This is a genomic window from Bifidobacterium goeldii (assembly GCF_003951095.1).
Lineage (GTDB): Bacteria > Actinomycetota > Actinomycetes > Actinomycetales > Bifidobacteriaceae > Bifidobacterium > Bifidobacterium goeldii.
In genome coordinates, this window is record NZ_QXGL01000003.1 from 1 (window position 1) to 230,686 (window position 230,686).

The following is a 230,686-nucleotide window of genomic DNA, read 5'->3' on the forward strand; positions in this document are numbered from 1 at the left end:
CCGGACGTGGAAGCCCTGTAAGGGGTGGAGCTGACCGGTACTAATAGTCAAACAGCAATCATATAAACCCTCATTAGAGGGTTCACTCAAGCATGACTACTCTTCTGCTGACAAGAATGAACACTACAGATTCACATGACGATCTCGCGTCCCCTATCCGGTTCCCAAACCACTACAAGCCAGCAACCATAATGGTTGACTGATAAGTTAAGATTTGCGGCGGTCATGGCCCAGGTGAAACGCCCGGTCCCATTCCGAACCCGGAAGCTAAGGCCTGGCACGGCGATGGTACTGCACCCGATAGAGTGTGGGAGAGTAGCACACCGCCGCATTTACTCGCAAGAACCCCGGTAGAGCACACGCTCCCGGGGTTCAACTATTTACCCACCAAAACACACACGCTCTTAGTCACGCTCCACATCACAAGAGTGTGCATAAACGGATTATGTAAAACCCTAAGGGGGTATACGAATGAGCCGGAAATGCACACTAGTAAATAAATAGACCCGATAGGTACACGAATAAACACGTTAACACGCTCACACACGTGTACTCGTGACCGGGAGCGTGACCCGGAGCGCACCACCCAGCAAAAACACCAACAGGATTACTTCGTAACGCATGCAACCGGGAAGTCGCAGGCAAACCCCAGTATTTTTCATGTACGCATACAAATAACCCCGCCGAACAAAATCGACGGGGTTATTTGTATGCGTGCTTCAGTGTTTGTACCGGAATATTGCGATTACTGCACTACTGTGCTTGCCACGGAGCGGGGCCGTTGCCGTTGGTTTGGGTTGTAGGCGTGGTCGGAGCCGTAGGAGCAGTTGGAGTATTCGGCGTATACGGAGCAGCCGGAGTATACGGATTTGCCGGCGTTACCGGTGCATTTGGCGCGCTCGGCGTGGTAGGCGGGTTAGGGGTGCCACCGTATGGATTGCCGTTGAACGGGTTGCCGTTCGCGAACGGGTTAGTTGGGTTGCTGCCAGCAGGCGCATCATACTGAGCGCCGGCCGGGTTGCTGCCCTTCACCATGAACACGATGTAGAGAATCGCATCCACCAGAATTACCAAGAATCCAAGAATGATGCCGATCACACCGCCGGCTGCCATACCGTAGTCGCCGGTCGACAGGCTGTTAATACCACCGAACACAGCGGCGCCACCGCCAGCGGCTATCAAAATAAAGCCGAGCACAGCACCGCCGTAGAATACCGCGACCCACCACGTGGGCTTGTTAATGTCATGCAGACGACGCACAGTCAACGCAATGTTCGGAATGAGCGTAGCCAGTCCCCAGAGCGTAGACAAGAAAGACAGATGGTCGTCAGAGGCCGAGTTAAGAATGCCAAGCACAAAGCTGATGCCCCAAGCTGCCAGCATCCACCACCAAAACTCGCTGCGGGAAGCGCGGCCGGAGAATACGATGTACTTCTTCCAGTAGCGGATGAATGCTTCCTGGAATGAGCAACCATAGTATGGCTTATCCAGCGGCACTGGACCTGCCGGATTCTGATTGAACGTTGGCGGAACCTGCCCATACGGAGACTGTCCATTTGCGTTCGGAGCGCCTTGGCCATACGGCTGGCCATAGGGCTGACCGTATTGTGGCTGAGATGGCTGAGTGTATGGCGACTGTGGCTGCTGGCCATATGCTGGCTGCCCATAGGAAGGCTGACCATATGCAGGCTGCTGGCCATAAGGATTGTTGTTCTGCTGTCCGTTGGGCTGGCCGTACGGAGGCGTATTGGGATCTGTCATTGATTCCCCTTTCTCTAAGACGATTGCCGTCGCCTTTCATTCTTCCAGTTTTCGCTCAAAAACCCAACATTTGCAGTGAATAATGTCCAAACTCTGTGAAGACGGCGTTCCGTTATGTGAAGATATGGGCGAAAAAGGGGCATCAATGCTGGGATGATGCCGCGCTGCCAATCTGCGGCTTCCAGTTCGGATTAACGGTTTGCATAGCGACACCGTCAGCCATGATCTTGAATCCAAACCGCTGATAAAAGGCGGCATTCTTGCTTTCTTCCGGCATTACTTCGACGTACAGGAAATCGCGGTATTTTTCTTGGATCATCGTAACCATGTGTCCGGCGATCCCATGCCCCTGATATTCCGGATCGACCAGCACATAATGCATGTAGGCGAGCATTGCGCCGTCATCCAAGGCGCGCACAAGCCCCACCAGACGCTCGCCATCCCACGCGGAAAACACAGTCGACGACCCCATAAGCGCTTGATACAGCTTATCGGGGTATTCACCAGACACCCAACCGACCGAGCGGAACAGGCGCTGGACTTGGTCTTTGGTGAAATTACGTTCCTCGGTATATGTGATGGTCATGGAAGCTCCTTGCTTATGAATGGGCGCACGGTGCTGTTCGGCGTCAATGTGCGCCCATCCTAAAGCGAAGGGAGTGGAAGTGGTCAGATATCGTCCGGAATACGGCGATCCTTCCAGTAGTATTCGCGGTCGTGATCGTTGATCTCGCGCACTACGCGGCACGGCGTGCCGAAGGCGACTGTATTCGCTGGAATATCGTGCGTCACCAAGCTGCACGCGCCGATTACCGCATTGTTGCCGATCGTAACCCCCGGCAGTACGGTCACGTTTGCGCCGATCCACACGTTGTGGCCGATATGGATCGGTTCGGAGAACTGGGCGATGCGCTCGCGAAGATCCGGGCGTACCGGGTGCCCAGTGGTCACCAGCGTCACATTCGGGCCGATCATCGTATGGTCGCCGATGAAGATCTCGCCGTCGTCCACCAGCGTGAGATTGAAATTCGCGTAGGCGTGCGCGCCCCAGTGCGTGCTGCAACCCCAATTCGCGCGTACCGGCAGCTCGACGTACGCGCCTTCGCCAAACTCGGCGAAGAACTCGTGCAACAGCTCGTTGCAGCGCGGATCGCCGGGCGTGGTGGCGTTGAGCTCGTGGAGCATTTTCATCTGTGCGAGTTGCGCCTCGTCCATTTCCGGGTCTCCGCAGAAATACAGCCCGGGAGTGTGCATGATGTCGAGTACGCGCTGGGGAACGGTCATAGTCACCTCGTTGTTTGTGGCCGTGTAAGTTACTTACAGCATAGGCCGAACGGTTGATGACGAGAGGGCCTCTCTAGAGATCCTGTACGTTCATGCGCGCAAGTTCCTCGCGGCGCTTGATCTTGTCACGTTCGTGTAGGTAGATGCCGGCCAGCACGAGCGTTGGAATGTTGTACACGAGGAATGCGATGAAGGCGTTCAGCGCGATCGGCCAATAGCCGTTGGAATCGGGGATGGCGAACGTCAGCACGCCGATGGCGGCAATCAGCGAAAGCAGCAGTGTGATTGCGGGCAGAATCAGCCCAAGCCAGCGGCTTGAGGATCGCGACAGGCGGAATTCCAGCCAGATGAGTCCTGCGCACACTGCGATGAGCACAATAAAAATGATGATGGAGATCGGGGCGAAGATGCTCATGATGATGCTCCTTGGCTAAGCTGTTTACGGTATTCGGTGATGAGTATTTTTGCGGTGTCGAAGTCGAGTTTGTCGTCGACGGCAAAGCGTTTGATCAGGGCGATGTACGGCTCTTGTTCGATCTGCTCGCCAAGCTGGATCTTTTGGATAAGCCGGTCGAGCCTAAGGCGCACGGTGGGGTAGGAGACGCCGTATTGTGCGGCGACCTCCTTCATGGACCCGGAGGCGAGTAGGAATCGTTTAATGAAGGCCATATCCTCAGCATCGAGGTCGGCCATCCAAGGTGGCATGGTATCCATAGTGTGGCCTCCTTACGAGGTTGGTCAATGCATGATGATTGCAAGAAAATTATCAAAACAGTCTAAATATTTTTAATATATTTAAACTAACTTTTAATTATATTAAAAGTTGAATTTTAGGTCAACTCGGTCGTGCCCTATGGTGCTCATTCCTATGATGGAATTCGAGGATAGGGGTGCTATGAATGATGAAGGCGCATCGGTAAGGGGATCGGCATACGTATTGACTCCGCCGGCTGTAATACATGGCACGCATGAGGAGGCGGCGCGATCGTTACGCGCAGATCGTATTTCGACGTTCTTCGGCGCGATATTTGGTGTTGTCGGCGTGCTTGTCGTCCTGTGTATAGGCATTACCGCAATCAGCGGCATTGATTACGCCATAGGGCATATGTGGGTTTCTGAACACGGTGATGCTGCTTACTTCTCGCCATCGTGGGCGACAATATTCGGCCTAGTGTTCTCAGTGTTGATCGCGCTGGCATGCGTATGGGCAGTGTTCTCTATCTGCGCCGCCGCGTTCAAAAATCGCGCAAGATCACGCCGTATCTCCCAATTTCGTCGCAATCCAAATGTGCTTGCCGTGCGTGGTGACCAACTCTTGCCTAATGTGCAGCCAGTCTTTGTGCCGGACCGGGAGGATGTGGATGATGATATCGACAGTCATCCGATTAAACGCATACTGTTCCGCGACGATGGAACTCTGCGGCAGCGGCGCATACCGGCGTATGTGCCGCAATCACTGTGGGAGCAGGCTGTGGGATGGGCTACGCACGAGAATGCGCGCTATCTTATGGCATGGCTCGATGTGACCATCAATGGCGATACGCTCAGTGTAACGGCGGTCAAACCGATAGACCCCGTAACCGTTGAGCGCGCGTTCAAACGCCATGCTGGGCAGTCGACTGAACTTGATGCGCAATTAGATGATGATGACGTACGTGACAGTGAGGAATGGCTTGTTGGCGCGCTCGCCGGAATGTAAGACCGGTAAAAAGCCTCTGGTGTAGCTGATGCCAATCAGGAGAACAGTTAAGCGCACATTCTGGGTACTGCGAAACGCTAGTTGCGGCGTACATTCCTCAATACGCGACACGCCGGCGCTGACGGGGGTGGTATGGTATGAACCATGACTTATCTCACGTGTTGCTGTTGTCGCTAACCGACGCCGCCCAATGAACGGGCACTTGGCGAGCGGTTGACAACGCATAACTTGAGATAGGATTTTTTCCCTTTTGCACCATGACATCGATCATCGATGTGTATCTGATAGTGTGCAAATAGTGAATCAAACGGCGTACAGCGTGTAGGCAAGCGCCACGATCACAGGGCAATCCCGTTTCAAACTGCAATCAACCGATGAGCCATCACTCCAGCAAAAACTCATCACCACAAGCCACATCAGTCGGCAAAGCAGAGAAACGAGAACAACATGACCATCGCTAACAACCTGTCCGAACTCATCGGCAACACCCCGCTTGTCAAACTCAACCACGTTACCGAAGGCATCAAGGCCACCATCGCCGTCAAAGTCGAATACTTCAACCCGGGCGGATCCTCCAAGGATCGCATCGCTGAGCGCATTATCGATGCGGCCGAGCGCTCCGGTGAATTACAGCCCGGCGGTGTAATCGTCGAACCCACGTCCGGCAACACTGGCGTTGGACTCGCACTCGTGGCACAGCAGCGCGGCTACCGCACGATTTTCACCCTGCCTGACAAGGTCAGCGAATCCAAGCGCGCCGTGCTGCGCGCATACGGCGCCGAAATCGTTGTCACGCCTACTGACGCCGGCCCAGACGATCCGCGCTCCTACTATCAGGTTGCCGAACGCCTCGCCAAGACCATTCCCGGCGGCTTCCGCCCCAACCAGTACGACAACCCGAACGGCCCCGCCAGCCACTACGCCACCACCGGCCCCGAAATCTGGAAGGCCACCGACGGCAAGGTCACGCACTTCGTGGCCGGTATCGGTACTGGTGGCACGATCTCTGGCACCGGACGCTATCTGAAGGAAGTCTCCGACGGCAAAGTCAAGGTTATCGGCTCCGACCCGGAAGGCTCCATCTACTCCGCGCCCAGCATGGCTGACGTGCACCAGTACGACATCGAAGGCGTTGGCGAAGATTTCTACCCGAAGGCCTTCGACCGGACCATCACCGACGATATCGTCAAAGTCAACGACCACGACGCATTCCTGATGACCCGCCGACTTGCCAGCGAAGAGGGTCTGCTGGTCGGCGGCTCCTCTGGCATGGCAGTGGCCAGCGCGATCGAATACGCGCGCCGCAACAACCTCGACGAAAACCAGCTGGTCGTCGTACTGCTGCCTGATTCTGGCCGCAGCTACCTCGAAAAGATTTTTAACGACGACTGGATGCGCGCACACGGCTACGGCGACATCGTCGAAGCGACGACGCGCCCGTCGCTCGTCGCACAATACCTGTAACCCACCGATCGCACGGCTAAGCCCCGCATAAAACCCGTCCCATCGGCAACATCAATCCCTGAACCGTAATCCCCGCAAACCCGAACCCCGAAAATCCCCGCAATCAGTATTTCGCCCCCGAAAGGAATCCCCATTATGACTATCTCCACCAACGCCGCCGCACTGAACGCCGCTGCACTCTCCACGCGCGCTATCCACGCAGGCCAGGAACCCGATCCGACCACCGGTGCCGTCGTCACACCGATCTACATGACCTCCACGTTTAAGCAGGATGGTGTTGGCGGCCTGCGCCACGGCTACGATTACAGCCGTTCCGTCAACCCGACGCGCAACAGCTTCGATGCGCAGCTCGCCTCCGTCGAAGGCGCAAAGTATGCGCTCTCCTTCGCCTCCGGCCTTGCTGCTATTGACGTGCTCCTGCGTTCCACTCTCAAGCCTGGTGACAACATTCTTCTCGGCAACGATGTATATGGCGGCACGTACCGCCTGCTCGCCAAAGTATTCGTACCGTGGGGCGTTGGTCTTGACGTAGTGGACATCACCGACACTGCCGCTGTTTCCGCAGCGCTCGCCGCTAAGCCGTACAAGTACATTTGGGTAGAAACCCCGTCGAACCCGCTGCTCAATATCACCGACATTGCAGCCACCGCGGCCGTCGCCCACGCGCATGGCACCAAGGTCGTTGTTGATAACACGTTCGCCTCGCCAGTATTGCAGCACCCGTTGGAAGACGGTGCCGACGTAGTCGTCTACTCGACCACCAAGTACATTGGCGGTCACTCCGACGTGGTTGGCGGTGCGATTGTGCTCAACGATGAAGAGACGAAAGATGCTGTCGCGTTCCTGCAGAACGCGGCCGGCGCAGTGCCTTCGCCGTTCGACTCTTGGCTGGATATCCGTGGTCTCAAAACGCTTGAACTGCGCGTCAAGCAGCACAGTCGCAATGCCATGAAAGTCGCCCAGTGGCTTGAATCGCAGCCGGCCGATCTGGTGGAACGCGTCTGGTACCCGGGCCTCGAATCCCACCCAGGTCATGAGATCGCCGCACGCCAGATGCACGGCGGATTCGGCGGCATGATCTCCGTGCAGATCGCAGCAGGATTTGAAGCAGCCAAGCGTTTCGCTGGAGCAACGCAAATCTTCACGCTCGCTGAATCGCTCGGCGGCGTGGAAAGCCTGATCGAACACCCGGGCGCAATGACTCACGCTTCTGTGGCCGGCACTACGCTTGAAGTGCCCGCGAATCTAATCCGCCTGTCGGTTGGTATCGAAGATGCTGACGATCTGATCGCTGACCTTGAGCAGGCGTTCAAGGCAATCTGATTCGCTGTATGTTGCGTTCAGCAGTTATGGGGAAACTGTTGCAACACTCAAGATTTGGGGGAAGGCGCGTCCGGCTGCAATGCATGCGGCCGGACGCATGAGACTATACCGCGTACGCGCCACGTATGATAGGGAACCATGACAGATCATGCGGAGGCGCTGGGGGCGCTGAAACGATACTTTGGCTACGATGCATTTCGTTCCGGTCAAGAAGGATTAGTCAACGCTATTCTTGATGGTCGCGATGTGCTTGGCGTTATGCCCACCGGTGCCGGTAAATCCGTGTGCTATCAGATTCCTGCAACACTGTTATCCGGCGTGACTATTGTTATTTCACCGCTTATTTCGCTGATGCGCGACCAAGTAGATGCGCTGAATGATTCCGGTATTCCTGCCGCCTACATCAACACTACACAAGACAGTGATGAGCAATCCATGGTGCTCGCTCAAGCAGCTCGCGGGGATATTAAGCTGCTGTATGTAGCCCCTGAACGGTTGGAAACTGAACGATTCCGCAATTTTGCGACGCGCGTGCCTATTTCACTCATCGCTGTTGATGAAGCACACTGCGTGTCGCAGTGGGGGCAGGATTTTCGTTCCTCATATCTTGGCATTGGTGAATTTATTGCGGCGCTGCCTACTCGCCCTATTGTTGCCGCCTTTACTGCTACTGCTACCGAACGCGTTCGCTACGATATCGTAACGCTGCTGGGTTTACGATCGCCGCAAGTTACCGTCACTGGATTCGATCGTGACAATCTGTATTTCGATGTCATCAAAATCGAAACCAAACGCAAAGCCGCATGGGTCGCACAATATATTGCGCAGCATGCGGACGAGTCCGGCATTGTGTACTGCGCCACGCGCAAAGAAACCGAAGCGCTAGCAGCTTCACTGAATCACACGGTACCAATACTGCGCGCTGCGAGCAGCAGTGCAAGCTCAATGGCTAACGGGCCGATCGCGGTCGCCTACCATGGCGGCATGCCAGCAGAAGTGCGCGACAAAGCACAACGCGATTTCGTAACCGACCGGGTTCCTGTAGTAGTAGCTACCAATGCGTTCGGCATGGGCATCGACAAGTCCAATGTGCGCTATGTTATCCACCACAATATGCCCGAATCGATCGAAGCATATTATCAGGAAGCAGGGCGCGCGGGGCGTGATGGTGAAGCGAGCCGATGCACACTACTGTGGAACGAATCTGACATTGTGACCCGCCGGCGTTTGCTTGATACCGACTATGAAAACGATCGCCTGACTCCAGAGGAACAGGAGATCGTGCGCGCTTCCAAACGGCGTTTGTTGGAAGGCATGGTCGGATACTGCCGCACTACTGACTGCTTACACACGTATGTGACCCGCTATTTTGGTGAGACGGTGACTGCTGGTGCGACTGCACGATGCAAAGGCGGCTGCACCAATTGCGACCACACGTTCGAAACCATTGACGTTACTGATATCGCGCGCAATATTAGCCGTTGTGTGCACGATGTCATGTACGACTATGGTGACGATGGCAAACCGACGCGCACTCCCGTACGCCAAGGCCTCGGCTCAGGCAAAATCACTGCTATTCTGCGCGGATCAAAAGCACAGGATCTTCTCTCACGTCGTCTTGATCGCTGCCCAAGCTACGGCAAACTCGACGGTGTGAACGAAGCGCGCATACGTGACGTGCTCAGTCAAATGACTACCGACCGATTCTTGTTTGTTACCGAAGGACGATTGCCGCTCGTCTGTTTTGGTGAGCGCGCTGCAGAAACGGTTGCCCCCGATTTTCATTATGAAATCAAACGCATAGAGCGCAAACCTGCGCGCACGCGTACCGCTTCACAGCGTGCAGCAGCTGGCAGTGATGTGCAAACAGCGGATACACCTGGTACGGCACTCGGATCGTTCACGCCAACTGATGACGATGAAGCATTATTCCAGCAGCTACGAGAACTGCGGTTAACCATTGCACGCGAACATAGCCTGCCACCATACATGGTGTTTAACGACCGTACGCTGCGCGACATGGCACAGTTACGACCCATCACTACTGCACAGTTTTTGGCAGTTAACGGCGTGGGGGAGAGCAAGCTCGCAAAATATGGCAAACGGTTTATGGAAGTAATCGCTGCAGCTTGTGCCTCACAGTAAAACACTAGTATCAGTGGCACAATGAACAACAGTGGCCGGCATACAGGCACAGGCGGCCAATATCATGAAAGGAGCACACGATGGCAGACAAACCCGTCGTTGAAAGTTTCCAACTCGATCACACCAAGGTCAAAGCACCATACGTGCGGTATATTGACACGCAAACTGGTCCAAATGGTGACGTGATCTCCAACTATGATCTGCGTCTCGTGCAGCCGAACGAGAACGCTATTCCTACCGCTGGCCTGCACACTATCGAACACACCATCGCTGTGCTGTTGCGTGAACGCATTCCTGGTTATATTGACTGCTCGCCGTTCGGATGCCGCACCGGCTTCCACCTGCTAACCTGGGGCACGCATTCGACCGAAGACGTGGCAAAAGCCCTTAAGGAATCGCTCGAATTCATTGCGTATAAGGCCACTTGGGATGATGTGCCGGCCACCACGATCGAAAGCTGCGGCAACTACCGTGACCACAGCCTGTTCACTGCAAAAGAATGGTGCAAGGACATTCTCGCCAAAGGCATTAGCTCCGATCCGTTCGAACGCAAGGTCGTCTGAGCGCTGAGCACAGCCACGCACAAACGAGCTGGTAAACGATATCTGCGCGCTCTTGGACGAGTGCGCGTGATAGCCTTACCGCCAGTTGACAACACGCGAACAACGCGAACATGAGGTGACCGGTGACAGACAGTGCATCCACACGGCGATTCCGCCACGCGACCATGCGCGACTACCCGCAAATGGAAAAAAACTATGCGCGCGCACGTGAGCTCATGGCTCGCAACGGCAATCCGACCCAATGGGGCAACACATTCCCGCGCCCCGAAGTCGTGCGCGACGACATTATTCACCGTCGCGCAATGCTGCTTGTTGACACTAGTGACGGCCGCGAACGCATCCTCGCCCAATTCGCACTCTGCCCCGGCGAAGACCCCACCTACAAGCACATCGACGGCGCTTGGCTGGACAATGACTCCTACGTCACCATCCACCGCATCGCATCCTCCGGTCTCGTCAAACACGCTGCGCGAGACTGCATTGCTTGGGCTCTCAAACACTACGGCAACGTTCGCGCTGACACCCACCCCAACAATAAAGCCATGCAGCACGTCCTCGAAACCAGCGGTTTCGCACGCTGCGGACTGATTCAACTGATTGACCGGCCGACCGATACAACGCGTATCGCTTACCAACGCCACGAGTGGTAAATAAAAATGGCTTTCCATAACTCATGGAAAGCCATTTTTTATTAGCAAATGCTTACCGCGCGATCAGGCGGTTTCGACCTTGTTTAACTTGGAACGCTTACGGCTGTACGCGAAGTAGACGATCAGGCCAAGGCCGAACCAGACGGCGAACCGCAGCCACGTCTCCCAGTTCAGGCCAGCGATCAGAATCAGGCAGAACACGATCGCGCAAATCGGCGTGAATGGCACCAGCGGCGCACGGAAGCCACGGTGCGCGTCCGGCTGCGTCTTGCGCATCCACAGGATGCCGGCCGAGACGATAATGAACGCAGACAGCGTACCGATGTTCACCAGCTCAAACAGCACGTTGATATTGATGAAACCACCGGCGATCGCCGTCAGGATGCCGAAGAACCACGTGCCCTTGAACGGCGTGCGATACTTCTCATGCACATGGCCGAAGAACTCCGGGAACAGGCCGTCACGGCTCATCGCATAGCAAATACGGCTCTGACCGTACAACTGCACGAGCATCACGGTGGTCATGCCGATGAGTGCACCGAGGTTCACGATAAACGCGAGCCAGTTCATGCCGGTCTCAAGAATCACACCGGCCACCGGGGCATCAATGAAGTTGGCGAACTCCTTGTACGGCACGATACCGGTCATAATCAGCGTCATGATGATGTACAGCACGGTCGACACGGCCAGCGACAGCAGAATGCCCTTCGGCAGCGTCTTGTTCGGCTCGACCGTCTCCTCAGCGGAGGAAGACACCGCATCGAAGCCGATGAAGCTGAAGAACACGATCGACGCGGCCGGCACAATACCGTACGGCTGAGTCGAACCTGGTTGGAACGAGTAGATGCCATACGGGGAGAAATCCTGCCAGTTTTCCGGCCTCACATACCAGACGGTGCACACGATGAACAGCACGATGATCGCCAGCTTGATCATCACCATGATGTCGTTGGTCTTCTTCGTCTGGTTGATGCCGATCGACAGCACCCACGTGATCAGCAGCACGATCACAAAACCGGGCAGGTTGAAATACGTCGTCACACCTGGCGTGGTGCCGTACGCGGCGGTCAGCTCGACCGGCAGGCTCAGGCCGAAGCCCTCAAGGAACTTGTTGAAATACCCCGACCAGCCGGCGGACACGGTGGCCGCCTGCAGCGCGTATTCAAGAATCAAATCCCAACCGATCACAAACGCGATCAGCTCGCCAAAAGCCAGATAGGAGTAAGAGTAAGCGGAACCGGAAACCGGGGCCATCGACGCGAATTCCGCGTAGCACAGGCCAGCAAAACCACAACAAATAGCGGCCAACAAGAAGGAAACAGAAAGGGCCGGGCCAGCGGTGAGCGCGCCCTTGCCAGTCAGCACAAAGATGCCGGTACCGATGATCGCGCCGATGCCAAGCATCGTCAGATCAAACGTGTGCATCGTACGCTTTAACGGAGTGGATTCAGCGACCAGCTGATCCACCGATTTTTTGCGAAAAAGATCCATGAGTCTTCTCTCAATACGGATTGGATATGGGCTGGACCGGACGGTTTTCCGGGACCCCGGCACGCCTCAACGCCGGGAATCAGAACATCTGCGTGGCCGCATGCATGAAAGTTACGGCAAAGCAAATATGTGCCGACAAGTGTATGGCTCGGCTATGGACAAGAAGTGGAGTTACGAGCATTTTCGTCTCAAGGGGTGGGATATTAGGGTTGTATGGCTGATATATCAATGTCGTTGCCGATTCGTCATCATGCCGAGACACAATAAGGGGCATGACTTTGAATGCAGCTGAAGAATTGCAGTTTTCATCCCCGGCTGGCGAGGCCAATTACGTTGCCGCGCGCCGCAAGTACCCCGCACAGGCGATTGTTGATCTGGCTGTGCTGCGCGACAACATGCGTCACCTGGTGGATGTTGTTGGGGGAGCGCATTCCGGCACCGCAGTAATGGGCGTAGTCAAAGCAGACGCTTACGGTCACGGTCTACTTCCTGCCGCACTCGCAGCGCTTGCGGGCGGTGCCACGTGGCTGGGAACTGCGCAATCGCATGAAGCGCTGCTGCTACGCAAGCTCGGTATTGGCGCTGACCGTTGCCATATTCTCACGTGGGTATACAACGGCATGGATGCGCCGTTCGATGAGCTCATCGCCAATGATATTGACATTTCGCTTGGCTCCCTGCCGGGCATCGACGCAGTGGCAGCTGCCGCGCGCCGTCTCGGCAAGCCCGCTCGCGTGCATATCAAAGTCGACTCCGGCTTTGGCCGCAACGGCTTTACTCCCGCAGGATTTGACGCGGCGCTCGCCAAACTAGTGCCGCTCGCCAAAGAAGGTGTGCTGCACATTGTCGGCCAGTGGAGCCATCTTGCTGTCGCTGACAGCCCGGACGTACCCGAATTCGTAGCGTCCACTGACCGTCAGGTCGAAACGTTCAAAGAATTCACTGCGCGTATGGAAGCTGCTGGCATTCCGCCAGAAATTCGCCACTTGGCCAACACGGCAGCCACGCTCAACCGCCCGGAAATCCACTTCGAACTCACGCGCCCAGGCATTGGCCTGTATGGTTACGAGCCCGACCCGGCAATGGGCACCCCGCGCGACTGGCATTTGAAGCCCGCAATGACCCTCCAAGCGCAGCTCGGCACGGTTAAAGACGTGGAAGCTGGCCACGGTATCTCCTACGGTCGCACGTATTTGACCCCTGATAACACGAGCACAGCGATTGTGCCGCTCGGCTATGCGGATGGTATTCATCGCTCCGCTTCCGGATTCGATATGCAGGGCGCTAAGCACGTGGAGAAGGAAGGCGGCCCGGTGCGCATCATGACCACCAAGGGCCCGCGTCTGCTGCGCGTCTCCGGGCGCGTGTGCATGGACCAGTTCATCGTCGACCTGCACGGCTCAGCCGCTGAACTCGGCGTACACGAAGGCGACACGGTTGAACTGTTCGGGCCGGGCCGCGGCGAAGAATTCGCGGAGCCAACCGCCGACGATTGGGCACGCGCAGCCGGCACGATCAGCTATGAGATCTTCACCTGCCTGCGCAACCGCATCCCGCGCCTGTACGAGCACGCGGCCGACGTACTCGCTCCTGATGATCTTGCCAAGCTTGATCCAGCATCATTGCTGTAAGTTGTTGTACGTTACTGCACGTGTGCTGGTGCTGTACACGTCTGCTGCATAACCATCAGCAGACAATACAGTGACACGCGAGGGGCGGCATACAGGGGGAGGGGCAATGCGCGAAACAATACCGAACGGTGAAGCATACACCGCATTCGATGAGGAGCGCTGGGCCCCCGAGCCGCCAAAATCTAAGTCGCGCACCGCGTTTGAACGCGATCGTGCGCGACTTATTCACTCCTCGGCACTGCGACGACTCGGTGCGAAAAGTCAAGTATTAGTCGCTGGAACCGATGATTTTGCGCGCACGCGACTCACGCATACGCTCGAAGTCGCACAAATCGGCCGGCAAATCGGCGCGCTCCTCGGATGCGATCCAGACATTGTTGATTGCGCCTGCCTCGCCCACGATTTAGGGCACCCACCATTCGGTCACAATGGAGAAAAAGCACTTGCTGACATCGCCTCGAATATCGGCGGGTTTGAAGGCAATGCGCAAACGGTACGTTTGCTCACGCGTCTCGAGCCGAAAATCTTCCATCCAGACGGCCGCCCCGCCGGCGTGAACCTCACTCGCGCCTCGCTCGACGCGGCTGTGAAATACCCCTGGACCCTAGCCGAAGCTGCCCATTGGGCAAAAACCACTGGTGCCAAACCCACCAAATTCTGCATCTACCCAGATGATGAACCAGTATTCCGTTGGCTGAAAACCAATGCGCCACAAGGCGTCAAACCAATGGAATGCCAAGTCATGGACTTGGCTGATGACATCGCCTACTGTGTGCACGATGTAGAAGATGCTATCGCCACAGGCGCATGTAATCCGCTCGCGTTCGCTGATACGCGCGTTATTGATCGAATCGTCGAATCAACACGCGCTTGGTACGGCGGCCGTTGGAATGCCGATGGTCTTATTGCAGCATTTGCAAGACTGCGCAAACATCACGTATTCCCCTCACATTTTGACGGTTCACGGCAAGCATTAGCCCAATTGAAAAACATTACCAGTGACCTCATTGGCCGATTCGCCTGGTCGGTAGAACATGCCACGCGCGATATGTACGGGGCAGGGCCATTAACCCGATACTCAGCGCATGTGGTTATTCCCGATGAAACCGCGTATGAAATCATGGCGTTAAAAGGTATTGCGGTGCATTTCGTGATGGCCCCGCGTGAACACGAGCCGTTCCACCAGCAGGAACGCCGGATTATCAACGATCTCATCGACGTACTCATGGCTGACTCCCCGCGACCATCGGATGCGCTGGAAAGCGTGTTCTTGCAGGATTGGGAGGAAGCGTCGAACGATGGCGAACGGTTGCGCGTAGCCATTGACCAAGTTGCCTCGCTTACCGATGGCTCGGCGCTCGCGTTGCATTCCATCCTGTGCTGAATGAGCGGTATTGCGTAAGATTGCGCTGTGCGCGTGGCGGTATGGAGCGATTGAGCAATACTGGCGCTCGCGTGCGGTAGGCTGAACCATATGGCTGGAATGATACTGAAGGAAGACGTGGAGAAGGTGCGCGCTGCCGCGGACCTGTATGACATCGTATCTGCTTCTGTTACGTTAAAGCCTTCAGGCACTGGCACTTTCGTGGGATTATGCCCGTTCCATGATGAAAAAACACCGAGTTTCTCGGTACGCCCCACGCTTGGCGTATGGCACTGTTTCGGCTGCGGTCTTGGTGGCGACGTATTCGGTTACGTTGAACATCAAGAGAATATTGATTTTCGTGAAGCCGTAGAGCTGCTCGCGGATAAGTACCATATCGAACTGCATTATGACAAGGATGTAAAACGCCCCGAGCATGCTGGCTCTAAGCGCGCGCGACTGCTCGAAGCGAATGAGGAAGCGCAGCGGTTCTTCATGTCGCAAATCATGACCAAAGAAGCGCTTGCTGCGCGCAAACTGTTGGGCGGGCGCAATTTCAGCAAAGCGGACTGTGAACGGTTCGGATGCGGGTACGCTCCGCAAGGCTGGGATAACCTTGTGCGCTACTTGGCTGGTAAAGGATTTACCCAGCAAGAGATGCTTGACGCTGGTCTTGCACGCCAAGGGCAGCGTGGTATTTATGACTATTTTCGTGGGCGTGTGACGTGGCCGATTCGCGATTCGACTGGGCGAACGCTCGGATTTGGTGCGCGCAAACTGTACGACGATGATACGATTCAGGCGAAGTACATTAATACGCCAGATACGCAGCTTTATCGCAAAACGCAAGTGTTGTATGGCATTGATTTGGCAAAGTCAGCCATTGTCAAGAAACGCCAAGCGGTTATTGTCGAAGGCTATACCGATGTGATGGCTATGCATTTGGCGGGTGTTGATACTGCAATTGCTACGTGTGGTACCGCGTTTGGTGCTGAGCATGCCAAGATTGTGCGTCGTCTTATTGCGGACGATTCACTGGGTGCGGTGCAGCTGGTCGGCCCGCTCAAAGTCGACGGTCAAGCATTGAGTTCGCGTATTGTGTTCACGTTCGACGGGGATGCGGCAGGACAGAAAGCCGCATTGCATGCGTTTGGCTTAGATTCAGCGTTTTTGACGCAAACATTTGTTGCGGTGGCTGATGACAATCTTGACCCATGCGACTTGCGCATTAATCGTGGTGATCAGGCGGTGCGTGCGCTGATTGAGGGAGCGCGGCCGCTCTACGATTTTGTGATCGATACTGCAATTAACCGATTTGATACAGCGTTTACAACTGGTCAAATGGGCGCAGTGAAAGCGGTAGCGCCGCTTATTGCGCAGATTCGTGACCGTTCGCTGCTGGATTTGTATACGCGCAAAGCAACGCGGCGTATTGGCGTGGATCTTGATATTATGCGGCGCGAAGTGACTGCGGCTCGTCGCCGGTTGAATGTGCGTGACGATGACGCGTACGCTGGCAAGCGTCGTTTTAACGCGGGGGGCGCGGATGGTGCTGGCGTTCCTATGGTGGCCGGTGGTATTGCGTCCATGAACACTGTCGGCGTTGATGCAGCTAATCCGTATGCGAATCCGGCTGTGCGGCGCGCGTTGGAGCGTCGAGAAGCTGGGGAGCAATCGTATTTTCGTATTGATGACGCGGTGTTTATTTGCGAGCAGCAGTTTATGGCTACGTTGGTGCAGATTCCGCGGGCTGTTGATCCAGCAATGTTTGCGAAGCTGGATGCGAACTCCTTTGTTGCGCCGGTATTCCGTGCGCTGTTTGAAGCAGTAGAAGCGGCTGGCGGATTGCCAACGGCTGATACTCCGCAGGGATTGTGGCTGCATAATCTCAATAAGGCAGGCGGATTGACGTTGCAGACAGTAATTAACGAGTTGGCTGTGCTGCAATTACCGTTGCCGCCTTCAGATCAAGACCGTGCGGTAGCTGGCGGGCGTCAAGATACGCGGAACGCGGCTGCTGTACAGTTGCGTTCCGCGAGTCCGGCTGAGCGTCAATATGCTGCTGAATTGCTGGCTCGATTGCTGGATATGGGGTATATGCGGCGGATTGCTGCAGCGAAACGACGTATGGCGCGTATGGACGATGGGGCTGACAAGCTCAGTTTGCTTGGCGAGATCACGAAGTTGGAAACGGCTCGTAAGGATCTGCAAGCGCAGGTGTATGGCAATACTGTTGGCTAAAACACGCGTAGCTGTTATCGTTTTCGTTTATAGTTTTATCGACAAACGATAAACTGCGGTATAATGATGGTACATATTCACCCCGGCTTGTGATCGACGATCCGGTGACGGCAAGGAGGCCATCATGGGTGCAAGCAATGGCAACGCTAGTAACAGTACGAGCATGCGAGGTCGCGCAGAGCATATCGGCGTGGGTGCAGCATTGCTGATCGCGCGTATTGGCGTCGTAATCCTATGGCTAGCAGCCGCAGTATCGGTCGTGACATTGATGGCATACATCATCATGCCCGGCTCATTTCATGCCAATTACGGTGTAGTCGAGCTCAACGTTGGTGACGCATTCGCTTTATCCGTCCGCGGAAGCATTCTCGACGTCGCCGTGTATCTGCAGGAACACTACACGGCAGGAGCGCCGCTAGTACAGGCGGTTATTGCATCCTGCGTAACCAATGCGATCGTGTACGCGCTGTTGGCGATCGCTTTCGGTGAGATTGCTGCATTGTGCGCACGCCTGCGCGACTGGAAGGATGGAACAAGCGGACTGACACCATTTCGAACTACTGTATCTGAACGCATGAGTCGCGCCGGCTGGTGCTTGATCGCCGCGCCTGCCGCTGCACTCTTGGATTGGCTGTTTTGCACGATTTTTGCCAAAGGTGGCAGCTGGAACCTGTGGATGAGCGGGCTACTCGTCATGACCGGTATTATTCTGCTGATGATCGCGCGCATCTTCGAATACGGCATGACGCTCGAACAAGAAGTTGATGGGCTGCTATGAGTGGGCGGATCATACTCAGACTTGACAGAATGATGGTCGAACGCGGTCGATCATTAGGCTGGTTGGCTGACCAAGTCGGCATCACCAACGTCAACCTGTCAAAAATCAAAAACAATCGCGTCTCCGCCATACGTTTTTCGACGCTGGCGGCGATTTGTGACGCATTAGAGTGCAGCCCCGGTGACATCCTTGAATATGAGAAGGATGACGCCGGGGCTGACCAGTGAAATCAAAAAACTACTGCTCAAACGCCTGATACACAGCAGCAGACAATGAGGAGATACGCGTAACCGCTGATCCGTCAACGTTATTGGCCATCACTGCTAACACGTACGGGTGCGTGCCATACACAATCGCCACATCATTTTGCACGGCCGCAAGCTCACCGGTTTTATTCGCAACTTGTATGCCGGCTGGCACACCTGCTGGGATCTTCGAACGACGAGTTTGCCCAAGCAACAGATCAGTCATACGCTTGCTCGCATTCTGTGACACCAACTCGCCGTTATACGCTTTCATCAGAAAACGACCACAATCCAACGACGACGTCCAGTTTTCAACCGTATTGCCAGAAGCCATACCAGTTAGTGCGCGCAGTTCCTGAGTGCCGGTAAATCCGTAACGTTGCGCGGTATCGGTCACCGTCGCAATCGCTTGCGCGGTACCTTGAGTGCCGCCAATAACTGCTAGCAAACGGTTAGCAGCATCATTGGAACTCACCGTAATCATTTGCGTCAAATCCGCGTCTATTGTCGCAGTATCCGTAATGGTGCCCTGTTCAATGCCATCAAACACGGCGAGCATAATGTACAACTTGATCAGCGAAGCGGCGACCAGTGGCTGACTATCCCCGATCGTTGCTTCCTTGCCGCTTTCGAGATCGGCAATATACACAGACCACGTGCCCGGGTAGCTTGCAATCGTTGATTCAACAGTTTGACGAACCGCGTCCACTCGCTGCTGACCAAGATCTACAGGCGCAGTAGTCTCGGCATCCTGAGATGACGCGTCCGTTGTATCAGTATTGGCTTGCTGTTTCGTCTTCTGCTTGTGCTGCGTAGCAGATTTACTCGCTGAAGTTGTAGACGATGCTGAATTATTCGCCTGCTTGCCAGTGCTGCCAGTGATCAGCGGGCGAACAAAGACGCCGACCAACACCAGTGCGGCAATGAGCACAATGATGATTGCCGCACTGATGATTCGTGTGCGCTTCGAACGCTGCGCTTGTTGACGTGCCGCGCTCGGGGCGGCATGACGACCGCTACTCACTCGTTAGCCTTTGCTAGCTGCGAGTCAATATCGGCAAGCACATCGCTCATGATTTGCGCGGCGGTTTCCTTACCCTGATTTTGAGTAGCGAGCGCCACCGCTGCCTTGCCATGAGACGTGGAAACGATCGCAAAGTAATTCCACGTGTCTTTAATACCCTGACCGCGGTGTGCGTGAACAGTCATGCCAGCTGGAATAGTCACTCCTTCAGCGGCGATATCAACATTCATCAGGTTAGCGGCGCCGGCAGCATCCACTGCTGCGAGCATGCGCACAGCGTCGAATGTAGAACTGTAGTTCTCATAGCCGGCATTGCTGGCCTGCACGTCACCGAAATTGCGGCCCAGCGTGGTATCAGCATAGCTGTGAGCGGCTAGCCACTGGTTGATTGCATCGAATCCACCGCAATCGGCGATTGCCTGGTTGGCAGAATCGTTGCTCATCGTAGACATCATGTCTTGTGCGGAAGCGAGCGCGCTACCACCATTAGCTTGTGCGACAAGGTACACCGGCAGGTACAGTCCGGCAGAGACGAACTGTGTGCGAGAAGCTGACGTGTTCGCAATATCAGCAGAAGAGGTGTTGCTGGAAGCTGCACTCGAACCATCGCCGAGGTACATTGCAGAAACAGAAACATCAGTCGACGAGTAACGGTCAGTAATCAATGACAGTGATTTCGCTGTTAAACGGTTTTTCTGTGCTTTTTGCGCTTCAGTAGCGGCATCACTGTTCTTTTTCGCTTCTGTTTTCTTCTTGGTTTGTGTTTTAGCTTTGCTTGAGGTGTCGTCTGTACTTGACGATGAGGTTGCTGATTGCGTTGCTGACTGTTGCTTGTCACCCAAGAACGGAACAGAGATCACGCCTTGCCATACCAAGACGATGACAATAACCAAGATCGCTGCGATAGCGCCGGCTACAATGCCGATAATTTTGCCTTTTGATTGCGTTTTGGCAGGAGCATACGGTGATGGTGCGCCGTTTGGAGATGCCGGTGTAGTTGGTTGCAAAAAATTTGGCATTGGTGGCACAGCGTTTGGTGCTTGCGGTGCTACCGGATTGACTGACGTAGTCGGAGTAGCTGGCGCAGCAGCCCAAGGCGGCGTAGTTGATGATGCAGTCGGTACAACTGGAGTCGTTGGAGCGGTTGGCGTGCTCGGAGTAGTGGGCACAGTAGATGCGGATACTGCACCCGGCATGGTTGGTGCCGTCGAGGTTTGAGGAGTACTCGTATCAACGGACGCGCCGCAGTGCGTGCAGAATTTCGATCCCGGCTCAAGCGGCTGGCCGCAATGTATACAGAATCGCATGTGATGCCCTCTCCTTCTTCCCATATGAGTAGGCTGTACTCTTTCTCATAGTACTCGAGCTTGAGGTTACAAGGGCGTTCGATGACACACAACACAGTGATAAAAAGAAGAAACAAGCCCTTTGGAATCTTGTATTTCCAAAGGGCTTACGCGTGACCCCGGCCGGGTTCGAACCGGCGACCTACAGATTAGAAGTCAGTTGCTCTATCCAACTGAGCTACGGGGCCGAACCCGACATATTGTAATGGTGGGGGTGGAGCTGATGACATGCCGGCGTGAGTGAACCCCGAGATACCCTGAACGCTTCCCTTACATACAGTGCCGGCAAATCATCCCCGGGGTGGATTGCTGTCATGATTGCCATGACACAGACTGCTATGAGAAGATGAGAGACCATACGTTTGAGTCAGTACGATCAAGAAGGGAAGGCCAATGGCGACCGGGAAACACCCACACCTAACAGCGACATCGGCCAAGCGGCCAATCATTGAAGTGCGGCATTTGCGCAAAGAATACCCAGTAGCTGACGATAGCGTGGTGGCGCTCGCCGATATCAATCTCACCATCGCACAAGGGCAGATCTGCTGTATTTATGGCGAATCCGGTTCGGGAAAATCCACGTTGTTGAATCAACTTGCGGGCATGGAAAAACCTACGCATGGCGGAGTGCGCATTAGGGGAGTAGTCATCTCGCGTCTTGACGAGCATGAACTCGCAGCGTTTAGGCAGCGGCATCTAGGCTTTGTATTTCAGTCATACAATTTGCTCCCAAACCTGACCGCAGTAGAAAACGTGGCCATGCCGCTCATGTTTCGTGGCGTTCCTAAAGAACGACGTGAGGCTATTGCTCGCAGCATTCTTAAACGTGTTGGTCTTGGCAATCGTTTGGAACACTATCCAACGCAAATGTCTGGCGGGCAGCAGCAACGCGTCGGCATTGCCCGCGCATTCGTGGCTAAACCAGAAGTAGTGTTCGCTGATGAGCCAACCGGCAATCTTGATTCAAAAACCAAAGTTGACGTCATGGAAATGATCGTCTCGTTCGCGCGTGATCTCAATCAAACCATCGTGCTCGTGACTCACGACGACAACATGGCACAATACGCGGACCGTATCGTCACACTGCTTGACGGCCGCATTATCAACGATCGCATGATCCGCTAACACAACACTCGTCGCCGAATTACCGTTACAGCACGTCGGTGCAGCGAAGAAGTCGACACAGAGAAGAAAGGGAACATCATGACCAACCGAGGAACCAAAACGCGCGCACAACTCACGCGTGTTGCGGCAGCACTGCTCGCCACAACAGCCATGATGGTAGCGCCAGGAATAACAGCTTCGATACTGCCGCAGCACGCAACCATTCCACAGGTTGCAGCTATTGCATACGCTGATGATACGACTGCCGATACTGGCACATCGAACGGCACAACATCCGCGGGCGGCTCCAGTGAAACAACAACCCCAATCGCCGGCCCCGTACCCAATGTCATCATCACTAACTTCACGTATGGTGATGGCTCGGTGAGCGCTGGCAGTGATTTCACGCTCGCGTTCACCTTCCAAAACAAAGGCAAAGTAGCGATTAGCAACATGGTTGTCACCGTGGATGGTGGCGAAAACTTTGCTATCGCCGGCGGCACCAACACGTTCTACTTCGACTCGCTCGCAGCTGGCGGCTCAAATACGCAAAGTGTGCCGATGCAAGCGCTCGCCGGCGCGAAATCTGGAGCGCAGGGTGTAACCGTCTCATTCCGCTACGAATACGTGGATTCAGGGGCGCGTAACTCAAATTCCAGTGACATCAAGATTTCCGTACCGGTTTCGCAACCTGACCGCTTCCAGCTGAATGACCCAGTACCGCCGGAAGGCGTGACTGTCGGTACAGAATCCACGATCACGATGGAGTATGTGAACAAAGGCAAGGGTGATATTGCCAATGTAGAAGCGTCAATCGAAGGCGATGACATCGAAACCGTAGCTAAAACACAGTACATTGGCAACGTAGCTTCGGGCACAAGCGGATCGATCGGATTCGCGTTCACTCCGACTACTGCTGGCGAATTGAACCTCAAGCTGAGCGTCACGTATGAGGATTCTGATGGCAAAAGCCAGACAAAAGAGTTCCCACTTACGGTGACTGCGAGCGACGCGGCTCCCACGGATGATAGCGGCATGGTGATGCCTGACGAAACCGTGAACCAAGGTGCTGCCTGGTGGGTGTGGGTGCTTGCCGCATTGGGGGCTATTGCGGTCGTTGTCATCAGCATTGTGCTGGTACGCCGTCATCGCAAGAAGAAGGCGAAGGCAGCACAAATCGACGAAGAATGGGACGAGTGGAAGGGCGAGTCGGCATCTTCTACTGACGCTAGTTCTGCAGCAGCGTCGCCGTCTGGCGAGTCTTCTGCTGCGAACGTCGAAGCACCTACGCAGGTGATTGACAGGAACTGAGCATGAGATTCTCTGATATTCTTCGACTCTGCCGGCAGAACTTGTTTCGGCGAAAGTCGCGCACAATCCTGACCGTGCTCGGCGTGATCGTCGGCTGCTGTTCAATTGTGCTAATGATCTCTCTCGCACAAGGCATTAATGAGCAGAACGAGAAAATGCTCAAATCAATGGGTGACTTGTCGATCGTCACGGTGTACACGTCTGGTAGCGGCATGGTCAATACTAGTTCAGGTACTGAGCAGGTCAAACTTGACGATAAGGCTGTGGAATCATTCCGTTCGATGAACGATGTTATTGGCGTGACCCCCGTAATGAATTTCCCATATACTGCCACGCTCAAAGCAGGCGCTGGCGGGCGATATATCGCTGACTACGTGCAGATTATGGGCATTGACATGACGCAGTTCGACCAAATGGGTTACAAAATCGCCGATGGTGATAAACCCTTTAAGGACGGGCAAGTCATGGCTGGTGAATGGCTTGCATACGATTTTATGGACACGTTGCGCGGCGGCGAAATGCGCTATGCCAATCGTGGCGATGGCTCATACAGTTGCACGTACAACGAAGCGACTGGCCAGTGCGAAGCGTCAGAAGATCAGGATCCGTATTTCGATATTCGCAATACCCGGCTAACGCTCGTCACGGGCGCAAACTATCAGGGTGACTCGTACACGAACGGCAGTATGGGCAGCGGGGCCGCTGGACAGTCAGACACTATGAGCGAAACGCTCACCATTTCAGGTTTGACCAAATCAGATCAAAACAAGGGATACGCTACATCCAGCGGTTTGGTCATGGATCTGAAAACAATGAAGGAACTTATTGCCAAAGTCGATCCTTCTGCTGTGAAGAAAGCCAATACGTATGATCAGGTGTACGTGAAGGCTGCTGATCTCTCCGCAGTGCCAGACGTTGAATCGCAGCTCAAATCAATGGGTTACGAGACCTCCTCATATGAGGATATGCGTCAAACAATGGAAGAACAGACGAGCTCGATTCGCCTTATTCTGGGAGGCATCGGCGCGGTATCGCTACTGGTAGCCGCAATCGGTATTGCCAATACGATGGTGATGTCGGTCAGCGAGCGCACGCGTGAGATTGGCATTATGAAAGCGCTCGGCTGCTATGTGCGCGATATTCGCGTGATGTTTCTCGCGGAAGCTGGCGCGATTGGCTTCTTGGGTGGTGTGATTGGTTGCCTATTGAGCGCGTTACTATCGTTGGGTATCAATCTGATCGGCATGACATATTTCGCGTCAATGTATGGATACGTTTCAAACGATGCTGAATCATTATCATTTTGGCAGCGACTGTGGCAAGCGATTGCCGGCGGAGACAATGTAACTCGCTATTCGGTAATCCCATGGTGGCTGTACGTGTTTGCGATCGTGTTCGCGACGCTGATCGGTTTGCTTTTTGGGTTTGGGCCTGCCAATAAAGCGGTGAAGATTCCAGCGTTGGATGCGATTAAAAACGATCAGTAACGCATTGAGGGGGATTTGCTCATTGGATTTGAGCAAATCCCCCTCAATGTTTGGGCGGTTTTGTGCCGCGTGATTATCGTTTGATCACCATGGGTATTGCGCCATTCCACGCTTCACGAATGCGCGCGAGGACGCCATCGACCGTTAGATCGTAACGGTGGTTAAGCTCGTCAAGCGGTACGCGATCAGTGAACTCTTTGACAGCTCCAATATTGATCACCTGAGGATTGCGGGTGGCCTCTAGCTCACGATGATTTGCGTAATATGCGGTGATTTTCTCGCCCCAGCCGCCCTCAAGCTGGCCATCTTCAAGAGTGACTACCAGCTGATGGGTATCGCGCAATGATTCCAACGTGTCCGTGTCCAACGTAGAGCATTGATGCGGGTCGATAACCGTAGCGGTCATGCGGTTGTCAGCATAGAGTTGCTCCGCAACGCGCTCTGCCAGTGGATACGTGTTACCAAGGCTTAGGATTGCGATCTGTGCGCCGCGCTGATGCACGCGATAGGAGAGCATGCGGCTTGCACCGCAGGTTGGTGAAGGAGCTGACACAGCGATCTTGCCAGCATCTGCCGTAGTTTGATGATCGTGTTCAAGAATCGCACTACCGGGTACGCGAATAACCACCGGACCGTCAGGAGCTCCACTGGCATTCGCAGGCATCGTTGACCATGCAAGATCAGCAAGAAAATCAGCGCCAGACGTTGGTGTCAACATGGTCACTCCAGGAATGTTGGCAAACATCATGACGTCATATGCGCCAGAATGCGTATTATCCGAGCCGGATAATCCACCCAGGAAATCCAGTACTGTCACGCGGGAACGATTGAGGCTCATCTCTTGGAAGAACTGATCATAGGCGCGCTGGAAAAATGACGCCGTGGTCGCCACAACCGGCGTGCCACCAGCGCGCGCAATACCCGCAGCAAAAGTCACCGCGTGAGCTTCAGTAATGCCACAGTCAACATAATGCGCGCCTGCATGCTCGCGAAACTCATGCGTAATGCCATTCGATCCAGGAGTAGCTGGCGAAATAACCACCAGACCAGGTTCGCTAGCAAATCGCGGTTCCAAAGCGGCCATCGCCATCTTGCCATAATATTTGCGCGGATCATCCGGGCGGCCTAACGCACGGTCGGGCGTCTGCCAGTGCGATGCTTCACATTGCCCGGCATGCGGTGCCGCATCAGACAGATCACAATGATCAGAATGCCACGGTTCATCATGCGAAACATTGCCAGTACTGCCAACACTGCCAGTATTACTGGTGTGCTGCGTGGCAAAACCAGCACCTTTCAGCGTGTGAATATGCACCACAACCGGATGATCAATATCGCGCACCTCTTCAAATGCGGCAACAAGCGCATCCACATCATTACCATCGCCAACATAGCGATAATCCAAGCCAAACGCTTCAAACAAATTCGGCTGCGCAGTACCGTTGGACGCGCGCAACTGTGCTAGCGGACCATACATGCCACCAAAATCGCCAGCAATCGACATCTCATTATCATTCAGCACAATAATGAGATTGCCACCCTGCGCTGCAGCATTATTCAATCCTTCGAAAGCAATCCCAGAGCTCAGCGAACCGTCACCGATCACCGCAATCACATTGCCAATCGAAGAGTGCCCCGTAGCCGCACGCTCCATGTCACGCGTTTTTGCCAAACCACACGCCAATGACACCGACGTGCCCGTATGCCCCAAAACAAACTGGTCGTGGACGCTTTCCTGCGGATTCGTAAAACCGGTCACCTCATCAAAATGCGCCGGATCAAGATACGCTTCAGCGCGGCCCGTCAGCATTTTATGCACGTAGCTTTGATGCGACACATCAAACACAATCCGATCATGCGGCGACTCAAATACGCGATGCAAGGCGACCGTCGCCTCTACCATGCCCAAGTTTGAGCCAATATGACCACCATGCGCATGCCCATACGCTAGTAACGTTGCTCGAATCTCATCGCACAATGCGTGCAAGTCAGGCGTAGAAAGAGCCTTGACGTCAGCGGGATCGTGAATCGTATGCAAAATACCGCCCGTCATGCTGTAAGGTCCTTTCTCATTGCTCCGAATCCGACATCCTAGCCCACATGGGGGCCTACGGTCGGTAGCACGCGCGAATGTTTCCCACTTCTGTGCATTTGCGTATGCATTTGCGGGGTGTCGAGACACTGCGCATACGCTCACGTGGTTGAATGGTCGCAACGGCACGATACGTGCCTCGCAGACCATCCAGTGAAGGAGCGCCAATGAAGGCTGTTTATGCAAGCACTATTAACCCCGCCGATCCATTGAGCGCGCTCGCAGTTGGTGACCTGCCTGAGCCACAACCCAAACCATGCTGGTCTACTCTTCGCGTGAAAGCCGCCACAGTGAACCATCATGACGTGTGGAGTCTCAAAGGCGTAGGCTTGTCTGCTGACCGTACGCCAATGATTCTCGGCACTGACGCCGCTGGCATACTCGAAGACGATATTCCCGGACGCGGCGGGCTCAAAGCTGGCAGCGAAGTCGTGCCATACACGTTTATTGGCACAGATGGGGCTGGAGTTGCGCCAGGGGAGCGGCGCACCATTCTGTCTGAGCAATATCCCGGCACGATGGCCGAATACACGCAGGTGCCATCCGCTAACGTGTTCGCTAAGCCCGCCAATTTGAGCTTTGTAGAAGCGGCAGCACTAGGTACCAGCTGGCTCACCGCATACTCGCTCATCTTCACCTCAGCTGGTGTCAAACCTGGCGATACACTCCTTATTCAAGGTGCAGGCGGTGGCGTATCCACAGCCGCAATTCAACTGGCGCACGCGGCTGGACTTGAAGTATTGGTGACATCGCGATCTGAATCCAAGCGTGTTCGCGCTCGCGAACTTGGCGCCGATCTCGTGGTGGAAACGGGCGCTCGACTGCCGCGCAAAGTTGACGCGGTGATTGAATCGGTGGGAGCAGCCACGTGGAGCCACTCGGTGAAATCAGTACGCCCCGGCGGCGTCATCGCGATTTGTGGAGCTACCACAGGCGACCAGCCGGGAGCAGAACTCACGCGCATCTTCTTCCAAGACATTCGCGTGCAAGGTAACACCATGGGCTCACGCGACGATTTTGCGCGTCTACTGCGCTTTGTAGAACATGCTGACCTGCATCCGGTGATTGACTCAACCTTCAACGGTTTGGATGCCGCACCCGCCGCGTTTGCCAGAATCATTTCCGGTGACGCGTTCGGCAAAATCGCGCTCAGTGTGTGAGCAGTCACTGATTCGATGCTGACTTGTAGCCCGCGTAACCGCGTAGCCATTGATTCAGCCTGCCGACTGTGTACGATCTGCATCGGCAGGCTTGTAGAGAGCAGCTCTGTATCCATTGGAGCGGTTCTGTATCCCTCTGTGCGTACAGTTGGAACGGTATCCCTGTTCCTTCTTCGGAGGTTCTTATGACTGACAGCAAGCCGCAAGTGGCGGTGATCATGGGCTCGGCGAGCGATTGGGAAACCATGAAGCACGCCTGCGACATTCTCGATCAATTCGGTGTGGCATATCACAAGCAGGTGATCTCCGCACACCGTACTCCGGAACTCATGGCCGACTTTGCGCACGGTGCTCGCGCAAACGGTTTCAAAGTCATTATTGCTGGCGCTGGCGGAGCTGCACACCTGCCCGGCATGGTTGCCGCGCAGACTACACTGCCGGTAATCGGCGTGCCAGTGCGCTCGCATGCACTCTCTGGTTGGGATTCTTTGCTGTCTATTGTGCAGATGCCTGGCGGTATTCCAGTGGCGACTACCGCTGTTGGTAACTCTGGTGCGACGAACGCTGGTCTGCTCGCGGTGCAGATGCTCTCCGCGTTTGATGCTGATTTGGCCAGCAAGCTTGAGGATTATCGTAACGAACTGAAGGAAAAGGTGGCACAGTCTAATGCCCAGCTTGTCTGAGGAAACGCACGGCGCTGTCTCCATGCTGCAGCCGGGTGCCACAATCGGCATCATCGGCGGCGGTCAGCTCGGCCGCATGATGGCTTTGAGCGCTAAATACATGGGCTTCCGCATCGGCGTGCTCGACCCGACTCCTGACTGCCCGACCGCGCAGGTTGCAGACTTCCAGATTGTTGGTGAATACGACGACAAGACCGCTATTCATGATTTGGCGGAAAAGTCCGATGTACTCACCTACGAGTTCGAGAACGTTGACGCTGAAGCTATTGACGAGGTTCGCCACTTGGTTGCCGCGCCGCAGGGCACTGATCTGCTGCGCGTTACGCAGGATCGCGTCAACGAGAAGACGTTCATCAACGAGCATGGTACAGAAACTGCGCCATGGCGTGCGGTCAATAATTTTGAGGAATTGGATGCGGCGATTGATGAGCTGCATTATCCGTGCGTGTTGAAGACTCGTTCCGGTGGCTACGATGGTCACGGTCAGCATGTGTTGAAAAGTGACGCTGATCTTGAGAAGATTCGTGCGCGCGGCGATCGAGGCGGTGGATTCCCGCCGAGCATTCTCGAAGGCTTTGTTGACTTTGCGTTCGAAGCGTCGATTTTGGTGTCTGGTAACGGCAAGGACTATGTGACGTTCCCAATCGTGCGCAATGATCACCGCAACAACATTCTGCATATGACCATCGCGCCCGCTGAAGTCAGCCCTGAGATCGCGCAAGCGGCTCACGAGTTGGCATTGCGTTTGGCTCGCGGCTTTGAGCTGGCTGGAACGCTTGCGATCGAGCTGTTTGTTACGAAGGACAATCGAGTGATTGTCAACGAGCTTGCACCGCGCCCGCACAACTCCGGTCATTACACGATCGAAGCGTGCTCGATTGACCAGTTCGACGCACATATTCGTGGTATCGCTGGCTGGCCGCTGCCGGCTCCGAAGCTGCTGAGCTCCGCTGTTATGGTCAATGTGCTTGGCCAGCATGTGCTGCCCACGCGTGCGCTAATCGCCACGCATCCGGAGTGGAACGTGCACGATTACGGCAAGGCGCAGTTGCGTCACAACCGTAAGATGGGCCACATTACGGTGCTCACTGACGACACTGCGCGCACCGTCGAGGAACTTGAGGCCACTGGCTGCTGGGACGATCTCAAGTAGTCGTTACATTATGTAATGTCACGATGCACTGTCACGTTTGCGCCCGACTCTGTTTGTATACACGGAGCCGGGCGCAAACTGTTTTCCGGCATGTCCCGGTGTAACGGCGTTATCATTAGCTGACTGTAATTGATAATGACGATCGACGGTAACCCAAGGGAAGTGCGATATGACCGGACCGGTGCGGCACACGAGGCAGAAGGATGCAGTACTCGCGCAGTTGCGAGACTGCGATGATTTCGTATCTGCGCAGGAGTTGCATCGTAAGCTCGAAGATGAAGGGCTGAAAATCGGACTTGCTACCGTGTACCGTCAACTCAATGCGCTTGCTGACTCTGGTGCAGCCGATACGATTCGGCTTGACGGTCAGCAATTATTCCGTTTGTGTGGTGATGATGCACATCATCACCATTTGGTGTGCCGTAGCTGCGGCAAGACTGTAGAAATTGACCCGCCGAGTGAGGCATGGCTACGCAAGGTAGCAACTACTCACGGATTTACTGTTGAATCCCATACGCTGGAAGTGTTCGGTCTGTGCCCTGATTGCCGCGCTGCTTCCTCCGGGTGCGTCGAACCAACTGAAATTTCGCATAGTGAGACGCATATCTGAGATATTTGCTGTGTGATAATGGCAGCGGCTTCTCACTACGATTCGGGGTTATGACTCGGGTTGCATCGTTCTGCCATCTGCTATTGTGCAAGTCGAAAGTAACGCATTCCGGGGCGTAACTATGCCTGAAAAGGCTTGGGATTATAGCGTTTTTTGCCAATTGCACAAGTCTTGTATTTACGTAATGCGCCACATATGGTGTGGCGTGGCTCGTGAAGACACGCGGCTTATACAAGGCAAAGAGGAAGGCGCGCCCCATGACGTCGGAAGCGATAGCCGGCAACGAGGCACAGCATAGTTCGCGGCAACCGGCAGATAATCAGCCGGTGCGCAGCAAATCGTCAATCGGCCAGCTGCTCGATTACGCAGGCAGCTACCGGTGGCTGATGGTATTTGGTTGTGCGATGTCAGCAGTGCATGCGGTATTGGAAATGCTGGTGCTGATATCCATGTGGTTTGTCGTGCGCGATCTGCTTGCTGTAGCGCCCAACTGGAGTAAGGCTGCGAACGCTGGACAATACGCATGGTGGGCGATGGGTTTTGCTGCAGCTGCGCTCGTCGTATATTTTGTTGCGCTTATGTGCACGCACATTGCCGCATTCCGCACCACGGCAAATATTCGCAAAGCTTGCATGCGGCACGTAACCACCCTGCCACTTGGCTGGTTTGATGCGCATCCCAGTGGAGAAACACGTCGTATTATCGACGGTTCTGTTGAAGAAACCCATGCGGTAATGGCACACAGACTGCCCGATCTTACGGCCGCAGCCACCACGCCGATCGCCTTCATCATTGTCGCGTTCATCTTCGACTGGCGCATGGGAATCGCCTGCATCATTCCCATCATCCTATCCGCCACGCTCATGGGCATCATGATGGGTACCGGTGCTGGTCGCAACTTCATGACCCGCTACCAGAGCGCGCTCGACACCATGAACAAAGCCGCTGTTGAATATGTGCGTGGTATTCCCGTTGTAAAAACGTTCCAACAAACTGTCTACTCATTCCGTGCGTTTAACGCCACCATCCGCGATTATCGCGAAATGGCATACCGGTATTCCATGTTCTGCCAGCCAGCACAAGTCGCACAACTGGTCGCTGTTAACGGCACCTTCGCGCTGCTGGTGCCAGCTTCTATCCTGATCGCCACGAACACCAGCAACTTCAGCGTCTTCCTCGCTGACTTTCTCTTCTACTGCCTGTTCAGCAGCATTACCGTGCCGATGATGACCAAAGTCATGTATGCGTCACAATCATTCATGCAAGCCGACGATGCGATGCGACGCCTCTCTGGTATTCTGAGCGCCAAGCCGCTACCGCAGCCGGATGCGGCACACGCGCGCACGCCAAACGATAACACCGTGGAATTGTGCAACGTAACATTCTCCTACGATGGTGCTGCGCAACCCGCACTTGACAATGTCAGTTTGCGCGTGCCTGAAGGAGCAACAGTAGCACTCGTCGGCCCCTCTGGATCAGGTAAAACCACTGCTGCACGACTGGTGCCACGATTTTCAGACGTGCAATCTGGATGCGTGCGCATCGGCGGAGTTGACGTGCGTGATATTCCCGAAGTTGAACTCATGGCGCGCATCGCATTCGTATTCCAAAACGATCATCTGTTCGCTGAATCACTACTCGACAATATTCGCCACGCTCGGCCACAAGCCAGCCGTGAAGAAGCGCTCGCTGCCGCTCACGCCGCACAATGTGATGATATTATCGCCAAATTCCCTGACGGCATCGACACCATGATCGGCACAGACGGCGTCTACCTATCCGGCGGAGAAGCGCAGCGCATCGCCCTAGCGCGCGCAATATGCAAAAACGCGCCAATCATCGTGCTTGATGAAGCCACCGCATTCGCTGATCCAGACAATGAAGCACGCATTCAAACCGCACTCGCACACCTTGCACAAGGACGTACCGTGCTGATGATCGCACACCGGCTCACCACTGTTCGTGACGCTGACAACATTATCGTGCTCGATCAAGGACGCGTTGTGCAGCAAGGCACGCATGATGCACTCGTTGCAACTGACGGACTCTACGCGCGCATGTGGCGTGACTATGAGACCTCTGTCTCGTGGACGATGACCGGATCTGTGGCCGGGTCTATAGCCGGATCGCAGCCAGTAAATGAGAACGATCAGGAGGTGCGATAGTGAACGCAACCACAGCTCGCAGCCGACAGGCAAGCGCCATTGATCGCACAATCGACGCAGCCATTGCTGCCGCCGGCGCCAACGACTGCGCCACCGTTGACTACCAGCAGCTCATCGGCAAGCCCGCCAAGCCAGGCAGCTTCCGCGATCGATTCGCGCTGACTGAAACCGGTGCTCACGCACTCGTCTACGGCTCTCTCGCCTGTGCTATTGGCAATTTCAGCCTCATGCTACCGATGGCAGTCATCTGGTTTGCTATAGCCCGATACGTACAGCACGTAAGCAACCCTGCAATAGCACTGCCAGCATTCTGGCCGATTGTAGGCGTGAGCATACTCATTCTCGCCGTAATGTTTGCCGCACAATGGTGGCAGTACAGCGCCACATACAACCAGATTTACGGCGAATCTGCGCGCACGCGACTCGCGCTCGCCGAAAAACTGCGCACGCTGCCCATGTCATTCTTCTCACGCCGCAGCACCGCCGACTTGACCTGCGCAGTACTTACCGATTGCGCAAATCTTGAACAATTGTTCTCGCACGTTATGCCTGAACTATTCGGCACAACAATCTCTACCTGCGTGGTATTAATTGCGCTGTTTGTATACGATTGGCGGCTTGCGCTCGCTGTTGCTTGGGTGCTGCCCATTGCCATTGTGCTGCTGCTGATTAGCCGCAACGTGCAGCAAACATCAGCGCGCGAGTTCAACGAACGGCGTCTTGCCGTGGCTGCTGGTATTCAGGAAAGTCTTGAATGCGCGGCACAGCTGCGTGCCAGCGGCCAAACCGAACGGTATTTAGCGGGTCTTGACGCGAAAATCGATGCGGCTGAGCGCACGCAAGTGCACAGTGAGCTAGTTCCAGGCGTTATCGTCTCAGGCGCGCAAATTCTCCTCACCGTAGGCAAAGCGAGTGTCATTCTTGTTGGCGCCCAACTCGTAGCTCGCGGGCAGGTTGATTTTACGACGTACATGGTGTTTTTACTGTGCGCGGCTATGATCTACGCGCCCATTGCCGTGTTGTTCGAGTCGATTGCGGAACTGATGAATATCGACACGCATACCGCTAGGCTGCGTGAAATTCACGCTGAGCGCGCGCAAACAGGCGCAGAGGTTTGCACGCCGGCTGGCTATGACATCACGTTTGATCACGTTACTTTCTCATACCGCGACGATGCAGCGGGCAATGATACAGCTGACAATAACCATGCATCGCGTGATGCGCAGCGCGTACTTGACGATGTGTCCTTTACTGCACGTCAAGGTGAGATCACTGCGCTCGTCGGCCCGTCAGGTGGCGGCAAATCTACGGTTTCGAAACTCGCTGCCCGTTTCTGGGATGCTGATCATGGCGTGGTGCGCGTTGGTGGCGTAGACGTTTCCTCTGTCGCGCCGGAAGTACTGCTGCGCGACTATGCAATCGTATTCCAAGATGTCGTGTTGTTTAATGACACCATCACTGAGAACATTCGACTCGGTCGGCGTGATGCGAGCGACGAAGAAGTGCTTGCTGCTGCGCGTGCAGCAAACTGCGATGACTTCGTGACACATATGGCTCACGGGTACGACACCATCATCGGTGAAAACGGTGCCACACTGTCCGGTGGCGAACGCCAGCGTATTTCCATCGCTCGCGCGCTGCTCAAGGACGCGCCGATCGTACTGCTTGACGAGGCAACCGCGTCACTCGATGTCGAAAACGAGACCCGCGTGCAATCCGCACTATCCCGTCTGCTGCGCGGCAAAACCGTGCTCGTTATCGCGCATCGTATGCGCACGGTGATGAACGCGAACAAGATCGTCGTGCTTGATCACGGTCGCGTTGTCGAACAAGGCACGCCGAGCGCGCTGCTTGCCAGCAACGGCTTATTTGCACACATGGCCCAGCTGCAAACCGATGCCCAATCGTGGACATTACGCACAGCGCACAAGATTTCCGACGGTGTTTCCACCGACAACAACAAATAAGAGAGGTAATGATGACCACTTCAGCTACACCCACAACCACGAACGCGAGTGCAACCACGCCCGCAAAGAAAACCGGACTCAAGCCAAAGGACTGGATTTCCGTTGGCGTGTACTTTGTCATTTATGTAGTGCTCAGCTACGCCGTTGCCATGCTCGGCTATATTCCAGTGCTCATGCCACTATCCGGCGTGTTTATCGGCGTGATTTGCCAGACGCCGGTCATGCTGATGGCGTTGAAAGTCCGCCATCTCGGCGTGTTTACCATCTTTGGTATTCTGACCGGTCTGCTGATGGGCCCCGGCCAGATTCCGACCATGATTTGCGCAGTAATCTGCGGTATTCTCGCGGACCTGATCGCTGCTGCCGGCAAGTTCACGAATCGCGCATTGCTGATTACCGCCGTCGCTGTGTTCAACGTGTGGAGCTACGGCAAGTACATTCCGTTCTTCTTCATGCGTGACGCTTACCTTGCGCAAATCGCCGAAGGCTACGGCCAGAGCTATGTTGACCAAGTGTCCGGCTTGTTCCCGATGTGGCTCGCCGTGGGAATGCCAATTATGCTGTTCGTTTCCGGTGCGCTTGGTGCATGGATTGCAACCAAGCTGCTCGCCAAGCATTTTGAGAAGGCCGGACTGATCTGATGACGATATCGTCTGCTGCGAGCGAAGTAGCCGGTATGCAGCGTATAGGCGGCGCTGGTACAGATCGTACTGAGCGAGCAGAGCGGCACAGTGGCAAGGCAATTGGCGGGGCAACGGTTGCTGCCGCTGGCTCTGCCTGTGCTGCTAGCGGCATGCCGTCATACCGTGGCTTGCTGTGGTGTGACCCGCGTACGAAAATCGTAGTCGTGTTCACCCTTGGCTGTTTTTGCCTCACGTTGGCCGGTGGGGACGCGCAGTCAATGATTATTGTGCGCAGGCTTCTCGCCTTTGCCCCGGCGCTCCTGTTGCTGTTTACACGCCGCCGTGGCGCGGGTATTGGCTACGCGCTGTGCTTGGTGGGATTTTGGCTGGTGGCCACGTTTGTATTGCCACATGTTGGCGGTCCAATCGGCTGGCTGATTTATGCGAGCGTTGGCATGATGACGCAAATGCTGCCTGCTGCAATGGGTGCATATTGGATGCTGGTTACCACTACAGCCAGCGAGTTAATTGGCGCATTACAGCGCATGCATGTGCCGCTGCCGATTACCGTGCCGATTGCGGTAATGTTTCGCTTCCTGCCGGTCGCTCTGGCTGAACAGCGGGCGATTAACGATGCCATGCGTATGCGTGGCGTGCGATTCGGCGGTGGCAAAGTAGGGCAAATGCTTGAATATCGCGTAGTGCCACTGATGACCAATAGTGTGCGCATTGCCGATGAACTTACCCAGTCCGCGCTTACTCGCGGTTTAGGGTACGACAAGCATCGCACCAGCATTGCGCGCATTGGCTTCCATACAATTGATATGCTCATGCTGCTCTTGTGCGCCGCCTGCTACATCGCGTGGGGTTTGACAGCCATGGGGATACTGCAATGAGCGATACAGGAATAATTCGTTGTGATAATGTGTCGTTCACATACGCCAACGTTGAAACGCCAAGTATCACTGGATTCGACTGCGAAATTCACGCTGGGCAGGTTGTACTGCTGTGTGGCGATTCCGGATGCGGTAAAACAACCGTGACACGACTCGTGAACGGGCTTGTCCCGCACTATTTTGAAGGAACACTTACTGGTCGAGTGAGTGTTGATGGGCTTGATGTGGCGTCCAGCGAGCTAGCTGAACTCGGCAAACATGTTGGCACAGTATTTCAAAACCCGAAAAGCCAGTTTTTCACGCTTGACGTTACTGGAGAAATGGCGTTTGGGTGTGAGAATTTCACCATGCCACCGGATGATATTCGCGCTTCCATTGCGCGTGAAGCCCAGCGATTCGACATTGAACACCTGTTGGGCAGGCCAATCGATGCACTGTCCGGCGGTCAGAAGCAAAAAGTTGCTTGCGCGTCCGTTTGTGTGCCTGACCCGCCGATCCTCGTATTCGACGAGCCATCCAGCAATCTTGACGCGACGGCTATCGGCGAGCTTGCACGCGCCATCAGCCTGCTGAAAAAGCATGGGAAAACGATTCTAATCGCCGAACACCGCTTGTATTGGCTCGCGAACCTTGTTGACCAAGTCATGTATATGCGCGATGGGCAGATTGTTCGAACGCTGAGCGCTGATGAATTCCGTTCACTGCCTGACCATGAACGGCAGGCTATGGGATTGCGACCGGTACATGTGGAAGATATTGAAGATTTCGCCAGCGTACGCGGGGGTGATAGTGCAAACGGTGAAATCGCAGACGGTGATACTGGTGATGCTACTGATGCGGTACACAGCAATACTGACACCGCTGAGGCATACCAGGTTGAGCATTTTGCATACCGGTATCAACACAGTCGCAATGTTGTATTAGATATTGCGCATGCGGCGATTGCTGCGGGGCGTGCTACTGCGATTACTGGGCTTAACGGGGCTGGAAAATCCACGTTTGCGCGATGCTTGCAAGGTCTCGATCGGCGGTGCCGTGGCACGTTGATTGAGCCGCAGACCGGTCGATCATTGCGCCGTAAACAGCGGCTCAGTTCATGCTTCACGGTGATGCAAGACGTGAATTGTGAACTGTTCTGCGAATCGGTGCTCGATGAAATTGTGCTTGCTCAACCGCAGGAAAACAAGAGTGTAGCACTTGACGTGTTGCGCCGTCTTGATTTGGAAGCGTTTGCTGATCGGCACCCGTTGTCGCTATCTGGCGGTCAAAAACAGCGTGTTGCTATTGCTGCAGCACTCGCTTCCGAACGGCCGATCATTATTCTTGATGAGCCGACAAGCGGTCTTGATCTTCGCCATATGCGGCAGGTTGCTAGCATGGTGCGCTCGTTGACCCATATGGGGCGCACGATTGTTGTTGTCACGCATGATCCTGAATTTGCTATCGCGGCGTGTGATGCAAACATCACCCTTGAACAAGGGCGATTAGCGGAAGCCTACCCGTTGGATGCGGCGGGTGATCAGCGGCTAGCGGCTCGGCTAACCGCACCAGTTGCTGCATAACCGATTCGTGATATTGCCCTTGTTTCGCCGGTGAGTTGTGAGGCTCACCGGCGTTGTTGTATCTGTGCTGATTGCGTTTTGCTGATTGTAGAATCGTCCTACACGACACACCGATAATGATAACGATTCTCATTATGGTGTATGGTTGGTGATGCAATCGAAGAGCGATATTCGCATTCGCAAGAACAGGGGAGAAACCACATGTCATTGACTACTCATATGTCCATCATTCGCCGGGCAGCCGCCGGATTTGCAGCCGCGGGCATGCTGATCGCACTGAGCGCCTGTGGTTCGAGCTCACCGGCTGAAGCAGCTGACAGTGCAGGCCAAGCAAACAATCCACTCGAAGTTGTCGCCTCGATCAACCAGTGGGGTTCTATCGCGACTGATCTCGGTGGTGATCATGTCAATGTCACCAACATTATGACCAAAACCAACGTTGAAGCGCACGACTACGAGCCGACAGCCAAAGACATCGCTCAGATTGGAGCCGCCGACGTTGCGATCGTCAACGGTGCGGACTACGACTCTTGGGCATCCAAGGCCGCGCAATCCACCAAGGCTGAGCTCGTCGACGCCGCTTCAACAGCTGGCATCGAAGATGGTGATAATCCGCACGTCTGGTTCTCCGCCGCCGTGCGCAAAGCGACCGCTGACGCCATCACCAAGGCGTACCAGAAAGCCGATCCGGCAAACTCGGACGCTTACGACAAGCTCAATCAGGCGTGGCACAAACGAGAGTCGGCGCTCGAAACCAACATTAAGACCGCATCCTCTACGCTCAAGAACCTGCCGTACGCGGCCACCGAATCAGTCGCATGGTATCTCGCCGACGATCTGGGCATGAGCGACGCCACGCCAACTGGCTACGCGCAAGCTGCCGCTAACGAAAGCGAGCCAACCCCATCCGATATCAAGGATTTCAAGAGCGCGTTGGAAAACGGCTCGATCAAGATGCTCGTCTTCAACGCGCAGGAAGCTAACTCCACGACCGACCAGATCACCGGCGCCGCGAAGACGGCCGGCGTGCCGATCGTGGAGCTCACCGAGCAGATGCCCGCGCAGTACGACGATCTGCTCGATTGGATGGGCGCGCTCGTCAATCAGTTCGATCAGGCGGCATAAGGCGCGCATTACCGCAGTTGCAGGAGAGGAACAGGATGTTCGGCGCGCGTCATGCGGCGAAATTGCACAAAACGCATAATGCCGTCGAATAGTGCGGAGAGTGGTGACTCACGAAGATCCATGAATCATAAAGCAATCGTGAAAAAGTGCCATACCTTATAGCTTTTGTCATGAACGACGACGACAATAGACGGGATATGCCTAGTGAAGTAAGCGATTCAATTGATTCGACCGATCATGAAGTGCAGGTTATGACCAACGAGAATACGCAACAAACAACACAGCACGATGAGCTGAGTAGCACCTCCCCGGTGAACGGCGGCAGTAGCGATATTGAAGAACTCACCATCGCGCGCAAAGATGATGAAACTGACGCAGAACGCGACGAGCGACGCTGGTTTAAATTCCGCAGCATCGCATTCCCCGGATGGTTGTACGCGATCTTCTTCATTATTTTTGATCTCGCTGCCGTCGCGGCACTGGAATGGGGTGTGTCGCTCAAAAGCACGCGTGTGAAACTCTCCAGTCCAACCGTCGGCTGGGGATTCGTCACCAAAATGTGGGAAGACCACAACTTTGTGCTGGTACTCAACCTCATTCTGTGGGGAATTATTTATCTCATCCTGTTGATGCTCATCAACTGGTTCTGGATTGCCACGCCGGTGTTTCTCGGTGTGGCAATCATCTGCGCGGTGATTGAACACTTCAAAGTGCAGATTCGTTACGAAGCAGTACTTCCTTCAGATTTGGGCTTTCTTGGCTCCAATAAAGGCAATCTGCTGAGTTTCATGCCGCCGGGAGCACACTGGACCATTATTGGCGCAGTAGCAATCTTCATCGGTGTGATCATCGTATGTTTCTTCCTGTATCGCATCGACGGTCGCTCCGGACGCATGATTCGCTTCGATCATCGCGGGCTCGCTGTCGTTGTGCGTCTGCTGCTGATCCTGCTGCCCGGCATGTTCTTCACCCTGTACACGATGCAGGTAAGCACTGTCGGCTCATGGGCGAAAGCGTTCGCGACTGTGATGGGCGACAAGCCATCCATGTGGGATTCCGTCTACGATGCGCAGCGCAACGGCCCGCTCGTCTCCTTCACGCGCCAGCTCAATCCGCGCGTGATGGAAAAGCCTGCTGATTACAGCGAGGAAACGATGCAAGCACTGGCGAAGAAGTACGCCGGCGAAGCGAAGACGATCAACAAGACGCGTTCGGCAAACATGACTGATTCGACGGTAATCTACGTGCTGTCTGAATCGTTCTCTGACCCGTCGCGCGTGCCAGGATTGAAGATTAACAAGGATTCCATCCCGAATATTCGCGCGATTAAGTCAGGTACAACCTCTGGCCTGATGCTCTCCTCCGGTTACGGCGGCGGTACTGCGAACCTTGAATACATGGGACTGACCGGCATGAGCATGGCGAACTTCGATTCGTCACTTACCAGCCCATACCAGCAGCTGGTGCCGAACGCGCATTGGACGCCGACGATTAACCAGATGTGGGGCGCGGCGAAGTTCTCCGAGGCATTCCACCCGTATGAGGCGTCGATGTATTCGCGTGGTACCAACTACGTGAAGTTTGGCTTCTCGCACTTCTATACGCTCACTGGTGATGGCAAGGGTAATGACATCATCAAATATCAGGACAAGATTGACGATTCGCCATATGTTTCTGATGAGGCGACGTATCGCAGTGCGTTGGAGTCGATTAGCGCGTCGAAGTCGAATCAGTTTATTCAAATCATTACGATGCAGAACCATATGCCGTATAACGACTGGTATCACAATAATGATTTCACTGCTGAATCAGCTGATCCGTCCACGCCGCTTGAAAACGATGAGAAGCGTTCGATTCAGACCTATCAGAAGGGCGCGAGCTTAACTGATGAGGCTACGGCGAAGTTCCTTGAAGATCTCGATAAGCTGGATAAGCCGATCACTGTTGTGTTCTATGGCGATCACTTACCTGGCATTTATGAGACGGCTAGTGCGGATACGAATAATTCGCTGGCACTCCATTTGACCGACTATTTCATTTGGTCGAATAAGGCGAGCTCGTCGGCAGGGGAGAAGATCGACAATAGTGCATACTCGTCGCCGAACTTCTTTGTTGCGCAGGCAGCTGAGCATATGGATGCGAAGGTATCGCCGTATTTGGCATTCCTCACCGAGATGCATGCGAAGGTTTCCGCGATGGAACCGCCGGTGGTCAATTCGATTCAAGGTTGGGATCGAATTCCTGAAGGTCAGAATATCTATTTAGAGGCTTCTGGCAATCCGATGGCTGAGAGTGATTTCGACGAGGAGACTCAGCAACTGCTCGCCGACTACAAGCTCATCCAGTACGACATCACCGCCGGCAAGAACTACCTGAAAGACACCGGCTTCATGGATTTGCCGTAAACCGGTTTTTGGTATTCGCCGCACGATATGAGAAGGGCGAGACTCCTTACGGGGTCTCGCCCTTCTGAGTATATTAGCGCCCTAATTGTGGCTGGGCGTGGGATGATGCGTGCGTCAGCAAGGCATACCGAGGGAAGACGTGCGCAGCACGTCGACCGAGGAACAACGCAGCTGACGCTCCATCATCACGCGCTCAGAGCCTTGGCACCGATGTCGTGGCGGTAAAACATGCCCGTGGTGTCCAGGTTGTCGATGATCGCGTACACCTTGTCCTGTGCGGCCTTGATGGATTCAGCGGTGGTTTCGACGAGGAGAACACGACCGGAGGAGGCAACGAGATCGCCGTTGTCGTCACGCTTGACGCCGGCGTAGTAGACATGGGAGTCCTCGTCAACAGGAATGGCGGGGATTGCGGCGCCCTTGATCACGTTGACGGGGTAACCGTTGGAAGCGAGAACAACGCCGAGCGTAGCGTCGCCTTCCTTCCACGTGAAGGTTGGCGTACCGTCGTTGAGAATATCGTTGATGCCAGCGCCAAGATCGGAGGTGAGGCGGGGCAGAACGACTTCGGTTTCGGGGTCGCCGAAACGGGCGTTGAATTCGATGACCTTAGGGCCATCAGCGGTGGCAATAAGACCGGCGTAGAGGATGCCGGTGAATGGCGTGCCTTCGGCTGCCATCGCTTCAACAGTTGGGCGCACGATGGTTTCAATGGCAGTATCGACAACGTCCTGGCCAATCTGGGGAACAGGGCTGTAAGCGCCCATGCCACCGGTGTTAGGGCCTTCATCGTTGTCGTAGGCACGCTTGTGATCCTGGGAGATTGGCATCGGCCAGAATTCGGTACCGCGCACAAAGCTCATGAGGGAGAATTCTTGGCCTTCGAGGAAGTCTTCGATAACAACTTTGGCACCGGCCTTGCCAAAGCGGTGATCGACGAAGATGTCGTCAAGAGCAGCAATGGCGGTCTCTTCATCCATGGCGACGGTTACGCCCTTGCCAGCAGCAAGACCGTCAGCCTTAATAACGATCGGGGCACCGTGTTCACGCACATAGGCGGTGGAATCTTCGAGGTTGTCGAAAGTGCGGTATTTCGCGGTTGGAATGTCATGGCGTTCCATGAGCTGCTTGGCGAAGTCCTTGGAGCCTTCGATCTGCGCGGCGGCCTTGGACGGGCCAAATGCCTTGATACCAGCTGCGGCGAAATCGTCGACAAGGCCTTCAATAAGCGGCACTTCGGGGCCAACGAATGCCCAATCGTACTGGTTGTCTTGCATGAACGCGATGAGCGCGGCATGGTTGGATTCGTCGATCTGCGTGGTGCGGATGCCATCGAGCTCCATACCGGGGTTGCCGGGTGCGACGGTCACTTCGCTGACGCTGTCGCCTCGTAGCAGGGCGTGGGCGATGGCGTGTTCACGTGCGCCCGAACCGATGACCAGAACCTTCTGTCCCATGTGGGGTCCTTTCAAATCAACAGGCTCCCCGATATGGTGGGGAGCCTGATCGCGAATGTCTTACTTAAGAGTGATCTGCGTGCCTTCGGTGTCCTTAGTGATGCGGCCGATGCGATAGCCAGCTTCACCATTGGCCTTGAGCAGGTCGAGCGTCTCATCAGCACGCTCAGCGTCCACGGCCAGAACCATACCGATACCCATGTTGAAGATGTTGTACATCTCCTTGTGATCAATATCGCCAGCTTTTTCGAGCACATCGAAAATCGGCAGAACAGGCCAAGTGCCCAGTTCGATCTCGGCAGCGAGACCATCGGGGATCATACGCGGAATGTTCTCAATGAAGCCGCCACCGGTAATGTGTGCGACGCCCTTGACGACACCGGCCTTGAACAGAGGCTTCAGCGTCTTCACGTAGATCTTCGTCGGGGTAAGCAGCACGTCGCCGAGCTTTTCGCCGCCGAGCTCGTCCAGCTCGGTATCAACGGTGTAGCCAGCCTGTTCGAACAGTGCTTTGCGTACCAGAGAGAAGCCGTTAGAGTGCACGCCGGTGGAGGGCAGGCCAATGAGCACATCGCCTTCAGTAATACCGGAGCCGTCAACAATGGCAGACTTTTCAGCCACGCCAACAGCAAAGCCGGCCAGATCATACTCATCTTCGTCGTACATGCCAGGCATTTCAGCGGTTTCGCCGCCGATAAGTCCAGATTCAGCTTGTACGCAGCCGTCGGCTACGCCTGCAACAACCTGCTCAAGTAGTGCAGGATCATTCTTACCGCAGGCAATGTAGTCGAGGAAGAACAACGGTTCAGCGCCTTGAGCGGCAATATCGTTGACGCACATGGCGACGCAGTCAACACCAATCGTGTTGTGCTTGCCAGCAAGCTTGGCAACGACAAGCTTGGTACCCACACCATCAGTGCCAGAGATCAGCACTGGCTCCTTGTAGCCGAGCGAAGCAAGATCAAACAGGCCGCCGAATCCGCCGATGCCGCCCATAACGCCGGGGCGATTGGTGCGTGCCACATGGGACTTAATGCGCTTAACGACTTCGTACCCAGCTTCAACGCTGACTCCTGCGTTCTCATAGGCTTTGGGCATGACGGTCCTTTCTTGAGTGTTGGTCGCATATCCTGTGCGGCCGGTGTGTTTTCTTGTCGGTGACGTTGAACGTATTGTTGAGGCCTGCGCTGTACTACGTATTGACCGTAGTACAGCGCAGGAATGAGGCTATTTCGTTGGCTGTACGGTGTACTCGTTGCCGATGTACTTACTCTTGTACAACGCAAATTCAGGCAGACGTACACGATCCTCAGGAGTGAGTGACTTGAGGAAGTCTTCCTCATAATCATCGAGTGCAGTCGGGTAGTCGCCGTTGAAGTATGCCACGCACAGACCACCGTATGGAGCATCGGCATTCAGGCCAATAGACTCTACCAAGCCGTCGAGCGATAGGAAGGCAAGTGAATCAGCGCCAATGTATTCGCGAATCTCCTCGACTGACTTATGGCCAGCGATAAGCTCGCGCGTAGTGGAAATGTCGATGCCATAGAAGCACGGATATTTGAGCGGCGGCGAGCTGATACGCATGTGCACTTCAGCTGCGCCTGCTTCTTTCAGCAGCTGCACAATGCGCTTGGATGTGGTGCCGCGCACGATTGAATCATCGATGACAACAACACGCTTGCCTTTGACAACACTGCGTACGGCGGACAGCTTCATGCGCACGCCCTGTTCGCGGAGCTCTTGTGTTGGCTGAATAAACGTTCGAGCGACGTACTGGTTCTTGATCAGGCCCATTTCATTAGGCAAGCCAGCCGCTTCAGCGTAGCCGGAGGCTGCCGAGAGTGAAGAGTTGGGCACGCCGATAACCATATCAGCATCGACGCCAGCTTCGGCGGCAAGCCGTGCACCCATGCGCTTGCGGGCAGAATGCACGTTAACGCCGTAAATGTCAGAATCAGGGCGTGCGAAGTAGATGAATTCCATCGAACAGATTGCCAGCTGCGTATTGTTCGTGTATTGCACGATTTTGTAGCCGTGCTCGTTGACGACAACAATTTCACCCGGGCGAATATTGCGGACAAGTTCAGCGCCAACAACATCGAGTGCGCACGTTTCGGAGGCCAGCACGTAAGCGCCGTTCTTCATCTTGCCGAGAGACAGTGGGCGGAAGCCGTTCGGATCAAGGGCGCCGATCATTGCGTCCTCGGTCATGAGCAGGTATGCAAAGCCGCCGTGCACTGTGTTGAGCGCTTCCTTGAGCTTGTCCATAAAGGTGCGCTGCATGGAGCGGCGGATCAGGTGCATAAGCACTTCGGTATCCGAATTGGAGTGGAAGATTGCGCCTTCATCTTCGAGCTTGCGACGCAATGATGGGCAATTCGTGAGATTGCCGTTGTGGCACAGTGCTACATCGCCATCATGGAAGCGGAAAATGAATGGCTGAATGTTGTCAGTAGTGCCAGAACCGGCCGTTGCATAACGGACGTGACCGATTGCGCGATCGCCTTTAAGACGCTGGATTTCGCGTTCATCGCTGAAGACCTGGGTGAGTAGACCGAGACCTCGGTGACCGATAAGCCGTCCATTGTCGTTCGAGACGATGCCGGCGCCTTCCTGGCCGCGGTGCTGCAGGGCGTGCAGACCGAAATAGGTGAGGCGTGCGGCGTCGGGATGCCCCCAGACGCCGAAGATGCCGCATTCTTCATGAATGTCTTCGAGTTCAGCTGACAAGCCAAAGCTCCCTTCCAAAACCGTGGAGACTGGGGATTCGCTACCCATCCACATTACCAATTGGCGGCTACATCGCCGCAGTCAACACGTCGAACATGTGTTCGATGATGTATGCTATGATATTAGAACAAATGATCGACTGCATTGTTGGGGTGCGTGTCGTTACGTAAGGGGGTGAGTGAAATGACTGCTTTGGGAGATATGGCGCGAGCTAAATCTTATTTGGCTATTGACCTTAAATCATTTTATGCCTCGGCGGAATGCGTATCACGGGGGCTTGATCCGCTGTCTACTCATCTTGTGGTAGCTGATGAGGAGCGAACGGATAAAACCATTTGCTTGGCGGTTTCACCGTCGCTCAAAAAATATGGCATACCAGGACGCCCGCGCTTGTTTGAAGCAAAACAGCGATTGGCTGATGTGAATGCTCAGCGTGCAGCGCGAGTGGGCGGCGTGTTGACGGGTGAATCATGCGATGCGCATGATCTGGAATGTACGCCACGGCTGAAAGCAACAATGATTATTGCGCGGCCTCGTATGGCACACTACCTTGAAATCAGTGGGCAGATATATGGCATTTATTTGAAATATGCGGCACCTGAACACATTCATGTGTATTCGATTGATGAAGTGTTTATTGATGCCACGCCCTATTTAAAGGCGCTAGGCATGTCACCACACCAGATGGCGCGAGCAATCGTACGGGATATTCTGCATGAAACAGGTATTACTGCAACGGCTGGTATAGGTACCAATTTGTATCTTGCCAAAATCGCTATGGATATTGTGGCGAAGCATATGCCTGCGGATGCGGATGGAGTGCGTGTGGCGGAGCTTGATGAACGATCCTACCGCCGCTTGCTGTGGGATCATCGTCCATTAACGGACTTTTGGCGTGTGGGGCGCGGATATGCACGTCGTCTTGAACGAGTCGGATTGTTAACAATGGGAGATATTGCCCGTTGTTCAATGGGAAAAGCATCAGATTATTACAACGAGGAATTGTTGTATCGCATGTTCGGCGTTAACGCTGAACTCCTTATCGATCATGCATGGGGGTGGGAACCATGCGAAATTGCGGACATTAAATCGTATGAGCCAGATGCGCATAGTACAAGCATTGGTCAAGTGCTCACAGGTCCTGCTGACTGGCATACCGCTAGGCTCATTGTGAAGGAGATGGCTGATGCGCTTGCCCTAGATCTGGTGAGTAAACGCGTCCGAACTGATCGTCTCACACTCGCAGTGGGGTATGACGTCGGCAGTCTTGACGTGCAGAGATTAGATTCGGGCGTGAGCTCACAACTACGGGCATTAGCCGTGCGTGCAGCTTCGCAATACTGTGGACCAGTAGCACGAGACCATTACGGCAGGCAAGTGCCTAAGCCGGCTGTTGGGTCAATTGGGTTAGGCACTTTTACTGGATCAAGCGATCAGATTCGTATTGCCATGACCATACTGTTTGAGCGCATTGCAGACCCATTACTGCTCGTTCGTCGCTTGACTGTCATCGCGGACGACATAGTGACTGCTGATGAACTATCAGCTGGAAAACGCTATGAGCAGATGTCGTTATTCGAACATGGCGAGCACGATTGTATGCACAACGTTGCACGTACGAGTAGCACCGTCGAACGTGATGCCAATAGCGGGGAAGAGGTTATTGAACGGGCGATGCTTGATATTAAACAACGATTCGGTCGCAATGCTGTGGTGAAAGCAATGGATATGGAAGAGGGGGCTACCGGTATTGAACGGAACAATCAGATTGGAGGGCATCGAAGATAAAACAGCAAGTATCAACGCACAACGATAGAAAGGAGTATGAGCTGAGTGTGAAAGGAATCATGATCAATGGGACTTCATGAAACCCATAGATACGATGACATCATTGATGCACCGCATCATACGTCAGTAAGGCATCCGCGGATGTCAAAGCGACAGAGGGCTGCACAGTTCATGCCTTTTGCAGCATTGTCTGGTTATGATCAAGTCATTGCGAAAACCGCTCACAATGCTGAAATTGCTATCGCTGAAGCAGATCGAGCTGGTGATACCGATTTCGGAGCATAGCTATTCCGTCAAGCTTATTCCGTCAAGTTTGCATGACGAAAAGCTGCACGATACACCGCAATGAGGTCATTGAGCCGCATTGCAGCATTCGCTGGACTTGTGGAAGGTAACTGAATCATCGGTATATCAATACCATGTTGCACGAGTATCGGTTCAATAAGTTGGCGGTACAATTGCGCTGATTTTGAGCCGGTAGTAACAATCTGGCAGATTGGTGCGCCGCATACTATTGGCGCTGGATCATTCGGCACCGCATTGCGGATACTCGCGTCACTTGCTCCCACAATATCGCAGGAGGCGATGACGTCCCACAGCGCGAGGTGATGTCGCAGAGCGAACGCGCGTCGAGAATCCGCTGTATTGCCTACCGTGTCGGAAGGATCACGCTGATCGGCAAACAGCGCCTCCATCACCGGCCAGAACCGGTTGCGCGGATGCATGTAATAGAATCCAAACTCCCGCGATTTCGGGCTCGGCATCGACCCTAGGATCAACACGCGCGAGGTTGCATCCCATACCGGCCCAAACCCATGCTCCACATGTGTCATCATGATCATCAATCTACTCTGATTGGTTATTCTGAATGCGATGTTTGCATGATGTGAGCTGTGATATTCGCATTATGGTCTGCTGCTATTGCAACGTATGCGTGCCATATTGAGGTGTACACGGCACTGATGCGTTGATTCCGTTACGCTAGCTGGATACAGAATGATGCAGAAGGGGATGATCTGCAGAGGGGAACATTGAGGAGGGGGAATCGTGCTGGAAGCGACAGTGGGAGTACTGTTTTGCGCCGCGTTGTTTATCAGCGTCGGATTTGGCTGGTCGATTGTGCCAGCGCTGCTGTTCGGCCTGATCGTATTCCTTGGCTATGGGCTGATGCGCGCTGTGTCACTGCCGATAATGCTGCGTCGCGCTGTACAGAGCGTGGCTGCTGCTGGAACAATCCTGATGACGTTTGTTCTTATTGGTGTGCTCACGTCACTATGGCGCGCAAGTGGCACGATCGCATTCATTGTTGCGCACAGCGCCACGGCCGTTCATTCAGCCACCGTGCTGCCGCTCACATTCGTATTGTGCGCCGGCATGTCTATATTGACCGGATCATCGTTCGCCAGCATGGCAACGATGGGCACGATCTGCATGTCCCTAGGGCTTGCGATGGGTACCGGGCCGATGTGGCTCGGCGGCGCAATTCTTGCCGGTATCTACGTAGGTGACCGCTGTTCACCAGTATCGACTAGTGCGCTGCTCGTTGCACAACTTACCCATACGAACCTGTTTGACAATATCTCACACATGCTGCGCACGGGCGCGATCCCGTTCATACTCAGCTGCTTGATATACGCGATCGCATCGGTTAGCGGGGTGGCGGTTACCGCAGGAGCCTCGCATTCGGGTACAGCGAGCACGGCAAACGACGTCATTGCTTTGTTTGCATCGTCGTTCCAACTGCATTGGACGACCCTGATTCCGGCGTTGTTGGTGATTCTGCTTGCGCTATTACGCATTGATGTTCGTTTGACCATGCTCGCCAGTATTGCTGCCTCAATAGTCGTATGTGTTGGGGTGCAACACATGGGATGGCGTGACCTGCTCATGCTTATTGTCTCCGGCTATCATGCAACCAATCCACGTGTTGGCGCGTTGCTTGACGGCGGGGGAGTGCTATCCATGGTCAATGTTGCGGCTATCGTATGCATTTCTGCAGCCTATGCTGGAGTATTCGCCGAAACGCACATGCTGGCTCGCTTGCAGCATGCTATCGGTGCGTTTGCTCGGCGCGCGGGAGCTACCACTGCGACAGTGGTGACTGCCGCATGCATGGCAGCACTTGCCTGTAACCAGACCCTGACTATTATGCTCACGCATCAGCTGTGCGCAGGGCTTCATGATAATGATGCGCGGCATGCTATTGATCTCGAAGATTCCGCAGTAGTTATTTCGCCGATGATTCCATGGTCAATTGCTGGTGCTGTACCGCTTGCTACCGTTGGCGCGCCGACATCAAGCATTCTTGTTGCTGTGTTTCTCTACGTGCTTCCCCTCACGCGTGTGATTGCTGATTTGTGGAACACCATGGTGAGAAAAAGTCGATAATACCGATATCGCATACGAAAAGAATTGACAGCAAATATGGAAAAAGGGAGACGCGGAGTCTCCCTTTTCCTATGTGATTGTCAGGTAATCAACCTTCTACAGTGTTGCGTCAGGCGGCGAAGTACTCGACACCGGCCTCGAACAACGGCTGGTACTTGTTACCGGGCACGTTCACGTACAGGCCGTTGCCGGAACGCTCCGAGTGGCCCATCTTGCCGAGCACGCGGCCGTCCGGGCTGGTGATGCCCTCGATCGCGAGCAGCGAACCGTTCGGGTTCACGTCCAGGTCCATGCCGGGCACGCCGGACTCGTCCACGTACTGCGTGGCGATCTGACCGTTGGTCTTGAGCAGGTCGAGCACCGGCTCGGAGGCGACGAAACGGCCCTCGCCGTGGGAGATCGCGACCGTGTGAATGTCGCCGACGGAGGTCTTTGCCAGCCACGGGGACAGGTTCGACGCGACGCGCGTGCGCACGAGACGGCTCTGGTGGCGACCGATCGTATTAAACGTCAAGGTCGGGCATTCCTCGGTCATCGGCACGATGTCGCCGTACGGCACCAGACCCAGCTTGATGAGCGCCTGGAAGCCGTTGCAAATGCCGAGCATCAGGCCGTCGCGATTCTTCAGCAGGTCGCGCACGGCCTCGGTGACGGCCGGGGCGCGGAAGAACGCGGTGATGAACTTCGCGGAACCGTCCGGCTCGTCGCCGCCCGAGAAACCGCCCGGAATCATCACGATCTGGCTCTTGTTGATCTCCTCGACCAGCGCCTGCGTCGACTCGGCGACGGCGGCCGGCGTGAGGTTGTTCACGATCAGCGTGGAAACCTCGGCACCTGCACGCTCGAACGCGGCGGCCGAATCGTACTCGCAGTTGTTGCCCGGGAACACCGGAATCACAACGTGCGGCTTGGCAACCGGAGCGCCCACGTACACGGTCTTCTTCGGAGTCTCGAACGTGACCGTCTCGGTGGTCTTGCCAGCCTCGTCTCCCTTGGAACGGTACGGGAACACGGATTCGATGCCGGACTCCCACGTCTCCTGGATCGCGTCAAGGTCCAGCGTCTCGCCCGCAGCACGGAACTCGTACGCAGCGGTGGTCGTGCCGATCTCGCCGATTTCGACGAGGTTGGAAGCGGCCGGCAGCTTCGCGTCGTCCGCCAACTCGACGATGAATGAGCCGTACGCCGGCGTGAACAGGTCGTCTGCTGCGATTGAATCGTTGAGCGCGACACCAATGCGGTTGCCGAGCGTCATCTTGAACAGCGCCTCGGCGGTCGCGCCGTAACCCGGCGTAGACACGGCCAGAGCGTCATGGAAGTCGGTCAGGTTCTCGACGATCGAGAACGCCTCAAGCAGCGCATCCTTGTCCGGCGTCAAGCCATCGGCCAGATAACGCGGTGCGATGCGCACGACGCGGTGGTCGGCGCCCTTGAACTCCGGCGACGTGGCGCGCTTCATGTTGCCCACGGCCACGGCGAAGGAGATCAGGGTCGGCGGCACGTCGAGATGCTCGAACGTGCCGGACATCGAATCCTTGCCGCCGATCGCGCCCGCGCCGAGATCGATCTGCGCCATCAGCGCGCCGAGCACGGCGGCGGTCGGCTTGCCCCAGCGTTCCGGCTCGTCGCGCAGCTTCTCGAAGTACTCCTGGAAGCTCAGATACGCCTTCTCGTGCTCGAAGCCGGCGGCCACGAGCTTGGCGAGCGATTCGACCACCGACAGGTAGGCGCCGGTGAACTGGTTCGCGGACATGATGTACGGGTTGAAGCCCCACGCCATAGCAGATGCAGTAGTCGTCTCGCCGAACACCGGGAACTTGGCGACCATCGCCTCGTTCGGGGTGAGCTGGCGGCGGCCGCCAAACGGCATGAGCACGGTGCCCGCGCCAATGGTGCTGTCGAAGCGCTCGGACAGGCCCTTGTTGGAGGCAACATTCAGGTCGCTCACGACCGCGCGCAGACGGTCCGCAAGCGAGCCCTCACGCCATGCGGCTGGCGTCTCGTACGCCTGCTGCGCCTCGACGTGCACAATCTGATGCTTAGAAGCACCGTTGGAGGCGAGGAATTCGCGGGAGAGGTTCACGATCTCGTCGCCGTTCCACGTCATTACCATGCGCGGGTCCTCGGTCACGGTCGCGATGACCGTCGCCTCAAGGTTCTCCTCGCGGGCATACGTGAGGAACTCGTCCACGTCCTCGGCGGCCACGTCCACGGCCATACGCTCCTGCGATTCGGAGATCGCCAGCTCGGTGCCGTCAAGGCCCTCGTACTTCTTCGGCACGGTGTTGAGGTCCACGTACAGGCCGTCCGCGAGCTCGCCGACCGCCACGGACACGCCGCCCGCGCCGAAGTCGTTGCAGCGCTTGATCAAACGGCACGCATCACCGCGGCGGAACAGACGCTGCAGCTTGCGCTCGACCGGCGCGTTGCCCTTCTGCACCTCGGCGCCGTCAAGCTCCAAGGACTCCACGTTGTGCGCCTTGGATGCGCCCGTCGCGCCGCCGATGCCGTCACGGCCGGTACGGCCGCCGAGCAGGATGATCTTGTCGCCTGGAGCCGGGGTTTCGCGGCGCACATGATCGGCCGGGGTAGCAGCCACGACCGCGCCCACCTCCATGCGCTTGGCCACATAGCCCGGGTGATAAATCTCGTCGACCTGACCGGTGGCGAGGCCGATCTGGTTGCCGTACGAGCTGTAGCCGGCGGCCGCTGTGGTCACGAGCTTGCGCTGCGGCAGCTTGCCCTCCAGTGTATCGGCGACCGGCACGGTCGGGTCAGCAGCACCGGTGACGCGCATCGCCTGATACACGTAGGAGCGGCCCGACAGGGGATCACGGATGCAGCCGCCGATGCAGGTGGCCGCGCCACCGAACGGCTCGATTTCGGTGGGGTGATTGTGCGTCTCGTTCTTGAACAGGAACAGCCAATCCTGGTTCTCGCCGTTGACATCCACCTTCACCTTGACGGTGCAGGCGTTGATCTCCTCGGATTCGTCGAGGCCGGTGAGGATGCCGTTCTTCTTGAGCCACTTCGCACCGATCGTGCCCATGTCCATCAGGCACACCGGCTTTTCGTCACGGCCCAGTTCGTGACGCAGCTCGAGATAGCGCTCGAACGCGGCCTTGACGGTCGCGTCGTCGATGACCACGTCGTCCAGCTCGGTGCCGAACGTCGTGTGACGGCAGTGATCGGACCAGTACGTGTCGATGACCTTGATTTCAGTGATCGTTGGCTCGCGCTTCTCGGCTGCGAAATACTTCTGACAGAATTCAAGATCCGCGAGATCCATAGCAAGACCGCGCTCATCGATGAACCGCTGGCCGGCGGCCGCGTCCATCTCGTTGAAGCCGGCGATGACCTCGACCTTACCTGGGGTTGGCACGGCGGTCTTCAGGGTTTCCTTAACGGCCAAGCTCGCCTCGCGGGCCTCAACCGGGTTGATCACGTAGTGCTTGATCGCATCCACATCCGCGTCACTCAGGTCGCCGTCAAGGGCGTACAGCTTGGCGGAACGGACGGTCGGACGCTCGCCCTGCGAAATCAGCTGAATGCATTCGCTCGCCGAATCGGCGCGCTGGTCGAACTGGCCGGGCAGGAACTCAGTAGCGAACACCTTCGCGTCGCCAAAATCGGGCAGGTCATTGGACACGTTGTCGACCTGCGGTTCGCTGAACACAGTCGGCGTGGCCTGGGCGAACAGCTCCTCGCTGATGCCCTCCACGTCGTAGCGGTTCACGATGCGCACGGACTTGAGACCGGTCATGCCGAGGATCGTGCGCAGTTCGCCGGCGAGCTGCTGCGCCTCGACGTCAAAGCCAGGCTTCTTTTCCACGTACACGCGAAAAACCATGGAAATCCTTTCTTGCAAAACTCTTGGAAATCGTCACATAGAACGAAAATCGGCTCCCTCTGATGGCAGGGGGAGCCTAGAAACGAATGTCAGGCGACTTCGATGCCCTCGGACTTGGCCAGTTCAGCCAAGCGGCCTTCGATCTCCTCGTAGGCCGGGATGATCGAGCCGAGACCACGGCGGAACAGGTCCTTGTCAAGGTGCTCGACCTTGCCGGAATGGTCGCGCTGATCCCACAGGCGGCAGGAATCCGGCGTAATCTCGTCGGCCAACAGCAGCGTGCCGTCAGAAGCGCGGCCCATCTCAATCTTGAAGTCGACGAGCTTGACGTCGATCTTCGCGAAGATGTCAATCAATGCTTCGTTAATACGACGAGCCAGCGGAGCGATTTCAGCGAGATCTTCGCGCGTGCACACGCCGAGAGCCACCAGATCATCATCATTCACGAACGGATCGTGCAGATCATCGTTCTTGAGGAAGTACTCGAGCACCGGCTCCTTGAGCGGCAGACCTTCTTCGACGCCCAAGCGCGAGCAGAAGTGGCCGGCAGCAGTGTTGCGCAGCACGATTTCGAGCGGGAACATATCCATCTTGCGCACCAGCTGAGCGGTGTCGTTCACGCGCTTAACGAGGTGGCTATCAATACCACGGGCCTTGAGCAGGTCAAAGATGATGGTGGTGATGAGGTTGTTCAGGCGGCCCTTGCCGGTGAAGTCCTCTTTCTTCTCGCCGTCGCCCGCCGTTGCGGTGTTCTTGTATTCGACCCACAGGATTTCCGGGTCGTCGGTTGCGTACAGCTGCTTGGCCTTGCCCTCGTAGAGCTTTTCCAGTTTCTCCATGATCGCCTTTCAAATCAGCGGAATTTCTGGGTGAACTAACGGTAAAAGGGTACCAATAAAGGGCTACAACTCGGCCTTTCGGAGTGGCATGAAGACGTACTGAACGCAAGGGGTGTATCCCCGCGGTGTTGGATATCGCAATTGACCACGGGGATACATGTTTGAGGACGATGATCTCAGTGCACGGTGATCTCAGTGCACGGTGATCTCAAGCGTGTCGGCAACACGAGTGGCTTTGGCGCGCGCATCGGCCTCATTATCACCAATTGCCAATGCCACCGCCATACGACGATGCCCATGCACTTCAGGCTTCGCAAAAATACGCAGATCCGTATCTGGCTCAGCTAAAGCAGAGGGCATATTGGCAAACGTTGCTTCACCATCACCAGCGACAACAATCGCGTGACTTGCTGCAACCTTGCCATCCGGCATCGCTAACGCAACATGGCCGGCAGTAACAGGCAATCCGAGAATCGCACGCGCATGAAGTGCGAATTCACTCAAACGCTGCGAAATCATCGTCACCATGCCAGTATCATGCGGACGCGGCGAAACCTCATTAAACAGCACCGAACCATCGGTGAGCACGAACAGCTCCACGCCAAACACGCCCCAACCGCGCTCGCCGCTTGCGGTAGCTTTTGCGACAAGGCCTTCGACCGCAGCGCGTGCAATGCGGCTCGCTTGGGCAAGCACAGTATCGTTCGCTGCTGCCGGCTGCCACGATTCGCGATAATCGCCACTTTCCTGACGCTGGCCAATCGGCGCGCAGGTCACAATACCAGCCGATGAGCTTACCGTCAGCACCGTCAGCTCATAATCCAACGGTGCTAACGCTTCAACAATCACACGAGACACATCTCCCTCGCCGGATGCGCGGCGGCCTTCCTGCGCTTCCGTCCATGCAGCATCAATCGCATCCGCCGAGCGCACAATCGACTGACCATGGCCAGACGAGCTCATAATCGGCTTCACCACACACGGATACCCGACTTCAAGCGCACCGGCGCGCAGCTCCTCAAGCGAGCCAGCAAAACGATAAGGCGTTGTCGGCAATCCCAGCTCTTCGTGCGCAATAACACGCAAACGCTCACGATCCATACAAATCGCAGCAATTTGCGCACTTGGCACTACTTGCGCGCCGTGTGCCGCAGCTGCAGCCAGCTCGCTCGTAGCAATCGCTTCAACTTCCGGCACGATAATGTCCGGCTGTATGTCATCAAACAGCGCGCGCAGTTGCTGTGCATTCGCCATATCGAGCACACGATACTCATGTGCTACTTGCTGGGCGGGTGCGCCCGCGTATGAATCAGCCGCACACACCCACGCGCCAAGACGCATAAGCTCAATAGTGACTTCTTTACCAAGTTCACCTGCGCCAAGGAACAATACACGCGTTGGCTGCGCGCCCAACGGCGTGCCGAGCGTGCGACCGGCTGCACGATTCGTGGAATTAGTGGAAGAGGGGATACTGGTTGCGTTCGTCTCAGTCATGCCACTCATTGTGCCATCGAGGGGCTACCGTCAATCAGCCAGTTGCAATACTTCAATGGCGGTCCATAGATTTTCCGTATGACCAGGCCCTTGTGGCGTGCTGCAATCTCTGCAACGATGATGATCACCGGGCGGTTGTAACCCGCGCCGGGCCAACGTTTTAGGGGGAAGGCAATATTCGGTAGAAGAGAAAGGGGTAAGCGGAAGGAGCGTTGCGACGTGTTATCGAAAGGGGATCGATGACACGTCGCGTGGCACGCTACGATCGGGGGCAGCTTGAGCGATACCATAGGGCAATGGCTGAAAACGAGAGCAGGGAAGAAGACGCACGTCCGCCACAGATTGAACGGCCACTGACGATTGTGCTGGTGATGGACACCATCGGCAATAAAGGCAATGGCACGTCTAATTCTGCATTGCAGTATGCGCATGAGTTGGAACGTCAAGGGCATCACGTGCGACTGGTTGGCATTGGTGCGCCGGAATATCCAGCTCGGATCAACAAAGTGCCGTTAGTGTCATGGGTGGCAGCCAAACAGCAGATGCAATTTGCGCAGCCCAGCGAAACACTGTTCCGTACGGCGTTCGCTGGCGCGGATATCGTGCACATTTATTTACCGTTTAAATTCGGGCGTCAAGCGTACCGAATCGCTCGCTCGATGGGCATTCCAGTCACCGCAGGATTCCATTTACAGCCGGAGAATGTCACCTATTCAGCTGGACCGCTCAAGTATGTTCCTGGAATATCGTCATTCTTGTATTGGCTGTTTAACATGTGGCTCTACCGGCGAGTTGACCATATTCATGCGCCTACTGAAATGATTGCGGAACAGCTGCGCTCGCATGGGTACAAAGCTAAACTGCATGTGATTTCGAACGGGTACACGGCTCGTTTTACGCCGAAGCAGCAGCGTTCTGCTAACGCTCCAACTCCGGTACCGTTTCGTGTTGTTGCTTCTGGCAGATTGACTCATGAAAAAGATCACATCACGCTGATTAAAGCTATTGCTCGGTGCCGTCATGCGCGTGATATTGAGTTGACGATTTGCGGTACTGGCCCGCTTGCGCACTATTTGCGATTCCGTGCAAAGCGTTTGCTGACGCGCCCTGCCTCGATTGGGTTTCATGACAATGCAGATATGCCGGCACTCTTGCGCTCGTGTGATCTGTTTGTGCACCCGTCAATCGTTGATATTGAATCATTGAGCGTGATTGAAGGCATGGCATCTGGCCTCGTGCCGGTGATTGCTGCCTCTGAATTGAGTGCCGCTAGCCAATTTGCGTTGCTGGATGAATCGCTATTCCCGGCACGTGATGCTACGCTGTTGGCGCGGCGTATCGACTGGTGGATTGACCATCCTGATGAACTTGCGAAATGGGGTGAACGTTACGCGCGTCACACCAAAGAGCATTATTCTGTTGAAGCGTCAGTGACACAATTTGTGGATATGGAGCGGCAGGCTATTGCTGATAACCACTGAATGATGCTGCTCCGCAGTTTTTGAGCAGCTCATAGTCAATAGAAAACGCCTGGTGTCAGAGCGGCTAATCGCTGTCGCTGTTGACACCAGGCGTTTCGTATTTCTTGAAATTGCTATAGGTCGATACCGTTAGAGCAATGCAATCAGCGCATCGGTCTGCTCGTCAGTGGTGTACCAGCTCGTGCAGAAACGCATAACCGTGTGCGTGTCATCTGCTTTTTCCATAAAGCCCATGCGCACGTTGCGGCTGAGACGATCAATAGTAGGCTGATCGAGCGTGACAAATACCTGATTGGTTGGCGCGTCGAACGTCAACTGATAGCCCTTATCGCGCAGCGCCGCACGAATACGGTCCGCCTGTCGATTCGCATTGCCGGCAATACGGCAATACAAGTTGTCAGTAAACAGCGTGTCGAACTGTAAACCAAGCAGCCAGCCCTTAGCGAGCAACGCGCCGTGCTGCTTCACCAATGTCAAAAAATGCTTTGGTGTGTCGCTGAACTTGCCATGGTGAGTGAATACAACTGCTTCACCGAACAATGCGCCCACCTTAGTGCCGCCGATATAAAACACGTCAGCAATGCGAGCAAGATCTTCAAGCGTAATGTCATTGCCTTCAGCAGTAAGTGCATAACCAAGTCGTGCGCCATCCACAAACAACGGCATGTCATAGCGATGGGCTACTTCGGCAAGACGCTCAAGCTCAGCTTTGGTGTACAGCGTGCCATATTCAGTAGCCTGCGAGACATAGACAGAACCAGGGAAAACCATGTGCTCATAATTATCGTCCGCATAAAACGTGGCACAGTATGCATCAAGCTCATCAGCGTTGATTTTGCCATTGTGATGGGGGAGTGCAAGCACTTTATGGCCACTCGCCTCAATTGCTCCAGCTTCGTGAACGTTGACGTGACCGCTCAACGCTGCGACTACACCTGCATATTGCGGAGTGATGGAATCAATAACAGTCTGATTGGTTTGGGTGCCACCCACGAGGAACCACACGTCAGCATCGGGGGCGGCACACGCTTCGCGAATTTTTGCTTTGGCTTGCTCACACATAGAGTCGGAGCCGTAGCCGGGGAATCGCGTCTCGTTGGTTTGCGCAAGACGCGCGAGAATCTCAGGGGTTGCTCCGCAAGAATAGTCATTTTCAAAAGACAGCATGGTCGCTCGCATTCTCTGTGACGTTCATAAAAACGTCGGTACCGTAACAGAGGCGAGTCTAGTCCGTTGTGATGTCTTTGCTGATAGCGGCAGCAGTCTTAAGCCCCGCAGTCATGCGTGAAACGAAAAAAATCCCGGAACCATGCGATTCCGGGATTCGTGGGGTGGATAACGCGGCTCGAACGCGCGACCTTCTGAACCACAATCAGATGCTCTACCAACTGAGCTATATCCACCATGGTGCTTACCGCCACAAACTGCGGCGAACAGGCAACAGATGGATACTATACACGATTTTGCGCGTCTGTCACATTCGGCGTGTTTCGGGCGCGTCGCGATAGCTGCCGCAGCCCTGAAACGGTACAATATATAAGTGAAGGCCGGAGTTGTAATCGGCCGGGAATCTTGTCGGTTGCAATGAAGCGCCCGAGGAAATATCCCAGCGCAACGCCTTCGAAAATCAATAACTGAAGATGCATAATTGAACCTATGTAGCGATTCGTTGCGCGGCGTAGAAGCGATACGGCGAGGAAGCCGGGCCGTGATGAGTGAGATGGTAAACCCCGGGTGGGTGCGCGACGGCGACCCGCCCGGGGTTCTTGCATGTCCAGTGATCTGATATGATATCTATCTGTGTGTGCCAACGGTGCGCCTTATGTGATAGGTGTGCGCGTTGGGATATCCCGGAACTTGACTGGATCGCGCGCAGTAATGCGGACTGTGAAAGAGTGACGGGCCATCGGGCCGGTGGACTGTGGCTTTTTTCACGACGATTCATGTGGTCGGGCGTGGGCTGCAGTGTGGCGGTCTCACGGAATGGAAGAAACCACTGAATCGGAGAATTCAAGTTGCCTACTATTGAACAGCTCGTCCGCAAGGGACGTTCGCCGAAGCCGAAGAAGTCGAAGACTTTGGCGCTGAAGGGCAGCCCGCTGCGTCGCGGCGTGTGCACCCGTGTCTACACCACCACCCCGAAGAAGCCGAACTCGGCTCTGCGTAAGGTCGCTCGTGTGCGCCTGTCCTCGGGTATTGAAGTTACCGCCTACATTCCGGGCGAAGGCCACAACCTGCAGGAGCACTCCATCGTGCTCGTGCGCGGCGGCCGTGTGAAGGATCTGCCGGGTGTGCGTTACCACATCGTGCGTGGTGCGCTCGATACCCAGGGTGTCAAGGACCGCAAGCAGGGTCGTTCCCTGTACGGAGCAAAGAAGGCGAAGTAAGAGATATGTCACGTAAAGGACCCTCCAAGAAGCACCAGCTGCTGCCCGATCCGATCTACGGTTCGACTGTCGTGGCTCAGCTCATCAACAAGATCCTGCTCGACGGCAAGAAGTCGATCGCTGAGGACATCGTCTACTCCGCACTCGATATGGTCAAGGAGAAGACGGATCAGGAGCCAGTGGCTGTGCTGAAGCGCGCTCTGGACAACATTCGTCCGTCCCTCGAGGTGCGTTCCCGCCGTGTCGGTGGCGCTACCTACCAGGTGCCGGTTGAGGTGAAGCCGGCTCGCGCCAACACGCTGTCCCTGCGCTGGCTGACTGACTTCTCCCGCGCTCGTCGTGAGAAGACTATGGCCGAGCGTCTGGCCAACGAGATCCTCGACGCCTCCAACGGCCTCGGCGCTTCTGTCAAGCGTCGCGAGGATACTCATAAGATGGCTGAGGCCAACAAGGCCTTCGCTCACTACCGCTGGTAATTTCTTCCGAACGAGAGCTAAGGAATAGCAATGGCACTTGACGTGCTTACGGATCTGCACATGATCCGCAACATCGGCATCATGGCTCACATTGATGCTGGTAAGACCACCACTACCGAGCGTATCCTCTTCTACACCGGCAAGAACTACAAGATCGGCGAGACCCACGATGGCGCCTCGACGATGGACTTCATGGCCCAGGAGCAGGAACGCGGTATTACTATCCAGTCCGCTGCTACCACGTGCTTCTGGAACCGCCAGACGCACGACACCAAGGACAAGTACCAGATCAACATCATCGATACCCCTGGCCACGTGGACTTCACGGCCGAGGTGGAGCGCTCCCTGCGAGTACTCGATGGTGCTGTTGCTGTCTTCGATGGTAAGGAAGGCGTGGAGCCGCAGTCTGAGACCGTGTGGCGTCAGGCTGACAAGTATGGCGTGCCGCGTATCTGCTTCATCAACAAGATGGATAAGCTCGGCGCTGACTTCTACTTCTCCGTGCAGACCATCAAGGATAAGCTCGGCGCTAAGCCGCTCGTTGTCCAGCTGCCGATCGGCGCTGAGAACGACTTCGCTGGCGTTGTCGATCTGATCCGTATGAAGGCCTACGTGTGGAACGATGTGTCCACCGATCAGGGTGCTCACTACGACACCACTGATATCCCGGCTGACCTGCAGGACAAGGCTGAAGAGTACCGCGCTCAGCTGCTCGACGATGTGGCGGAAGCCAGCGACGAGCTGACCGAGAAGTACCTCGAGGCTGGCGAGCTGACTGAGGAAGAAATCCGCGCTGGTATCCGTCAGCTGACCATTGAGCGTCGCGCTTACCCGGTTCTGTGCGGTTCCGCATTCAAGGACAAGGGTGTGCAGCCGATGCTGGACGCCGTGGTGGACTACCTGCCCTCCCCGGAGGACGTGCCGTTCATCAAGGGCTTCAAGCCGGGCGACGAATCCGTTGAGATCGAGCGCAAGCCGCTGACTTCCGATCCGTTCGCGGCTCTGGTCTTCAAGATCTCCACCCACCCGTTCTACGGCAAGCTCGTGTTCGTGCGCGTGTACTCCGGCTCCGTTAAGCCTGGCGACAACGTGCTCGACTCCACCAAGGGCAAGAAGGAGCGCATCGGTAAGATCTTCCAGATGCACGCCGACAAGGAAAACCCGGTGGATGCTGCTGAGGCCGGTAACATCTACACCTTCGTGGGTCTGAAGAACGTCTCCACCGGTGACACCCTGTGCGCCGAGTCCGCTCCGATCTCCCTCGAATCCATGACCTTCCCGGATCCGGTGATCCAGGTGGCTGTGGAGCCGAAGACCAAGGCTGATCAGGAGAAGATGGGCATCGCTCTGGCGAAGCTCTCCGACGAGGATCCGACCTTCCAAGTGACCACCGATGAAGAGTCTGGTCAGACCCTGATCGCTGGTATGGGCGAGCTTCAGCTCGACATCATCGTCGACCGTATGCGTCGTGAGTTCAAGGTTGAGTGCAACGTGGGTAAGCCGCAGGTCGCGTACCGCGAGACCATCCGCAAGCCTGTGCTCAACGAGGTCTACACCCACAAGAAGCAGACTGGTGGTTCTGGCCAGTTTGCAAAGGTGTTCATGAACTTCGAGCCGCTCGACACCGAGGCTGGCGAAACCTTCGAGTTCGAGAACAAGGTCACTGGTGGCCACATCTCCGCCGAATTCATCGGTCCTATCGAGGCTGGTGTCAAGGAAGCTATGGAGTCTGGTGTGCTCGCTGGCTTCCCGGTGGTGGGCGTCAAGGCCACCGTGTACGACGGCCAGATGCACCCGGTCGATTCTTCGGAAATGGCCTTCAAGATCGCCGGTTCTATGGCGTTCAAGGAAGCTGCTCCGAAGGCCAAGCCGGTCATCCTCGAGCCGATCATGGCCGTGGAAGTCCGTACTCCGGAAGAGTACATGGGCGACGTTATCGGCGATCTGAACCAGCGTCGTGGCAACATTCAGTCCATGACCGACGCCACTGGCGTTAAGGTCATCGACGCGAAGGTGCCGATGAGCGAGATGTTTGGTTACATTGGCGACCTGCGTTCCAAGACCCAGGGCCGCGCTATGTTCACCATGCAGATGGACTCCTACGCTGAGGTCCCGAAGTCGGTCTCTGACGAGATCATTAAGGCCCAGCGCGGCGAGTGACACGCGTAGCCGCTTTGGTGGCTAACTGTCTCCAGTCAGCGGTAGAATTTTCTATCGCTGACTGGGTTCTGGCTCCAAAGTGGCACATAACCCAGAAACCCAGTACAATGTAGCGAGTGCCTTGCGTTAACGCGCAAGCCAACTACACGAGACGTCCAGGAGGACAATTACATGGCAAAGGAAAAGTACGAGCGTACTAAGCCGCACGTTAACATTGGTACCATCGGCCACGTCGATCACGGTAAGACGACCCTGACCGCGGCCATCTCCAAGGTGCTGCACGAAGAGTACCCGGATCTCAACCCTGAGTACGACTTCAACCAGATCGACGCCGCTCCGGAAGAGCAGCAGCGTGGTATCACCATCAACATCGCCCACATCGAGTACCAGACCGCGAAGCGTCACTACGCTCACGTGGACTGCCCGGGCCACGCCGACTTCGTGAAGAACATGATCACCGGTGCTGCCCAGATGGATGGCGCTATCCTCGTTGTGGCCGCCACCGACGGCCCGATGGCTCAGACCCGCGAGCACGTGCTGCTCGCTCGTCAGGTGGGCGTCCCGAAGATCCTCGTCGCTCTGAACAAGTGCGATATGGTCGAGGATGAGGAGCTCATCGAGCTCGTTGAGGAAGAGGTCCGTGACCTCCTCGACGAGAACGGCTTCGATCGTGACTGCCCGGTCATCCGCCTGTCCGCTTACGGCGCTCTGCACGATGACGCTCCGGATCACGAGCACTGGGTTGAGCAGGTCAAGAAGCTCATGGACGCTGTCGACGAGTACATCCCGACCCCGGTCCACGACCTTGACAAGCCGTTCCTGATGCCGATCGAGGACGTGTTCACGATCTCCGGTCGTGGTACCGTCGTCACCGGCCGTGTTGAGCGTGGCCAGCTGGCCGTGAACACCCCGGTCGAGATCGTTGGTATTCGTCCGACCCAGCAGACCACCGTGACCTCCATCGAGACCTTCCACAAGACGATGGACGCTTGCGAGGCTGGCGATAACACCGGTCTGCTGCTGCGTGGTATCAACCGTACCGACGTTGAGCGTGGCCAGGTTGTGGCCAAGCCGGGCTCCGTGACCCCGCACACCAAGTTCGAGGGCGAAGTCTACGTGCTGACCAAGGACGAAGGCGGCCGTCACTCGCCGTTCTTCTCCAACTACCGTCCGCAGTTCTACTTCCGTACCACCGACGTGACCGGCGTTATCGAGCTGCCGGAAGGCGTCGAGATGGTGCAGCCGGGCGACCACGCTACCTTCACCGTTGAGCTGATCCAGCCCATCGCTATGGAGGAAGGCCTGACCTTCGCAGTGCGTGAAGGTGGCCACACCGTGGGCTCTGGCCGTGTCACCAAGATCCTCGCCTGATTGTTATCAGAGAGCATCTGACACGCTTGAACTAGCGTTATAGAAAACCCCAGACCATGATTGTGGTCTGGGGTTTTTCTATATCTCAAGCCCTATTTGGGTAAAAGGTATAGACGGTATGGCATAATAGGCGAGGCTATTTTTAGGCTTCATGCAAATTTCAGTCAAACGGATAGGTGATTTACCGTGGCACAGACTACCAATGACATCAAGAACGGTTCTGTTCTGAACCTCGACGGCCAGCTGTGGACCGTTATCAAGTTCCAGCACGTCAAGCCGGGCAAGGGCCCCGCTTTCGTGCGTACCACCATCAAGAACGTGCTGTCTGGCAAGATCGTCGATAAGACCTTCAACGCTGGCATGAAGATGGAATTCGAGACTGTTGACAACCGCAACCTCCAGTACTCCTACGAGGATGGCGACAACTTCGTCTTCATGGACATGACCACCTACGACCAGATCTACATCCCGAAGACCCTGGTTGGCGATCAGGCTAAGTTCCTGCTCGAAGGCACCGACTGCATCGTGTCCTTCCACGACGGCACCCCGCTGTCCGTCGAACTGCCGGCTTCTGTGATCCTGACCATCACGCACACTGAGCCTGGCCTGCAGGGCAACCGCTCCAACGCTGGCACCAAGCCTGCTACCGTGGAGACCGGTGCTGAAATTCAGGTTCCGCTGTTCATCGGCGAGGGCGAGAAGGTCAAGGTTGACACCCGCGACGGCTCCTACCTCGGTCGCGAGAACTGAGAGTAAGGACATCAGGCTTCCATGGCACGTTCCACCGCTCGCAAAAGGGCTCTGAACACGTTGTACGAAGCGGACGAGAAGGGACAGGACTTCCTGTCCCTTCTTGCTGAGCGCATCAAAGAGCCGGGTGCGCAAACGCCGCTTCCTGATTACGCCATCGACATTGTGCGTGGCGTGGCTGACCACCGTCGCGATATCGACCATGAACTTGATGAACATTCCACTGGCTGGAAAGTTCGCCGCATGGCCGTCGTTGATCGCAACATTTTGCGTATCGCCACGTGGGAGATCCTGTTCAATGATGAAGTTCCCGACCGCGTGGCTATCGATGAAGCGCTCGGTCTGGCGAAATCACTGTCCGACGGTGATTCTCCGGCTTTTATCCACGGACTGCTGAGCGCAATCTGCGATGACAAGCAGTCGCGTGCTAACGCTGACAGTGAAGCATCCAACGAATCCGATGCAGCTTCAGATGCGAATACCGCAGCTGACGGCGAGTCGCTAGCGGAGTGAACAGACAACAGCTGATCATGGCTTGAATCCGGCGGGGCAGAGTCCCCGCCGACCGCTATGGTTGGTACGAATATCCCGAGAAATTGAGGGGGTTTTTGGTGAACCAGATTGATTCCGAAACCGTGAGTTTTTCCCCTGATGATGCCGTTCTTGTTCTTGAAGACGGGCAAGTGTATGTGGGAGACACCTACGGCGCGATCGGCAAGACCACTGGCGAGATCGTGTTCGCAACCGGAATGACCGGCTACCAGGAGACATTGACCGATCCCAGCTACGACCGTCAGATTGTGGTGCAAACGTTCCCGCACATCGGGGACACGGGAATCAACCGTGAGGATCCAGAATCCTCTCGCATCTGGGTTGCGGGTTATGTAGTGCGTGATCCCAGCCCGAATGTTAGCAATTGGCGAGCTACCGGCAGCTTGGATGACGATCTGGTTGCTGAGCATATTGTTGGTATTAGCCACATTGACACACGTAAACTCGTACGTCATCTGCGTTCTGCGGGCGTGATGCGTGCTGGTATCTTCTCCGGTGAAGCGCTGAAGGATGCTGAAGGCCGCCTGAAGACTGTTGATGCACTGATCGAAGAAGTGAAGGCAACCCCGCAGATGAAGGGCTTGAGCCTGTACGACGAGGTCAGCACTAAGGAAACGTACACGATCGAGCCGTGCGGTGAATTCGAAGGCAAAGAGCCGCTGTTCACTGTCGCCGCTGTTGATCTTGGCATTAAGGGCATGACCCCGCATCGTATGGCCGAGCGTGGCTGCCGCGTGCACGTTGTGCCGTCTACTATTACGTTCGAAGAAATTGAAAACCTGAACCCGGATGGTGTGTTCTTCTCGAACGGTCCGGGTGATCCGGAACAGGCTGATCCGGAAGTTGAGCTGCTGCGCAAGGTACTCGACGCCGGTTACCCGTTCTTTGGTATTTGCTTTGGCAACCAGCTGCTGGGCCGAGCACTTGGTTTCGGTACTTATAAGCTCAAGTTTGGTCATCGCGGCATCAACCAGCCTGTCAAGGATTTGACCACTGGCAAGGTGGAAGTCACCGCTCATAACCACGGTTTTGCTGTGGATGCGCCGATTGGCGAGACCATTGATGCGCCGTATGAGGGCGGTAAGTACGGCAAGGTGTTCGTGTCGCACATTGACCTGAATGACAATGTGGTCGAAGGTCTGCAGTGTGTTGATATTCCTGCATTCTCCGTGCAGTACCACCCGGAAGCGGCTGCGGGCCCGCACGATGCCGCATATCTGTTCGACCGTTTCGTCACGCTGATGAACACGTCCAAGGAGGAGAAGCGCAATGCCTAAGCGCACCGACATTAAGTCAGTGATGGTTATTGGCTCTGGCCCGATTGTCATCGGCCAGGCCGCGGAGTTTGATTACTCCGGAACTCAGGCGTGCCGCGTGCTGCGCGAGGAAGGCATTCGCGTCATCCTGGTCAACTCCAACCCGGCTACGATTATGACCGACCCGGAGATGGCCGATGCAACGTATATTGAGCCGATTGCCACGCCAATCCTTGAACGTATTATCGCCAAGGAACGCCCTGACGCGCTGCTGCCGACCCTGGGTGGTCAAACCGCACTGAACGCGGCAATGGCACTGGGCGAAGCTGGCGTGCTCAAGAAGTACAACGTCGAGCTGATCGGCGCATCGCTTGAAGCTATTGATCGTGGTGAAGATCGCGAACTGTTCAAGAAGGTCGTTGAGGAAGCTGGCGCTGAATCGGCCCGCTCTCGTATCGCGCACACGCTGCTTGAATGCGATCGTATCGCTGACGAACTCGGATACCCGCTGGTTGTGCGCCCGAGCTTCACGATGGGTGGTCTCGGCTCCGGTATCGCGCACAATGAGGAGGAGCTGCACCGTATTGCTGGTGCTGGCATCCACTATTCGCCGACCGACGAAGTGCTTATCGAAGAAGGCATCGAAGGCTGGAAGGAATTCGAACTCGAGCTTATGCGCGATCGCAACGATAATGTTGTGGTTGTCTGCCCGATTGAAAACGTTGATCCGGTTGGTGTGCACACTGGTGACTCAATCACTGTGGCCCCTTGCTTTACCCTCACTGACCGCGAATATCAGAAGTTGCGCGACATTGGTATTGCGATCATCCGCGGTGTGGGCGTTGACACTGGTGGCTGCAACATTCAGTTCGCTGTGCACCCTGAAACCGGCCGTATCATCGTCATCGAGATGAACCCGCGTGTGTCTCGTTCGTCTGCACTTGCCTCTAAGGCTACTGGCTTCCCGATCGCAAAGATCGCTACCAAGTTGGCTCTTGGCTACACGCTCGACGAAATTCGCAACGACATCACACAGTCCACGCCGGCCTCCTTCGAGCCGACTATCGACTACGTGGTCACCAAGGTGCCGCGTTTTGCGTTCGAAAAGTTCCCGGGCGCTGACCCGAGGCTCACTACCTCTATGAAGTCTGTTGGCGAGGCAATGGCTCTCGGCGGCAACTTCCAGGAGTCCCTCGGCAAGGCCATGCGCTCGATCGATAAGCGTCACATGGGCTTCAATTGGGATGGCGACAAGCCGTCTGCAGACGAGGTTGCCGAGCTGCTTGAAGCAATTAAGATTCCGACGGAACATCGCTATCTGCAGATTCAGCGCGCCCTGTGGGGTGGAGCTACCGAGCAGCAGATTTTCGATTCGACCAAGATCGACCCGTGGTTTGTGCGCCAGCTCGCGCTCATTAACGACACGGCGCTTGAAGTACGAGCTGCTGAAACGCTGACTCGCAAGATGCTGAAGAAGGCCAAGCTGGCCGGCCTGTCTGATTTGCAGATCGCTCACCTGCGCAACCTTGGCGACGAAGGTGAAAACACCGTGCGCGAACTGCGTTGGACCTACGGCCTGCGCCCGGTCTACAAGACCGTCGACACCTGTGCTGCCGAATTCGACGCGGTCACCCCGTACTACTACAGCTGCTACGCCGATGAGACCGAGCTGCGCCCGCGCGATCGCGAAGCCGTGATCATCCTCGGCTCTGGCCCGAACCGTATTGGTCAGGGTATCGAGTTCGACTACACCTGCGTGCACGCAGTGCAGGAGCTCGGTAAGGACTATGACACGATCATGGTCAACTGCAACCCTGAGACCGTGTCCACCGATTACGACATGTCCGATCGCCTCTACTTCGAGCCGCTGACCTTCGAAGACGTGCTCGAAATCTACGAGGCTGAGAAGAAGATGGGCCCGGTTAAGGGTGTGATCGTTCAGCTCGGCGGCCAGACGCCGCTTTCGCTGGCTGCTCGACTCAAGGCTGCCGGCGTGCCGATCCTCGGTACTACTCCGGAATCCATCGACCTGGCTGAGAACCGTGAGCTGTTCGGCGAGGTGCTCAAGAAGGCGCACATGAACGCGCCGCGCTACGGCACCGCGCTGAGTCTCGACGAAGCTCGCGAGGCTGCTCACAACATTGGTTACCCAGTGTTGGTGCGCCCGAGCTACGTGCTCGGCGGTCGTGGCATGGAAATCGTGTACGACGATGCCCAGCTCGTCAAGTACGTCAACCGTGCGCTTGATGAAGCCAAGGCTGATACGGTCGTTTCCGGTCGTCTGCCTTCTCCGCTGCTCATCGACAAGTTCCTGCAGGATGCTATCGAAATCGACGTCGACGCACTGTTCGACGGCGAGGAACTCTACATCGGCGGCATCATGGAGCACATCGAAGAGGCTGGCGTTCACTCCGGTGATGCAGCCTGCACGCTGCCCCCGTCGACACTGTCCGACGATCAGATTCGTCGTCTGCGCGAAGGCACTTACGCTATCGCCAAGGGCTGCGGCGTGAAGGGCTTGATCAACGTGCAGTACGCGTTCATGGCAAACACGCTGTACGTTATCGAAGCGAACCCGCGCGCTTCCCGCACCGTGCCATTCGCCTCCAAGGCCACTGGCGTAGCACTGGCTAAGGCTGCTGCACGCATCATGGCAGGGGAGAGCGTCGCCGATCAGCGCGCCAACGGTCTGCTGCTGCCCAAGGGCGACGGTGGCGTGATGCACCGTGGCCAGCAGGTTGCCGTCAAGGAATCCGTACTGCCGTTCAAGCGCTTCCGCACGCCCGTCGGCAAGACCGTCGACGTGCTGCTCGGACCAGAAATGCGTTCCACCGGTGAGGTCATGGGCTTCGACCGTGACTTCCCGCACGCATTCGCCAAGAGCCAGCTTGCTGCCTACGATGGCGGCCTGCCGACCAGCGGTAACGTGTTCATCTCCGTCAACGACTCCGATAAGCGCCAACTGCCAATGTTTGCAGTACGACTCGTCGAACTCGGATTCAAACTGTGGGCGACCGAAGGCACCGCCTCCGTACTGCGCCGTTACGGTATCGAATCCAAGATCGTTGACAAGATCAGCACACGTGTCGATTCCGATCCTGACGCAGCAGTAAAGGTAGTGCATGCGGAAGGTAGCGTCGGCAAGAATGTCGTCGAACTGATCGAAGACGGCGATATTGACATGATTCTCAACACGCCGAATTCGCGCGGCTCCCGTTCGGATGGGTATTCCATTCGCGCGGCTGCCATTGCAGCAGACTTGCCTCAGTTCACCACCATGACAGAGTTCTCTGCTGTCCTGCTGGCAATTGAGGCGGTTAAGAAAAATGATTACCAAATTATGAGTATTCAGGAGCACGCCAAGCAGCTGTTTGCGTTGGAGAACGAGGAGTAGCTATGGTACAAGCCCGCAGTGAGGAAGAAATCAAAGCTCTACGTTCAGACTTCGGTCTGAGACTCAGTGGATCGATGAAAAAATACGGGCCGTTGTGTGTTGGTATTGACCCGCATCGAAAAATCCTCACTGACTGGGGCTATAACGTGGACGCAGAAGGCGCAGAGCTGTTCGCAATGCGCATGCTGCAAGCCATGAGCGGCCGAGCTGCTGCCGTCAAATTCCAGGCACCGATGTTCGAGCGCTACGGATCCAAAGGATTCGCCGCGCTCGAGCGCGTCCTGTATGCAGCTCGCCAAATGGGCGTTATTACCATCGTCGACTGCTTGCACGGTGGTCTTTCTACAACGATCTCCGCAATCGCAGACGCCTACTTCAAGCCAGGCGCTCCGCTCCTTGCCGACGCCATCACCCTACTGCCGTACTACGGTGCACGCTCACTACAAGGACTCACCAACGAAGCTCTCGATAACGGACGTGGCGTATTCATCGCATCGCTCACCTCCAACCAAGAAGGTGCAAGCATGCAAACCGCTATCCGACAGACCGGCGACTTCAAAGGTAAAACCGTTGCATACGGCATTGCCAGCACCGCGCAGAAATTCAATGATGGCGTTGACGGCATGGGATCCGTCGGCCTCATCATTGGTGCAACCATTGGCCAATGGATCAACGACAGTGGCGTTGACCCCTCAAAATTCACCGGTCCAATTCTCTCACCCGGATATGGTTGGCAAGGTGCTGAAGCCAAAGACCTCAAAACCGTCTTCAAAGGCACCAAAGGCAACGTGCTCGTCACCGTCTCGCGCTTCATCGCCGCCCACGGACCAGACATTAGCGCACTGTCACAAGCCACCGAAGCAATCGCCATTGATGTACGTCAAGCCCTCTACGAAGCCATGAAAGAAGGCGAAGACAAGGAGAAAGACGGCATGGGAACCGTAAAAGCCGCTGACCTCGCCAACAATCAGCAGAACACTGCTGACACTGCCACCAACAATGACGCAGCCAACAAGCCGAAAGGCCGTCTTGTCATCCTCACCGGTCCCGCCGGCGTTGGCAAAGGCACCGTAGAAAACGCGCTCCGCAAAGCACACCCCGAAGTTTGGGTCTCCGTCTCCGCCACCACGCGCAAACCCCGCCCCGGCGAAGTCAACGGCGTCAACTACTGGTTCCTCGACGACCACCAATTCTCCGCCAAAGAAAACGCCGGCGAATTCCTCGAAACCGCCACCGTCCACGGACTCGCCCGCTACGGCACCTTGTTGAAGCCCGTTCAAGAACACCTCGCCGAAGGCACCCCCACCGTCCTCGAAATCGACCTCCAAGGCGCCCGCCGCGTCAAGCAGCGCGCCAAAGAACTCGGCCTCGAAATCGTCTCCGTCTTCATCGCCCCACCCAGCTTCGACGAACTCGTCCGCCGCCTCAAAGGCCGCGGCACCGAAACCCCCGAAGAAGTCGCCAAACGTCTCGAAACCGCCCAAGTCGAACTCGCCGCCGAAAACGAATTCGACGTCACCATCGTCAACGACAACGTCAACAGGGCGGCAGATGAATTGTGGTCTATCATCGCCAACGAATACGGAATCAGCGAATGATGGAGCGTTAGCTGCGTTGCTCCTCGGTCGACGTGCTAAGCACGCCTTCCCTCGATGCGCCTTGCTACCGCACGCATCATTCGCTGATTCGGCGGGCAGAGGAGTGTATACCGCCTTTCTTCGACACTCGACGTGCTAAGCTGCGCGGCGCGCAGCCTTCGCGGCATAGCCGCTCACTTCGCCTAAGGGCAGTCCACTGGACTGCCCTTTTCACGGCTCAGCACCTTCGGTCTCAGACGGCGGTCTCCGCACGCATCATTCGCTGAATCCCCTAGGACTGCGTTGCTCTTCCTTTGTACGCGTATTCGCGTGATTTAAGCGCGGATATGGGGAAAAACGGACATATATGACGGCCTGAGTCATGATGTGGGGAAAATACGGTCATGAACAGCGCGAAAAAGCCAGTTTCGCGTCCGGTTTTCACCACATCAATTTGGAAGACCATGACGTGGATTATTTTCCCCACGAATGAGCCTTTTCACGACTATATTTTCCCCACATCGATTTCGAGACCGTCTCACATGACCCGTTGGGACTCCCTTCACGTCCGATTTTCACCACATCGAAATTCCGAACGGCCGTAACGCGTGGACTATTTTCCCCACATCAAAAAAACATCAAAAACCAGAGCAAACCGGCGTAGATATCAGCGTCGATATCGGCTTGCATCGACGCGACACGTGGCCGGGACAAGGGAGCACGACTATTCTTAGATGGCACGGGGGTATCGTTCTCCGATCGAGGTGCTATGAGACCAAAGCCGACCAATCCGCCGATGAATCCGACCATCCATCAGCCGTTCTATGCGAATACGCTAGAACCATACGACACGGCATACGCCGACGCGGAATGGCCCATCGTCGCTAAACCATACGATCCCGTACCCGTACGCCACAGACGGAAGCAAACCGTCATCATCTGGATAGGCATCAGTGCAGCACTACTTATACTCCTTCTGATAGCAGTAAATCTACCGTTCACATTGCCACAAGCCGTCTTCGTAGTACTCGGCTGCCTACTCATCACCGCTGTTACCATGGCCCTGGCCTACTGGTGGGACGATCGACGGCAGCTCAAATTACCCGCAACACCCGGATACGTCATCACCGGGCGAGCAATCCAACAAGCATATGCCGGGCGCATTCCCATCCAACGTCTCACATTGACCACGCCGATCATCCGTCACGATGTGTACAGCGGCAGCGACCTCGACTACTTCCTACGATACGAAATACTGCCCAACGATGTCTCACGACTCTGGTTCCAACCGACCAGACAAGTGCACTCATATTGGGTGTACTGGAGCGACAGAGATTATGGCAATCTCGCCACAATGCACTTCCAAAAATACAACATAGGCGGATACGCCAAAGCCACCCGATACGGGCTACGCATATCAACCACATTCATGAGACGCATTGCCCGCAAATACGGCGTAGACCTGCGCATGCGGCCGTGCATCCTCGAAGTGTACGGCACGCGTGCACGACTCATCCTGCCGCCAAACGCTCCCGAACTCGAAACCGGGCCGATGGATACGCATATCGGCAACGTAATCGACGACGTCGCCATGCTGCTCGACACGTTCGGCATAACACGATCCTGGTGATGACACAATGACGAATCCCATGCCATACAGCAATCCATACAATCCTCGGTCAATGCAATACCAGCCGGCCCCGCCGCCCGAATGGCCGATTCGCGTCGAAAGATACGATCCAGCCGCGGACAAATGGCCAATTCGCCGGCGTGCACTCATCTGCGCGTCAATCACGTTCGGAGCGTTCATACTCGCATTGCCACTGATCCTCACCGACGCGCACGGTACGCTGAACACATTGGCGGTGATCCTAGTGATCATCACAATCATGACCCTGCCGTTCACCATCCTGCTATCGCTCAAGACACTGGATCTACTGAAAGTCCCCTCCCGTCCGGGACTGATTATTACCGGGCAAGCGATCTTGGACGCGTACGCACGATACGGGGTAGGAGAGATTGCGCTATCGCCGCCGATCATAGGTCTTTCGGGGCAGGAATGGTACTTGTATTCGATGGCTCGCAATGATGTAACAACCCTATGGTTCCAGCCGACCGCGCAGCCACACCGATACACGCTGTACTGGCGCCAGAATGCTTACAAGGATTTCGAATCCGTCGGCGGTGGATGCATAGAGCGGATCACATATGAGCGGCCGACCCCGCGCGACCTGAAATGGTCTGCGCGGCATATGGCCGATTTAGGCACAGACCGGGCGCCAGGTGTAGACCTGCGCATGCGGCCATGCATCCTGGAAATATGGGGCGGGTATGCTCGTCTGCTATTCCCCACAAACGCGCCGCTGTTGGTCACCGCAATGCAAGATGCGAACATCAGAGGCGATATTTACGGTGTTATTCCGCCCACGGCCATGTTAGCGGATACGTTCTAATACGTTGCAACTTCCGATACGTGTACTGATTACACAGTTGATCGCGCATATGAAGGGGCGGTTGCCTACCGAGTGGTAAGCAACCGCCCCTTCATATGAAGATGCCGGTTTATTGGGGGCGGATCAGGCGAGGCCCGAAAGCTTATTGATCAGCTCGGGATCTCGCGTCGCGCCCTTGTCGGCGGAGCGGGCGAACGCGGCGTACGCCTTGAGCGCCTGGCTCACCTTACGATCGCGGTGTGCCACGTAGCCGTCGCCAGCCTCGAGTTCAGCGCGACGCTCAGCCAGCTGCTCGTCGGTCAGTTCCACGTTTACCGAACGATTCTCAATATCAATGTTGATGATATCGCCGTTCTTAATGAGCGCAATCGGGCCCTTGTTTGCAGCCTCAGGCGCGATGTGGCCGATAGCCAAGCCAGAGGAACCACCGGAGTAACGGCCGTCGGTGAGCATAGCAACCTGCTTGCCGATACCCTTGCCCTTAACGAAGGAGGTCGGGTACAGCATTTCCTGCATACCCGGGCCGCCCTTCGGGCCCTCGTAGCGAATCACCAACGCCATGCCCGGCTTGAGCGTGTCATTCAAAATGACTTCGATAGCCTGCTCCTGCGATTCGACCACCAGTGCCGGGCCGCGGAACTTCCAAATCTCCTGCGGCACGCCGGCGGTCTTCACCACGCAGCCATCAGGCGCGAGGTTGCCACGCAGCACAGCCAGACCACCCTCGTGAATCTCCGGGTGGTTGATGTCGTGAATAGCGCCGTTCACACGATCGGTGTCGAGCGAATCGAACAGCGTCTCGTGCGTCCACGGCTCCGGGGAAATAATGTGACCCGGTGCCGCATGGTACATTGTCTTGGCCTCTTCAGTGCACGTCGGACGCATAATGTCCCAATCGTCCAACTTGGCTTCGAGCGACGGGTAATCAACCGAATGCACGTCACGGTGCAGCTTACCGGCGCGGTCGAGCTCGCCGAGAATACCGGTGATGCCACCGGCGCGGTGCACGTCGGAAATCTCCCACTTGCCAGACGGGGAAGCCTTGCAGATGCACGGCACAGTGTGCGAAATACGCTCGATATCGTCCAGCGTGAAGTCCACGTCAGCCGACTGAGCCATTGCGAGGATGTGCAGCACGGTGTTCGTAGAACCACCCATAGCCACATCCATCGTCATTGCGTTCTCAAACGCGTGCTTGGTCGCGATCGAACGTGGCAGCACGGAATCGTCATCCTCGTGGTAGTAGCGGTTCGCAATGTGCACGATTTCGCGTGCGGCCTTGCGGAACAGCTCCTTGCGGAAGCCGTGCGAAGCCAGAATCGTGCCGTTACCCGGCAGGGCGAGGCCGATCGCCTCAGTCAAGCAGTTCATCGAGTTTGCGGTGAACATGCCAGCGCACGAACCGCAGGTCGGGCACACGCTCTTCTCATAGTTGAGCAGATCCTCTTCCGAGATGTTGTCGTCGGCGGACGCGTACATCACGGAGATCAAATCAGTGTTCTTCTTAACAGTGCCGTCGGCGAGCACTGTGGTACCGGCTTCCATCGGGCCACCAGAGACGAAGATCGTCGGAATGTTCAGGCGCAGCGCAGCCATGAGCATGCCCGGCACGACCTTGTCGCAGTTCGGGATGCAGATCAGCGCGTCGGCGCAGTGTGCGTTCACCTGGTATTCGACCGTGTCAGCGATGATGTCACGAGAAGGCAGGGAGTACAGCATGCCGGTGTGACCCATTGCAATACCGTCATCCACAGCCATCGTGTTGAACTCGCGTGGAATACCGCCCGCTTCCTTAATTGCTTCGGAGACGATGCGGCCAACCTTGTTGAGGTGCACGTGACCGGGAAGGAACTCATCGAACGAGTTCGCAATGGCGATAATCGGCTTGCCGAAATCCTTGCCGTCGACGCCGGCGGCACGGTAGAGGGCTCGGGCGCCCGCGAATACGCGCCCATTCATTAGTTTCGCGGATCTCATTTCTGCCATGCTTCTATTCAAGCCCTTTATCGAGACACGCGTGTTGTCAATAGTCAGATACTGGAATTTTCACAAGTGTTACAAATCGAAGGATTGCGCATCGTGCGCTTGGCATGGTATGGCGGCAGGTTATGGCGGCATAGCAGGCAAGGCAGGATTGAGACTAGCTGAGAGCTGAATCGCCGAGTGTCATCTCGACCCGCAATCGCCGTGCGACTAGACTGATATGCGTTTGCGAAACGAATCGCGTTCCAGCGGGCAGTTCCAGCCGGCAAAGGAGAGTACCGGCATCGAGGTACGGGGCGCGGGGGAGTCGTGAATCGTGGCGGCGACGAATGCCGCGCGCGGCGAAGGAGAGCGCCGCGCCAACCACAGGCAAACAATCCGAAGAAACGGTGATCTCCTCGTCATGTACGTCGATCCGGGAATCAACCAGAACAAGGGCAACCTTCGCTGGATCCTGCCCTATTGCACACCAGACCTGCCGCGCGTTATTGGCGCGATTATCCTGTTCATCGTCAACAACACGATGGCCCTTACCATTCCGATCATCTCCGGTCTTATTGTCGACCGTGTTATCGTCGGCGGGCACACCGAAGAACTCGCGAAATTCTGCGTGTTGATGATCGTAATGACCCTCGTGCGTGTTGGCGCGCGCTACGGGTATCAGCTATGGATGGAACGCTTTGGGCAGAATTCCGTCTATCGTCTCGTCAGCGACGAGTACGAGAAACTGCACGAACTCGATTTCACCTACTTCAACCACACGCGTACCGGCGACATCATGAGCCGCATGACCTCCGATACCGACGCGATCCGCCACTTTCTCAGCTGGGTCGACTACCAAATCACCGACTGCGTGGTCATGTTCGTCGGCGCGCTGACTGTCATGTTCACGATCGACTGGCATCTCGCGCTTGCGCTCGCCTGTGTCACCCCGTTCATCTTCATCCTCACACGCGGCCTGTCGTCGCATGCTCATCCGCTGTTCTTCGCAATCCGCAATTCGCTAGCCGAACTCAACTCAATGGTCGAAGAGAACATCGAAGGCAATCGCGTTGTCAAAGCGTTCGCCCGCGAACCGTACGAGACGCGCAAATTCGACGAGCACAACGACGATTACATGGAACGCAACATGGCGCTCGCCTATAATTCACGCCGATACATGCCGTGGCTCGACGGACTCGGCTTCTCATTGCAGCTTATTACGCTTGGATTCGGCGGCTACCTGGTTATCGCCGGCGATATGACACTTGGCAACCTCGTGAGCTTCAACTCCTTCCTGTGGATGATCGACGGTCCTGTGCGCATGTGCGGCTGGCTGATCAACGACTGGCAACGTTTCAACGCCAGCTGTATCAAAATCAGGAAGCTCCTGACCGAACATTCGCGCATCGTCGAACGCTCCGACGCGGCACAAACAGTGGCCCGACCACAAACGCATATCGCCGGCGATATTCGCTTCGACCACGTTTCCTTCGCGTTCCCAGACGATCCGAATACGCCAATTCTCGACGATATCGACTTCCACGTGCCCGCCGGATCGAAGCTCGGCATCCTCGGCGAAACCGGCGCCGGCAAATCCACGCTGGTCAGCCTCATCTCTCGTTTTTATGATCCGACCGCCGGCCGCGTGCTCATCGACGATATTGACGCGCGCGACTGGCCGCTTTCCACCCTGCGCTCGCAAGTGTGCATTGTCGCGCAGGACACCTTCCTGTTCTCTGACACCATCGAAGGCAATATTTCCTTCGGCGCCGGCAGCGGAGACGACAACGCAACTGGCGATCGCACTGGCTCAGGTGATGGTGTTGACGACGAGTTCATTCGCCGTATGGCTCGTATCGCCGGTGCAGACGGTTTTATTCGCGCACTGCCCGACGGCTACGGCACGATCGTAGGAGAGCGCGGCGTCGGCTTATCCGGTGGGCAAAAGCAACGCCTGAGCTTGGCACGTGCGCTCGCAGACGACCCGGCAGTGTTGATCATGGATGACACGACTTCGGCCGTTGACATGGAGACAGAAGCGCAGATTCAGCAGCATTTGCGTGAGATGGACGACCATAAGACGATCGTCACGATCGCACACCGCATCTCGTCGGTCAAAGACTCCGACCTGATTCTTGTGCTCGAGCGTGGACGCATTGTCGAACGCGGTACGCACGCCGAACTCGTCGCTGCACACGGCCGCTACTGGAGCATTTATTCAAAGCAGCTCGGCGCCCAGTCTGGTGCCGCGCAAGGATTCTGATCGATTCTGATCGATTCCGATCTGGGGGAAATCCTATGGCACAACGTAATACGTTCCGCGAGGACGAGGAACTCGAAGAATCCATCAACCTACATGACATTGCGCGTGTAGGCGTCTATCTCAAACCGTATTTGCCGGACGTGGCGCGCATCCTGACGGTCGTGATCTCAATGAGCTGTATTACAGTCAGTGTGCCGTATCTGACCAAGATCATGATCGACGATGCAATCCCGAACAAAAACCTGGGGCATTTGGGCATGCTGGTCGGCGTGCTTGCGTGTCTGATCGTCGTATACGAATTCGCATTGCGCTACCGCACGGTGGCGATCACGCGCGTCGGCCAGCTCATGCTCAAGGACATGCGCCGCGATCTGTTCACGCACATCCAGACGCTGCCGTTCAGCTACTTCGATTCGCGCCCGCACGGCAAGATCCTCATTCGCGTGGTCAACTATGTCAACACGCTTTCCGACACGCTTTCGTCGGGCTTAATCAGCGTGTTCGCCGACGTGTTCACGTTTCTGGTCACGCTGGTGGTGATGTTCGCGATCGACTGGCGTCTCGCGCTGTGGAGCCTCGTGCTCTTTCCGCTCCTGATCGTCTGGGTGCGCGTGCTGCAGTATTTCCAGCGTCGCGCATACCAGAAACTGTCGAACAAGCAGAGCAACTTGAACGCGTTCATCCACGAGTCGATCGCCGGCGTTAAGACCACGCAGACGTTCGCGCGCGAGAAAGCGCAGTTCATGACCTTCCAGCAACAGCAGGACGATGTGCGCACCGCGTGGATGGCGGCCAAGCACATTGAGTTCCTCATGTGGCCGGGCGTACAGACGATCTCCGTGATGACGATCGCGTTCATCTACTTCGTCGGTATCACCGGCTTTGGCGGCGTGAACGTGACCACCGGCATGCTTATCGCGTTCGTCGGCTATGCGAACAACTTCTGGAACCCGGTCATCAACATCGGCAACTTCTACAACCAGTTGGTCACCTGCTCAGCGTACTTGGAACGCATTTTCGAGACGCTCGACGTGGTACCTGAGATCGAGGACCGCCCGGGCGCGCGTGACCTGCCTGAAATCCGCGGGCGCGTCGATTTCAACGACGTCGTTTTCCGCTACGAGGACGGCGGCCGCAATATTTTGAATCTCGTCGATTTCCACGTCGAGCCCGGTCGCACGATTGCGCTCGTCGGGCCGACTGGTGCCGGCAAGACCACGATTGTGAGCCTCCTGTCGCGCTTCTACGATGTGACCGAAGGATCGGTTGACATCGACGGCCATGATGTGCGCGATGTGACGCTCGCCTCGCTGCGCCGGCAGATGGGTGTGATGCTGCAGGACACGTTCATCTTCTCCGGCAACGTGCGCGAGAACATCCGCTACGGTCGTTTGGATGCGACTGACTCCGAGATTGAAGCGGCGGCGAAGGCCGTGCACGCGCACGAGTTCATCATGGAGCTGCCTGACGGCTACGACACAGTGGTTGAGGAGCGTGGCTCCACCTTGTCGGCCGGACAACGCCAGCTCATCGCGTTCGCGCGCGTGCTGCTTGCCGATCCGCGGATTCTGATTTTGGATGAGGCGACAAGCAATATTGACACGCGCACCGAGGAAGCATTGCAGGCTGGACTTGCGCATTTGCTGAAGGGGCGCACGTCGTTCGTTATCGCGCACCGCCTGTCGACGATTGAGAACGCGGATGAGATCCTCTACATCGACCATGGGCGCATTATCGAGCGCGGCTCGCACGCCGAACTGCTCAAAGCCAAGGGCGCGTACTGGCGCCTTTACGAGTCCCAGTACGCGGCCATTCGTGCGTGAACGTACAGCAAGACATAATGAAGAGTATGAACATGGGCGCACACCAGCAGCTGATCGCGATCAATGACGATCTCAACCAATTCCACCTCACCAATCGGTACGTGAGCATGATCCTCGGCGTGGTCGAAGGCAAGCTCGTCAACCTGTACACGGGTGCGGCCGTGCCGTACCGCGATGACTTCGGCTACCTTGTTGACGACGCGTTCCGCGTACAGGCGACCACCGCCGGCGAGCACAGCGAACACTGCATCGAGCAGCTGCGTCAGGAGTTCCCCGAATACGGCCGTGGCGACTTCCGCGGGCCAGCCGTCACCATCCTCCAGTCCAACGGATCGCGCATCACCGACTTCCGCTACGCCGGCTACCGGGCAACGAACGGCAAACCCGAGCTCGAAGGTCTGCCATCCACGTACGCGGGGGAGTCTAAGGCTGATAAGTCGGACGAGGCTTCGGGTACCGCCGCGATTGACGACGCGGCTGAGACCTTGTCCATTGACCTGAGGGACGACCTGACAGGGCTCACCGCCACCCTCAACTACGCGATCTTCCGCGATGAGCCGGTTATCGCCCGCAGCGTGCGGCTCACGAACGGCGGCAGCGAGCCGGTCATTATCGAACGGCTTGCGAGCTGTAACCTCGATCTGCCGGATAGCGACTACACAATGACCGAGTTCGTCGGCGCGTGGGCGCGCGAACGTACGCCGCGCACGCAGCCGCTCCACCCGGGAGTACAGTCGGTTGCCTCGATGTGGGGTGCGAGCAGCCCATACTTCAGCCCCAACGCGATCTTCGCCCGGCCTGATACCAACGAGGACCAAGGTGAGGCGTTCGGACTCGCGTTCGTCTACTCCGGCAACTTCGACTTGCACGCCGAAGTCGACGCGTACGATACCACGCGTCTGCAGCTCGGCATCAACCCGGAAGGCTTCTCATGGCGACTCGCGCCAGGAGAGTCATTCCAGAGCCCCGAGGCACTGCTCGGCTACAGCGCGCATGGCTTGAACGCGCTGAGTCACACGTTCCACCACATCGTGCTCGACCACCTGACAAACCCGCGCTGGGCACGCCGCGAGAGGCCAATCCTCATCAACAATTGGGAGGCGACATACTTCGACTTCACCGAAGACAAGCTGCTCGAACTCGCACGTCTCGCCAAACAGGCTGGTGTCGAACTGTTTGTTCTCGATGATGGCTGGTTTGGCCGCGGTAAGCACGCTCGCGTCAACGACCGAGCAGGACTGGGTGACTGGATTGTCAACCCTGACCGGCTGCCCGAAGGCATCGCCGGCATCGCAGAGAACATCAACGCAATCGGCTTGAAGTTCGGCCTGTGGTTCGAGCCGGAGATGATCAACCGCGCCTCCGACCTATACGAAGCACACCCCGATTGGGTAATCGCCACTCTAGGGCGCGACAGTGCCGTCTACCGCCACCAGTACGTGCTCAACTTCGCGAATCCGGACGTCGTAGACCACATCTACGCGACGATGCACGCAGTACTCTCCAGTGCGAACGTCGCGTACGTTAAATGGGATATGAACCGATTCATCACCGAGGCTTACGACGCCACGCGTAGCGCCGAGCATCAGGGTGAACTATTCCATCGGTACATTCTCGGCGTGTACGCGCTCTACCGCCGACTGCTCGCCGCATTCCCCGATCTTCTTATCGAAGGGTGTGCGTCCGGTGGTTCACGATTTGACATGGGCATCCTCGCCTACTCGCCGCAAATCTGGGCCAGCGACGATACCGATGCGGTTGAACGGCTGTCTATCCAATACGGCACCAGCGCCTTCTTCCCGGTCTCAGCGATGGGCGCGCACGTGTCGATCACGCCGAACCATCAGACCGGGCGGTCCGAATCACTTGCCATGCGCGGCGCTGTCGCGATGTTCGGCACGTTCGGCTACGAGATGGACTTGACCCGACTGGGGGAGGGCGAGCTCGCCGAGATCGCGCAGCAGATCGCATTCTTCCGGAAGTACGCGCCGTTGCTGCACAACGGTGACTTGTACCGTCTGCGCGCGCCGTACGACCATCGCCAGGCCGCGTGGATGACAGTCTCGAGCGACCGGCGCCACGCGATCGTCGGCGACTACGTGGTCCTCGGCGTGCCGAACCGGCCCAAGTCGCGCGTGCGGCTGCGCGGGCTCGACGAGGACGCGCTCTACCGCGTCACATCGTTATCACGGCTGGAGATCCCGGACGATGACGATGATGAGGTTGACAGCATTGCTGGGGCGACGCCCGGTGACGCCGGTACGGTTCGCGGTTCCATTCCGGACGGTGTAGCTGTGGTCCGCTCCGGCGGAGAGCTCATGCACATTGGTATCGACGACACCAACATCGGCCCTGATTTCGCCGCTCGCATTTACCTCGTTGATCGGCTCGACGAGGAGTGAGACAACGCCCGCCTGCGCATCCCTGTGAGGGCGTGTCGCGTTGTTTTCCTTATTTCGGTAAGCCTTTACAGAATTTTTCCGAATCTGTTCGACAGAAGACTGTAATAGCTGTACACTTAATTACGGTAAGGGCTTACCGCAAAGTGGCGAAAGGATGCGACGATGGCGAGTGTCACCGATAAGAAATACCAGCGCGGAACCGCCGAGAATGAGGCGTTTCTCGACCATGAGACGAACGAGCTGTTGAATTTCGGGGTGCATTTCCCCTATAAGGACGGCGGTTCCACATGGCTGGATAGCGAAGGCAACCCGGACCTGTCCCACGGTGTGGAGACGTGGATCACCTCCCGTATGGCGCATGTGTACGCGCTGGGAAGCCTGTACGGTGGCCACCCGGGCTCTGAAGAGCTGGTGGATGCCGCGCTTAAGGGCCTCACTGGCATCCTGCATGACGATGTGAACGGCGGCTGGTATCCACAGGTATTTACTGACGGTACGCACGTGCCAGGCAAGGTGTGCTATGCGCACGCATTCGTAATCCTCGCGGCCTCGTCAGCTACGTATATCGGCCGCCCGGGTGCGAAGGAATTGCTGGATGAGGCGTTGAAGACGTACAACGAGCACTTCTGGGATGAGAAGGCTGGTCTGGCGGTGGACACGTGGAATACCGAGTTCACTGAGCTGGACCCGTATCGTGGTCTGAACGCGAACATGCATTCAGTGGAGGCGTTCCTCGCGGTCGCCGATGTGACGGGCGACGAGCAGTACCGTCAGCGTGCCGGCCATGTTATCGACCAGGTTCTCGGTTGGGCTGAGAACAACGAATGGCGTATTCCTGAGCATTTCAATGCTGAGTGGGAACCACAACTCGAATTCAACGCTGACAAGAAGGACGACCAGTTCAAGCCGTACGGCGCCACCCCGGGCCACGGCATTGAGTGGGCTCGCTTGATCACACAGTGGGCGCTGTCTACCTATCCGGAAGATGAATCGGCACGCAAGCCGTACGTTGCTGCAGCCGAGCAGCTGTTCCGCCGTGCCGTGATGGATGCATGGGATGCAGACGGTGCGCCTGGCATCGTGTACACGACCGATTGGAATGGTGAGCCGGTCGTGCATGATCGCATGCATTGGACGCTCGCTGAGGCGATCAACACGTCCGCCACGCTCGCCAAGGTGACCGGTGACACGTACTACGACGAGTATTACGCGCGTTTCTGCAAGTATCTCGACGAGTGCGTGATCGACCATGCTAAGGGTTCTTGGTTCCATCAGCTCGATCAGCATAATCACGTGATCGATACGGTATGGCCGGGTAAATCTGATTTGTACCACGCAACACAGTCCACGCTGATCGCGCGTCTTGACCCGTCATTGTCTATCGTGCCAGCACTCGGCCAGGCTCGCAAAGCTGGCAAGTGAGATCGTAGAAGATTTGCGATGAAGCGGAGTGCGGTGATTCAAACCGCGCCTCGCGCAACGCGCAGTATGCAATAAAAAGGCGATGGTGATCAGTCATATCTGGACCTGATCGTCATCGCCTTTTTGTGTTGGTGCTGTTTGCGCTCACCTGCGCGGCAGTGAACCGCGCAACACTATGTCTGGAGCACTTTGCACGTAGATCAAACGGCTGGCTGCCTCCTCAGCTCCGTCTGTATCTGTGTCATGCTTGGCAAGAATGCTGTCCACAGCGGACTGGCCCATCTGTTCAAGTGGCAGATGCACCGTAGTCAGCGGCGGGTATACGTCAGCGGAGTATGGAATGTCATCGAAGCCGGTAACGCCCACATCTTTGCCGGGCTCAATGCCGTTTGCGCGCAAGGCTGTCATCGCACCAATTGCCATCACATCGTTCAGCGCAATAACCGAATCGACGCCGTGGCCGTTATAGAGCGCACCTTCACCGGGCTTAAGTAGACCAGAACGGGCCATTTGCATGATCGCGGCATAGCCTTCAGTGCGGCTGAACTTGCCATTGGCAATGGCCTTTGGATCGATGGTGATACCCGCATCGGCGAATACTTCAAGCATTGCGGCGAGTCGTTCATGCGACGAGCGGTGATTTTCGTCACCACGCAGGATTGCGGGGTGCGTATATCCCGAATCGACGATGAGCTGAGCAATCGCACGCGCACCAACATCATTGGCTACATCCACGGCGGAGAATGGTAGGTTGCGGTTGAGAATGAACACCGCGCGACCGCCGGTCGACTCATACTGTTTCAGTTCTTCGGTGAGTTTTTCGCGTTCGGGCGCGTTGACGTATTCACTTTCCGAGATGATGATGCCGCGCGGGCGCGTAGCGGTAGCTTTGCGCACGGCTTCAAGCTCTTCGTGCGGGGTAGTGGCTACACCGATGGTCACTGAGATACCGCGTTCTGCCGCCGCTTTGACTACGCCCTGCGAGACGGATGCAAAATATGGGTCGGAGATGTCGGAAACCAGCAACACAATGTTGGGTGCTGCACCTTTGGCAACCGCCTGCGCGTAAGCGTTGGGTCGGTAGTTGAGCTTGTTAGCAGCCGCCATCACCTTCACATACGATTGATTGCGTACCTTGCGAGTGCTGCCATTGAGCACGCGGGATGCGGTGGCGATGGAAACATTGGCTTCACGCGCGACGTCCATCAGTGTTGCCGGCGAGACTGCCTTGTCGTTTTGGATAGCCACAATACGCCTAGTCCTTTTCTTCGCTAAGGTTCTTTCCTGAAGCGGAAAACTATTTGAAACGCTTACCGTAATAATAGCCGAAAAGCGTGACTGTTGTGAGCGTCAACGTTCAAAAGATGAATAAAATGTTTGAAAGTCAGATTTTTGACGTGCTTGAATGTGTGGGAATACATGGTAAGCGTTTTCCATTTTGGCGTGTCGTAGAGTATGCTTGAAGCCATGACGCGATATCTATGCGCCCCCGACTCGTTTAAAGAGAGCCTGACTGCCATCGAAGCAGCACAGGCAATGGCCCGGGGGATCAAGAAAGCGGACCCCGAAGCTGAGGTTCGATGCCTGCCAATGGCCGATGGAGGCGAAGGCACCACCCGTGCGCTCGTTGACGCCACCAGCGGTGTAATGCGCTCCGTTACCGTGCATGATCCGCTTGGTCGGCCAATCACTGCATCCTTTGGAATGCTCGGAGACGGTACGACCGCCGTGGTTGAAACAGCGGCGGCAAGCGGCCTGGGATTACTGAAATCAGGGGAGCGCGATCCACTCATCACCTCGTCCTATGGCACCGGTGAACTCATCCGCGCGGCGCTCGACGCCGGGGCACAACGCATTCTTATCGGTCTTGGTGGATCCGCTACAAATGACGCGGGCGCTGGCATCCTTCAGGCGCTCGGTGCGAAGTTGCTGAACAGTCTCGGCGAGGAGCTGGCGTCCGGAGGGGCGGCGCTCGCCGGTCTTGACCATGTGGATCTGGATGGTCTCGACCCGCGATTGGCCGAAGTTGAGATCGTCGCCGCCTGCGACGTGACCAACCCGCTGACCGGCCCGAACGGCGCCAGCGCCGTATTCGGCCCGCAGAAGGGAGCGTCCGCCACCGATGTCGAGCTGCTCGACAAGTCATTGACCCGTTTCGCTATCGTCGTCGAACGCCAACTAGAGGTACACATCGCCGACCAGCCTGGAGCTGGAGCCGCCGGCGGTATCGGCGCTGCACTGCTTGCGTTCCTGCATGCGCGGTTCATGCCCGGCGTCGATTTGGTCATCGAACAGGCCGGACTCGATGCAGCCGCGCAGTGGGCCGATGTCGTGTTCACTGGCGAAGGCTCTATTGACTTCCAGACTAAATTCGGCAAAACGCCGGCCGGCGTGGCAAAAACCGCCAAAAAATATGGGCGCCCGGTCATCGCTGTTGCCGGGCACATCGGCCGCGGTATCGACGAACTACACGAGGCCGGTATCGACGCTGTCTTCGGCATCGCACCTGGTGCCGCCTCGCTTGAGAACCTACTCGAGCACGCCGCCGACAACGTCACCTTCACCACCGAACAAATTGTGCGCACACTGAATCTCAGCGCATGATGGTAATACCAGTGCTGTAGTCATACGCGTCCACACATATGGCTACACTTGCTTCGATTGGGTACATGTACGCAAACGTTTGGAGAATAACTATGCCTCTCGGCACCGATCCTACACCGCAGGGTTTTGCGAATCCCCCCATTGACGACTTGATGCAGCACGCTGATTCCAAGTACGCTCTGGCAATTTTTGCTGCTAAGCGTGCCCGTCAGATCAACTCCTACTTCACTCAGCTCAACGAAGGCCTTCTGCAGAATGTTGGCCCGCTGGTTGAATACCAGAACCAGGAGAAGCCGCTGTCGATCGCATTCCGTGAGATTAACGACGGCTTGCTCGAGGAAACCCTTGGCGAGGATGATCTGAACGAAGGTAACTGAGTTCGTTCAACGTGCGTTTCCACGTCCAACCCTCGTACAGACATAGCGTCCGCCGAGGTGTTTGCATCGTGACTCGCATGCGGCCAGATAGTGGTTATCGTCGCTACTGCTCTGGCATTGATTGGCGCAGCATTCCAAGCTGGATTGCTGCATGACGATGTGGACGCCTCCAGAGAACAACGATGACGGTGATGCAATATCCATCGCATCGTTTCGATGGGGGCGTATTATTTTCTGCAACAAAAATGTTCGGTCCGTCTTCCCGCCGGTGCGGGCCGATTGGGGGATCGGCGGGCAGTATTAGGAGGTGCGAAGCGGTATGGAGCGACGATTGATCTCCGCCGAATCGGTGACAGAAGGCCATCCCGACAAGATTTGCGATCAGATTTCAGACGCGATTTTGGATGACCTACTCAAGCAGGATATTCACTCGCATGTTGCCGTGGAAACAGTGGCTGGCGTCGGCCAATTCCTCATTTTTGGTGAGGTAAACAGCGAGGGCTATTGCGAAGTACAGCACGTTGTGCGCGATGTCGTGCGCCGCATTGGTTATACGAGCAGTGAGATCGGCCTTGATGCTGATTCTTGCGGCGTGCTCGTTTCCATCACTGGTCAGAGCGCCGAAATCAACCAGGGCGTCTCTCGTCTGAGCCACGAGCAGGAGTCTGCAGCGAGCCGTGAGGAGCGTTACGAAGCACAGGGCGCTGGCGATCAGGGCGTTATGTTCGGCTATGCGACCGACGAGACGGATGTGATGATGCCGCTGCCGATCTACCTTGCGCATCGACTGGCTTATCGTCTCGCCCAAGTGCGTAAAAGCGGCGAAGTCGCACACTTGCGCCCGGATGGCAAGACGCAGGTCACCATCGAATACGACGAGCATGACAAGGCTATCCGCCTCGACACCGTGCTCATCTCCACGCAGCATGACCCGGAGGCGAGCCACGACTGGCTTGAGGCGCAGCTGGTTGAGCATGTCATCACTCCGGTGCTCAACGATGTGCTTGGCGACAAGGTGCGTCACGACGATTACCGTGTGCTGGTCAACCCGACCGGCTCGTTTGTGCTCGGTGGCCCGGCCGCTGATTCTGGTTTGACTGGCCGCAAGATCATCGTCGATACGTACGGTGGCGCAGCTCACCACGGTGGCGGCGCGTTCTCCGGCAAGGATCCAAGCAAGGTTGATCGTTCTGCCGCATATGCTGCGCGTTGGGTTGCGAAGAACATTGTGGCTGCTGGCCTCGCTCACAAGGTTGAGGTTCAGGTTGCGTACGCAATCGGCGTGGCTGACCCGGTGAGCGTCAACGTGGAAACGTATGGCACTGAAATCGGTGGCGTAACGCGTGAACAGATTCAGAAGGCTGTGCGTGAAGTGTTCGACCTGCGCCCGGCAGCGATTATCGACGAGCTTGACTTGCTGCGTCCGATTTACTCGAAGACTGCCTCATACGGTCACTTTGGCCGCGAGGATAAGGACTTCACGTGGGAGCGTACTGATAAAGCTGATGCACTGAAGGCTGTTATCGAAGCGTAAGAGTGAAGCGCTCACACTGCAACTCGCACTGTGAGCTCGCATGATAATTGCATGACAGACTATGGCGCCTGCCGTGATGTGGTTCACGGCAGGCGTTTCGCATATGGGGACATGTAAAGCAATGATTCCCGAGGCCTTGCCGCGGGAATACGTGGAAAAGAGGCGAATACCAATGGGATATGGTAGGAACATGACCGTGGCCGAGATGGTCAGCGAATTCATTGAGCCTAATGACAAACTGCGCGTCACAGCATTCGACGGTTCAACATTCGGCCCGGACTCGGCTGAATTGACGGTAAAAGTGAACACACCGAATGCGGTGTATCAGCTGCTTGAACATCCAAATGAAATTGGCGCAGTGCGCGCTTATGTACTCGGCGATTTTGACATCGATGGCATTGACTATGCGGATCCATATCCACAGTTGCGCCAATTGCGTGCGCTGGCACCATACGTAAAACGCGCGACGCCGCTCGCGGTAGCGAAGGTCGCTTCTGCAGTTTTCAGCCATGGTATTCGCCGAGCTCCTGTGCCAGCTACTGAAGGCCCTTCAAAATTCGCGCGCATCAAATCTGGCTTGTTGCCGCACACTGAGAAGGCTGACAGTGAGACTGTGAGCTTCCACTACGACATGTCTAACGACTTCTACCGCAACTTCCTCGGCCCGACCATGACCTATACCTGCGCCGTATTCCCAACTGAGAACACCAGTCTTGAGGATGCGCAGCGTAACAAGATTCGTCTTGTGCTCGACAAACTTGGGCTTAAGCCTGGCGATCGTCTACTTGACATCGGCTGCGGATGGGGATCGCTGGTGATCGAAGCTGCTAAACGTGGTATCAAAGCGCTTGGCGTGTCCCTGTCGAAGGAACAGATCGAGTACGGTCAAGCGTGGATTAAGCGCGAAGGTCTTGAAGATCTTGCCGAATTGCGCGTTATGGACTACCGTGACGTGCCCGAACGTGACTTCGACGGCATCTGCTCGATCGGCATGATGGAGCACGTGGGCGTGAAGAATTATCAAAGCTACTTCGAAGCAATGTACAAGCTGTTGAAGCCTTGCGGACGCTTACTCAACCATCAGATCACCATCAGCCATGACAAGCCGAACGGCAAGCCTGGCACTGATGAGTTCCTCGACCGCTATATTTTCCCCGACGGCGATCTTGGCGCGCCTGGATTTATTGAATCATGCATTCATGATGCTGGCTTCAACGTAGTACATCAAGAAAACCTGCGTCAGCATTACGCGCTCACCTTGCATCATTGGAACCATAACCTGTCTGAGCATTGGGATGAAGCAGTACAGGAAGTCGGTTTTGAACGTGCGAAAGTGTGGGGCTTGTACATGGCTGCATGCGCGCTCAACTTCGAGCTCGACGGCATCCAAGTGCACCAGTTCCTCGCTGTGAAGCCCGATCGTACAGGCCACCCGGATGGCAAGTGGTATCCGCTGCGCCCATGGTGGAAGGCGTGACAGACAAGCGTGTGGTAAAAGTGAGGTATGACCACGACCAGTGACGCATTGCAGCCCACCTTCGACGGGCTCGCGCCGCGCAAACGACGCCGGCGCGCGCCCGCCGAACGCATTCGTGCCGACGCGCGCCCAATTGCGCAAGTCGTGCTCGACGTACAAGCCACTCATTTAGGGCGTACCTTTGATTATCTCGTTGACGAGCACCAATCCGAATCCGCACAGCCAGGCGTTATGGTACGCGTGCGTTTCGGCGGTCGCCTGATTGACGGCATCATCTGGAATCGTGTTGAAACAAGCGATACGCCAGCATCGTCATTACGGTTCATTGAACGCGTCATTACCCCGCACGTACTGGTTTCTGCGTCAATGCGCGAAGATATTACGCGCATTGCTGACGCGTATGGTGGCACGCGCGCGAATATTCTCCGCCTTGCAGTGCCCCCTCGCGTGGCGCGCGTCGATAAAGAACAGCAGTTAGCAGCTACTTCTCGTTGGATCGGGCGATCTCGTTTCAGCGAGCGCGATGATGAGACGCTCGAACGCGGATTTCAACAGTTCAGCGAATGTTATGACGGCGCTGCTCGACTGCGCGCTGCAATCGAAGGCAGCGGGTTTGCCGCGTTCGTATGTGACGCTCGACCAGGCGCGCGAGCATGGTCTGCTGACATAGCGTGGATGATCGTAGATGCGATGCGTTCAGGTATGCCGGCAATAGTCGTATTACCTGGGTTGCGGCAATGCGAAGATCTTGCCCGCGCGTTAGAAACGCTCGGATTGCAGCGTTTTGCGCATACGGGTGCGGAACATGGCGGATTCGCCGGTGATTTTGCGATTATGGGAGCCGCGTTAGCTCCAGCTGAACGATATCGTGCGTATGTAGCTGCTGCCACGGGGCAGATCAGATGCGTTATTGGAACACGTGCAGCAATGTATGCGCCAGTTGAGGGGCGCGCACTGTTCGTTATTGTTGACGATGCAGCCTATCAGAACGCTGATGGCATGATGCCATACGCGCAAGCACGCGGCGTGATGCGTTTGCGTGCAGCCGGCCGTGGAGGCGTGTTCGTTGCTATGGCATTTGCTCGCAGCCCATTGAGCCAATGGGAGGTTGGGCGCGATGCGCGCACAACGCCGGTGAGCGGCCCCAGTGAGCCAGTAACGCCATTGCCGAGCGTGCGCCGCGATTCAATGCCATGGATACGCTGGCTGAATCGTGAAGAGTTGAATCGACTCGCCGACCCTACTATCGGCTCGCGTGTGCCGCACACAGCGGTTCGTATTCTGTCTCAAGCATTGGAAACCGGCCCCATATTGCTATCTATCCCAGCTGACGGGGTAGGGGAGGCGCTCGCCTGTACGCGGTGTCATCGTCAAGCGCGATGCGCAAAATGTACTGGCCCCTTGCAGCTTGTTGGCGATGCGGTACCGCGGTGCCGTTGGTGTGCTGCCGCAGCAGTGAACTGGCGATGCCCAGAATGCTCATGTGAGCGTATGCGTGTAGTGCGGGTTGGTGCAACGGGTACTGCGCATGAGTTAAGCGGATTATTCCGTGGCGTGCCCATCGTATTGTCGTCGCCCAATCAGCCTAGAGGGGTAATTGAAGAAGTTGATTGTCGCCCGCAAATCGTTGTTGCGACTCCGGGTGCAGAGCCGCGCGTATTGCCGAGCGTGCTCGATGCGCGCGCGAATCCTGGCGAATATCGTGCGGTAGCGATTCTTGACGCATGGACGAGCTTGTATTCGCCTGGTATTGACGCTCGAGTAGACGCGTTAACAGCATGGATGCGCGCAATGTCATTATGCGCGCCTCGCACTCGTGGTGGGCAAGGATTACTGATTGGTGAAAGTGACCCTGCGCTGGCTCGCTCACTGATGGTGTGGGATCCGACACTGTTAGCTGCGAAAGAATTGGAAGAGCGCGAGCAAACCGGCATGCCGCCAACGTTTGCTGTGGCATGCGTATGGGGCAGGCGTGACGCAGTCATGAACGCGTTAACTGCTATTGGAGCGATTGACGGCGCTTGGGCTGAAGTGAGTATTGATGGTGTTGCTATGCCAGCGATGCTGGGCCCGGTTCCGATTGCGCAACCAGTTACCGTGAGTGCTCGCGAATTAGAAAGCACGGCTGATCGTGTGAAAGCAGTCGTGCGCGTGCCGCTTGCTGATCGTGCTGAGCTAGCAGTACGCCTGCGCGCAGCGGTGTCGCATCATGTTGCTTCACGTCAATCAGGAGAATTGCGATTCCAAGTTGATCCGAAGGATTTGATGTGATGGCGTAGTCGTCGCGATACCATGAAACGATGGATACGGCAGTTGTATCCGCTATGGATGGAGGCATCATGAAGGGTTGGCCTGGAGAGCCTGAAATGGAGCATGACGTGCTGATGGCAGACGGTGAGGCCGCTGCTGCAGCTGGCAAGCCGATCACCGACGTGATCTTTGACTTCGGTAACGTGCTGATCTACTGGGATCCTGCTGCGGTAATGTCACCACGTTATACGCAGGATACTGTTGAGCGTTTTCTCGACAATGATATTTCCGGTTTCTACGATGCGAACGATCGCATGGATGGTGGCGCTACCCCCGAGGAGGGCATCGCATGGATGCGTGAAACTCACGGTGACCAGTGGGCTGATATGTTGCGTTATTACATTGATAACTTTGAAGATTCATTGACTGGCGTCGTACCCGGTATGCGCGTGCTCGTCAATGATCTCAAAGCCGCTGGTATTGGCGTATGGGGCTTGTCGAATTGGGAGAAGGAACTGTTCCACTACGCGGAGGAGAATTGCGCGATTCTGCGTCAGCTTGATGGCAAGTTGGTTTCGGGTTTTGTACGCTTGCGCAAACCGCATAAGGAAATTTATCAAGCGGCGCTCAACCAGTTTGGTATTGCGGCGGAGACGAGCGTATTCATTGACGACAAGGCAATGAATATTGTTGGCGCTAATAAGGCTGGTATTCGCGGTATTCGCTTCTCTGATTCGCGCAAACTGCGTGACATTCTCATCGCGCAGGGCGTGCATATTCCGGGAACGCAGCGCGTACAGTGAGTTTTTCGTTCGTGAATTCGTTTGCTGGCTTGTATTCCAGCATTTCAGTAGGTATTGCAGTGAAGGAGAGATGATTTGCTGAAGATCCTGTTCGCCGGAACTCCGGATGTGGCTGTGCCATCGTTGCGTGCATTAGCGGCTGACACTGAACATTGTGAAATCGTAGCGGTGCTCACTCGGCCTGATGCTCCCACTGGTCGCGGTCGCAAGCTAACCCCCAGCCCGGTTAAGCAGGCGGCACTCGAACTTGATCTGCCGGTTATTGAATCAGACCCATCGGAAGATGATCTCTTCGTTCGCGAACTGGCTGCCACGGGTGCGCAAGCTGCTGCCGTCGTCGCCTATGGCAAGATTCTCAAAGAGTCAGTTCTTGATGCGCTGCCACTCGGCTGGTACAACCTGCATTTTTCCATGCTGCCGAAGTGGCGTGGTGCAGCTCCCGCACAGCGTGCTATTTGGGCGGGTGACAAGTCCACTGGCGTGACCGTGTTTCGTATTACGCGCGGTATGGATGCCGGTCCGATCATTGCACAGCGAGAAACTGAAATCGACGCGCATGAAAACGCTGGCGATCTGCTCGCTCGTCTTGCAGACAGTGGCTCATCAGTGCTCGTACGCGCCATGCAAGCTGTAGACGCTGGTCGTGCTGCCGCAGTCGCTCAACAGGAAGGCGACTATCCGAAAGCGGATAAAATCCGCGTAGATGATGCGCATATCAATTTCGCGGCTCCGGTTGAGCGAGTCGATTGCCAGATTCGCGCGTGCACGCCGAATCCAGGCGCATGGTGCCACTTGCATGCTGACGATGCAGCTGGTGTTGAGCCAATCACGTTGCATGTGCTACGCGCGCAACCTGCTGACTTGGATAATCCGAATACGCCATCTGAGCTGGCTGCTGGCATGATTATGGCTGGTAAAAAGAACGTATGGGTTGGTACAGCGAGCACGCCGCTCGAACTGCTCGAAGTCAAAGCGCAAGGTAAGAAAGCAATGCGCGCAGCCGATTGGGCGCGTGGCGCTCGCCTGGCTCAAGGCGCATACTGCCGTTAAACACAGCGACCGTAGTATTGCGAGTACTGCAAGTACTACGAAACGCAAACAATAAGCGCTGTTCTTCATCGAATGCACAAGCCAACGATGAAGAACAGCGCTTATTGCATTGTTGCTCTCAGATCAGCTCTTAAAGCAGCATGGTTACCTATCCAGTAAATCAAGCACCAAACGCAGATTGCGCTCATTAATCGCATGATCAGCAGCCAACTGTGTTTTTGGCTTCGCACAAAAAGCAATACCCAAACCGGCAGCTTGAATCATCGGAATATCATTCGCGCCATCGCCCACGGCGACCGTTTGCGCAATATCGATATCATTGCGTCGAGCCCAATCCTGCAGCGCATGCAATTTCACGGTCTTGCACACGATATCGCCGAGCACTTCGCCAGTAAGCACGCCATCCTGCACGCCCAAACGATTTGCCAGCCAGTAGTCAACGTTCGATTCAGCAGCGAGTCGATCGACGACTTCATGGAAGCCGCCAGAAACAACGCCAACCTTCCAACCATGCGCGTGCAACGTATCAATAAGTTCAAGAGCACCATTTGTGAAATGCAGTTTCTCATGAACCACATCAAAAACACTCGCCGGCAAGCCCTTGAGCAAAGCTACGCGCGCACGCAAGGCTTCACAGAATTCCATTTCGCCACGCATCGCGCGCTCGGTTACTTCGGCAATCTGCTCGCCGCAGCCAGCCGCCTCGCCCAACTCGTCAATGACTTCCTCGTCAATAAGCGTGGAATCCACGTCCATCACCAGCAGTCCAGGGCGCGAGAGCGTCGGCACGGGGGCCATAGCATCAGCGAAGACGTCAGAGGGTTGCAAAGTTTCTTCAGACATACTGTTGATTGTCGGAAATCGTTGGGACAATGGCCCCTATGCATCATTCCCTTATTACTTCCACAACCCTTCTGGCAAGCGCGGCCCCTGTGTGCGATACGGGGCAAAGTGGCGTGATTGGCGCTATTACCACCTGGCTGGTGGATGTTATGGAAACGATTGGCGGCCTCGGCGTGGCGCTCGCTATTGCGCTTGAATCAATTTTCCCGCCGATTCCCAGCGAAGTTATTTTGCCGTTGGCTGGTTTTACCGCCGCGCGAGGTAAGCTGAATCTTGTTGAAGCGATTATTTGGGCGAGTATCGGCTCGCTACTTGGCGCATGGGCCTTGTACGGTATTTCACGCTGGGTTGGCTTGCATCGCATTCACCGTGCGACTGATTATATTCCCGGCGTAAGTCGCACAGATGTTGATAAAGCAGACCGTTGGTTCACCCAATACGGCACGTGGTCAGTGCTTATTGGCCGTGTGATTCCTGTAGTGCGCTCGCTGATATCCATTCCTGCTGGGTTTAACCGCATGAATTTTGCCCAGTTCACTGGCTGGACGCTGCTCGGCTCAGCTGTGTGGAACACGATTTTGGTTGGCGCAGGCTATCTGCTTGGTGATCAATGGTGTTCGATTCTCGGCGCACTCGGCGTATTCGAGGATGTGGTGATTGTCGTCTTTATCGTGGTCCTCGCCGTCGCAGTGGTACGTTGGGCGCGTAAGGTGAACTCACGCAGACGTGAACAGGCAGAACAGGGCGAACAGGCAGAACGTGCAGACGGAGGCGACGCGCAGTGAATGATACCGATGCGGCCATGAGTATGAACAATACTGAGGCAACGGTGCACGAATCGAGTGAACGCGCACAGTCCATTGAAGCGCGCGATCGTGCATTAGATGAGCTTGCGGCAGCGAACGATCGCCTGATGGAAAAAAATCATGCGCTCGCACAAGCATTGTCGCGCGCAGGCAAGGAACTGACCAAAGCTAAAGCGCAGTTAACGCAGATGACACAGCCGCCGAAATCGTTCGGCACAATGATCCGCGTCGATTCGTCCATGATTGACGATCAGGGCGTGCAACATGCGAGCGCTGAAGTGATGATGGGAACGCGGCGGCTTATCGTCCCTGTTGCAGCTACAGTGAATGCGGCGCGTCTTGCTGCCGGCGCGACGGTGCTGCTCAACGAAAACATGGTGCTTGTTGAACAGCGTGGTGCCGATACTCTTGGCCCAGTGCGCACAATCCGCCAGCTGCTCGATGATGGGCGTCTGATTATTGTTGACGGTGGTGGCAATCCAAGCGTTGTGCGCCGCGCGAGCGCAATGGCGCACGTGACATGTGTGCCCGGCCAACGTGTGATTCTTGACGCTTCGGGCCGTTTCGCGGTAGAGATGCTGCCTGATGAGGATAATACGGATTTGGTACTCGAAGAAGTGCCAGACGTTACGTTTGCTGATATTGGTGGTCTTGAAGATCAGATCGAACGTATTCGTGACGCCGTGCAGCTACCATTCCTGCATCGCTCACTGTATGAGCGGTACGATCTGAAAGCGCCTAAGGGCGTGCTGCTCTATGGCCCTCCAGGCAACGGTAAAACCATGATTGCGAAAGCTGTTGCGCACGCGCTTTCGCAAGGCTTTGGCAAAGGGGCGGGCGTGTTCCTATCAGTGAAGGGACCGGAACTGCTCAACAAGTTTGTTGGCGAATCCGAACGATTGATTCGGCAGATTTTTAAGCGTGCGCGCGAGCGTGCTGCTGATGGGCGACCGGTTATCGTGTTCATTGATGAGATGGATTCGTTACTGCGCACGCGCGGTTCCGGCGTATCGAGTGATATGGAAACGACGATTGTGCCACAGTTCCTGTCTGAACTCGATGGTGTTGAAAGTCTCGATAACGTGATGGTTATTGGCGCCTCAAACCGTGTTGACATGATTGACCCCGCAGTATTGCGCCCTGGCCGCCTTGACGTAAAAATTCGCGTAGATCGTCCCGATGCTGCACATGCTGCATCGGTTATTCGGCATTATTTAACTGATGATCTCCCTCTTGAAGAGGGCGTTGACGCTGGTGACCTGTCGAAAGTGCTGGTACGCGACGTGTATACGCGCTCTTCAAGACGGCACTTGTGCGACGTGTGCAATGATCAAGGCCAATGGTCCGCAGTATTTCTTGCTGACGTAGCCTCAGGCGCCATGCTGAAAAACATCGTCGACCGCGCTAAAACCAAGGCAGTGAAAGCGTCAATCGACAATGGTGCTGCGGTAGCTATCACCACTGAACTGTTGGGTCGAGCAGTTGAAGATGAGTTCTTAGAGACGCGTGACTCAGTCGTAGACGCTGATCCACAACAGTGGTCTCGAATTAACGGCATGGAAGCCGGTCGTGTTACGCGCATTCGGCCGGTAACGCGCAAAGAAAGCAAGGAGCAAGCAGCATGAGCGTCAAACGCGTAATGGGCACGGAAACGGAATACGCTATTTCTCGTGCTGACGGCGCGCACAGCAATCCAGTGCGTTTGTCATTCGATGTTATTGATGCTGCGGCTGATGATAATCGTCGTCATATTCGCTGGGATTATCGCCAGGAAGATCCAGTGAATGATGCGCGCGGCACGAGACTAGAACGCGCCGCCGCTCGGCCGGACATGCTCACTGACGCACCACAATTGAATATTACGAACGTTATTGCACCGAACGGTGGGCGCATGTACGTTGATCATGCGCATCCTGAATATTCTGCGCCTGAAACCGTTGACCCATTTGAAGCCGTACGGTACGACCATGCCGGAGATTTGCTCATGCAGCAAGCAGCCGAACAGGCTAGTGCGCGTGGCGATACGCCGATCGTGCTGCATCGCAACAATGTTGATGGCAAAGGCGCGAGTTGGGGCACGCATGAGAACTATATGATGGCTCGCAGCGTACCGTTTGACGCGGTTGTAGCCTTGATGATCCCGCATTTTGTATCCCGGCAAATATACACCGGTTCCGGGCGCGTCGGCATTGGCGAGCGGAGCGAAACAGCAGGCTATCAGCTCAGCCAGCGCGCTGATTACATTGGCACAACTATCGGGTTGCAAACAACATTCGACCGGCCGATTATCAACACGCGCGACGAATCCCATAGCACCAGCCAATATCGGCGCTTACACGTTATCGTTGGTGACGGCAATCGCATGGACGTGCCACAAGTGTTGAAACTCGGCGTCACCTCCATGCTGCTATGGCTGCTCGAAACCGCCAACAAAGACGGGTACGATCTGCAGCCGCTGCTTGACACGATCACGCTTGCCGACCCGGTTGCAGCAATGCACACAGTGTCGCATGATCTTACCCTGTCGGCTCCGCTGCCATTACTTGGTGGGGGAGAGACCACCGCGTGGATTATCCAAGTAAAACTCCGCGCAGCAGTGTATGAAGTTGCAGCAGCCGCGTATGGCACGGATACGCGCGGCGAGCCTGCATGGCCGGACAAATCAACCGCATCCATCATGGCAATGTGGGGTCAAGCGCTCGCTGATGTTGCCACTGTTCGCCATGCTGATGATGATGCGCGTCTCACGTTGCAATCGGAAGCATCACGTCTTGAATGGTTGATGAAATGGCAGTTGCTGGAACGCTTGCGTCGACGTCGCTCTATGAGCTGGTCTGATCCTCGTCTAGCTGCGGTTGATCTGGCTTGGGCTGCTGTAGATCCAACGAAATCCGTATTTGAAAAAGTCCGTTCGCGCACTGAACGTACAAATACGGATGATGACGTGCGCACGGCTGCTCACACTGCGCCTGACACTACGCGCGCTTGGCTGCGCGCTGCCATCGTCAACCGGTATCCCTGGCAGGTTGTTGCCGCATCATGGTCGCATATCACAGTGCGCACGCAAGCATCGCTCGAGCAGCTTGGCATAACCGACAGTGCGAACAGTGATGATAATGCTCAAGCGAGTGCGCTGGCCGCCATGCCGCAAGAACAGTACGGTAATGCGAGCCGGCCGGTAACGCGAGCATCTGACTTGTTCTCGCTTGACATGTCTGATCCACTACTGTTTGACCGCGCCCACACGCAGCGTGCTGTTGAACAAACACATGATGCTGAAGGCTTGCTTCGCGAAGTTCACGAGATCATCACTGGCGGCAGGTAAAATCGTCTACACTAATCGCCTTGTAAGGCGGCGGCCAAGAGCCGCAATGATGATGGACGGCTATGATGCCGCCGGTCGCATACATGGAAACGATCGACGGCTGGCCTTGGATGAAGCGAGTACAACCCATGGATATGAAGCAACTAGCACTTGACGTGGCACGCGTCACACAGGATGCGGGCAAGCATGCGCTCACTGATCAAACCAATCCGCACGATTTGAGCACCAACTATGTGCACGGTGAAAGCCAGTTCACCTCTGATGTAGACGATCGCCTTGTGCGATTCATTAAGAACCGTTTAACGCACCTTGGTTCCTTTGACGGATTTTGGGAGAATCGCCCCGATAATCCAGCTCCAGGAACCCGCTACTGGTGTGTGGGAAGCGTTGACGGTGTCATCAACTTCGTGCGCAATATGCCTGAATGGACAGTGACTGTGTCCCTGTTCGAAGTCAACAATGAGGGCTCTGCACAGCCGATTCTGGGCGTAGTGCATGCTCCAGCATTAGGCTTGACCTATTTGGCTGCGCGCGGTCAGGGCGCAATCCGTGAACGCCGCACACCATTGGGTACTAAGCGTGAAAAAATCATGCCGTCTATGGCGAAAACACTGCAAGGCTCGGTCGTGTGCTTTGGCATGTCGTATTTCCCTGAAGAATCGAAGCGCGCACTCAACGTAGTGTCAAGCATTGCAGGCAAGCCAGCAGATATTAAACGAGTCGGCCCAGCCTCCCTTGACTTGTGCAAGGTTGCAGATGGCACGTATGACGCGTACTTCGAACCGCATCTACACAAATGGGATGTGCCCGCCGTATCGGCCGGCGCCATTGTAGTGTGGGAGGCACAGGGCAAACTCCGTCAATGGGATGGCAGCATGATTCACTGGCGCCGTGAAAACGACGTAGTGGCCTCCAATGGTCTGATCATCGACGAACTTCGCCCATACTTGGTGTAAGTCAGCGCTCAAACATGAGCGTAGATACCATGAACTGTTCCGACGCTGTGACGGCGACTCGACTCACAGTGTCGGAACATTGTTGTTACGGCAACATGGATGATGAATAGGGGGAGCGATGCCTCAGGAATTTGCACAATCCAGTTCAACGCAGCACACGCAGCAAGAGCAGACGGAAGAAACAGCCGTGCACACTACGACTGCTGCGAATGTTGACGATGATGTGCTTGACGCAGTGCTCGACGACATTGAATCAACGTTGGAAACCAACGCGGAAGAATATGTGTCCAGCTTCGTGCAGAAGGGCGGCGAGTGATGCCGCAGCTGCGCGACAGCGGCAATAGCGGCCCCGGTTCAAGCATTCAGCAATCCGCTCAATTTGAAGGATTCGCGCGCATTTTCGGTGTTGAAACCGAATATGGCGTATCGGTAACCGGAGCCAAGAAACCAGTAGACGCCGGTCAAGTAGCAATGACCATGTTTCGCCCGATCGTCTCACGCGCTCGCTCCACGAACACCTACTTGACCAACGGGTCACGCCTCTACCTTGATGTGGGCTCCCACCCTGAATACGCGACTGCTGAAGCGCGCTCACCTTTAGATGCGCTTGCTCAAGATCTTGCTGGCGAACGAATCATGATTCGGCTCGCTCACCAAGCACAAGAGCAGTTACGTACCGCTGGCTATGGTGACGCACTGCGCGTACATGTTTTTAAAAACAACGCGGACTCAGCCGGGCATTCGTTCGGATGCCATGAAAACTATCTGGTACGCCGCTTTGTTTCCCTCGAACAAGTCGAGCATGAATTACTGCCATTTCTCATTACGCGTCAGCTGTACACGGGTGCTGGGCGAGTAACTGAATCCGGGTTTGAAATCACGCAGCGAGCAGACTATCTCGACGAAGCGGTTTCTTCAGCCACTACACGCTCACGCCCAATGGTCAACACGCGAGACGAACCGCACGCGGATCCGGAAGAATTCCGGCGACTACACGTGATTATTGGCGATTCAAATCGTTCACAATGGGCCACGTGGATGAAGCTTGCTGTAACGCACCTCGTGTTATGTGTTATCGAAGAAGCAGCACGCTTGGGCGTGCCTTCAGGCTTTGAAGCGTTCAATTTAGCGGATCCCGGTGAAGCGAATCGCGCGGTGAGCCGTGACCTGACTTGCCAGCATACGCAACTACAGCTTGCCGATACTGGCAATGCTGCTGCCACGATGAGCGCGCTAGACATTCAACGTGGATATTTCACGCTGGTGGAACGCTTCTTCCATGATCATCGTGATGCAATGCTCGCAGCAATGCCATCGCACCATGCTGATTCGCCGTGGGATCACGGCGTCGAACAGGCGTTAAGCGAATGGCGTCGCGTGCTGGATGTATTGGAAGCAGGCCACGTCACCGATCTTGCTGACCGCGTCGACTGGATTGCCAAATGGCGCTTGTTCAACGCGTTGCGCGCTCGCAAAGGCGAGCTCTCGCATGCGCGCCTAGAACAGCTGGACATGGACTATCACGATATTGCGAACGGTACGTTGTACGATTCGCTCCTGCGCCGCAATGCGATACTGCAACTAGTAGATGATGAAGCGGCAACCCAAGCTTTGCACGAGCCGCCATCCAACACGCGTGCCGTATTGCGCGGTCATTTTGTACAAGCTGCGCTTGACGCTGGCGCACAGTTCTCTTGCGATTGGACGCGTTTGACGCTTACCGTTCCACAACATCGCGAAGCGGTGATTCTTGATCCGTTCAATGCCACGCCTAATGCGGACTACGACCGGTTGTTGCAAGCGTTGCAATAAGAGCATTGCTATGCGGTGTTAGCTCGCCTAGCGCGAGCTCGTGCTCATCTACAGAAAAAGCCCCGACCTCCATGGTCGGGGCTTTGCCGTCTGCTGTGGCGGTACCGAGAACTTACTTGGTCACGGCCTTCTTGAGCAGGGAGCCGGCGGAGATACGCACGCCATAAGTTGCCGGGATCTCGATGGTCTCACCAGTGCGCGGGTTGCGGCCGGTGCGAGCGGCACGCTTCACGCGAGCGGCGGAGAACAGGCCGGTCAGCTTCAGGCCTTCGCCGGACTGCATAGCCTCGACGAACACGTCCTGGAAAGCGTTGACAGCCGCCTCGGCCTGAGCCTTGGTCAGGTTGGACTTCTGGGCGATCTTCGAGACGAGATCAGACTTGTTGTATGCCATAAAGCATCCTTCTTGAGTCAGGGGATGCCCCTACTGTGTCGGGGTATCCACACGTTCATAGTGAATAATAGCGCACGCTAGGGCCAAATTCCGCATTTTTCAAGGGTTTTCACGTGAATTTGCCCTTTAAGGGGGTATTGATCGTTAGATCATATTGCGCCGATCGAGCCAACGCATCGCGAGCGCACCCAGCGGAATACGCAGCCAGTAGAACAGTGCGCGATAGAGCAGCGTTGCAGACAGTGCAACACCTGCGGGCACGCCAGCAGCACCAAATGAGAAGGTTAACGCTGCTTCAACACCACCAAGACCACCAGGGGTAGGTACTGCTGAGCCAATAGCGTTAGCGAGCAGGAAGATGAACATCGTCTCCAACGGATTGGTCATCTGCCCGAACGCGAGCAGGGCCGCCCAGAATTCCAATCCAGTAGCCGCGTTCAGCAATAGCATGCCAAGAACACTGAACGTCAACTGCTTTGGATTCGTCAGCACATCAATCAGCTGACGCGCATACGCTTTCACCAACGGCAACAGACGCTCTGCAGCATAATGGCGCACTGGCGGAATCATCATGGCAAGAGCAAGCGTCATCAGCACAACGCCCACCACAACAATCAGCGTATTCGTCGGAATCATGCCACTAATCGCATCCGAACCAGTAAACAGGCCGATCAGCAGCAGCATGAGCACAGTGCCGCCATAATACACAGCCATTACCGCGCTCATAATCGCAGTTGCTGACGTATTGCGATACCCACTTTTGCGTAGGAACTGCAGATTGATAACCGCCGGGCCAACGCCAGCAGGCATCGACACTACAGCAAAACCTTGCGCCACCTGCGACATGAAAATACCAAGCGGGCGACGTCGATCACGGTCAATAAACGCGCCCAATTCCACGGAGGAACCGATGATGGCAAGCAGCTCGAACACGAGGCAAATAATCGCCATACGCGGATTCGCGTTCTTCACCGCAGCAATAACCTCATCAGGTTTAAGCTGCGTGAACACTACAGCAAGAGCGACAACCAGCAGCGCAGTACCAATGAACGAACGTAAACTAAAGCGTGACAGAGTCACTGGTTCCATAGATTCGGCAACATCCTGTGGCGCCAGTGCGCGCAATGCGGCGCGCAGCTCATCCAACGTGTGCTTATCCCACCGTTCAAGCGCACGAGTACCAGTCGGAATAGCAGCCTTTTGTACAAACGGTGCGAGAGCAATGAGCGTATCATTACCCCACACTGCGCGCCCGGCAGCAACAGCACGATCAGTATTCGTGAGCACGGCCAGTAGCGTGAGTAGCTGCACTTGATCGAGCGCAATATTCGCAGGACTGCTCGCATCATCACCGTTTTGCCACCCGGCAATAATTGGCGTACCAAGTTCGAGCCGCGCTAATGTATCCGGCGTAATACGACGATGCGTATACCCGCGTCGGTTCGCAACCGATAGGAAGCGCATCAGCTCAACCATATCCTCGTCAGACAGCGTATTGGGATTGCACTCATGCATCACATCAATGCCTTGCAATACCAGAATCGAAGTCTCACCAGTATCCGCAACCCCGTACACCGTAGGCGTAGGCAATCCAGCGTTTTTCAAACCCAATATCATCGCCATATGATGCTGGGTAGCTTCACGAGGGGAGCGGTCGCGGCGCATCGAAACACCAGTGAAGCGAATCCACTGCCAGAGCTGTTTGAGATAGCCTGCGGCGCGCACCTGACTGTCAAGCGCGGAAACAATAAAATGACGACCGCGATCATCCTCAACATCGTACAGACGTGAGCCTTCAACCAGATCATCATCTAACGTGGTTTTGAGCGTACTATGCCGTGGATCATCATCCATACGACGAGTGAGCGTGACCACGCGCACGCCAATGCCAGCAAGCGCTTGAACGAGTTCTTCACCCCACGCGCCTTGATTTTTCGTACCGATTGCGAACCGCAGGAGCATGCCAGCTAGTCGACCAGTGGCAAAAGATACGAGTACGCCCGCGACTGAATTGACTGACAGTAAGACGAGCAGCGCGCCCACCGTGTACAGGATATTCCAACCCCATTTGACCGTGGAACGAGTGCGCCGGGGGCCAGCGGCGGTTAGCAGTGCTCCAGCTCCCGCGTAAAAGCCGGGGAGTAATCCTGAACCGATGGGATTGTTCGGCGAACTGAGCGCAGAGAGAAGTGACGCGTTGTCGAGTGATGATACGGCAGTGCCAAGGAGCGCGGCTGCTGCAAAACCAGCAAACATGGCGATAACTGATACTGCTGATTGCAACCTTTCGTGGCTGATCAACAATTGTGCGACCACCATGGCAACAATAGCGACGATGGCGAGCTGTTGCAGCATGGATACTGGCAGGTCAACCATCCAGTTGAGCGCTTGACCGGCAGTGTGTGCATCTGATTCAACGCCAGTGGTGATGCCATGCAAATACGCGGCCGATAGCATGGCGAGAGCTGCAATGACCACAGAAGCGCCGGCGCGCAACAGGTCGCCAAAGTCGTGAATGCGTTTCGGTGGAATATCGTCGATACGCGGTGCGCTGGCAGTGTAGAGCGCATCGCTACTGGCATGATGAGTCTCGCTGATTGCAGCACTGTGCGCTGCCTCATCGTGTATTTCGTTCGTAAAACGCGTTTCCGCCGACGAGGCGTCATGCTCATCGGCGGAAACAGTCGGTTGCTTCCGATCAGTCATTAGACCCCTTCGCGATGTGTCGTTGACATGCTGGCCGATAGCGTCCATTTCAGTGTATCGGCCAGCGTTACGTGAAGCGACGCCAGTGCGTCAGCTATGCGTAAGGGTACCGGATCGTTCAGCGGTCGAAATCGACCAGCTTGCTCGCCACACCCGTGTACGTGGCTGGGGTAAGCGCCTTGAGTCGTGCTGCGGTTTCGGGGTCGAAGGACTGCTGGTCGATGAACTGCTCGACCTGTTCCTTATTGATCTCGTGGCCGCGCATGAGCTCCTTGACCTTCTCATACGGCTTGTCCATGCCGGGCAGGCCCTTGAGCTCGCAAGCGCGCATCGCCGTCTGGATCGGCTCGCCGAGCACCTCCCAGTTCTCATCCAGCTCGCGTGAAATCACATGCTGGTTCGGGTGAATGGACTTGAGACCACCCATCAGGTTGTACAGGGCCAGCTGCGAGTAGCCGAGCGCCGAGCCAATGTTGCGCTGCGTGGTCGAATCGGTCAGATCGCGCTGCCAACGGGATTCCACGAGCGTGGCCGACAGGGTGTCGAGCAGCGAGCAGGAGATCTCGAAGTTCGCCTCAGCGTTCTCGAAGCGGATCGGGTTGACCTTGTGCGGCATGGTGGACGAGCCGGTCGCACCCTTGACCGGCACCTGCGCGAACACACCGCGCGAAATGTACATCCACACGTCCACGCACAGGTTGTGCATGATGCGGTTCGCGTGGGAAACAGTGCTGTACAGCTCAGCCTGCCAATCGTGGCTTTCGATCTGCGTGGTCAGCGGGTTCCAGGTCAGTCCCATGCGGTTCGTGACAAACTCGCGGGACACAGCGATCCAGTCGACGTTCGGGCAGGCAGCCAAGTGCGCGCCGAATGTGCCGGTAGCACCGTTGATCTTGCCCAGATACTCCTGGGTTTCGATGTGCTTCAACTGGCGGTTCAGGCGGTAGACATACACCGCGAGCTCCTTGCCGAGCGTGGTCGGCGTGGCCGGCTGACCGTGCGTGAGAGACAGCAACGGCATGTCACGGTATTCGTCGGCCTTCGCGGCGAGATGATCGATAATCTCCTTGAATGCCGGGGTCCACACGTTCTCCATTGCGTTCTTCACGCAACGAGCGATCGACAAGTTGTTAATATCCTCAGACGTGCAGGCGAAGTGCACGAGGGTCTTCAACGCATCGTTGATATTGGTGAGCTCAGCCGGAGCCTTGTCGATCTGATCGTCGATGTAATACTCCACGGCCTTCACGTCGTGGTGGGTGACGGCCTCGTGCGCGGCGTGCTGCTTGATGCCCTCAGCGCCGAAATCCTCAGGGATTGCGCGCAGGAACGCCTTCTCAGCGTCGGTGAACGGCTTGACGCCGTCAACGATCGGCTGGTAGCCATTGCCTTCGAAACCATTAGCCAGAAGGATCATCCATTCGACCTCGACGCGCATGCGCTCGCGGTTCAAGGCCGGTTCGCTCAAGTATTCGACGAGCGGGGCGGTCGCGTTGTGATAGCGGCCGTCAAGCGGGGTCAATGCGATTGCAGGGGAAATATCAGTAAGCTTCATGAGCTCTAGGGTACTTCCAGCCGTAAACCTGGCAGTGTCGTATGCTGAATGATTGTGAGTGAAGCACGAATACTGGTAATCGAAGACGATGCAGACATTAACGAAGTAGTCTGCACGCAGTTGGAGCGTGCTGGATTTGACTGCACCTGCGCATACTCCGGTTCTGAAGCGCGACTGATATTAGATCGTGCAACGCCAGCATCAACTGATCATGGTGCAGATGATCATGGTGCAGATTGCGGATTCGACTGTATTGTGAGCGATCTTATGCTGCCTGGATTAACCGGCGAACAGCTGATTGCCATGCTCCGTGAACGCGGTGCTGGCGTGCCGATTATCGTCGTTTCCGCGCGCGACACCGTCGCCGACCGTGTCGCAGTATTGCAGCTTGGCGCTGACGATTATCTCGTCAAGCCGTTTGATCTCGCAGAACTGGTCGTACGCGTACAAGCTCAACTACGCGGTCGCGGCTACGCTCACAACAGCGCAGCCACTGACTCAGCTGCACCAGTATCAGAGTCAATTACCGCCGGCCGATGGGAACTCAATCCTGCTGCTCGCACGTTCGCCATCGACGGCCGGCCAATAGCACTCACTAATACGGAATTCAACATTCTCGAACTGCTCATGACGCACCCCAATACAGTCTTCACCAAACAGCAGGTATACGAACTGTGTTGGAATGAGCCATACATGGTCGACGACAACACCGTCACCGCACACGTGAGCAAAATCCGCGCCAAGCTCAAACCCTCCGGCACTGACTCGTACATTCGAACCGTTTGGGGACTAGGCTTCAAACTCAACGTATGAGTGTGTGGCGCGTGGTATGCGCAAACCATCACTATATGCGCGCAATCGTCACATGGGCGCGCAGCGAGTGATGGTTCGAACGGCCTAATCATCACTGCGTGCGCGCGGCCGTCGCCATCGCGCGCAGCGAGTGACGGTTCCGGGCGCCGCGCGGCTGCCACATTGCCGGCCGTCACACTTTCGCAAGACTTTCGTGAGATTTCCGTGCGACTTGCACGACGATTGCGCAAGAACCGTTCCGTACAGTGATAGCCATCAACAACGGGACATACCAGAAAGGAACGGCTATGGACGCGATTCGTACGCGCGCATTGTCGAAAATCTACGCGGGCAAACGCGTAGTCAACGACTTTGCCATGAGTGTGCCACAAGGCTCAATCTATGGCTTTGTTGGCAACAATGGTGCCGGCAAGTCCACGGTAATGAAAATGATCGCAGGACTAGTCATTCCTAGCAGTGGCGAAATCAACGTGTTCGGGCGTGCAAACAGTGACGATACCGGTCACACTGGCAGCGGCGTGCAACGTGTCGGCGCACTCATCGAAAACCCGGGTCTCCTGCCACACATGAGCGCCTTCGACACAATGATGGCGCAAGCAATCGCACTTGGTGTAGCTGACCCGAAAACGGTTTGCCGCAATCTGCTCGATCACGTTGGACTCGGCAATACTGGACGCAAGAAAACCGGCGGCTTCTCGCTTGGTATGAAACAGCGTCTCGGACTAGCGCTCGCACTCGTCGGCGGGCCAGACCTGCTGCTGCTCGACGAGCCACTCAACGGTCTCGACCCGGAAGGCGCACGGGCCATGCGTGGATTACTCGTACAACTCAACCAACAACGCGGCATCACCATCGTCATCAGCTCGCACGTGCTCGACCAGTTAGAGCGCATGTGCACCCACTATGGCGTGATCGCAAACGGCCACATGGTGCGCGAAATGACTGCCGAACAAGTACAGTCCGAATGCGGTGACAGTCTCACCGTGCGCACCGCTGACACCGCGACCGCGCTCGCGATTCTTGAAGACCAGCTGGCAAACAATCCTGCCAACCCGGTGCGTTTCGCCGCCGAGCCTGACGGTTCAATCACCATTGCCGGTGGTTTCGATGCGGCTGAAGTCTCGCGCGTGTTGCATGACGCGAACCAGACCGTTCTTGAACTATCCACAAAATCGCGCGACATGGAAGACTATTTCGTTGCCCTCATGGATGGTGCTCGCGCACAAGGAGACCTACGATGATTAACCTACTGCGTTCTGACCTGTACCGGCTTATCCACGGCCGCAAATTCTGGGTTGTTACAGTATTGTCCATTCTGCTGACCGCCGGCCTGCTCACTGCGCTGATATTGTTAAGCGCTGCCAGCGGTGCTACACAAACCGATACGAGCGGTGTGACGGTTACCGCCAATGCTGCTGCTGGCTTGACACCTTCTCGACGTCTTATGGATTCGCATACTGCAATGCTGTCCAGTTCTGGATTGGGTGGAAGTTCACTGCTAGCCATGTTGATCGCACTGATCGCCGTACTGGTGGTGATGGATGATTGGGATGCTGGCTTTGTAAAGAACCTGCTTGCCGGGCGTCGCAGCCAGATAGGCTATGTTGCGAGCCGTTTGATATTGTCGGCGCTGCTTACTGCATGGAACATAGTGGTATCGATTGCCTCACTAGAACTGGCTTGTGTTGTGTTGGGGGTGCGATTCCGTCACACGGAAACCATTGGTTCTTATATAGGATTCTGTGCGCTCAAAATACTGGGTGTGATTACGTTCGTGCTCATCGTTGTCGCGTTGACAATGATTACGCGTAGTAAAGCGTTCGGTATTGCGTCTGCGGTACTAGTTGGTGCAGGCATTATGGGATCGTTGCTGAATATCGTATTAGCGATGATCGCCTCGTATATGCCGTGGGTGGAGCAACTCGTGCAATGGTTGCCTTCGAACAATGTGAAACTCTACGCTGACAGTGCTGGCCTGCTGGCTACAGCCAATGGTCTGCCAGTATGGGCGCATATTCTGATCTGCTTCACTGGCTGGATTATCGTCTCTGCTGGCGCAACCCTGCTGGTTAACCGCCGTCGCGACGTGTGCTGACAATCATTGACATGATGATTGTAGGGTCGATTGCCGCTCTGATTATGGGAATCGTGATCGGAGCGGCAATATACGGGCGTGATATACGACGGATGGCTCAATTTTTGCGTCAGAGACCATCCGACAGTAATGCGCGGTTGGATGTGAGACTGCCGGGGAATGCGAGCCGTGAACTTGCGCAAGCAATCAATCATCAGCTCGATGAGATACAAGCTGAACGGATTGCGGCGATGACGCAAACGCAGGAGTTCCAGCGTGACCTGTCATCGCTCGCACACGATGTACGCACGCCGCTAATGGGCGCGCAAGGGCATATCCAATTGGCGATGGCAGGGGAGGTGTCTGCTGATGATGAACGTCATCTGACGGCGGCATTACAGCGTTTGGATGACATGCGCGGCTTACTCGATCAGTTGTTTGCGTATGCTCGAGCCAACGATCCTGACCATACGCTGAAGCTTGAACCGGTTGCGGTGCAGCCATTGATAGCAGAAGTGCTCGTCGGTCATTATCCTGAGTTTGAAGAACGAGGCTGGGAGCCAACTATCAGCTTCGACAATGAACGGTTCGTGCTTCAAGCTGATCAAACCGCTTTGCGACGCATTATCGACAATCTCGTTACCAATGCATTGCGCCACGGTAGCGGTGCACCCACGATACGGCAACATGATCATACAATCACCATTGCTAATCCAATCAGTCGTGAAGCTACCGCTGACATTGATCCAAGCCGTCTATTCGACCGGTTCTACCAAGCGGATGATTCACGAGGCAAAAGCGGATCCGGATTAGGGCTTGCTGTTGCACAATCTTTAGCCGGAGCAATGCATCTCACCTTGAGTGCTGAACTCAACCATGATCACAGCACTAGCGAAAACCAACTAGTGATCTCTATACAGCCTGTGACAACTCATCCTGACGCGCACGCTCATTAAAGAATCCCTACCTTGGGCTGTGCAAGCCATTGCAATGCTTCAGGGGGAGTGCTCTGCAGCATACGACCCTCGTAATAGTGCGTTTCAAGAAGCTCACCATCGATAATCTCCTGAAAATGCTGTTCATGCTGTGTAACCGCATACGAACCTTGATCGGAAGCATGCGCGTATGCTGCCTGATGGTATTTCAGCCAGTGAGTAATCTCCTTCTGCTTGGGAGCATTGGCGACCAACGCGCCAGTCAGCTCAGACTGGGGTATACCAGCTTCTGGTATGTATGCCCCATCATCCTCAGTACTTGTAGCGGTAGTGCCAGGCGCTGCACTTACCTGTCCTCGAATGGTGAGCCATTGAGGTGTTGCCGGGTTTGTTGCACCGTCAAGAGAGGCGACAACCTCATCTTCAATTTCAATACTGGTAACCCATGTTTGTTCAGGTATTGGATGGTTCGCAATCGGCGAGCCAGCGGTGACTACATGCGTGATGTTATATCGATCCTGTAAATCTGCGGCGGCTGCTGCCGCGACGATACCGCCTTGTGAATGGCCAATAATGGCCACTTCATCATCTTTGCCTATGCCAGCTTTGCTCATAGCCATATTGACTAAACGCAAACTGTCCGCACGTTTACGCTGCCAGGATTTGTCACTCATCAATTCCACATTCTGCTCCCATCCGAACGGCGAATCCTCTTGACCATCCGTACCGGGAACCAATACCAGCCAGCCATCGGTACCATCCGCGCGGCGGTACCGTTGAACTGCGATAGTGGCGTAACTCAAACCGCTATGTAACTCAATCGTGCCGAGCCGCTCTTCTGCAAGACGACGAAGATTTTCCATACCAGATGCCACCGAATGAGACGAACGAACCACGTCAGTTTGTGCTTGCACTTCGCGGATACACAGCGTATTGCCTTGAGTGAGATTCTTAAACGGTGCAGAGAGCATAGCTGTTATCGATGCAACCGCGTTCACTGGAGCAGAACCGTACCGTGGTATGCGCATGAGTAATAACAGGTGTGAAGCTAATCCAGATACAAACCCTTCATGAGCCCACGACACTGTGTCAGAAGCATGAATGAAGTTGGAAGCGCCTTCCTGCTTAGACTTGGTCGTATAGCCGTCTACAGCCAGGTATCCTCCCAAGACTGCCACATGGCTGGGCGCAATGGTTGCTGCTTTGCTCGTAATCGCGTTTACATTGCGCAGTGCCGCCAGTTCAGCTTCTGCGTACAAGGAATGCGCACGAATTAACGAGTGAGCCATGGTAGCGAATTCTTCACTAACACGTGTGCACTGCTGTGCATGCTCATTGCATTGCTCAATAAGTTGACTGTACGGCAAACTGTCATGCTGCACGGCATTGGCATTATTCGCGCTGGCGATACCGGAACTCATATTGGAACCAGTGCCAGAACCATATGAGGCAGAGCACATCGTTGCGCTCACGCGATGCCGGTTTAACTGCAACGCAGTCGTCTGCCATGATGCACTCAACGCACTGAATGCTTGCGCCTGCTCCAATAAAGCATTGGCAACGGTTTCATATGCTTCGCGTTGCGCTGTCGAATAGGATTGACCGCCATATATCGATGAAGTAACCTGCCAGTTCATGTCAGCCTCCAGCCCCAGCAAGGCGCATAGTGAACTGGATTTGCTCTGCCATGGTACTCATACGACGAGCACACGCGTCAGCACGTTGACGGAACTGCGTTGCCGCTTTACCCTCCCAATTAATCTGCTTTGCGTGGTTGAGCGTTGTACCAGCTTGATCTTGTGCAACAAGTGCTGAACGGCTTGTGATACCAACAAGATTGCGAGCAGTGCTTGCTGCGGCATTGCAGGGGCATTGCGTGTATGCAAACGGTGAGACCGTGCTGCCAAAAGGTGATGATGTGAGAAAAGCGTTCATGCTCCCATCAACGCATACATGAACGCTTGACGGCAAGCTGAACAGACAATGTGGTCGAAGGCTACCGGGTTATCCACAACAACGGCGTGTCGTCCACATGGTATGCACAGCGTTCATGAACACCAGTGTGAACGGCACGCCTCAAACAAGTAACGCGTGCATCACCACGGTTTTGGTGTTTGTGTTCCAGAATTCTTGGTATTGGACGCACTATCAGATTTGGTAGAGGACGGCGAAGAGCCAGAAGGTGTTGACTGTTGATTGGCTTTCAACAATTCATCAACCTTATCGCGCTGCTCTTGCGTCAAACCATCATGTGACTTGCTATCTGCGGAATCAGTATTCGCCGAGCTTGTATTCGCAGCCGTCGCGCTGGTGTCACCGCGCTGTTCGCGCAGTCGAGCAGCAATATCCGCAGTGAGTTCCTGTGAGATTGCAGCGTTCGTTGCAATAGACTGCTTGACTTGCGGCAGTAACAGCACAGCAGGCGAACTCGCATCTGCAAACTGGGCATCAACCTGCTGCTGTTTTGCGGCAAGTGCATCTAAATCAGCACTTGCATCATCAAGAGTTTTCAAGTTGCGCGTCAATTGCTGTGTTGCCTGATTAAACGTATTGACCGAGGTAAGATTCACCGCGGCAATTACCCCACCACACAAGCAGCAGACGGCCAGCACGCCAATGCATATACGCGCAGGCAATCCAGCACGAGCAGTACGGGCTGAACGAGCAGGAACACGCGCAGCATCAGAAACACGCGCAGTACCGGATGACAATGCATGAGATTGGGAAGCACTCACAGCATCCTCCTTGACATGGCAATCCAAGCGCCCAACTCCCAAGCGAGAAGCACACTCAACGCGATAGCAAACGGCCAGACCACCGGTATTGCCCGTTCACGAGTTTTCGGGGTCGTTGTGAGCTTCCACTGTTCTGAGATTTTGGCTGATAGCGCGTTTGCAATCGTATGCGTGGCATCCATGTGCACATACGATCCGCCCATTTCATCGGCAATATCGCGCAAATTATTCTCATCAAGCTTAGAAATACCAGGCTGCCCAGTGGTCGGGTCAATAACCCACTGCTGTGCCTGATCGCTTTGCCCATTGGTGTTTCCTACACCATCAGCAATATTCGGAATCGTGCCGCCATCTGTTGAGCCCACGCCGATCGTAAACGCATCATCAAGATAACGGCGCAGTGTTGAATAGCTACGGCGCGTAACCGTGGACGTTTGCTCACCATCCGTGATCATATACAGGACAATCACATCATCTGGATGCTGATTGCGAATCGACTTGAGCGACAGCATCAGCTGATCAAGCGGCGCGTCAAGACTCGAGCCAGCCGATACTGAAGTTGCCTCGGCCGTTAACGTATCCGCCCAGTTCGTAATCGCATTGGAATCAGGCGTCAACGGTACGTCAAGCGTGCCACTGGCACCGAATCGCAGTGCTGCAAAACTGGAATCCGCGTATCGAGCGGTTATATCATTCACTGCTTGACGGGCCGCATCCAAACGACTGGAAACAGTGTCAGAGCCATACTGTGCGTCTGCAACAGCCATCGAACCAGTAACATCAACGGCAACCACCACATCGGTAGCATTCACCGCACGACTCGTCGTGGTTTCAATAACGCTCGGAGTCAATGCCATTACAGCGGCAAGCACACACATGAGCACGCGGCGTACGCACGCTGTCACTGTTTCATCACTCGCACCGTGAGCACTACGGCGCACATGCAGCACAATAGCGGCAATCGCCATAATGATCATGAGCGCGGCCAGTATACTGCCTGCCGGCCAGCCCAACGCGGGGGAGAGGGTTAATCCGTTCATCGCCTCAACCTCCAAGCTACAAGCATCCACGCGGCCGTGCACAGTACTAATGCCAGTGTCCACCAGCCCGGCACATCAATGAGCGATGCAAGCTCACGTTGCTTATTCTCATTCACACGTCGATGGTCAATTTCACGCACCAAACCGCTGATATCAGAGGCTGCGGATTGCGTCAGGAAAACACCGCCATGAGATTCAATCTGCTGTTGCATCTGCACAGTCGTCTCATCTGATTCGCTTTGCGTAGGGCCAGAATACAAGCCATCCACGCTAATATGCGCAGCACTCGTCAAATCAAGCGCTTGTGTGAGCGTATAGGTTGGCGTACCAGAAGCCACATTGTCAGTAGCTAGTACGATTGAAGCGGCACGGCGAGTCGACGCACTTGACGAGCTGCCAGAATCTGCACTCTGATCTGACCCGTATACAAAACCGGGCAGCATGGCTGCACAACTGACCAAACCATCGCCAATCAGCGACGTAGAATCCTTACGATTCTGCGTGCCCTCAAGCCAATCAGAAATACGCTGATAATCCTTATCGCTCATCTTGTCGATATCATCTTGCGTTTCAACGCCACGTAACGCTTGAGCCGCAGCTTTGAGCTGACTGGTCACAAGATCATAATCGTCAGTGAGCGGAAACACGGTGCGTGAAGTCGAATTAAAAATGCTCAAACCGATACGCTCGCCTTGGAAACTATTCACCAAGTCAAGATAGGTTTCAATAACCGCGCGATCATACGGCAGCGTCGAGCCAGAAACATCCAAACACAGCACAATATCCCGGCTCGCAGAACGCTCCGCATTACGGTCAACCACTGCAGGGCGAGCAATGAGCACAACGGTGAGTGCTAATGCTCCAACCAGCAACACTACAGCCAACCGGTTCAATACGCGCCACTGGTGGAATAGCCGAGAGGTGTACTCAGTGTTGAGATCGTCGTCAAGATTGTAGACGCGCGCAGCATCACCGCTCATACGCTTACGCCCGAATACCACAGCGATGAGCGTTACGAGCGCAACAATGACGACCACGGCGATAAGTGCCGCCCACGGCCACAGCCAATGCAAGGTCATCGACGCCACCTTTCCACAAGATTCGACACCCATTCCGCGCCCTGCTCCACGCTGATTTCACGAGCACGCAGATTCAACGCTGCATCAGCAAACTCTGGCGGATACAATGCTTCGATCGTTTGCCGCAAGAGTGTAAAGCCAGTCGGCCCGGATGTTCCAGCATGATGAGGATACGCACTTAAGTCACGCAGCGTGGCAGTGCTCAGATCTCGTCCGGTTTGCTCAGATGCGAATGCGCGAGCAATGCCCGCAAGCTGCGCGAACGCTTCCTCACGGGATAGGTCACCGTGCTGATTGCGATCAACAACATCACTGATACGTTCCAGCCACACGGAAGTAGCCGAGCGCGCGCGATGAGCTCCCTGCGCAGTAGTAGCGCGAGCCGGTGTGCGACGCGGGCGTGAAAGAATCACGATGAGTACTGTCAGTGCTATGGCGAGCGTAAAACAGGCGATCATCGCAGGGACGAGCATGTTTGCAATGGTGATTTCACTGACCGGAGTACGATTCGCGGCGATTGCTGAAAAACTCGGTAAGACGGTTAGCGCGTTCATACAGCACCGCCTTTTCGAGAACGCGAACGTGAGGTGCTCGAAGCTGTGCTAGCCGAGGCATCTGCAACCAATCGAGACAAATCCGGAGCTTCACGCAGCTGATTGCGCCCATAGCGCGCCTGAGATAGCGACACGAGTTTTACGAACGCGTCAAACATGGCCTCACTTGACGTTGCACGAATCATACGCGAACCATGCTTCGACAATTCATGCTCTAACGCGGCAGTTACATAACTGCGGTGCACAGTCACGTGTTCAGCCGCGCGCTGATTGACAAGGAATGCGGGTACACGTCGGCCGGAAAGACCATCAAACACTGTTCGGCCGGGTTCGAATGGGTTAATCGTGGCTGCAGTAATCAGCACCAGCGGGTGCGTTGCCGCAAGATCACCGATCGCCTGAACATGACGCTGCGCGAGCGCGAACTCATCGGTAGCAAGCACAATCAACGCGTTACGATCGCGGATACGCCGCGCATAGCTGAGCAGCGCATCCAAGTTGCGTTCGCGTGTCCAATCGCGTTCCAACGCGCGATCTAACGTACGTTCGAACTGTGCAAACCCACCGTTGAATGGCACGCGCGTAATGGAACGCGCGTCGCCCATCACGAGAGAAATATCATCACTGCGGCGCAATGATAGTGCGGCAAACATACGCAACGCATTGGCAGCTACTTGCCATGCATACTCGCCGTTGTCGCATGAGCCAGTCATTTCACGGCCAACATCAAGGAGCATCCACACGCGGCTGGTTACTAAGCGTGCGTGCTGCACTACCATTGGCCGGCCCATACGAGCACTGGTTTTCCAGTCAATCAGACGTGACTCATCGCCCGGCTCATACACGCGAATATCCATGGGATCATCGCTGCCTCCGCGACGCCCAGATGCGTGTTCGCCCTCAAGCACGCCCAATGCTTTGCGCACGGTCGGCAAACTTAACGAGGTTCCGAGCGATTCGATCTTCCTGCGAATCGGATCGTCGGAACGTGCCGTATCGATCATGGGACGCGAACCGCCTCAACAATACGATCAACAATCTGATCGCCAGTCACCCCGTCAGCCATCGCTTCAAACGTCAGCAGAATACGGTGACGAAGCACTTCATGCGCCCACGTTTTCACGTCTTCGGGGATTACATAATCGCGTCCAGACAACAATGCATTCGCCTGACCGGCGCGCACGAGTGCGATCGAAGCACGCGGGCTAGCACCAAGACGCACCAGCGAGCTCAAGCCCTGCAACGGGCGCGATCCAGCACCACGCGAAGTGGCTGCCAAATCAACGGCGTAGCGCATAATCGCGTCCGACACGTGTACGCGACGAGCTGCAGTGCGCAAGAATTCCACGTCACGCACTTGCACTACTTCAGTTGACAAGCTTGCCGGGTCAAACACATCTGTACCACGGCGCGTAAGCAGTGCCAGCATGCGGGTTTCTTCATCAGCGCTTGGGTAGGTCATCACCGCTTTCATCATGAAACGGTCCATCTGCGCTTCGGGCAGATTAAACGTGCCTTCTTCCTCAATGGGGTTCTGCGTGGCGATCACCATAAACGGCTTAGGCAGTGCAATACGCTCGCCGCCGATCGTTGTTGCTCCCTCAGCCATCGCCTCAAGCATGGCAGACTGTGTTTTCGCATTGGAACGGTTGATTTCATCAAGCAGCACAAAATTGGCGTGAATTGGGCCGATTTGTGTTGAGAAACGCTGAGACGCAAAATCAAACACTTGCGTGCCCACCAGATCAGAAGGCATGAGATCTGGTGTGCACTGCACGCGCTTGAACGTACCGGATACGGAAGTTGCCAACGTTTGTGCTGCAGTGGTTTTTGCCAAACCTGGCACTGATTCGATGAGAATATGACCACCAGCGACCAGTGTGACGATCAACGATTCGCGTAAATCGTCCTGACCGACCAGCGTTTGCGCAAACCGTGCACGAATACGGTCAGCAAGCTGACGAGCACGGGTAAGGTCATCAGCATTCAATGCAGACGGTGATTGCGCGGGCGTTGGCAGCGGCACGCCTGCGGCCGGCTGCTGAGGTATCGAAGGTTTAGGAGGAAATAAAGCCATGGTGCTCACTTCGTCGGTTTGAATTCGTACATTGATGATTATGTGTGCTGAACGGTTTGCGTTTCAGCATTGTAGCCGTTCCGCCTGCGTGCGTCGTCTATTCGAAGGACGGTTGCACAGGGGTTGGGACTTGTGCTTGCTCATGTGATGGCGTGCTGGGTTGTGTGCTGGTCAAGCTCCAGTCCACAGGAGTTGCGCCCATAGCAATAAGGGCTTGATTGGCCCGAGAGAACGGTTTTGAACCAAAAAATCCACGCGATGCAGACAGGGGGCTAGGGTGCGGGGATTTGATAATAACGGCGTTGGTGAGCAGCGGCTCTAGGCTTTGTGCGTTTCGCCCCCAGAGAATTGCCACGAGTGGCAATGGCTTGCCATTGCTGTCTGTTCGCGCATTCAGCGCGCGAATTGCTGCCTCAGTGATTGGCTCCCAACCTTTGCCTTGATGACTGTTAGGGCGCCCGACGCCTACGGTTAAACACCTGTTGAGGAGCATGACGCCGCGCTGCGTCCATGGCGTTAAGTCACCATTGGCTGGCATGGGAACATGCACATCATCAACGAGTTCTTTATAAATATTGATCAAGCTTTTCGGCAATGGGCGCACATCCGGTGCTACGCAAAAGCTCAAACCTACTGGATGGCCAGGTGTGGGGTAAGGGTCTTGCCCAACAATCAGCACCTTAATGGAGTCAAACGGTATGGTGAAGGCGCGCAAAATGTTATGGCTTGCAGGCAGATAGTGGCGTCCTGCGGCTAGTTCTGCGCGCAGAAAATCCCCCATATGATGAATTTGCGGCTCGACGTCAGCCAGCGCGTGCGCCCAACCGGGCTCGACTAGCTGCGATAGCGGCTTGATATGCGTTTCGCTCATGGGTACCACTGTAGGCGAGGGCGCCGAGCGTGTCGAAGCTGTGCATATCCGGTGCATGACACGGACCTCATGCCCGCTTGGGACACCATGCCCGATAGACTATCGGCGTAGTTGATATGGAAGGGTTGTGATATGGCCAAGGACAAGGAAACGTACACTGCGTATCCGAAGGATGTGTTCGACAATCCGCCGGCGGGCCCTGTGGGCGTGCACCGCGGTGCCAAATCGGTTGGCGCGCGACTTGCGCCGTTCCTCGCGGTCCTCATTATTGTTGCTGTGATCGGCGTGGGCGTGTGGGGCGTCTTCTCCGGCACATTTGGTGAGATGATGCACCTCGGATCATCGTCTTCGCAGAGCCAGTCGTCATCTTCGAACAATGCGTCTTCGAAGAGCAATACTGATACTTCTGACACGAAGGATTCGACGAACTCGTCGGATACGGCAGATCAGAGTGATACCAGCTCGTCGGATACCTCATCGAGCGATGCGACGAACAATGACTCGTCAGCTGAGCAGAACACGGACCAGAACACTGACCAGACCGATCAGAATAATCAGACTGATACGCAGCAGACCACGCCTGAGCAGACGCAGACTGCAAATAAGGCGACGATGGTCAGGGTGGTGAATGGTACGAAGATCTCTGGCCATGCGGCAAGCAAGTCGTATGTGCTGCAGCAGGCTGGTTATACCAATGTTGTGGCTGCTAACCCGTCTGGCTCTTTGCCATCTAGCACGGTGGTGTGGTACCAGAATGAGACGGATCTGGCAACAGCAAAGGATGTTGCTGCGACCCTTGGTATTTCGAATGTTGCGCAGGTAAGCGATCTGTCAGCGCCGGTTGTCGTGGTGCTCATGCAGTGATTGGCGTATCGCCTTTTTCTTCCCGATAAGGCGCTCGCTGGTTGACGGGGGCATGCTGGCAACTGCCAGATGTGTCCGCCATTCGGATGAGCATTGTTTGATATGCGGGCAGATACGGGGGTGTGAAGTTTCGCACATTTATGTCGGTTCTTGGCACCCCCGTAGTGATTGCGCATATGTCCGGCTTGCCTAGTGCGGCTTAGCTTATGGCTATATTGCTGTATATGCCTTGTGATGTCCCCTAGGGCATTACAATGGAGAAAGTCGCGAAGTGGGGGATGCGGTGTGGTTTTGAGTTCTCTTCCGCTTGTTCGCGGCATTTGGAACAAGGGAAAGAAAAAATCATGGCACAGGGAACTGTGAAGTTCTTCAGCGCGGGAAAGGGATACGGATTCATTAATCCTGACGATGGTGGTGATGACGTATTCGTCCACTACTCGGTGATCCAAGCTGATGGATTCAAGACGCTGAATGAGGGTGATAGGGTCGAATATGAGGCTGAACAGGGGCCGAAAGGTACTCAGGCCACAAAAGTGGTGAAGCTCTGAATTCGACTTGAATACCTTGTTGGGGGAAGGCTCGGCGCATAAACGCCGGGCTTTCCCCTTTTTGTTTCACGCGTATGTTTCACGCGGGATTAGTGGCTCAAATTCAAGCCAACAGCGCAATCATGTATACAGATGTTGGCACTCGGGCACCGAGAGTGCTAATCTCCCAATTAGCACTCGGGGCATGAGAGTGATAACCGGCAGCTGACGGCTGGCAATCACGCCCGTGACTTGCGGGTGGAAACTAGTACCGTGAAAGCCATTTGGAGGATTGACAACCATGGCAAAGATCATCGCATACGACGAGGATGCCCGTCAGGGAATGCTCGCTGGTCTTGACAAGCTCGCGAACACCGTTAAGGTCACGCTGGGCCCGAAGGGTCGTAACGTCGTGCTCGACAAGTCCTACGGCGCTCCGACCATCACTAACGATGGTGTGTCCATCGCTAAGGAAATTGACCTCGAGGATCCGTACGAGCGTATCGGCGCTGAGCTGGTCAAGGAAGTTGCTAAGAAGACCGATGACGTCGCTGGCGACGGCACCACTACTGCTACCGTGCTTGCTCAGGCTCTCGTGCACGAAGGCCTGAAGAACGTGGTGGCTGGCTCCAACCCGATCGCGCTGCGCCGCGGTATCGAGAAGGCTTCCGAAGTTATCGTTAAGGAACTGGTCGCTGCTGCTAAGGACGTGGAGACCAAGGACCAGATTGCAGCAACCGCAACCATTTCTGCTGCTGATCCTGAGGTTGGCGAGAAGATCGCTGAAGCTCTGGACAAGGTTGGTCAGGACGGCGTTGTGACCGTTGAGGACAACAACCGCTTCGGCCTTGACCTCGAGTTCACCGAGGGCATGCGCTTCGACAAGGGCTACATCGCTCCGTACTTCGTGACCAACGCTGAAGACCAGACTGCAGTGCTTGAAGACCCGTACATCCTGCTGACCTCCGGCAAGGTGTCCAGCCAGCAGGATGTTGTGCACATCGCTGAACTGGTGATGAAGTCCGGCAAGCCGCTGCTGATCATCGCTGAGGACGTTGACGGCGAAGCACTGCCGACCCTGATCCTGAACAAGATCCGTGGCACCTTCAACTCTTGCGCTGTTAAGGCTCCTGGCTTCGGCGATCGTCGTAAGGCTATGCTGCAGGATATGGCTATCCTGACCGGCGCTCAGGTGGTGTCTGATGAGCTGGGCCTCAAGCTCGACTCCATCGACATGTCTGTGCTCGGTACCGCTAAGAAGGTCATCGTTTCCAAGGATGAGACCACGATCGTCTCCGGCGGTGGCGACAAGGCTGACGTTGAGGCTCGCGTGGCTCAGATCCGCGCTGAGATCGAGAAGACTGACTCTGACTACGATCGTGAGAAGCTGCAGGAGCGCCTGGCCAAGCTGGCCGGCGGCGTGGCTGTCATCAAGGTCGGCGCTGCTACCGAGGTTGAGGCCAAGGAACGCAAGCACCGCATTGAAGATGCTGTGCGCAACGCTAAGGCTGCTATCGAGGAAGGCCTGCTGCCTGGCGGTGGCGTGGCCCTGGTTCAGGCTGCTAAGAAGGCTGAGTCCGATGAGGCTGTCACCTCGCTGACTGGTGAGGAAGCCACTGGCGCTGCCATCGTGTTCCGTGCTGTCGAGGCTCCGATCAAGCAGATCGCTGAGAACTCCGGCGTGTCCGGTGACGTGGTGTTCAACAAGGTTCGTGAGCTGCCGGAGGGCCAGGGCTTCAACGCCGCCACCGACACCTACGAAGACCTGCTGGCTGCTGGCGTGACCGACCCGGTCAAGGTGACCCGCTCCGCTCTGCAGAACGCTGCTTCCATCGCTGGCCTGTTCCTGACCACCGAAGCTGTGGTTGCGAACAAGCCGGAGCCGAAGCCGGCTGCTCCGGCTGCTGGCGCCGACATGGGCTACTGATCGAAGCCCCAAGTCGATAACCGCTGACGCTGAGCGAACGGTCGCTCAGACGTGTTGACCGGTAAGGGGAGATGCTCCGTAACGGAGTGTCTCCCCTTACTGCGTTGTTGGCCAGTAGCGTCCATCAATGTTTCCAGCGATGATGCGCACAGTGCAACAACTGTCAGCCGGCAGCAAACAAACGTGATGCTTGCGTTTCTGCGTCGGCATACACCGTAGAAGCCTGAGTTAATGCGTTTTGGATAGATTCCAATGATGCTTCCATCTGCTGTTGTGCGGCTCTCCATTGAGCGCTCACCGATGTGAACTGTGTGGCTGCAGTTCCTCGCCATGCATCTTGCAAACCATTGAGATTGGCATACATGCCGTTCACTGCTTGGCGTATCGCGGCGATTGACGCGCTCACAGCGGCTGATGAACTTTGGATCCGCTCTGAATCGACTTGAAATTGGGGCATAATCGCATCCTTTCTGACCGTGGTTTTTCGTGTGTTCCGTGTACGGTGCGCACCACCGTCGACGTGATTGCAATCGGCGGCTAATCTGGACGATATGACATTGCGAACGATTGGGTATGAAAAAACGAATGATGTGGTCGAAGGCTCGCCATCTACGGGGGTATACGGCGTGTCGCATAGCACAAAATGGGTAATGCAAGGGCTCTATCGCATCATGTGCGTCATGCTAGCTGTGGTGTTGTGGATAACTACTTCTTCGATGTTGTTCACGTCCACACCGGCTATGGCTGCTGGAGATTCATCAGATTCTTCAGAGAGTCAACCCACATTCTCACAGGACATTATTGATCCTGAAAACGTGCTCGGATCAGATGTGGCCTCTGTTACTGACGCCATGAAGAAAACGAAGGACAAAACTGGCGTCACCGTTAAATTGTCGTATTTAACCAACTTTTCCGGGGCGAAAAATCCTGACGCATGGGCGCAGAAAGCGCTTGACGCTTCTGACCCTAAGCCGAATACTGTGCTTCTTGCCGCCGCATTGAATGATGGTCGACTGGTTGTAGCGATTTCATCCAATTCTGATGATTGGCTGCTTGATAAGCAAACCGCCTCGCAGCTATCACAAGCGGCACTTGACCCTATTGTGAGCGGGGATTCGCCTGATTGGTCGGCGTCAGCGATTGCCATGATGGATATGATTGCTACGCTCAAACAGACTTCAACACGCAAAAGCGAAGTAGCAATTGGCGTTGCTGCAATGGGTGGCGTGCTCGTGGCATTGATCGCCATTGTTGTTGTGGTGACCATCATCAGGCGTCGGCGTGAAGTGAATAAGGATTCTCGCGAAACAATCGAGACGGATACCGAAGAGGCAACGAGCAAGCGCTCGAAGCCATCACGCTCCGGTTCTGCACGTCGCGCGCGTCGTGCACGCCGTTCGGCTACCGCGTCTGACACAACCCGTGCGGATGACACTGCTAATCCGCGTACGGGTACGTCATCTGCTGATAGTGCGTCTGAAAACGAGACCGATCGATTTAACGCGTGGCTCGCTTCCATTGCCTCTCAGGATGCACAAAGCCCAGCGGGTTCGCAGGATTCAGCTGATTCGCAGGGCGCATCGGACTCGCATAACGACACAACCATCGAAGGCACAGCGGACGTTCAGGAAACGTCCAGCACTGCGCGTCAAGCTGGAGTACATGAGTAAGCCTATTGAAGCATCGATTGTAGTTGTGGACGACGAGCCCTCCATCCGCGAGCTGCTCGTCGCTTCTTTGCATTTCGCCGGATTTGAAGTAGCCACTGCGGCCTCCGGCTCTGAGGCCATCGGGGTGATTGAAAAAACCCAGCCGGATCTTATTGTTCTGGATGTCATGCTCCCTGATATTGACGGATTCACCGTAACCCGCCGTATCCGGCAGGAGGGCATCACCGCACCGGTACTGTTCTTGACCGCGCGCGATGATACGCAGGACAAGGTTATGGGTTTGACCGTTGGCGGCGATGATTATGTCACTAAGCCGTTCAGCCTCGAAGAAGTCGTCGCACGTATTCGCGCAATCCTGCGCCGTACTCGCGAACAGATTGAAGATGACCCGATCATTCGCGTTGGCGATCTCGAAATCAATGAGGACTCGCACGATGTCTCGCGTGCCGGCCAGCCGATCGACTTGAGCCCCACTGAATACAAGTTGCTGCGCTACCTGATGGATAATGAAGGTCGCGTGCTGTCGAAAGCACAAATCCTCGATCATGTGTGGCAGTATGACTGGGGTGGAGACGCTGCCATCGTCGAATCATATATTTCATACCTGCGTAAGAAAGTTGATGGCATTGTTGTCACTGATGAGAACGGTGAACAGCATAAGGTAACGCCGCTCATCGAAACCAAGCGTGGTATCGGATATATGATCCGCGAGCCCAAGGTCGCAGCATAGGAGCGGCATGATGACTGCGCAAGATCAGCCGGTTCGGACCTCGGCGCAGCCCGTCGCCGCACCTGCTTTAGCATCTGGAGCGCCAGGGCAACCAGTACCGCCCACAGTGCCCGTAACGCCCGGAATGCCTGGAGCTCCAGGAGCAAATAACGCGAACGGTAGCACTAGCCGCAACGGTGGCAAGCCAAGCGTGTGGTCATGGTTACGCGCCAAATTTGTACACAGTGTTGACGCGATTCCGCTCGCCACAAAAATCGTCACCTGCACGGTGGTGCTACTCATCGTCGGTACTGCTGGCATTTCGTTTACACTGCGGCAACTGGTAAGCAACTACATGTTGGAAAAAACCGATATGCAGTTGTTACGCCAATCGCAGTTGGTGCTCGATAACATCAAAGTACTGTCCGCCTCAAGCGAAGACAACGGTAGCAATAGTTTGCTGAACAGCTACTTTTTGCAAATTCGCGACGACAATGATGTGATCACCTCAAATGCATTGGTGCCGCAACTCAAAGATGGTGTGACTTCGATGCCACTGCTGCCACCGAGCGGCAGCCGTGGGGGAGTGCAACTGCAGCAGCCGTTTACGACTACTGCTCACGTGACCACCAATGGCACCATTACTGACCGCAGCACGCTGACTACTGCTGAAGCACCGTGGCGTGTGGTGGCATTGCCATGGGTTGATAAAGCAGCTGGTAAAACCGGTATTTGCTACATCGGCTTGTCGATGAGTGACCAGTTGGACACTACGCGTACGCTGACTCGATACTGTTTTACCGTTGGCTTGGCGATTGTTATTTTGGGTGCGTTGCTTGCAACGCTCCTGACGCAACGCACACTTGCACCGTTGAAGCGTATTGAGAAAACAGCGGCAAAAATCGCAGCTGGTGATTTAAGTCAACGAGTGCCTCCAGCTCCGGAAAACACGGAAGTTGGTTCGCTCGCAGCCTCTCTGAACGCTATGCTCGCTCGCATTGAGCAAAGCTTCCATGAGCAGGAAGAGACGACGGAGAAGATGAAACGATTCGTCTCCGATGCGAGCCACGAGTTGCGTACACCGCTTGCTGCTATTCACGGGTATGCGGAATTGTATAAGATGCAGCGCGATCTGCCGGGAGCGCTTGAACGCGCTGATGAGTCTATTGAGCACATTGAAGCATCTAGCTCGCGTATGACGGTGCTGGTGGAAGATTTGCTGTCGTTGGCTCGACTCGATGAGGGGCGTGGCATTGATATTACGCAGCAAGTGCCGCTCACATCGCTGGTTGCTGACGCGACCGATGATCTGCATGCACTTGACCCTGAACGTGCTATTCGACTGGGCTCGTTGGTATTCCAGCCCGCTGGCGCGGATGGTGGAAGCTCGCCTGCTGGATTGGAATTTGTTGAGGGGCCTTTGCCTGAAGTGACGCTTAAGGGTGATGGTTCGCGACTACGCCAAGTGGTTACCAATATCGTCGGTAATATTCACCGCTATACGCCTGCTGACTCGCCGGTAGAAACGTCGATTGGTGTGATGCCAGCATCAATCAGTCCGGAATCATTGGCACGTATGCCTGCCAATGAAACGTCCATGCGTTATTTCATTGAAGCGGTGGATGTGAGCCAGTCCATGCAAATGGGCATGAATTATGCAGTGATTCGCTTCTCTGATCACGGGCCGGGTGTGCCTGCCGAATCGCGTTCGAAAATATTTGAGCGCTTCTATACGGCCGATCCTTCTCGCGCACGCTTGAAGGGTGGCACCGGTTTGGGCATGGCTATCGCACAGTCGGTGGTTAAGGCGCATAAGGGCTTTATCTGCGCTACTGGAAGCCAGGGTGGCGGCTTGACGCTTACCGTAGTGTTGCCGATTGCTCCTTTGGAACCGGCATCGAGTGCGATTCCAGCTGCATCGCATGATGGCAAAGAGACGCGTAAGGGGCGTACGGAGCGTCAACATCGTTCCAAGTAGCCGCTCGCAATCGGCTCCAAGAGTAGTTGCATAGGGCGTTGGCGACACGACTGTGTCTGCCAGCGCCCTATCGCTTATAGCCGAGGCCAGACTTTGAGGTAAACTGAATATTTGGTGTATTGATGGGAGCAGACATGGGGTCTGCGGGTCTGATGAGTAGTGAGGTTTGCTATGCCCAGTGGACGCGTACGGTGGTTTGATGCCAATAAGGGATACGGATTCATTACCGGCGAAGACGGCAAGGATGTATTCACGCCAGCAACGGCCCTGCCCGCCGGTGTCACGAACCTGCGCAAGGGCGCGAAAGTTGAGTTTTCGGTAGTTGATGGCCGCAAGGGGCCTCAGGCAATGGGCGTAACCCTGGTGGCGGCTGTGCCGTCATTAGTAAAGGCCACGCGCCCTAAGCCAGATGATATGGCGGCGATTGTCGAAGATCTTATTAAGTTGCTTGATTCCGCAGGCAATGGTTTGCGCCGTCATCGTTACCCCTCTGCTGCAGAAAGCAAGAAGTTGGCCACGCTGCTGCGCGCAGTGGCTGACAATTTTGACGTTCAGGACTAACGCGAGCGGGGGAGGGGACGACGATGCCGGAAACGACTAAGGATCCCGAATCGATCGCGCGCGCTGTAGCTCTCGAGGTTGCGGAAGAGCCTGACCATGTTGGTGACTTCGTTCAGGCCATTGACCTTGGTGACAATGTCACTGATTTTCGCTTCACATCGCTGTTGCGCGGGTATGAAGGCTGGCAGTGGTCGGTTACGCTATACCACGATGTTGAGCTGGATGAATGGACGGTCAACGAGTCATCGCTCACGCCTACTGATCAGGCATTGCGCCCGCCAGCTTGGATTCCGTGGAAAGATCGCTTGCTGCCGACGGATCTGTCGGTTACTGATTCGATCGGTACTGAACCGGATGATCCGCGTCTTGAAGATGGATTCCAAGAAAACACGGATAGTGCGTCGAAGCAAGGTACTGAGCTGGATGCGGCAGCTGGCGATACGGGCGCTAGCACTACGGCGGACAATGATACAAACGATGACAGTGTGAACGCTGACAGTGCTGCAAGTGCAGATAATGGCGCACAGCTGTCTGCTACAGCACCGTCCGACAGTGCCGCAGCTGACAATGCGGTGTCATCTGACAATACCGTGCTGTCCGATAACACTGTGCCGTCCGATAGTGCGGTGTCATCTGATAGCGCTGCACAATCCGCTGAAGCTGCCGAGGATGCTACTGCGCCGGTGAGCTCGCCAGAGGATATTGATGATGCAGTGAGCGCATTCGACTTGTCACGCCGCCATGTGTTAACGCCGCTTGGCCGTGCACAGACTGCGAAGCGTTGGTATGAGGGCCCGCGCGGTCCAAAGTCGTTGTCTACTAAGACAGCAGCCGGAAACTTGTGCTCTACCTGCGGTTTTTGCGTGCCAATTCAAGGCGAGTTGGGCGTTATGTTTGGCGTATGCGCGAACAAATGGAGTCCAGACGATGGTCGCGTAGTGTCACTCGACCATGGTTGTGGTGAACATTCGGAGATCGATCCGCCTGAGCCTAGCCACTTGTGGATTCAGTCCAAACCTGCATTCGATGATCTGCACATCGATGTCATCGCGCAGACTCCGCGCGAAGAGCATGACGAAGTTGATCTGATCGAGCAGCTGCATAATACGGATGCCGAGCAGCCAGCAGACGATGATGCTTCTGAAACTGATACTGCAACTGAGACTGCTGAGCTGATTGAAGTGCCCTCTGATGCAGAAGGTGCTGAGGAATCTTCTGAGCAGACCGCTGAAGAAGCGGCTGGAGAAGAAGCTGCTGAAACAGTTGCTGAGGAAACTGTCGAAGATATTGCTGAAGAGACTTCAGAAGCAGTGTCTTTCGAGAGCCAAGATCAGGACACACAGTCAGAAGTTCCAGCTGAGCCAGCTGCTGATATGGAGCTGGCAGACGCGCAGACTGAACTTGTGAGCGATGCGGTAGCTGAGCAACCTACAGGAGTTGCAGAGCCTGCAACTGAAGAATCTGCAACAGAGGAGTCTGCAACTGAAGAACCAGTTGAAGAACCTGCATCAGCTGATGACTTGGATACTGCTGACGAAGAAGACAATAACGCCGAATCGAATGCTGATTACCAGTACTGATTACCAGTACTGATTATTGTGCGTCGCGCATAAGGTGAATATGTATAAAGCCTGTGGAGCTGATACAAGAAAAACTCCATGTATCAGCTCCACAGGCTTTAACCATATGCGCGGGAATCGCGGTTAATGCACAATCGTGACCGTGCATTCAGCAAAATTCAGAATTTGCTTAGACACAGATCCAAGGAAGTGCGCATCAAGGCCACTTAATCCGCGCGAACCCACTACGAGATGCCCAGCATAGCGTGACGCACTCGTCAGTCCCTTAGCGGCAGCAATATGGAACGCGCTGCCCTGCACGTCAAGGCCTTCAGGAATGGAGGCTTCATCCAGCATCTTTTGCACAATCGTCTCGGCATACTGTTGACCGGCTTCAATCGGCGCAATCGCATTCTCATAGCCAGGAACAGTTCCCAAATCACGCAACTGCCAGCAGAACATCACATGCAACGGCAGATCATGCAGCTTTGCCAAATCAAGAGCAAAGTTCAGCGCATGCTTCGATGTCACTGAACCATCCACGCCAACAACAATCGGCCGACGCGAACCATCCGCTGTATCACGATGCGGACGCGAATCAGCTGAGCCAGGAACAAGCGCATTAGCGATCTCATCCTGCACGCTCTCATCCTCATTGCCCGCAATACGCACCACCGTCACCGGCACCTTTGCCGACTCAGCAAGCGAAGCTGATAGAGACCCCAGGAACCAGCGCGTTACACGGCCTAGCGAGCGACGGCCAACAACAATCTGCTGTGCATCTGAGCCAATCTGCAACAGTCCAGTAGTGCCAGAGGCATGCACAGAAGTGAGTTTGAGATTCGTCGGGTCAAACGGAATCCCATGACTCGCCTCTTCAACCCAATGCAAAAGCTGCGCAGTGATCTGCTCACGGACCTTAGCCCACTCTTCAGGCGTGTTCGGCTGTTCCCAACCCATGTCCCACGAGTGCGTCCATGCAAACACCGCATTTACACACTGGCCGGTTAACGCAGCCTCGCGTAATGCCCACTGCAATGCGGCAAACGACCCCTCTGAGCCGTCTACGCCAACAACAATATCGCCCAACGTGCCACCTTGCACAGAACGGTTTGCAGAATTCACGAATGCTTCGGTCATGGCATCCTCCTTGTTGCTTTGCCTACACTCCAGCATAACGTTTCGGTTGCGTCCTCAGCGCAATTAGCACGCCGGAAGGCATAAACGTCACCGCAAATCGGTAGAGTGGTGTGAACTATCGAGATGGAAGGACAAGCATGTTCGAACGGTTTACCGACCGTGCAAGGCGCGTGATCGTGTTGGCGCAGGAAGAGGCACGCTCTCTCCAGCACAACTACATCGGCACCGAACACCTGCTGCTCGGCCTGATCCGCGAAGGCGAAGGTGTTGCCGCCAAGGCGCTCGCCGCCAAAGGTGTGACGCTAGACGACACTCGTAAGCAGGTCGAGGAGATGATCGGCAAAGGTAACGCGGCACCTAACGGGCACATCCCGTTCACTCCGCACGCTAAGCAGGTGTTGGAGCTGAGTCTGCGCGAAGCGCTGCAGCTCGGTCACAGCTACATTGGTACTGAGCACATTCTGCTCGGTCTGATCCGCGAAGGCGAAGGCGTAGGTACCCAGGTCCTGATCAAAATGGACGTGGATTTGGGTGAACTGCGTTCCGCAACAATCGACATGATTCGCGGTAACTCTGGCACCGGTGCTGGCGAAGGCAAGGGCGATTTGGCGAATGCCGGCGGCGTGCAGGATAAGAGCCGCCAGACCGGTTCCGCTATTCTTGACCAGTTCGGTCGCAATCTGACCGCTGAAGCCGCAGAAGGCAAGCTGGACCCGGTCATCGGGCGTTCTAACGAGATTGAACGCGTGATGGTAGTGCTTTCTCGCCGCACGAAGAACAATCCGGTGCTGATTGGCGAGCCAGGCGTTGGTAAGACTGCTGTGGTTGAAGGCCTCGCGCAGAAGATCAACGCTGGTGACGTGCCGGAAACCTTGAAGGGCAAGCAGGTGTACTCGCTTGACCTAGGCTCTATGGTGGCTGGTTCACGCTACCGTGGTGATTTTGAGGAACGCTTGAAGAAGGTCTTGAAGGAAATCAAGACTCGCGGTGACATCGTACTGTTTATCGATGAGATTCATACGATTGTCGGCGCTGGCTCAGCAGACGGCGCACTGGGTGCTTCTGACATGTTGAAGCCAATGCTTGCGCGTGGCGAACTGCAGACCATTGGTGCAACCACGACCGACGAGTACCGTAAGTACATTGAAAAGGATGCGGCGCTTGAACGTCGTTTCCAGCCGATTCAGGTGCATGAGCCGACAATTGCAGAAACCATTGAGATCTTGAAGGGTCTGCGCTCTCGTTATGAGAATCATCACCATGTGACGATTACTGACGGTGCGTTGCAGTCTGCTGCCGAACTGTCAGCACGCTACATTCAGGATCGCAACCTGCCGGATAAGGCTATTGACCTGATTGATGAGGCTGGTGCGCGCCTGCGTATCAAGCGTTTGACCGCTCCGCCAGAGCTTAAGGAACTCGACACGAAGGTCGCTAAGATCGCTGCCGACAAAGACCAGGCCATTAAGGACCAGGACTTTGAGAAGGCTGCCGAGCTGCGCGACAAGCAGGAGAAGCTGGAAGCCGAACGCAAGGAGAAGGAATCCTCTTGGCGTGAAGGCGAATCTGACGTGAAGATGGTTGTGGATGAGGATGTTATCGCACAGGTAATTTCTTCCACCACTGGCATCCCCGTGTTCAAGCTGACGCAAGCGGAATCGAAGAAGCTGCTGAGCATGGAAGCGGAGTTGCATAAGCGCATCATCGGTCAGGATGAAGCTGTGTCTGCGCTGTCGCGTTCGATCCGTCGTACGCGCGTCGGCCTCAAGGATCCGAAGCGTCCTGCAGGCTCGTTTATTTTCGCTGGCCCGACCGGTGTGGGTAAGACTGAGCTGGCTAAGGCACTCGCAGAGTTCCTGTTTGATGATGAGGATGCGTTGATTCGCGTCGACATGTCCGAATTCTCCGAGAAGTACGCCGCATCGCGTCTCTTCGGTGCGCCTCCGGGATACGTCGGCTACGAGGAGGGCGGCGAGCTCACCGAAAAGGTGCGCCGCAAGCCGTTCTCTGTTGTCCTGTTCGACGAGATCGAGAAGGCTCACCCGGATATCTTCAACACGTTGTTGCAGGTGTTGGATGATGGCCACTTGACTGACGGTCAGGGCCGCAAGGTCGACTTTAAGAACACGATCATCATCCTGACGACCAACCTTGGTACGCGTGATATCGCAAAGTTCGCGAACACGGGCTTCAACCTCGGCACGAACACCGAGTCGAGCTACCAGCGCATGAAGGACCAGGTATCGAGCGAGCTTAAGCAGCAGTTCCGCCCCGAGTTCCTCAACCGTCTGGATGACATCATCGTATTCCGCCAGCTCACCGAGCCGCAGGTACGTCAGATTGTCGACTTGGATGTCAAGCAGCTCAACGATCGTCTGTTCGACCGTCACATGTCGCTTGAACTCACCGACAAGGCGAAGGATCTGCTCGCGCAGAAGGGCTTCGATCCGCTGCTGGGCGCCCGTCCGCTGCGTCGCGTGATTCAGCGCGACATCGAAGACGCCATCTCGGAGAAGATCCTGATGGGCGACTTGAAGGACGGTCAGCGCGTTGTGGTCGATGCGGAAGGCGAGGGCATTCTCGGCGAATTCACTTTTAAGGGTGAAACGTTCGAGGACGCTCAGCCTACGGAAAGCAGCGACAATACTGATACGCCTGAACTGGCAACGGCTAGCGTTGAAGCCGCGCCTGGCACTGCTGGAGCATCTGACTCCTCAGATGCGAGTGATAGCAACACTCAAGAGTGACAGCATTGTGAAACAGTGAGACTGTTCCACAAATTGCGAGGAAAACCCCGATTCTTGAACAAGGATCGGGGTTTTTTGCATATACACCGTGTTTGCATACGTATTTTCAGTAGATGCGCGGCTTATAAAATGGCTTTGCTGGAAATTCACTGCGATGTCATCTGTATTCGCTCGAGGATTTAATCTGCTCACATAGATTGGCCATGTGAGCAGGATGAATTTCCGCAACACCTTGCGTAGCAAGGCAATGCACAGTGCATCATGGTTCCGTCTGCGCGTTTCAGCTCTATCTCAATCTCGACGTGCGATTATCATACCGTCTCTCCTCACTGTTGTAGCGCTTATGATGACGCTTACTGCAGTACCAGGAGCTCGCGCTGCTTGGTTTGCCGCCGATTCACCTGATTCAGCAACGGTGACTATCGCAGACATTACTGATTTTCATGGGCATATTGAACGCGGAACCGACGTGGCTCGCGCGTTCGAAATCGCGAGAAGTCACAATCCTGGGGCGATGATTCCTGTCTCTGCAGGAGACCTGGTAGGAGGCTCTCCATACGATTCCGCATCCCAAAACGATGAACCGACTTTACGTATGGCTCAGGCATGGGGTTTGCACATTTCCGCATTGGGCAACCACGAACTTGACCGTGGTGTGCATGATTTCAACGAACGTATTGCCGATCCAGCTCATGGCATTGATTGGCTGTGTGCTAACGCGCGTAAAACGGTCAAAACCAACCGGCTGAAAGATTATGTGATTCGTACGGTCAATGGGCGACGCATCGCCTTTATTGGTGCAATCACCGATGCACTACGAGCAGTAACAACCCCAAGCATTATGAGGGATATTACGCTTGACGAACCGGCTGTGGGCGCTATTAATCGTGTTGCCGATCAGCTGTCTGATGGCAACGAATCTAATGGTGAAGCAGATGCTATTGTAGTGCTGCTCCACGCGGACGCCGAAGCCGCTACAAAAAAGGGTGTGAAGGGGCTCAACCGTAATGTTGACCTCGTGTATGCCGGTCACAGTCACGCTGTGAAATCTGGCCGAACAGCAGCAGGTGCTCCCGTAATTGAAGCGGGCAGTTTTGGTGCTGATATGGCTGTCCAAGATTTGACAATCACCGGCTATGGGCGTCACGCACATGTGAGCGTCAACAATGTTGATTTAGGCAATGGTGCTGAACACACCAGTGTTGCCGGCGTTATGAGCGTAACTGGGCTTGCCGCACACCCGAAGCAGGCAGCATGGTTGTCAGCTGGGGCAGCAGGAGACACAGCCGTATCTCAATGTGAGCGTATCGTCGCTGACGCTGAGCGCGCAGCCGCTCGCAAAGGATCCCAGGTAGTAGGAACTATCGCGCCCGGATCGTATTTCGGCAAAGTCACCAACGCAGAAAGCTCGCTCGGCATGCTGGTAGCCGATGCGCAACGCGAGGAGATCTTGCAGCGCGTGCCACATGTGAACGGTATGCAATCGAGCATACCGGTCGTCGGTTTTTCCAATAACGGTAGTTTGCGTACGAGGAATCTTGATGCCAATGGTGATGGGCGTATCACGTTACGTGAGGTAGACAGCATGCTGGCATTGCAATTCCATACGGCATACGTGACCCTCACGGGCAAGCAGTTGCGCGCTGCGCTCGCACAGCAGTGGCGCGAACATGATGGGCGTACGGTGGTGGGGTGGCTTGGCGTTTCCTCAAACGTGTCCTACCGCTATGTGATGCGCGATCAGAGCACCGGCAAGCATGATGATGACCGCTTTGTTGACATCGTGGACTTGACCATTGACGGGCAGCTAATCGACGATGATGATACTGTGATCGCCGCTGGTAATTCGTTCTTGCTGCAAGGCGGTGACCGATACACTGCGTTCCGGTTAGGACGTGACTATCGAGAGCTGAACGTGGGATATAACCAAGCCTTGATCGATTATCTTGAACATCATCCGCGTCTTGAATCCTTCAGATAGTCAAGAAACTCGCGTTGCAACCCGGTCAGCCTGCCCGGCCGATAGCACAAGTCAATACTTGCCTGCACGTGAGGGCTAATGCTGATAAGCGCCACACGCGGATCAGCAGGCACAATACGTCGCATGAGCAGCGACACACCCACGCCTTGCGCCACATAATCGACGATATTGGCAATCTGACTATCAGTGCCGACGATGTTAGGCTCAAATCCGGCCGTGCGACACAGTTCGACGCAGTCCAAGTATGGCCGAGAATCCTTCGGTTCGAAGAAGAACCGCTCATTGGCAAGTTCGCTAACACTCACTGACGCGCGCCGAGCGAGCGGATGCGCTTTGGCAACAACAAGCACCATATGATCGCGTGCGATTGGCAAACGAGTAAACGAATGTGTGCCGCTATCGTTTTTAATGAACGCAAAATCGCAGCGCCCTTCATCGAGCATGACTTCCAGGTCTTCAGAACGGGAAGTAAATACGCTACAACGGTGATTCGTGTCGCGCATAAACGCAGAAATTAGACTCGTAAGCCCGTATTCGGAAGCTGATGGAATCATGCCGAATGCCAGCGAATTGCCGTTCGAAAAATTACGTGCCAGTTGCGCGTCAAAAGCATCCTGTACGTCAGCGATTTTGTCAGCGTACGTTAAATATAGCGAGCCAACTGCGGTGAGCCTCACTTCGCGCGTGGTGCGTTCAAAAAGGCGGAATCCCAACGATTCTTCCAGATTATGAATGCGTTTTGTCAACGACGATTGACTAATACCTAACGAGCGTGCTGCTTCAGTGAAATTATGATATTGCGCCACCGCAAGAAAACTCTCGAGATACTCCAGATGCATCATGACAAAGCCTTTCACCATCAATCAAGGTGCACGCGAATGGCATACACGAGTAGGGGAGCGCGGTCAGATGAATCATTGCAAACTCGTGCGTGGCGGCAATGCCATGCGTGTGTGCCATGAAGTATCGTTCAACGCTTACGCCTATTGTATTTATTCCAATAAGGAATGACTACAAGCGTGTCGCCGATGAATGAAACCAGCATGCAAGCGTACCTTTACGGGTATTGGATCGGTTCGGCCGCACTCGCCGGAGAGTGTGGCAGGGATTCAACAGATGAAACCCCGCGCCTCACGCTCGCGCATACCAACAAAGGAGTTGAGCGACGAATGACCATTGATTCCAATGTGTACTGGCTCCCCGGCGAGCTATTCACCGACAATGACATGCTCGGACATTTCTTACGCTGCGTACCGCAAACCTACGGCACACGCGCATTGACGAAGCACACTGATGATGGGCTCGCAATCGTCATAGAAAAGCCCAACGGCATGCACAATTTCGATTACTTCGAACACGATTACGACCTCGACCGTCAGCTTGCCGACATGGATGAGGCTGGCATCGACGTAGCCGTGCTCAAACTGCCAGGCGTTCAAGAATGGCTAGACCTCGACTTGTGCCGCCAATTCAATACCCTCGCTGCCGCCCGCCAAGAGGCTGCAAACGGACGTCAAGTGGCGCTCGCTGTCGTGCCTCCCATCGCTGACGATGCGGTCGTAGCCGAGTTGAAACGCTGCCGTGACGAACTTCATCTGCACGGTGTACAGCTGTCGGCACATTATGGCGAACACTATTTAGACGACGCAATGTATCGCCCACTGTTGCGCGCAATCGCCGACCTTGACATGACCGCGTACGTGCATCAGACACCATTGCCAGTCGATTGGCATTCGCTCACCGATTACAACAACGTGCGCCGCAGCCTCGGCCGCTGCATTGATCAACTCACTGCGGTAAGCCGCGAGATCTTCAGCGATTTGTTCGATGAGCTACCGACGTTGCGCATGGTACATTCCATGCTCGGCGGCGCATTCTTCGCCTACCGTACGATGCTATTCCCCACCGACTCAGGCGGAGGCCGCTTCAGCGTTGATAATGGTGGTCCGGCTGCACATTTGCGCAACAACATCTTCTTCGAAATGTCCCACGCCCAGCCATGGGGCACAGACGCGCTCGAATTAGCAGTAACGATGCTTGGCGCTGACCGTATCATCTACGGTTCCTCCTACCCAGTGAAGAAGATTTGGCTCACCGGCGGTCCAAGCACCGTCCGCGACCTTACTATCAACGACACTGACCGCAATCGCATACTTTCCGACAATGCTGCCCACCTCTACGACATTGACATTCGATAACATCATCAGGGACAAGGAAAGGATTCAATGATGAATCGCACCGAAACTGAACCACAAATCATTACAGGAAAAATCCCAGTAGTCTCCAAACTAGCCTACGGTCTAGGCGATGCGTCAACCACACTGCTACGCATCGTGATCATGACCTACCTCACGTTCTTCTATACGGATGTAGCCAAACTTGACCCGCTCGCCGTCGGCACAATGATGCTGGTCACGCAGATCGTCAACCTTGTCTCCGCGCCGGTTATTGGCGTGCTCGTCGATCGCACACACACCAAGCGCGGCCAATCCCGCCCATGGTTCCTCGGCGTAGCGGTACCACTCGGTATCTTCGGCGCACTATGCTTCTGCACGCCAAATCTAAGCCCTGCATGGCGACTCGCCTTCGCCTACCTGACGTACAACGGCTACAACATTGCCAACAACGCACTGCACATTCCGCTCGGCTCCATCCTGCCGAACATGAGCACTGATCCGAACGAGCGCCTGTCCGCCAACTCGTGGCGCATGAACCTCGGCCAGTGCGCTGGCGCGCTCTCCGCACTCATCACCGTCCCGCTGGTTACTTGGATTGGCCAGGGTAATGAGCCTCGCGGCTACTTCGGCACCGCCTGCCTGTACGGCGCATTCGCTGTCGCGTGCACGCTGTTCTGCTACTTCGCTATCCACGAGAACGTTATGCCTGAAGATCAGGCTAAGGCTGAAGGCAAGACTCAGCGTCAAAAGGGCAGCCTCAAGCATGATCTCGCCGGCCTCAAATACAACCTGCCGCTCTACCTGCTGCTGATCGTCGATTTCATGAACGCCATGTTCACCACTATCAGCAACTCCGGCCTCATGTACTACCTCAAGTACCAGGTGCACAACGTGGCGCTCATGCCAACCGTCTCCGTGCTGTCCTACCTCGCCATCATTGTGATCGCCGCCGTGCCAACGCTTAACAAGCGTTTCACCAAGCGCGTCCTGTTCATCTTCGGCTTGCTGTCGATCATCATCGGTCGTGTAGTCATGATCGCGTTCCCGAGCAGCGTTATCGCCCTGTACATTGGCATGATCATCACTGGTCTCGCACTCGGTTTCGGCACTGCACTGGTGTACACGATGGTCGCCGACTGCATCGACTACGGCGAATACCGCACCGGCGCTCGCAGCTCCGGCCTAACCTACTCGCTGAGCTCCATGCTAGAAGGTATCGCTACCGGTGTAGGTGCAGCTCTCGTCGGGTACGTGCTCAAGTGGGGTGGCTATGATGCGAACCTTACTGATCAGAGCTCGTCTGCCATGACCGCTATTCACGCAGTGTTCCTGTATATTCCGATCGCCTGCTGCGCGGTTTCGCTGATCGCACTGTGCTTCTACAAGCTTGATCACAAGCTGCCGGAAGTCAACAAGGTGCTTGCTGAGCGTCACGCCGATCAGAGCGCTGCGATCGCTGCTGAATGACGGATTCGCATATCGTCAACGCACGATGACCATACTGCCGGAGCGGAGTATCTACGATGTTCTTCGCTCCGGCACCGGTGAAAGGACAATGACCACAAATGACTAACAATGTTGTGACTATTGGTAACGAATATATTCCGCTCACACCTTTCCAAGGTGTTGTTGTTTATCGCCCAGTGGACGAGCATGCTCGCATTGGCGTGACCATTATGCTCATGCACTCCGATGACGTGTACCACGGTTTTGTGCCAGCCCCTGAACTCGCTCAACGCGGATTTACAGTAGTGACCTCTACCATTCAGCATGCCGCTGAAACATTGGATGAGAAGATCACGGATCTTGCACGTGCAGTGGATTGGGCTAAGCAGCACATGCCGAACAATCGGCTGATATTACTCGGTCATTCCGGTGGTGCGACGTTGATGAGTGCCTACCAAGCTATCGCTGAACGCGGAGAGCAAGTATTCCAAGACGAGCATCGCATTATCAAGCTCAGTCATATCGGCCCGCTCACCCCAGCGGACGGCATTATGCTGCTTGACTCAAACTTTGGCAACGGCGTCATGTCACTATTGAGTTTGGAGCCGGGGCTCGCTGATCCTGACGATGCGCGCACGCTGAAAGCCGATTACGATCTGTTTGCTGAAACGAACGGGTGGGTGAATGAGACTGAAGGCGCGCATTACTCGCCTGAATTTGTCGCTCGCTATGTTGCCGCACAAGCCGCACGCAATGATCAGCTGATCGACTACGCACTGTCCCGTCTGCGTTTAATCGAAGCTGGCGAAGGACGATTCGAAGACGATGAGCCAATGACCATTCTCGGCGGCAACCAGTTTGCGCCCTGTAACCGACTCTTCCCGCAAGATCTCGCGTATTTGAGCCATACCGAACATGAATGGCCCATCATTCACGCAGATGGCACGATCAGCGAGGAAATTGTTGCCTCAAAGCGTCGGCCGCGCTATTCGCCAGCACCAACACGTATCAACGGACTATCGACTAAGCAGACGACTGTGCGTAGCTTCTTAACGAATTTCGCCGTACGTACTCATGGGTTTAATTATGATGCTTCGCGCGTCAACGGTATTGACTGGGATAGCGCTTACTGCAATACGCCCGGCAATGTTCAACATATTGCTGTACCAGCGCTCATTATGGGCAATACTGGTAGCTACGAATTCATGGCTGCAGAACAGATTTACGCGAATATTGCCAGCACGGATAAGACGCTGACTTTTGTGGAAGGCGCTTCGCATAACTTCACGCCTGAAACCTCAGCGGAAGAATACCCCGGACAGTTCGGTGACACGGTGACGCACTGCTTCGACTTTGTTGCACACTGGCTGAAGGAAAGGTTCTAGTATGACCGCACACGACGAAGCCACATGTGACGCGGAGCGTGACATGGAGCGCGACATGGAACCAGTGCCGCATTGGCGACTACTCAACGGCACAACAATCGTCATGTCTGGTGCCACCAAAGGCCCCGGCGCACAAGTCGCACTAGCCTTAGCAGAACGAGGCGCAAATATCTGCCTGCTGACCCACAATCCGCAGGACGCAGCAGCACTGGTAACCCGCATCGACGCAGTAGGCGGTCATGGATACGCTCTGCCGTGCATGGTTGACGATGACAATGCGTTGAACGCTGCCTTGGATAAAACGCAACAGCATTTTGGAACAGGAATCAACGCGCTATTCACCAACATGGGCCTCATGCCCGCTTTCCACGAGTATCCGCGAGCGCGAATGAGCGAACTCAGTGGTGATCAGTGGAGTGCCTACATGAACGGTACTGCGCGCGGTGTATTCGTTAGCACAGCGCTCGCCATGCGACGCATGGTCAAACAACCGCACGGTGGTGTCATCATCAACACGGCACTGTACGGCCTGCAAGCCAAGCCTGATTTGGCGTTGTATGCCGCGTCGCGAGGCGCGATTCGCGCACTCGTGGATACAGTCAATGCTGAATGTAAGGCAGACAATGTGCCAGTGAGTGCACACTTGCTGGTATGCGAGCAGGATATTGAAACCTGTACGAACGTGCTCGCCGCGTGGGTTGTGCGTTTATGTGAGGATGAGCAGCATCACTACGATGGTGTGATCACCATCAGTGCGTAGTGCTATCGGCGCGCACTGTAATGGCGAATGGCCGTGCGATCAAGCATATGGTTTGATCGCACGGCCATTATGCAATTGCACTATCAATTGGAGCAGTAACAATACAGCCGGTTACGGTATTCATATCATCGAATACCATAACCGGCTGTATTGTGATTACAGGCTTAGCCTAACGCTTACTTAATCGCGTTCAGCCACTGCTCCTTCGTAGCCTTCTCAGCCTCGAGCTTCGCCTTCTTCTTCGGGTCAGACTCGGCGGCGATCTGCGCGTCAAGCTCAGCAAGCTGAGCGTTCAGCTGCTCTTCGAAGCTGGACTTACGAGCGTCAGCCTCCGGATCAGACTTCTTCCAAGCAGCATCCTCAACAGCCTTAATCTGCTTATCAACAGCATCAAGACGGCCCTCAATGCGGCGCATGTCGTCACGCGGCACGTAACCGATCTGATCCCACTCTTCCTGAATCGCAGCAAGAGCCTGACGAGCCTTCTTAGCAGCAGCCTCATCTGCCACCGGCACCAGAGCCTCAGCCTTCACCAGCAGCTCTTCCTTCTTCGCCAGATTCTCCTTCTCAGAAGAAGAAATCTGATCACGATCAGCCTGACGAGCGTTAAAGAACGTGTCAGCAGCCTCACGGAACTTCGCCCACAGAGCGTCATCCTCGTTGTGACCAGCACGGCCAGCCTTCTTCCAACGATCCATCAGCTCGTTGAACTTGTGCGAAGTCTCGCCCCAAGCAGTCGAATCCTTCAGCTCATTTGCTTCAGCAATAATCGCTTCCTTAGCGGCCTTAGCAGCATTACGCTCATTGTCACGAGCCTGCGCCCACTTACGACGAGCCTGGTTGAACGTCGTGCGAGCAGCAGAGAAACGCTTCCACAGAGCATCAGCCTGCGCCTTATCAATACGCACAGTCGTACGCTGATGCTGCTGCCACTGGTCAAACAGCGAACGGAACTTATCGGCAGTGGAACGCCAATTCGTCTGGTCGCCCAGCGAAGCAGCAAGCTCCTCAGCCTTCTCCACAATCTTCGTGCGCTCTTCCACAGCCTTCGCTACCGCAGCCTTACGAGCCTCGGCAAGCTCAGTCTTACGAGCCTCAGCAGCAGCCTTCAGCTCAGCCAGCTGAGTCCTCAAAGCAACAAGATCACCCACAGCAGCCGGCTGTTCAGTCTCCTGCTCAAGCGTCTTAATCGTCTCGTCAATCTCATGCGTCTTCACCGTCGGCGTGCTCAAACGCGCAGCCAACAGATCCAGCTTCGCCTTGAGATCAAGGTAACGGCGAGCATACAGCGACAGCGCCTCTTCCTGAGAAGCGTCGGGGAACTGGCCCACCTCACGCTCAGCATCGCCGTCCTTAACATACACGGTGCCGTTATCGTCCACACGGCCGAAAGCTTCAGCAGCCTTCACATCCGCGTCAGAGTAGCCGTTTGCGGCAGGTGCAGCCGGAGCAGCATGCTTCGTGCCCTTCTTCGCAAAAGCAGCAGGCGAAGGTGCATGCGGCTTAGGCACCGGGGCCGGTTTCGGGGCTGCGGCAGGCGTCGCTGCCTGCGGGGTAGGTACGGTGGTGTTCTCGGATGTGGTGGCAGTCTCGTCAGCCATGGCCAGCTCCTTATAAGCTTGAAGGTAGTCGTCGGAAGCAAAAAACCCGCAGAGTTTTCCGCAACCTCCCTTATTATAGGGAACCGTGGCTAAAGGCGCATCTATTTCAGGATTTCCAGAGTGGCTCCCCTCTGAACGTGTTGTGGAGCAGCGTGTCATTGACACGCTACGTAGGGTTTTCGAGCTCAATGGCTTTCTCGGTATCGAGACACGCGCGGTGGAACAGGGCTCTAGTCTGCTGAAGAAAGGTGAGACCAGCAAGGAAATTTACTTGCTGTCTCGTTTGCAGGAAGTCGGGCATGAATCCGACACTCCGATCGAAGATCGACTCGGCTTGCATTTCGATCTCACCGTGCCGCTGAGCCGGTACGTGGTCGAGCATTCTGGTGATCTTGCGTTCCCATTCAAGCGTTGGCAGATTCAAAAAGTTTGGCGTGGTGAACGCCCGCAGGAAGGTCGTTTCCGCGAGTTCGTGCAGGCTGATATTGACGTTATCGGTCAAGGTGACCTGCCTGACCACTATGAGGTTGAACTGCCGCTGGTGATGGTCTCCGCGTTGGAGCGTTTGCGCGAGTTCGGCCTGCCGAAGGCAACTGTGCACGCCAATAACCGCAAACTGTCCGAAGGCTTCTACCGCGGACTTGGCCTGACTGATATCGAAGGCGTGCTGCGCGAGATCGACAAGCTTGACAAGATCGGCGCAGACGAAGTTGCCAAACTGCTCGTCGAAGGTTGCGGTGCTAACGAAGCACAAGCGTGCGCATGCCTCGAACTCGCCGAGCTGACCGCCGCCGACGGTGCCGAACTTGCCGACAAGTTCGACGCATTGTGCGCGGCGCACAACATTGCAACCGATTCAGACGCGTACGTGCTCGCCCGCCAAGGACTCGACACGCTCGCAATGATCGTCGACGAAGCAGCCCGCATTCGCCCAGGTTCAGTCATCGCCGACTTGAAGATCGCTCGCGGACTGGATTACTACACCGGTTCCGTTTATGAGACGTTCCTCGATGGTGCCGCATCGCTTGGTTCGATCTGCTCTGGCGGTCGTTACGACAATCTCGCCTCGCAAGGTAACCGCAAGTACCCGGGCGTGGGCCTGTCCATCGGCTTGTCGCGACTCGTGTCGTACATGCTGCACACTGCAGGCGCACACGCCAGCCGCGTCTCGCCGGCCGCCGTACTCGTCGCCGTATGGAACGAAGACGATCGCAGCCGTGCTAACCATATTGCGAACACGCTGCGCGATCGCGGTATCGCCGCCGACGTAGCCCCCACCGCCGCTAAGCTCGGCAAGCAGATCAAATACGCTGACAAGCTTGGCATCCCATACGTGTGGTTCCCATCCGACGCATCCGATGAGAACGCTCACGACGAAGTTAAGAACATTGTCACCGGTGAACAGATCGCAGCAGATGCGCAGTCGTGGGAGCCGGATAGTGTGTACGCCCAGCAGCAAGTCGAAATCAAAGGAGTAGAGGAAGCATGAGCCAGACGGCTTACAGAACACATCATGCGACCGACGTGACTGAAGCACTCGTCGGCCAGAAGGTGACGCTCGCAGGTTGGGTTGACCGTCGTCGTGACCACGGCGGTGTGGCCTTCATTGATCTTCGTGACAACACCGGCCTCGTGCAGGTCGTGATTTACGACGAAGACATGGCCCGCCCGCTGCGCTCCGAATTCGTAATCCAGGTAACCGGCGAAGTGCGCCTGCGCCCGGACGGCAACGAGAACACGCATCTGGCTACCGGCAAGATCGAAGTCGTGGCTGAGACCATCGAGATCCTCGCCAAGTCCGATGCTCTGCCGTTCCAGGTTTCCACCGCGCTCGAAAACGAGTCCGAGAATAAGCTGCCCGGCGAAGACGTGCGTTTGAAGTACCGTTACCTCGACCTGCGCCGCCCGTCCATGCAGCACAACTTGAAGCTGCGCTCCGACATGGCCAAGGCCGCTCGCCACGCGCTCGAAGAAATGGACTTCACCGAGGTTGAAACCCCGACGTTCATCAAGTCCACGCCAGAAGGCGCTCGCGACTTCCTCGTGCCGGCTCGCCTCGTGCCAGGCTCCTGGTACGCACTGCCACAGTCCCCGCAGCTGCTTAAGCAGCTGCTCATGGTCTCCGGCGTTGAGCGCTACTACCAGCTTGCCCGCTGCTACCGTGATGAAGACTTCCGCGCTGACCGCCAGCCTGAGTTCACCCAGCTCGACATGGAAATGAGCTTCGTCGACCAGGAAGACGTGATGGCCATGGCCGAAAAGGTCATCGCCGCCATCTGGAAGACCGCCGGTTATGAAGTCCAGCTGCCACTGCCGCGCATCACCTGGCAGGAAGCCATGGACAAGTACGGTTCCGACAAGCCGGACCTGCGTTTCGGCAACCCGCTCGTCGAACTCACCGAATACTTCAAGAACACGCCGTTCCGCGTGTTCCAGGCGCCATACGTGGGTGCTGTCGTGTTCAAGGGCGGTGCCGCCACTCCGCGTCGTCAGTTCGACGCATGGCAGGAATGGGCCAAGCAGCGCGGCGCTAAGGGCCTCGCATACGTCGTCTTCGCTGAAGACGGCGAACTCAAGGGCCCCGTCGCCAAGAACCTCTCCGATGAAGAACGCAACGGCCTGCGCGAAGCCGTGGGTGCCGAGCCGGGCGATGCCGTATTCTTTGCAGCTGGCTCCCGCGAATCCTCCCAGCTGCTGCTGGGTGCCGTGCGTGTCGAACTCGCACGCCGCGAAGGCCTGCTCGACCCGAAGAAGTTCGCCTTCACCTGGGTTGTCGACTTCCCGCTCTTCAAGCCCACCGACGATCCAGACGACGACGATGTTGCAGTCGGCCACTCCAAGTGGACCTCCATGCACCACCCCTTCACCATGCCATCCAAGGACTGGATCGACAAGTTTGACCAGGATCCCGAACACGCCATGTCCGACTCCTACGACATCGTCTGCAACGGTGAAGAAATGGGCGGCGGTTCCGTCCGTATCCACCGCGACGACATCCAGGATCGCGTCCTCAACGTCCTCGGCATCTCCCCAGAAGAAGCCCAAGAAAAGTTCGGCTTCCTCCTCGAAGCCTTCAAGTACGGCGCTCCGCCACACGCTGGCATCGCCCTCGGCTGGGATCGTACCGTGTCCATCCTCGCCGGTGCCGACACCATCCGCGACGTCATCGCCTTCCCCAAGGCCGGTGGCGGCCGCGACCCGCTGACCGGCGCCCCCGCCCCGATCACAGACGAACAGAGGGCAGAGACGGGCGTCGACTACGACCCCGACGAAGACGAAAATTAAATAATGGAGCGTATATCGCCTTTCTTCAGCGCTCGGCGTACCTTCGTACGCCTTCGGCTTCAGACGGCGATCTCCGCACGCATTATTTAATTTTCTACGAAAACTGATCTGCAGAACGTATAGATGGGCTCGCATGGCTTCGGCCGTGTGGGCCCATCGTCGTTTTGGGACTCGCTATGCAAGTAAGATGCAGCATCACACGTAGAGCGCAGCCACAGAACTCGGCCCCCTCGGCTGAGGGGGCTCCCGGCGCAGCCGGGTGGGGGAGCGTCACCGCAATCGGCGCGACCACGCGTTCTACGCTCCAGAGCGCCAAGACATGAAAATCAACATAGGGTAAAGCGTCTTGGCGTGGATTTATGCTGAAACGGCATTGTTGGAGGGTTTCCCATATGCCAAGAGGCCCGGTGAAAGGAATCGATTAGCGTTGCGCCTGTAATGGATGACGGTTATATAGCGGAACCCACGCGTTGAAGCGTGCCGCCGCGTGTCATCCATCAATGAGCATCCATCGCAATGCCATTGTCACCATCATCGGTTCCTAATCGTCATCACAACATCACATAGCTGGTACGCCTATACAGACAAGGCGCAACTTATGCAACCAACAACGCTCACCATCAACAACATCACCTTCACCTACCCGAACACGCCGGAACCACTCTTTGAAAACATCGACGCTACATTTCCAACAGGCTGGACCGCCATCCTCGGCGATAACGGCATCGGCAAAACCACGCTGACGGCAATCATACGCGGCTCATGGAAACCCGATACGGGAACCATCGCACCCAACCCGCATCGAATGATCATCGGACATTGCCCTCAAGACACGACCATCGCACCAGCAAACCTCGAGGATTTCACCGCCGACTGGACCCCCGAAGCAATCGCCATCCGAAACGACCTGAAACTGTGCGACGACTGGCCATACCGGTATAGCACGCTCTCCGGCGGAGAACGCAAACGCTTGCAGATCGCCTGCGCGCTGGCATCACGCCCCGACGTACTCATCCTCGACGAGCCGACGAACCACGTCGACGCCCAAACGCGTATGCATATCATCGCCGCAATGCGCCGACACCACGGCATCGGCATCGTGATCTCACACGATACGGCGCTCATCGACGCGACCTGCAGCCGGTGCATCATCCTCACACGCCGGCATATAGGGTCGCGCAACGTGACCGTCGCTGAAACATACCCGGGCGGGTACACGCAGACGGCTGCTGCAATGGCCATGCGCAACACAGCCGACGAATCCGCATTAGACGCGGCACGACGTGAGACAAAACGACTGGAAATAGTCAAAACACAACGATACGCGACCGTGCAACGACTCGATTCCGCACGCCAGAGCGGCCGGCATATCAACCCCAAAGACCACGACGCGCGTGCCGCACTCAAATACGGTCGCCCCACAATCGGTGCCGCCTCGACACGGCAATACACGCAGCTTGACGGAAGACTCGCCGCAGCCCGACGGCACGCGGAAGGCCTAACAACCGCAGCCAAACGCTACGACGGTAACATCTGGCTCGACATCGAACCAAGCCACCGACGTGAAATCCTCAGACTAGAAACAGGACGCATCACCTTTGACAATCCAACTGACCAACCAACTCACAACCCAACATCTACAACGCATAAAACCAGCCGCAATGTAACAGCAGCGGACACTTCAGCATACTGCCAAGCCACGTATGCGAACAATCACATACGGCTAATGCCGCCTGACATTGCCAACGCGGAACAATCTGTTTTGATAGGCCTCATGTTCCCAACAATCTCAATCGGCCCACGTGATCATATTGCGATCACCGGGCCGAATGGCACCGGCAAGTCGACACTACTGCGAGCAATGCTCGAATGCGCTACCGACGTGCCGCGATTAGTCATTGCACAGAATACAACCGATGATGATGCAGTTCGCGCAGTGCAACAACTACACGCTCTGCCATCCGGTACGCGATCGCAAGTACTTGGAGCATACGCGCAGCTCAACGCCGACCCGGACCGTCTGCTTGCAGGCGGCCGCCCCTCGCCAGGTGAACTGCGCAAATTATTGCTGTGCCTAGCATTGCCAGAACGCCCGCAGTTGATCATCATGGACGAGCCAACAAACCATCTCGACTTATCTTCCAAGAAGACACTAGCTCGTCTGTTGGCTCAATATCCAGGTGCACTCATCGTTGTCTCCCACGATGACTGGTTCCTAGACCTCGCCGGATTAAGCACGAACCATCAATAAACCAGTCGCCGCCCGAGATTATCTCGTATTGCATGACCACATCGTGAACACCGGAATGCTACTAGGTAGCGTTCCGGTAACACGATGCCGTTATACTGACCGACCATGTCAGAGAAACAAGAAGAAACCATGCGCCCAGTGGCGCCCCTTGCCCCGGGTGATGAGCCCGGTCGTCCGCTCGTTGAGCTCACCCACGTCGAAAAGCACTTCGGCGATCTGCACGTCCTCAAAGACATCAACCTCACCGTCAACAAGGGTGAAGTACTCGTTGTTGTTGGCCCGTCTGGCTCTGGTAAGTCAACCATGTGCCGCACAATCAACCGTCTCGAAACCATCGACTCTGGCGATATTCGCATTGATGGCAAGCCGCTGCCGCAGGAAGGCAAAGAACTTGCAAACCTGCGCGCCGAAGTCGGCATGGTATTCCAGTCGTTTAACCTGTTCGCCAACAAAAGCATTCTCGACAACGTCACCTTGGCGCCCATCAAGGTACGCCACATGAACAAAACCGAAGCAGAACACCTCGCGATGGATCTGCTCGCCCGTGTTGGTGTCGATTCCCAGGCGCGCAAAATGCCCTCGCAGCTTTCCGGCGGCCAGCAGCAGCGTGTCGCAATCGCTCGCGCTCTTGCCATGAAGCCAAAAGTCATGCTGTTCGATGAGCCAACCTCCGCACTCGACCCGGAAATGGTCAACGAAGTGCTCGACGTGATGGTTGAGCTTGCACATGAAGGCATGACCATGATCTGCGTCACCCACGAGATGGGATTCGCGCGCAAAGCCGCCGATCGCATCGTATTCATGGCCGACGGTCAGATTCTTGAACAGAACACGCCTGACGAATTCTTCGAGCACCCGAAGACCGATCGTGCCAAGGACTTCCTCTCGAAGATCCTCACCCACTGAACCGTTCATAACGACAGTGAGGCAATACTGATGACATTACGACCAAGTATCAAACGCGCGTTTACGCGCACAGTGGCAGCGCTCGCAGCGCTCGCCTGCACCTTCTCACTCGCTGCTTGCGGCGCAGATGAGGAAGGCAAAATCCGTATCGGTATCAAATTCGACCAGCCAGGCCTCGGTTTTAAAAAGTCTGGCACGTACGTCGGTTTTGATGTGGACGTAGCCAAGTACATCGCTAAGAAGCTCGGCTATTCTGAAGATGAGATCATCTGGAAGGAAGCGCCAAGTAAGCAGCGTGAAGCCATGCTGCAAAACGGTGACGTTGACATGATTCTCGCCACTTATTCGATTACCGATGAGCGCAAGAAAGCAGTCTCGTTTGCCGGCCCATATTTTGTTGCTGGCCAAGACCTGCTGGTACGCAAAGATGATCATTCGATTAAAGGCCCAGAAGATCTGAACGGTAAGCGTTTGTGCTCCGTAACCGGCTCCACCTCGGCGGCGACCGTCAAGGAGAAGTTCGCCTCTGAAGTACAGCTGATGGAACAGCCTGGTTATGCTGAATGCGCAACCGCACTGTTCTCCGGCATTGTTGACGCCGTCACCACCGACGACATTATTCTGGCAGGCTTGGCTTCCGCATCGCGCGGCAAACTGCGCGTAGTCGGTAAGCCGTTCACGCAGGAATACTATGGCGTGGGCATTAAGAAGGGCGATACCAAGTTCGCAGCGCAAATCAACAATGCGATTGTTGACATGATTCAGGATGGCTCATGGCAGCGCGCGATCAGCGACAATACGGCTGGCACGTCATACACGCCGGATGTGCGCTACAACCCGCCGACACCGAACGAGGGGGAGGAGTGAGATGAACGGATTCCTTGAACTCTTCAGCCAATACGACGTATTCGGCGCGTTCCTGGTCAACATTGAGTTGACCTTGTGGTCTGCACTGTTCTCGCTCGTGCTCGGCGTGATTCTTGTGATGATGCGTATTTCGCCGATTTCCTCACTGCGAGGGGTTGCTGGCGCATACGTTGAACTGTTTAAAAACCTGCCGTTGACGATCATCATGGTCTTCATGGTGCTTGGCGCCTACGCGCAGTTGAAACTCAGCTTCTCGGACACGTTCGCGACGAACTTCTTCTGGCTGGCCGTCACCGGCCTGTCACTGTACACGGCCGCATTCGTATGTGAATCATTGCGAAGTGGTATCAACACGGTGCCGCTCGGCCAAGCTGAGGCGGCGCGTGCACTGGGCTTGAGCTTCATGCAGTCGGCTACGCAGATCATTCTGCCGCAGGCATTCCGCGGCTCGGTGGCGCCTCTTGGCAACACGTTGATCGCATTGTTGAAGAACTCAACCGTGGCAGCTGCTGCATCAGTGTCGACAGAAACGTCATCGCTGATGAGCTCGATGATCGAATTCCGCCCGGATGTGATTATTCAAATCTTCCTGATTTTCGCATTCGGATACGTGATTCTGATTATTCCGATCGGCATGCTCACCACGTATTTGTCCAACAAGCTCGCTGTCAGGAGGTGATTTCGGATGGCTGATACTTCAAATTCTGTACTGTTCGACGCACCCGGCCCGAAGGGGCGTCGTACCATCCGCATCGCCAACTGGATTGCTGGCGTGATTTTTGCGATTGTGCTCGTGTTGATTTTGATGCGACTGCACAATCCGCCGCAAGGTGAGAATCAGCTCAGCTGGGAGTTGTGGAAGCCTGCTATCGAACATGAAGCGTGGACGGACTTCTACCTGCCAGGCTTGTGGGCGACGATTCGCGCGACTGTTGTCGCTGTGATTGGCGCTGTCGCATTCGGACTCGTCTTCGGTGTTGGCCGACTGCTGCCGAACGTGGTCATTCGTTCGATTTCTGCGGTGATTGTTGAGTTCTGCCGTGCAGTGCCTGTGCTGCTGCTCATGATTTTCTTCTGGCGTTGGTTCGCGTTTGCTGGCATGCCTAGCCCCTCATACTGGGCGGTTGTGCTCGCCCTCGTGTTGTACAACGGTTCCGTTGTGGCTGAGTTGGTGCGTTCTGGCGTGGGTAATCTGCCGAACGGTCAGCGTGAAGCTGCAGTGGCGTTGGGCTTGACGGAAACACAGTCGTTGATGATGGTTGAAGTGCCGCAGGCCGTGTACGCTATGCTGCCGGCTGCAGTTACGCAGCTGGTGGTGGTGTTGAAGGATACTGCACTCGGCTCGATTATCATGTACACCGATTTGCTGCAGGAGTCTCGTCGACTCGGTTCGATGTACTTCAACATTTTGCAAACGCTGGTTATGGCCGCAGTGATTTACTTCATCGCCTGCTGGCTGTTGTCGCGTTTGGCTGAATGGCTGCCGGAGCGTATGCAGCAGCGTACGGCGGCTCCTGCTGAGCCGGAACCGGTTGCGCCGATCGCTATCATGGACCCCTCGAACGTTAACCAGATCGCAGTGGCGAAGGAAGTTGCTGAACTGCCGCTTGGCGGTACGCCGCGTAAGTATCACGTGCATCATCGTGGTACGAACGCTTCGATTCGTAACTGGCGTCGTACGCGCTACGAGCAGGGTTACGATGAGACGCATCCTGAGTCGCAGATCGACCCGGCTACTGGCGAATTCCCCGCTTTCCGCAAGCCAGGGGAGGGAGCCGGCAAGCCTAAGGCACACAAGCCTAAGTCAGATGAGAACAACAGTGGTCATAGCGACCCAATGCCTGAGCACAATCCAGTGTTCAAACATGGCAATAATGTAGGCAAAGGGCGCCCTGATCTAGGCGGTAAGCCAAAGATCTGACCTTAAGCGCGTTCAAAGCACGTCACGCCTGTTGAGCCCCGATTCGGTGTATGTTCTTCCGAATCGGGGCTCACTGGTATTTAAAGTCCCACTGGCATTTAAGTAAAGAATGTTCACTACGTGAACGCTCACTGCGCATATGCAATTCTACGGTGCTAGATTGGCGGCCAATCCGCGGGGGAGAAGATCCGCGGGAAGCGAGATGAGTTATGGAGAGGAAGACCACTCATGCGCAGTAGGAAAATGATTGCTGCAATGGCAGCAGTGTGCGCGGCAGCAATGGCTTTGTCGGGCTGCGGCAACAGTAATTCAGCAAGCGAAGGCGAAACCGCTGGCAGCAACGTCATCAGCTACGCGTCTATCGAACCGAAAAGCAAGCTGATCCCGGGCGACACGAACGAGACGCCAGCATTCGTCGTGCTGCGCGAGGTGTTCTCCGGACTGGTCACCTACAAGCAGGACGGCACCACCGAGAACGAAGTCGCCAAGGAGATCAAGGCCAACGCCGATTCCAGCCAGTACACAATCACCCTCAACAGCGGTTGGAAGTTCACCAACGGTGAGGACGTGACTGCTGAATCCTTCGCGAAGGCATGGAGCTACACCGCTAACGCTTCGAACGGTCAGATTGCATCCTCCTTCTTCTCGTCCATCAAGGGCTATGACGAACTGCAGCAGAAGGGCGTTGACAAGAACGCTCAGCTTTCCGGCCTTGATGTTAAGGACGATCACACGCTCGTGGTAACGCTGAACGCTCCGAACTCCACGTTCCCGACCATGCTCGGCTACACGGCCTACATGCCGCTGCCTGAAGTGTTCTACAAGGATCCGTCCGCGTTCGGTGAGAAGCCGATCGGCGACGGCCCGTACAAGATGGATTCGTGGGATCACAACAAGAGCATCAAGATCTCCCGCAACCCCGACTACAAGGGCCCGCGCAAGGTGAAGAATGACGGCATCGAATTCCGCATCTACACCGATACGAAGGCTGCATACGCTGACGTGCAGGCCGGCAACCTCGACATTATGTCTGGCGTGCCCGCCTCCGCAATGAAAACGTTCATGACCGACAAGCGCATCAAGGGCTATAGTGAGCCCGGCTCCAGCATCATGTTCATCACGATTCCGGAACGCCTTGAGCACTTCGGCCTCAACGAGGAAGGCAACCTGCGCCGTCGCGCAATCTCGCTGGCTATCGACCGCAACACGATCTGCAAGAAGATCTTCAACAACACGCGTACTCCTGCTGTTGACTTCATCGCCCCGTCCATCCCTGGCTACACTGATTCGCTCAAGGGCAAGGACGCGATGGAATACAACGCGAAGGAAGCCAAGAAGCTGTGGGATCAGGCCAACGCCATCTCCCCATGGACTGGCAAGCTGCGCTTGAGCTATGCTGCTGATCTTGCCGGCTACAAGGAGGCCAGCGACGCTATCGTCAACACGTTGAAGAACGATCTGGGCGTGGATGCAGAGACCACCATCATCTCGACCTTCAACGAGCTGGCCGGCATGATGGACGATCGCACCACTGACTCGCCGTACATGATGGGCTGGTCTGCTGATTACCCGGCCGCTGACGATTACCTCGTGCAGCTCTACGATTCTTCCACCGCGGACGGCAAGGGTGCAAACTACGGCGATTACAAGAACCCCGAGTTCGATGCGCTGATGGACAAGGCACTCGCCTCGCCGAGCGCCGATGAGGCGAACAAGTATTACCAGCAGGGTGAGGAGCTCCTCGCTAGGGATCTGCCGAACATCCCGCTGTGGTACATGAACGCGACCGGTGCCACTGTGCCGGGCCTCAAGAACGTGAAGTTCAGCTACGACAACCTGCCGATGCTTGATCAGATCAGCAAGTGATAAGACTGTAGCACTCCACTAGCAACGATATGCCCCGGTTGCCAAGGACTCGTGTCAACGAATCTGCGGCAGCCGGGGCATATTTGGTAATAGCTCGCATTGCCGAAGTAACGGCAAGCATTGCCATTTGACTGTGGCCTGGTGCGCATACCACTGGCCTATAATGTGCGCATGATAACGATAGCCATTGCAGACAACGACCGGTTCGCGCTGGAGATGCTAGCGCGTACGGTTGGGCGCGCACTGCCGGGCTCCCAGCTGCTATGGACGACTACCACTGGTGAACGAGCAGTACACCACTGTCTGTATGAGACTGCACCTGACGTACTGCTACTCGACATGTCGCTTGGCGGGACTCCTGACGGAATAGAAGCTTGCCGGATGATCAGACAGCATGCTGCACGCCCCGCGATTGTGGCTATCACGTCATACTCGCCGGCACACTATCAGCCACTTGCTATTGACGCCGGTGCGCAAGGGCTCATCAGTAAAGCTGCTACGCCAAAAGCACTGGTTGAAGCTATTCGTGTAATTGCTTCAGGCGGGGTGATGCCAGGGTTTATGGATGCGGCAACCGCGCATGATGCATTGGCTGCTACTGAGGCTCGGCTTGCACCGCTTTCTGCGCAAGAACGCGAAGTATTACGCTTGTACGCTGACCGGCTTACCACTCAGGAGATTGCTGAACAGCTTGGTATTAAAGCGTCTACAGTGTTTGTGGTCATGCGGCACGCGAAAGTAAAACTTGGCGTGAACACACGTGCGGAAGCAATTCGAGCATTTCTCGGATTGAACTAATTGCGCTTATCATCAAGCGTGTCAATGACTTGGTACGTGCCAGTCATCGCATGTTGAATGAACCTACGCAATCGATGTAAATCAGCAATCTGCTCAGCTGGCAGGTCTGTGCGTTCCAAATCATGATCGATCAGCATGATCGCATCCGCAAGATCGTTCGTGGTTCGATCATGCAACGCTGCTGCCGCACACTGACGGTCGTGCTGCTGCCGCGAGCGCTCTCGAAGCCGCTGTCGATCGACAGTCCACAGCGAAGTGACACCAAGCGTGACCGCAATCATGCAGTACGCAAACGAAATAATCACCGCGTCGGACACACCAAGGCCAAACAAAAGTTTGCGATCCACCAGTATTGCCAATATCGCCAATGCTGCAGTAATGCCGGCAGCAATACGATTTTGCCGCCAAATAATCATGAGCATAACCGGCACAATCAGCAAATACGAATATGACATGGGGAATGGTGAGACCAGCCCCATGCACACCAATATTGCAATCAGCCAAGCGCCCGCATCTGGAGCTACAACCAGTACAAGAAGCGCCAGCAGTGCTGCTATGGGTATAAGAAAATACGACAGGTGAAACATTGACGGTGCGGGCCAGCGCAATATCATTTCAATGATCACGCACACTGCAACCGCAGCACAGTATGCGGCACGACGACGGCGAATTCGCTGAGTTAATAGAACCGGAACAGTCATCATGCAGCCTGCCTATGCGTTGCGCGCGGCAGCAGTGCAACTATGCGCTACGCGAGCAGCGCTTTCACACGCGCACAGCACATAGCAGCCGCCTAATGGCAGGAAATACCGGAACTGCACGCCGTCCACGCCCAGCGTGCCAGCAGGCGTATATTGCAGCCACAATGCCAAATATGTGAGCAGAATAATGCCGGTTGCCACCGCAATCATGCACCATGCAAACCATCCCATGCGCGCATCAAAGGTGCGGCGAAGCGTTGCAACAAGCAGTAGTATGCACACGGCAACAATAGCCGCCCACAATGCAAGAATGATCATAGTTTGCGAGCGACTATGCAAATTCGATTGCCCAGTGAGAATAGCGCGCCCGATCGCCTGTAATGCGCCGATGACGCCATGCTTGCCGAATGGATCGGCAAACAAGAGATGCTTTTTATCACTCATCGCCTCATAGGAGACCACGCCCGGAGTCGTGGTAAACCAGCTGGTGAGCCGCATCCAGATGCCCAAAAACACGAATCCAAACACGGTGCCAAGTGCAACAATGAACGAACGTACCGGCAGATCAGTGGCAGCATGCTTCGCTGCAGGCACTGTTAGCGTGCCATCTGCCGAATCCTGCGGCATACGCATATGCAGGCCACGGCATTGCGGTCGGGCTGGAATGAGCGTAAGCAACGCCAACAAGAGCAATGGTGTGAACGTGAATTTCGACATCGCCATTAGCACACCCACCATCATCATGGTGACGGTCAGCCACAGACCGGGGGAGCGTTGCGCGTCTGGTACGCTGCGCGCATTGAACGCGTCACTGCGCGCGCTGGTCATGCACGCGAATAACAAGCAGGTGTACAGCAAACACATTGCTTGCGCCATTGAATCAGCAGAAATCGCATACGAGTAGCGGAAAGTAAGCAGCGGGCAAGCCAACAGCAACGCCATAGGCAATCGCCATCGCGGCAAGATGCTCACGCTCGCAAACGTGGCAGCCACATACACGATCAGCATGAACACTTCCGCCAGCACATAGGTGTGAGCCGCACCAAGATGCATCGCGCGTCCCAACGCAAACGCCGCCAACTGCGGCAAATACGCAACAGGCGAGTTCACTGCCGCGTTATTGTATGGCGTATCAACACAATCCGCGCTGCTGCGGGCTTCGCTAGCAGAATCCGATGCTGCAGTGCCAGCGCCATAGTGTTCAAGAAAATCTGCAGGAACCGCGTTCGGATCATAACCGTCATAATGATCGATAGAAAACTGCAACCACGAGCGGTCCACACATCCGCCAACAGTGCCATCACCAGCATGCAAAATACTCTTCGAAGCTACCGGCCGAGCAAGTACATCACCGTTCAAGATGCCGCTCACGCGATATGTGTGCGCCCACACATCAGGAATATGGCCCGCAGGAGTGAGCACAATCATCGCCAAGCCCGTGAACGCAACAATTGCAGCCGCGAGCCACGGCAGCAAACGGTGGATCAAAGGCCATATACCATGCCGTGTGGCGCCGTTTGCTGCCGTTGTATTGATCATCTTGTTCCCTCTCCGCAGGTTCTTCTCTGCACGCTGAACGAACCCATGAACACCATGTATCTACAGGTATTCTATCCGTGGCCTACAGCATGCCGCGAGCTTTTTGCGCCCATAATCCGCCATAAACAACGCCTATAGGTAGTCGGCGTTGCGCGCGCAAACACCCCGGTATGCTGGCCGCAGCGATATATGGGGGAGGTTCGCGATGACATTAGAAATACTTGATTGGCATGATGGCAGTCTGCTGGCGAAACCAGTGTTTGATGCGTTGAACGCGTTGATTGCTGCCGGTGCGCCAGAGCATCAGATTTTGGGTGTCACGATCAACAGTGATGAGGAGTCTGATACTGACTTGTGGTGCCCGCGATACGGTATTCCATTTGAAAACACTGGCAACGTGGTCATCACGCATACGCATAAGACGCGTAAAGCGCCGCCACAGTTTGCTGCCGCGCTCGTTACCGGGGATACGCATGCTGATTTGAACGGGGTTGTGAAGCATACGCTTGAAGTTTCAAAAGTAAGTTTTGCGCCGATTGATGCGGCTGTGGCAGCAACAGGTATGGAATCTGACGGCATGTCTCCGATTGGATTGCCGGCGGACTGGCCGCTGCTTATTGACCAGCATATTCTCTCTATTCCGCGGTTGTATCTCGGCAGTGGCATTCGCCAGTCGAAACTGGTGATTGACGGAGCGTTATTCGATCGTATTCCTAACGTGCAATTCGTTTCTGGGTTGGGCAGACCGCGCCAATGGTAGTGTTTCCACCCGCAATCTGACTGTTCGCGCAGTAGTCTTAAACCAATACGGGAACGTGCCGGCTGGCAGCTCACTCATGCACGGCGCGTATTGGCAGCGGACAGGGAGGTTCGGGGGAAATGGCTAAGGATAGTGACCGTCGCGAAGGGCGCGGTAAGCAGAATCGTGATAGCGGCGAGGGCCAAGACAAGCCGCGCAGGAAAACCATCGACCGGATGCTTGATCGGGCGCGCGATGGCATGAGTGAGATTGAATCCGGCGCTAGTGTTGCTGAACGGCTCGCGCGTGCGGCAAAATCCTCCGACATGCTCAGTGCCGTATGGACACTGCCACCCGCCCAGCGGCTCATGTTCCACCCGGGTACTCAGTTGACTGACATTGATGGCGGTTCTACACCTGGTTTTGACGGTGACAAGGATGACGGTGAGCGTTTTATTGACATCAGTTCCAGCGAAATCGCCCGTTATCAGCGACTGTTGTACGCCAATGGGGTAAAAGGGTCATCGCGCAGGTTGTTAATCGTGCTGCAAGGCATGGATGCTTCTGGCAAAGGCGGTATTGTGCGCCACGTGTTCCGGCAAGGTGACCCCATGGGCATTCACTATCACGGATTCGGCAAGCCCACTGCTGAAGAGCTGGAGCATGATTTTCTCTGGCGTGTGCAGCGTGAACTGCCAAAACATGGTTGGATTGCTGTATTTGATCGCTCACATTATGAAGATATTGTTATGCCACATGTGTACGGCACTGTGCCTGAGGAAATATGGCGAGCACGCTATGAGCAAATCAATACGTTTGAACGTAACCTTGCTGCCGATGGGTGTGCAATTATCAAGATTTTTCTGGTGATGAGTCGCGATGAGCAGCGTCGGCATTTTCTTGCTCGACTTGATGATCCGACGAAATTCTGGAAGTTTGATCTTTCCGATCTTGATGCGCGTGACCGTTGGGATGATTATATGGCCGCATGGCAGGAGGTGTTTGAGCGAACGAGTACGCCCGCAGCACCGTGGTATTTGGTGCCGGCAGATAGCCGCTGGTATTCGCGCGCGGTTGTCTCGGAACTGTTACGCGTTACGTTGAAAAACATGAATATGACCTGGCCAGGATTGAACGCTGATATTGATCGCGAGGAAGCTATACGACGGTTGAGGTAACCCGTTGACGTTCACCAGATAACGTTCACCACAGGCCGCTAGTAAGCTAGGGCAGTATGACTGACGAGACGAATTACGGTTCTTTAGGGCGACTAGCTCCAAGCTGGGACGGCGACGAGCGCAACATTGATTCCGACGAAATCTATGAGCGATTTTTCGGTTGGGTTCACGATGTGAAACACGTTGACCCGTGGCCTCACCAAGAAGAAGCCATTATGGACTTGCTCGCTGGCGATCACGTGATTCTCAACACGCCCACCGGCTCGGGCAAATCCTTGGTGGCGCTCGGCATGCATTTTGCTGCGCTGTGCACTGGTCGACGCTCCTATTACACTGCGCCGATTAAAGCGCTGGTTTCTGAGAAGTTCTTCGATCTGGTCGACGTGTTCGGCCGCGACAATGTCGGCATGATCACCGGCGACACGCATATTAACGCCGACGCGCCGATCATCTGCTGCACGGCAGAAATCCTCGCCAATCAAGCATTACGCGAAGGCCGCCACGCCGACATTGGCTGCGTAGCAATGGACGAATTCCACTATTACGGCGACCCCGAGCGCGGTTGGGCATGGCAAGTACCGCTGCTCACCCTGCCCAAAACCCAGTTTCTACTCATGAGTGCCACGCTCGGCAACGTCGACGCGATCGCTGACAAGCTTGAAGACATGACCGACGTAGACGTTGACATTATTGCCAACGCGCCCCGCCCGGTACCGCTCACCTACGAGTACACGCTCGACCCGCTTGAGAAAACCGTCGAACTCGCCTTCCGCAACGGTGAAACACCGATTTACGTCGTGCACTTTTCCCAAGATGCGGCACTGGAAACCGCGCAAGCGCTCGCTTCCACTGGCGTATCCAGCAAAGAGCAGCGTAACGCGATCGCCGAAGCGATTAAGGGCGTGAAGTTCACTACTGCATTTGGCAAGATTTTGCAACGTTTGCTGCGCACTGGCGTTGGTATTCACCACGCTGGTATGCTGCCACGCTATCGTCGACTGGTTGAACAGCTCGCACAGCAGGGTTTGCTGCCAGTAATCTGCGGCACTGACACGCTTGGCGTGGGCATTAACGTGCCAATTCACTCCGTAGTGCTTACCGCGCTAACGAAGTTCGATGGCTCGAAAATGCGCCGTTTGCGCGCTCGCGAATTCCACCAGATTGCTGGCCGTGCAGGCCGTATGGGCTTCGACACTGAAGGCTTGGTGATCGCGGAGGCACCTGAATTTGAGATCGAGAACGCGAAAGCTGTTGCCAAGGCTGGCAATGATCCGAAGAAGCTTAAGAAAGTCAAGCGCAAGAAGGCGCCTGAAGGTTTTGTAACGTGGAATCAAAACACGTTCGACAAGCTGATTGAAGCCGCGCCTGAAACCCTAGTGCCGCATATGAAGATCACGCATTCGATGGTTTTGAACGAGGTGGCGCAGGGTGGTGACGCGCGCCGGCGTGTGGATGAGCTGATCGACGACTCATCGGTCGGTGCTGAACAGAAAGAGCATCTTCATGAGCGTGCTGATGAGATTTTCACCACGTTGTTTGATACCAACGTGATTGAAGTTGAAGATCGTGCCGATGGCGGCAAGGATTACTTCCTTGACGTTGACATGCCTGACGATTTTGCGCTCGACCAGCCGCTTTCGCCGTTCCTGTTGGCCGCGTTGGAGCTGCTTGACCCCGAATCTGACACGTATGCGCTTGATGTGATTTCGATGGTTGAAGCCACGCTCGAGGATCCGAAGCAGGTATTGCGTGCTCAAGAACGCCAAGCGCGCGATGCAGCAATGGCTCGCATGAAAGAAGATGGCCTCGACTATGACGAGCGCATGGACAAGCTGCAGGAAATCACCTATCCGAAGCCGTTGGAAGATATGTTGCAGGCCGCGTTCGACCAGTATCGCGCTGATGTACCGTGGGCGAATGATTATTGGCTTTCACCAAAATCAGTAGTGCGCGACATGGTCGAGACAGCATCCGACTTCACTGGATATATTGCCCGCTACAATATCGCCCGCTCCGAAGGCACGCTGTTACGCTACCTGTCGGACGCGTATCGTGCGCTCGCTCGCACCGTGCCGGACGATAAGCTTGACGACCAGTTACGTGACGTGATCTCGTGGCTGCGCGTAGTAGTGCGTTCGATTGACTCCAGTTTGGTTGACGAGTGGGAGAATGCTGGTAATCCGGATGCGCAGAAGGCTGCTGAGGATGCTGCGAATCTTGCAGCGCCAGGAGCTAAGGATGCGGTGGTTGAAGACCGACGCGGTTTGATTGTGCTGATTCGTAACGCAATGTTCCGCCGCGTGCAGCTTATGGACCTCGACCGCCCGGATGAGCTCGGCGCGCTCGACAAGGATTGGGGTTACGGCGTGCACGAGTGGGAGGATGTGCTCGACGACTACTATGACGAGCACGAATACGTTGGTATTGACGCGGCCGCTCGCTCCGGCAAGCTGTTCATTCTCGATGATTCGCTGGAGCAGAAAGAACACGCGTGGAAGGTGCGTCAGATTATCGACGACTCCGATGGCGACCATGATTGGGCGATCACCGGCACCGTTGACCTCGACACCACGCAGGAAAGCGGTGAAGTAGTCTTCTTCGACTACCACGTCGGCAGCATCGACAACGCCTGACCCTCCTTGGCCCCCTCGGCTAGGCCGAGCCGTGAAACGGACAACCTAGTAGGTTGTCCGTAGGCGAGGAGCGAGCGATAGCGAGCCAGTAGACAGTCAGCCGAAGGCTGTCCGTTATTGCAGGACGCTGTCAGCGAAGCTGACTGGGGGAGTGTCAGGCGGCTGAAAGCCGCCAACCATAGTGCAATATTGCACGCGTCCTTGATCGAACGAATGTTCGATGAATGGTGTAGGATAAAGGTTTTATGACCGACAATGATCTGTTTGACGCCACGGACGCGCCTGAGGATGTGACGCGTCCGCTGGCCGTGCGCATGAGGCCGAACACTATCGATGAGGTGGTCGGCCAGTCGCAGGTGCTGGGGGAGGGCTCGCCGTTGCGGCGTCTCGCTAATCCGGCGTCACGCGGATCGTTGACCGCTCCTAGTTCGATCATCCTGTTCGGCCCTCCCGGCGTCGGTAAAACCACACTCGCCTACATCGTGGCGAAACAGTCCGGTCGCGTGTTCGAGGAACTCTCGGCCGTCACTTCCGGTGTGAAAGACGTGCGCGATGTACTCGCGCGTGCGCGTCAACGACTCGTGGCTGAAGGCAAAGAAACAGTCCTATTTATTGACGAGGTGCACCGGTTTTCGAAGTCCCAACAGGACGCTCTACTGCCTAGCGTGGAAAACCGTGATGTGACGTTTATTGGCGCTACTACTGAGAATCCCAGCTTTTCGGTGATCAAACCGTTGCTGAGCCGCTCAGTGGTTGTCAAGCTCGAATCGCTCGAAGCTGACGATCTTAAAACACTCATCGCTCGCGCAGTTGAGGACAAGCGCGGACTGAAAGGCGAAGTGCGCATTGATGATGCAGCCGTCGACGAGATCATCCGCATGGCTGGCGGCGATGCGCGCAAAACCCTGACGATTCTTGAAGCAGCAGCCGGCGCTGCCACTGGCGATCAAGCACGCAAAAAAGGCGCAAGACGGCCAACGATTACGCCCGACATCGTCAGTCGTGTAATGGACGTGGCCACTGTTCGCTATGACAAGGATGGTGACGATCATTACGACGTTATCTCCGCGTTCATCAAATCAATGCGCGGCAGCGACCCGGACGCCGCAATCCACTATCTTGCGCGCATGCTCAAAGCTGGTGAAGATCCGCGTTTTATTGCACGGCGTATTATGATCGCCGCCGCGGAGGAAGTTGGCATGGCAGCGCCGCAAGTACTGCAAGTCACTGTGGCTGCCGCACAAGCAGTTGCAATGATCGGCATGCCTGAAGCGCGCATTATCTTGGCTGAAGCGACGATCGCTGTGGCGACTGCACCGAAATCCAACGCGAGTTATAACGCGATCAACGCAGCACTCGCTGATATTGATGCAGGTGATATTGGCCAAGTACCGTTGTATTTGCGCAACGCTCCCACCAAACTGATGAAAGAATGGGGCAATCATGAAGGCTACAAGTATGCGCATGATTGGCCAGGCGCTGTAGCCCCACAGGAGTACATGCCCGAACCATTGCGCGGTCGCGAATACTATCATCCCAACGATCGCGGCTACGAGCACGAAGTGGGGCCGCGACTCGAACGCATTCGCACAATCCTGCACAGCGAACAGTCGCGCAGTAATGAGTCGCACAGTGGCGAGCCGCATGACAGTCTCGGCCCCCTCGGCTGAGGGGGCTGTCAGCGCAGCTGACTGGGGGAGCGTCAAATGGTTGAGTGTGGTGTATTCGATCCCCAGATGGCACAATTGTCCAACATAATCAGCTAAGGTGTGCGTTGGTGAAGGGCGGATGCGGATAGCCACACACTGGTGATCATCCGTTGAGACAAGTCGCCCGAACGGTTGGCAAACCACATTCCGAAGCGTTATGGCCGCGTGTGGTCGCCGTCATGCGCTTTGCATAGAAGAAATGGAAGGTCGCATGGAATCGTCCATGGCTCACTTCGACACTGAACATACCGGCGAGTCTCAGCACATGCAGCAGACGCACGAACCGCCGCACAGCACAGATTCAGAGCGTATTCCGCTCAGTCTTATCGGCTCGATTGTTGCTGTAGGTTCCCTCGCATTCGTTGGCATTCTTACCGAAACGGTAATGACTGTGCTTTTCCCCGAGCTCATGGTGGAATTTAGCGTGAACACGGCTACTGTGCAGTGGATTACTACGATTTACCTGCTGGTAGTTGCAGCTACGATGCCGCTCTCATCGTTTTTGAACCGTCGATTTCGGTTTAAAGCATTGTTTGTTGCAGCAGTAGTGTTGGCGGTAATTGGCTCACTGCTCATGATCGTTGGGCACGCGTTTGCGTTGATTCTTATTGCTCGCGTTATCCAAGGCGTCGGTTCGGGTATTGCTACGCCGCTGATGATGAACATTATTTTGCAGCAGTCGCCGCGTTCTAAGGTTGGCCGACTGATGGGCGTGGGCTCTTTGGTAATTACTGTGGCGCCGGCGATTGGCCCAACTGTTGGCGGCGCGATTTCTAGCGTGCTGCCGTGGCGCGCAATTTTTGTGATTGTGATTCCGATTGTGCTACTGGTCTCGCTGCCAGTGGGTTTGAAGTGCATTCGTCAGTCTCGACCAACTGAAGACGCACAGTTGAACCCGTTGCAGTTTGTAGCGATTGTGCTCGCCTTGTGCGGATTGATTTTCGCATTGAACCAGGCTGGCATTGCGGTGAGCGAAGCCGTGTCCGGCGGTTCTGGCGCAGTGCGCTCTACGATTGTGGCGGTAACGAGTTTGATCGTCGGTGTTGGCTCGCTGCTGTTCTTCGGCTGGTCGTCAAAGCGTTCGTTCTCGCCGCTGATTCGACTCGGCTGGCTGCGCGATCCAGTCGTGTTGCTGCACTTGCTGCCATATCTGCTGATGCCGATTGTTGGTATTGGTTTTGGCTATGTGGTGACGAATGTGGCGCAGCTGTCGCTGGGCACATCCGCGTTTGTCGCCGGCGCGCTCGTGCTGCCGGGCGCCTTGATCGGCGCGTTCTTCGCTCCTGTGGGCGGTATACTCTACGACCGATTCGGTGCGCCTCGCCCGGTCTTGGCTGCAATTGGTACGGCCACACTCGGGCCGGTGCTGCTGCTCATCTTCTCAATGCACTTGACGCCAGCGCTGCTGGCAGGCTTCTATTTTATTTTTGGCCTGTGCTACGCGTTGGGCTATTCGAACATCATGACCAGCGCGCTGAGCGGTATTGACCGCGAGTTCACGCCGGACGGCAACGCCGTATTCCAAACCTCGCTGCAGTTCGGCGGCGCGGTCGGCACCGCATTGTTCTCCACGATTCTTGGCGTGGCGCAAGCTGGCGCTGGTAAGGAAGGTTCAGCTGCGTTCCGTCACGCTACCGCAGTGGGCGGCGCGTGCGTGTTCGCGGTAATGATTGTGATCTGTGTAATCTCGATTATTTCGCTGGTCGCTGCGTTCCGCTTGCGCGCTCGCCGCGCATAAACTGGCGCTGCTTATAGCATTGCAGCGCCAGTGAGCGCGATCACATACGCTGCGCACAATGCGATAAAAGTAAGATCCCGACGGCGCACGCGCATAAGCCGCCAATGCGTGCGCCGCGCGCCTTCCTCATAGCAACGCGCGTCGAGCGCAAGACTGAGATTATCCGCGTGCCGTAGCGCGCCGGCGAACACGGGGACAATAATCGCAGCCATTGCGCGAATACGGCGTACTGGTGAACCGGTTTCAACACTGCCACCGCGCGCTGCTTGCGCGTCAACAATCGCTTTCGCTTCCGCGCCCAATGTTGGTAAGAATCGCAACGCCAAGCTCATCACTAGCGCGATCTCCTGCGTGTGCATACCCAATCGGGCTAGCGGTGAGAGCAGTGATCCGAACGCGTCGGTCATTGCCGTAGGCGTGGTCGTGTCAAGAAATACGGCGCCCAGTATGATCACCAGTGCAAAACGGCAGATATACAGGATGGCAATCGTTACACCGCCTGTGGTGATCGGTATGGAGCCAAGCTGAACGAGTGTGTCACCGGTTCGTACAAAGAATACGTTGATCAGACCCATGATCACAAACATCGCGAAGAACATGTGCACGCGTGCGAGCAATCGCAGTGGGTTCAATCGTGCGGCGGCAACAATACCGATCGCCAACAAGGCACTGAAAGCGAGTTGCAGGGGTGTAGAGATCGCGAACGCGGTGAACATGAGGACCAAAAACATGGTCATTTTCACGCGTGGATCCAGTGAGGCAATAGGGGAGAGCCTGCCAGGGGTGTCGGACTGTGGAGCGGATTGTGGAGCGGACTGCGTAGCGGCTGGCGGCTCGATATTGGTATGCGCGGGCGGCGTCATATCGATAACACGATCGGCTAGCGCATGCGCTTCGTCAAGCGAATGCGTAATGATAACGATCGTGACACCCTGCTGCTTCAATTCGCGAATGAGCGCGTGAATGCGCGCAGTGGCTTGCATATCAAGGCTCGCGGTTGGCTCATCCATAACCAGCACGCGCGGCTGGCATGCAATTACTCCTGCGATCGCGGCTAACCGCTGCTGGCCACCGGATAAGTCGAATGGTGAGCGATCAGCTATATGCGTGATATGCAATAATTCCAACGCATGATCAACCCGTTGGCGTACTTCCTCATCGCTTAGCCCCTGATTGCGTGGCCCATACGCTATATCCTCGGCCACGGTAGTAGCAAACAACTGTCGTTCAGGATGCTGCATAACGAATCCAACTTCGCGGCGCAATGCTTCGCGCTGTTTGCGGCGCAATGGTCGTGAACGCTTCACACGCTTGCTGAAATGGCTTGTGCGCGCGGTAGCAACAGGCAAGCCAGCTACGGTGATTGAACCCGAGTCTGGTTTTTCGAGCGCACAAATCAGTCGCGCGAGCGTAGATTTGCCCGCACCATTACTGCCCATAATTGCTACTGTTTCGCCTGCGCGAATTTTTAGCGACGCATCGTCAAGCGCTGGCAGCGACGCATCAGGATAGTGATAGCTGACATGATCTACCTGGATCATCGGTTGCACTGTTGATGATGACCATGCAGAAGTGCTCGGCGTTACGGTAGTGCTGTCAGCGCTCATCGCAGTGGTACCCAACGCATTCGTATCGTCGTCGATGCTCGCGTTTTCAGTGATCTGTGCGGTCTGTGCGGTCTGCGTGGTCTGCTCGGCGGACATGTGCGTGCGCACTACGCGCCCATGGTCTAATTCAATAACGCGGTCTGCGTGCGCGGTCTCATCCATATGATGAGTAACATGCACGATCGTTGTTCCGCGAGCCTGTAATGCGTCAAGAATGCGCATCACCTCAGCTCTGGCGATCGGGTCAAGCATGGCCGTTGGCTCATCAAGCACCAGCATTGCTGGGTTCATGGCTAACATGCCAGCAATCGCAATACGCTGCTGCTGGCCGCCGCTCATGCGCGTCGGGTCAGCATACCGTTGCGCTTCCATATCGACGGCGTTCAGCGAGCCAGCAATACGCGTACCAATTTCAGCGTGCGCTAATCCCAGATTTTCTGGGCCAAATGCCACATCATCTTCGGTAACGGTAGTGACGATTTGATCCTCAGGATTTTGGAATACTGCACCAATACCATGCCGTGCTGCACGGTATGCAGCTGAATGAGGCATACCAGAATCAGCGTCGAACACATGCTGGCCAAGTAGTGTTACGTCACCAGCATCTGGAGCGGTTAAACCGGCGATAAGCCGAGCAAGCGTGGACTTGCCAGAACCATTGCGGCCGATGAGACACACGCGTTCGCCAGTATGAATGGTGATATCAACATTGTCTAACGCCCATGTTGATCCGCCATCGTAACTAAATTTGATGCCTTTGAGTACCGCTGCCATGCTGGGGTGCACGGCGGCGGGATCGTGTGCGTGCACAGATTGCGGCGCAATGCTCATAGAAGCTCCGTTTCTTCCATCCGGACTGTAACCGTTGGCTCTGGATTGTCACCAGATCAGCCGCTTAAGGGGAGCGGGTCGCGGGCTTGAGCATGTGGGCCGATATATCAGTGCCGTGCTGTTACCGCCAGTAAGGAATTGCACCTTCCCTGAAACTTGAACACACCATATATACGTCATGCGGTATGCGGGTGCAAGCCGCTGTTCGCTGCAGGCAAGTGCAACCACAGTAATCAAGGAAAAACAGCAGTGAGTAAGGGCATTGGATTGGAGTGATTATCGGGGGTGCGGAATTGCGCTGATATACCCCCTATGAAGTGTGAGAGGGTATACATAATTAGACAGATAATTGCCGCGTGTCGTCTTGTATTCCAATATTGAGAACGTTTTCGTCCAAAAATACGGGGGTGGGGAGGGGGATACCGTAAGAAAAGCCATGGAGGAAAGGACTGAGGAAGGCGGGCGTACTGTGCGTTCAAGTACGGTCACGGAATGGTTGCAATCTTGTCGGTTTGCTGCGTCGAAATGGGCTCGTCGCGGTACTGCTGGCATGCTTGCTGTTATGTTGACGTTGACCGGGAGCGTCCCCGCCGCATTTGCAGATGACACCGGCGTCATCTCCACTGCCAGCTCCTCGGGTGTCACCGTGATCTCCGGTGGCAAAGTAGTGACGGATACTACTATCGTTGCTGCCTCGCAAACGCTCACAAATCAGCACACTGCGCACACTACAGACTCCAACGCGACGGCCGATGCTCAAACCATTGCATCCGATGGCAATACTGGCGACACTCAGGCCACTGTTTCCGCTGCAGCTCAGGATGACACCAATGCCGATGCTGACGTTGCTGTAGATCCGCTGGGCGGCCGAGACTTCGAAGGCCAAGTCACCAAGACCATCGCAGGCAAGACGTACATCCTTATCGGCAACGAGCAACAGTTGCGTGCAATCGGCTCAGGTAAGAAGGTAACGCGACCGGTTTGGCAAATCACGCAGGAGTACAAGCAGACCGGCACCGGTGCTTTGGGCGTTCCCACCTACGGTTGGGTAGATGTTGATGGGTCCAAGACGCAAATCTATGCTGGTGACGCTGACCTGAATGACACTTCGACATTGGATGATGGTGCCAGTGAGAAGAGTGACGAGCTCGGTGACATCCTGATCGTTAAAAACGCGAACGATACGTTACCTTGGATGATTCTGGCAATGAAGTTGCTGCAAAAGGCCATGCGACTACCACCGGTGTCACGTATTCATCCACCGCGAACTACATTATTTTCCGTGATATTGATGTGTCGAAGAACGCGGCTGACACGAGCAACACTAACTGGACGCCGATTACGTTCTCCGCAATCATGCTTGGTGCGAAGTCAGCGACGCCAGGCGATGCATCTACTCTGTGGAATGGCATTGATCAGAATGCTGGTGATGCAGTTACTGCTCAAGCGGTTCGCCCTACGATTTCAAACGTCACCGTTCACCAGACCGGCGAGCTGGATTATTCGAAGGGATCTGGTGTTGGCTTCTTCGCCACGATCAGCAACCAGATTACTCTGCTCGAGCGTGGTACGCAGCTGAAAAGCCTGAGTGAAACGGTCGTTTCTAATATCCGTCTGAATCATGTCAACGTGTCGAACGAGTCGACCAAGCCTAAAGATAGTAAGACGTTGGTCAGTATCGTGTTCGACGTGCTCAAAGGCGTGCTGTCTGGTTTGGGTTGGGTGCTCGACAAGATCACAAGCGTTATTCCTGGTTTGAACCTTGACCTGGAAGGCGTGCTCAGTGGTCTGCTCACGCTCAAAGAGCAGGATCCTTCGATTTTTGCAACCGGTGGCTTCGCGGGGCGTATTGATGGCAAAGTAACCGTAAGCAACTGCGAAGTTGCTGACGTTGCGGTATCAAACGTCAAAGGTATGACTGGCGGCTTTGTTGGCTATACGACTGGCCAGACTGAATATGAGCTGCTGTCTAATGTATTGGGCGGCTTGGTTGAAGTCCTAAGCTCCATCCTTAACGCTATCCCGGGCCTTGGCCTCGGTGATCTTGTGCACTGGTTACTCAACGGCAACCTCATTACTGCTGGCGATCTTATTCCAATCGGCTACGTCAATCCGACACTGTCCAACAATGCGGTGACGAACTTCCGTGAAAACACGGTTATCGGCTCGGATACGCAGGATTATGCTGGTGGTTTCGTCGGTAATCAAATCGGTACGATTATTGAAAACTCAACCGTCACCAGCGCGAACGCGTATACGGTGAAGGCTCGCTACTATGCGGGCGGCTTCTCTGGTGTTGTTCGTAACGGCACAATGGAAGGCGCATTAAACAATCTCGGTGTAGATCTCATCAATTTTGCGCAGCCGCAGAGTCTTATCGAAAACTCAACGGTGTCTGCTGATGTCACTGTTGCTGCAGGCAGCTACGCTGGCGGGTTTGCCGGCGCAATGGCTAACAGTTTCGCAGTCAATGACACGTTGACCGGAATGTATGATGTGAGCGCTTCTGGAGTAACCGTTACATCGTCAGATAATAAGGAAGAAGTCAAGGCGCTAGCCGGTGGTTTTACTGGTGCTGCGACACTTGGCTGGGTAACTGATCTTGGCAAGCAAGATGCAGGAAGCACTAATCTGCTCAAAGGCGTGAATAAGATTCTTGTAGAGGCCTTGACTAATGGTCAGGATTCCACTGCACTGTTGAGCTTGGTTGGCGTTGACCCGTCAGCAATTCTTGGCGTATCCATGACCGGCACCTTCACTGTGCATTCTGATAATGATTACGCCGGCGGTATTGTCGGGCGTGGTGATGGCGCAATCATTGCTGCGTCAGATAGTCAGCATCTTGATGACTTCGCGTTCTGGAAGCATGGCAAGCGTACGATGCCTGCTACTGTGCGCAACAATGAGGTCAGCGGATTGAAGTCTGTTACGGTCAAAGGCTCGTACGCTGGTGGCATCGCAGGCCAGTTGGGCACTGCGTCCATTGGTGGCGTGATCAACGATACGGTTGGTCTTGGTGGATTCCTGCCGTTCGAAGTGAGTGCACTGACGGTTACTGGTGTGACTGATGGCGGGTATACCGTCACCGCAACCGGCGATTATGCATCCGGTGGCATTGGTAAAGCAACCGGTGGGTACATTGGTAAAGCTACCACCGCATATAAGGCCAAGGATGCGGACGGTAACGAAACGAACAATGTACCGAGCACGGCTGGTGTGACACTCGACAATGTGGCTGCTGTTACCGCAAATAATTACGCGGGCGGTTTCATGGGCACTTCCGGCCCGGGTGATTTGGTCGGCTCGGACGGTTTGGACTTGCTTGGTCTTGGACTGCTGGAAATCAAAGGCTTACTCTCTGTTGCGCAAGGCGTTATGGTGCAAGCCAAAGCAATCAACGTCAATGGCGTGAAGCAGGGTATGACCGTGACAGCGTCGGGCAAGTACCAGGCTGGTGACGTTGTTCCATATGTTGCCGGCGGTTTCGTCGCATAATCAAACAGCACACAAATAACTGACGCTCACGTGACGAATCTACTTACTGTTACGGCAGACTCTCAGCTAGGTGTTGCTGGCGGTTTTGTTGGTACGTCGACGACTGGCGGGTTAGCTGACGTTGCTGATGATGATTCCATTGTGAATCTCATTAAAATCGATGGTTTGGTCAACGCAGTCGGCTACATGATCCCCAAGTACACGAGCGCTGACGTGCACTATGTGAACAGCGGCAACGTGTCTGCCAATATTGCGGGTGGTTTTGCTGGAGATTTCCAATCCGGCAAAGTCGATGACAGTGCTTTGGCAGATAATGATGGCAACGCTTGGGCCGTAATCAATCTCGACCAGGTAGCTGGCGGCACATATGCGGGCGGTTTTGGCGGCAAAGTCTATTCTGGTGCGTTGGCTGATGCCGGAAAGGGCTTAAGCATTCTCGGCGGTTTGGGCGATAAACTGGCTGGCCTGAACTTGAGTATTAACGTCGCTCAGCTCGCCGCTGTTGCGCAATTGTACGTGCCGGTTATCACATCCGCTGGCGTAAAAACCGACGCGAAGACGATCGAAACAACCAGTGGTCGCACTATTACGGATACTGACAATCCGGGTCTGGTTGTTGTTGCAACGCGCGTCGATTCAACCGACGTGCATTCCGGTGCAGCTGGTGGCTATATTGGCTACGGTTCAGGCGTACAGGTGTCTAAGTCGAACGTTACCCAGTTGCGTCACACCAGTGTCACCGCGCCGAAGAATCTTGAAACCACTGATTCTATTGAGAAGACGTATCTCAATACGGCTGAGAGCGCCTATGCGGTGACAGCACCCCAGTATGCGGGTGGTTATATCGGCAATATGGGTCTCGGTTCAGCGGCATCCGTCGGCGGCGGACTGAAAGTACTCGGCTCGACGTTGACGTTAACAGATATTTCCGATGTACTGTCCGTTGTCATTTCCACTATTGAACATTCCGATGTGACCGGTGGCATCGGTGGCTATAGCGTACTGGCCAGCAATACAGACAATGCGGATGATGTGCTCGGTATGGCTGGTGGTTTTGCTGGCTATATTCGTGGCGGGCATATTCAAGACTCGAGTTCGCATGAGTTTGTGTACATTATCGGCCAAGTGTCGGCTGGCGGTTATGTGGGCACGATGGAACCGGGTGCAGTTGCTGACGTGCTTGGCGATGCTACCGTGCTTGAGCAGTTCAAGGTTGCGAAGATCGATAATCTTGCTAGCCTCGTGCAGGATTTCGTACCGACGATTCGCAACTCGTCGACTGACGCGGCAATCTGCGGTGGTGCTGTTCGCGCACAGGGCTCGTCTGATACAACAACGCGACGCGGTATGGCCGGCGGTTATGTTGGTCGCAACCGTGGTGGCCACATTTGGGGTAACAACACTGCCGCGTGGAAGAGCGAAAACACGGGCGGCAAGTACAGTGGCAAAACTCGTGTTGCCTATGCGGCGCGTATTCGCAGCGTGTACGGTCAGGAACTTGCCGGCGGTTACAACGGTCTTATGGAAGCCGCAGATACCACGGATGCTGGCTCCCTGTCGCTACTCGGTGGCTTGATTCAGGCTGGCAATATTGCCGGTGCACTGTCCGTTGTCTATCCGACCGAACAGCACACCAAGGTCACAGGCCCGTTGCGCAACATCAGCTATGCCCAGTGGAAGACGTGGGTTAACAACATCGGCAAGTTTGGCGCGTACGGTAAAGAATTCACCAACGTCGTCAAGGCTGGCGTGGATAAGGTTACAGATCAGAAGACCTTGAACACATTCCTCGCGGACTACGTGTTCGGCTTTAACGTGGTTGCAGGCCGAGGCGTGTTCGCCAACGCTGCAGATGAGATTACGACGTGCCAGACCAGCGCGGATACGGACGAGAAGAAAGCTAAGTGCTACGAGCTTGGCGCGAACCTGCGTGATTCCGGTGTTGCCGGTGGCCACGTGGGCTTGATGCGTACTGGTACGATCACCGACGGCCAGTCTGAAGACGTGCGCAACGTGACTGCTATGCGTGCTGCTGGCGGTTACGCGGGCACCATGGAATCCGGTACCGCTGCAACATTCGGTAGTGCCAATATTCTCGGTCTCAAGCTTGATTTAGGCCAGTTGCTCAACGTAGCAAGCGTGTTTGTGCCAGTCGTCAAGTCGTCGAGCGTGGTCGGCTACCGTCGCGGTATGCGGGTTTCCGCAACCGGCAGTGATATCACACACGGTACCGGCAATGCCGGCGGTTACGTTGGTCTTGCAGTTGGCGCCCAGATTTGGGGCGATCGTGATACGAACGGCGATGAACTCAAATCCGGAGCGGATGGGAAGACTACTGCTGCCGGCGCAAATGTAGCCAACCTGCGCAAGGTGTCTGGCCGCAATAACGTAGGCGGTTTCATTGGTGTGGCCACGTCAGGCTCGATTGCTGATGTAGACACGAATGCGTCCAGTGGCTTCCTTGGCAAGGTACTCGATACGGTGGTTGGCACACCTGCCAGCTTGCTGCAAGTATTGCAGGCTACGGTGGTTACGATTCGCGGCGCCCACGTCACCCCGGACACTAATAACTGGGGTTACACGGTCGAAGGCGCATATAAGGACGCAAAGGGTGACACTCAGTATGCGCTGAACGCCGGCGGTTTTGCTGGCTCCCTGCAGGCTGCAATCCTTGGCGATAAGGATTCTGCAAAGGGTACTGGCACGGCTGTAGACACTGCTAACGATCCAGCAGCACTGACAGTGACTGGTCTGCGCGCTGTAGAAGGTGGCCAGTATGCAGGTGGCTTCTTCGGTTTGGCTGATGTGTCGTCCGTCGCATCCGTGGGCGGTGGCGAAGCCGCGGGGGACAACAATGACACGAATGTGCTGCTCCATCTCCTCTCCCTCGGCAAGGTTGGTGTGCTTGAAGCATTCCGTACGTTTGTGTACGACGGTCAAGTGATTGGCGTGGCCGACGGCATTCAGATCAAGGCACACACCTCGTCACGAAGCGGCATGGTTGACACCACCCGCTTCACCGGTTCCGCCGGCGGCTTCGGCGGCGGTCTGATCAACGGTTCCGTCAAGAAGTCAAGCGTCACGAACTTGAATAGCGTGAGCGGCTTGAACTATACGGGCGGTTTCATCGGTCACCTCGGCAAGTCCGGCACCGTAAGCGCTGACAAAGTCGGTCTGGCCGACAGCAAACTGCTTGGTCTGACTGCCGGCGTGCTCGATATTTGGGGTTCCCATATCGAAGACTCTACAGTGTCCGGCATTTCGGCAGGCTACACCGTCACGTCCACGCATAACGGTGAGGAGTACGGCAAAACCGAGCCGATCACCAGTTCCGATGACCGCAAGGGCATGGAGATTGCTGGCGGCTTCGTTGGATATTCTGATCTTGCGCGCATGTCCCGTTGCACGGCGACCGGATTGAAGAAGGTCACCAGTAGCGAAATGGCGGGTGGTTTTACTGGCCGTACCAGTTACGCGTACTTGGCTGATGTGGGCGTTAACTCAGCGCTGGTCAACGCGTTGCTTGAGCATCTGGTCAACCCGTTGCTAAAGATCCTGTACGTGTCTGACGCCGAACATCTTGCAGACAAGGTAGCTGAGTGGAAGAAAAATAACCTCGGCTGGCTGACCGAGCTCATTGATCTGGATATTCTCGCCAACGGCAACTTGATCTATATCAACCTGCTTGGCCTCAAGATCAGCATCGGCTTGAACAAGAATGGTACCGACACGGAAACGGATGATACCGCGATCATCGAGATTGGCGATTCCAAGATCGAGGTCAAGTGCACATCGAATGGTATCGATCCGAACGAGAAGGACAATATTAAGGTTCAGCTAGTTCGTGCCAACCGTACGAAGATCGCGAACTCGTTGGTACAGGGTATTGCTCAAGGCTACGACGTGTTCGGTGGTGGTGCGACCCAGGACAAGGACGGCGACAAGAAGCTGCAGACCGGATACGCCGGTGGTTTCGTCGGCTGGAATGATCACGGTCTGATGGAAGTCAACGACATGACCTACGCGGATACGATCCGTGGTACTTCCGGTCTTGTCGGTCCGTTCTCGGGCGTTTTGAACTCCGAGTCCAACTGGAATTTCAACGATGCCTACGATCTCGAAGGCAACAACAACACGTACCACATTTACCGTGACGTGCCAGACACGTGGAGCTATGCGCTTGCCGCAAAGACGATTGACGACCAAGGCAACACGACCGCGGTCAAGGGTCAGTTCACCAATGGCTCCCATATGGATGACGGTACGGGCAAGAACGGTTCTGCGGGAACCAGTGGCGTGCTGAAACTGCCGTTGAACCGTTACGATGTTGCGCACCTTGCTATCGAGCAAAACCAGTGGGACGAGCCCGTCATCCAGAAGTACTCTGACCTTAAGGGTGCGCTTGTCGCTAACAATGGCAGCGGCTCCAACACGGGCACCAATGCGTCTGGCGAACAGAACGTAGCCAAGCAGATGAACGTGTACGTGTCCGATGCTAAGGCCGTGCTCATGCTCGACACAGAGGTTACCGACAACAACGGTGGCATTACCCCCGAGCCCGATGACGGCCAGGACCCGTGCGGTGAGGATGGTTGCCAGACTGTCGACCTTACTTTGCAAAAAGTGTGGAAGGATTACGCCGGCAAGACGCCGCGCCCGGATGAGGTCGAACTGACGATCACCGCACATTACACGGACGCGGACGGCAATATCGAGACGCCTAGTGAGATTACCTGCTACGACAGCAATTGCGACACTAAGCCGCAGAAGAATCCGTGGACGGTGACGCTCACCGCCAAGAATGATGCTTCCCAGTGGACTGACACGTGGCGCAAGAAGATCACCGGCCTACCGGTCGCCTTCGTGGACAAAGACAACATTGTGCGCTACTACACGTACACGGTCGCTGAAACCGCAGTCATCACGTATAACGCCGACGGTACAGAACACCGTCAAAAGCCGGTTGACGCCAACTATGCGGTTTCCATCACCTACGGTGCTATTCCTGGCGAAACTGACAAGAACAAGGAATACGTGGTTACGGTGACCAACGCGTACCCGCTGCCCGATACCGGTGGCGAAGGTGAGCAGCGAATTGTGCTTGTCGCCATGATGCTGCTCGGACTCGGCGTCGCATGGTACGTGCACGACCAATTGCGAACAAGGAAACGAGGTCGTCATGTCGGCATGTAGACCACACAACCTTGTTGCCAATGCTCCGTGACGATACGCATACGCAACCAATAACAACCGTGCTGAACAGCACGCAATACCAAGATTTTCCATCGCATCCGCGGTGGGCAAACAATGTAGATCCGTAGATTCCGGAATTGTTTCGGAAAACATGGAACACAACAGGAGAAAGGAACAGTGATGAAGTCACTGATGAAGAAACTCGTGGCGGTGATTATCGCTGCCGCGACCATGCTCGGCTTCGCCGGGCTCGGCGCCGCCGTCGCTACCGCAGCCGATGTAACGCCGTCTTGGGCCACGGCTAGCGACACCGGCTCCATCACCGTGAACACGGCTGAGGGCTTCGCCGCTGACGGTCAAAATCCGTACGCGCTGAAGTACTACCAGATGTTCACTGCAAACGTGGAAGCCAATGATTCCGGCGCAGACAAGACCGACAACACGAAGACCAAGGTGACGTACACGCTGAACGCTGACTGGAAGGCGTTCTTCACCAGCACGGACACCACTACGGCCGGCACCAACTTCGTTGACGGTGCAAAGACCGTTGACCAGCAGGCCGTCGAGTACATTCTCGGCCTGACCGAAGCACAGCGCGCTGACTTCGCCAACCACGCACAGCAGTGGGCGGCCACGAACATCAAGAACGAGGCTGATAAGGACGCTAAGTTCGGTACCGTGACCCCGGCGACTAAGGACTCCAAGTCCGTTACGATCAGCAACCTGCCGGCCGGCTACTACCTGATCGCTCCTGACGAGCACCAGCTGGGCCAGCAGAACAAGTACCAGGCCCTGCTCGTCAACCTGACCGATACTGCTAAGAACGTGTCTGTTCAGCTCAAGCACGAGTTCCCGACCGTTGACAAGACTGTGGATGACAAGCACGCTTCCGAGAACAAGATCGGCGACGTGGTCAACTACAAGCTGACCTCCACCGTGCCAGACATGTACAAGTACGAGCTCGGCTACACCTTCAACTTCCTCGATACCCTGTCCAAGGGCCTGACGCTGTCGGATGCTCAGGGTAACGCAATCACTGATGCTGATCACTTCGAGCCGGTGGTGAAGATTGAAGGCAGCAATACTCCTGATACGGGTAAGACCTACCAGACCTTGAAGAAGGGTGATGATCAGGACTATAAAGTTACGGTGACGAACAATGGTGACACCACGTCGATCGCGATTATCATGAATGACTTCCGCCAGAAGCACCAGAATGATCACGGCAAGACGATCACCGTTGAATACTCGGCTACGTTGAACGAGAACGCTGTCGTCGGCAAGCAGGGCAACCCCAACTCCGCTCAGGTTCAATACAGCAACGATCCGACCAACAACGGTACCGGTACGTCTGTGCCGAGCGAAGTCAAGTCCCACACCTTCGGCTTCACCATCGATAAGTACACTGGTAAGGACTACAGCGAGTTCGCTGAGCGTCTTGCTGGTGCTACGTTCAAGGTCTACAAGAATACGACGGTTAACAACAATGATCAGGCTGATAAGGATGCTGGCGCACTGAAGTTCAACGTCACTGATGGTGACGGTAGCAACTCCGCTATTGCTCAGTATGCCAAGGATCAGACTGCTGCTCTTATTGGCAACCTGAAGGATGAGGTGACCACTCCGAAGTCTGGTCGTATCGAAGTTGGTGGCCTGCTGCCCGGCACCTATTGGATTGAAGAAACCCAGGCTCCGGAAGGCTACAACAAGCTGACCGAAATGATCAAGGTTGTTATTAGCGCCAAGTATGACACTGCTGATGGCAAGATCAACGGTGCAGTGAGCGGCACGCAGACCGGCAAGCTGGTGTCTTGGAAGGTAGAGTACACGCAGAACAACAACGGCGGCACTGCTACCGAAGACAAGATCGGTGAACCGCCGGTCCTGCCGGTGCTCAACGTCAACAAGGACAACGTGCTCCTGCCTGGCACCGGTAGCATCGGTACCATGCTGTTCACCGTGTTCGGTGCGCTGATCATCATCGGTGGTGCCGTCTGGTACGTGCGTTCCAACCGCAAGACCACCAAGTAGGCATTACCATACCCGAGCCCCCTCGGTGGAGTCGGTATCGCGCTTGCGCGCGATGCTGTGTTGTTGGCGGCGCGTGGCGCCGCGACGCTCCCTCAGTCAGCCTACGGCTGACAGCGTCCTGCAACTACGGACGACTTTCAGTCGCGCCTTGCTGGCTCGCTGTCGCTCGCTCCTCGCCTAAAAACGCCTCTGGCGTTTTCTTTACGGCTCGGCCTAGCCGAGGGAGCCAAGGCTACCGCACCCACACTAGCGTGCATCCACATACTCGGCCCCCTCGGCTGAGGGGGCTCCCGGCGAAGCCGGGTGGGGGAGCGTTACCACAATTGGCGTATCCCTCATCCGATATCGGGCAAACCTTGAAGTCTCTTTTCTTACGCAATAGAGAAATCAAGGAGCCAGGAATCCACCAATCTAGGAGACTCATGAAGAAGAAGTTGCGCGGCATTATGCCGATACTGGTCATCGTGATAGGACTGCTCGTGCTGTTCTATCCGACGATCAGCAACTTCCTCATCATGAAGAACGCGTCGCGAGTCGTCGGCGGTTACGATTCCGCCGTCGATTCGCTCTCCGATGAGCAATACGAGCAGATGCTCGCCGCCGCACGCGCATGGAACGAACAACTCGCCCAACGCAGTGCGGGAGGCGCTACCGACGCACTCACCGCCGCCGTTAATACTGAATCCGACGACGCAGAATACAACAGTCTGCTCAACCTCGAAGGCGATGGCATGATGGGCTACATCACCGTGCCGCGCCTAAAAGAAACCATGCCGATCTACCACGGCACCAGCGAAGAAGTGCTGCAATCCGGCATCGGTCACCTGGAACCCACGTCGCTGCCAATCGGCGGCGAATCCACGCATGCAGCATTGTCCGGTCATCGCGGCCTGCCCACTGCGAAACTGTTCACCGACCTAGACCGTATGCGCAAAGGCGACCGTTTTTACATCAAAATCCTCAAAGACACGTACGCCTATCAGGTCGACAAAATCACCACCGTGCTGCCGACCGACACCAAAGAACTCGTCATCGCACCTGGCAAAGATCAAGTGACGCTTATCACTTGCACGCCCTACGCGGTCAACACACACCGTCTGCTCGTGCGCGCACATCGCATCCCTTACACGCCAGCACAAGAAGACGAAGCACAACCCACATTCCACGTCGACATTCCAATGCAATACGTACTGCCGTCGCTCGGATTGATCGCCTTGCTCGTTGGATGGCGCGTGTACCGGTGGCGCAGCGAACGACATGTTACCGCGCAACACAGCGCACAGTAAGTTTTTGATCCGTACAGAAGAGTGAGCGAGAAGCATGGAAGGAGAGACCACACATGGCTGATACGCGAAACGAGCAACGAGGCATCGCCGCACGCCTGTGTGGCATACTCCTCACGTGCATGGTCATGCTGACCGTGCTGACATTTACCGCTTTCACCACACCCACCCGCATTGCTCAAGCTGCAACCGTTGGCAGTATTACCATTGACGCACGCTGGGATCGCGAGTCAGCAAACCCCGTGCCACTAGCCGGCGACACGTATGCGATCGTACGCATTGCCTCCGCTGACATTGATGCTAATGGTGCTATTGCGGCATACCATACTCTTGACCGATTCGCTGATTACGACAGGGCGTGGGGGAGCCTCACCGCTTCTGGAGCCAATGCAGCCGCCCAACAATTGGCCACATTTGTTGGCGCACAAGACCAGTATGATGCGTCACGCATTGTCAACGAATCCGGTTTTGTTACCTTTTCTGGACTTGAAGCAGGCGTGTATCTGGTCACACGCACCGGTATTGCCGACGCGAACGCAGCATATCACTGCGATCCATTCCTCACATACGTGCCAGGTACTACGGAAAATGGCGGTATCTTGTGGAATGTTGTGGTAGAGCCAAAATTTGGGTACGACAATACTGAGAATCCGCCATCCCCGCCGGAGCCCGGAACACCTGAAAAGCCAGGAACACCAGATACACCGGGAACGCCGAGCGATAACACTGGCAACACACCTACGGTCACTGAACAAACCGCTCGTACCGGTGCAGCAATCGTTGTACCGATTACGGTTGGCTTCGGGGCGCTGGTATTCGGCTTAGTGTTGATGGTGGCTCGCCATCGGCAGCGATAAACACAAGCGAAATCAACAACGCCGCCGTGCATTCGCAATACACGAATGCACGGCGGCGTTTATATACGGCAGGAATCAGCGATTCAGCAGGTTCGAAATCGGCTTGTAAATCAGGAACGTGACCACGCCGTGAATCGCAAACTTCAACAGGTTGAATGGCAGCAGTGCTGGCACAATCAGCGCAGCAACCTGCGCAACAGTCATGTGCGCATAAATCGGCGTGACAATCAGATTGCCAACGATTGCAGCAACCAAAGCCACCGCTGCGCCAAGCAGAATGCCCAAAAGCGCGCCCTTACGGGACTTCACGCGACGGTACACGAGTGCTGCCGGCACAGACAGTGCAAGAGCGACGAGCACAGCCATCAGCGTACCCCACGGATCCATGAACAGGTGAGGCACAAAGCCAAGCACGCTCACGATTGCGGCGGCAGCCGGGCCAAACGCGAAGCCTGCAATCAGCGAGACAATGCCAGACGGATCATACTTCAGCCATTGAATGCCCGGAATGATTGGGAATTCAATGAAACTAGTCGCCATTGCCAGCGCGACAAACAGCGCATACATAGCAATACGACGTGTTGACCAGCGACCCGAATCAGCTACGCCGGTCGAATGCGCGTTATCTGGGCGTGAAGCTGCTGTTGCAGACGCTGACGATGTGGTGGTATGCGAAGAGACACTCATAGTGAGCTCCGTTTCTTCCATCCGGACTATAACCGTTGGCTCCGGATTCTCACCGGATCAGCCGCATACGCGGGTCGCGGGCTTCGATATGAGGCCGTTATGAACGTCGGCCGTACCGTTACCGCCAGTAAGGAATTGCACCTTCCCTGAAACTGACGAACTTAGGTATACGCGATGGTCTGGATTTGCGCAAGCACCAGTTTCGCCATCGGCCGATATATGGACATTGATTGGACGTTGACAGGACGCTGACAGGATGCTGACTGGGTATTGGCTAGTCGCCAGACAGCCCACAACAAAAACCGCTATGCGAACAATACTGTTCACATAGCGGTCGGTGTTGGTGAATGTCAGTGTTGGCAGATGTCAGCTCTCACAAACCAAGCTGTGTTTACTTATGCAAGAACAGGCCGCCATCACCCCACGCCCAGTCACCTTGGCCAGCACCGATCTGGAAATGCAGTTTCGCGATACCTAGGTCGTTCAGTGCCCAATGCTCATCACCGGCAGTAGTGTCAATATGCGCAGCCGCTGTATCAGCATTAGGGTTATATGTGAACGTGATCGGCTGACGGTTCATCGCACTCGGCGCTTTCATCGCTGCCTCAACACCAGCGCGGAACCAGTCCGGCGCGGCTGCTCGCGCAGCGTCACTCATGCCAGCAGTAAACTGTTCAAACGATTTGGTTGGTCGATGCGTGCGCTGATATTCAGCCAGCTCCTCAAACGATTTCGACAAATGCTCGGCATGATGCTCCGGGTAACCAATCACCACACCCAAATACAGTTCCTCACCACGCGCGATACGGCAATGCTTCGCCGCCGCCTCACGATCCCAACTGCCAGCAACCCACAGCGTGCCCAAGCCGCGCAACGTGGCGGCAAGTACCACACGCTCAGCATAAAAACCCGCGCGCTCCTTAGCCTCGGTGTCGTTTGCGGGGCCAACAATGGCGATCAAGTTCGCTGCATGCTTCAAGTGCCCAGACGCATTCGCCTCAGCAAACACATCCGGCTTATCGCACAGCAATTGCATGTGCAAGCCGGCGAGTGTGTTCACCGCGTCAAGCGTCATTGCCAGTTGGCGAGCCGTATCATCATCGATCGGTTCAGCATCATAAGCGCGCACCGCGGTACGAATATCAATAGCGTCAATCAGTTGCGTATGTTCTGCCATGCGCCCGATTATCCCACTGTGAGCCGACGGTGGCGACCGCCGCGCGCCCTCGTAGCGCGCCCGTATACGGGACCGGGGGCATGCGCACAGTCGGATTCGTTATACAATGCGGGTACCGATCGATAGATTACAAGCGTGGTTGCGCGACCCGCGCTGCGCGCAAACAAGGGAGGTCAAGGATGATTGCAACAGCTCAGGCGTTTGGTGTGGACATCGGCGGCTCTGGTATTAAGGCGGCGCCGGTTGATCTTGAGAAGGGCGAGTTCGCTGAACCGCGACTGAAGATCCTCACCCCGGAGGTTTCCACCCCGCAGGCTGTGGGCGAGATCGTACGCCAGCAGCTCGAGCATTTCGATGTGCCAGCCAACGTGCCGGTTGGTGTTGCCTTCCCTGCACCGGTTAAGCCTGGTCAGAAGCTTGAATGGATTGCAAACCTTGATCAGTCTTGGGTTGGCGTGGATATTACTGAAGCACTGTCTGAAGCATGCGGCCGCCCGATCGTTGTAGTCAACGATGCTGACGCTGCCGGCTTGGCAGAGCAGCAGTTCGGTGCTGCTAAGGGCCAGGAGGGCTTGGTTATCGCCACTACGCTGGGCACTGGTATTGGTACCGCGCTGATCTACAACGGTGCGCTGATTCCGAACACTGAGCTGGGCCACATTATTCTCGATGAAAAGCACCTTGACGCTGAAAAGTGGGCGTCTTCTGGTGTGCGCGAGCAGAAGGAACTTGGCTACAAGAAGTGGGCAAAGCGCCTGACCAAGTACTACGGACTCATGGAGAAGTACTTCAACCCTGACCTGTTCGTGGTTGGCGGTGGCGTGAGCCGTCAGAGCGACAAGTTCCTGCCGTACGTTGATATTAAGACCCCGATTGTGCCCGCCAAGCTGCGTAACGAGGCTGGCATTATTGGCGCCGCATATTACGCGACTACCAAGGCCTGATAGTAGTTTTATTGCAAAAACCCTCTGTGTGAGCCAGTGCTGTATTGGTTCGCACAGAGGGTTTTTGCATGTGTAGGCGTGAATCGGGGGAGTCGAGTAGGGTAACAGTCATGCGTTTTTCTTCCAGAGTTGACATTAGCGCTCCGAATCCGATTGCCGCAGCCGAAGCTCAGTGCAAGCGTGACGGTATAACGCTCGGTAAACTCAACGATTCCAACCCTACTCGGCATGGATTAGCTCCGGCATTGGTGCCGGAAGTCTACACCGCTGATCCGCGTGGGCCTCGTGCTGCTCGCGAGGCGTTAGCCGCATTCTTGACCGAACAAGGAGCATCGTCGGTCAATCCAGATCGACTGTATGTGCTCAGTTCCACATCGCAGGCATACTCTTGGCTGATCAAACTGCTGTGCGACGCCGGTGATGCTGTGCTTGCTCCCAAACCAGGCTATCCGCTCATCGAGTCGATCGCGCGACTCGAATGCGTGGACACTGTTGAATATCAATTATGCTTCGACGGCTCATGGATGATCGATGTCGCACAATTGCGTGAACTGTTGAACGCTCCAGACGGCGGCCGTATTCGCGCGCTTGTGCTCATCAATCCGAATAATCCCACCGGCTCGTACGTCAAGCCCAGTGAACGTGCTGCCATTGTCAACTTGTGCCGTGAACACGATGTGGCCATTATCGCCGATGAGGTGTTCTACGATTACACGCTTGAACCGTTCGACAACAATGCGCGCATCGCTGGAGAAACTGGTGTGCTCACGTTCGCGCTGGATGGCTTTTCCAAGATGCTTGCTGCTCCACACGCGAAAGTTGGCTGGATTCAAGTTTCCGGACCAGATGATGATGTGACTGAGGCGCAGCGACGGCTTGATGTTATTGCTGACGATTATTTGCCGATGAGCGACATTATTGCGCGTATTATTCCTGACCTGCTCGCTGACGCGCCTCAACAAACCGCGCGCGTACAAGAGCGTGTGCGTGGCAACCTTGCCGCATTGCACCGGCTGCTCGACGCTGACGAACTCGGTGTTGTTTCGGTGTTGCGCGCAGAAGGCGGTTGGAATGTTCTGCTACGCGTACCGAGCGTTATCGATGAGAATGAGCTCGTACTCGCCATGATCAAACGGCATGGTGTCAGCGGTCAGCCCGGCTACTTCTTCGATATGACGTCAAACGGGTATTTGGCAATCTCACTATTGCCTGAGCCGGATGAATTCGAGCGTAATGTGCGCGTAGTACTCGATACTGTCGCTGCGCTGATCGGCTGATCAATGACATCGGGTATGCACGACATTTGATTGTGGTGTGAGTTGAGCTGATTGAACGCTCCCTCAGTCAGCCTGCGGCTGCCAGCGTCCTGCAATTACGGACAGCCTGACGGCTGACTGTTTGCTGGCTCACTATCGCTCGCTCCTCGCCTAAAAACAGTCCACTGGACTGTTTTCTTAACGGCTCGGCCTAGCCGAGGGAGCCGAGGCTACCGCATCCGCGGAGTACTCTTGCAGACAAGTCATTGTAGAGCTGCATACAGCTGCAAACAATCGGATATGCGATGGTTACGCGTTGCCGAGCTGCTTTGCTTCTTCGTAGCGCCGGCGAATGAGATCGTTGTAAAACGCGGCGGCTTCGGCAGGAGCACCATCGAAGACGATGTGATGATCATCAACAACCAGCGTGCGCGTAATGTCATACTGCGGCCGCTGAATCAAATCCACATCATGCGTGGCAAAAATCACGGGCTTATCGTAACCGAACAGCGCTTTGGCTACATGCGCGGAACCAACCTCGTCAAGACCTTTCGTCGGCTCATCGGCGACAATCGCCGCGGGGGAGAAGCTCAATGCGCTCGCAATCGCTAACAGATGCCGCTTCTCACCGTCTAATGCGCTCGCCGGCTGATGTGCTACAGGATTCATCCCAAAATGAGCGAACAGATTACCAATAATGGCCTGCCGTTCTGCTTCAGGCACTTTGTGACGCTTCAGCGGTTCTTCAATCGCTTCAAGAATCGTCGCAGCACGATAATACGATTCGGGGATTTCCTCGCGGCGCACACGGCCAACGATATCCTCCACGCGTTTACGATCGCGCTTCACCGCTGGATCAAGCGTATCGTCGCCAGCTTGAATACGTACCGAGCCGGTCGTGGCAGCAAGCGCTCCATCGAGCAGTTTGAGCAGTGTTGTTTTGCCAGCGCCGTTCAAACCGATCACTGCTACTCGGCGGTCTTCAGGAGTGATCGTCAACGTGGTAGCAGTAAGCCCCACATTGCCGTCCGTATAGGTATGACCAGCTGACTCAAGTGAGAATGTAACCTGCGAAGCCCGCTCGGGTGCCTTACCAAACAGCGCATGAAAAAATCCCATACCGCTTAGTGTAGTGCGGCATGGGATGAGCACCGTGACGCGGAGCGTGACCGGGAGCGGTTGTGACCAATCGTTGATTATGCAAAACCCTTATTTTTCAACGGTTTAGGAATCTGGTCATGGTACCCGATTCGCTCCCGGTCACGCTCCGCGTCACAAGAGGGGGCGTTACGCGAAGTAGAAGCCCTTGAAGTTGTATTGGTACACGCGGTAGATGTAAGCGGTGTTGAGCTTCATCTTGTACTGGGCAAGCAGGTCACCGCTTTCGTCATACACGCCGAAAACGCCTTGCATACCAGTGCCAACAAGAATCTTGTCATCGCTCAAATCTTGCGCGGAGCTCACATACGGAGAATATGGCACATCGAAGTTCGTCACCTCGGTATACGTGCCAGCATTCTCATCCACCACATACTTGCGATACTGCGAGTTGGAATTCTTATCCTTGCTGGACTGCGCGGTCGAAATACCGTCAATGACCGTCCAATCAAAGTCAGGACGAGTCATCGCATAACCGAAGTTATTGTCGAACATGTAGAGGTAGTACTGGCCGTCAGGCAGCGAGTCGTCAGCTACATACGTGATCGAATGCTGGCCGCCAGTATCGCCAAAGTCGCCATCCTTCGTCAAGAACGAAGCTTGATATGACGTGCCATCCCACACGGAAGTCTCGCCAATCATATAGTCAAGCGTTGGCGTACCTTCAAGATCATTCACCTTAATGATCGTAGAAGTCTCGCGCGCGGAGAACAGTGCAGAACCATCAGGCAGCAACTGAATCGTATTGCAATGCAGCCAATCCCAACGGTTCTTCGCAGTCGGGTCAGATTCGTCAATACCAGAATGATCAGTAGACTGCTTGTAATCGGGGAACATGTCACCAAAGTCAAGCAGCAAGGTCGTTTTGCCAGTAGTCGTATCGAGTTTCACGACCTGATCTTGCACCGCGTGGTCCGAACGGCTCAGATCGGTGGCAAGCAGCACGATATTGCCGTCCGAATCGAGCGCGTAATCGTGGTGGAGAATAAAGTCATCGCTTAGATCGTAGATCTTTTCCAGCTTGCCGAGACGGTTCATGCCAACCATCGTGTGCGTGGAAGCAGAGAACCACATCAAACCATTGTCGTCGAAGAGCAGTCGGTGCGAGCGATAATACTTCACCGGCACTTCGCCACGCAGTACACCATTGGTGTCGTAGTAGTACATGAAGTCCTGCTCATTGCTATCGTTGCCAAGAATCGCGTACAAGCCATCGCCCAGCGAAGTTGCGTCATCAGGCTGCTTCGTCTGCTCAAGCTGCACTTCTTCCACGCCGAGCAGCTTCGCACCAGTGTGCGTGATAGTGCGCGTTGTCTTGGTACCGTTTTCATCAGTAACAGTCAGCGTGATGGTGTTCTTGACTTGAGGAATCAAGCCCAACACAAGAAACTCATGCTCAGTCTGATATTCATTGTCTTGTGCGGCAGTAGCAGTGAAATCAGGGTAGCCTTCTGCGTGCACGGTGTAGCTGACTTTGGTAGCGGCATCAGTGTTGAAGTACACGTACAGTGACGTGGTGTTAGTACCGTACGGATTTTCAGTAGTGAAAATATCGTCGATGGTGCGAGTTTTTGCATCGCGCTGTTGTGCGAGCTTTTCGTCAGCCGCCTGCTGGTAGGCAGTGGTATATACCTTTCGATTTGCGCGTTGAGACGCTTGATACGATTTTCTTTGATGCTCGCGATCACATCATCGCCAGTAATGAAGCAGGCGCCAAGAGCAACGAGTACCGCAATGACCGCAGCGGCAATCTTAATGAAACGTGTACGGGTTGCTGAGCGCAGGGGAGTAGACGATTGCATGACGTTGTCTTTCCTATTGTCAAGGGTTCTGTAAGTGAATAACGGGTGAATTATGCAACATTTCCATTATCGGGCTACCCCTCTATGAAATTTGCAGCATGTTCGCCTCATAAGACGTGGCAAAACGCTGGAAAACCCCTGAAAACACGATATTGAGGTATTGCGAGTGTGCGCTAATCGGATACGCCGTGTCGCAGTCGCGTGGAACTGCGCAACTGTGCAGGCGCGCTACAAGCGGAACCAAGCTGACACGGTAGCGTACAGTGACGGAAGATTATTCATCAGCGCATCGCTACGCCCCACCACAAAACACGTAAGTATCAGCAGCACAATCGTTGCCAACATTACCAGCACAATTGCGGCGCGGATACATCGCACTGCGACTACGGTCCGCACACGCGGCGCGTGAGTCATCGACGATGACAACGTTGCCGGTTGCAACACCATGACCATGACAGGGATTGCGGCAAGCGAGACCATCCAAGCAAAATCACACATGTAACGCCAACCCAGTCCGGCTGTCTTGCCATCAAACACCATGAGCAGCAAGGCGAGAGCGAGCATAGTGATCAATGTTGGCCAGTACCCAGTAGCGCGCAGTCGCTTATGCAGGAAAGGAACTGCCAGCGCCAACAACAGCAGTGGGCAGGTAATAAATAAGCCGCCCACCATCGGCTCGAAATAGCCCCATTCGCGAAATACAACCGTGGAAGTACCGATATACGGGAACGTGTTGATCGTGCGCAACGGTATGAATAAGTAATAGATCATCGTTGGCATGAAGTTCGCCATCGGCTGCGTAAAACGCGTCATATCAGTAACGGTCATCTGATAGTTGTTACCAAAATCAAACACTGAGCCAAATCGCGCATGATTGTACGCCATGAGAGGAGCTACAACCACGAGTGCTGGTACCAACACGGCAGCCGGTGCGCGTAACGCACGCCGCCACGGAATCGTACGCGCTTTCAACCCGGCAACCAGCGATGTGATTTGCGGCCAGAACAGGGGAAACCCAAGCAAAGCCGCCAATGTGAACGTTGGGCGGCATCCAAAATTGGCAGCAATACACAATGCGCCACCAGCAAGATGACGTAATGACAACGGTTGCGCGCCATCAACAACCCAACTGCCAACATGCGCGCCCGGCTTCGGAAAACGGCCAGGTGTTGCTCCCAGCCACAGCCACAAGCCTAATGCAGTAAACATCATCGACGCTGCAACTGGTACTGAATAGAAATTCGTGCGGAACCACAAGTAACACGAGTTTGATCCGAACACAAACAGTGTTACGGCCAATGAGGCTGCCGCCACCGACACATTCGGGAACATGCGGCGAATCAAGCGCAATACCAGCAGCGAGCCAAATACTAGAAAACCAAACATCGTAATCAGCACGGATACGCTTGCCGGCAGCAGTAAACCGCCATCAACCCACAGCGAGGTAATCGCACGGTATGGCATAAAAAGCAACACTGCTGGCAGTACGCCAAAATACGAATACCAATGACCGTTATAAAACGCGTAATCCCAATAAATTGGGGTAACACCATCAGCTAACAATTGGCTGCGTACCGCCGTATCATGCGGCAAATCAGCTTGTGCTAACTGTTGCGGTACTGGCAAGTCAAGCCACACATGACCATTGAGCAGCGCTTGAGCAACATGATCATATTGGTCGAAATCGTACACGTATCCGTGCGGGCTGGAAAACACGAGCGGAGAAGCGCCAGCAGCCTGCCAAAACACCGTAATAGCAGTACAGACAGCGAACGGAATCATCAATGCCACCAATGATGCGCGCTGCCAGCGGCTCGACGGGTCTAACGGCACCTTCCACAAGCGCGATCCTGGCCGCCATAATGCTACTAAAAGCACAAAGAGAGCCATTGCTGCTACGCGCTCCCAGCTGAAATCAAACGGGACACGCACATTAGCACGCACGGCATGAAATGGTATATGCGAGCCAATCGGCTCCTCAATCCACAAGCGAATTGACAACGATGCAGGAGCTTTGAAATACAACGAACGCGGTGACTGTGTGGAAACAAACACGGTCTTACCAACTGCAGTATCGCTATCAGCGCGCACTAACACAGCCGTTGTAGGCTGCACATCAGCATGAGCTGCATTAGGCATGTTTGACACGTCAATACGCGCGTACGCAGACGTGCCATCCGCTTTCACTTCAAGCCACGCGGCCGTCGGATCAGTAACTTCCAGCATGCCGTAACGGTCACGCTTCAACCCCGCACCCATTGTGTTCAATGCGGCTGCAGAATCCGTGCTTGCGCCAAGCGTTGTCCAAAACGGCAGATTAAAGCCCACACATTCGATGAGCAGAATCAGCACAAGTGCAACAAGCAGGCCGGGCAGCGATCGTTGCAGCGACAATCGGGGGGTAGAAGAACTCACGTCATTATTCTATAGGCTTCATGTCGTGTTGGATTGGAACAATGTGAGCCATGTCTCGAAACGCATCGCATCGCTCACCATTTGCAGGATCCGACCCCTTCCGTCGACTCACTCAAGCCTTGCAACGCGCGCGAGATGCTGTGCTCGGCGCAGGCCGCAACGCGAGCCGTGATGCTAGCGTCGGTCACATCGACAGTACTGACAGTGCAAGCCGTACCGGGCGCGCAGATAGCCAAGGCGGCCAGCAAGGCATGCCGACGAATCCTTTTGCACAGGCAATGGATGCGGCGCAAACATCCTCCGATCCAGACACCGTGCTGCACGCACTGTCCGAACATGCTATTGCGCTCACCCCACTCACCAAGCGCCGCGCATACGCGTCAATGCCTGGCGTGCCTGAAGGTTTATCACTCGGCTGGGCACAATTGCCATCCAATGCAGGCATGACCTTCTCGATCGGCCTGTTTACTGCACGCGATCGGTTCGCTCAGATTGCGCTCGCCGATGGCAAAGGCCGCGTGTTCGTCACCACCGACCCTGAACTTGATACGCATGGTCTTGACCCACGATTCATGTTCGTGAAAGAAGATGAGTTAACGATTGCTGACGGCCCGCGTTTAGGCCACCGGCACACTGACACTACCGTGCATGTTATTCAAGGTGGCATCGTTGGCCGTGATACTACTGGCCGCATGAGCTGGCTCGCCTCTTGGCTCAAGCATGACAATCGATACACGTTGGAACAGTTGCGCGCGAAGCTGCCTGACAATATGCGTCACGATCTTGAATACCGTGATGCGATTACTATTGGATTCCTTGCCGCATACATGCTGCCGCAAATGAGCGGACTCTTGCTCGGTTTTGGTTCAGGCAATATTTTCCGCAGACTGAACCGCGAAGCGCCGATCGGTGCCATTCGCCGCAGTGTGCGCGACACTCTCGAAGCACGCGCCCACGGGTTGCGTGCCTCCGGGCTCGAAGACCATTTCGCTGATCTGATGAACGAAGCTGGCGCATTAGACATCACGCCCGCTCTCGAACCAAAACATGGTGCTGAACCATTACATTTGTACACGTCAAGCTATTCAGGCGGCTACTTCTTCGCGTGGGATGCAGGCCTCGAGTTTTCCGCAGCGCTCAAATCATTGCGCATTGAAGGCAATCTCAACCGTTTTGCCTCAGTAAGCGCGTGGCTCGAACGGTGCGCGCGCACGGGTACCGGTCCTACGGAAGATACGGTTACTCGCGCACAAGCAGCCCAAATTGATCTAGCACTGATTGCCAATCCTGCATTGCTGGCATTGCCATGGAAAGACAGCGACATGCCAGCCATCGACGTACTGCACGATGATGGTTCGGCACCAATCGCACACCTGCTTGATCAAGCACGCGCCACCGCTCAGCTCATGGCTGAAAGCAATCCAGACCCGATCGGCGAACATAACCATGCAGGAGACTCCGAATGGTTGTACCGGCAGACCCTGTCGCTCCTCATACGCCGACTGCGGTTGCCATACCGTTTTGATTTGGAACTGCGTACGAACCTGTCTGGTGGGTTAGCAGCAATCGCGTTTACTGCTGCCGGCAAAACAATGATGCCGATGAGTCGATACGATGAGCGCACGCACGATTGGGTACAACTCTCCGATGCTGAACGCGTTGCGATGAGCACTGACTACAACCTACGCGTCGGCTTGATGCTTGCCGCGCTCGCATTTGGTGCTGATTCGCATATTCGAGAAGTGAGCATACGACTCGATTCGATTGGTCTTGAAGAGGCTGTTGCTGAACAAGATAGTGCGATTGCTGCAATGCTGAGCGACACATTGCGTTCGTTTGAACGTCTCCACATGGGCGATGCTGATGCTGCGGCTCCTAAGGATGGCGATATTCATGGCGACCCGACGGGAACGCCTACGCCGTTGCCGGAGCAGTCTGAGCCAGTTGATTCCGCGGAACAGAGCAGCTCAACAGCGCAGTCAGCGCAGTCATCACCATCATCACAATCAGCACAAGCACACTCGAGCGCGCAGCAGAGCATGCCGAGTGAGCAGCAGGTTAGCGATGACGAACAGTCAGTGGACCGTCGTTTTGCTGATCTTGTCAAAGACGTTGATTTGGAAGGCCTTGACCTGCCAGACTTTGGCAGCGCGCAGGACTCCAGTGATGAACAAGCTGACGATACTGGCGCGGCTGATGATGCTGAACTTGGCGATATGCCAGCTGACGACAGCATGCTTGGTGCCATGGATGAGGATACGGTTCACGATGCAGACGCTGCTGACCCGTTGAGCGCGTTACGCCGCAATCCTCGCGTACGCAACCTGGTTACCGTGACGTTTACGCGTGACGCATTACTGGCACGACTGAACGCTGATGCATTGCGCCACCCGCAAGACACGTATGAGATGTTCGATGCCGCGCTAGTTCTCGATCAGCAAGGAGGATTCGTACCATCGGGTACCAAGTTTGATCTGCGCGACGCGCGTTTCTCGCCAACAGGCTCTCAGGAGGAGCCGGAACTGTCTGATAAGCAGCTCAGCCCATCGGTGGCTCGCGTTCTTGGCACGAGTGACGCGATTGGCTTGTCTATTCAGCGTGCTGACTTGCTGCAGCGCGGCATTGACGAATTCCATCGTCTTGCTGCCGACAGTACGAAGCCGTCTGTTGAAAAAGCTCAGCAGGCCATGGATGTCATCCAGCGCATCGCTGACCCTGAACTGACCGGATTGTCCACGCAAGTAACGCGTGCGCTGATCGACGGTGAAGATACGCCTGATTTTGTATTCCAACTGTCTGATGAACTTGACCGTGAGCGCGCCAAAGCTCGCGATATGCTGTTCTCTGGCCAAGCTCAGCAGGCTGCGCAGACTCTAGAAACTGTGCTCGACCGCATGGATGCTATTTTTGCCGATAATCCGGGTGTGCCGCGTTATTTCAACTCGTACGCGGAACGTGTGGTGTACAACCGTTTGTTCGCGACCCCCGGCGAGCATACGGTGCTTATTCCCGATAACATGTTCTACGCGCACACCGAATTGGCAGAATTGCGTGCGCAACTCGACGGCCCAAAGGGCGCGTTGAAGCATTTGAACGCAATGGTTTCCTATGCGCCAGCCTACCCACTTTCCCATATGCGACTGGCTATCCAGCTTGCGCGCCGAGAGGATTGGGATTCAGCGCGCGCAGCATGCTTGAACGCGTTGCGCGTGGCTCTCGACCGTGATGATGCGGCGTTCACCTACTATCGTTTCGCATACGCGGAGTGGATGCGTGACGAGTTCGATGTGGCAGTTGCCGCGTACATTATGAGCGAGCATATTGCCCCCGGGCAAATCACTGCATTGGATGGAGAATTACGCGAACTCGTGGCACGCGCTGAATCGCAATGCATTCCGGTGCCCGGTGATGTGGATGAGGCGGCACAAGTGCTCATTGAGCATGATCTGCCAGTCTGGCCGCATACCGAAGTTGCTGCTATTGTGCGCGATGCAGCTCGCGTATGCGTGGATAATGGCATGTTTGTGCCGGCACGCACACTGTCGATGGCGGCAGCACGCATGAATGAAACGGACAATAGTGGATTCGACATGGTACAAGCGCAGTTCGTGCGCTCGCTAAACTCGTAGCACAGTACTATTCAATCTCGATGCTCAATCGCAGATCAAGAACAGAGGAGCAATATGGGTAGCGCAACGTCATCGTCAACGCAGCAGCTCGCATGGGATTTTGATGCTCCAGACAGCGCGGCGGATACGCCGTTGAACCCCACGCCAGAGCCGTCCGCTGATGCTCCGATTGCGCAACTGACCCCCGGCAGTGAGCAGTGGATTGCGGCGCTGACACCAACTGATGATGACGCGCTGCGTCTTGATCGATTTGATGTCACTGCGTTGAATGCTGAAACCGCAGCCCGCTTGTGGGCGCGCGTTGCCGCATGGGTAGAATCTGATCAAATTGCTTACTATATTGACGATTCGCCAGTCTCCTCTGATGCCGCGTATGATGCGCGCCTGCGCTGTTTGCAGCGTCTCGAAGCAGCGTTCCCGCAGCTTGATTCGCCGCAAAGCCCCACGCATCGCGTTGGCGGCACATTTTCGAACGATTTTGCGTCAGTACGCCATCCTTCGCGCATGATGAGCTTGGATGATGTGTTCTCGATCGAAGAATTGCGCGACTGGTATGACAGTGTTATTCGCGATCTCGACTGGCCTGAATCCAAGCCGCTGCCGATGAGCTGCGAAGTAAAAATCGATGGTCTTGCACTGAATTTGATATACCGCAACGGTGTGCTCGAACAGGGGCTCACGCGTGGCGATGGCGTAACGGGCGAAGATATTACGCTTAACGTGCGCACGATTAGTTCGATTCCCGCAAACCTTGGCGGCCCTGCTGAAGATATTCCTGAATTCGTAGAAATTCGTGGCGAAGTGTTCATGCGCTGGGATGATTTCCGCGCTCTGAACGCTGAACAGGAAGATGCCGGGCGCGCCCCGTTTGCTAATCCGCGCAACGCTGCTGCGGGTTCGTTGCGTCAGAAAGACCCGCGTATTACGGCCACGCGACGGTTAAGTTTTTACGCGCATGGCATTGGTACGTTGCGTTGGGGTGCTGGGCGTGCGGCCGGTTCGCATGACGTGATCAACGATCAGTCGGAGGCATACGAACTGTATACCAAGTGGGGTGTGCCGGTCTCGCCGCATAACCGCACGGTATCGTCGTTCCAAGAAATTCTTGACATGATTGACTACTACGGTGAGCATCGCGGTGATATTGAGCATGCGCTTGATGGCATCGTGGTCAAAGTGGACGATTTGGGTTTGCAGCGTGCGCTGGGTGCCACATCGCGCGCACCACGCTGGGCGATTGCTTACAAATACCCGCCGGAAGAAGTGAACACTGAGCTGCTTGATATCACAGTGCAGGTTGGTCGCACTGGCCGCGTAACGCCAGTGGCGATTTTGAAACCGGTGTATGTGGCCGGTTCTACGGTGGCGCGCACGACGTTGCATAATCCTTCAGAAGTGAAGCGTAAAGGCGTGCTGATTGGCGACACAGTGGTAGTGCGCAAGGCAGGCGATGTGATTCCTGAGCTAGTTGGCCCAGTGCTGGAACGCCGTCGCGGTCGCGAATCGTCGCTGCGCGAGTTTGTTATGCCATCAACATGCCCATCGTGCGGAGCAAAGCTCGCCCCGGCGAAAGAAGGCGATAAGGACATTCGTTGCCCGAATGTGGAAAGCTGCCCAGCACAGCTGACCGAGCGCATTATCAATTTGGCTTCGCGCAAAGCATTCGATATTGAGCATTTGGGCGACCAGTCGGCGATTGCGCTTACCAATCCGGAGGAAAATCGCCCGGATTCAGTGGCAACGTATGCGCCGAATATTACAGAAATTGTGGTGAAGCCTGGTCAGGAACCAGAACCGTATGAGCCGACTATCGGGCTGGAATTGCCGCCTGTGCAAACGCCAGTACTGGCTTCGGAAGCTGGCTTGTTTGATTTGACTGCTGCGGATTTGCGTGACGTGCGCGTGTGGCGTGAAGCAGCCATTATTGAGCTTCACGAGACGACTGATGCAAATGGTAAGAAGAAGCGCACGCGTAAGCGTATCGGCGGTTCAGGCTTATGGCATCAAGTACCAGCGTTTTGGACAGCGCCGACTGCGGCGAAAAAGCTGACGGCTCGTCAGATTGCTCAGCGAGATGAGGCAGTAGATGAGGCGGCAACTACAGCGCAGATGACTGCATATCCCGATTATGATGTGCCGGCTGACGCGGTTGTGGTGCGCGTTGACCACAAAACCACGCGCACAGGCGTAACCGATGTGCCGGTTATTGTTCGCCCGGGTGAGAATACGCGCAAAATGTTTGACGAAATGGATAAGGCTCGTCACGCAGATTTGTGGCGTGTGCTGGTCGCCTTGTCGATTCGCCGGCTGGGCCCGCCTACGGCGCGTCTGATTGCGTCTACGTTTGGCTCGCTTGACGCGATTGAGCATGCGAATGCGGAAGAACTGTCAGCTATTGACGGTATTGGACCGGAGATTGCTGAATCAGTAGTGAACTGGTTTACGCAAGCTCGCGAGCCGGGCAATTGGCGTGGTGCTGTGCTTGACGCGTGGAAGCGTGCTGGTGTGGGCGTGGCTGCTGCTGAGGTGAGCGACCTGCCGCAAACCTTGGCTGGTAAGACGGTTGTGGTGACTGGATCGTTGGAAGGCTACTCGCGTGACTCTGCAAAAGAGGCGATTATTGCGCGCGGTGGTAAAGCTGCTGGCTCGGTAAGCAAGAAAACCGATTGGGTGGTTGTTGGCGAGAATGCTGGTAGTAAGGCTGCTAAAGCTGAAGAACTTGGTATTCCCATGCTCAACGAATCCCAATTCGCGCAGCTCCTGGAAACCGGCACTGTAGCGCAATAAGCGCTATCGCGTCTCTTCCTCCTCAATACGCAACCGGATGCGGAACGGCTTGTGTGCTCGAACGCCTTCGATAACAAGCGTGTCGCTATTGTCATCACGACGCGTGATCCCATATGGGATCATCCAGCAGCGGTTAGGATGCAACGTTACGCGCGGCTCGAGGCCAGGTTCACTGACGGTGAGCGCAAACGATTCCCAGACCAGCATGTACGTGTTGGTCATCGCGGCATACATCATGCGTGATTGTTGCATCCAATGCTCTTCCATGAGGTACACGCGCGTATTGTGCAGTACTGGATCGCCATTGATTTGTGTGAGTAAGCCCAGCGGCGAGACCTCAAAAGTCAGATCGCGCAGTGGATCATCCATTGCCAGTTGGTTAGCGTCAGCGGGGTCGAGTCGCAATGTATGGTCCAATGGGGACGGCACATAAGCGAGACGATGGCGGAAATCACTGAATTGCAGTCCAGCTAGTCGCCAATCCGCCTGCCACCTGAGCCGCAATCGTGGCATATTCGACAGCAGTGATCGAGCTCGCCACCATACCAGCCATGCGGCAAACCCGAATCCTACGCCGAGCGCCATCATTTGCCAGCCGCGCTCAACTGGCTGAAGCTCGTGCCAACCGTGATCAACCCCGAACATAAAACCGGCCGCTAAACACAATGCGCACAATCCTAGGAGAAGCACGCACACGAGCATCAGCAGTATGGTGCCAATACGAGCGGTGATTGGCTTGTCCCGCCAGCGCAGACTCGAGTGCGTTAATGCGCGGCGTGCGGCGAGCCGATGGCGGGAGAGTGGCTGGTAACTCGTACGTTGGCCAGCATTAGCGTCATTATCAGCTGTGAATGGCGATGAATTGACATCCGCAGTCTGTGCTGGATTATCCCACCGCGTATCCCATCGCGCGAAATCCTCAAGCAGTACTGCCGGCACAGGAAACTCGGCGAGCATCGCTTTTGCTTCGGTAAACAACGGTATATATTTGGCGAGCTGCCATGCGATGGTACCCAACAGCAACATCATGATGGTCACCAGCCAGACGATGACACCGGGCGCGAGATCGCAGGTGACGATGATCGCGCCGAGAAACACGATCATGCCGGAAAGAATAACGGTTCGTTCGATGGCAATCGTCAGATCGACAAGCGCATTATGCGCGCTCGCAGCCAGATCATGCCATTGTACGATGAGCGGCATAGTCACATCCGCATCGGTGCTGTTGTTCTTGATCCGCTGCCCGGTATAACGCAGGATGCGTTCGTAATCGCTGCGACTGAACCGTCGGTAGATTCTCAGCCCCACCGAGAGCAGCAGACAAATGATGAGATCTAACGCGATCATGGCGGCTCCCACGCGGCCGATGTGGTGATAACGTTTTCAACACTATCAGATGGCGCCTCACTGCGTCAGCATCATCCCGCCTGACGGAGATCCTGTGTGCATCCGCTCACCTGGCTGCGATTGCCTCTAGCACTCCGCGCCGCTTCACGCTAGGCTAGTACGCGGCAATAAGGAGGATGACGTATGACAGCAGACGCAGGCAGCGCAAACACTGTGGACACTCGGCAGATCGAAGCGGACATTTACGACCGGCTGAGCAGGGTTATCGACCCTGAGCTTGGACGATCTGTTACCGACTTGGGCATGATCGCCGCGATCCACGCCACTCCTATCGCGGATAACGCCAACGCCTACGATGTAACCGTACAGGTTGAACTCACTGTTGAAGGTTGCCCCTTAAGCGAAACGATCACGAACCAGATCAACGGTGCAGTTGCCTCCTACCCGGGAGCCAATCTCACGCCGCATATTGAAGTAACGTCAATGAGCCGCGACAAGCTCGCTGACCTTGTTGCTGACCTCAAAGCTGAACGTAAGCAAAACCCATTCAACAAGCCGGGCGTGAAAACGCGTATTTTTGCCATCGCATCCGGCAAGGGTGGCGTTGGCAAATCGTCAGTGACTGCAAACTTGGCCGCCACATTTGCGGCGCTCGGCTACGATACGGCTGCAATTGACGCCGATATTTACGGTTTCTCCCTGCCGAAACTATTCGGCGTACACACGCAGCCGACGAATCTGAACGGCATGCTGATGCCGGTAACCGCTTGGGGCGTCAAGCTCATTTCAATCGGCATGTTCGCCGGTGCCGACCGTGCGATTCTGTGGCGTGGACCACGCTTGCAGCGCTCGCTGGAACAGTTCCTTGCGGACGTGTGGTGGGGGCAGCCAGACGTGCTGCTGCTTGATTTGGCTCCCGGTACTGGTGACATGGCGATCTCAGTAGCGCAAGCACTACCAAATGCGGAGCTTGTGGTCATCACCACTCCGCAGCCAAGCGCTTCTGATGTGGCTGTGCGCTCTGGTCTGGTTGCTCTACAAGTGCCGATGAAAGTGCGCGGCGTAGTGGAGAACATGAGCTGGTACGAACACAAAGGCGAGAAGCTGCACATCTTCGGCGAAGGCGGTGGCCAGCGCGTGTCTGAACAGTTGACTGCAGCGCTCGGCTATGACGTGCCGCTGATGGCTCAGCTGCCGCTCGACCCAGCACTGCGCGAAGCGGGGGAGGGCGGCCGCCCCGCCGTACTCGACGCTGATGGATCGTTGCGCACGGATGGTTTCGGCGCACAATTCCGCGCGCTCGCCGAACGGCTGATGGCGTAAGCTGAACGGCTGATGGCCTAGATCTGGATGGTTGAAAGCACTCGGACTTTACTGGAAGAAGATGACAGGATCGGAGTCAGAGGCGGAATTGCCAGAGCCAGCGCGATCGGCGGTTGATTGACCGCTCTGCTCGCGCTCGCCCGTTGCGCGCGCGATCGGAGTCTGTGCGGGAGTCTGCCTGTCAGCGGAACCGCGTAGCCGCGCGACCACGGTGTCGAGATAGTCATCCACTTCATCCACGTCGTAGCCGGTATGGAATCGCACGGTGGGGAAGATGGCATGCTCGACCTCGTCGGCGGTCACTGCTCCGGCGTCGATCCGCGCAAGAAAACCGTCCACCGCGCCGATATCGTAGCCTTCCTTGAATCGCACCGTCGAAAACGTCACATCAGCGAATGCGCCCATCATCCCTCCTTGGATACCCTTGGATATCGCGCCCGGCAAATCGTCGCCCGACAGATCGCCGTCCAAGCTACGTCCATCGTAGCGCCTGCCGATCATATGGCGCACGAATCCGCCACGGTGCAACATAAACGCATGGCACAATGTCATGGCATAGCGTCATGGCATAATATTTCCGGCCCACGCCGCCTATTGCATCGCGTGGCACGATCGGCAACGCCATAGCCGCGAGGCTAGGCCGGTAATCTCAACCCAAGGAACACACGCATATGATTCGTACCCGTCGCCCCTCGCGCCCATCACGATGCAATCGTGAACGCTCCTGGCCGGGTGCTGTTGCATGCTTACTGATGTTCCTTACTATCGTGTGCACAAGCGCAACCATGATGGTACAAAACGTTGGACCACTGACCATGCCGGACCCAGACATGCATGTGTTTGCCTCGTGGGCATTGGCTACTGGGCAAAGCCGCAATCCTATTGAGCCTAGAGTTGACCGCAACGGTAATACGCTGCGCAAACAGCCAATCACTGGCCCAGTAGCCGTACTTGGCCGCGGCTCGCATATGCGCAACGCGTTGCTTTCAGATATTCTCTATGACGAGGAACAACAAATTGTTATTCCGCAGGACAAGGCGCTGACCAAACAGCGGCGTGCGCTCACTGCGGCAATGGCTCAAGACGTGGTTACGGTGCGTTCTGCTCGCGCAAATCAGTATTTTCCTATTGCGTATGCGCCACAAGCCACCGGTATTCGACTTGCGTTGTCGAAAAACCTGTCGTTATGGGATGCGCTGACATGGGGGCGTATAGCGAATCTCACTACGTTTGTGGCCATATGTTGCATAGCGATTATGTTCGCTGGGCGATGGCGGTGGGCGTTTCTTATTGCTGCTGCTAACCCAATGTCAGTATTCTGCGCATCGAGTCTCATGGCTGACTCCACACTGATTGCGCTTGGTTTACTGATCGGCTCACTGACTGTATATGCAGCACAGCGCGGGGGAGCCGGGCGACCGGTGCCAGCACCGATATTGGTAGTAGCTGGACTGGTAACGATTGTGCTGGCTTCAGTCAAAATCGTGTACGTGCCGTTGATTATTCCATTGTTGTTACTGCCGAACCGAACGGTTATCTGGTGGCGCAAGTTGATGCTTACTGTGAGCGTGCTGGCAGCAGTGAGCGCGTTAGCGTTTTGGTGGTCGCAATACCAGTATGTAGCGCCTTCGCCGCGTACTGATCTTGCATGGAATCAACAGTGGATGCTCGCGCACCCGTGGGAAGTAGTGATCACGATCGGTATCAATCTGCTGATGTATACGTGGCGCGTTCCCTTTGACGAAATGTTCCCTTACCTAGCACCCATCGTGCTCGCATATATACTTACTGGGCGCGGGCAGCGGCATGACGCAGATATCAATATCAATGCGAGCAATGCAACAGCAGCCCGCGGGCCAGTGGCAACCGCATGGCGATGGCTGACTACACACACGATGACCATCAGTTTGATATTGGTGTACGGGCTTTCAATGGGAGCGACGTTTGGTGCGCTCATGCTCACATGGACTAAAGGCTCAACATTCACGCACGGTATTGCGAGTATTGGCGGTTTTCAGGGCCGATACTTATGGCCGTTACTTGGCATGCTTCCCCTGCCATGGCTCGACGCTGGTATGCACAAGAAGATCGACGATATACGCAAGCCTGCGCAGTCTGAGTCTTCGGCCGTGACCACAGCGGATGCTGCGCCAACGGCACTTGCAATGCCGACAACGCCTGTAGAAACTGCGGCGCCTGTAGAAACTGCAGAAGATGAGACATCGTCTCAGTTGGCAACTACAGATCAGCACACGACTCAGCAGCCGGTATCGTCAACAATTCCAGCAGCTAGGCTTGCGGAAAAGCCAGCAGAACAGCCGTCAAGGAAGTCAGCAGCAAAGCCGGCAAAATCAGCAAACCAGTCGACGCCGCGAAAGAAAAAGAATCGTAAGCGCCGCCGATAAGACAGTTATCAGCAATTTGCTGGCATCTGGCATACACATATGAAAAACCCTCCGGTATAAGCCGGAGGGTTTTTCATTCAACTGACAAGCTCTCTACAGAGCCATCTATCAGATGTGGTAGTACAGCTCGTACTCGAGCGGGGTCGGAGCCAGGCGAGCCTGGTCGATTTCGCCGCGCTTGAGGTCAAGCCAAGTCTCGATCAGATCGTCGGTGAACACGTCGCCAGCGGTCAGGAAGTCGTGATCCTCTTCCAGAGCGTTCAGAGCTTCGGCGAGGGAGCCTGGCACCTGCTTGATGCCAGCGTGCTCTTCCGGAGGCAGCTCGTAGAGGTCCTTGTCGACCGGCTCCGGAGGCTCGATGTGGTTCAGGATACCGTCCAGGCCAGCCATCATCTGCGCGGAGAACGCGAGGAACGGGTTGGAGGACGGATCCGGAGCACGGAACTCGATACGCTTGGAAGCCGGGGAGGTGCCAGCCAGCGGGATACGGATGGCGGCAGAACGGTTACGAGCGGAGTACACCAGGGAGACCGGAGCTTCGAAGCCCGGGACCAGACGGTGGTAAGAGTTCAGCGACGGGTTCGTGAACGCAACCACGGAGGAAGCGTGCTTGATCAGACCGCCGATGTACCAGCGAGCGATGTTGGACAGACCACCGTAGCCCTGCTCATCGTAGAACAGCGGCTTGCCGTCCTTCCACAGGGACTGGTGGCAGTGCATACCAGTGCCGTTATCGCCAGCGATCGGCTTCGGCATGAAGGTCACGGACTTGCCAGCCAGAGCAGCAGTCTCATGCACCACGTACTTGTACTTCATCAGATCATCGCCAGCGTGCTGCAGCGTGTTGAAGCGGTAGTTGATTTCCTGCTGGCCAGCGCCTGCCACCTCGTGGTGAGAACGCTCGAGCTGCAGGCCGACCTTCTGCAGGTTGGCAACCATGTCGTCGCGCAGATCCTGGTAGTGATCGCACGGCGGAACCGGGAAGTAACCCTTCTTCACGCGGTTCTTGAAGCCGAGGTTCGGGGTGCCGTCCTCTTCAGTGTCAACACCGGAGTTCCACGGAGCTTCGATGGAGTCCACCTCGTAGAAGGAACGCTGCATGGAGTTCTCGTAGCGAACCTTGTCGAAGATGAAGAACTCAGCCTCAGGTGCGAAGGAAGCGGTATCAGCCACGCCAGTGGACTTCAGGTACGCTTCAGCCTTGCCAGCAACCTGACGAGGATCACGAGAGTACGGCTCGTCGGTCAGCGGGTCGACGATGGAGAACGCCACGTCGAGGGTCTTGTGCTTACGGAACGGATCGACGAAGGCGGTCGTGACGTCCGGGATCAGCTTCATATCAGACTCGTTGATGGCCTGGAAGCCCTGGACGGAAGAACCATCGAACGGCATACCATCAGTGAAGGCGCTGTCGAGGAACTCGCTGGCCGGAACGGTGAAGTGCTGCTGCACGCCGATCAGGTCGGTGAAGCGCACGGAGACGTATTCGATGCCCTCCTTGTTAATCAGGGCTTCGACCTCTTCAGGCGTGTGGGCGAAAATCTTATTCTCTGCCACGATCGCTCCTTTGTTCATGAGAACTTGTTGTGAGAACTTACAGAAGGTAAGTCTAGAAACACGAGTTTCGCCCGCTCGTCACTTCGGTTACGAAAATGTTTCGAAATAACAAAATTCGAGTCAAATCGGCGATTTTCCAAGGATAGTAATTGTTCAGTTTCAATGTGCAAGAACGATTACGTATCACGTTGTGGACTTGCCAAGACGATAACAAACGTTTCAAACAGGTGATAAGTGCGCGTGAAACATCGTGCATGGAGCATAAAAAATCCCGTCGGGGGAGTACCCGACGGGATTGCACGAACAGACGCTACAATCAGCGGCCGCACGGTGACATAACGCGTCCGCTAATCAGCGACCGCGCATGGCACGACGGCTGACACGCTGCGGATGAGAAGGATCAATACCCTTAGGAATGCCCATACCGCTCTTCGTCTGCAGCGTGCGCAGACGACCATTGAGCTGTTCAAGTTCAGCCTTGGTGAGAATGAAACGCACGCGAGGATGAATCGTCGCCATGAACTTATTCTTGTGGTTGCTCGGATGGTATGCCTTGCACTTGACTACAGCGCGACGCACATCCTTCAAGCGCACCTGATTGGCACCAGTACCCACCATGATGCGGTATACAGGAATCTGCGAGCCAGCGGTCACGCTCTTAATGCTCTGCTCCTGACGATCCATTGCCTTCTTCACGCGACCGTAGTCACCTTCACCCAGCAGATACACGCCGTTGTAGCCGGTACCGCGCCAAATCGCATCCTTGGTACGCGGATCAATCCACACTGGCTGCTCAGGAAACTCAAAACCAGCCTTGTTGATATTGCGCAGTACGCTCACAGCAGCACCCGGCTTGCCTTCAAGCTGACGGTAACCAACACGATCAGCGCGGCGAGTCAGCATAATCGTTGCCAGCAGCACGCCGATCATGACACCCAGGATCATCAGGAAGATCCAGTTGAGCACCGACCAGTGGAACACCAGTCCGAGCACAATAAACACCACCACCGGTAGCAGGAATGCGCCGGCAAGCAGCCACGGCAGGCTCTTGTCTTCCTTGTGGGTGTACTTGAAGATCTGGATGATCTGTTTGATCGTGCTCTGCTTCTTGGGCTTTGCGCTCTTGTCGTCCTTACCTGCCATCAACTTCCTCGCTTGGTTTCGGGTGAACACACTGAGCCAACAGTCTACCAGCAGAGCTGGTCCATACCAGTCAGCGGCGTGGTCGGTATCACCGTGCTTGCATATTCAACTAGCGCGTATGCAATGGTCGACCATCAGCTTTCAGCAGCGCCTCGCCCAGCGTCTCACTAAATGTGGGATGCGGGTGCACCAATCGCGCTGCCTCATGCAACGGCACATGGTTGCCAACCAGCTGCTCAGCCTCAGCAATCAGATCAGACGCGAGCGGCGAGACGATGTGCACACCCAACACGACAGGCGTGTCCGGCATGGCAGCGTATTCACCGGAGACGATAGACAGCGAGCCAGCAGAACCAGACATGAGCATGCGCGCATTGCCAAGCATCGGGTAGACGGTTTCACTCACGTTGACCAGATCATCACGTAACTGTGCCTGATCGAGTGTTAAGCCCACGCTGGCAGCCTCGGGGGATGAGAATACGACTTGCGGCACGGTCGTATCATCTACTGGCTTGGACTTGATGTCGGCAATGGATTCAGCCACAGTAATACCCTGTTCGAATGCGCGGTGTGCAAGCGCAGGACCCTCGGTAATATCACCAACTGCCCATATGCCAGGCACGTTCGTGCGCCCGTACGGGTCAGTGACCACCATGCCGCTGGCGTCAAGGCGAATACCAGCCTGTGCAAACCATGGCAGATCAGTGATTGGATCTCGCCCGATAGCTGCCAGTGCTAGCTCACCCCAAACGGTCTGTTCGCCATCTACGCCGTCGCACGTGTAGTGAACTGTTGCGCCGAGATTGACACCCGTATCAATACGTGTGACATGACTGTGCGTGACAATCTTGATCCCGTGCCGTTTGAGCTCGCGTGTCAGCGTGATGGATGCGCGACGATCCCAGCCGGAAAGCACACGGTCTTTACGAATGAGCAGTGTAACGTCAGTGCCAGCTGTCGCCCACATCGACGCGAATTCGAGCGCAATAGCTCCCGAGCCGATGATGACAGCACTGGCAGGAAACTCATCAATAGTTAACGCCTGCGTTGAATCGATCAGCGCTCCCTGGAAGGCGATATGAGGAAGCGGGCGCGGGCGGGATCCAGTAGCTACAACAATATCGGGCGCGGTTACCGTCACCGTATTATCCAAGGGCTCAGGCACGTCAGCCTTAATAAATCGTGTTACAGGGCAGGCTGTGATAGTAACCTCATGCATGGGGCGAGCGCTCTGCGGCGAAGAATCATCATTCTGTACGTTCAAAGTTCGCAGCGCAACCGCTTCGCCTCGATACACCGTGATTGCACGATGTGCGATCAGACCAGCAAGTCCCTTGGTCATGGTATCAACGATATGTTCGCGATAGTCACGAAGCCGACCGAAATCAATACCATTAACGGATGCGTTCACACCCAGTTGTGCAGCGCGGCGCACAGTATCGATGGTATGAGTCGCGGTGATGAGTGCTTTAGACGGGATGCACCCGCGGTTGAGACACGTGCCGCCTAGCGTTGTATCGCGTTCGATTAACGCCACTCGTTTGCCGAGCTGAGCGGCACGCAGCGCAGTCGAATAGCCGCCCGGGCCAGCGCCGATAATAGCAATATCAAAATGTTGCACCATGCTGTCTCCTTTGCAAGCAATGGTAAACGCGCATCCATGTTACGCATCATGAACAATGAACCGTGCAAAACAAACCGTACAAACAAAAAGGCTCCCATATGGGAGCCTAGAAAAACTCAGTTGGGGTAGTTACCACGCTTCGGATCGCGAGGCTTCGGCAGCCTCCAGCGGCGCATCTGAATGGAACGACTCCACGCATACGACGCTGAGCGCGAACCCTTAGCAACAGCCTGCTCACCAAACTTGGCAACCAGCTTCTTCTTAAGCTTGCGCCACATGATCGCCACATCAATGATCACTGCAAACAAGTACACGTACAGCAGAATCATCAACGGCAGTGACAGCTGCGGCCACAGCGAAGTCACCAGAATCGAACCGATCAGGATAATAAACGCTACTGGCACAAAGAATTCGCCCAAGTTGAAACGAGCGTCAACATAATCGCGAATGTACACGCGCCACGGCAGACGCTCCACCTTCGGCATATGGTTAATGTCGCCGGTGCGCATTGCCTCATATTCTTGATCTTCGCGCTTGCGCATACGCTCCTTAGCAGCCTTTGCGCTCGCCTTACGATCTACAGGCACCAGCGGACGCAACGACTGCGCCTGCGCTTGCTTCATCTTCGGGGTCGGACGGCCCTTACGGCCACTCGGATCAGCCTTCTTCGGCTCCTCCTCGGGCTTTTGAGCCTCTTCCTTATTCTTCAACGGGTTGCTTGTCATGGTCATTCACACTACGGCCACGCCTCGACGCCTACAGTTGGCGCCCGACCGTTACAATGCTGCTCAGAGGCGATCTTCCCGGTGAGGAAGCATCGCGCAATGGTGTAGCCGCAATACTCACGCAAAGGAGAAGCATGTCCGAATACACCGATGTTATTCGCGAGCGCGTTGAAGCAGACTGGAATCGCATTGTCGATCTGTTGTCGCGCAAAATCGCATTACGCTCAGTTTCTGCTGAAGGCATTACCGGCGAGCATATGAAGCGTTCTGCCGAGTTTGTTGCCGATGAGCTGCGCGAAGTTGGTATTGATACGCGCGTTGTTCAGTCGCATAACCCGGATGGTACGCCGGGCGCTTGGGAAGTAGTTGGTTCGCGCATGGTTGATCCGAATGCGCCGACAGTGCTCTTGTACGCGCATCACGACGTGCAGCCAGTGCCGGACGCTTCCGCATGGGATACGGACCCGTTTGTTGGCACTGAAATCGATGGTCGACTCTACGGCCGTGGCTCGGCTGATGATGGCGGTGGTATTGCTATTCACTCCGGCGCGCTCAAAGCGTTGGGTGATGATCTGAAGGTGAACGTGAAAGTGTTCATCGAAGGCGAAGAAGAAATGGGTTCGCCCAGCTTCATTCCATTCATCGAAGAACACGCTAGCGAATTTGAATCTGACGTGATTATTGTTGCTGATTCCGGCAACTGGTCTGCGGATATTCCGTCGCTGACCACCTCTCTGCGCGGCAACACGTGCGTGGATGTGACGGTGCGCGCACTGACTCACCCTGTGCATTCTGGCCAGTATGGTGGCCCGATTCTCGACGCGAACACGCTCGCGGCGATGCTGATTGCTTCCATGTACGACGCGAACGGTGACCTTGCAGTGCCGGGCGTCGCTGCCGAAGAGCCAATTGGTGGTTTGCAGCGTGATCTTGATGAAGCAAATGTGCGCGCTGACGCTGGCATTGTAGACACCTATCGTCTTGCGGGCACTGGTTCGCTTGCCTCCCGCCTGTGGACCAAGCCGAGCATGACGGTGATCGGTTTCGACGCTCACCCGGTTGAAGGCTCCTTCAACGTTATTGCCCCCGAAACCCGCTTCCGCCTGTCACTGCGTACCGCGCCAAACCAGCGCCCAGAGGACGCGCAGAACGCGCTCGCTGAATTCCTGACCACGCACGCACCGTTCGGTGCCGAAGTTGAGGTAAACAAGCTGGAAAACGGCATGGGTTGGGCGATGGACCCGAATGCGGTTGCGGTGAAGGATGCGCTCGAAGCCATGCAGGAAGCATTCGGTGTCGCGCCGATTAACAAGGGCGAGGGCGGCTCAATCCCGTTCATTCCCGAACTGCAGCGTATCTTCCCCGCCGCGCAGGTACTGGTTACCGGCCCGGAGGATCCGAAGGCGAACGCACACAGTCCGAACGAGTCCATCTCACTGTCTGGACTGAAGAACAATGTGATCACTGAAGCACTGCTGCTCGCCAAACTGGGCAAGTAAAGCGCACAGACAGGGAAAGACAAGGAAAACTCAAGAGTTCTTGCTTTTCTATGTGTGCTGAATAATAAGCCGCCGTCGAAACTGGTATTGCCTTTGACGGCGGCTTGCTTTATAGTCGGGGAGTTGACACGGGAGCTGCCGATCAGGGCGGCTGAGAGGAGACATTTCGTCTCGACCGATAGGACGTGACCGGGTAATGCCGTAGCCACGGAATTGTCGCTCTTACCTACCCGTGCCTGAACCAATCCGCGGGAAGCATTCATTTCTCGCGCACTGAGAAGAAGGGCACTTACATGGCACAAGCTGCTGCCAAAGCTAACTACAAGTGGCGCGTTGTGGATATCGTCGTCGCCTCTATCATCGCTGTTGCATCCGGTGTGATTTTCGCTGGATGGGATCTTATCTACAAGATTCCGACCACTGCTCTGGACGCATTGCTTCCTGGTTTTAGCGGTCTGGTCTGCGCATTCTGGCTGTTTGCTGGCCCGCTGGCTGCGGTGATCGTGCGCAAGCCTGGTGCTGCAATTTATGCCGAACTGATTGCGGCGTGCATCGAATACATCATCGGTGCTGGTGGCGTGTTCGGTATCAGCGGTTCCATCATCATCGGCCTCGTTCAGGGTGTATTCGCTGAAATCATCTTTGCTGCTGTGCGCTACCGCAAGTGGAACCCGCTGACCGTCACCCTGTCTGGTGCGCTCGCAGGTCTTGGTAACTACCTGTATGAGTTCTCTCCGGTGGGTGGCTACGTTGGTACTGAAGGCGGCTATTTCGGCGCATACGGTTTGGGCTACCTGATCTCCACGGTGATTTCGGGCGCGGTAATCGCTGGTATCCTCATGTGGTTCGTACAGCGCGCGATTGCTGCCACTGGCGTGCTGGATCGTTTCGAATCAGGTCGAACGAAAGCGCTGGTCTGATCGGTGAATAACCGTACACAATTTGAGCAACCAGCCCCAGTCGGCGTTGAAGCGCGCGACTGGGGCTGGCGCCATTCTACTCGCAAAGATTTCGCATTACGCCACGTGAACCTCACGATTCGCCCAGGCGAGCGTGTGCTGCTACTTGGCTCATCTGGTGCTGGTAAGTCAACGTTTATGGCTGCGATGGCCGGCGTGCTGGGCAGTGATGATGAGGGTGAAAGCGAAGGCGAGCTGACCATTGACGGCATGGACGTTCGTTCAGCCCGCGGCAAAGCTGGCCTAGTACTGCAGGATCCTGATTCACAGATTATTTTGGAACGTGCTGGCGATGATGCTGCTTTCGCTTGTGAAAATCTGGGCATTCCGCGTGCACAAATATGGCAGCGCGTTCGCGAAGCGCTCGATATTGTTGGCCTCGAATCACTCGAACTGACTCACTCCACGCGTCACTTGTCTGGCGGTCAGCGTCAACGCTTGGCTTTGGCTGATGTGCTCGCAATGCGCCCCGGCTTGCTGCTGCTTGACGAACCGACCGCGAACCTTGACCCTGAAGGCGTCAAGGAAGTACATGATGCAGTCAAGCATGTGGTTGAATCTACCGGCCAAACCATGGTGGTAGTCGAACATCATATTGATGTGTGGCTTGACTTAGTAGACCGAGTGATTGTGCTGGGCACTGCGGGCGATAGCGGCAATAATGAGGGCGGCGTGCTCGCGGATGGTACGCCGGATGAAGTCTTTTCCACCATGGGCGATGTGCTCGCTCAAGGTGGCGCTTGGGTTCCAGGCCGTAATATTCCTGACTATCGTGCGGGGCATGCTCCTGAGCAAGATAGTATTCATTTCCAAGCAGCATCTTCAACACTGACAGCTTCCCTCGACCCAGATGAGCCAGTATTGCAATGCCGAGATTTGAGTTTTGGCCGCGGTACGGCACTCGGTACTGGAGTCAACCTTGACTTTTACCCGGGCACTATTTACGCATTGATGGGCCCGAACGGCGCTGGAAAATCAACGCTGGCATTGACACTGGCTGGGTTGCTCAAGCCACTAGCTGGGCATGTAACCATTGCGCCAAGTCTCGCCCCCAAGCCCAATCACTTGGAACCGTTCTCATGGAAAAGCCGCCAACTGTTGGGGCGTATCGGCATGGTATTCCAAGAGCCTGAGCACCAATTCGCTGCCAATACTGTGCGCGATGAAGTAGCGATCGGGCCAAAATCGATGGGCAAAACCCAAGAGGAAGCGTATGCGATCGCCGATGAGATGCTGGAACGTATGAATCTCACCCGATTCGCAGTAGGCAATCCATACACCTTGTCTGGTGGTGAGAAGCGTAGGCTTTCGGTTGCTTCGATGCTGGCTGCAGCTCCTCACATTTTGATTATGGACGAACCGACATTCGGTCAGGATTTTCGCACGTGGTCTGAAATGGTCAAGTTGATCGCCGGTATTCGTGACCTTGGATGCACGGTGATTATGGTCACTCACGATGAGCCGTTGGTTGAGTCTTTGGGCGCAACTGCCATCCATTTCAAGCCGACATCACACGATGAAAGGAAGGCATGATGAGCGCAGCTGAACCGCACACTGCAAGCTTATCGATTACCGTAACGCCTCCTGATGAGCGGCACGAGCAGGCCAAGCCAGCGTCACAATCATGGTTTATCGCCAAGCTCAATCCAGTCAGTCGTTTTATATGCCCACTGTTTATGAGCCTGCCATTGTTCTTTACCCTGGACGTGGTCTCTGGATCAATTCAGTTCGGCGTAGTACTGATTCTGCTGTGGATCGGTGGCATTAACCCACTCGTAGTTATGCGGCGTACTTGGCCAGTGTGGTGGGGCGCATTTTTCGGCTTCATCACCATTGCCATGTACGGCCGTACTGGTGGCACGATTTATTGCTCATGGGGAGCAGTGACGATCAGTGACGGATCACTGTATATTGCGTGCGCAACGTTTTTACGTGTGGCTGCTATTGCCGTTCCTAGTGTGATGTTCATGTTGGATCTCGACCCTACTGATCTTGCAGATGGACTGGTACAGATCCTGCATCTTTCGCCACGATTCGTGTACGGAGGCCTAGCCGGTATCCGCATGTTCACACTGCTGCAGGAAGATTGGCGAGCGCTTGGTCTTTCCCGCCGCTCTCGCGGATTAGGCGACGGCAATGCGGTAGCGCGCATGTTCTCTCAAGCATTTGGACTGCTGGTTCTTTCCATTCGCCGTGCTACAAAGCTAGCTACCGCTATGGAAGCACGAGGCTTTGGTAGTGATACTGAGCGCAGTCAAGCACGTGTTTCGCAGCTGCATACCATTGATTGGATTGCATACGTGGTGAGCATTATCATTCCGCTGACTGCTGTTGGTATTGCTATCGCTACCGGCAACTGGCATTCTCCGCTTCGAGGCGCGTGAGCTATCGGTGATGACAGTAGACAAGCCCGCGTTCGCGCGGGCTTTGCTGTAGGGTAGTGGCTATGCCGATTAATGCTCAGATTCTTGACAATCCAAAGTCCGACCGTGTGCGCCGCGTCGCAGAGTTAACCAACCGCAAAGCGCGCGAACGTTCCGGACGTTTCCTGATCGAAGGCCCGCAATCGGTGCGCGAAGCCGTAATGTGGCATCCGGAAATTGTCAGTGATCTGTATGTCGAAGCTGTTGAAGGGGAGCGCGGTCCGCGAATCGACAGCGAGACACTGCGTCAGATCGTCGAAAGTGCTCAGCATAACGGCAAGGGGCACGCACAGGCCAAAATCTATGTGCATCCGGCAAGCCGTGAAGTGATGCATCGTATCAGCCCTGACTGCCAAGGTATTGCCGCAGTCGGTAACGCTGAAGCCATGCAGTCAGACGCGCACAATCTTCACTTCGAACACAAGCCGTTCATCGCCGCGTTCTGGCAGGTGCGCGACCCAGGCAATGCTGGCACCGTGATCCGCGCAGCCGATGCTGCAGGCTGTGATGCAGTCGTGTTCATAGACGACTGTGTTGACACGCTCAACCCCAAAGTAATTCGCTCTACCGCCGGCTCACTATTCCATATTCCTGTAGTGCGCATGGGCACTGATGAATTCTTCACCTGGTCGGCTGAGCACAGCATTACTACCATTGCAGCTGACGTATACGGTGTCGATCAGTATGCTCCCGTAGAGTTGCCTGAACTATTGGAATCACAGCGCGACATGCTTCACGATGCCAAAGCCGTTATTTTCGGCAACGAGGCTCGCGGCCTTGAGGCGGAATTATTACGCCACGTTGACCATATTGTGCGCATTCCGCTGTATGGAAAAGCCGAGTCGCTTAACCTAGCTACTAGTGCCGCGATCATGCTGATGAGCATGGCTATGTCGAGCCATATAGGAACAATGTGAACTCGGTAAAACGCTGGGATTCCATGATTTTTGGCGCGTGAAAACAACCTAGAAAACAACCTAGTGAACAAGGATGAAAGGGTTCTCGTGGCAGACAATGCTCTCTTCGATGCCCAAGCGGTAACCGACGCGGTTGCCGAGGGCATCAGCAAGATTCAGAACGCCTCCAGCTTGGAGGAACTTAAAGCCATTAAGGCACAGTATGCCGGAGCCGAGTCAGCGATGACCAAGGCCAGCAAGGCAATCGGTTCGCTGCCTGCTGATCAGAAGAAGGAAGCCGGCAAGCTCATGGGCAAGCTGCGCGCCGACTTCGGCCGTGCGTTCGGCCCGAAGGAAGCCGAGCTTAAGGAAGCTGCTGAGCAGGCTGCGCTCGCTGCTGAGACTGTGGATATGACCCTGCCGGTCAACCGCAAGCCGCTGGGCGCTCGCCACCCGATTTCGCGCGTGATTGAAGATATTGAAGACTTCTTCACCTCGATGGGCTGGCAGATTTCTGCAGGCCCCGAGGTGGAAACTGAGTGGTTTAACTTTGACGCATTGAACTTTGGTCCGGATCATCCTGCTCGCCAGATGCAGGACACGTTCTATGTCAAGGGCAACCAGGCTCGTGATGCTGCTGGCTTCGTGGGCTCCAACATGGTGGTGCGTACGCAGACTTCGTCCGATCAGGTGCGCGCTCTGATCGAACGCGGTGTGCCGCTGTACATTGCCTCCCCGGGTCGCGTGTTCCGTACCGACGAGCTTGACGCTACGCACACTCCGGTGTTCCACCAGATCGAAGGTCTCGCGGTTGACAAGCACTTGACGATGGCCAACCTCAAGGGTGTACTCGACAAGCTGGCTGTTGCCATGTTCGGCCCGGAAGCTAAGACCCGCTTGCGCCCGAGCTACTTCCCGTTCACTGAGCCGAGCGCTGAGCTTGACCTGTGGTTCCCGGATAAGAAGGGTGGCGCTGGCTGGCTCGAATGGGGTGGCTGCGGCATGGTTAACCCGAACGTGCTCAAGTCCGCGGGCATTGACCCGAACGTGTACACCGGTTTCGCATTCGGCATGGGTATTGAACGTACCCTGCTGCTGCGCCACGACATTAACGACATGCACGACCTGGTTGAAGGCGACGTGCGATTCAGCGAACAGTTTGTGATGGGGGAGTGATTGACCCATGCCTATGGTTGATATTGATTGGCTCAAGGAACACGTGTCTGTTCCCGAGGACCTGACCTACGAGCAGCTGGCCAAGGACCTCGTCAAGGTCGGTCTTGAAGAGGAAGAAATCCACGCCTCTCAGGTCACTGGCCCGATCGTCGTCGGCTACGTGGTTGACGCAACTCCTGAACCGCAGAAGAACGGCAAGATCATCAACTGGTGCCATGTTGATGTTGGCCCAGCCTACAACGCGGTCGATGAGAACGGCGTGAAGGTGCCGCGCGGCATTATTTGCGGCGCACCCAACATGAAGGCTGGCGAGAAGGTCGTCGTGACGCTGCCGGGTGCCGTGCTGCCGGGCAATTTCAAGATTGAACCGCGCAAGACTTACGGTCATATTTCTGACGGTATGTGCGCCTCTGAGCGCGAACTGGGCTTGGGTGATAACCACGACGGTATCATCCTGCTGCGCAATTATGGCTTCACTCCCGAAGAGTACAAGGCTTTGAAGCCGGGCGATGACGCGATGCACCTGCTGCACCTCGATCAGCCGCTGCTGGAGATCAACATCACTCCAGACCGTGGTTACGCATTCTCCTACCGTGGCGTGGCTCGCGAATACCACCACTCCACTGGCGCTGAATACGTTGATCCAGTGACCGAGCTGAACAAGCGTCTGCCGCAGCCCGTTACCGAGCCGGGTGTGCACGGTGACATTGAAGTGGCGATTGAAGATAACAATCCGATTCACGGTGTGGTCGGCTGCGATCGCTATGTGGCTCGTGCGGTACACGGTTTTGATCCGAACGCGCACACGCCAAACTGGATGCGTCGCCGTCTGATCCGCGCTGGCATGCGTTCCATTTCGCTGGCCGTAGACGTGACCAACTACGTGATGCTTGATCTCGGTCAGCCGATGCACGCGTACGATCTCGACAAGCTCGAGGGCCCGATTGTTGTGCGCCGCGCCAACCAGGGTGAAAAGCTCACCACGCTCGATGGTAAGGAGCATGAGCTCAGCCCCGAGGATCTGCTGATTACCGATTCGCCGAACGGCCAGCGTGCTTCTCGTATTCTTGGCCTTGCCGGTGTGATGGGCGGCCTGTACGGTGAGGTGACTGCCGAAACGAAGAACATCCTGCTGGAAGCTGCACACTTCGATCAGGTGTCTATCGCGCGTTCTGCTCGCCGTCACAAGATCCCCTCCGAGGCGTCTCGTCGTTTCGAACGCGGTGTTGACTCGCAGCTGCAGCCGGCCGCAGCCCAGATGGCTTGCGAACTGCTGATGAAGTACGGTAACGGTGATCCGTCTGAGCATCCGACTGATGTGAACAACACGGTTCGTCGCCGTCCGATTCAGTTCAAGGCTAGCGAAGTCGCTCGCGTGGCTGGTCTTGATGTCGATATCAACCGTATCGGTGACATTCTTACCGATGTTGGCTGCCGCGTTGCCGGTGGCGGCAATGGTGAGTTCTCGGTGTCGGCACCAAGCTGGCGCCCGGACCTGAATGAACCGTGCGATCTGGTTGAAGAAGTAGCCCGCCTGGTTGGCTACGATGAGATTCCGGTTATCGTGCCTCCAGCCCCGGTTGAGGGTGCTGTCGGTTTGACTGTAAACCAGCAGCGTCAGCGTTGGGTGGCGAACACGCTTGCCGAGTATGGCATGATCGAATCGCTCAGCTACCCGTTTGTTGGCGACGACGACTTCAAGGCGTTCTCCTACAACCCGGATGAGATCAAGCCGGTGAGCGTTGAGATTGCAAACCCGCTGGCAGGCGACCGCCCGTACCTGCGCCGCGATGTGTTGCCGACACTGGCAACCACTGTGCAGCGCAACCTGCGCCGTGGTATCGAAAACGTGCACCTGTACGAGATCGGCCACGTGTACTTGTGGGATCCGAATGCGCCGGCTATCCCAGCTCTGCCTGGTGGCGTGCGCCCGAGCAATGAACAGCTGAAGGCGCTTGACGCAGGTCTGCCGGATCAGCCGCTGCATGTTGCTGGTCTGTTCACTGGCCTGGCAGTCGACTCTGGTTGGCTGGGCGAACATCGTGCAGTCGATTGGACTGACGCTGTTGAAGCAGTGCGTCGTATTGGCGAGCGTATTGGTGCTGATCTCGAACTCGACCAGCCTGCTGCCGATCAGGTGCCTGCACAGTGGCATCCTGGCCGTGCTGCCAAGGTAGTGTCCGCTGGCCGCGTTGTGGGCATGGTTGGCGAGCTGCATCCGCATGTTGATGAAGCGCTCGGCTTGCCGCAGCATTCCGCTGCGTTCGAGCTGAACCTGACGGATCTGTTCGCCACCCTTGAGGGCAAGCCGGTACAGGCTAAGCCAATCTCCACGTTCCCGCCGGTCAAGCAGGATCTGGCCTTCACGGTGCCCGATACTGTTACCGCAGCCCAGTTGGAACGCGTGATTGAAGAAGCCGCAGGCGACAATCTGGAATCCATTTCGCTATTCGACGTCTTCACCGGCGATCAGATTGGCGAACACATGAAGTCGCTGGCTTTCGCGGTCACCTTCCGTGCGCCTGACAAGACGCTGACCGCAGATGACAGTGAAGCAATTCGCGCCGCGATCGTTGCTAAGGCTGCTGAAATCGGTGCGCAGCTGCGCGCCTGACAAGTAGTCGAAACACGAGTCGAATCTGACAGCAGTGCAGACGACGCAAACTAAGGAGTGAGTGCCCATGACCGAGCCGTATCAGCAGCCAAGCAATCCCGATGGCAATTCCAGCGGGAACGCGAGTCCTGAAACGGCTCAACCAGTGGGCACTTCGCCGTCTGCACCGTCTGCACCGTCTGCACCGTCTGCACAGGCGCCGTCAGCACCATCGGCGTCTTCGACTCCCTCCACGCCGGCAACGTCCGCTGCTTCTTCAACGTCTCAATCTGCGCAGTACGCTGTTCCCGAGCCACAGTATGGGCAGCGTGTTCAACCGGAATATGGCGCGTTAGCTAGCCAATTCCCGGCAAACTATAATCCTTATGTTTATGGGGGAGCGCCAGCTCAAGAAGCCACTGCCTCATCTGCGCAGGGTTCGCCACAAGGGCCAGTGACTACGCCGATGCCAGGATATGCAGGGTCTGATGGACGTGATCCATACCCATACCCGTATTATGGTTCGCCGCAAGGCGCAGGTTCGGGCCATCCGCTTCCTGGAGATGCGGATTATGTGCCGAACTATTATCACGGCATTGATCTCAACGATCCGCGGCAAAACCCCATGTATGGGCGTTGGGACGCATACGCCATTATTTCTTTCATTGTTTCGCTCTTCTTTGCGATGCCAGTATTGCCAGCGGTAATGGGCATCATTGCAATTTGGCGTACACGCAAATTCCATACCAAGGGGTTTGCTTTGGCAGTTGCCGCGATCATTATCAATGTGCTCATGACCATTGGTATGGCTTGGCTGGCATTGAATGGATATAGCATCGATGATGTGTATGCGCAGATGTTGAACATGATGGGATATGGTTCATCTTCTGATCAGGATGTGATATCAGCAATGGCTGAGTAGTTGCATAGAGAAATGCAAATTTGTGGGATGCGTGTATGCGTGTCACTGTGATCGTTCACGGCGACACGCATTTTGCATATTATGCAATGTACTGCATAACGTGTATACTCGCTCGTGTTCGTTCGTGATGAAAAGAGCATGATATGGCGAGATACACAGTAGCGGTGGCAGGTGCCACCGGATATGCGGGAGGGGAGGCATTGCGCATCCTCGCCGCCCATCCTGACTTTGAAGTGACCTGCGTGGCTGGCCACTCTTCAGTGGGGCAAAAGCTCGGTGCACATATGCCGCATATTCCTCAGCTCGCAAACCTGACCGTTGAAGACACCACGCCTGAAGCATTGAACGGTCATGACGTGATCATTCTGGCATTGCCTCACGGCGCATCTGGCGCACTCGCTGCCAAACTCGATCCTCAAGCTGTTGTGGTAGACCTTGGTGCTGATCACCGTCTTGAAGAACAAAGCGCGTGGGATGCCTTCTACGGTGGTGACTTCTACGAGCATTGGACGTACGGTATGCCCGAGCTTATCGTTGGCAAAGACAGCGATGGCGACTATGTGCGTCAACGTGAAGCATTGCGTGGAGTCAAGCGCATCGCCGGCCCAGGCTGCAACGTTACTGCCACTACGCTGGCTCTCCAGCCCGGTATCGCTGAGGGACTTGTTGAACCGCAGGATATTGTTGCTGACCTAGTCGTTGGCTATTCGGGCGCTGGAAAGAACCTCAAGCGTACGAACCTGCTCGCAGCCGAAGCGATGGGTTCCGCCTTACCGTACTCTGTAGGCGGCACGCATCGTCATATTCCTGAGATTTTGCAGAACTTCGCTCATGCTGCTGGCTTACAGGCAGCTGACGCTAACCAGTTCACTATGTCGTTCACTCCGATCCTTGCCCCCATGTCGCGTGGTATTCTCGCCACCGTGTCCGCCAAACTCACTGACAAGGGCTTGGCACTGAGCGACGAGGAGATCCGCGCCGTATGGGCCAAGGCTTACGAAGGCCAAGACTTTATGGTGCTGCTGCCTGAAGGCACGCTGCCAGCTACCGGTAATATCATCGGTTCAAACGCAGCTCACTTGCAGGTAGTGGTGGACCGTCATTCCGGCAGGCTGCTAGCGTTTGCTGCCATCGACAACCTCAACCGAGGTACCGCCGGTCAGGCCGTACAGTCATTGAACGTTGCACTGGGACTTCCCGAAGATAAGGGACTGACGAAGATTGGAGTTGCACCGTGAGCGTTACATTCGCTAAAGGTTTTTCTGCAGCTGGAGTGAGCGCGGGCATTTCGTCCGTAGAAGGTAAAAAAGATCTCGCACTGGTCGTAAACAATGGTCCGCTTGACGCAGCGGCAGGCGTATTTACACCGAATCGTTTCTGTGCAGCCCCTGTACAGTGGAGCCGCAAAGCAGTTGCAGACGGCCATATTACAGCGGTAATCCTTAACTCTGGTGGTGCCAACGCATGCACTGGCCAAGCTGGTTATGAGCAGTCGAAGACTACTGCTGAAACAGTCGCTGGTCTGGTAGGCGCTGATACAAACAATGTTGCGGTCTGCTCTACTGGTCTAATCGGCGAGCTCTTGCCACTCGATCACGTGCTCGCGGGCGCGAAGAGCGCGTATGAAGCATTGTCTGATAGCGAGCAGGCTGGTGAAGATGCATCCCATGCGATTATGACCACCGATACAAAGCCGAAGACTGTTGCTCTTGAAGGAACCGGCTACCGCATCGGCGGCATGGTCAAAGGTTCAGGCATGATCGCTCCGCAGCTCGCCACGATGCTGTGCGTTATTACCACTGACGCTGTAGTAACCGCTGGCCAGATGCAGGCAGCACTTGCCGCCGGCACTGAAATGTCATTCAACCGTATTGACGTGGACGGTTGCATGTCCACGAACGATACGGTACTGCTGCTCGCTTCGGGTGCTTCAGGCGTAGAGCCTGATCCGGATGAATTCAACGCGTTGGTTGCCAAGGCTTGTGCTTCGCTTGCTCGCCAGATTATCGGTGATGGTGAAGGTGCTAGCCATGATGTGCGTATCACGGTTACCGGTGCTACCAGCGAGGATGCAGCTTTGGCTTGTGCTCGCGCCGTTGCCGCATCCAACCTGCTCAAATGCGCAATTGCTGGTAACGATCCAAACTGGGGTCGTATCGTTTCTTCACTCGGCACTGTGCCAGTTGACGTTGCTCCCTATGATTCCAACAAGGTTACTGTCGACGTGAACGGCGTGCGTATTTGCGAAAACGGTGGCGCAGGCCGCGACCGTTCCGAAGTAGACATGACACCGCGCGAAGTGCATATTGACATTGATCTCAACGCGGGAGATGCTCAAGCAACCGTTTGGACTGACGATCTGACGCACGAATACGTGCATATTAACGCCGATTACGAAAGCTGATAGGTTGCGTTCTGATGTTCAGTGTCTATCGATCGACACGCTCCGGGCCGCTCGGCCAAGGCTCGCAGTCGGGCAATAGACACTGAACATCAGAACGCACGTGCTATACGGCCAAAACCAGAAAGAAGATAATGGCTACTGATTTGAAGGGACCAGGGTTCCATTTCGACGTGCATACGGATTTGCGCGCCGACCAGAAAGCCGAAGTACTGATCGAAGCACTGCCATGGCTGGAAGAGTTTGCTGGCCAGCGTATTGTCGTCAAATATGGCGGCAATGCGATGGTAGACGAGCACCTCAAGCGCTGTTTTGCTGAAGACATGGTGTTTCTACGCCAGGTCGGTTTACATCCTGTTGTTGTGCACGGTGGTGGCCCGCAGATTTCGCACATGCTCAAAGCACTGGGCATTAAATCCGAATTCAAAGGTGGCTTACGCGTCACTACGCCTGAAGCAATGGACGTGGTACGCATGGTACTTACCGGCAAAGTTTCACGCGAACTGGTTGGCCTCATCAACGCGCATGGTCCTTTCGCAGTAGGCCTTTCCGGCGAAGACGGTGCACTATTCTCCGCAATGCAGCGCAAACCAATTATTGATGGCAAGCCCACTGATATTGGTTTGGTTGGCGATGTGGTGAGCGTTGATGCTTCCGCAGTGGAAGACCTTATCAGCGCTGGGCGTATTCCTGTCGTTTCTTCCGTGGCGCCTGATGAGGATGACGCTACCGAAGTGCTTAACGTGAACGCTGATTCCGCTGCTGCAGCACTGGCGGCAGCGCTTGGCGCTCGCAAGCTCATCATCCTCACGGATGTTGATGGTTTGTACGCAGATTGGCCGGATAAGAATTCGCTCATCGGCCGTATTGGTGTTGAAAATCTGCGTGACATGCTACCGGACCTCGAATCCGGTATGCGCCCCAAGATGGAAGCATGCGTACGTGCACTCGACGGTGGCGTGCCACAAGCACACATTATCGATGGCCGTAAGCCACACTCCATTTTGAATGAGATTTTCACTACTGCTGGTATTGGCACCATGGTCGTACCGGAAGACGGCATTGAAATGAGGAGCTCCTATGTCTACTGAGACAACCCCTGAAACGTTAGGTCCCCAAGACGCCCAATGGTTGGGATCATATTCCAAAGTTCACATGAACGTGTTCGGTACGCCACTGCGTGTACTCGACCACGGTCACGGTGCGCACGTGTGGGATGTTGATGGCAACGAATACCTCGACTTCCTTGCCGGTATTGCCGTTAATTCGCTTGGTTACGCTCATCCCAAGTGGGTGAAGGCTGTGAGCGAGCAGGCTGCAAAATGTGCACACGTAAGCAACTATTTTGCTACCGAGCCGCAGATCGAACTCGCTGCCAAGCTCATTAAGCTGGCTGGTGCGCCTGAAGGATCGCACGTCTACTTTGGCAACTCTGGTGCTGAAGGCAACGAGGCAGCGATCAAGCTTGCTAAACTCTACGGTCGCACGCTGCCAGGCGCTAGCCCCAGCATTGGAGGCAAACCTGCGCGTATTATCGCGATGACCCACGGTTTCCACGGCCGTACGCTTGGCGCACTCTCTGCTACGTGGAAGCCGGCAATCCGCTTGCCGTACGAGCCGCTGGTGCCGAACATCGAATTCGTCGAAGCGGGCGATCAGCTCGCTTTATATGAGGCATTCTCTCAGACCGGTCAAGGCCGTTATGGTAAGGGGCCAGTTGCTGCGGTAATCCTCGAACTGATTCAAGGTGAGGCTGGCGTTCGTCCGCTTGGCGCAGAGTACGTGAAAAAAGTGCGTCAAATGTGCGACATTAACCATGCGCTGCTCATCATCGACGAAGTGCAAACCGGTGTTGGCCGTACCGGTGAATGGTTCGCCTTCCAGCGCGAAGATCTCTCTGGTGGCGTCAAGCCAGACATGATCACTTTCGCGAAGGGTGTCGCTGGTGGCTTCCCAATGGGCGGCATGATTGCCTTCGGCGAGAAGCTTTCCGCCCTGTTCACACCGGGTTCTCACGGTTCTACGTTCGCAGGCAATCCGCTTGGCGCTGCTGCAGCGCTCGCTACTTTGGACGTTATCGAAAGTGAAAACCTCGTAGCTAATGCAGAAGAGCGTGGACGTCAGCTGCGTGAAGGCATCATGGCTACTGGCAACCCGCTGTTCGTTTCCGTGCGCGGTCGCGGTCTGCTTGACGCTGTTGAACTCGCTCACCCATGCTCGCATGCGGTAATGAACTGGGCTCTCGAACACGGCCTGATCGTTAACGCTGTCGCCCCTGACGCATTGCGTCTCGCTCCACCGCTGATCGTCACCGAACAGGATGTCGATCAGGCAGTGTCTATTCTTGCCAAGGTCCCCGCAGACCTGCCCAACGACTGATCCGAACCTGCGCAAGCTGGTGCGCTCGCACACGCCAGCTTGCGCCACAAACGCTTAAAGGAGCCATCAATGACCGGTCAACTTCGTCACATGCTGCGCGACGACGACATCAACCACGAGGAACAGAAGCAGATCCTCGAACTCGGTATGAAATTTAGCGAGAACCGCTTCTACCATCAGCCATTTGCTGGCCCACAGGCAGTTGCCGTACTGTTTGACAAGCCGAGCACCCGCACTCGTTCCAGCTTCTCTATTGGTGTTGCTGAACTCGGCGGATACCCGCTGGTCATTGACAAGTCCAGCTCCCAGCTGGGCCGTGGTGAGCCGGTGGCTGACACGGCACGCGTACTCACCCGCATGGCTTACGGTATTGTGTGGCGTACATTCGGCCAGGATCGCGTTGAAGAAATGGCTAAATACGCTACCTGCCCAGTGGTAAACGCGCTGACCGACGATTTCCATCCGTGCCAAGTGCTTGCAGACTTCCTCACCATTGCGCAGCATCGCGGGGGAGTAGATGCACTGGCTGGCAAGACCATCGCATACGTGGGCGATGCGGCCAACAATATGGCCAACTCGTATCTGCTGGCTGGTGCTGTCGCAGGCATGAATGTGCGTGTTGCTGGCCCGTTTGGTTACCTGCCTCGCCCCGATATCGTGGCTGACGCGGAACGTATTGCTGCGGAAAATGGTGGATCTATTCTCGTCACCACTGATCCGCGTGAAGCAGTAAAAGACGCAGACTGTGTGTTCACTGATACGTGGGTGTCTATGGGTGAGGAAGCGGAATATGCGATTCGTTCTAAGCCATTCTGGGATTACCAGGTGAACGCTGAGCTGATGGCACTCGTTAAGCCGGATGCACTGTTCCAGCACTGCCTGCCTGCGTATCGTGGCAAAGAGGTTACCGCTGAGGTAATCGATGGTCCGCAATCCGTGGTGTGGGATGAGGCTGAGAATCGTTTGCACGCACAGAAGGCACTGCTTACTTGGCTGATCGGCCAGCAGCGCGGCGATGAAAGCCTACTCGCATAAAACCTATCGCATATTCATATAGGTGATGTGAATCGGCTCCTCCACACACTGGGGGAGCCTAACGGCTTCGATAAGTGGAGGGAGGTGCTCGAAGCCATATGAGTGATTCCAATTCGCCGTTGCGACGGCCGGCGACGCGCGCCGCACGGTTGAGTGTTATCGAAGAGATGCTACTTAACCACATCATCACTTCGCAGTCGCAACTTTCTGGCTTGCTTTCTGACGAGGGGATTGATGTTACGCAGGCGACGCTAAGTCGTGATCTTGATGAGATTCACGCCATGAAAACGCGCCTTGCCGATGGCACGATCGCCTACACGGTCGGAGATCATCCGCGACATGAGAGCAGTGAAACTGGGATTGGTGCTCGGACTGAACAACAAATGTCGCGTGTACTCTCCGGACTCGTCACATCGGTTGCAGCAGCCAAAAATCTCATTGTTGTGCATACGCCATCAGGAGCTGCACAGTATGTGGCCAGTGTTATCGACAAACAGCCGATTGACGGTGTACTTGGCACTATTGCTGGCGATGACACGGTTATGGTGATTTGCTCTGATGATGATGTGGCCGTAGCTCGTTCGCACTGGCTACTGTCTATCGCATCCAAGAACTAGTGAATACACGTGCAATATGCACGAATGTTGGGGCGGCATTTGCCCAGGTAGGGTGCAACACCATCCGGCATATGAACGCGCGACGCACCGAGAGTTGCATAAATATACACACCTTTGCATATAATCGCCATCAATGGCATACATGATCGCATGAACGCATGAAAGGGCAATCATGACCGATAACAAGCGCATCGTACTCGCATACTCCGGAGGTCTTGATACCTCCGTGGCTATCCCATACCTCAAGGATCGTACCGGCAAGGATGTTGTCGCCGTCTCCCTCGACGTTGGTCAGGGTGGCGAGAGCCTGGAAACCATTAAGAACCGTGCGCTCGCCTGTGGTGCTGTGGAAGCCTACGTGGTGGATGCTCGCGATGAGTTCGCTGATGAATACTGCATGATGGCTCTCAAGGCTAACGCCATGTATGAAGGCGTGTACCCGCTGGTTTCTGCTATTTCCCGCCCGCTGATCTCCAAGCACCTTGTGCGTGCTGCCCACCAGTTTGGTGCTGACACGATCTCCCATGGTTGCACTGGTAAGGGTAACGATCAGGTGCGTTTCGAGGTGTCTATCGCCTCCATCGACCCGACTCTGAAGGCCATCAGCCCGATTCGTGACTTGGCGCTGACTCGTGACGTGGAAATCGCGTTCGCTAAGGAACACAAGCTGCCGATCACCCAGACTGAAAAGAGCCCGTACTCTATCGACCAGAACGTGTGGGGCCGCGCTATCGAAACCGGCTTCCTTGAGGATCCGTGGAACGGCCCGACTAAGGACTGCTACTCCTACACCGATGACCCGGCCTTCCCGCCGGTTGAAGATGAAGTGATCATCGAATTCAAGCAGGGTATCCCGGTCAAGATCGACGGTCGCGATGTCACTCCGCTGCAGGCTATCGAAGAAATGAACCGCCGTGCAGGTGCCCAGGGTATCGGCCGTATTGACCTGATCGAGGATCGTCTGGTTGGTATCAAGTCCCGTGAGCTGTACGAAGCTCCGGGTGCTGTGGCACTTATCGCCGCCCACCAGGAGCTCGAGAACTGCTGCCTCGAGCGCGAGCAGCACCGCATCAAGCGTGACATTGACAAGCGTTGGGCCGAGCTGGTTTACGACGCACAGTGGTTCTCCCCGGCCGTGCGTTCGCTCAACGCATTCATCGAAGAGACTCAGCAGTACGTCTCCGGTGAGATCCGCATGACCCTACATGGTGGTCGCGCAGTCGTCACCGGCCGTCGCTCCGACTCCTCGCTGTACGACTACAAGCTCGCTACCTACGATTCCGGCGACAGCTTCGACTCCAAGTCCTCCAACGGCTTCATCGACATCTACGGTCTGCCGTCTCGCGTGGCCGCCGCCCGCGACGTGCGCTTCGGCAACGGCATCGAAGTGCCAGACAACGCCGTCGAGTGACACTTTCCACGCTGACTAACCGCCGCGCATAATAAAAGGCCTCTTCGCACCACGCGAAGAGGTTTTTTCATACCTACGCAGCTAACTTTTTCGCGTCCGCTTGGGAACAGCGTAAGTTCTCGGATGAGTTCGTTTTCCTGAAAAACAACACTTTGTCTCGTTCGGAGCTAAGCGATGATGAGGGCATTGCCCGCGATGTGCATTACGGCGATGTACTGATCAAGTATGGTTCAGTACTTGATCTCGAAGATGACGATTTGCCAAGGATTGCCGATCCTGCTGCCGTCGAGAAGATGACGAGCGACAGCCTCCGAGACGGCGATATTGTTATTGCGGATACTGCCGAAGACCTTACAGCGGGCAAGTGCTCGGAGCTGCGAAATATAGGTGAGAGCGTGGTTTTCGCTGGGTTGCATACGATGCCCTGCAGACCGGTGAATCAGTATGCGGCTGGCTTCCTAGGACATTATCTAAATTCTTCATCTTTTCACGATCAGCTCATTCCGTTGATGCAAGGCATAAAGGTCATCGCATTGTCGAAAGCAGCAATGGGTGTTGCTGCTTTGATGGTGCCGTCCTTTGCTGAGCAGCAGGCCATCGGCCGGTTCTTCTCGAGCCTCGACTCGCTCATCACCCTTCATCAGCGTAAGTCTCAACGGTAATAATGCTGGCGGAGCCTCGGCCCCCTCGGTGGAGGGGGCTGTCAGCGAAGCTGACTGGGGGAGCGTCACAACACATTAGTATCGCCGATAAAACAGTATCGAGTACCGCGCGAATGCCATTACATCAGCGTAGACAATGCCCTCATCACAATGTCCACATCCTTGTTCTCTAGTTCGCGAATGACATGCAAATACGTGTCCTGCGTTGTATTCATGCTGGCATGGCCCAATCGTTTGGAAACACTAGCGATAGAGACGCCTGCAAACAGCAGCAATGAGGCATGCGTATGCCTAAGCCCGTGAATCGATATCACGGGGACACCGGCTTGTTCGCAATGTTTGGCTAGGATACTGTTTGCTGTCGAGTTGTACACCTTTCCGCCATTCTTTACGAAAATGGGCTCGTTTTCTGGCAGAGCTTTCAACAGCGCTGACAACTGCATGATCAGTTGCCAATCAAGCTGTACCTTGCGCACGGATGAAGCATTTTTGGTCGGCACAAATCCGCCACCGTTCTTGTAATCCCATGTTTTGTTCACGGAAAGCGTTTGATGTATAAAGTCGAAATCGTTAGGCGTTAACCCCAACGCTTCCGAGAACCTCAATCCAGTCTTTGCAATGAGCAGTATCAGCCAGTCCCAACTTGGTTCGGTTCCGAGAGATAGGTCGGCAAGAATTGCATGCAACTCAAATTGGTTGAGATACTTCTGCTTTTTCTGTCGTGGCTGTTTTCCTTTGATGATCACCTTACGGGTTGGATCGCGTTGGATAAATCCTTCGTCAACGGCATCAAGGATGGCTCCTTTCAGCTGATGATGGAAGTCCATGGTTGTTTGGCGTTCGTGAAACTCGGCATAGCCATTGATGAGCTTTTGGTAGCTGACGCGATCAAAATCAGACAATTTGAGATCAGGGATCAGCTTGGCAAGCCATGTCTGAGTGATCTTGTACTTCTTCATCGTCACATCGCGAATTGCGCCCTCTTTGTAGACGCTAACCCATTGTGCGTAATAGTCACAGAAGAGGGTTTCTTGTTGAGTTTCAGCCATATTGAGTCCTTTGCTTAAGTGAATGATCGGCAGAGAAGATGCCAGAATCAGCCAAGCAATCTGTAAAGACTCACTTGTCAGTCACGTCAGTTGCACTTGTCACTTACGCTGATGAAGGGTGATGAGGGAATTCATGCGAACGACAAAAGAGCCTATAAGATGTTGCTCATCAACAGAAGGCGCACGAAACTCAAATGAATTCAGTTCTTCCCGGTTTACCTTCGGCATTCCTGTTCGCATCGATACAGCCGTTGAGTATTCATAAAACGAACGGGTTTGTAGTAACGAAAACAGAAAATTCTGATCAAGATCAAGACCTCGCAGGACATACGCATCCGCACTAGCAAGCCCTTCGCACGGCGCTATAGCATACTTGGCAAGTTGTGGACGTATTTTCGAATAGATAACATCCCCTGCGTGAAAATGATATTTTCCACTGATGAGATCGCTCTCTCTAACTGTTTTAAGTTCTGTAACGAGATTGCCAGTAAATGACTCCATATCACCCGGACCAATATGAAGCAAATCTTCAAATCCTCGAGGATCAACCATGTCGTTTGAAATCGACACAGAAGATTGCCACTTACGCTGTTCCCAAGCGGACGCGATATTAGGTGCTTTTGCCGTATTATTTGTTAAGCACTTGAGTAGAAGGGGTGGAAGCAATGATGATTCCAGAATCTTATGGATTCCGTAACTGTTCCATTGATCAATGAACTTGAACGTAGATTCTATAGGTTAAAAACAAACGATGATTTATCTCACTACCATGACCATGCAGCTTATTGATAATGATCCAGATGGCATTCGCATCTGTCGCGTGGAAGGCGAGTCGTTAGTTACCGTCGTTGTTCCGCGAGATAAGCTTGCAGCAGCTAAGAAACTGCCTGATTTGCCCGATCGTGGCGTGTATTACCTTCTTGACGAAGATCATGGCGTATTAGGGCGGGTGTATGCCGGCCAAACTACTCATGGCCTGCAGCGATTGGATGCACATCGTACTCAGAAACTGTTTTGGAACAAGGCGGTCATGTTCCTCGACAGCGATAACAACATTGATCGTGATGTGTTGGACTCGCTTGAGGCCACGGCTATTGACTATGTGCGTGTGCATGGTTCATATGAAACCGACAATATTGAAACGCCAAGCCCTCGTATGAATCCCTACAAGGAGCAGCGGGTTGAAGAACTTCATGCCAGCATTCTCTTTCGTATGAGAGTACTGGGCTATGATCTTGACCGTAAAGAGAGCGCGCATGTTGTAGCTAGTAGTGCAGTGTTTCACACCAAGAAGAACGGCGTGCATGCTACTGGCCGGTATAACCCTGATACAGGCCGTTTTGTTGTTCTTGCGGATTCCGAGATCGGGCTTGACCGCCCAATCATTAAAAATCAAGGTGCCATTGATGCTCGCATGAAGCTTTTCGCCGGGGAATCTAGCAAAGCAAAACTTGAGGATGACGTTGAGTTCACTAGTCCTTCTGCCGCTGCCGTATTTGTTCTTGGTGGCAGTCAGAACGGTTGGACTGAATGGGTGAATGATTACGGGCAGACTTTGGATTATGTGTATCGTAACAAGGAGCATATGGATGAATAAGCAGCAGTTGGCCGCGAAGATTTGGGAATCCGCCAATAAGATGCGTTCCAAGATTGAAGCCAACGAGTACAAGGATTACATTCTCGGCTTCATCTTCTATAAGTTCCTGTCGGAGACACTGGTGAACCGCTTGTATGCGGATGATTGGACCGAAGAAGACCTTCCGTCACTCATTGAAGAAGATACTGAGACTGTGCAGGACGTTCGTGGCTTGTGCGGTTATTTCATCGCCTATGACAACTTGTTCTCCACTTGGATTGCCAAGGGAGCGGACTTTGAGATCGCTGATGTGCGCACTGCGCTTTCTGCGTTTGAGCGCAACATTAACCCGGCGCATAAGCGTGTGTTTGCCGGTATTTTCGAAACGCTTCAGACCGGCCTGTCGAAACTCGGCACTGATGAGCGCAGTCGTTCCAAAGCTGCCCGCGATCTGATCTACCTCATCAAGGACATTCCGATGGACAGCCGTGAGGGCTATGATGCCCTCGGCTACATCTACGAGTACTTGATCGACAAGTTCGCTTCCAACGCTGGCAAGAAGGCCGGCGAATTCTACACGCCGAGCGAGGTCTCCCAGCTGATGAGCGAGATCATCGCATGGCATCTGCAAGGGCGTGACGAGATCGAGATCTATGATCCCACGTCCGGTTCGGGCTCGCTGCTCATTCACATCGGCCAGGCCGTCGCCCGCCGCAACGGCAATCCAAACGCCATCAAGTACTATGCGCAGGAACTCAAGGAAAACACGTACAACCTCACGCGTATGAACCTAGTGATGCGCGGCATCCTGCCTAGCAACATCTTCGCCCGTAACGGCGATACGCTCAAGGCCGACTGGCCGTGGTTCGACTCCGACGAGACACGCGACGAGACGTATACGCCGCTGTTCGTGGACGCGGTCGTCTCGAACCCGCCGTATTCGCTCAGTTGGGAACCTCCGGCAGCCGGCGAGGACGTCCGTTTCGAATACGGCATCGCGCCTAAATCCAAGGCTGACTATGCGTTCCTGTTGCATGACCTGTACCATCTGCGCGACGACGGCATGATGTGCATCGTCCTTCCGCATGGCGTGCTGTTTCGTGGGGGAGAGGAAGGTATGATCCGCAAGAACCTCGTGGAACACCACCATATTCAGGCCATCATCGGTCTGCCGGCGAACATCTTCTTCGGCACCGGCATCCCCACCATCGTGATGGTGCTGCGCAAGCACCGCGACGACGACCATGTGCTTATCGTGGACGCATCCAAGGGCTTCGCCAAGGACGGCAAGAACAACAAGCTGCGCGCGTGCGACATCCGGCGCATCGTGGACGCGGTGACCGGTTCGCAGACAATCGACAAGTTCAGCCGACTGGTGAGCATCGACGAGATTCGCGCGAACGACTACAACCTCAACATTCCGCGCTACGTGGACTCGTCCGAACCGGCTGAACAGTGGGATGTCTACGCCACGATGTTCGGCGGCGTGCCGGCGCAGGAGATCGATGCGCTGCATAGTTACTGGGACGTGTTCCCGAGCCTCAAGTCGCAGCTGTTCGACATGAAGAACGGTCATAGCGCACATGTGAATGGCGGTTCGGTAAAAGACACGGTGTATGGCAACGCCGAAGTGCGGGAGTACGTCGAGCAGTATCGGCAGCGTTTCGCCGATTACCGTGCGTTCCTGAACGGCGAACTGATCGACGGATACGCCGACGTGGACATCGCCAGCAAGTCGGAGGAACTGGCCGAGGATTTGTTCCGCCGTCTGCATGACGTGCCGTTGGTGGACTCATACGCCGCGTACCAGGTGTTCGTGGACGGCTGGAAGACGATCGCCGACGACTTGGAAACGCTGCACAACGAAGGGTTCGACACGGTGCGCAAGGTCGACGCGAACATGACCGTCAAGAAGAAGGGCGGCAAGGACGTCGAGGTGCAGGACGGCTGGCGCGGCCATATTCTGCCGTTCTCGCTCGTGCAGGAACGTCTGATGACGGCCGATCTGGCCGAAATCGGCGCGCAGGAACGTCGCTTGAATGAGATCGGGCAGGAACTGAACGATCTACTGGAGAATGTGGACGAGGACGACAAGAGCTCGGATGCGATCAACGAGGACGGCGACGCGTTCGTGCCGGCCGAAGTGAAGAAGGCCGCCAAAGCGGTAGGCAAGCATCCTGACACCGACTTCGACCGTACGATCGTGGCCGCGAACCGGCTGATCGACGAGGAGAAGACGGCCAAGAAAACCATCAAGGAACTCAACGCTGCGCTGGATGACAAAACCGCGACGGTAATCGAACACCTGACCGACGAGCAGACAGCCGAACTGTTGAGCGCCAAGTGGATCGAACCGTTGCAGAGCAAGCTTGAAACGCTGCCCACTGCCGTGCTGGATGAGCTCGTGGCGAAGGTCACGGCCTTGGACGAGAAGTATGCGACCACGTATGCCGACGTGTGCGGGCAGATTCGCGAGGCGGAACGAGAGCTCGGCTCGATGCTCGACCAGCTGACCGGCAGCGAGTTCGATATGGCCGGCATTGCCGAACTCAAGTCTCTGCTGGGAGGTGAGTGAGATGGCTGATTCGAACGTACCTTCGATTCGGTTCAAGGGTTTTACTGACCCTTGGGAACAGCGTAAGTTGAGTGAATACCTGACTTTGAGCCGTATTATTGGTCATACTGGTGTGGATGCAAACAAACTGACCGTTAAATTGTGGGGCAAAGGAGTCGTTGCCAAAACGGATTCCTATGGCGGAAGCAGGAATACGCAGTATTACGTTCGCCATGCTGGGCAGTTCATGTATGGCAAGCTTGATTTTCTGCATGCGGCGTTTGGTATCGTGCCTGAGGAATTGGATGGATACGAGTCAACGCTTGATTCTCCTGCTTTTGACATGTCTGGTGTCGACGGTGTTTTCCTGTTGAATAGAGTTACTCAGGAAGATTTCTATCTGGGTAATGGATTGATCGCGAATGGCAGTCGTAAAGCGAAACGTATTCATGAAGATACGTTTCTTGACATGTCATTGACTATGCCGTCGCTCGCCGAGCAGCAAGTCATCGGTCGGTTCTTCTCCCGTCTCGATTCCCTCATCACCCTTCATCAGCGTAAGTATGACAAGCTGGTCGTGCTGAAGAAATCGATGCTCGAACAGATGTTCCCTCAAGAGGGGGAGTCGGTGCCGCGTATTCGTTTCTCCGGTTTTACTGACCCTTGGGAACAGCGTAAGTTGGGTGAGCTGGAGAAAAAGTCGGTGTTACGTATGGGCAGAGGGAATGTGATCTCAGCAAAGGATATGACTGCTGCCCCGGGTTCTTTCCCCGTGTATTCTTCCAGCGCTCTCGATAATGGACAAATGGGATCATACGGGAAATATATGTTTGATCAAGAGCTAGTGACTTGGTCAATTGATGGAGGAGGGGCTGTTTTTTATAGGAAGAAGCACAAGTTTTCAGTTACGAATGTATCTGGATATATTGCGACTGATCCGGACAAGATGAGCTGTGCTTTTCTTGCGCAGTCAATGTCTTTGGCTCATTCATGTATCAATTTTGATTACACGGTTAAAGCTCATCCTTCTGTCATCCGTTCTCTGTACACGTTGGGTATCCCGTCTCTCGCCGAGCAGCAGATCATCGGCCGGTTCTTCTCGCGACTGGATTCGCTCATCACCCTTCATCAGCGTAAGTTGGAATTGCTCCAAAACATCAAGAAATCCTTGCTTGAACAGATGTTCGTCTAGGAATCGGAGGAATCATGGATCGCAAACGCATCATGGAAGAGGCCATCCATTCCGGCGAAATGGAAGGCGCCTACGTCTCCGCCGAGTTCCGTCGTGACGCCGAACAGTACGTCGACGGCGACTTCACCATCGAAGAGCTTATGACCAGAACCAAACGCCGCTGGAAAGTTGATAAGCACGAACCGAAAGCCGCCGCGCATGCCTGACCGGTTCATCGACCCGTATATTGATCAAAGTACGGGCATACTGCGCAATCTGATCGGTGTCGCGACCTACGACGAACTGCAGAACGCCGAAGGCGAATTCGTCGCGCTACGCATGAACGAGTTCTTCACACGACCGGTTCCGCACATGAGCGGATCGCTGGACGATTTCCGCATGCTGCATCGCGTCCTGTTCCAGGACATCTACGACTGGGCTGGTGAGATCCGCACCGTGGAAATACGTAAGAACGTCGAGGGAGCTGAATTTTTCCTGCCATCAACGAATATCGTCATGGGTATCGGCTGGGCGCAGGGAGAATTACGGAAAGACGACATGCTCTCCGGTCTCGATCCGTCTCGGTTCGCTCAGCGGTTGGCCTACCATTACGACAACTACA

At 55.5% G+C, this 230,686-nt stretch carries 170 protein-coding genes, 2 tRNA genes, 1 rRNA gene, 5 pseudogenes and 2 riboswitches (1 of these 180 cut by a window edge); of the genes and pseudogenes, 124 read left to right on the forward strand and 54 right to left on the reverse strand.

All coding sequences use genetic code 11. From position 1 onward, the window contains the following. The first annotated feature begins 215 nt into the window (after positions 1-215). A 5S ribosomal RNA gene (gene rrf, locus D2E25_RS05185) occupies positions 216-332 on the forward strand. Positions 333-753: 421 nt separating this feature from the next. Here the strand turns inward: rrf and D2E25_RS05190 are convergent. The 5 genes from D2E25_RS05190 to D2E25_RS05210 all read right to left on the reverse strand — a co-directional run bounded on the left by D2E25_RS05190 (position 754) and on the right by D2E25_RS05210 (position 3,759). Next, the gene (locus D2E25_RS05190) at positions 754-1,761 is read right to left on the reverse strand and encodes a DUF805 domain-containing protein (RefSeq protein ID WP_125980544.1); all 1,008 of its coding nucleotides are present in this window, start codon (positions 1,759-1,761) and stop codon (positions 754-756) included. Between the two features lie 142 nt (positions 1,762-1,903). Then, positions 1,904-2,347: a GNAT family N-acetyltransferase gene (locus D2E25_RS05195; protein WP_125980547.1), complete on the reverse strand. Its 444-nt coding sequence runs from the start codon at positions 2,345-2,347 to the stop codon at positions 1,904-1,906. 83 nt (positions 2,348-2,430) lie between these two features. Further along, positions 2,431-3,015, reverse strand: coding sequence for a sugar O-acetyltransferase (locus D2E25_RS05200; protein WP_420897332.1), 585 nt, complete (start codon positions 3,013-3,015; stop codon positions 2,431-2,433). Between the two features lie 103 nt (positions 3,016-3,118). Next, positions 3,119-3,460, reverse strand: coding sequence for a hypothetical protein (locus tag D2E25_RS05205; RefSeq protein WP_125980552.1), 342 nt, complete (start codon positions 3,458-3,460; stop codon positions 3,119-3,121). Next, positions 3,457-3,759 (reverse strand): DUF2089 family protein, encoded by a 303-nt coding sequence (locus tag D2E25_RS05210; RefSeq protein ID WP_125980555.1) that lies wholly within the window; start codon positions 3,757-3,759, stop codon positions 3,457-3,459. Before D2E25_RS05210 ends, D2E25_RS05205 begins: the two co-directional genes overlap by 4 nt. Positions 3,760-3,913: 154 nt before the next feature. Between D2E25_RS05210 and D2E25_RS05215 the strand changes: the two genes are divergently transcribed. The 6 genes from D2E25_RS05215 (at position 3,914) to D2E25_RS05240 (ending at position 10,889) form a co-directional block, all read left to right on the forward strand. After that, complete coding sequence (locus tag D2E25_RS05215; protein WP_125980557.1) at positions 3,914-4,744, forward strand: hypothetical protein; 831 nt, start codon at positions 3,914-3,916, stop codon at positions 4,742-4,744. A 447-nt stretch (positions 4,745-5,191) separates the two neighbouring features. After that, complete coding sequence (locus tag D2E25_RS05220; RefSeq protein ID WP_125980559.1) at positions 5,192-6,208, forward strand: pyridoxal-phosphate dependent enzyme; 1,017 nt, start codon at positions 5,192-5,194, stop codon at positions 6,206-6,208. 135 nt (positions 6,209-6,343) lie between these two features. Further along, entirely contained in the window at positions 6,344-7,531 is a 1,188-nt protein-coding gene (locus tag D2E25_RS05225) for a cystathionine gamma-synthase (RefSeq protein ID WP_125980561.1), read from the forward strand. 138 nt (positions 7,532-7,669) lie between these two features. Next, positions 7,670-9,676, forward strand: a complete 2,007-nt coding sequence (locus D2E25_RS05230; protein WP_125980563.1) for a RecQ family ATP-dependent DNA helicase — start codon at positions 7,670-7,672, stop codon at positions 9,674-9,676. Between the two features lie 80 nt (positions 9,677-9,756). Further along, positions 9,757-10,239, forward strand: a complete 483-nt coding sequence (locus D2E25_RS05235) for an S-ribosylhomocysteine lyase (RefSeq protein ID WP_125980566.1) — start codon at positions 9,757-9,759, stop codon at positions 10,237-10,239. A gap of 164 nt (positions 10,240-10,403) precedes the next feature. Further along, complete coding sequence (locus tag D2E25_RS05240) at positions 10,404-10,889, forward strand: GNAT family N-acetyltransferase (protein ID WP_164514750.1); 486 nt, start codon at positions 10,404-10,406, stop codon at positions 10,887-10,889. Positions 10,890-10,952: 63 nt separating this feature from the next. Here D2E25_RS05240 and D2E25_RS05245 read toward each other — a convergent pair whose 3' ends face one another. After that, positions 10,953-12,380 carry an APC family permease gene (locus D2E25_RS05245; RefSeq protein ID WP_125980570.1) on the reverse strand — a complete coding sequence of 476 codons (1,428 nt, stop codon included), beginning with the start codon at positions 12,378-12,380 and terminating at the stop codon, positions 10,953-10,955. A gap of 272 nt (positions 12,381-12,652) precedes the next feature. Here D2E25_RS05245 and alr point away from each other — a divergent pair, with 272 nt between their 5' ends. The 5 genes from alr to D2E25_RS05270 all read left to right on the forward strand — a co-directional run bounded on the left by alr (position 12,653) and on the right by D2E25_RS05270 (position 18,620). After that, complete coding sequence (gene alr, locus D2E25_RS05250) at positions 12,653-14,011, forward strand: alanine racemase (protein ID WP_125980572.1); 1,359 nt, start codon at positions 12,653-12,655, stop codon at positions 14,009-14,011. 106 nt (positions 14,012-14,117) lie between these two features. Further along, a complete protein-coding gene (locus D2E25_RS05255) occupies positions 14,118-15,395 on the forward strand; it encodes a deoxyguanosinetriphosphate triphosphohydrolase (protein WP_125980574.1) in 1,278 nt (425 codons plus the stop codon). A gap of 90 nt (positions 15,396-15,485) precedes the next feature. Next, positions 15,486-17,615 (forward strand): DNA primase, encoded by a 2,130-nt coding sequence (gene dnaG, locus D2E25_RS05260; RefSeq protein ID WP_125980577.1) that lies wholly within the window; start codon positions 15,486-15,488, stop codon positions 17,613-17,615. Between the two features lie 124 nt (positions 17,616-17,739). Then, positions 17,740-18,393, forward strand: a complete 654-nt coding sequence (locus tag D2E25_RS05265; RefSeq protein ID WP_241217036.1) for a hypothetical protein — start codon at positions 17,740-17,742, stop codon at positions 18,391-18,393. A 29-nt stretch (positions 18,394-18,422) separates the two neighbouring features. Further along, entirely contained in the window at positions 18,423-18,620 is a 198-nt protein-coding gene (locus D2E25_RS05270) for a helix-turn-helix domain-containing protein (RefSeq protein WP_241217037.1), read from the forward strand. 10 nt (positions 18,621-18,630) lie between these two features. Here the strand turns inward: D2E25_RS05270 and D2E25_RS05275 are convergent, their stop codons facing one another. Beyond that, complete coding sequence (locus D2E25_RS05275) at positions 18,631-19,662, reverse strand: serine hydrolase (RefSeq protein WP_241217039.1); 1,032 nt, start codon at positions 19,660-19,662, stop codon at positions 18,631-18,633. Further along, positions 19,659-20,555 (reverse strand): serine hydrolase, encoded by an 897-nt coding sequence (locus D2E25_RS05280; protein ID WP_241217040.1) that lies wholly within the window; start codon positions 20,553-20,555, stop codon positions 19,659-19,661. The genes D2E25_RS05275 and D2E25_RS05280 overlap by 4 nt, the downstream gene beginning before the upstream one ends. A gap of 55 nt (positions 20,556-20,610) precedes the next feature. Between D2E25_RS05280 and D2E25_RS10680 the strand changes: the two genes are divergently transcribed. After that, a complete protein-coding gene (locus D2E25_RS10680) occupies positions 20,611-20,880 on the forward strand; it encodes a hypothetical protein (protein WP_241217041.1) in 270 nt (89 codons plus the stop codon). 20 nt (positions 20,881-20,900) lie between these two features. On the opposite strand, the pseudogene D2E25_RS10890 reads toward D2E25_RS10680, so the two are convergent. Then, positions 20,901-20,993, reverse strand: a pseudogene (locus D2E25_RS10890) (zinc-ribbon domain-containing protein); the annotation flags it as partial. Positions 20,994-21,122: 129 nt separating this feature from the next. Then, a tRNA-Arg gene (locus D2E25_RS05285) sits at positions 21,123-21,196 on the reverse strand. Between the two features lie 205 nt (positions 21,197-21,401). Between D2E25_RS05285 and D2E25_RS05290 the strand changes: the two genes are divergently transcribed. The 3 genes from D2E25_RS05290 (at position 21,402) to D2E25_RS05300 (ending at position 24,910) form a co-directional block, all read left to right on the forward strand. After that, positions 21,402-22,133, forward strand: coding sequence for an ABC transporter ATP-binding protein (locus D2E25_RS05290; RefSeq protein WP_125980583.1), 732 nt, complete (start codon positions 21,402-21,404; stop codon positions 22,131-22,133). Positions 22,134-22,211: 78 nt separating this feature from the next. After that, positions 22,212-23,423 (forward strand): COG1361 S-layer family protein, encoded by a 1,212-nt coding sequence (locus D2E25_RS05295; protein ID WP_125980585.1) that lies wholly within the window; start codon positions 22,212-22,214, stop codon positions 23,421-23,423. Positions 23,424-23,425: 2 nt separating this feature from the next. After that, on the forward strand, positions 23,426-24,910 hold the full coding sequence (locus D2E25_RS05300; protein WP_125980587.1) for an ABC transporter permease: 1,485 nt from the start codon (positions 23,426-23,428) through the stop codon (positions 24,908-24,910). A 73-nt stretch (positions 24,911-24,983) separates the two neighbouring features. Here the strand turns inward: D2E25_RS05300 and D2E25_RS05305 are convergent, their stop codons facing one another. Beyond that, positions 24,984-26,963 (reverse strand): 1-deoxy-D-xylulose-5-phosphate synthase, encoded by a 1,980-nt coding sequence (locus D2E25_RS05305; protein ID WP_125980589.1) that lies wholly within the window; start codon positions 26,961-26,963, stop codon positions 24,984-24,986. Positions 26,964-27,169: 206 nt separating this feature from the next. Here D2E25_RS05305 and D2E25_RS05310 point away from each other — a divergent pair, with 206 nt between their 5' ends. The 11 genes from D2E25_RS05310 to D2E25_RS05360 all read left to right on the forward strand — a co-directional run bounded on the left by D2E25_RS05310 (position 27,170) and on the right by D2E25_RS05360 (position 41,351). Then, on the forward strand, positions 27,170-28,162 hold the full coding sequence (locus D2E25_RS05310) for a zinc-binding dehydrogenase (protein ID WP_125980591.1): 993 nt from the start codon (positions 27,170-27,172) through the stop codon (positions 28,160-28,162). A 185-nt stretch (positions 28,163-28,347) separates the two neighbouring features. After that, positions 28,348-28,845, forward strand: a complete 498-nt coding sequence (gene purE, locus D2E25_RS05315) for a 5-(carboxyamino)imidazole ribonucleotide mutase (RefSeq protein WP_125980593.1) — start codon at positions 28,348-28,350, stop codon at positions 28,843-28,845. Further along, positions 28,829-29,998: a 5-(carboxyamino)imidazole ribonucleotide synthase gene (gene purK / locus D2E25_RS05320; RefSeq protein WP_125980595.1), complete on the forward strand. Its 1,170-nt coding sequence runs from the start codon at positions 28,829-28,831 to the stop codon at positions 29,996-29,998. Before purE ends, purK begins: the two co-directional genes overlap by 17 nt. A 169-nt stretch (positions 29,999-30,167) precedes the next feature. Beyond that, positions 30,168-30,608 (forward strand): Fur family transcriptional regulator, encoded by a 441-nt coding sequence (locus tag D2E25_RS05325; protein WP_125980597.1) that lies wholly within the window; start codon positions 30,168-30,170, stop codon positions 30,606-30,608. 257 nt (positions 30,609-30,865) lie between these two features. Continuing rightward, positions 30,866-32,773, forward strand: a complete 1,908-nt coding sequence (locus tag D2E25_RS05330; protein WP_125980599.1) for an ABC transporter ATP-binding protein — start codon at positions 30,866-30,868, stop codon at positions 32,771-32,773. Beyond that, positions 32,773-34,740, forward strand: coding sequence for an ABC transporter ATP-binding protein (locus tag D2E25_RS05335; RefSeq protein ID WP_241217042.1), 1,968 nt, complete (start codon positions 32,773-32,775; stop codon positions 34,738-34,740). Before D2E25_RS05330 ends, D2E25_RS05335 begins: the two co-directional genes overlap by 1 nt. Before the next feature lie 8 nt (positions 34,741-34,748). Next, positions 34,749-35,381 carry an MptD family putative ECF transporter S component gene (locus tag D2E25_RS05340; RefSeq protein ID WP_125980601.1) on the forward strand — a complete coding sequence of 211 codons (633 nt, stop codon included), beginning with the start codon at positions 34,749-34,751 and terminating at the stop codon, positions 35,379-35,381. Further along, positions 35,381-36,259 carry an energy-coupling factor transporter transmembrane component T gene (locus tag D2E25_RS05345; protein ID WP_206430745.1) on the forward strand — a complete coding sequence of 293 codons (879 nt, stop codon included), beginning with the start codon at positions 35,381-35,383 and terminating at the stop codon, positions 36,257-36,259. Before D2E25_RS05340 ends, D2E25_RS05345 begins: the two co-directional genes overlap by 1 nt. A gap of 29 nt (positions 36,260-36,288) precedes the next feature. Continuing rightward, positions 36,289-37,821: an ABC transporter ATP-binding protein gene (locus D2E25_RS05350; RefSeq protein ID WP_164514733.1), complete on the forward strand. Its 1,533-nt coding sequence runs from the start codon at positions 36,289-36,291 to the stop codon at positions 37,819-37,821. Between the two features lie 201 nt (positions 37,822-38,022). Next, positions 38,023-38,946, forward strand: coding sequence for a metal ABC transporter solute-binding protein, Zn/Mn family (locus D2E25_RS05355; RefSeq protein WP_125980605.1), 924 nt, complete (start codon positions 38,023-38,025; stop codon positions 38,944-38,946). Between the two features lie 251 nt (positions 38,947-39,197). Continuing rightward, on the forward strand, positions 39,198-41,351 hold the full coding sequence (locus D2E25_RS05360) for an LTA synthase family protein (RefSeq protein ID WP_125981052.1): 2,154 nt from the start codon (positions 39,198-39,200) through the stop codon (positions 41,349-41,351). Between the two features lie 185 nt (positions 41,352-41,536). On the opposite strand, the gene purD is transcribed toward D2E25_RS05360, so the two are convergent. The 3 genes from purD to purF all read right to left on the reverse strand — a co-directional run bounded on the left by purD (position 41,537) and on the right by purF (position 45,541). Next, positions 41,537-42,808 carry a phosphoribosylamine--glycine ligase gene (purD, locus tag D2E25_RS05365; protein ID WP_125980607.1) on the reverse strand — a complete coding sequence of 424 codons (1,272 nt, stop codon included), beginning with the start codon at positions 42,806-42,808 and terminating at the stop codon, positions 41,537-41,539. Positions 42,809-42,868: 60 nt separating this feature from the next. Continuing rightward, positions 42,869-43,906 (reverse strand): phosphoribosylformylglycinamidine cyclo-ligase, encoded by a 1,038-nt coding sequence (gene purM / locus D2E25_RS05370; protein ID WP_125980609.1) that lies wholly within the window; start codon positions 43,904-43,906, stop codon positions 42,869-42,871. A gap of 129 nt (positions 43,907-44,035) precedes the next feature. Continuing rightward, the gene (gene purF, locus D2E25_RS05375; protein ID WP_125980611.1) at positions 44,036-45,541 is read right to left on the reverse strand and encodes an amidophosphoribosyltransferase; all 1,506 of its coding nucleotides are present in this window, start codon (positions 45,539-45,541) and stop codon (positions 44,036-44,038) included. Between the two features lie 183 nt (positions 45,542-45,724). On the opposite strand from purF, the gene D2E25_RS05380 reads away from it, so the two are divergent. Further along, on the forward strand, positions 45,725-47,329 hold the full coding sequence (locus D2E25_RS05380) for a Y-family DNA polymerase (RefSeq protein WP_206430746.1): 1,605 nt from the start codon (positions 45,725-45,727) through the stop codon (positions 47,327-47,329). Between the two features lie 66 nt (positions 47,330-47,395). Next, entirely contained in the window at positions 47,396-47,614 is a 219-nt protein-coding gene (locus D2E25_RS05385; RefSeq protein ID WP_125980612.1) for a hypothetical protein, read from the forward strand. A gap of 14 nt (positions 47,615-47,628) precedes the next feature. Here D2E25_RS05385 and D2E25_RS05390 read toward each other — a convergent pair whose 3' ends face one another. Next, positions 47,629-48,165, reverse strand: a complete 537-nt coding sequence (locus D2E25_RS05390) for a DNA-deoxyinosine glycosylase (protein WP_125980614.1) — start codon at positions 48,163-48,165, stop codon at positions 47,629-47,631. Positions 48,166-48,376: 211 nt separating this feature from the next. Between D2E25_RS05390 and D2E25_RS05395 the strand changes: the two genes are divergently transcribed. Next, complete coding sequence (locus D2E25_RS05395; protein WP_125980616.1) at positions 48,377-49,717, forward strand: Na+/H+ antiporter NhaC family protein; 1,341 nt, start codon at positions 48,377-48,379, stop codon at positions 49,715-49,717. Between the two features lie 109 nt (positions 49,718-49,826). On the opposite strand, the gene D2E25_RS05400 is transcribed toward D2E25_RS05395, so the two are convergent. The 3 genes from D2E25_RS05400 to purT form a co-directional block, all read right to left on the reverse strand. After that, positions 49,827-53,567: a phosphoribosylformylglycinamidine synthase gene (locus D2E25_RS05400; protein WP_125980618.1), complete on the reverse strand. Its 3,741-nt coding sequence runs from the start codon at positions 53,565-53,567 to the stop codon at positions 49,827-49,829. An 89-nt stretch (positions 53,568-53,656) separates the two neighbouring features. Beyond that, a complete protein-coding gene (gene purC / locus D2E25_RS05405; RefSeq protein ID WP_033492923.1) occupies positions 53,657-54,406 on the reverse strand; it encodes a phosphoribosylaminoimidazolesuccinocarboxamide synthase in 750 nt (249 codons plus the stop codon). A gap of 192 nt (positions 54,407-54,598) precedes the next feature. Then, positions 54,599-55,900: a formate-dependent phosphoribosylglycinamide formyltransferase gene (gene purT, locus D2E25_RS05410; RefSeq protein WP_125980620.1), complete on the reverse strand. Its 1,302-nt coding sequence runs from the start codon at positions 55,898-55,900 to the stop codon at positions 54,599-54,601. 296 nt (positions 55,901-56,196) lie between these two features. Between purT and D2E25_RS05415 the strand changes: the two genes are divergently transcribed. Then, on the forward strand, positions 56,197-57,381 hold the full coding sequence (locus D2E25_RS05415; protein WP_125980622.1) for a glycosyltransferase: 1,185 nt from the start codon (positions 56,197-56,199) through the stop codon (positions 57,379-57,381). A gap of 129 nt (positions 57,382-57,510) precedes the next feature. On the opposite strand, the gene D2E25_RS05420 is transcribed toward D2E25_RS05415, so the two are convergent. Together D2E25_RS05420 and D2E25_RS05425 are read right to left on the reverse strand one after the other, a co-directional pair. Continuing rightward, positions 57,511-58,548 (reverse strand): threonine aldolase family protein, encoded by a 1,038-nt coding sequence (locus D2E25_RS05420; protein ID WP_125980624.1) that lies wholly within the window; start codon positions 58,546-58,548, stop codon positions 57,511-57,513. A 160-nt stretch (positions 58,549-58,708) separates the two neighbouring features. Then, a tRNA-His gene (locus D2E25_RS05425) sits at positions 58,709-58,784 on the reverse strand. Positions 58,785-59,396: 612 nt separating this feature from the next. Here D2E25_RS05425 and rpsL point away from each other — a divergent pair. From rpsL to D2E25_RS05480, 12 genes and pseudogenes are all read left to right on the forward strand, one after another. Continuing rightward, the gene (rpsL, locus tag D2E25_RS05430) at positions 59,397-59,768 is read left to right on the forward strand and encodes a 30S ribosomal protein S12 (protein WP_003825774.1); all 372 of its coding nucleotides are present in this window, start codon (positions 59,397-59,399) and stop codon (positions 59,766-59,768) included. A 5-nt stretch (positions 59,769-59,773) separates the two neighbouring features. Further along, complete coding sequence (gene rpsG / locus D2E25_RS05435; protein WP_003836460.1) at positions 59,774-60,244, forward strand: 30S ribosomal protein S7; 471 nt, start codon at positions 59,774-59,776, stop codon at positions 60,242-60,244. Positions 60,245-60,274: 30 nt separating this feature from the next. Further along, positions 60,275-62,404 (forward strand): elongation factor G, encoded by a 2,130-nt coding sequence (fusA, locus tag D2E25_RS05440; protein WP_125980627.1) that lies wholly within the window; start codon positions 60,275-60,277, stop codon positions 62,402-62,404. Between the two features lie 171 nt (positions 62,405-62,575). Continuing rightward, on the forward strand, positions 62,576-63,775 hold the full coding sequence (gene tuf / locus D2E25_RS05445) for an elongation factor Tu (protein ID WP_125980629.1): 1,200 nt from the start codon (positions 62,576-62,578) through the stop codon (positions 63,773-63,775). Positions 63,776-63,961: 186 nt separating this feature from the next. Further along, positions 63,962-64,525 carry an elongation factor P gene (gene efp, locus D2E25_RS05450; RefSeq protein ID WP_125980631.1) on the forward strand — a complete coding sequence of 188 codons (564 nt, stop codon included), beginning with the start codon at positions 63,962-63,964 and terminating at the stop codon, positions 64,523-64,525. Between the two features lie 21 nt (positions 64,526-64,546). After that, complete coding sequence (gene nusB, locus D2E25_RS05455) at positions 64,547-65,038, forward strand: transcription antitermination factor NusB (protein WP_125980633.1); 492 nt, start codon at positions 64,547-64,549, stop codon at positions 65,036-65,038. Positions 65,039-65,136: 98 nt separating this feature from the next. Continuing rightward, complete coding sequence (carA, locus tag D2E25_RS05460; RefSeq protein WP_125981056.1) at positions 65,137-66,354, forward strand: glutamine-hydrolyzing carbamoyl-phosphate synthase small subunit; 1,218 nt, start codon at positions 65,137-65,139, stop codon at positions 66,352-66,354. Next, the gene (carB, locus tag D2E25_RS05465; protein ID WP_125980635.1) at positions 66,347-69,727 is read left to right on the forward strand and encodes a carbamoyl-phosphate synthase large subunit; all 3,381 of its coding nucleotides are present in this window, start codon (positions 66,347-66,349) and stop codon (positions 69,725-69,727) included. Before carA ends, carB begins: the two co-directional genes overlap by 8 nt. Positions 69,728-69,729: 2 nt before the next feature. Continuing rightward, positions 69,730-70,650: pseudogene (gene pyrF / locus D2E25_RS10685) on the forward strand (orotidine-5'-phosphate decarboxylase); the annotation flags it as partial. Positions 70,651-70,659: 9 nt separating this feature from the next. Further along, entirely contained in the window at positions 70,660-71,325 is a 666-nt protein-coding gene (gene gmk / locus D2E25_RS10690) for a guanylate kinase (protein WP_241217065.1), read from the forward strand. Between the two features lie 748 nt (positions 71,326-72,073). Next, entirely contained in the window at positions 72,074-72,934 is an 861-nt protein-coding gene (locus tag D2E25_RS05475; RefSeq protein WP_125980639.1) for a hypothetical protein, read from the forward strand. 52 nt (positions 72,935-72,986) lie between these two features. Next, complete coding sequence (locus tag D2E25_RS05480; protein ID WP_125980642.1) at positions 72,987-73,757, forward strand: hypothetical protein; 771 nt, start codon at positions 72,987-72,989, stop codon at positions 73,755-73,757. Positions 73,758-73,880: 123 nt separating this feature from the next. Here D2E25_RS05480 and ilvD read toward each other — a convergent pair whose 3' ends face one another. Continuing rightward, positions 73,881-75,743 (reverse strand): dihydroxy-acid dehydratase, encoded by a 1,863-nt coding sequence (ilvD, locus tag D2E25_RS05485; RefSeq protein WP_125980644.1) that lies wholly within the window; start codon positions 75,741-75,743, stop codon positions 73,881-73,883. Positions 75,744-76,143: 400 nt separating this feature from the next. Here ilvD and D2E25_RS05490 point away from each other — a divergent pair, with 400 nt between their 5' ends. The 4 genes from D2E25_RS05490 (at position 76,144) to D2E25_RS05505 (ending at position 83,632) form a co-directional block, all read left to right on the forward strand. After that, the gene (locus tag D2E25_RS05490) at positions 76,144-77,985 is read left to right on the forward strand and encodes an ABC transporter ATP-binding protein (protein WP_164514734.1); all 1,842 of its coding nucleotides are present in this window, start codon (positions 76,144-76,146) and stop codon (positions 77,983-77,985) included. A 35-nt stretch (positions 77,986-78,020) separates the two neighbouring features. Further along, positions 78,021-79,808, forward strand: coding sequence for an ABC transporter ATP-binding protein (locus D2E25_RS05495; RefSeq protein ID WP_125980646.1), 1,788 nt, complete (start codon positions 78,021-78,023; stop codon positions 79,806-79,808). A gap of 17 nt (positions 79,809-79,825) precedes the next feature. Continuing rightward, complete coding sequence (locus tag D2E25_RS05500) at positions 79,826-82,210, forward strand: alpha-galactosidase (RefSeq protein ID WP_241217044.1); 2,385 nt, start codon at positions 79,826-79,828, stop codon at positions 82,208-82,210. Positions 82,211-82,372: 162 nt separating this feature from the next. Continuing rightward, complete coding sequence (locus D2E25_RS05505) at positions 82,373-83,632, forward strand: AGE family epimerase/isomerase (RefSeq protein WP_125980648.1); 1,260 nt, start codon at positions 82,373-82,375, stop codon at positions 83,630-83,632. 144 nt (positions 83,633-83,776) lie between these two features. Here D2E25_RS05505 and D2E25_RS05510 read toward each other — a convergent pair whose 3' ends face one another. Then, on the reverse strand, positions 83,777-84,880 hold the full coding sequence (locus tag D2E25_RS05510; RefSeq protein ID WP_125980650.1) for a LacI family DNA-binding transcriptional regulator: 1,104 nt from the start codon (positions 84,878-84,880) through the stop codon (positions 83,777-83,779). A gap of 288 nt (positions 84,881-85,168) precedes the next feature. Between D2E25_RS05510 and D2E25_RS05515 the strand changes: the two genes are divergently transcribed. The 7 genes from D2E25_RS05515 (at position 85,169) to fmt (ending at position 93,727) form a co-directional block, all read left to right on the forward strand. Next, entirely contained in the window at positions 85,169-86,236 is a 1,068-nt protein-coding gene (locus D2E25_RS05515) for a glycerate kinase family protein (RefSeq protein ID WP_241217066.1), read from the forward strand. 92 nt (positions 86,237-86,328) lie between these two features. Continuing rightward, complete coding sequence (gene rpoZ, locus D2E25_RS05520) at positions 86,329-86,613, forward strand: DNA-directed RNA polymerase subunit omega (protein WP_125980655.1); 285 nt, start codon at positions 86,329-86,331, stop codon at positions 86,611-86,613. A 319-nt stretch (positions 86,614-86,932) separates the two neighbouring features. Then, complete coding sequence (gene metK, locus D2E25_RS05525; RefSeq protein WP_125980658.1) at positions 86,933-88,147, forward strand: methionine adenosyltransferase; 1,215 nt, start codon at positions 86,933-86,935, stop codon at positions 88,145-88,147. A 172-nt stretch (positions 88,148-88,319) separates the two neighbouring features. Further along, a complete protein-coding gene (locus D2E25_RS05530) occupies positions 88,320-89,624 on the forward strand; it encodes a class I SAM-dependent methyltransferase (protein WP_125980661.1) in 1,305 nt (434 codons plus the stop codon). A gap of 27 nt (positions 89,625-89,651) precedes the next feature. Next, positions 89,652-91,895, forward strand: coding sequence for a primosomal protein N' (locus tag D2E25_RS05535; RefSeq protein ID WP_125980664.1), 2,244 nt, complete (start codon positions 89,652-89,654; stop codon positions 91,893-91,895). A 68-nt stretch (positions 91,896-91,963) separates the two neighbouring features. Continuing rightward, positions 91,964-92,677, forward strand: coding sequence for an HAD family hydrolase (locus D2E25_RS05540; protein WP_125981063.1), 714 nt, complete (start codon positions 91,964-91,966; stop codon positions 92,675-92,677). A gap of 75 nt (positions 92,678-92,752) precedes the next feature. Continuing rightward, positions 92,753-93,727 carry a methionyl-tRNA formyltransferase gene (gene fmt / locus D2E25_RS05545; protein WP_125980666.1) on the forward strand — a complete coding sequence of 325 codons (975 nt, stop codon included), beginning with the start codon at positions 92,753-92,755 and terminating at the stop codon, positions 93,725-93,727. Positions 93,728-93,871: 144 nt separating this feature from the next. Here fmt and serB read toward each other — a convergent pair whose 3' ends face one another. Further along, positions 93,872-94,570 (reverse strand): phosphoserine phosphatase SerB, encoded by a 699-nt coding sequence (gene serB, locus D2E25_RS05550; RefSeq protein WP_164514735.1) that lies wholly within the window; start codon positions 94,568-94,570, stop codon positions 93,872-93,874. A gap of 38 nt (positions 94,571-94,608) precedes the next feature. Between serB and D2E25_RS05555 the strand changes: the two genes are divergently transcribed. The 6 genes from D2E25_RS05555 (at position 94,609) to pafA (ending at position 101,469) form a co-directional block, all read left to right on the forward strand. Next, complete coding sequence (locus D2E25_RS05555; RefSeq protein WP_125980671.1) at positions 94,609-95,355, forward strand: DedA family protein; 747 nt, start codon at positions 94,609-94,611, stop codon at positions 95,353-95,355. 23 nt (positions 95,356-95,378) lie between these two features. Further along, positions 95,379-97,001 carry a proteasome ATPase gene (gene arc / locus D2E25_RS05560; RefSeq protein ID WP_164514754.1) on the forward strand — a complete coding sequence of 541 codons (1,623 nt, stop codon included), beginning with the start codon at positions 95,379-95,381 and terminating at the stop codon, positions 96,999-97,001. Beyond that, complete coding sequence (gene dop, locus D2E25_RS05565) at positions 96,998-98,701, forward strand: depupylase/deamidase Dop (protein ID WP_125980676.1); 1,704 nt, start codon at positions 96,998-97,000, stop codon at positions 98,699-98,701. The genes arc and dop overlap by 4 nt, the downstream gene beginning before the upstream one ends. Before the next feature lie 128 nt (positions 98,702-98,829). Next, entirely contained in the window at positions 98,830-99,657 is an 828-nt protein-coding gene (locus tag D2E25_RS05570; RefSeq protein ID WP_125980678.1) for an inositol monophosphatase family protein, read from the forward strand. A 118-nt stretch (positions 99,658-99,775) separates the two neighbouring features. Further along, positions 99,776-99,973, forward strand: coding sequence for a ubiquitin-like protein Pup (locus D2E25_RS05575; RefSeq protein ID WP_125980680.1), 198 nt, complete (start codon positions 99,776-99,778; stop codon positions 99,971-99,973). After that, positions 99,973-101,469 carry a Pup--protein ligase gene (pafA, locus tag D2E25_RS05580; protein ID WP_125980683.1) on the forward strand — a complete coding sequence of 499 codons (1,497 nt, stop codon included), beginning with the start codon at positions 99,973-99,975 and terminating at the stop codon, positions 101,467-101,469. Before D2E25_RS05575 ends, pafA begins: the two co-directional genes overlap by 1 nt. Positions 101,470-101,581: 112 nt before the next feature. Here the strand turns inward: pafA and D2E25_RS05585 are convergent, their stop codons facing one another. From D2E25_RS05585 to purB, 3 genes are all read right to left on the reverse strand, one after another. Next, complete coding sequence (locus D2E25_RS05585; protein WP_125980685.1) at positions 101,582-101,863, reverse strand: HU family DNA-binding protein; 282 nt, start codon at positions 101,861-101,863, stop codon at positions 101,582-101,584. Between the two features lie 144 nt (positions 101,864-102,007). Then, positions 102,008-104,569 carry a lysylphosphatidylglycerol synthase transmembrane domain-containing protein gene (locus D2E25_RS05590; protein WP_125980687.1) on the reverse strand — a complete coding sequence of 854 codons (2,562 nt, stop codon included), beginning with the start codon at positions 104,567-104,569 and terminating at the stop codon, positions 102,008-102,010. Positions 104,570-104,687: 118 nt separating this feature from the next. After that, a complete protein-coding gene (gene purB, locus D2E25_RS05595) occupies positions 104,688-106,124 on the reverse strand; it encodes an adenylosuccinate lyase (RefSeq protein ID WP_125980689.1) in 1,437 nt (478 codons plus the stop codon). Between the two features lie 54 nt (positions 106,125-106,178). On the opposite strand from purB, the gene D2E25_RS05600 reads away from it, so the two are divergent. The 4 genes from D2E25_RS05600 (at position 106,179) to D2E25_RS05615 (ending at position 109,967) form a co-directional block, all read left to right on the forward strand. Then, positions 106,179-106,937 (forward strand): response regulator transcription factor, encoded by a 759-nt coding sequence (locus D2E25_RS05600; protein ID WP_206430747.1) that lies wholly within the window; start codon positions 106,179-106,181, stop codon positions 106,935-106,937. A gap of 287 nt (positions 106,938-107,224) precedes the next feature. Beyond that, the gene (locus D2E25_RS05605) at positions 107,225-108,178 is read left to right on the forward strand and encodes an ATP-binding cassette domain-containing protein (protein WP_125980691.1); all 954 of its coding nucleotides are present in this window, start codon (positions 107,225-107,227) and stop codon (positions 108,176-108,178) included. Further along, the gene (locus D2E25_RS05610) at positions 108,175-109,032 is read left to right on the forward strand and encodes an ABC transporter permease subunit (RefSeq protein WP_125980693.1); all 858 of its coding nucleotides are present in this window, start codon (positions 108,175-108,177) and stop codon (positions 109,030-109,032) included. Before D2E25_RS05605 ends, D2E25_RS05610 begins: the two co-directional genes overlap by 4 nt. Before the next feature lie 11 nt (positions 109,033-109,043). Beyond that, positions 109,044-109,967: a sensor histidine kinase gene (locus D2E25_RS05615; RefSeq protein ID WP_125980695.1), complete on the forward strand. Its 924-nt coding sequence runs from the start codon at positions 109,044-109,046 to the stop codon at positions 109,965-109,967. Here D2E25_RS05615 and D2E25_RS05620 read toward each other — a convergent pair. From D2E25_RS05620 to D2E25_RS05655, 8 genes are all read right to left on the reverse strand, one after another. Then, positions 109,964-111,583, reverse strand: coding sequence for a PGAP1-like alpha/beta domain-containing protein (locus D2E25_RS05620; RefSeq protein WP_125980697.1), 1,620 nt, complete (start codon positions 111,581-111,583; stop codon positions 109,964-109,966). The two genes, D2E25_RS05615 and D2E25_RS05620, sit on opposite strands and share 4 nt — an antisense overlap. 459 nt (positions 111,584-112,042) lie before the next feature. Further along, complete coding sequence (locus D2E25_RS05625; RefSeq protein WP_125980699.1) at positions 112,043-112,681, reverse strand: DUF6466 family protein; 639 nt, start codon at positions 112,679-112,681, stop codon at positions 112,043-112,045. Then, positions 112,678-113,721 carry a VWA domain-containing protein gene (locus D2E25_RS05630; protein ID WP_125980701.1) on the reverse strand — a complete coding sequence of 348 codons (1,044 nt, stop codon included), beginning with the start codon at positions 113,719-113,721 and terminating at the stop codon, positions 112,678-112,680. Before D2E25_RS05630 ends, D2E25_RS05625 begins: the two co-directional genes overlap by 4 nt. Continuing rightward, complete coding sequence (locus D2E25_RS05635; RefSeq protein ID WP_125980704.1) at positions 113,718-114,800, reverse strand: vWA domain-containing protein; 1,083 nt, start codon at positions 114,798-114,800, stop codon at positions 113,718-113,720. Before D2E25_RS05635 ends, D2E25_RS05630 begins: the two co-directional genes overlap by 4 nt. Further along, positions 114,797-115,354: a hypothetical protein gene (locus tag D2E25_RS05640; RefSeq protein ID WP_125980706.1), complete on the reverse strand. Its 558-nt coding sequence runs from the start codon at positions 115,352-115,354 to the stop codon at positions 114,797-114,799. The genes D2E25_RS05635 and D2E25_RS05640 overlap by 4 nt, the downstream gene beginning before the upstream one ends. After that, entirely contained in the window at positions 115,351-116,358 is a 1,008-nt protein-coding gene (locus D2E25_RS05645) for a DUF58 domain-containing protein (RefSeq protein ID WP_125980708.1), read from the reverse strand. Before D2E25_RS05645 ends, D2E25_RS05640 begins: the two co-directional genes overlap by 4 nt. Beyond that, positions 116,355-117,431, reverse strand: a complete 1,077-nt coding sequence (locus tag D2E25_RS05650; protein ID WP_125980711.1) for an AAA family ATPase — start codon at positions 117,429-117,431, stop codon at positions 116,355-116,357. Before D2E25_RS05650 ends, D2E25_RS05645 begins: the two co-directional genes overlap by 4 nt. Before the next feature lie 97 nt (positions 117,432-117,528). Further along, on the reverse strand, positions 117,529-118,302 hold the full coding sequence (locus D2E25_RS05655) for a uracil-DNA glycosylase (RefSeq protein WP_164514736.1): 774 nt from the start codon (positions 118,300-118,302) through the stop codon (positions 117,529-117,531). A 132-nt stretch (positions 118,303-118,434) separates the two neighbouring features. On the opposite strand from D2E25_RS05655, the gene D2E25_RS05660 reads away from it, so the two are divergent. The 3 genes from D2E25_RS05660 (at position 118,435) to groL (ending at position 121,620) form a co-directional block, all read left to right on the forward strand. After that, positions 118,435-119,166: a LytR C-terminal domain-containing protein gene (locus D2E25_RS05660; protein ID WP_125980713.1), complete on the forward strand. Its 732-nt coding sequence runs from the start codon at positions 118,435-118,437 to the stop codon at positions 119,164-119,166. Positions 119,167-119,510: 344 nt separating this feature from the next. Beyond that, positions 119,511-119,714 carry a cold-shock protein gene (locus tag D2E25_RS05665; RefSeq protein WP_125980715.1) on the forward strand — a complete coding sequence of 68 codons (204 nt, stop codon included), beginning with the start codon at positions 119,511-119,513 and terminating at the stop codon, positions 119,712-119,714. A gap of 280 nt (positions 119,715-119,994) precedes the next feature. After that, positions 119,995-121,620: a chaperonin GroEL gene (groL, locus tag D2E25_RS05670; RefSeq protein ID WP_125980717.1), complete on the forward strand. Its 1,626-nt coding sequence runs from the start codon at positions 119,995-119,997 to the stop codon at positions 121,618-121,620. 163 nt (positions 121,621-121,783) lie between these two features. Here the strand turns inward: groL and D2E25_RS05675 are convergent, their stop codons facing one another. Further along, positions 121,784-122,077 (reverse strand): WXG100 family type VII secretion target, encoded by a 294-nt coding sequence (locus D2E25_RS05675; RefSeq protein WP_125980720.1) that lies wholly within the window; start codon positions 122,075-122,077, stop codon positions 121,784-121,786. Between the two features lie 94 nt (positions 122,078-122,171). Here D2E25_RS05675 and D2E25_RS10580 point away from each other — a divergent pair, with 94 nt between their 5' ends. The 5 genes from D2E25_RS10580 to D2E25_RS05700 all read left to right on the forward strand — a co-directional run bounded on the left by D2E25_RS10580 (position 122,172) and on the right by D2E25_RS05700 (position 128,118). After that, the gene (locus tag D2E25_RS10580; protein WP_125980723.1) at positions 122,172-123,290 is read left to right on the forward strand and encodes a hypothetical protein; all 1,119 of its coding nucleotides are present in this window, start codon (positions 122,172-122,174) and stop codon (positions 123,288-123,290) included. Further along, entirely contained in the window at positions 123,283-124,020 is a 738-nt protein-coding gene (locus tag D2E25_RS05685) for a response regulator transcription factor (protein ID WP_125980725.1), read from the forward strand. Before D2E25_RS10580 ends, D2E25_RS05685 begins: the two co-directional genes overlap by 8 nt. A gap of 124 nt (positions 124,021-124,144) precedes the next feature. After that, entirely contained in the window at positions 124,145-125,977 is a 1,833-nt protein-coding gene (locus tag D2E25_RS05690; RefSeq protein WP_164514755.1) for a sensor histidine kinase, read from the forward strand. A gap of 171 nt (positions 125,978-126,148) precedes the next feature. Next, positions 126,149-126,538 carry a cold-shock protein gene (locus D2E25_RS05695; RefSeq protein WP_125980727.1) on the forward strand — a complete coding sequence of 130 codons (390 nt, stop codon included), beginning with the start codon at positions 126,149-126,151 and terminating at the stop codon, positions 126,536-126,538. Between the two features lie 23 nt (positions 126,539-126,561). Beyond that, positions 126,562-128,118, forward strand: a complete 1,557-nt coding sequence (locus D2E25_RS05700; protein ID WP_125980729.1) for a DUF3027 domain-containing protein — start codon at positions 126,562-126,564, stop codon at positions 128,116-128,118. Between the two features lie 123 nt (positions 128,119-128,241). Here the strand turns inward: D2E25_RS05700 and D2E25_RS05705 are convergent, their stop codons facing one another. Further along, a complete protein-coding gene (locus D2E25_RS05705; protein ID WP_125980732.1) occupies positions 128,242-129,237 on the reverse strand; it encodes a universal stress protein in 996 nt (331 codons plus the stop codon). 137 nt (positions 129,238-129,374) lie between these two features. Between D2E25_RS05705 and D2E25_RS05710 the strand changes: the two genes are divergently transcribed. Together D2E25_RS05710 and D2E25_RS05715 are read left to right on the forward strand one after the other, a co-directional pair. Continuing rightward, entirely contained in the window at positions 129,375-131,984 is a 2,610-nt protein-coding gene (locus tag D2E25_RS05710; RefSeq protein WP_125980734.1) for an ATP-dependent Clp protease ATP-binding subunit, read from the forward strand. A 343-nt stretch (positions 131,985-132,327) separates the two neighbouring features. Continuing rightward, on the forward strand, positions 132,328-133,965 hold the full coding sequence (locus tag D2E25_RS05715; protein ID WP_164514737.1) for a bifunctional metallophosphatase/5'-nucleotidase: 1,638 nt from the start codon (positions 132,328-132,330) through the stop codon (positions 133,963-133,965). On the opposite strand, the gene D2E25_RS05720 is transcribed toward D2E25_RS05715, so the two are convergent. Beyond that, a complete protein-coding gene (locus tag D2E25_RS05720; RefSeq protein ID WP_164514738.1) occupies positions 133,938-134,807 on the reverse strand; it encodes a LysR family transcriptional regulator in 870 nt (289 codons plus the stop codon). The genes D2E25_RS05715 and D2E25_RS05720 overlap by 28 nt on opposite strands. A gap of 327 nt (positions 134,808-135,134) precedes the next feature. Here D2E25_RS05720 and D2E25_RS05725 point away from each other — a divergent pair, with 327 nt between their 5' ends. The 4 genes from D2E25_RS05725 (at position 135,135) to D2E25_RS05740 (ending at position 139,733) form a co-directional block, all read left to right on the forward strand. Then, positions 135,135-136,163: an amidohydrolase family protein gene (locus D2E25_RS05725; protein ID WP_125980738.1), complete on the forward strand. Its 1,029-nt coding sequence runs from the start codon at positions 135,135-135,137 to the stop codon at positions 136,161-136,163. A 27-nt stretch (positions 136,164-136,190) separates the two neighbouring features. Continuing rightward, positions 136,191-137,609, forward strand: coding sequence for an MFS transporter (locus D2E25_RS05730; protein ID WP_125980740.1), 1,419 nt, complete (start codon positions 136,191-136,193; stop codon positions 137,607-137,609). 98 nt (positions 137,610-137,707) lie between these two features. After that, complete coding sequence (locus D2E25_RS05735; protein WP_125980742.1) at positions 137,708-138,973, forward strand: alpha/beta hydrolase family protein; 1,266 nt, start codon at positions 137,708-137,710, stop codon at positions 138,971-138,973. A gap of 1 nt (position 138,974) precedes the next feature. Then, complete coding sequence (locus tag D2E25_RS05740) at positions 138,975-139,733, forward strand: SDR family NAD(P)-dependent oxidoreductase (protein ID WP_125980744.1); 759 nt, start codon at positions 138,975-138,977, stop codon at positions 139,731-139,733. A 176-nt stretch (positions 139,734-139,909) separates the two neighbouring features. Here the strand turns inward: D2E25_RS05740 and D2E25_RS05745 are convergent, their stop codons facing one another. Further along, positions 139,910-141,334, reverse strand: coding sequence for a DUF349 domain-containing protein (locus D2E25_RS05745; protein ID WP_125980746.1), 1,425 nt, complete (start codon positions 141,332-141,334; stop codon positions 139,910-139,912). An 85-nt stretch (positions 141,335-141,419) separates the two neighbouring features. Between D2E25_RS05745 and hisS the strand changes: the two genes are divergently transcribed. The 9 genes from hisS (at position 141,420) to D2E25_RS05790 (ending at position 153,228) form a co-directional block, all read left to right on the forward strand. Continuing rightward, positions 141,420-142,823 carry a histidine--tRNA ligase gene (gene hisS, locus D2E25_RS05750; protein WP_125980748.1) on the forward strand — a complete coding sequence of 468 codons (1,404 nt, stop codon included), beginning with the start codon at positions 141,420-141,422 and terminating at the stop codon, positions 142,821-142,823. Continuing rightward, positions 142,820-144,619: an aspartate--tRNA ligase gene (gene aspS / locus D2E25_RS05755; protein ID WP_109056832.1), complete on the forward strand. Its 1,800-nt coding sequence runs from the start codon at positions 142,820-142,822 to the stop codon at positions 144,617-144,619. Before hisS ends, aspS begins: the two co-directional genes overlap by 4 nt. 598 nt (positions 144,620-145,217) lie before the next feature. Continuing rightward, positions 145,218-146,870, forward strand: a complete 1,653-nt coding sequence (locus D2E25_RS05760; RefSeq protein ID WP_125980750.1) for an ATP-binding cassette domain-containing protein — start codon at positions 145,218-145,220, stop codon at positions 146,868-146,870. Positions 146,871-146,999: 129 nt separating this feature from the next. Beyond that, positions 147,000-147,776, forward strand: a complete 777-nt coding sequence (locus D2E25_RS05765; protein ID WP_206430751.1) for an amino acid ABC transporter ATP-binding protein — start codon at positions 147,000-147,002, stop codon at positions 147,774-147,776. A 30-nt stretch (positions 147,777-147,806) separates the two neighbouring features. After that, a complete protein-coding gene (locus D2E25_RS05770) occupies positions 147,807-148,643 on the forward strand; it encodes a glutamate ABC transporter substrate-binding protein (protein WP_125980754.1) in 837 nt (278 codons plus the stop codon). Position 148,644: 1 nt separating this feature from the next. Further along, positions 148,645-149,322 carry an amino acid ABC transporter permease gene (locus tag D2E25_RS05775; protein WP_125980756.1) on the forward strand — a complete coding sequence of 226 codons (678 nt, stop codon included), beginning with the start codon at positions 148,645-148,647 and terminating at the stop codon, positions 149,320-149,322. 6 nt (positions 149,323-149,328) lie between these two features. Beyond that, a complete protein-coding gene (locus D2E25_RS05780; RefSeq protein ID WP_241217046.1) occupies positions 149,329-150,564 on the forward strand; it encodes an amino acid ABC transporter permease in 1,236 nt (411 codons plus the stop codon). A 228-nt stretch (positions 150,565-150,792) separates the two neighbouring features. Next, positions 150,793-152,430 (forward strand): peptide ABC transporter substrate-binding protein, encoded by a 1,638-nt coding sequence (locus D2E25_RS05785; RefSeq protein ID WP_241217047.1) that lies wholly within the window; start codon positions 150,793-150,795, stop codon positions 152,428-152,430. 171 nt (positions 152,431-152,601) lie between these two features. Further along, positions 152,602-153,228: a response regulator transcription factor gene (locus tag D2E25_RS05790; RefSeq protein WP_125980758.1), complete on the forward strand. Its 627-nt coding sequence runs from the start codon at positions 152,602-152,604 to the stop codon at positions 153,226-153,228. On the opposite strand, the gene D2E25_RS05795 is transcribed toward D2E25_RS05790, so the two are convergent. Then, positions 153,225-153,932: a hypothetical protein gene (locus D2E25_RS05795; protein ID WP_125980760.1), complete on the reverse strand. Its 708-nt coding sequence runs from the start codon at positions 153,930-153,932 to the stop codon at positions 153,225-153,227. The two genes, D2E25_RS05790 and D2E25_RS05795, sit on opposite strands and share 4 nt — an antisense overlap. A 9-nt stretch (positions 153,933-153,941) precedes the next feature. Further along, positions 153,942-155,468: a DUF2142 domain-containing protein gene (locus D2E25_RS05800; RefSeq protein ID WP_125980762.1), complete on the reverse strand. Its 1,527-nt coding sequence runs from the start codon at positions 155,466-155,468 to the stop codon at positions 153,942-153,944. 205 nt (positions 155,469-155,673) lie between these two features. Between D2E25_RS05800 and D2E25_RS05805 the strand changes: the two genes are divergently transcribed. The 5 genes from D2E25_RS05805 (at position 155,674) to D2E25_RS05825 (ending at position 163,465) form a co-directional block, all read left to right on the forward strand. Beyond that, the gene (locus tag D2E25_RS05805) at positions 155,674-156,228 is read left to right on the forward strand and encodes a YbaK/EbsC family protein (protein WP_164514739.1); all 555 of its coding nucleotides are present in this window, start codon (positions 155,674-155,676) and stop codon (positions 156,226-156,228) included. Between the two features lie 215 nt (positions 156,229-156,443). Continuing rightward, a complete protein-coding gene (locus D2E25_RS05810) occupies positions 156,444-157,385 on the forward strand; it encodes a PPK2 family polyphosphate kinase (RefSeq protein ID WP_241217071.1) in 942 nt (313 codons plus the stop codon). A 56-nt stretch (positions 157,386-157,441) separates the two neighbouring features. Next, a complete protein-coding gene (locus tag D2E25_RS05815) occupies positions 157,442-160,018 on the forward strand; it encodes a DEAD/DEAH box helicase (RefSeq protein ID WP_125980766.1) in 2,577 nt (858 codons plus the stop codon). A 245-nt stretch (positions 160,019-160,263) separates the two neighbouring features. Further along, complete coding sequence (locus D2E25_RS05820) at positions 160,264-161,688, forward strand: replication-associated recombination protein A (RefSeq protein WP_125980768.1); 1,425 nt, start codon at positions 160,264-160,266, stop codon at positions 161,686-161,688. Between the two features lie 304 nt (positions 161,689-161,992). After that, complete coding sequence (locus D2E25_RS05825; protein WP_125981075.1) at positions 161,993-163,465, forward strand: MFS transporter; 1,473 nt, start codon at positions 161,993-161,995, stop codon at positions 163,463-163,465. An 11-nt stretch (positions 163,466-163,476) separates the two neighbouring features. On the opposite strand, the gene D2E25_RS05830 is transcribed toward D2E25_RS05825, so the two are convergent. After that, complete coding sequence (locus tag D2E25_RS05830) at positions 163,477-165,903, reverse strand: energy-coupling factor transporter ATPase (protein ID WP_125980770.1); 2,427 nt, start codon at positions 165,901-165,903, stop codon at positions 163,477-163,479. Between the two features lie 4 nt (positions 165,904-165,907). After that, positions 165,908-166,064, reverse strand: a riboswitch (FMN riboswitch). Positions 166,065-167,094: 1,030 nt separating this feature from the next. Between D2E25_RS05830 and D2E25_RS10830 the strand changes: the two genes are divergently transcribed. From D2E25_RS10830 to D2E25_RS05855, 5 genes and pseudogenes are all read left to right on the forward strand, one after another. Continuing rightward, positions 167,095-169,398, forward strand: a complete 2,304-nt coding sequence (locus D2E25_RS10830) for an autotransporter outer membrane beta-barrel domain-containing protein (RefSeq protein WP_164514740.1) — start codon at positions 167,095-167,097, stop codon at positions 169,396-169,398. Between the two features lie 30 nt (positions 169,399-169,428). Beyond that, complete coding sequence (locus D2E25_RS05840) at positions 169,429-174,591, forward strand: hypothetical protein (protein WP_125980774.1); 5,163 nt, start codon at positions 169,429-169,431, stop codon at positions 174,589-174,591. Positions 174,592-174,771: 180 nt separating this feature from the next. Beyond that, on the forward strand, positions 174,772-176,622 hold the full coding sequence (locus D2E25_RS05845) for a SpaH/EbpB family LPXTG-anchored major pilin (RefSeq protein WP_125980776.1): 1,851 nt from the start codon (positions 174,772-174,774) through the stop codon (positions 176,620-176,622). 422 nt (positions 176,623-177,044) lie between these two features. Next, positions 177,045-177,905, forward strand: a pseudogene (locus tag D2E25_RS05850) (class C sortase); the annotation flags it as partial. Between the two features lie 56 nt (positions 177,906-177,961). Next, a complete protein-coding gene (locus D2E25_RS05855; RefSeq protein ID WP_125980780.1) occupies positions 177,962-178,762 on the forward strand; it encodes a cell surface protein in 801 nt (266 codons plus the stop codon). 75 nt (positions 178,763-178,837) lie between these two features. On the opposite strand, the gene D2E25_RS05860 is transcribed toward D2E25_RS05855, so the two are convergent. Both D2E25_RS05860 and D2E25_RS05865 read right to left on the reverse strand, forming a co-directional pair. Beyond that, entirely contained in the window at positions 178,838-179,449 is a 612-nt protein-coding gene (locus tag D2E25_RS05860) for an ECF transporter S component (protein ID WP_125980782.1), read from the reverse strand. A 5-nt stretch (positions 179,450-179,454) separates the two neighbouring features. Then, positions 179,455-179,607, reverse strand: a riboswitch (FMN riboswitch). A gap of 233 nt (positions 179,608-179,840) precedes the next feature. Beyond that, positions 179,841-180,626 carry a nitroreductase family protein gene (locus tag D2E25_RS05865; protein WP_125980784.1) on the reverse strand — a complete coding sequence of 262 codons (786 nt, stop codon included), beginning with the start codon at positions 180,624-180,626 and terminating at the stop codon, positions 179,841-179,843. 179 nt (positions 180,627-180,805) lie between these two features. Between D2E25_RS05865 and ppgK the strand changes: the two genes are divergently transcribed. Both ppgK and D2E25_RS05875 read left to right on the forward strand, forming a co-directional pair. Beyond that, positions 180,806-181,570 carry a polyphosphate--glucose phosphotransferase gene (gene ppgK, locus D2E25_RS05870; protein WP_125980786.1) on the forward strand — a complete coding sequence of 255 codons (765 nt, stop codon included), beginning with the start codon at positions 180,806-180,808 and terminating at the stop codon, positions 181,568-181,570. 110 nt (positions 181,571-181,680) lie between these two features. Continuing rightward, positions 181,681-182,847, forward strand: coding sequence for a pyridoxal phosphate-dependent aminotransferase (locus D2E25_RS05875; protein WP_125980788.1), 1,167 nt, complete (start codon positions 181,681-181,683; stop codon positions 182,845-182,847). 288 nt (positions 182,848-183,135) lie between these two features. Here the strand turns inward: D2E25_RS05875 and D2E25_RS05880 are convergent, their stop codons facing one another. The 3 genes and pseudogenes from D2E25_RS05880 to D2E25_RS05890 all read right to left on the reverse strand — a co-directional run bounded on the left by D2E25_RS05880 (position 183,136) and on the right by D2E25_RS05890 (position 188,201). Continuing rightward, a complete protein-coding gene (locus D2E25_RS05880; RefSeq protein WP_125980790.1) occupies positions 183,136-183,945 on the reverse strand; it encodes an ATP-binding cassette domain-containing protein in 810 nt (269 codons plus the stop codon). A 168-nt stretch (positions 183,946-184,113) separates the two neighbouring features. Then, positions 184,114-185,768: pseudogene (locus D2E25_RS05885) on the reverse strand (aryl-sulfate sulfotransferase). A 246-nt stretch (positions 185,769-186,014) separates the two neighbouring features. Continuing rightward, positions 186,015-188,201, reverse strand: a complete 2,187-nt coding sequence (locus D2E25_RS05890) for a glycosyltransferase (RefSeq protein ID WP_241217050.1) — start codon at positions 188,199-188,201, stop codon at positions 186,015-186,017. A gap of 50 nt (positions 188,202-188,251) precedes the next feature. On the opposite strand from D2E25_RS05890, the gene D2E25_RS05895 reads away from it, so the two are divergent. Beyond that, positions 188,252-191,830, forward strand: a complete 3,579-nt coding sequence (locus D2E25_RS05895) for a tetratricopeptide repeat protein (protein ID WP_420897329.1) — start codon at positions 188,252-188,254, stop codon at positions 191,828-191,830. A 54-nt stretch (positions 191,831-191,884) separates the two neighbouring features. Then, positions 191,885-194,617, forward strand: a complete 2,733-nt coding sequence (ligA, locus tag D2E25_RS05900; protein WP_125980792.1) for an NAD-dependent DNA ligase LigA — start codon at positions 191,885-191,887, stop codon at positions 194,615-194,617. Between the two features lie 3 nt (positions 194,618-194,620). Here the strand turns inward: ligA and D2E25_RS05905 are convergent, their stop codons facing one another. Next, entirely contained in the window at positions 194,621-195,964 is a 1,344-nt protein-coding gene (locus D2E25_RS05905) for a hypothetical protein (protein ID WP_125980793.1), read from the reverse strand. 183 nt (positions 195,965-196,147) lie between these two features. Between D2E25_RS05905 and D2E25_RS05910 the strand changes: the two genes are divergently transcribed. After that, positions 196,148-197,287, forward strand: a complete 1,140-nt coding sequence (locus D2E25_RS05910) for an Mrp/NBP35 family ATP-binding protein (protein WP_125980795.1) — start codon at positions 196,148-196,150, stop codon at positions 197,285-197,287. A 48-nt stretch (positions 197,288-197,335) separates the two neighbouring features. On the opposite strand, the gene D2E25_RS05915 is transcribed toward D2E25_RS05910, so the two are convergent. Beyond that, positions 197,336-197,788: a DivIVA domain-containing protein gene (locus D2E25_RS05915; RefSeq protein ID WP_164514741.1), complete on the reverse strand. Its 453-nt coding sequence runs from the start codon at positions 197,786-197,788 to the stop codon at positions 197,336-197,338. A gap of 284 nt (positions 197,789-198,072) precedes the next feature. Here D2E25_RS05915 and D2E25_RS05920 point away from each other — a divergent pair, with 284 nt between their 5' ends. Next, positions 198,073-199,692: a DUF2142 domain-containing protein gene (locus D2E25_RS05920; protein ID WP_164514742.1), complete on the forward strand. Its 1,620-nt coding sequence runs from the start codon at positions 198,073-198,075 to the stop codon at positions 199,690-199,692. Positions 199,693-199,800: 108 nt separating this feature from the next. On the opposite strand, the gene glnA is transcribed toward D2E25_RS05920, so the two are convergent. From glnA to D2E25_RS05940, 4 genes are all read right to left on the reverse strand, one after another. Then, entirely contained in the window at positions 199,801-201,249 is a 1,449-nt protein-coding gene (glnA, locus tag D2E25_RS05925) for a type I glutamate--ammonia ligase (protein ID WP_277599950.1), read from the reverse strand. Between the two features lie 351 nt (positions 201,250-201,600). Then, a complete protein-coding gene (locus tag D2E25_RS05930) occupies positions 201,601-202,392 on the reverse strand; it encodes a DUF4191 domain-containing protein (RefSeq protein WP_125980803.1) in 792 nt (263 codons plus the stop codon). Positions 202,393-202,501: 109 nt separating this feature from the next. Then, positions 202,502-204,016, reverse strand: coding sequence for an FAD-dependent oxidoreductase (locus D2E25_RS05935; RefSeq protein WP_125980805.1), 1,515 nt, complete (start codon positions 204,014-204,016; stop codon positions 202,502-202,504). Between the two features lie 116 nt (positions 204,017-204,132). Further along, positions 204,133-204,741: a DUF3043 domain-containing protein gene (locus D2E25_RS05940; protein WP_125980807.1), complete on the reverse strand. Its 609-nt coding sequence runs from the start codon at positions 204,739-204,741 to the stop codon at positions 204,133-204,135. A 134-nt stretch (positions 204,742-204,875) separates the two neighbouring features. Here D2E25_RS05940 and D2E25_RS05945 point away from each other — a divergent pair, with 134 nt between their 5' ends. From D2E25_RS05945 to D2E25_RS06020, 16 genes and pseudogenes are all read left to right on the forward strand, one after another. Beyond that, entirely contained in the window at positions 204,876-206,240 is a 1,365-nt protein-coding gene (locus D2E25_RS05945; RefSeq protein ID WP_125980809.1) for a dipeptidase, read from the forward strand. A gap of 293 nt (positions 206,241-206,533) precedes the next feature. Then, positions 206,534-207,160 (forward strand): ECF transporter S component, encoded by a 627-nt coding sequence (locus D2E25_RS05950; protein WP_125980811.1) that lies wholly within the window; start codon positions 206,534-206,536, stop codon positions 207,158-207,160. 3 nt (positions 207,161-207,163) lie between these two features. Then, the gene (locus D2E25_RS05955; protein ID WP_125980813.1) at positions 207,164-208,732 is read left to right on the forward strand and encodes an ABC transporter ATP-binding protein; all 1,569 of its coding nucleotides are present in this window, start codon (positions 207,164-207,166) and stop codon (positions 208,730-208,732) included. Continuing rightward, the gene (locus D2E25_RS05960; protein ID WP_420897330.1) at positions 208,729-209,583 is read left to right on the forward strand and encodes an energy-coupling factor transporter transmembrane component T family protein; all 855 of its coding nucleotides are present in this window, start codon (positions 208,729-208,731) and stop codon (positions 209,581-209,583) included. The genes D2E25_RS05955 and D2E25_RS05960 overlap by 4 nt, the downstream gene beginning before the upstream one ends. Positions 209,584-209,645: 62 nt before the next feature. Then, positions 209,646-210,539 (forward strand): TrmH family RNA methyltransferase, encoded by an 894-nt coding sequence (locus D2E25_RS05965; protein ID WP_125980815.1) that lies wholly within the window; start codon positions 209,646-209,648, stop codon positions 210,537-210,539. A gap of 87 nt (positions 210,540-210,626) precedes the next feature. Next, the gene (gene pheS / locus D2E25_RS05970) at positions 210,627-211,694 is read left to right on the forward strand and encodes a phenylalanine--tRNA ligase subunit alpha (protein ID WP_125980817.1); all 1,068 of its coding nucleotides are present in this window, start codon (positions 210,627-210,629) and stop codon (positions 211,692-211,694) included. A 7-nt stretch (positions 211,695-211,701) separates the two neighbouring features. After that, positions 211,702-214,308 carry a phenylalanine--tRNA ligase subunit beta gene (pheT, locus tag D2E25_RS05975; RefSeq protein ID WP_125980819.1) on the forward strand — a complete coding sequence of 869 codons (2,607 nt, stop codon included), beginning with the start codon at positions 211,702-211,704 and terminating at the stop codon, positions 214,306-214,308. A 67-nt stretch (positions 214,309-214,375) separates the two neighbouring features. Further along, complete coding sequence (locus tag D2E25_RS05980; RefSeq protein ID WP_241217051.1) at positions 214,376-215,209, forward strand: DUF4190 domain-containing protein; 834 nt, start codon at positions 214,376-214,378, stop codon at positions 215,207-215,209. 143 nt (positions 215,210-215,352) lie between these two features. After that, positions 215,353-216,447 (forward strand): N-acetyl-gamma-glutamyl-phosphate reductase, encoded by a 1,095-nt coding sequence (gene argC / locus D2E25_RS05985; protein ID WP_125980821.1) that lies wholly within the window; start codon positions 215,353-215,355, stop codon positions 216,445-216,447. Next, positions 216,444-217,613: a bifunctional glutamate N-acetyltransferase/amino-acid acetyltransferase ArgJ gene (gene argJ / locus D2E25_RS05990; RefSeq protein ID WP_125980823.1), complete on the forward strand. Its 1,170-nt coding sequence runs from the start codon at positions 216,444-216,446 to the stop codon at positions 217,611-217,613. The genes argC and argJ overlap by 4 nt, the downstream gene beginning before the upstream one ends. Positions 217,614-217,744: 131 nt before the next feature. Beyond that, the gene (gene argB / locus D2E25_RS05995; RefSeq protein WP_125980825.1) at positions 217,745-218,701 is read left to right on the forward strand and encodes an acetylglutamate kinase; all 957 of its coding nucleotides are present in this window, start codon (positions 217,745-217,747) and stop codon (positions 218,699-218,701) included. Next, a complete protein-coding gene (locus tag D2E25_RS06000) occupies positions 218,691-219,989 on the forward strand; it encodes an acetylornithine transaminase (protein WP_125980827.1) in 1,299 nt (432 codons plus the stop codon). The genes argB and D2E25_RS06000 overlap by 11 nt, the downstream gene beginning before the upstream one ends. A 69-nt stretch (positions 219,990-220,058) precedes the next feature. Then, positions 220,059-221,024: an ornithine carbamoyltransferase gene (gene argF / locus D2E25_RS06005; RefSeq protein WP_125980829.1), complete on the forward strand. Its 966-nt coding sequence runs from the start codon at positions 220,059-220,061 to the stop codon at positions 221,022-221,024. A 98-nt stretch (positions 221,025-221,122) separates the two neighbouring features. Beyond that, positions 221,123-221,641 carry an arginine repressor gene (argR, locus tag D2E25_RS06010; RefSeq protein ID WP_125980831.1) on the forward strand — a complete coding sequence of 173 codons (519 nt, stop codon included), beginning with the start codon at positions 221,123-221,125 and terminating at the stop codon, positions 221,639-221,641. Between the two features lie 172 nt (positions 221,642-221,813). Then, positions 221,814-223,052 carry an argininosuccinate synthase gene (locus D2E25_RS06015; protein WP_125980833.1) on the forward strand — a complete coding sequence of 413 codons (1,239 nt, stop codon included), beginning with the start codon at positions 221,814-221,816 and terminating at the stop codon, positions 223,050-223,052. Positions 223,053-223,165: 113 nt separating this feature from the next. Next, positions 223,166-223,714 (forward strand): annotated as a pseudogene (locus D2E25_RS06020) (restriction endonuclease subunit S); the annotation flags it as partial. A gap of 119 nt (positions 223,715-223,833) precedes the next feature. Here the strand turns inward: D2E25_RS06020 and D2E25_RS06025 are convergent. Then, positions 223,834-224,763, reverse strand: a complete 930-nt coding sequence (locus D2E25_RS06025) for a site-specific integrase (RefSeq protein WP_125980837.1) — start codon at positions 224,761-224,763, stop codon at positions 223,834-223,836. A 99-nt stretch (positions 224,764-224,862) separates the two neighbouring features. Further along, positions 224,863-225,315, reverse strand: a complete 453-nt coding sequence (locus D2E25_RS06030; protein WP_125980840.1) for a restriction endonuclease subunit S — start codon at positions 225,313-225,315, stop codon at positions 224,863-224,865. Positions 225,316-225,514: 199 nt separating this feature from the next. Here D2E25_RS06030 and D2E25_RS06035 point away from each other — a divergent pair, with 199 nt between their 5' ends. The 5 genes in view from D2E25_RS06035 to D2E25_RS06055 are tightly spaced (at most 14 nt apart) and all read left to right on the forward strand, a layout consistent with a single transcriptional unit that may run on beyond the window. Continuing rightward, entirely contained in the window at positions 225,515-226,360 is an 846-nt protein-coding gene (locus tag D2E25_RS06035) for a GIY-YIG nuclease family protein (RefSeq protein WP_125980843.1), read from the forward strand. Then, the gene (locus D2E25_RS06040) at positions 226,353-228,914 is read left to right on the forward strand and encodes a type I restriction-modification system subunit M (protein ID WP_125980845.1); all 2,562 of its coding nucleotides are present in this window, start codon (positions 226,353-226,355) and stop codon (positions 228,912-228,914) included. The genes D2E25_RS06035 and D2E25_RS06040 overlap by 8 nt, the downstream gene beginning before the upstream one ends. A 1-nt stretch (position 228,915) precedes the next feature. Beyond that, complete coding sequence (locus D2E25_RS10475; RefSeq protein ID WP_164514743.1) at positions 228,916-230,085, forward strand: restriction endonuclease subunit S; 1,170 nt, start codon at positions 228,916-228,918, stop codon at positions 230,083-230,085. A 14-nt stretch (positions 230,086-230,099) separates the two neighbouring features. After that, positions 230,100-230,291 carry an antitoxin VbhA family protein gene (locus D2E25_RS06050; protein WP_125980847.1) on the forward strand — a complete coding sequence of 64 codons (192 nt, stop codon included), beginning with the start codon at positions 230,100-230,102 and terminating at the stop codon, positions 230,289-230,291. Beyond that, a protein-coding gene (locus D2E25_RS06055) for a Fic/DOC family protein (RefSeq protein ID WP_125980849.1) crosses the window boundary here: on the forward strand, positions 230,284-230,686 show its 5' portion. 263 nt of this gene lie beyond the right edge of the window; 403 of the gene's 666 nt are visible here — the first part of the coding sequence; it begins with the start codon at positions 230,284-230,286; its stop codon lies off the right edge, out of view. Before D2E25_RS06050 ends, D2E25_RS06055 begins: the two co-directional genes overlap by 8 nt.

What these genes read in the sequence shown, in the direction of transcription:
- D2E25_RS05190 (WP_125980544.1), bottom strand. Translation starts at nt 1,761, where the DNA reads ATGACAGATCCCAATACGCCTCCGTACGGCCAGCCCAACGGACAGCAG.
- D2E25_RS05195 (WP_125980547.1), bottom strand. Translation starts at nt 2,347, where the DNA reads ATGACCATCACATATACCGAGGAACGTAATTTCACCAAAGACCAAGTC.
- D2E25_RS05200 (WP_420897332.1), bottom strand. Translation starts at nt 3,015, where the DNA reads ATGCACACTCCCGGGCTGTATTTCTGCGGAGACCCGGAAATGGACGAG.
- D2E25_RS05205 (WP_125980552.1), bottom strand. Translation starts at nt 3,460, where the DNA reads ATGAGCATCTTCGCCCCGATCTCCATCATCATTTTTATTGTGCTCATC.
- D2E25_RS05210 (WP_125980555.1), bottom strand. Translation starts at nt 3,759, where the DNA reads ATGGATACCATGCCACCTTGGATGGCCGACCTCGATGCTGAGGATATG.
- D2E25_RS05215 (WP_125980557.1), top strand. Translation starts at nt 3,914, where the DNA reads ATGATGGAATTCGAGGATAGGGGTGCTATGAATGATGAAGGCGCATCG.
- D2E25_RS05220 (WP_125980559.1), top strand. Translation starts at nt 5,192, where the DNA reads ATGACCATCGCTAACAACCTGTCCGAACTCATCGGCAACACCCCGCTT.
- D2E25_RS05225 (WP_125980561.1), top strand. Translation starts at nt 6,344, where the DNA reads ATGACTATCTCCACCAACGCCGCCGCACTGAACGCCGCTGCACTCTCC.
- D2E25_RS05230 (WP_125980563.1), top strand. Translation starts at nt 7,670, where the DNA reads ATGACAGATCATGCGGAGGCGCTGGGGGCGCTGAAACGATACTTTGGC.
- D2E25_RS05235 (WP_125980566.1), top strand. Translation starts at nt 9,757, where the DNA reads ATGGCAGACAAACCCGTCGTTGAAAGTTTCCAACTCGATCACACCAAG.
- D2E25_RS05240 (WP_164514750.1), top strand. Translation starts at nt 10,404, where the DNA reads ATGCGCGACTACCCGCAAATGGAAAAAAACTATGCGCGCGCACGTGAG.
- D2E25_RS05245 (WP_125980570.1), bottom strand. Translation starts at nt 12,380, where the DNA reads ATGGATCTTTTTCGCAAAAAATCGGTGGATCAGCTGGTCGCTGAATCC.
- alr (WP_125980572.1), top strand. Translation starts at nt 12,653, where the DNA reads ATGACTTTGAATGCAGCTGAAGAATTGCAGTTTTCATCCCCGGCTGGC.
- D2E25_RS05255 (WP_125980574.1), top strand. Translation starts at nt 14,118, where the DNA reads ATGCGCGAAACAATACCGAACGGTGAAGCATACACCGCATTCGATGAG.
- dnaG (WP_125980577.1), top strand. Translation starts at nt 15,486, where the DNA reads ATGGCTGGAATGATACTGAAGGAAGACGTGGAGAAGGTGCGCGCTGCC.
- D2E25_RS05265 (WP_241217036.1), top strand. Translation starts at nt 17,740, where the DNA reads ATGGGTGCAAGCAATGGCAACGCTAGTAACAGTACGAGCATGCGAGGT.
- D2E25_RS05270 (WP_241217037.1), top strand. Translation starts at nt 18,423, where the DNA reads ATGATGGTCGAACGCGGTCGATCATTAGGCTGGTTGGCTGACCAAGTC.
- D2E25_RS05290 (WP_125980583.1), top strand. Translation starts at nt 21,402, where the DNA reads ATGGCGACCGGGAAACACCCACACCTAACAGCGACATCGGCCAAGCGG.
- D2E25_RS05295 (WP_125980585.1), top strand. Translation starts at nt 22,212, where the DNA reads ATGACCAACCGAGGAACCAAAACGCGCGCACAACTCACGCGTGTTGCG.
- D2E25_RS05300 (WP_125980587.1), top strand. Translation starts at nt 23,426, where the DNA reads ATGAGATTCTCTGATATTCTTCGACTCTGCCGGCAGAACTTGTTTCGG.
- D2E25_RS05305 (WP_125980589.1), bottom strand. Translation starts at nt 26,963, where the DNA reads ATGACGGGCGGTATTTTGCATACGATTCACGATCCCGCTGACGTCAAG.
- D2E25_RS05310 (WP_125980591.1), top strand. Translation starts at nt 27,170, where the DNA reads ATGAAGGCTGTTTATGCAAGCACTATTAACCCCGCCGATCCATTGAGC.
- purE (WP_125980593.1), top strand. Translation starts at nt 28,348, where the DNA reads ATGACTGACAGCAAGCCGCAAGTGGCGGTGATCATGGGCTCGGCGAGC.
- purK (WP_125980595.1), top strand. Translation starts at nt 28,829, where the DNA reads ATGCCCAGCTTGTCTGAGGAAACGCACGGCGCTGTCTCCATGCTGCAG.
- D2E25_RS05325 (WP_125980597.1), top strand. Translation starts at nt 30,168, where the DNA reads ATGACCGGACCGGTGCGGCACACGAGGCAGAAGGATGCAGTACTCGCG.
- D2E25_RS05330 (WP_125980599.1), top strand. Translation starts at nt 30,866, where the DNA reads ATGACGTCGGAAGCGATAGCCGGCAACGAGGCACAGCATAGTTCGCGG.
- D2E25_RS05340 (WP_125980601.1), top strand. Translation starts at nt 34,749, where the DNA reads ATGATGACCACTTCAGCTACACCCACAACCACGAACGCGAGTGCAACC.
- D2E25_RS05345 (WP_206430745.1), top strand. Translation starts at nt 35,381, where the DNA reads ATGACGATATCGTCTGCTGCGAGCGAAGTAGCCGGTATGCAGCGTATA.
- D2E25_RS05355 (WP_125980605.1), top strand. Translation starts at nt 38,023, where the DNA reads ATGTCATTGACTACTCATATGTCCATCATTCGCCGGGCAGCCGCCGGA.
- D2E25_RS05360 (WP_125981052.1), top strand. Translation starts at nt 39,198, where the DNA reads ATGACCAACGAGAATACGCAACAAACAACACAGCACGATGAGCTGAGT.
- purD (WP_125980607.1), bottom strand. Translation starts at nt 42,808, where the DNA reads ATGGGACAGAAGGTTCTGGTCATCGGTTCGGGCGCACGTGAACACGCC.
- purM (WP_125980609.1), bottom strand. Translation starts at nt 43,906, where the DNA reads ATGCCCAAAGCCTATGAGAACGCAGGAGTCAGCGTTGAAGCTGGGTAC.
- D2E25_RS05380 (WP_206430746.1), top strand. Translation starts at nt 45,725, where the DNA reads ATGACTGCTTTGGGAGATATGGCGCGAGCTAAATCTTATTTGGCTATT.
- D2E25_RS05385 (WP_125980612.1), top strand. Translation starts at nt 47,396, where the DNA reads ATGGGACTTCATGAAACCCATAGATACGATGACATCATTGATGCACCG.
- D2E25_RS05390 (WP_125980614.1), bottom strand. Translation starts at nt 48,165, where the DNA reads ATGATGACACATGTGGAGCATGGGTTTGGGCCGGTATGGGATGCAACC.
- D2E25_RS05400 (WP_125980618.1), bottom strand. Translation starts at nt 53,567, where the DNA reads ATGGTTTTTCGCGTGTACGTGGAAAAGAAGCCTGGCTTTGACGTCGAG.
- purC (WP_033492923.1), bottom strand. Translation starts at nt 54,406, where the DNA reads ATGGAGAAACTGGAAAAGCTCTACGAGGGCAAGGCCAAGCAGCTGTAC.
- purT (WP_125980620.1), bottom strand. Translation starts at nt 55,900, where the DNA reads ATGACTGAGACGAACGCAACCAGTATCCCCTCTTCCACTAATTCCACG.
- D2E25_RS05415 (WP_125980622.1), top strand. Translation starts at nt 56,197, where the DNA reads ATGGCTGAAAACGAGAGCAGGGAAGAAGACGCACGTCCGCCACAGATT.
- D2E25_RS05420 (WP_125980624.1), bottom strand. Translation starts at nt 58,548, where the DNA reads ATGCTGTCTTTTGAAAATGACTATTCTTGCGGAGCAACCCCTGAGATT.
- rpsG (WP_003836460.1), top strand. Translation starts at nt 59,774, where the DNA reads ATGTCACGTAAAGGACCCTCCAAGAAGCACCAGCTGCTGCCCGATCCG.
- fusA (WP_125980627.1), top strand. Translation starts at nt 60,275, where the DNA reads ATGGCACTTGACGTGCTTACGGATCTGCACATGATCCGCAACATCGGC.
- tuf (WP_125980629.1), top strand. Translation starts at nt 62,576, where the DNA reads ATGGCAAAGGAAAAGTACGAGCGTACTAAGCCGCACGTTAACATTGGT.
- nusB (WP_125980633.1), top strand. Translation starts at nt 64,547, where the DNA reads ATGGCACGTTCCACCGCTCGCAAAAGGGCTCTGAACACGTTGTACGAA.
- carB (WP_125980635.1), top strand. Translation starts at nt 66,347, where the DNA reads ATGCCTAAGCGCACCGACATTAAGTCAGTGATGGTTATTGGCTCTGGC.
- gmk (WP_241217065.1), top strand. Translation starts at nt 70,660, where the DNA reads ATGGGAACCGTAAAAGCCGCTGACCTCGCCAACAATCAGCAGAACACT.
- D2E25_RS05475 (WP_125980639.1), top strand. Translation starts at nt 72,074, where the DNA reads ATGAGACCAAAGCCGACCAATCCGCCGATGAATCCGACCATCCATCAG.
- D2E25_RS05480 (WP_125980642.1), top strand. Translation starts at nt 72,987, where the DNA reads ATGCAATACCAGCCGGCCCCGCCGCCCGAATGGCCGATTCGCGTCGAA.
- ilvD (WP_125980644.1), bottom strand. Translation starts at nt 75,743, where the DNA reads ATGGCAGAAATGAGATCCGCGAAACTAATGAATGGGCGCGTATTCGCG.
- D2E25_RS05490 (WP_164514734.1), top strand. Translation starts at nt 76,144, where the DNA reads ATGTACGTCGATCCGGGAATCAACCAGAACAAGGGCAACCTTCGCTGG.
- D2E25_RS05495 (WP_125980646.1), top strand. Translation starts at nt 78,021, where the DNA reads ATGGCACAACGTAATACGTTCCGCGAGGACGAGGAACTCGAAGAATCC.
- D2E25_RS05500 (WP_241217044.1), top strand. Translation starts at nt 79,826, where the DNA reads ATGAAGAGTATGAACATGGGCGCACACCAGCAGCTGATCGCGATCAAT.
- D2E25_RS05505 (WP_125980648.1), top strand. Translation starts at nt 82,373, where the DNA reads ATGGCGAGTGTCACCGATAAGAAATACCAGCGCGGAACCGCCGAGAAT.
- D2E25_RS05515 (WP_241217066.1), top strand. Translation starts at nt 85,169, where the DNA reads ATGGCCCGGGGGATCAAGAAAGCGGACCCCGAAGCTGAGGTTCGATGC.
- rpoZ (WP_125980655.1), top strand. Translation starts at nt 86,329, where the DNA reads ATGCCTCTCGGCACCGATCCTACACCGCAGGGTTTTGCGAATCCCCCC.
- metK (WP_125980658.1), top strand. Translation starts at nt 86,933, where the DNA reads ATGGAGCGACGATTGATCTCCGCCGAATCGGTGACAGAAGGCCATCCC.
- D2E25_RS05530 (WP_125980661.1), top strand. Translation starts at nt 88,320, where the DNA reads ATGGGATATGGTAGGAACATGACCGTGGCCGAGATGGTCAGCGAATTC.
- D2E25_RS05535 (WP_125980664.1), top strand. Translation starts at nt 89,652, where the DNA reads ATGACCACGACCAGTGACGCATTGCAGCCCACCTTCGACGGGCTCGCG.
- D2E25_RS05540 (WP_125981063.1), top strand. Translation starts at nt 91,964, where the DNA reads ATGAAGGGTTGGCCTGGAGAGCCTGAAATGGAGCATGACGTGCTGATG.
- serB (WP_164514735.1), bottom strand. Translation starts at nt 94,570, where the DNA reads ATGTCTGAAGAAACTTTGCAACCCTCTGACGTCTTCGCTGATGCTATG.
- D2E25_RS05555 (WP_125980671.1), top strand. Translation starts at nt 94,609, where the DNA reads ATGCATCATTCCCTTATTACTTCCACAACCCTTCTGGCAAGCGCGGCC.
- arc (WP_164514754.1), top strand. Translation starts at nt 95,379, where the DNA reads ATGAACAATACTGAGGCAACGGTGCACGAATCGAGTGAACGCGCACAG.
- dop (WP_125980676.1), top strand. Translation starts at nt 96,998, where the DNA reads ATGAGCGTCAAACGCGTAATGGGCACGGAAACGGAATACGCTATTTCT.
- D2E25_RS05570 (WP_125980678.1), top strand. Translation starts at nt 98,830, where the DNA reads ATGGATATGAAGCAACTAGCACTTGACGTGGCACGCGTCACACAGGAT.
- D2E25_RS05575 (WP_125980680.1), top strand. Translation starts at nt 99,776, where the DNA reads ATGCCTCAGGAATTTGCACAATCCAGTTCAACGCAGCACACGCAGCAA.
- pafA (WP_125980683.1), top strand. Translation starts at nt 99,973, where the DNA reads ATGCCGCAGCTGCGCGACAGCGGCAATAGCGGCCCCGGTTCAAGCATT.
- D2E25_RS05585 (WP_125980685.1), bottom strand. Translation starts at nt 101,863, where the DNA reads ATGGCATACAACAAGTCTGATCTCGTCTCGAAGATCGCCCAGAAGTCC.
- D2E25_RS05590 (WP_125980687.1), bottom strand. Translation starts at nt 104,569, where the DNA reads ATGACTGATCGGAAGCAACCGACTGTTTCCGCCGATGAGCATGACGCC.
- purB (WP_125980689.1), bottom strand. Translation starts at nt 106,124, where the DNA reads ATGAAGCTTACTGATATTTCCCCTGCAATCGCATTGACCCCGCTTGAC.
- D2E25_RS05605 (WP_125980691.1), top strand. Translation starts at nt 107,225, where the DNA reads ATGGACGCGATTCGTACGCGCGCATTGTCGAAAATCTACGCGGGCAAA.
- D2E25_RS05610 (WP_125980693.1), top strand. Translation starts at nt 108,175, where the DNA reads ATGATTAACCTACTGCGTTCTGACCTGTACCGGCTTATCCACGGCCGC.
- D2E25_RS05615 (WP_125980695.1), top strand. Translation starts at nt 109,044, where the DNA reads ATGATGATTGTAGGGTCGATTGCCGCTCTGATTATGGGAATCGTGATC.
- D2E25_RS05620 (WP_125980697.1), bottom strand. Translation starts at nt 111,583, where the DNA reads ATGAACTGGCAGGTTACTTCATCGATATATGGCGGTCAATCCTATTCG.
- D2E25_RS05630 (WP_125980701.1), bottom strand. Translation starts at nt 113,721, where the DNA reads ATGAACGGATTAACCCTCTCCCCCGCGTTGGGCTGGCCGGCAGGCAGT.
- D2E25_RS05635 (WP_125980704.1), bottom strand. Translation starts at nt 114,800, where the DNA reads ATGACCTTGCATTGGCTGTGGCCGTGGGCGGCACTTATCGCCGTGGTC.
- D2E25_RS05640 (WP_125980706.1), bottom strand. Translation starts at nt 115,354, where the DNA reads ATGAACGCGCTAACCGTCTTACCGAGTTTTTCAGCAATCGCCGCGAAT.
- D2E25_RS05645 (WP_125980708.1), bottom strand. Translation starts at nt 116,358, where the DNA reads ATGATCGATACGGCACGTTCCGACGATCCGATTCGCAGGAAGATCGAA.
- D2E25_RS05650 (WP_125980711.1), bottom strand. Translation starts at nt 117,431, where the DNA reads ATGGCTTTATTTCCTCCTAAACCTTCGATACCTCAGCAGCCGGCCGCA.
- D2E25_RS05655 (WP_164514736.1), bottom strand. Translation starts at nt 118,302, where the DNA reads ATGAGCGAAACGCATATCAAGCCGCTATCGCAGCTAGTCGAGCCCGGT.
- D2E25_RS05660 (WP_125980713.1), top strand. Translation starts at nt 118,435, where the DNA reads ATGGCCAAGGACAAGGAAACGTACACTGCGTATCCGAAGGATGTGTTC.
- D2E25_RS05665 (WP_125980715.1), top strand. Translation starts at nt 119,511, where the DNA reads ATGGCACAGGGAACTGTGAAGTTCTTCAGCGCGGGAAAGGGATACGGA.
- groL (WP_125980717.1), top strand. Translation starts at nt 119,995, where the DNA reads ATGGCAAAGATCATCGCATACGACGAGGATGCCCGTCAGGGAATGCTC.
- D2E25_RS05675 (WP_125980720.1), bottom strand. Translation starts at nt 122,077, where the DNA reads ATGCCCCAATTTCAAGTCGATTCAGAGCGGATCCAAAGTTCATCAGCC.
- D2E25_RS10580 (WP_125980723.1), top strand. Translation starts at nt 122,172, where the DNA reads ATGACATTGCGAACGATTGGGTATGAAAAAACGAATGATGTGGTCGAA.
- D2E25_RS05685 (WP_125980725.1), top strand. Translation starts at nt 123,283, where the DNA reads ATGAGTAAGCCTATTGAAGCATCGATTGTAGTTGTGGACGACGAGCCC.
- D2E25_RS05690 (WP_164514755.1), top strand. Translation starts at nt 124,145, where the DNA reads ATGCCTGGAGCTCCAGGAGCAAATAACGCGAACGGTAGCACTAGCCGC.
- D2E25_RS05695 (WP_125980727.1), top strand. Translation starts at nt 126,149, where the DNA reads ATGCCCAGTGGACGCGTACGGTGGTTTGATGCCAATAAGGGATACGGA.
- D2E25_RS05700 (WP_125980729.1), top strand. Translation starts at nt 126,562, where the DNA reads ATGCCGGAAACGACTAAGGATCCCGAATCGATCGCGCGCGCTGTAGCT.
- D2E25_RS05705 (WP_125980732.1), bottom strand. Translation starts at nt 129,237, where the DNA reads ATGACCGAAGCATTCGTGAATTCTGCAAACCGTTCTGTGCAAGGTGGC.
- D2E25_RS05710 (WP_125980734.1), top strand. Translation starts at nt 129,375, where the DNA reads ATGTTCGAACGGTTTACCGACCGTGCAAGGCGCGTGATCGTGTTGGCG.
- D2E25_RS05715 (WP_164514737.1), top strand. Translation starts at nt 132,328, where the DNA reads ATGATGACGCTTACTGCAGTACCAGGAGCTCGCGCTGCTTGGTTTGCC.
- D2E25_RS05720 (WP_164514738.1), bottom strand. Translation starts at nt 134,807, where the DNA reads ATGATGCATCTGGAGTATCTCGAGAGTTTTCTTGCGGTGGCGCAATAT.
- D2E25_RS05725 (WP_125980738.1), top strand. Translation starts at nt 135,135, where the DNA reads ATGACCATTGATTCCAATGTGTACTGGCTCCCCGGCGAGCTATTCACC.
- D2E25_RS05730 (WP_125980740.1), top strand. Translation starts at nt 136,191, where the DNA reads ATGATGAATCGCACCGAAACTGAACCACAAATCATTACAGGAAAAATC.
- D2E25_RS05735 (WP_125980742.1), top strand. Translation starts at nt 137,708, where the DNA reads ATGACTAACAATGTTGTGACTATTGGTAACGAATATATTCCGCTCACA.
- D2E25_RS05740 (WP_125980744.1), top strand. Translation starts at nt 138,975, where the DNA reads ATGACCGCACACGACGAAGCCACATGTGACGCGGAGCGTGACATGGAG.
- D2E25_RS05745 (WP_125980746.1), bottom strand. Translation starts at nt 141,334, where the DNA reads ATGGCTGACGAGACTGCCACCACATCCGAGAACACCACCGTACCTACC.
- aspS (WP_109056832.1), top strand. Translation starts at nt 142,820, where the DNA reads ATGAGCCAGACGGCTTACAGAACACATCATGCGACCGACGTGACTGAA.
- D2E25_RS05760 (WP_125980750.1), top strand. Translation starts at nt 145,218, where the DNA reads ATGCAACCAACAACGCTCACCATCAACAACATCACCTTCACCTACCCG.
- D2E25_RS05765 (WP_206430751.1), top strand. Translation starts at nt 147,000, where the DNA reads ATGCGCCCAGTGGCGCCCCTTGCCCCGGGTGATGAGCCCGGTCGTCCG.
- D2E25_RS05770 (WP_125980754.1), top strand. Translation starts at nt 147,807, where the DNA reads ATGACATTACGACCAAGTATCAAACGCGCGTTTACGCGCACAGTGGCA.
- D2E25_RS05775 (WP_125980756.1), top strand. Translation starts at nt 148,645, where the DNA reads ATGAACGGATTCCTTGAACTCTTCAGCCAATACGACGTATTCGGCGCG.
- D2E25_RS05780 (WP_241217046.1), top strand. Translation starts at nt 149,329, where the DNA reads ATGGCTGATACTTCAAATTCTGTACTGTTCGACGCACCCGGCCCGAAG.
- D2E25_RS05785 (WP_241217047.1), top strand. Translation starts at nt 150,793, where the DNA reads ATGCGCAGTAGGAAAATGATTGCTGCAATGGCAGCAGTGTGCGCGGCA.
- D2E25_RS05790 (WP_125980758.1), top strand. Translation starts at nt 152,602, where the DNA reads ATGATAACGATAGCCATTGCAGACAACGACCGGTTCGCGCTGGAGATG.
- D2E25_RS05795 (WP_125980760.1), bottom strand. Translation starts at nt 153,932, where the DNA reads ATGATGACTGTTCCGGTTCTATTAACTCAGCGAATTCGCCGTCGTCGT.
- D2E25_RS05800 (WP_125980762.1), bottom strand. Translation starts at nt 155,468, where the DNA reads ATGATCAATACAACGGCAGCAAACGGCGCCACACGGCATGGTATATGG.
- D2E25_RS05805 (WP_164514739.1), top strand. Translation starts at nt 155,674, where the DNA reads ATGACATTAGAAATACTTGATTGGCATGATGGCAGTCTGCTGGCGAAA.
- D2E25_RS05810 (WP_241217071.1), top strand. Translation starts at nt 156,444, where the DNA reads ATGCTTGATCGGGCGCGCGATGGCATGAGTGAGATTGAATCCGGCGCT.
- D2E25_RS05815 (WP_125980766.1), top strand. Translation starts at nt 157,442, where the DNA reads ATGACTGACGAGACGAATTACGGTTCTTTAGGGCGACTAGCTCCAAGC.
- D2E25_RS05820 (WP_125980768.1), top strand. Translation starts at nt 160,264, where the DNA reads ATGACCGACAATGATCTGTTTGACGCCACGGACGCGCCTGAGGATGTG.
- D2E25_RS05825 (WP_125981075.1), top strand. Translation starts at nt 161,993, where the DNA reads ATGCAGCAGACGCACGAACCGCCGCACAGCACAGATTCAGAGCGTATT.
- D2E25_RS05830 (WP_125980770.1), bottom strand. Translation starts at nt 165,903, where the DNA reads ATGAGCATTGCGCCGCAATCTGTGCACGCACACGATCCCGCCGCCGTG.
- D2E25_RS05845 (WP_125980776.1), top strand. Translation starts at nt 174,772, where the DNA reads ATGAAGTCACTGATGAAGAAACTCGTGGCGGTGATTATCGCTGCCGCG.
- D2E25_RS05855 (WP_125980780.1), top strand. Translation starts at nt 177,962, where the DNA reads ATGGCTGATACGCGAAACGAGCAACGAGGCATCGCCGCACGCCTGTGT.
- D2E25_RS05860 (WP_125980782.1), bottom strand. Translation starts at nt 179,449, where the DNA reads ATGAGTGTCTCTTCGCATACCACCACATCGTCAGCGTCTGCAACAGCA.
- D2E25_RS05865 (WP_125980784.1), bottom strand. Translation starts at nt 180,626, where the DNA reads ATGGCAGAACATACGCAACTGATTGACGCTATTGATATTCGTACCGCG.
- ppgK (WP_125980786.1), top strand. Translation starts at nt 180,806, where the DNA reads ATGATTGCAACAGCTCAGGCGTTTGGTGTGGACATCGGCGGCTCTGGT.
- D2E25_RS05875 (WP_125980788.1), top strand. Translation starts at nt 181,681, where the DNA reads ATGCGTTTTTCTTCCAGAGTTGACATTAGCGCTCCGAATCCGATTGCC.
- D2E25_RS05880 (WP_125980790.1), bottom strand. Translation starts at nt 183,945, where the DNA reads ATGGGATTTTTTCATGCGCTGTTTGGTAAGGCACCCGAGCGGGCTTCG.
- D2E25_RS05895 (WP_420897329.1), top strand. Translation starts at nt 188,252, where the DNA reads ATGTCTCGAAACGCATCGCATCGCTCACCATTTGCAGGATCCGACCCC.
- ligA (WP_125980792.1), top strand. Translation starts at nt 191,885, where the DNA reads ATGGGTAGCGCAACGTCATCGTCAACGCAGCAGCTCGCATGGGATTTT.
- D2E25_RS05905 (WP_125980793.1), bottom strand. Translation starts at nt 195,964, where the DNA reads ATGATCGCGTTAGATCTCATCATTTGTCTGCTGCTCTCGGTGGGGCTG.
- D2E25_RS05910 (WP_125980795.1), top strand. Translation starts at nt 196,148, where the DNA reads ATGACAGCAGACGCAGGCAGCGCAAACACTGTGGACACTCGGCAGATC.
- D2E25_RS05915 (WP_164514741.1), bottom strand. Translation starts at nt 197,788, where the DNA reads ATGATCGGCAGGCGCTACGATGGACGTAGCTTGGACGGCGATCTGTCG.
- D2E25_RS05920 (WP_164514742.1), top strand. Translation starts at nt 198,073, where the DNA reads ATGATGGTACAAAACGTTGGACCACTGACCATGCCGGACCCAGACATG.
- D2E25_RS05930 (WP_125980803.1), bottom strand. Translation starts at nt 202,392, where the DNA reads ATGGCAGGTAAGGACGACAAGAGCGCAAAGCCCAAGAAGCAGAGCACG.
- D2E25_RS05935 (WP_125980805.1), bottom strand. Translation starts at nt 204,016, where the DNA reads ATGGTGCAACATTTTGATATTGCTATTATCGGCGCTGGCCCGGGCGGC.
- D2E25_RS05940 (WP_125980807.1), bottom strand. Translation starts at nt 204,741, where the DNA reads ATGACAAGCAACCCGTTGAAGAATAAGGAAGAGGCTCAAAAGCCCGAG.
- D2E25_RS05945 (WP_125980809.1), top strand. Translation starts at nt 204,876, where the DNA reads ATGTCCGAATACACCGATGTTATTCGCGAGCGCGTTGAAGCAGACTGG.
- D2E25_RS05950 (WP_125980811.1), top strand. Translation starts at nt 206,534, where the DNA reads ATGGCACAAGCTGCTGCCAAAGCTAACTACAAGTGGCGCGTTGTGGAT.
- D2E25_RS05960 (WP_420897330.1), top strand. Translation starts at nt 208,729, where the DNA reads ATGATGAGCGCAGCTGAACCGCACACTGCAAGCTTATCGATTACCGTA.
- D2E25_RS05965 (WP_125980815.1), top strand. Translation starts at nt 209,646, where the DNA reads ATGCCGATTAATGCTCAGATTCTTGACAATCCAAAGTCCGACCGTGTG.
- pheT (WP_125980819.1), top strand. Translation starts at nt 211,702, where the DNA reads ATGCCTATGGTTGATATTGATTGGCTCAAGGAACACGTGTCTGTTCCC.
- D2E25_RS05980 (WP_241217051.1), top strand. Translation starts at nt 214,376, where the DNA reads ATGACCGAGCCGTATCAGCAGCCAAGCAATCCCGATGGCAATTCCAGC.
- argC (WP_125980821.1), top strand. Translation starts at nt 215,353, where the DNA reads ATGGCGAGATACACAGTAGCGGTGGCAGGTGCCACCGGATATGCGGGA.
- argB (WP_125980825.1), top strand. Translation starts at nt 217,745, where the DNA reads ATGGCTACTGATTTGAAGGGACCAGGGTTCCATTTCGACGTGCATACG.
- D2E25_RS06000 (WP_125980827.1), top strand. Translation starts at nt 218,691, where the DNA reads ATGTCTACTGAGACAACCCCTGAAACGTTAGGTCCCCAAGACGCCCAA.
- argF (WP_125980829.1), top strand. Translation starts at nt 220,059, where the DNA reads ATGACCGGTCAACTTCGTCACATGCTGCGCGACGACGACATCAACCAC.
- argR (WP_125980831.1), top strand. Translation starts at nt 221,123, where the DNA reads ATGAGTGATTCCAATTCGCCGTTGCGACGGCCGGCGACGCGCGCCGCA.
- D2E25_RS06015 (WP_125980833.1), top strand. Translation starts at nt 221,814, where the DNA reads ATGACCGATAACAAGCGCATCGTACTCGCATACTCCGGAGGTCTTGAT.
- D2E25_RS06025 (WP_125980837.1), bottom strand. Translation starts at nt 224,763, where the DNA reads ATGGCTGAAACTCAACAAGAAACCCTCTTCTGTGACTATTACGCACAA.
- D2E25_RS06030 (WP_125980840.1), bottom strand. Translation starts at nt 225,315, where the DNA reads ATGGTTGATCCTCGAGGATTTGAAGATTTGCTTCATATTGGTCCGGGT.
- D2E25_RS06035 (WP_125980843.1), top strand. Translation starts at nt 225,515, where the DNA reads ATGATTTATCTCACTACCATGACCATGCAGCTTATTGATAATGATCCA.
- D2E25_RS06040 (WP_125980845.1), top strand. Translation starts at nt 226,353, where the DNA reads ATGAATAAGCAGCAGTTGGCCGCGAAGATTTGGGAATCCGCCAATAAG.
- D2E25_RS10475 (WP_164514743.1), top strand. Translation starts at nt 228,916, where the DNA reads ATGGCTGATTCGAACGTACCTTCGATTCGGTTCAAGGGTTTTACTGAC.
- D2E25_RS06050 (WP_125980847.1), top strand. Translation starts at nt 230,100, where the DNA reads ATGGATCGCAAACGCATCATGGAAGAGGCCATCCATTCCGGCGAAATG.